Genomic DNA, 230686 nt, shown 5'->3' on the forward strand with positions numbered 1-230686 from the left:
GGCTTTACTGCACGATCTATCTTCATTTAAGGTTTGTGCGAGTAACATAAACAGTGTTTTAGTCGGCGTATAAATCCGCTCACGATAGTTATTGGGTAGGTTGTTTTCAATCGTTAAGGTTAGCTCATCGTGAGAGAGTGAGGCTAAAAAATCTACTGCATGAGTATTATTGGCTAAATGATGGATCTTCTTCAGTTGGGAAAGATGAATATGGAAGATAATGGACATGAAGGCGGAGTACTTTTGTGGTTGTTTTTGTGGTGAAAATATTCTACAACGTTTTTTTCCTTTTTTAGTATTACATTTTACTTTAACTTACTGTCATTAAAGAATTATTTTCTTAAGCTAGTGCCATTCGGGGCAGATCCAAATTAGATGATAATGGATAGTCAATCCAATGACTAGTAATGGCACCAACCCGATCAAAAGCTGGTGACGTGGCAGTGCGTGTTTCAAACATTAATTCTCAGTTTCAAACTTTAATATGCTCGTACAGTAAAAACAGAAACGCTTTGCTTTATTGAAACGACTAAAAAACGCCTGATGTATTACATCAGGCGTTTTTTGGGACCAAAGACTTACTGGTGTTAGAGCTTAACCGTATAAAATGCGATTAACTTTGTTTTCCATTAACTCTTGTTGGCCACTAACATGTTTGGGTTGCAAATTATTACTCACTGTATGACTAGTAAGGGTTTCAAGGCTTTGCTGACCGCTTAAAATAGACTGGCCGAATTTTTGACCCCATCCCTCATAACGTTGTGATATTTTGTCTGCAATGAAATCATTTTCTAATATTGCTGCTGCCTTTTTAAGGGCTAAAGCCATGTGATCCATGCCACCAATGTGTCCGTGGAATAAATCTGCTGGATCACTACTTTGACGGCGTAATTTACAATCAAAGTTCAAACCACCAGTGGTAAAACCACCCGACTTAAGAATTTCATACATGACTAAACTAAGCTCTTCGACTTCAGTAGGAAATTGATCAGTATCCCAGCCATTTTGTGCATCACCGCGGTTAGCGTCGATACTACCGAATAGGCCTAAGGATATAGCTGTAGCAATCTCATGATGAAATGAGTGGCCTGCTAAGGTAGCGTGGTTAGCTTCAATATTCACTTTGAATTCTTGCTCTAATCCAAACTGTTTCAGAAATCCATAAACGGTGGCGGTGTCGTAGTCGTATTGGTGCTTAGTCGGCTCTTGAGGTTTTGGCTCAATTAATAATGCACCTTTAAAACCAATCTTGTGTTTATGCTCAGCAACCATAGTAAAGAAGCGACCTAGCTGCTCGCGCTCTTGACGTAGGTCGGTGTTGAGTAGGCTTTCATAACCTTCACGTCCACCCCATAATACGTAGTTTTCACCGCCCAATCGTTTGGTGGCATTCATCGCATGGCACACTTGGGTTGCACCATAACTAAATACATCTGGATTTGGGTTAGACGCGCCACCTGCTGCGTATCTTGGGTTACTGAATAAGTTAGCTGTTCCCCAAAGCAGTTTTAAACCGGTTTCAGATTGTTTTTGTTCGAGTACATCGACCATCGCCGAAAAGTTGTTAACGTAATCGTTAATACTGTCACCTTCAGGGGACACATCGATATCGTGGAAGCAGTAGTAGGGGATATTGAGTTTGCTAAAAAATTCAAAGGCAACATCCGCCTTTTGTTTAGCCCTTTGCATAGGATCGCCAGGTTTCAGCCATGGTCTGCCAAAGGTGCCTTGACCAAATACATCTGCTCCGTCCCAACAAAAGTTGTGCCAGTAACAGGCGGCAAAACGAAGATGTTCAGCCATAGTTTTGCCAAGCACAACTTGGCTGGCGTCGTAATGATGAAAAGCTAGAGGGTTGACAGACTCAGTGCCTTCAAATTGAATACTGGGTATGGAATCAAAATAAGTGGTCATAAAATTTCCTTGTTAAAAATAGTGCGTAATTGAGAATAGGTCTTTCTATAAACAGCAAGACGTTGCTCAAAAATTTTTTGAGTTGCAGTGTTAGGGGTATGAATTTGCAGCGCTTCTGGTTGCGGGCAAATCTGTTCAATTGATAATTCGGGTTGCATGGCTAAATGAGCGAGGCGCGCAGCGCCAAGGGCAGGGCCAACTTCGCCTCCATGTCTAAAGGTGATTTTTGTCTTTAATACATCTGCCATCAGCTGTCGCCAATAGGCACTTTGTGCACCGCCACCAATAACAGTGATTTCAGTTGCTTTGGTACCTGACTGATGTAATGCATCTACACCGTCAGCAAAGGCAAAACACACGCCTTCAAGCACCGCATGTAACATGTCGAGTTTGCCTGTGTCGTGGGTTAAACCAATGAAAGCGCCCTGGGCTAAGGGATCATTGTGAGGTGTGCGCTCGCCACTTAAATAGGGCAAGTAGTAAGGGGCGGTTTTCTGATCAACTGGGTTATTTTCAAGTTGTTCAAGTAATCGCCCGATATCCTCTTCTACTACCTGTTTGGCAAACCAATCTAAGCAGCTAGCAGCACTTAACATTACTGACATTAAGTGCCAGCGCTCAGGTAACGCATGGCAAAAACTGTGAACTGCCAATTCAGCTTGTTGGCTGAAATGATCGGTTACGACGAAGTAAACACCTGATGTGCCAAGAGAGATCATGCCTTGACCGGGCTCAACTAGGCCTACACCTATTGCTCCGGCAGCATTATCCCCAGCACCTGCTATCACAGGTACCGTCGATAATCCCCAACGGCTAGCTATGTCTGATTGCAACACACCTGTGATTTGATTACCTTCAAAAAGCTGCGGCATATGCGCTAAATTTAAACCACATGCAGCCAGCATTTCTATATCCCATATTCGTTTTTTTGTATTCAGCCAAAGTGTGCCGGCTGCGTCAGACATATCCGTAGCGAAGTCGCCAGTCAATAACCACCTTAGGTAGTCTTTGGGTAACAGTACTTTGGCGATCCGTGCGAAGTTCTCGGCTTCATGATGTTTAGCCCAGAGTAATTTGGGTGCGGTAAATCCCGGCATCATTATATTGCCAGTCGTTTCTCGGCTATTCTGCACTGCTTGTTCAAGCTCTTCACATTCTTTCGCGCTACGGCCATCGTTCCAGAGTATCGCTGGTCGGATAACCTCACCATTTTTGTCAAGTAAGGTGGCGCCGTGCATTTGCCCCGACAAACCTATTGCCTTGACTTGAGATAAGTATGGGCGACTGGACAAATCATCCATTACCTTACAAAAGGCTGTCCACCAGTCGGCTGGGTTTTGTTCAGACCATAATGCTTGTGGTCGAGATACCATTAGCTCAGCCGATTGTGAATCAACGATCTGTCCTTCGGGATTGGTAATAATGACTTTAATCCCTGACGTGCCTAAATCAATACCTAAATACATCACAATATCCACGTTAATTTTGTTGATAGCATAGTGGCTGAGAGTGCAAAAACACACAATTACGAAATTACATAATTAAATTCCGTAATTTGTTTTATTATTAATCTGTTTTTAGTTATGCTTAAGACGAATTTTTAGCCAAGCGGCAGAGGCATCAAGCAGTGAAATACAGCAGACTGAGTGGCCAAGAAAACAGGCAATATAGTATTAGTTTGTTGTTTAATGCTAATAAGGTTTACGACCGTCAAGTAATAGAAGGTATAGGTCACTATTTACAATCTACAAAAGTCGATTGGGATGTATACCTTGAAGAAGACTGCTTGGCTCGCCTAAACAATTTAGATAATTGGGAAGTGGATGGGATCATTGCGGATTTTGATGATCCGCATATGCAAGCGGCACTAACTGACTTAGATATTCCAGTGATTGGGGTGGGAGGGTCATATCAATGCGCAGCCGATTACCCAGATGTACCCTATGTCGCCACCGACAATCAAGCTGTGGTCAATTGTGCTTATCAACACCTTAAGAAAAAAGGCCTGCAACGCTTCGCTTTTTATGGTTTGCCACCAGATAAAGAACATCGCTGGGCCCTAGAGCGTGAAAGAGCCATTGTTAATTTGTGTGAAAAAGACGGTTTTAGTTGTTCTGTGTATCGTGGTTATAAAACTCAGCCTGATACTTGGCAGCATAGTATGAATAGACTTGCTGACTGGATTGAAAGTTTGCCTTTACCTATTGGTGTCATCGCTGTCACCGATGCTAGGGCTAGACATTTACTGCAGGCCTGTGATAAGAACAGTCGATTGGTGCCCGATCAAGTTTCAATTGTGGGCATAGATGATGACGATATTGCTCGTAACTTAAGTCGGGTGAGTTTAAGTTCAGTCAGCCAAGGTTGTTTTGATATGGGCTTTCAAGCTGCAAAATTGTTACATCGACAACTTAATCGGCAAATAACAAAAAAGTCACCTGACCAAAAATCAACACCAGCGCCTAGAGTCCTTGTACCGCCAATGGGGATAATTCAGCGTCAATCGACTGATTTTAAAGCACTACAAGATACTTATGTGATCCAAGCTATGCACTACGTTCGCCAACATGCTTGTCGTGGAATTAAAGTAGAGCAAGTGATTAATTATGTTGGAATATCTCGCTCAAATTTGGAACAACGATTTGTACAAGAATGCGGTCACAGCATTCATACTGAAATCCATAATGAAAAGCTAAATAGAGCCTGTAAAATGTTAGCCGAGACCGATTCCGAATTAGCAGAAATTGCCAATTCATGCGGTTACCCCTCAATTCAATATTTATATGCCGTATTTAAAAAGCACTTTGGACAAACTCCAAAACAATACAAACGTGACATATTACAAAGCTAAACTGGTAGTGTGAAGCTATTGTGAGACTAGGGCGTGTGGTACTGTCAAGTTAATAAGCTGAATCAGAAAAATAAGATAATCTGAGCATGCAAAATACCAATATTTATCCCGGATATCGCTATCCACCCCAAATAATCAGTCACGCTGTGTGGCTTTATCATAGATTTACACTTAGCTTCAGTGACATCGAAGAGTTACTGGCAGCAAGGGGCATTAATGTCAGTTACGAAACTGTCAGAAATTGGTGTTATAAATTCGGGCAAAGGTACTGCAGTAAAATCAGGAAGAACCGTGGACGATTAGGTGATACTTGGTATCTTGATGAGGTATTTATCAAGATCAACGGTGTTCTGCATTATCTTTGGCGGGCAGTAGATCAAGATGGCGATGAAATCGATATTCTCGTTCAAAAACGTAAGGATAAACATGCGAAAGAGCTGATACCCGGTGTAGAACACTCCACCCAGCACTACGAAAACAACCGATATGAATTATCTCATCAACCTAGTCGACAACAGGAAAGGCAGATGAGGAAATTTAAATCCCAAGGTCAGGCTCAACGATTTCTCTCCTGTCATGGAGTGGTTAATAATCTGTTTAGGCTTGGTCGCCATTTAATGAAAGCGAATAATTATAGATTTATCCGTGACAAATCGTTTATTGAATGGAACAGGGCGAGTTATGTCCAAAATTTGGCATAGGTAGTTAAACTACCATTCAATTCATCCGATCCCGGTAACTTGACAGTACCAAATCAAAACCTATGTGGACTAATAGATTAGGTCAAGAGCTATTCAGAGAGATCCTAAAATAGGCAACGCTCGATTATACAAATTATTTAACTTAATCTTAACTCTTCATACGTCATAGATTGATAGTTTTTCGACAACTGCATTAGGTTACGGATAGGGTACGGTTTTTAGGGGGTTGGCGCGTAGGCCCTTAGAATTGGTACAACCGAGTGGACTCGAACCACCGACCCCTACCATGTCAAGAAAGCGGACTGAAATTAACATAAACCCTTTAATCACGTGGTCTTGGCGGCTATTTAGACACTTTTTAGGGTGCCGAAATTGCGCCAAATGCGGGAAACGCAAACCTATTGGAATCAATAGCTTACGTTTTTCAAACCACTGTATAAGGTTACGGGCTATCGACTAAGATCGACCAACCATTTCATGCTGTGTTTACTAGGTTTAAGCTCGTCGATTTCCTTTGGTAAAGCGCACGTTTGGCAATACCAAACGGCTGATAACTTAATTCTATAGTTGACAAAAACATCAATGCAGCATCATTCTAATTCAAGCTCAAAAGAACCACCGTTTCGGATAATAGGCAATTTAGTCGATAGTCTCTTAGGTGCCAATTGCCGTCATTCGCCACTGATTTTGTAATCGCAGTAATTTTCCATAAAGCGGACTCTAAATCAACTATATATAAGCTCAGGTATAATGAGATTTAGTAAATAATGCCTGTTTCGTTTCCTATTATGTAATTTTGACTGGTCTCGCTTTCTTTTTCTAAAAAACGCTAAGTCATTCATTTAATTATGGAAAATATTTTATGCATAGTATTTAATAGGAAGCATAAAAAGTCGCGTTAAAGTCAGGCTTCTTTTGTTTTTGCAATTCTTAGTGGTTTTGATGGCATGATAGTGAAAAATATTTTATAAAATCAAAAGGTAATCACTGAAAGTGACGGAAATAAAAATCAAATCGAGAAGTTACATATTCGACATGCTCGATAATAAGTGTTGAGTGTTTTAGTCGTCTAGCAAATTGTATCAGGAGTCTTTAAAACGATGTTGACAGAAAAGAACAGGGATGAATTCTATAAAGTAGCAGATTCATTAAAACGATTTAAACGTGCTGATATAAAAGATTCTCAAGAACGCTCACTCATTGACACGCTTTACACTGACTTGTTGCCTGAGAATCAAGTTTATAAAATGGTTTTATCTGATAACACTACATTTTTGGTAGGTAGAAAAGGAACTGGTAAATCGACCATAATCTTACGTTTAGAAAGTGAATATCGAAAGAAGGACGATTACATACCTTGTTACATTGATACTAAAACTGTTTTTGAAAGTACAAAAAGTGACTATCAAAACTTAGATTACTTAAAAGGCAGGATTCCAAATGAAGCTTTGGAAAAATACTTAATTGAACGCTCATTCATACAGAATGTACTAAAAGCAATTGTTGATGAAATGGACATCAAGGCTAAACCTTACCTTATCAAATTTGCCAACTTACTTGGTTTAAGTAAAACAAATAGAGTTAAGGATGGGATTTCTGAGCTTTATAAAAAATAGAAAATAATGAACACCTCAAATCTATCGAACTTCCAGTAATAAATGAGTATGTCAATTCCATCTCGGGTGCACATGAAGTTGAAAGTGCTAAAAGCTATAAAAATTCTGGAGAGGCAAACTTCAGCCTTGATCTTAAAGGACCTAAGGTTGGTGTAAAAGATGGATACTCGAAGACATCTTCGGATAAAACTAAGCAACTAGAGTCTTGGGAAAAACAATTTTCAGGTGCGTTATTGAAAGTATTTCAAATCAAGGATGTGATGGATGAAATACAAAAAATATTAAATATTCTAAAAGTAAAAAACTAGTCATATTCCTGGATGATTTCTCTGAAGTTGATGAAAAAACACTTAAAAACTTTGTTGATGTCGTTCTTGCTCCTTTAAATAACTGGGGAGAATTTATTTGTTTTAAAATTGCAGCTTATCCAAACAGGATTCATTTCGGTGATATAGATAAAGGCAAGGTAGATATAATTGATCTTGATTTTTATAACCTATATTCAAATTATGATAAAAGTACGATGGAGTCCTTATCACTAGACTTTACTAAAAGGCTAGTGAACAAAAGAATCAAATATTACAGCACAAATTCACTCGAAGATTTTTTTGACGTCACAAGTAACTCTAATATCGATGATTATATGGAATTACTATTTAAAACATCGATGAACGTGCCACGTATCATTGGTAATATTCTTTATTATTGTCATCAAACACATATATCTATAGGTAAAAAAATAAATAAAGCTGCTATCGACTCTGCGGCTATTAAATACTATGAAAAAGTAATATCTTCCTTTTTCGAACTTACAACTCACAGTTTATTGTCATTTGATGAAAAAGTATCAGAGCTACAACAAAAAGAGTTATTGCAAGTTTTCATTTCGCAGCAAAAAAGTATACGAAAACAAATAACAACTGATGAGTTAACAAGTGCGGTATATCAATCAGATAAGAAGAACCCATTTACGAGCCATTTTAACTTTTCGCCCAATTTAGAAAAATTTGTTCGCACACTAGAGCTTAACTTTTTTGTGTCTAAGTATTCAGAAATGAGCGACAGGGACGGAAAGAAAGTGTCTATTTACTGCCTTAATTATGGTTTAACTCTTCTAGAAAACATGAGGTGGGGAAAACCACCGGGTAGAGATTATAGGACCTACTATATAGCAAGGCCGTTTAATTTTGATAGCATTTTTGAAGATTTCCTTAGGAAATCAAAACATATTTTATGTGTAAACCCAAAGTGTAAGAAGTCATACCCTTACGAACAACTACAATTTTTAGAATTTAATAAAATGCGATGCGTAGAGTGCCAATGCCATGTTAATGTTAAATCTGTTTCAGAAGAAATTAAAGATGAATTAGAGAGAATTGACAAAAGTAAATTACTACCCGCTATTGAATTAGGTTTATTGCATGAACTTAACAGTAATAATTCTACAATGCTTGCTAAAGACTTATCTGAAGAGCTCGATATTTCTTCTTATCTAATAGCATCAAGAGCTAAAAAATTAGATGAGACGTTAGGGCTTATTAATAGAGATAGAAATGGATCGTTAATAAAGTACTCTATTTCAGCCAAAGCAAAAGACGCATATTTCAATAATAAATAACAAACACATAAGCTGTTAAAGCGGGACAAATTACAGTTGGCTGGTTCCGCTTCGCTACACATTTTAGCCAATTATAATTTTCCACTTAAAGGGCGTTAGAAGGGTAATAAGTAATGGAGGAAATTAAAGATCCAGAGTTAAAAAATACTTTTCAGTACTATTATCGTGTTCTTCTCTCATATTCCGATTTCAAACACGCGGAAAGATGTGCTAAAAGGCTTGTTGAGTTTGGAGATACTTATATCCCGGAAAATGAAACTTTAGAGGCTGCTTTGTATAGTTCAATGCTTGTTTCATATTCACGCCCTTTCAATTCTGGCGGAAATTCTCAAGTTGGAAATATTCCTAGGCTAACAAAAAATATTATTAAATCTTTAACTAGGAAAGAGCAGAAGCTTCATAATTATATTCTACTATTAAGAAATAAATTAATAGCTCACTCTGATGCTGAGTTCATTAATCTTGATCCAGTTGTAGCAATTGATATATCTAAAGATTTTATTGTCCCTATTAAGAATGATCCACTGGCTCCATTTAACGAGTCATATAATCGAGAGTGTTTGAGCCTTTGTGAAAAGCTCATAGTTTGGGCACTTGAAGAACGGGCAGCAATTGAACCTAGAGTTATCCCGCATTTAAAGAAGGTTAATTTTGCTCAAATATATGAATAAGCCTTCTAACAAAGTGTTCAATTTAGTTACAGCCGCAAAAAGCGCGGCTTCCACGGGACAACCTTCGCGGTGATTCGGTTACCCATGAACACGGCGTAATGCCCGCTTTAAAGCTGTAGTTATCCACTGACTCTCAAAAAGTCGACTTTTTACACAGCCTGTGCCAAATAGTAGACATACGGTATCTAAAATTTGGAATGATTTAGTTGCTAGTTTCCTGATTAATAATAATGTCTATTTGCTTAATAGCTTGATGTGAGCTATCAACTTTATTGAATAAGACACGAGCTATTTTTAATTGCTCCAGTGATTTTGTTTTTTGATTGGAATCATTAAGGTAAATCGAATAATGAAATAAAATATTACCTAGAATCTCATCTTCGTCGGCATAGTTTAGTTGTAGTTTAATAATGAGTTTCTCAAATAATGGCCAATACTTCTCATGCTCATAAACAGAAAGTAAATCCTGCATTATTGTTGGATTATTTGTATCTAGTTGAAAAAATGCAACCGAATAGTCAATGGCTGACTCTAAGCGATTCAAATTAAGTTCCCCCTGAATAAGAGGAGTAATATTTTCATAATATTCAGGTCGCGTTTCCCAACATAGCTTTCGGTAACGCATTTCGTCGCTAAATTCTTTCATTTCTGAATACCACTTTGCCAGCTGATTATACGCAGCAGCAAGCTCTAATGGATTTGTTATATTTATAATTTCTGACTCTAATTGTTCAATAATTTTAGTGTTTTCAAATGTTATTTTATCTGGAAATGAATATTGCAGAAGGTGATTAAGTTTTCTAATATTTTTGTTTTGTACCTGCTCAGATGTAAATAGGACAAAAAATGCTATAAACTCGATGCAATCGATAAATCCGGTAATCTCTTTTCCAGTAAGTTCATCAAATTGAGCCAAACGAATATATGTTTCAAGCTTATCTTTCCTGTCAGGAGACCTATGATTACTTATGGAAAGATTTGTGTATATTTCCTCCATTCGACTATTTTGTTTTTCTACTAATTCACTAATAGATGATACATTTTGGTTTTTTTAAATATATTAAAGTACATCCATTCATTTTGTTTTTGTGCTTTTTTAAGATCAAGACCTCTTTGATACAAACAACATGTAAAACCATCTTGTTTTGAATTATCAACAACCCAACCAAAAGGAGAAGATATAAATAACGAATTATTTTCCGAATAGGGAATTGCTGCCAAATTTTGATGTAGCAAAAATTCGTCAAAATTTAGAACATCAAGTTCTAACTTTTCAGTACCATAATAAGCGCGATTGATCGCGGCTTTGGAATAACCTTTTTGAGTTACCATCAAACCTTGATTTGCATCTAGATCTTGGAGCATTGATATAAAAGACTCAACACACTTTATATCAATAGGTTTTGAAAAATATTTAGCATCGACTACTACTCTACTGGCGAAACCTGCTACATCATCTTCGATCAATACGTCAATCTGACGTTCTATTTTGGAATAGCGACCAGTTATTTTCGCATCATATGTAATAGAAGCATTGGGGTAAGTTTTAGAGAAGTAATCATGTATTTCTTTTTCATAATCTTTCCAGTCCATTATTACTTCCCTTTATTTTCAATTTTATATCTGATTGATATTAGCCTTCCAACTAAAAACTACGTTAACCTAAATAGGGAAAATATCCAACGACCGCAAATCGCTCAGAACGGTCGTTCGAGTTAATATCCTGACTATCTCATCAGAGCTACATTATATTTTGATTTCTCCCGCTGGAACTCTAACCCATTCAATATGATTTTCTTGATAAATCTTTGTTGATTTTGCATCCGCATGAGCAGCCCTCGATTGTGGATCAAGTCCTGCTTCGGTATATAAATGAATTGATAATGCGCGTATTTCATGAAACGTCGGGCGTTCGTCTTTTCCAAGGCTAGAATATGCTCCTACAGAGTCACGAACCTTGCTAAATTGGCGGCTAATATATTTACTACTTACTTGTGTTGGGTGGTCGCAACCTTCGCCCACTAGCTTTGGGTACCTTGAAAGCCTATGGACTATATAAGGGCTTAAAAGTTTGTCACGACTATTAGCAACTATCTGTTTAAGCGCTTCAGTAATGGGGATCTCTACCCGCGACGATTCTTTGGTTTGAACCTTTTGCCTATGTATACGCAAAAATCCATAAACCAAAACACCGTCCAAAACTTCTGGCACGTCTAAAAACCTGCAGTCACGATATTTTAACCGACTAATTTCAAGCGTTGCATGTGTTGTTTGCATGGCCAATGCCATTGCTACTTTTAGAAAGCCTGGTGCAGCATCATAAATCAATTGAAATTCAGCTAGTTTTAATCGAGTTCGCTTCTTAGCTTCAAGCTTTTTGGCTTTTTTATCATTCGCATAGTTGTAGGCCATGGCTGACATATCAACAAGGTATGAAAATACTTTCTTCAAAAATGATATTTTTCTGTTGTAAACTTCGGCGCTCTTACCTGCTGTGTATTCAATTAAAAAGTCGTTTACATTTTCAAGCGTAATTGATTTGGTGTAAGTGTCGCCTTGCTGTTCTAACAGTCGTTCGCAATCATTCAAGAAAGTTGTTAGAACTTCATTGCTCAATGATTCGTCTTTTTTTACTCGGTTAATAACTTTAGGTAACCAATACTTAAGAGTCCGGTTGTATTTATCGCCTCGTTCTAACATGTCGATCATTGGGTTGCGATATTCAGCGTTAAATAGCTTGGCCGCTTCTTTTGCATCAACTCGATTTGTGCCAATTGGAAACCAAAAATCTTTACCACTTGGGTATCGATATCTGAGCCGCTCAACGCCACGAAGGCGAACGGGTGATAAACCCGTTGGCATATCTTCGTTGGTTAATTTTTTACGTCTTGGTGCCATTTAAGCGGCCTTAGCTTTCATCATATCTAGCAGTGTTTGACTGTTAGATTTTGGCGCATCATTAACATGGATCAAGTATTGACCACCGGGTGTTTTTTCAACTTTTGTATTAGATGGCATTTTACCCGCTTTGATCCAATTGCGAATGGTTTTGTCTGTCACTTTTCCGAACCAAACTTCAACGGCGTACTCATTTGGCTTGTATGTTTTCATCACACACCTACCTTAGGCGGTATATCAGTAGGGCATACAAACCCGACCGGCTTTATTTCATAGTTGCAGGTGTAATCCCAGTCTGGATCCCAATAAACCCCTTCTTCGTCGCAATTGTCCTCGTCTAATTGTGTTGGTCTTATAGTTACATCAACTTTCGCCGTTACACCCGTTATTTTGCCGACTATGACATTCTCAACTTCATTCGCCCATCCGTCTTGTAAGTAATCAGATATAGCATCATTTGCCGCCTTATCACGTTCTTGTTCTGACTTAAAATAAACAAATCCATCACCATCTGGATCAGAGTAAAAAAAATCAAAACCAATTTTAGGGTTATAACTTTTCTCTATTTTTAATTCACTCATCACGCCACCTCATTAAGTTGAACGCTTTCAATTTCATTACCCCAGCAATCCCACAATTTGTGTTCATGCCTGGCAAATAACTCAATGAAATTTTTATCATCACCGGCCAGCTTTACTATCCGGTCCCTGACTTCATCAGGCTTTTGGCTATGTGCACGTTTAGCGGCTTTAACTATTTGACGGACAGATGCGTCGACTCGCTTGGGTCGACCCTTCACAGCTATTAAACAGTCTTCTGAATTTGCGCGGGTGTAATTACCCATTCCGAAATGATCAAGACCGTTTTTAGTTTTCTTAACCCAGGTAAACGCCTTCATGTTTTTGAAGGTAAAGCCCCAAGCCTCAACAAGCTTTAGAGCCTCTAAAGGCATTGGGCCAACATGCCACATGAACAAAAAGCAGTTATCTGCAGCAAGGCGCTTAACGGGCAGTTGCATTAAGTCTGACAGGTTCATGCAAGGGTATTTAAAACCAGCGCCACGTTTACCGCTATTACACTTGTCTGTATAGGACCAAGCGGGATCAGCGTAAATCACATCGTATTTCTTATCGATGGTGCCTATATCGTCTATGATCATAATTCATACTCCAAATCTTCTTCATCCGAATCATAAAAATCAGCGTGCACGCTAGTTACTTTTAATTGGATTTGAATTTCTTTGCCCTCGAGTAAAACACGTCCAAGCGAAACCGCATTATCTGGGTAATCGCCTTCTAGCATTTCGGCAATCAACGTATCAATGTTTTGAACTGCAAGTGCGGCCACTTCTGATGCGCCACTCATAGTTGACCCCTTAGTGCTTCTCTGTGAAAATCGAGATGTGTTCTTTCTAGGGCTTCAACCAGCAAAAAAGGTATGGCTCGTTCATGGTAACCTGATGCACTTGTTATTTTTGCGTCTAAGTATGAAACTATCACTCTTAACTCGTCACGCTCTTTCTCTAGCACTGCATTACGCTTAATAAGCGCATCTATTCGTTCTGCTGCTTTTTCAGGGTGTGCCTTGCAAAGGTCAAGCATGGTGATTGGTTTAGACATTAGGCGGCATCCTTTAAGTGTCTTGCTACTGCATGTTTTATAGACATAACAGATGATTTAAAAATTTTAGCTATTTCAAAGTTATCAAAGCCTTTTTCTTTTAGTTCTGCCAATTCAGCTTTTTTAACTTTCCAGTTAATTGAAATGGGTGGTTGGCTTTCAAGCGCCTTGATTGATTGTATAATGTTTTCAAATGCAAGTTTCTTGGGTTCATAAACACCCCCGATCCAATTTCTTACAGATGAAGTGCCGTATCCGCAATGGTTGCAAATGAATCTTAAAGAGTGATGTGATGATGTTATCGCATCATAAAGCGCACTTTGATTAGTCGATAAGCTGGTGGGTTTTACTTTGTTGGTTTTCATGGCGCCGCCTTACATGAAAGACCAGCTTCTTCAGATTGGATAACTAACATTTCAATACCGATAAAAATATTAGCGGCATACATCATCTCTATTAATGCCACATCAGAGATTGATAAATCTTTTCGAGGTATCAACTGTATTACTTTCTTGATCACCTTGCCTTTCGTATTCATCCCATCACTCCTAAAAAAAACACTTCCATGTGTGGACGATGATCCAATTGGCGAAAGAGTGACATATTGATTAATGTAGCCTAGGGCTTTTTTTAAGCCAAGCGGGGTCCTGCCAAATATTTTAGGAATTGGATCGGTAAACGCTTCAACGCTTACAGTGATTACAATTGTGTCTGACAGGGTTTCAACATGCGCTAAGTGATCGCGGTGCATAATGATTTGCGATTGTGCTGATTTGATTTGATCAATAAGAGCATCACAAACCACATCTTGATGATCGGTAACCTTTGAAACTTGATTTAATGTATTCATCGTCATATCCTATTTATGTTATCCGCTCTTAGTCGCCAAACATCTAGAGCGGGTGGTGTGCCCTCGAAAGGGGGCGGTTTAAGCTGCTTTTAAATAGTTCTGGACCGTTTCATCACCAAGCGCGTTAATAATCTGCGAGTAGTCGAAATCAGGGTCGTAAGGTTTCCAAGTCATTGTCGGCTTAAATGTTTTTTTGTTGCGCTTGATACCGCCGGATTTATCCATTGATGCAACATTGATCATTATTCTTAAATCTCTATATTCAAGCGCAGGAGTTGAGCGTTTTAATATCTCGATATATTTACGGGCACTTTCTGGGGTGTCGAATTCCTTAGATATAGCCTTTGGCTTCATACCTTCAAGTAACGCTGAAACTTCTTGATTAAACTTAGCCTCATAAATTTCTGGTGTAAGATTGCCGCCTTTTGGTAACCAGATTTCCAGCTTTTTGGTGACTATCTTTTTACAGAGAATAAGCGTTACACCATCAACTCTGAAAATACCCGCTACTTTTATTGGTTTGGTCATCATCATTCCTTACTAGTAGTTAAGCGGCTTTAGCACTGGCTAGCGCTTCAATAATTAAACTTTTAACCGATTGAGTTAATAGCTCGTAATTTAACCGTGTGGCCTCTTCTGTTTCGCCTCGCTGCAGCAAAATACTGACCTCGCTTAACTGGGGCCCAACTTTGGCAGCTACTTCTGCATGGTTTATACAAACCCCTTCAACGAAGGTTAGCCCAAACATAAAGAAACGCTCAACAGCCAGGTCAACTTTTGATTTGGTGGCATTTGTTTGACTTGAAATAAGTTCTAGTGCTGCTTTTGAATGAAACATTTTTTGATCCTCGGTAATAAATTTTCACTTATACTTTCGTCTAATGTCGCTAATGTGATACTGATTGACTTGTATAAAATATATACCAGTGTAGTATTTCGCATCCGGCAAGACGTAGAAATAAAACAGTTGGAGCATATAGTTAAAACAAAATGAAATAACTTTAAGTCCGTATCGTGACTATAGATTAGCAGGATCGCAACTATTGTCAACACAAAGCGTGACAATAATTTAAGCGGATGCTATCTTATTTGGATGGGATTAATCCTTTGTTGAATGTACACTGTAAATTTAAACAGTGTTATCAACCAGAGGAAAGACCATGAAAAAAGTAAATCTATCTAAGAAGAAGTTGTTTGTCGGGGTGCTAGCTGGATTGTTTGCATCAACTGTATTGGCTACGGGCGGTAACGGTAACGAGCCAAAAATATCAAAAGCAAAAACAAAGGAGAAGGTGACGTTTTGCGAGTATTACCCTGTTGTGTGCTCAATGTTTTCTTTGGGTACGGGAGGTAACGGAAACGAGCCTTAATGGGTTTAAATGGGTAATTTATTAACTAGTATTGGAGAAGTATTGACGGCGATTAATTTCGCCGCTTTACTTCTTATTTTAGCGCTTAAGCAAAAGAGAACTGCTTTTGAAGTCATAGTTTTTATCACGATGTTACTTAGTATTGGACATTTAACTATTGAATATAAACTTCATAAGATGGGTGTTAACGGGGGTGATGTAGGATTTATTCGGGCAGCCTGGTATTTGGGATTTTCTTCTACTTACTTAATTCATATCGTGGTTTGCACTTTATATTGCAACGCAAAAAATCTGGTTAGAGATAAATCAAGCACTATCATATTAATATCTTTTTTCATCGCTGCAATACTTCAGGTGTTGAGATATATTGACAGGTTAATCCTTGAAACGAACGTTCTTGGGCCTCTTTATACTAATGGCATACCCGCAATTAACTCAATTTGCACGATAGTTATTGTTATGTATGTGGCGTCAAAGTATTTGACGAATGGAGAAGTCGGGCTGTATTTGAGAAAATTCAAACTAACAAGCCCACTAATAAGGGGCGCGACACGATGGATAAAATAATATTAGTGGTAATATTGGGGGTTTTAGTTCCTTTTGCAGCGTTCACATTGAGAGCATACATGGTTAAGGCCGTACAAAAGAAAGGTGCAACAAGCGACACTGAGCGACTTGAAACGATTGTTTCCGCAATACTTGATAGAAGCGTTACTTTTGATCAGCAACGCAAGACAGTGAAGGAGTTAGCGCTGTCTTACAGAGAAGAATTAAAAGATAGGGGTAAGGAAAGCGGGCAGAGTAATGTCATCCAGTTTTTTGATCACCATTCGACCCAAGATAAGATCCGCAAGACTTAGCATAGCTTTCAACTAAGTCTGCAACTTTGAGTGATGGTTCTAGTTGGATGCGCCCATAATCAACAGCATCAGAAATCAACGATTGAAACTCGCGCACTGCGTCAGGCACTGTAAAAGATGATTGCTTATATTCACGAATTAGCGTTTCAACACGTACGCCCGAGACAATATACACCTCTAAGTTGCGGCCTAAAAATGGCTGTAATGCACCCGCAATAATTAATATTTCATCTGCCCCAGGCTTTCTAATTCCAACCTCGTAATTAGCCAGCCTACTGCGAGTAAACTTACATCTGAAAGCTAACTTTTTAATATCAAGCCCCGCTTCTTCCCTTAATTCTTTAATCCTAATCCCGTAAACACTCATGTATAAGCTCCAATTATAAATAATAATAGTGTGAATATAGCGCTAAAACCGATTCGTGTACACGCTTTGTGACTTTAAATTAAGATAAATGGGCAAGCTTTAATCGCTGTATGAATAAATTTACTTAATATTAGCCTTGTTAATCTGTCACGTATTGTTTATATTTGAGATACAAAACGTGTAAGGGCATTAATTAAAGTGAATCGAATCAAAGAACTCAAAGAAGGCTTAGGCTTAAAGACAGTGGATTTATCCAAGGTTTTAAAGTGTGGGCATTCAAGAATATCTATGTATGAATCTGGTGAAAGATCGCCAACCATTAAATATGCACATTATATAGTAAAAAAGTTTAACGACCTTGGCTTAAAAGCCTGCTTTGAAGATGTTTTTCCATCACCACACGCCGCGAACGACGAAAGCAACACACCGGACGCAGCATGAACCTCCCCATGGTTGCTGGTGGAGAAAGCGCAGCGCGTATAGCTATATTGCTAACACTTCTACCCAAGCTATCAGAAAACACCTGTGATGCGCTCACGGCTCACTTTGTCAACGGTTATGACACCGATTGGATCTTTAATTTATACGGTATTGACCAGCCTAATTTCACACGCTCAGTAACTAAGCTAAGTGCAGTCAATAATACCGTCGAAGCGCTTAAAATATGTAAACAGCATCGTGCTGTATGGGTATCTCTAATTCTATCTCTAATACCAAAATTTGGAGAAGGCACCCGCCAATCACTCACTGAATGGGTTTCCACATTAGACGGTTCAAATCGCCCCTCATACCCACCTAAGAACCTTAAGCGTTCATTAGATAAGTTTTATGCAGTAATCGACAAGATAGAACAGATTAAAACTCTCGATAACGCTCACTTAAGTGACATGAATTTAACAGTAACTAACGAGGCAAGAGCATGAGGAATCAAAAAAATTGGCCCATTGGCTGGCCTGTTCACACCAAAGTTGATCACAACAGGCATTTACAAGACAACGGGTTTTTTACCTGGGCTAAACGTGGTTTGTCTAAATGCCCTAAATTTTTATATCAACACATCACTGAATTTGTAGAGCGAAACATATTTTTACTTACTGCAATAGTAAGCGTTTTAGTAGTTACATTCATGACGATTGAATAAATGCTTGTTTAATCCTAGTTTCCAAGCATGTGGAGCCGTCCACCCCTTAGCCGCTTAAGTGCGGTTTTTGGGTGAAAAAAATTTATTTTTTCATTAACCCAACCATAAGGAAGTAAATATGTTTAAAGCTAAATTTGTGCTAGCAGCCTTAGTCGCTATTGCATTTTCTGCCTTCGCTAACGCATCTGTAAACACTGCAACTGTTGAGGCTCAATACGAGCTATCACAAGCCCCAGTCGATCTAGGTGTGCAATCTGACAACGTTAATAGTTTTGAGCTCACAGCGGCTTACAACGAAGCGTTTCAGGTTAACCGTAGCGAAGTAATCAAACTAGAACGAAGTATCACCGAACAATTTTTGCTGGTGGACTCCCAAAGCGATCAGCTGGTTATCGTTAATGAGGTGGGTTGGCGAAGTTAACCAACTCACAAATAGAAACTTAGTTCTACATATCCTTAAAGCTTGCCTAGTCGCAGGCTTTTTGGGTGCAAGCAGAGAGACTGCCTTGGTTACAAATCGCCATGACAACAATTAAACAAGTCAATTGTAGGACTTTAAAACCGCAATGATTTTATTACGAATAACGAGGTAGCGCGTAGTAGGTCGATCCTGCCTAGTTGGTGAAACAACTCGTCACTCCAACCAAGCAGGCTGAGAGGTCTGCACTAATTTAACTAAGGGGATTGATAGATGTTCAAGAAAACAAAAATCCATTTAGCTGTTGTGGCTTCACTTCAAAGCTGGAATAGCACTGAAACAATTTAATAAGGGGATAGATTGCATGAGTGAACGCATAGAAAGAATGAAGATTGAACACAAAGAACTTTGTACAAAAACCAATGCGCTTAATTCATTTATCCATGGCAATGAAATATTTAGAACCTTGGATGATTTGGAGCAGGTGAGAATGATTAAGCAGGTTGGGTTTATGGAGGCATATGCTCAAACATTAGAAGCAAGGATTTGGGTAGCAAAATAATTTAAATCAATAAAAAAGCTCCATCAATGCGCTGACACGCTAGGAGCTTAATTACTACAACGGAGTAAGTATGAACAATTTAGCGCAAGTAATCAAGTTCGAGAGGCCGGAAGTGAAAGCAGATTTAAAAAACGGCTATACACAGGTCGCCCATGATATTTTTGACACAATAATATCAAATCAATCAAAGCTAACAGCGGTTGAGATGCGGGTTGTTTTAGCTTTCGCGCGCAAAACCTACAGTTTCCATAAAAAATCTGATTGGGTTACCAACACCCAAATAATGGATATGACTAATCTTTCAAAAGGTCATGCTAGTAATATAATAAAGTCCCTAATAAGCAAAAATGTACTTTTTAAAGACGGTAAAAAGACAGGTATAAATAGCACTGTTAGCGAGTGGGGAGTTCACAACCCAGTGAATGAAAGTTCACAACCTAGTGAGCCAGAAGTTCACAACCCAGTGAACCAGAGTTCACAACCTAGTGAACCCGAGTTCACAACCTCGTGTACCGGAGTTCACAACCTAGTGAACAAAAGTTCACAACCTAGTGAAACACAAAAGAAAGAAACTCTTACAAAAGAAACTATTACAAAAGAAACTTATTATAATAAAGCCCCATACACCGGAATTTTTTCCGTCAATAAATCCAATCCAATTCCTAAAGATTTTCAGTTCACTAACGAAATGAAACTTTGGGCAGAAGAAGAAAAAATCACCGTAAATCTTATTTCTGAAACTAAACAATTCATTGACCATTTTTTAAGCAAAGGCGAATGCCGAGATGATTGGACACCAGCCTGGCGCTTTTGGATGCGTAACACTTTAAAATTCATTCCTAAAAAACTTCCCGTTCAAACAGGTCAAAAGTTAAGCCCAATTGGACAATCCATGGCAGCTAAATTAGCGAGTATGGGTGAACAGTCATGAACCGCCAACACTTCAACGAACAGTTTCTTGGTATGTGTGAATATTTTGGAAAGGATCACAGTGAGTCTGTCATTCAAATTTATTGGAACGCATTAAAAACCATCTCAGATGATGAATTCACCAAAGCGGTTACTGACTCGGTAATGAAAAGCACTTTTTTCCCAAGAGTCGCTGAACTAATGAAATCTGTGCCAAAACTTGAACCGATGCTAATTGAAGACAAAGGCGGCTTAACCTGGTGTTATAACACGCAGCGATTAATGGATAAGTACGGACCTAACGCTAAGAGGGCCGCAGCATGATCGCTTTAACCCCCAAACAACTTGAACGCGCCAAGTTTATCAATCAACACATCATTGATAACGATAATTTTCCAACTCATAAGCAGATATCGGAGGAATTTAACATACCCACATCAGCCAGCATGACGTTAGTCACAACTCTTTATGCAAAGGGATGGATTACACAGCAGGCAACGGCGCAGTCATACAAGCGAACCCCTGCAATGAAAGAAAGGTTGATGGAACTATGAAAACACCTACACAAAGCAAAATAGATTCGGCGCTTGAAGCCCTGACAAATATCTTTGTTGGTTTTTCAATTAATTTCACTGCAAACATTCTTATTTTTCCAATTTTTGGTTGGGAGATATCTATCAGTCAAAATTTATTGCTTGGCGGGTGTTACACAATGATTTCATACATCCGTTCTTACGCACTTAGACGCGCATTTGATGGCCGTAGTGTTTATCAGGCGATTAAAAGTAAGTTAGGGGATTCAGCATGAACATACTTACACCAACCCAACTAAAGACAATTGCAGCTGAGAAAACGTTAATCGCTAGACTAGTAAACATAAACAAAACTAAAAGACGCAGAGCAGCAGAAGATCAGGCCGAAGCTAAAAGACAGGCGGTTATTGATGGGGTGCAGCTATGAGCCTTTTTAAAGAATTATTGGTTGATAACTTTGCTGGCGGTGGTGGTGCTAGTCAAGGCATTTATGAATCAACAGGTCGCCATGTTGATATTGCTATTAATCATGATATTGATGCAATTCAAATGCACGAAATGAACCACCCTGAAACACAGCATTTTTGCGAATCAGTTTGGGATATTGATCCGCGAAAAGTGGTTAACGGCCTGCCAGTTGGCTTGGCTTGGTTTAGTCCTGATTGTAAACATTTTTCCAAAGCTAAAGGTTCAAAGCCGGTTAGTAAAAATATTCGTGGTCTTGCATGGATAGTTATTAGGTGGGCTGCAACAACTCGTCCAAGAGTAATAATGTTAGAAAACGTAGAGGAGTTTAAAACTTGGGGTCCACTTTTAAAAGATGGAATGCCCGATAAGGATAAAAAAGGCCAAACATTTAACTCTTTTGTTAATGCATTAAAGCGTCAAGGTTACCAGGTGGAATTTAAAGAGCTTCGCGCGTGTGACTATGGAGCCCCAACAATAAGAAAACGCCTGTTTTTAGTTGCTAGAAGAGACGGCAAAAAAATAGAATGGCCAAAACCTACTCATGCGGCGCCAGATTCATTACTTGTTAAACGAGGCAAATTAAAACCTTGGAAGACTGCAGCAGAATGCATTGATTGGTCTATACCTTGCCCATCTATATTTGAACGTAAAAAACCATTAGCCGAAAACACCTTAAAAAGAATTGCAAAGGGTATACAGCGCTATGTAATCGATAGTGATAAGCCTTTTATAGTAAATGAGGTTGCACCGTTCATTACAGAACACGCCAACGCCAGCAACCAGCGAAACATGCCATTGAATGAGCCACTAAGGACAATATGCGCGGGGGTAAAAGGCGGTCATTTTGCACTAGTCACGGCGTTTATAGCAAAGCATTACACTGGCGTAGTGGGGGTAGGTGTTGATAAGCCATTACCCACCGTTACAACTAAGGATCATAACTCGTTAGTTACGAGCCACATTATAAAGCTACGCGGTACAAATGTTGGACATAAAACTGATGAACCACTACACACAATAACAGCCGGCGGTAATCATCATGGTGAAGTTAGAGCCTTTTTAATTAAATATTATGGCAATGAAAAAGACGGGTGCAATTTAAACGAACCACTGCACACAGTTACAACTCGAGATAGGTTTGGACTAGTAACTATTAAGGGAGAGGATTATCAGATTGTAGACATCGGTATGAGAATGTTTAGCCCACGCGAATTATTCAACGCCCAAGGTTTTCCATCTGATTACATAATCGATATAGACAAAAATGGAAATAAGGTAACCAAGCAAAATCAAGTTGCCAGGTGCGGGAATTCAGTTTCTCCACCACTAGCAAAAGCTCTAGTTGATTCAAATATGCCAGAAATTCGACGATTGGAGCTTAGAGCATGATAGCAATAGTAAACATCTCACCCAAGCACACCCCGGCACACGGTTTAAATCAATACGCATTGAAAAGCGATAGGGTCATTCTTTGTACTTTTTGGCACATCAGAACATGCGACAGTAAAACCCAACTTTTAATTGATGCAGCGGAAGCCTACAAGAATTACAAAGCAGAGAAATCGATTGGTGAAGCGGCATGATCATTAGCATATACCCGCCTCAGTATTACTACAGGCATAAACGCGAGTCTGATCTTAGTTGGATAACTGCAATGCTAAAAATTATACCAAGTGAATTAAGACAATCTGCCTGCACTGAATATTCAAAGATTTACGGCGGTGGCGGCGGTGACAAAAGAAAGTTGGCCAACACGTATCTTAAAACAGAAGCGGCAAAATATAGGGTGGTTAAGACATGAATGATTTAACAATATTAATTTTATTCTGCTCTGTAGTGGGGGCCTTGGTAGGGATATTGGGGTTTTGTGTATTTCTGTTTTGCGCGAACATTTCAGATTTTTTAGAAAACCTTTCGTAATGGCTAGTGAATTACATAATGAGCTTTGCCTTCGGGCTGCAAAATACCTGAAAAGCAATGGTTTTGGCGTGTGCTTTGATGACAGGTTTCAAGCGGTAACGCCGACCGGTGAAATTCCAGACGTAATGGGGTTTAGGAATAACGTTAGCTGTTTAATTGAGGTGAAGGTATCTCGCTCTGATTTTTTAGCGGATAAGAAAAAGAAATTCAGGGGATCCCCCGAGCTTGGTATGGGTGATTGGCGATTTTATCTTTGCCCATCTGACCTAATTAAAGCTGAAGAATTGCCGGAAGGTTGGGGATTGCTTTATGCCAAACCTAAAACAATAAAAGCAATTCACGGTTGGCCAGCCAATACTCAATGGATAAATTGCCCTTTTGAGTCCAATTCACAAGCCGAACGATCATATATGTACAGCGCATTAAGAAGGATGGAGATTAAAGGCCATTTGAGCGCAGTTTATGAAAAATTAGAGGTTATAAAAGTATGACCCACCAACCAAAAGGCGGCATGTGTCTTACTTGCAAAAATAAGTTTAAAGACTGTTCAGGCCTCAAATTCAGCGAAATGCCAAAGATAAAATCGATATCTGAAAGCACTGTAATTGTGAAATGCACTAGTTTTGAGAGGGCGGCGTAATGTCTAAATCAAACAAGTTACGCAATTCAGCAAGAGGCCAAGAATGCAACATTCGCATACCCAGTGTGTGCAATTTTAACCCTGAAACCACTATTCTTGCGCACGTTGGTAGCGGTGCTGGCTGGGGCGGCAAGAGTAGAGACATTGAAGGCTCTTTTTGTTGCTCTGCATGTCATGACGCTATTGACGGACGAACAAGAACACCGTTTACAGCCATTGAATTAAAACTATGGGCCAAAGAAGGCGCAGAAAGAACGCGCGAGCATTGGGAACAAATCGGATTAATTAAGGTGCCAGCATGAACACAGTGAACATAAAGCCTTTATCAGTAAACAAAGCATGGCAGGGTAGACGCTATAAGACTGATGATTACATAGCCTATGAACGGGCGGTGCTTTTATCATTGCCAAAAATCAACATTCCAGAAGGTCGGTTATTGCTGCGCTTAGAGTTTGGTTTTAGTTCAAAAGCCAGCGATATCGATAACCCGGTAAAAATGTTTCAGGATTGTTTGCAGAAAAAATACGGTTTTAATGACAGTCGGATCCGCTTGTTAATGGTGGCTGGTGTAGATGTCAAAAAAAGGTGATGAATACATTAAATTTGCTATTGAATCAGTCGAGGATTTAGCAACATGACTTTATACATATTGGCCGCAATTCTTTATTTAATAGCCGGTCGCGGCGTTTACTCTTTAGTTATCACCATATCGATAACCGCCAGATTGCAAAAAGTAAAGGGGCTTAAGGTTTTCACTATATTAGTTTGGCCTTTTGTTGTTTTGCAAATGGGCATTAAATGAAAAAAGAAAACGTGAAGGTTTGGCCACCACAGCAAACGTTAGATAAAACCGCAAAAATTGGCCCTGGCGTTAATTACGATGGTGTATGCCCAAACTGCAAAGGTTTTACTTTAATGAAAAGAGGGCGTGTTGATGGTTTGGTTAGATATGACTGTAAGTTTTGCGACTATAAATTCAGATATAACGGGCTCTAAATGACATACCCACAGCCCAAAGACGAGCATTACGAAGCCCTAGATAGTGAGCGGCAAACAACTAAACCATAAAAGGTGGCTGGCGTGACAAAAAAAATCAGTGAAGGTGGAAAAATAATCAAGGCTGTTAGGTTGGCTAGGGGTTATAGAGACAGAACCGAGTTTGCCGGTCGCTTAGGTTTTGCTGTAAATACTGTCTATAACTGGGAGTCGGGCAGATCAAAGCCTTCTTATGATGATGTTCAGATGATTGTTGATTACCTTCACTTTAATATGATTGAGGCGCGGGAGTTAGCCAAAAATGCCGCATAAGACTATAGAAGAAGTTAGGTACCAGCTAAAAGTTTGGGGTATGTTTCAGGCCACTCAAGAATTGGGATCGGGTTACGCAAGCATATCAACTACTTCGCGCATTTGTGAAATGCTGAAAACTCAAATATGGGCTTCATCAGATCTTCACTTATTTAGCCATCTTTCAGATAACGCTCATGAGCCAGAGCATATATCTAACGTTACAGAAGCACTAAACAAACTCACAAGCAGTTATAGAAGATCAATAATAATCAAATATAAAACATCACTTTCAAAAGCCAACCCTAAAAAGGAAGATTTAGATAACTACTATACAAGAGAGGGTGAAAACTACTTGCTAGGTTTATTGTGATTATTACGGGGTAAATAACCACATGTTGCGTTTAAGCGACCACATGTTGCGTTTTGAGACCCGTAAAACTATGTATAATTATTCTATTGTGGGTATTTCCACAGCCTAACCAAACTCCCTTTTGCCTCAACCTTATCGTTGGGGCTTTTTTATGTCTGAGAAATCTATGCCAACTTACAGCAAAACTTCTGCGACGCGACTAGCATCTTGTCATATTGACATTCAAACAATATGGAATGAACTAATCAAATATATTGATTGCTCTGTATTTTGTGGACATAGAGAAGAAGCAGAACAGAACAAAGCTTTTTTTGATGATCTTAGTCAACTTCAATGGCCTGATTCTAAACACAACTCATTACCCAGCATGGCCATTGATTCAGGTCCTTATTTTGTTGAGTTAAAAAATACTGATTGGGAAGACGCCAAAGCATTCGCTAAATTTGCAGGTTTTGCCCAGTTATTAGCTATTCAGCTTTACGAACAAAAGAAGATCACCCACGTTTTGCGATGGGGCGGCGATTGGGATATGGACGGAAGAACAACCGACCAAACATTTTCAGACCTTCCGCATTTTGAACTGGTGAAACCATGAATTGGAAATCAATAGTTAAGAGTATCGCCCCGGTACTTGGTACCGCTCTTGGTGGCCCCATGGCTGGTGGCGCAATTAAAATGCTGTCTACTGCATTACTGGGCAATGAAAATGCAAATGAGCAGGAGTTAGAAAGTTTTATTCTTGGCGCAAATCCAGATCAATTACTACAAATAAAGCAATTAGACGCTGATTTTAAATTAAAAATGGAAGAGTTGGGCGTTGATGTATTTAAACTTGAAGTTCAAGACAGAGACAGCGCCAGAAAAAACCACAAAGATAGCAATATGCCGGCGATTCTATGCCTGTTATTAACTGCAATGGTTGCTGGTGGCTTGGCTGCCTTGCTTATCATGGTGATTCCGCCCGATAACGCAAATATTATTTACATGGTTTTTGGCCAAATTCTTACAGCTTGGACCGCTTCAATAGCGTATTGGGTAGGCACAACCAAAAGCAGCAGCGATAAAAACAAAGCGCTTGGGGTTGTAAAGTAAATGATAGCTGACAAGTACACGGTCACAAGTTACATAACTAATGGGGCTGTTGCATTATTTGGAGCGCTTAACCTCGAATTTATAATGATGTTCATAGGGTTAATACTCGCTTTAGTCACCTGCATTACTAATTACTATTTCAGACGCAGGCAAGACAAGCGTGATGTCGAAGAAGCCGCAAGAAAGGAAGAGTATCACGAGGTAAGGATGGAAATTCACAACCGAGATTTTAACAAAGAAGATTAATCATGAAAGTCATTTTCGCAAGAAATAACGGCAACATTATCAGTAAGGTCATAAGACTTTACACCTGGTCTGATTGGTCACACGTTGGAATCATAGACGGCGAACATGTTATTGAAGCGATTGGCTGCAAAGGTGTCGCAAGAACTAAATTAAAAGCGTTCGAGCTTCGATACGATGACACTTGCATTAGACACATAGCTGGTGATATTGACAAAGCAAAAGCGTTAATTGGCAAAGACTTTGACCAACGTGGTTTATGGGGCGGCTTACTTCATATGCGAGTACAGGATCCTGATAAATGGTTTTGCTCTGAATTAGTCGCTCACGCTTCAGACGCATTCGACTCTGAATTTGCACACAAAGTTTCACCTGAAAATTTATATTGGGTGAGTTCAGAATTATTGAATAATGGTATATAAACAATGGCAATTATAAGCGGATTAAAACGAACAGCGACAAAACTGGGGCAGCTTAAAGCATCGCCTCAATCAATGGGGACCAATAACGGCGTATTTTTACCAAAATCAATTAAGGGTTATGATATTCCGAATTGGCCCAGCCAAATTTGGCATACTGTTATACTAACTTCGACAGACCACGACGATGCCAGCAACACTGCAACAGGAGGTAACGGTGGATTGTGGTTACTGGCCATAAAAGGTGACCCTGCATTATCTGCAAACTGGCAATATTGGGACGATATAAGCGGCAATGCTGAATTTGCATATTTATTTAGTGCTGAACCTGCTACGCCAACAAGTAACCCTATTTTTGTGGACACAGCGGTAGGTTATCAAACAGAAACGTTTGATGTTATTAATGTTGGTGGGACTTTAACCTTAACTTACCATAATAGCGGTAATAATAATTACAATGGGTTTGAAACTCAAAACACAGTAAGAGCAACCAGCACAGACGGTATAAATTACACTAGGCAAGGCATTATACTTGATTACAATCCGAGATACCTTGCTGGTGATGGGCATACAGGCTACTTCAATTTTGGCGTTAACCCATTTCCTAATATTCCGTATAGCTACATCGGTAATTCTATTTTTGGAGGAGGTGCTGACGAGCGGAATGGTGGAAGAATGCTTTGGGGTTCTAACGACTTAATTGTTTGGGACCGCGTACATAAATACGATACTAATGCAGGGCGATTAAGTGACTCTATAACTACGGGCGGTGAAGATTACATTATTGGATTGACAATGTTTCATGCAGCAGTTCGTGAGGGCGCGTATTGGCGTATTCCAGTTGTTGCTAAATTAAGAGTTTTTGGTACTTCTATGAACAAAGTACACGCCGTAGAAATACTCATAGATGATAATTTAAACGTTGTGTCAGAGCCAAAAATTTACATCGGTTTAGGAAGTTCTTCTACGTTTGATGAAGGGAGCGCAGGAAACACTACAGAATTTATGCACGAAGGTGTTTTATATGGTGTGTACGATGCTTCTGATTCATCAAATATACATTCGTTTGGTCTTGTTACAATAGTAAATGAACCAACTTCATGGACACTACTGAATCCTAGACTTTCAGTACCTAGCACGATTTATGATTATGATTTGAGAACAGCAGAAAGTGTGCCTTCCGACATTTCGGTAGTAAATGGAACGCTTTCTACAGTAGAAGACGGCAGACTTGAGTTAGCAGTGTCTAACGGCGGAGAGTCAGGAAGATTATATACAGATATTTATGTAACACCTTCTGACTATAACACTGTAGATTTTGTGTTTGATGGATTACGAACAAATTCTTCAGACCCAGTAACTAGAGTATTCGGGCTTTACTCTAACCAAGTGATCAATTCAAATATAGATGCTCTAAACGTAGTTCCTACAATTAGTAACCAGCACTCACCTCTGCAAATACAAGTTTTTAATAACTCAGCAGTGTTGAGAAATGAAGTGACTACAATGCACATAGGTTTTGAAAGATCTTGGCTTGATGATAAAGAAGAAAGCCCCCAAGCTGAACAAACAATTGCCTTAAGACTTATACCCGCTCAAAATATAGGCTACTTATTGCACGGTAGCTCAGAAGTAGAAACACTAGATTTAAGCGGCTATAACTTTGATACGCCTGTTGTCATGGGTATGGGAATGACTAATTCGGCGGGGGCTGTTAAAACGTTTGGAATGAGTCGTATAACTGCAACAAGTTACGCAAATGTAGAAATAGCAGTACCCGCAGCTCCAGCAATGACAGCAACAGCAGGAAACACCGAAATAGCGTTTAGTTGCCCGACTATTGCAGAAGCTACGGGCTACAAAGCGTTTGTTGGCAGAAATGGGGTATACAACGAATCAGATTTAGGCGATTCAAACACTGGAACCGTTACAGGTCTCACAAATGACATCGAATTCACAGTGTTTATGAGAGCGTATAATGAGGAAGGTGAGTCAGCACCCACAGCGACCCAAGTAGTAACTCCAATAGCAACAGCAACATCAACAGCAAACATTACAATAACTGGCATCCCTAAAGGCGACCACTACATATACCTTAACGATGACACACACACGCAAATACACAGCGGTTTAGTAACATTCGCAGCAGAAGCGGCAACAATAACAGCATTGCCTTTGTTAGTTGGCGCTAGATATTATGGATATTGGAAAGGCTCAAACACCCCAACTGACGGATCAGGAATAACAGGCATAACAGTCTAATGGCTTGGAATAAAAGCGGTTCTTGGAATGGGGCGAGTGCAACAACTACAGTAATTAAAACCGTAAACATAACAACCTCATTTTTACAGAGTGTTGATAGTACATCTAATATTGCATTTAACGTAAATCAAAGCGTTATAAGTCAAAAGAGTATTGAAACAGCAATGCGTGAACAAGTTAGCGCAGTTTCAAATATAACAACGGGCTTTAAAAGCCGAATAGCTAAAACTCTAAACATAACCTTTGATTTGCTCGAATCTGGCGTTGCTGCAACTGTAAGTAGAACAATAAACATAACCACGTCTTTACTTCAGCGTATAGATACAGCATTCAATATTAGTTCATCTTTAAAGCAGCGAGTTACTAAAACAGTAAGCATCAACACAGCGTTAAACGTTCGTGTTAATGGTGAGCTTTTAATACAAACAGCATTTAAAGAAACGGTTTCAGTATTTAAAAACATCACAACCAGTTTTTTGCAGCAAACAACCGAAGTTAAAAACATCACATTTGCACTTGATGGGGTTCAACCTCTTTTAGCTCATGGCGCAACATTCCGGCTTTCAGTCATTGAGCCATCTTACAAATTCACGATAAAGGGGTAGCACATGCCAATTTTAACAGCAGAATTAGAATTTAGAAAAACAACAAACAATTTAGGCGCGGCCATCACTGCCAATGTTACGGATGGGTCAGATATATTCGATACGTTTGATGGTGATGAAACAACCCCCGGCGTGACTGAGTATGCGTGTATCTATTTCTATAATGATTCAGGTCTATTAGCGAGCAACACCAGGGTGCACATTAGCAGTGAAACAGCCCACGCAGGCGTAAACTTTACGGTTGGCTTAGGCACTAGCGCAATCAATGGCACAGAGCAAACTATCGCTGATAAAAATACACCACCTAACGCCGTTACCTTTATCGAGGCATCAGATTTAGCCAGCGCAATAAGCTTAGGTAATATACCAGCCGGTCAACATCGAGCTCTATGGGTACGTGGTGTAGTTGATGCCGGCACATTAGCTAAGAATGCTTACACAATCGCTACCCAAATCACTACTGATTCAGCCGAATAACAATGATACTCACCGCGTACAAGGGGCGAGACGGTACAGTCACGATCCCCATTGAGTCTGATCCGTTAGGTGGCACCGACTATGTTGATCTGTCTCTATCCGGTGCGCGTGTTGAGTTCAGTGCTATTACATCAGCAATAGACACTGATAGCGCTAATGCAGAGATAGTAGGCAATGAGGTCACTTTTAAGTTAGGGGCATTAGACCTAACTCAAGGCGCCTATCCTGAATGCCGTATCATTCTATATAACGCCAACTATCCATTAGGCAAGGTGATCGCGGGACCAGGTAAAGAGATTGTTATTCTTAATTACTTTGAATAACTAATGGAACTCAGCCTTAAGTCAGACATTAAGCGATTATCTTACGACCTAAATAAAATCAAAGCATCAGCAATACCCAAAGCAACAACCCAAGCATTAAACAAGACGGTTAAGGGCGTTCAATCAGACCTTACCAAGATGCTATCCAAAGTCACAGGGATAGGTCAAAGGGACGTAAGATCAGACCTAAAGATAACAAAGGCCAACAAGGTAAGCCAAACAGCTAAGGTTGATAGCAGCGAAGGCAGAGCTAAGAACCTAATCAACTTTGTATCTAAAGCATACAAGAAGCCCAACCACTTCAATGCGAAGTTAGGTAAGGGTAAGCGCAGAAGGTACAGGGCTAAGGGCGTTACAGCTAACGCATGGCGCAGCCGTAAGACATACGACGGAACGTTCATTGGTACGGGTAAGAATGGTGCAACCCTAGTGTTTAAGAGGGCATCAGGCACAACTAGAACAGGCAAAGGTAAGCTCAAATCAATAAGCGGCCCTAGCATCAGGCAAGAGTTTCAAAGGCAATACACCAAAGCATTCATGCAATCCAAGGCAAGGCAGCGCTTCAGCAAAGAGATGGCAAGGGCGGTCAAGTTCCAACTAAGTAAGATAAAATAGATTTGCACTAATACGGTGCGATTACTCGAGTGCAATGTAAAGAAAGCTTACGAACTGTAAAGTAAATTGACACTTAGCTTTAGTTGTAAAGAAACCTGACAAAAAAGGTACTTCCCAGCACCCTGACGCACACGGGTACGCAGCATCGCAAGGCTTCAGTATTTACGAACCATTTTAGAGTCAGGTTGTTGTTTAGTTATCCCTAATCGCAGTTTAAATGAGTAATAAATGTCTAACCATTTAGTTAACAAATCACAGATGGCAAGGCATCTTAATATTTCAGTGCAAGCATTTGATAAATGGAATGTAAAACCATTTAAGCGCGAAGGTAGGCAGTTGTTTTTTTGTTCACTGACGTCATTGAAAATCGGATTGAAAACGAGACTAAAAAATACAACAACCGTGTGAACCCTGATTCATCAGATATCAATATTGATGACGAAAGGGCGATGCTGACACGGCAGCAACGGATCACGCAAGAAATCAAGAACGAAATACTAGAAGGCCGAGCAATACCGGTTGAAGCCGCCAGAGATGTCTTAACAAAAATACTAGCGCGAATTGGATCAACATTGGATTCACTCGCACCGAACATTAAACGTAGACACCCAGAAATCGAGCAGAGAATAATTGACTTCATTAAATCTGAGACTATCAAGTATCAAAATGAAGCTTCAAAGCTTGATAGCTATTTAGACGATATTATAGATGAAGTTGTCACCGAGGCAGAAGCGAAAGTTTAAAGCCGCGTTAAGGGAAGGCGCAAGTGTTTTGTATCGGCCTCCTCCTTTAACCGGCGTTGAATGGGCCGACGAACACTTTTATATGTCGTCTGAGTCTTCATACATTGAAGGCAATTGGAAAACCGCGCCAAGTCAGATAGCTATTCTAAATGCAATGTGCAACGACGATATCAGGGAGGTCAACTGGTTAAAGTCGGCGCGTGTTGGTTATACAAAATTAGTTTGTGCGGCCATTGCTTACGGTATTGAACATAAAAAAAGAAATATCGGTGTTTGGCAACCCGATGACGGAGCAAGGGACAGGTTTAGTAAAAAACATATAGCACCCATGCTTAGGGATGTTGGACCAATCAGGTCAGTGTTTCCTTATATTGGAAAGAAATGCCCCGAGAATACGATTGAGAATAAATCGTTTACCAATGGGCGTGAACTGTTTTTGCTTGGTGGTAAGGCTGCAAAAAATTTCCGTGAGTTGTCTCTTGATTCGGCGATATACGATGAGCTATCACAGTTTGATTTAGATATTGAAGGCGATGGGTCAGCAACATTCATTGGTGACAAAAGATTAACCGGGTCGGCTTTTGGTAAATCAATAAGAGGTTCTTCCCCAACGATTAAAAATTTCTGCCAAATAACCACAGCTTATGAAGCATCTGATCAAAAATTTCAACGTTACATACCTTGTAAGCATTGCGGCACATTTCAAACGTTAGTGTTTGGCGGTAAGGGTGCGGTTTACGGCTTGGAGTGGGATAAAACACTACCTAAAAGCAAGGTTGCTAAGTCTGCAAAGTACCGTTGCAATTCATGCTCAGACACATTCAGTTATTCAGAGTTTCTTGATTTAGATGTTCAGGGATATTGGATAAGTGAAGAAGGCATGGCCACTTATGACGGCATTACTTTTTACGAGTCTGAAGGATTTCCCGCAAATAAAAAAATAACTGCAACGCCAGAAGTGGTGGGGTTTAGGCTTTGGTCTATTTATTCTAATTTTTCGCCATGGTCAACAATTGTGACCGAATGGTACAAAGCTCAAGCCGATTCGATGGCGCTCAAGTCTTTTATAAACACCACCCTGGGCGAAGCGTTTGAGGAAACGGAAAGAGTTAAAACCAAACCTGAAGAATTACTGGCAAGGCGTGAGCACTACGCAGCAGAAGTACCCGACGAGGTTGTTTATATTACCGTTGGCGGGGATATGCAAGATCACTGGGCTGAATTTACAGTCAAGGGATGGACTGCAGGCGAAGAGAGTTACACGATTGATCAGTTTGAAGTTCACGGTGATCCTTCCGTTTCAGAATTTTGGGACCAGTTAGAAAAGCCGCTTAGGAAAAGTTACAAAAAAGCAAACGGGCAGGTAATGAACTGGGCAACGGGGGTGTTTGATTCAGGTGGGCATTATACCGGCGAGGTTTACAAATTCACCAAGCGCTTTGGAATTATGAGGCTTTACCCTGGTAAGGGCGAGAGTCAATACGGTAAGCCGGTTGCAACTAAACCCCGAAAGAAAAATGCTCATGGCGTCTATCTCATAATGATAGGCACCGACAACGCGAAAGACATTATCTATGACCGTGTAGGCATTCAACTTAGTGAAGTTGGAACGCCAAGACCCGGTTGTATGCATTTTCCGATTAAAGAATGGTGCAACTTAGGTTTTTTTGAACAACTACTAGCAGAGGTCAAAAAAGTAGTAGTGATCAAAGGGCAAAAATCTTACAGGTGGATCAATCCACCAGGCAAGCGAAACGAAAAGCTGGATTGTGAGGTTTACAACCTTGCGGCTTTACGAGTCGCACAGCAATACATGTCGCTTGATTTAGATAGCTTGGTCATCAATAGCCAATCGGGCGCCAAAAAAATCAATAAAATTCAAGATATAGGCAGGTTATTCAATGGCAACGACTGAGCAAATTAATCAATTGGCAGAGGCGCAAGCGGCTAGACACAAGCTAATGACCGGAACGGCAGTGGTTAAAGTCACTAAAGACGGAATGACAGTGGAGTACACGCAAGGATCCTTACGCCAGTTAACAAACTACATCGAAACGCTTAATCAAATAGTAAATGACACTGGTAAGCGCAGACCGCCAGCAGGAGTTCGGTTTTAATGCAAAGTAAAATATTAGATATGCATGGTAAGCCAATGGCTTCTTCATATGCTGGCGCTGGTTCTGGACTTGGTGATCAGCTTGCAGAATGGAACCCAAGCCTAAAAATGGCTGACGCTGGTTTGTTGCCAACTCTGCAGCAAGGGAACGCAAGGGCAGAAGATTTAGTAAAAAATCATGGTTACGCAAATGGCGCGGTTCAGCTTCATGTTGATAATATTGTTGGTTCGCTATTTAGGCTTAGTTATAAGCCAAACTGGCGAACACTGGGAATTAGTGAGCGAGATGCTAGAGATTTGGCAACAGATGTTGAATCAGCATTTAGAGAACACGCTGAAGATCCCGTTGGTTGCTATCTGGATGCTGAAAGAAAAAGAACTTTCACAATGATGGTGCGTGAAACAGTCGCAACACATGTGATTTTAGGTGAGTCGATGGCATCAGCAGAGTGGATTGAACGCCCAGGGAGTTTATTTAAAACATCTATTAAAATGATTTCACCCAAGCGCGTATCAAATCCTAATGCAACAACTGATTCTCAATTTTTGCGCGGAGGGATTGAACAAGACAGAAACAGCGCTGCCATTGCTTATCATGTGCTAAACCCTCGTTACGGCTTTTCGGAATCTTTAAACGGTTATGGTTATGGTGAGTGGCGCAGAGTCCCAAGAGAAACAAGATGGGGACGCCAGCAATTCATTCATACATTTGAACCCCGTGAAGATGGACAAAGCCGAGGCGCAAATAAATTTTTAGCAGTCATGGAACAGTTATTCATGATCGACAAGTTGCAGGTAACTAAATTGCAAAATGCAGTTGTTAGCGCAATGTATGCCGCTGTTATCGAATCGGATCTAGATTCAGAGACAGCACACGCAATGATCGCGGGTGCAACTACTGGTGATGAGCAAATGCAACAAGGACTAGCTAATCATTTGGCTTTTTCTGCAGAGTATCACAAGGGCGCAAGCGTCAAAATGAACGGCGTTAAAATACCCCATCTATTCCCAGGCGAACAATTAAACCTAAAAACACCGGGTAATGCTGATAACGGCTTTGCCGCCCTTGAATCTTCAATACTGGGCTATACGGCTGCAGGTATGGGGGTAAGTAAAGAGCAGTTAACTAGAGATTATTCAAAGGTTAATTACTCAAGCGCTAGGGCTTCAATGCTTGAATCATGGCGCTACTTTATGGGCGAAAGAAAAGTGATCGCCGCTGGGTTTGCTTCGTCTGTATTTTCACTATGGCTTGAAGAAGCGATAAACAAGAAAATAATTAAATTACCCCGAAAAGCTAAATACGGTTTCTATGAACGTAAATCAGCATGGTGTAACAGCGAATGGATCGGTCAAGGTAGATTGGCAATTGACGGACTTAAGGAAGTTAAAGAGGCCGTATTAAGGATTGAATCTGGCTTGTCAACATATGAAAAAGAACTAGCTATTCAAGGTGAAGATTATCAAGAGATATTCAGCCAGCAAGTCAGGGAAACAGAAGAACGAAAAGCCGCAGGGTTGCCGCCGCCGAGTTGGGCTATGGCAATGCTACTAAATGAAGCCGAGACACCAGAAGAACCAGTCAAAAAAGGAGAAGCCGCTTAAGCGGTTTTTTATGCCCATGTTAAATAATTTCACAAATCAATTTATAGCGATGGAACCCAAGTCAGCAAAGTCATTAATTGGCTCGCTGACTTTAAAAAATCGTGACTCAATTAGTTTAGTTGACCAAAACGGTTTACTTGATGATCAAGACAAGCCTCGCATAGTGCAAGCCTCTTTTGCTCGGTTTGCTTCTTCTGGAAATTACGAATCTAAGCCTTACACATTTGTTGATGGGATCGCGGTTATTCCGGTAAACGGTACGCTATTGCATGGACATGGCTACATTGGCAATTATTACTCAGGATATGAAGCCATTGTTTCGCTTTTTGACTCTGCAAATGCAGACCCAGACGTCAAGGGCATTTTATTTATAGTCAACTCACCCGGTGGAACAGTGGCCGGTTGTTTTGATGCCTGTGATCACATCTACGAAAACAAAGGCGCCAAGCCTGTTTGGTCGTTATATGACGATATGGCGTGTAGCGGGGCAATGTGCATAGGCAGCGCAGCAGATAGACGCCTAACCACACAAACAGCAATTAGCGGTTCAATAGGCGTTATTCAAATACACGTCAGTTATGAGGGAATGTTAAACGAGTCCGGCATGGAAATAACGCTGATCTATTCTGGCGCCCATAAAGTTGACGGCAACCCTTACAAAAACCTGCCTGATGATGTTTACGAACAATTCAAGGCTGAGTGCAACACCTTGAAAATGCAATTTGCTGAAAAAGTTTCAAGAAATATCGGCATTGATATACAGCAAGTAATCGACACCGAAGCAAGGACATACACAGGTCAAGAAGCAATAAACGCAGGCTTGGCCGACGAGTTAATTAACTCGCATAACATCATAAGCCATTTTAAACAGTATCTGTCCACACCGGACGGGTCAAACCAACGGAGTGTCACCATGAGTGATCCAAGCAAAAACGCGGCGGCTGAATCGGTGACAACCGAAGACAAAACCGCCCCGGCATCAATTGCCGCAGTTAGTGAAACGGAACAGGCCGAAGTAGTGGTCGATCAGAAAGCGCGATGTGCTGCAATCATCGGTGCACCAGAAGCAGAGGGCCGAAGCGATTTAGCCCTTCACCTTGCATTTAAAACCGATCTTGATGCTGTATCAGCGGTGGCGGTTTTGGCCGCATCACCAGAGCAAAACGCCTCAGCTGATGACGGCAATAGCCTCGACGCTGCTATGGCTTCAATCGAGCAACCAAATATCGGCGCAATGGGCCAAGATTCAGAGCAATCTGAAGCAAGCCAGTATGTCGCATCTTATAATAAAGTTACCGGAGAGAAGTAATGACAACTGAAGCACTCACCTATGTAGACATCACAAGTGGCAGTGATGAAATTGCCACAACAAGCGTTACCATTTTATCTGGCGAAGATTTAGCGGCAGCGGTTCCAATTGGTCAAGTCACACTAAGCGGCAAGTTTGTAGAATGTGACCCCGATGCAACAAACGGTAGTCAAACGCCAAAGTACATCACTGCACAAGCAATTGATGCAACAGGCGGCGATGTTAAAGCGCAAGTTTATAAATCTGGCACGTTTGACACTGCGCAAATCGCTTTCCATGCAAATTTCACCGCTGCAGAAAAGCTTTTAGCTTTTGTTGGCACTCCAATTAGTCTTCAAACCCAAGCCGCAGCGCTTTAAGGAATACTCATGTCATTTAATGCATTAAATACCAGCACCATGCTTGATATCGTAAAAACGGTAGGCAAGTTTGACCCTTTCTTTTTAACCTTGTTTTTCCCAAGTGTTATTACTTCGGAAGATGAAAGCATCCACTTTGATCATATATCAGAAGATGTGGTCATGGCCCCGTTCGTATCACCTGTAGTTGCTGGCAAGGTACACAAAGAGCGTGGCGGCACGATGAAAAGCTTCAAGCCTGCCTACGTAAAACCTAAAAACACAGTCAAACCCGGTCAAATGTTAAAGCGTAGACCTGGTGAAACTTACCTTGGTGACTTATCACCAGCACAGCGCAAACAAGCCGCGATCACTGATTATTTAATGAGACAAGATAAGTCTATTACTTATCGTGAAGAATGGATGGCTGCACAGGCTGTATTAACTGGATCTGTAACTGTTAAAGGTGAAGATTACCCCGAGCAAGTTGTTGATTTTGCGCGCTCTGCAGCTAATAACATCACTCTTGTTGGCGCTGCTAAGTGGGATACTGTTGACCCCGCCACTTATGACCCAACTGACGATTTAACGACTTGGGCAGCTAACGCCACCGGTGCGATAAACGTTTTTGTGATGGGTAAAGGCACTTGGACTAAATTCAGTTCATTCACAGCAGTAAAAGAAAAGCTTGATACTCGCCGTGGTAGTTCTTCAGAAATGGAAACCGCCACAAAAGATCTTGGAATGGTTACGAGTTTTAAAGGTTATTTTGGTGATGTGCAAATCTGGGTTTATACCGGGCAATACACAGACCCAGAAACAAACGAAAAGTCTTACTACATGCCTGCAAATAACTTACTTATGGGCAACACTGCTTATGATGGAGTAAGAGCTTACGGCGCAATTCAAGATGTTGATGCCATGGTTTCAACATCTCGCTGGCCAAAAAAATTGGACTCAACCTGATCCGTCAGCTGAGTTTGTCATGACTCAATCAGCGCCATTGATGATCACACCTGATCCAGACGGTTTTGTGTCTGTAGTCACTCACTAATCAAGTAAATTAATTAGGGGCTTAATGCATGCCCCTTATTTCTTTTAAGGAACCATCATGTCAAGAGCAAAAAAAGAACTTATAACTCCGATTGAAGAAGAACTTATAACTCCGGCTGAAAAAGAACTTATCACTCCGGCTGAAGAATTAAATGTTGCAAATAGTGGTCTGGTATCAGTTACCTTACTTAAATCAATTCAAGTTGAGCCGGGTGCAGAACCATTAAAGCCAGGTGTGCAAATGGTAAGTAAATCTTTAGCTGAAGAGTTAAAAAATTCTGGATTAATATCGGCTAAAGAGCTTAGTTAATCATGCAGTCATTTAATGATGTTTTGAAGCGCGCGGCAATAGATACCATAGATAATCTTGGCCAATTCGTTTATATCCGCGGGCTTAAATTTGAAGCGATCTTCAGAGATGAAGAATTTGAAACTGATGCAGGCTTTCAGCGCATTGTTTCTATTACAATAACTGCTATTGAATCATCTAAGGTCAGGAAGGGCGACCCTGTTATTGTTGGGAATACCGCCTATTCATTAAAAAGCATACCCGAAACTTCAGATCAATTAATAGAAATCGAGTTAAAACGTGCATAAAGCCCAATTGATTATCAACGAAATAAACACCCGGTTAAACGTTTTAATTGGCGAAGGTATTGTTTTAGAAGTAATGAAAAACAGAACTGACGTTCCCGACGAATTGCCAGCGGTAGCGGTTAGAATGGGGTCTGACGAGCCAGAAAATCAAAATGCAACATTCATTGATTCAAGTTTAACTGTTAACACTGATATTTATGTGATCACCACCGCGCAAGACTTAGATGAAAAAACCTTAGCTATAAGGCTGGCAGTTCACAAAAAATTAATGGTTGATTATAACTTAGGGCTCGGGTTCGTTACTCAGATAACCCCGCTAGGACAATCAGAGCCAGATTACAACGGTGACGGCGAGCAGTACGCAGGGGCAACCCGCTTATCATGGCGTATTAGTTACCGATCAGGCGTAGTAGACCCGAGTAATTAAAAGGGCTATGCTGAATAAAATTATTAGGGATAGTAAAATGGAAAAGATACTAGCATTATTATTAACTTTTATTCTTTTTGGGTGTACATCATACGGCAGCAAGATTGACCGAAATTATGCCACTTCAATTGAAAAGGGCGTAACAACAGAGGCAGAAGTTGTTAGACAAATGGGGCCACCTACCAGTATGGGCTTGGGAGGCGAGGGGCTTAAAACTCTGTCTTATATGCACGTTGCCTCACAATTTAAGGCTAGCACGTTTATACCCATTGTTGGGTTATTTGCCGGTGGAGCAGATACTCAAACAACAATGTTAATTATTACCATCGACCAAGAAACCGGCATTGTTAAGAATTGGACTTATAACCAATCTGACTCAGAGGTCAACACAGGGTTAACCGCCAACTAACCAATAAATAAATTTACTTACAAACCCGCTAATTCAGCGGGTTTTTTTATGGGCTGAATAAAATGAATAAAATGAAAAAGACGATCAAACCAAAAACTGGTGGCACTAAAACAATTCCTTTACCCACGGAAAAAATCAAAGAAGAGGCTAAATAATGTTAATCACCCGCGAGGCTATAGCCTTAAAAATTGAAACTACTCAGGGAACGGATGCAGTGCCTAGTCCTTCGGCAGATGCGATCTTAATTTCAGAGGTGAATATTTCAAACGAAGGTTTGAAAATGATTGACCGCCCTTTGATCAAGCCAAGTATCTCGACAGAGAAAAAGATTTTTGCAGGCACATTGAAAAAAATTACATTCAAAGCTGAAATAAAAGGCTCGGGCGCAGCAGGAACAGCCCCCGAACTAGGCCAAGCGCTTAGAGCTTGTGGTATGGGTGAAATTATTGTTGCCTCAACATCAGTAACTTATGGGCCCGTTTCAACTGGTCATGAGCCTTGCACAATTTATTATTATCAAGATGGTCGGTTACGCAAAATTTTAGGCTGTATGGGTACCGCTACTATCAACGCTGAAGCTGGTGGCTTGGGAATGGTTGATTTTGAGTTCACCGGTCAAGATGGCGGCCTAGTTGATGCGAATTTCCCTGTGCTTAGTTATGACAGCACTGTGCCTGTTCCGTTTATCGGCGTTGCTTTCTCAGTAGGTACTTTTAACGCAGTTATTAACAGCCTTTCACTTAACTTTACCAACACCATTTCAACCCCAGGCAATGTCAGGAATGCCAATGGCTTTGGTGATGTGCGAATTTCACAACGTGATCCAAATGGATCCATTGACCCCGAAGCGGTACTGGTAGCAACGAAAGACTTTGAAGCTATATGGAAAGCAGGAACAGAAATGGCGCTTACTACTGGCGTAATTGGTTCGGTTGCCGGTAATCGGTGGCAGTTAGACGCAAACATTGCTTTGCGCGATATGTCCCAGGGTGAGCGTGACCAAATACGAGTCGAAACATTGCCGTTTGGTTGCCATGAGCAAACCACAGATGATGAATTTTCAATAAGTTTTACATAGGCCATTTATGAAATCACTAGGTAACGAAACATTTACACCGTCGGATCAGAAAGGCAAGGAAGATCCAAAAACTTATACGGTTAAAGCTTTGAACTCGCTGCAGTTAACAGAAGTCTATGCTGACGGGGCCAAAATGGTTGAGGGCGGCGTGGGGCTTAACTTTAAAGGGATCATGCTTTGCTTAAAATACGGTTTGATTGATACGGACATATCAAAAATATCATCTTTACATCATGCCGAACTGGGTAAATTTATCTTTAGTAAAGCTTCATTGCTGGAAGAAGAAAGAAAAAACTCATAATTGCAGTTGAAGTCAATCTAAATTCAGCGCGCTTTAACTGCGATAAATGCGAATGGGGTAAGCATTGTGATGAGTCAAACCCCGCCCCTTTCCCGAAATGGGAAATCCCACAAATAAACCTTAAATCTAAAACTTGCCTCTTGCCAATGGTGACACATGAGTCACAGGAAGCGATCAGGCTGTACGGGTTTTATAAACAAAAAATACTAGCCTTATCGGGCGGCGTTTTAGAGCAGCCTGATAAATACATTAAGTTAATGCAGACAATAGAGCGGCAAATAAACAATGGCAAATGATTATACATTTTTTATTCGCGGCAAAGACGGCACCGCAGGCGCTTTTGCAAGTTTGAAAAGCAGCTTATCAAGCACCACAAAGCTGGCGGCAGGTCTAGCCGCTGCATTTGGTTTAAATAAGTTGCGTGAAGCGGCTGACGAATGGACCAACATAAACAACAAATTGCGTCTTGTGACAAAATCAGAGGAAGACCTGATCGACGTTCGGGGTAAGCTTTTATCTTTGTCAGTGGAAACCAGATCAGAGCTTGAAACAACCGTTTCATTATACGCAAGACTTCAAAGGGCAACGGAAGAAGCTAACTTAACTCAAGTCGAACTACTTGATATAACCAAAGCGATAAACCAAAGTTTTGCAATATCAGGCGCCACCGTAACAGAAGCAACAGCTTCAATTACTCAGTTAACACAAGCCTTGGCAAGTGGCGTTTTGCGTGGTCAAGAATTCAATTCCATATCAGAGCAAGCCCCAAGATTACTTGAAGCATTAACCGATGCTTTGGGCGTTACTCGCGGTGAGTTGCGAAACATGGCCAAAGATGGGGTATTAACCTCAGAAATTGTAATTGACGCAATAAAAGGCAGTAGTAATGCCATTGCTGATGAATTTGCCACGGCAGTTCCAACAGCTAGCCAAGCCTTAACTGTATTAGGTACATCGTTAACAGTGGCAATCGGTAAACTGGACGAGGCAACCGGCGCGTCAAATTCTTTTAGTCAATCAATAATTGGCATAGGCCAAGCAATACAGCAATCAGTAATTGGCATTGAAACGCTAGATTCTTTAGGTAACTTACTTGAAAGTTTAATTGAAAAAAGAGAAACACTATTAGGTGCAAGCGGCCCAAATTCTGAAAACTTACTTGCTTCAGTAAATGATGCAATTGTTGAAACAGAGGCGAAATTAAGAAAACTAGAAGATCAGATCGCTTTTGATAAAGAATACAAAGTTACTCTCGATATGATTTTTGAGGGTACCGGCATAGTTAGGCCAGATGATCTTTTAAATGAAATATTAGGCGATTCTTTCAGTAGCCTTTCAGGTTCAGCCGGTGGCGTTGGGCAAGAGGCCGCTAAAGGTTACGCTGACGGCGTATGGAATGCGTTTCAATCACAATTAGATTTTAATAAAGAATCAGCCGGGGTAAACGAGTTGTTTGCTGGCGGTGGTGAAACATTTCAAGATGATTACTGGAAAGGGTTTGAAGAAAACGGCTTTACCGCATTTGAAACCCTAATTGAAACATCAGACACGTTTTGGGAAAGTCTTCAAGGTCAAATTTTATCAACAACAGAAAACTTCGACGCTTTATGGGGCGGCACATTTGACCGGTTTGCAGAAGGTATAGGGCAAAGCACCGCAACAGCCATAATGGAACAGAAAAATCTTGGTGATGCCGCGCAGGAAATCGCCAGAGGGGCTGTACATTCATTAATTGCTGGCTTAGTTGAAATTGGCGTGAAAAAACTCGCCTTATTCGCAATTGAAAAAACCATATCAACAACAGGTAAGGCGGTAGAAGTTGCCACGGCTATTCCTACCGCTTTGGCAGTCGCTACGGCATGGGCACCAGCGGCGGCGATGGCATCACTTGCCAGCTTTGGTGCAAATGCCGCACCAGCAAGCGCAGGAATAACCGCAACAGTCGGATTGTCAGAGGGCTTAGCTTTGGCGGGATCGTTTGAGGGTGGCGGGTATATTCCTGACGGGCCTAGATCTGGTGGGTTAGATGGCAGAGGTGGACGGCTTGCCATGATCCACCCCGACGAAACTATCATTGATCATAAAAAATCAGGAAGTCCAGCCGGCCAATCTTTGATGTTTAACTTCTCACCAATGATAAACAGCCGCCGCCCTGGTGACATTATCGACGAATTAGAATCAATCAAAAAGCCCCTTATGCGCATGATCCAATCCGCAATTAACGATCCAATGTAGGCACTTTATGACCTTTAGAATTAGCGAATATTCAAAGATAGAGATCACGCAAGTTGTGGACGTTCGCACGACTGCAAAAAACAAGTATAACCGCGCACGTATAGAGGGGCCAAACCGCGCATTCTGGCAAATAGACATTACAACACCGCCTTTACCTTATGCGGAAGCTATGGGCGTTGCGGCGTATTTGGACTCGTTAAAGGGCAGTTTAGAGATTATTGAAGTGCCTAACCCGTTGCCCGAACTAGCCACCCGCACAGGATTAACCACGCTGGCAATTGACGCGAAAGAAAGTAAAACAGTACAGATTAACGGCTTTAGCAACAACCAATCAGGCGCAGTGGTGGCCGGTGATTTTGTACAGCATTCAACTAGTCAAAAAGTACACCGTATTGTGAACACAGCAAACGCTGGCGCAACTGGTAATTTAACCGCAACGGTCACACCTGAACTTTACGCAGATACAGCAGCGGCCGGGGCTTTCAAATATGGGAACGCGGTTTCATTTCAATGTTGTCTTGATGAGTATTATTCAATGGAAGTTTTAGCATCAAAAGGCAAATTTGTTGTCTTTAATATTAGACTTTTGGAACAAGGTTAATGATCAGCGTAACAATATCACAGCGGGAAGCATTAAAAACGCGGCATAAGCGGATCCTTGTCTGCAGATTAAAACTAGGCAACGTTTTTTATTTTATTACTAACGATGATTTACCCGTTCTTTTTGGTGGCTACACTTATCAACCTTCTTATCTAAAAGATGTGGGTGAAATTGAATTAACCGGCACACCCAAAACCGAAGATACAAATATTGTGATCGATGGCACAGACTCGGTGTTTTTTGGCCTTATACAGTCCCAAAACTGGATGAATCAATCACTTATTGTTACCTCTCTTGTTTACGATGCAGATAACACGCTAATACTCTCTAAGGTGGCGTATGACGGCCTTATATCTGATTTTGATATCAGTACAAACGGTGAGTATGAATTGACCTTAAAAGTTTCGTCAATTTGGAAAGACTTTGAGAAAAATTCAGGTATTAAAACGAACTATCAATCTCAATCAAGGCATTACCCAACAGACACCGCATTTGAGCATTCAGCGAGAGCAACTAAAGCCAGTCCCTGGGGGAAGGAGTCAACAACGCGATCAGGTGGTGGAACAACCGATTACTACAGTAAATTTGACTTGGTGCAACCATAATGTCATTGATAAAAAAACTATTTAGCCCAATAACTGCATTTTTTGGCTGGCTAGCTCCTGAAGTCCCACGCCCTGAAATTGGAATTGATGTTTCACAAGCCAGCACAGATGCTTATATCCCTGTTAAGTACGGGCGCGGCTATGGCACTGGTGAAATTATATTCCAAGCGACCAATGACGCTGATAACGACGACATTAAAAACGATTTATTCCATCAAGTTATTGTGTGGGGCGAAGGTGCGTGTGGTGGTGTAACTTCAAACTATGTTGATGATGATTTATCTACATCAAGCCGCTTCAATGCGCCGAATAGTAAAAAATGGTTTTATGCTAATAACTTCTCTAATGGTATGGGGTCTTATGCGGATCCGCTTCTAGTCGCGGCAGGCTGGCGAACAGATGATACGTGTGAAGGCAAAATGTGTACATACACCCGATCAGAAATGGGCGGTGATGAAGTATGGAGCGGCCAGCCAAATCATAAAGCAGAATGGACAGGCCGTTTAATTTCTTCACCTTCTGGCGGCGCGGCTACTGCGTCTGAAAACCCTATACATCAGCTATATGATTACCTTAAAAACCCCATATATGGCAAAGGACTTAGCACTGATAGACTTGATGTGACGGCCTTTCAATCTCAACGTTTAATACCTGACACACTGGTTGAAACTTATCCTGGCAGCGGCGTAAACCGTAAATTGTTTACAAGTAATGTCTCACTCGATACTGGTACATCTGTACTCGATAACGTTAACACTCTATGCAGGGCAATGCGTTGTTTGCTGACCATTTCAAATGGCAAGTTAAAACCCATCATTGAGATTAATCAAGCAGCTGTTGATTTTCCCATCACTGATGAAGATTCGGGCTTGATTTCTTTTGGTAAAATCACCAACAGTTCAAAATCAAACCGATATAACCGGGTAACAACCACATATACGGACCCCGATGCTGGATGGACGAAACAAGAAGTAATTTACCCACCTGTTGGGAGTGCGTTAGAAACTCAATATTTATTAGAAGATAACGGCGTTGTATTAGAAAAAAGCAACAGCTTAGACACATGTATCTATTATCATGAAGCACTTCACAACACGAAAACGTTACTTGAAATAAGCCGCGAGCAATTACGGACCACTATTTTATACGGTGCTGAAGCTTCAATTTTAGAAGTTGGCGACATTATACCCGTGACTAGATTGGCGGCTGGTTGGTCTGCTAAATTGTTTAGGATTGAAAGCACCCGCGAAGATTTACACACCGGAGAAGTTGAACTTGTTGTGCGTGAGCATCAGCCCTACATTTACGACGATAACAACACAGGCGACAAGCCAAACATACCAGATACAACCCTCGCTTATAGCAGGCCAGCAACGCCTTTAAATGTCACTGTAACAGGCGTTTATAATAATTTTACTCAGGTTCAATTGACTTGGGACTCTACCACGCTAGATCATAGTATTACTATTGCTGACAGCACCGGCAATACCTTGATCACTGAGTTAATCAACCGTAAGACATACCAAGTATCAAATTTTTCTATTGGCACATATACAGTAAACATCAAAGCAATTGGCGGCTTAAGTAGAAAATCAGACAACTATAGTTTTACATTTAATGTTACTGCGCCACCTACACCAACCACAGCGCCAACAGTTACATCTAAACCAGGCTTTATAACCGTTCAGCCACCATTACCCAATTCAACCTCATTCATGTATGAATGGAGATGGTCAACGAGTGCAGACGCAACGAATATTGCCGGCGGTAAAAATATAGCCAAAACAATCAGTGATGTGACCCCTGATGTTACTTATGCCATTGAGTACAGATTAATCACACCTATTGGCGCGGGTTCATGGGAATTAGTATTAGTAAACGGAATTGAAAAACTAACTTATATTTGGTACGTCTATGCTGATAATAATGCTGGTGGAGGAATATCACTTGATCCAACAGGCAAAACACATTTCGGTATAGTTGGCGGCAAAGCATCACCTACGCCAGTTATTACAGATCCCACAATATTTGATTACTATGTTCAGCCATCAGGTGGCGCGGCTGCAGGGGATGGGATAACCGCCAGTTTAAGCAACGAATCTCATGTTGTGTCAACTAACACCGACGGCACAGGTGGAAGCTATGCCGGCGCATCATCAAGCCTTATTATTTTAATCGGTACAGTAAACAACACGTCGGATTATACAATTGGCGTTAGTACGAGTGCGGGGGTTACTGGCAGCTTAACTGGTAGCACCTATTCAGTTACCAACATGACCGCAGACACCGCCACAGTAACATTTACAGCCACGCGCACTAATTACCCCACACTAACCAAAATATTTACAATATCAAAAGCTAAGGCTGGGATACAAGGCGATCAAGGGATCCCAGGTAATACGGGTACCAATGGAGTAACCACATACACTTGGATCAAGTACGGTGATAATTCAGTCGGTAGTGGTTTAAGCAATAGTCCTGATAACAAAGAATACATCGGCCACGCTTACAACAAGACGACAGCAACCGAATCAACCAATCCAGCTGATTATGTTTGGAATAAAAGATATGGTGCTGGAACATTTACCTTAAGAAATAAAGGTAACACAGTTGTTGAACCGGGTCGGATAAGTAAAATTACAAGCGGTGGTGTTTGGAACGGCGGCGCTGAATCTAACGAAAGTTATATAACGCCAGTCACTTCGTTTAGATCGGGCACCAATGAAGTGGGTGGTATTATGGCGGGAATATCAAATGATTCCGGCGCAAGTACAACATACACAACAATTGATTATGCAATTTTCTTTGTATCTTTAAATCGAATATTTATTTACGAATCTGGTGTTAGCAAAGGGGAGTTCGGAACATTTACGGCCAGTGATGTTTTCAGCGTTATAAACAACGGTTTTAAAGTTAAATACTATAAGAACGGTGTTCTTTTTTACACGTCTTTAGCAATACCAAGCGGTCCATATCATTTCGATTCTTCCTTTTATGATATTACATCACTCGAAGACATTACATTCAGTGCAAGTGGTGAAGCAGGAAGCGCAGGGCCACAAGGTGTGCAAGGTCCAACTGGATCAAATGGGCAAGCTACTTACACTTGGATCCGTTACGGCACCGCGTCAAATGGCGGTACATCGTCAAATGACCCAGCAGGTAAAACTTACATTGGTTTTGCGCCTAATAAAACGACACCAACAGAGAGTACAAATAACGCTGATTATATTTGGTCATTAATACAAGGTGCCACTGGAAGAACTGGAAGCACAGGCCCAACCGGTTCAACCGGTTCAACTGGGTCAACTGGAAGCACTGGACCAACTGGGAACACGGGCGTTCAAGGGCCGATTGGCCCAAACGGTCAACCAACTTACATATGGGTTAAATATGCTTCTAACTCCAATGGCACTTCGGGTTTCACTGACACACCCAATGCAAGCACAACGTATATCGGTATTGCTCCAAATAAAACGACTTCGGCAGAATCAAACACCCCTTCTCAATATCTTTGGTCATTGTTTAAAGGTGCCACCGGAAATACTGGTTCAACTGGTTCAACTGGTTCAACTGGGTCAACTGGGTCAACTGGGTCAACTGGAAGCACTGGCCCAACTGGCCCAACTGGAAGCACTGGCCCAACTGGCCCAACTGGACCCGCCGGACCACCCGGACCATCCGGAGCAGATTCACCGGACGCTTATGTATATCGTGATTCAGACAGTAATAACTATAGTGGAGGAAGTCAAAGCTGGCAAAATTTTTTATATATCAATGTTAGCGCTTCAGAAACTTACAACTTCACATCTAGTGTAGATGTTGAAGCCTTTTCATTTGACGGTTCTTTTAATGATGTTCCTTGTGCAATTGAAGTTAAACTCTATAACGTAAGCTCAGGTAGTAACATTAAAACATCAAGATTTCCTAGTAGCGGATTTTCAAACAATCCAACTGGAACTTTTTCATTTTCAGGTTCAGGCGGCACTTCTGCATACCGCGTAAGAGTCAGAAAATTAAACAATCCTTCAGGAACAGCAAATGGTGGATATCTTCATGCCAGCGGTTGGTTACAGGCAGCATCACAATGATAAAAAATTTTACAGTTTTACGAGAAGATAACTCAATTAGAAATATTTCGTGTCCAGAAAACGAGATTGGCAATCAAATCGAAACAGGCGAAGTTATCAGCGATAAGTTTTACTCAAATGAACTTTATAAATATGACGGTTTCGATTTCATACTGAAATCAGAAGATGAAAAAGTATTAAGTAAAACATTAGCTAAACGTGTTAGTGAATTAGAAATCCAACTTTTGCAGGCTGGAATTGCGCTACAAAACCACAGAGAAACATATAAATCCATGTCTCGGAATGCTTGCGTTGATTTGATTAATCAAGCAGCGGGCAGGGCAAGAACCCGCGCAGTAAGCCAGGGCAATTTACTTGTGATGGAATACGAACGATTAATTATTCAGGTTAACACATGGATTGCAGCCGGTAGAGATTCGGCTGATGTACCGGGTATGCTTAATAGCTATGCAACCCATTCAGGCATGACCGCAACCAATGCCGCTGATTACATTGTCGCAGCTAGTGATGCATACGATACATTGCTTGCCAATACATATGATAAACGGCATCAAGGCGCGGCGGCAGTTAACGCAGCAACAGAAGATTATGCAGTAGTCGCACAAACATACATTGATTATTTAGACACCCTTTGACAAGTGCTAGGACTTCGCCCCACTGTTTAAAGCTTTGGCGCGCTTACTAGTCTATTACTTCACCTAATGTTAGCGGGTAATATACAGGGGCCAAACACCCCCGAAACCCGCGAAAGTTGGTTGGTTTATATTACCCGTTTCATGCGTAAGTTATTGAAATAAATCATTTGCAGTTCTGACTTGAAATCAGACGCAGGTAATATATATGCTATTTTTTATAAGGGCTATCCACTTAGGCCAACCAACTACACCATGTTGTGGTTTCCCACTTTTGTCATTTAGGTCTTGTTGCAGGAACAGTCATTGAGGTTTTGTGAAATATTTATCATATTCAGGGTAATACTAACCAAAATCTTCTATTCGTTTGTAGGGTAAGTTTAAGCTCTGATGAGCCAGGCAGGATATTAACCCGTACGACAGTAATGAGCGAAAAGCGGCCATACGACTGAATGAAAGTCTATTAACTCCAGAACGTTCATCTTGTGTTCTGGACTTTTCAACCATACAAGGTAATGTGGTTTATAAGGTTCTCGACCTTGTAAGGTCGCACTAATAAACTTTTACCTATAGGAAATTAAATGGACGTTAAGGTATTCTCACTAGATGCTCAAAAGAACAAAATCTATGATAGACGAACAAGGAAGTACTTTGATGAAGTTTATAAGTCTTACGCTTCTGGTTGTTATCGTTCTGCAACTGTAATGCTCTGGTCTGTTGTAGTTTGCGATATAATTTTTAAACTAAAAGAGTTAAAAGAGTTATACGCTGACAAAAGCGCAGAAAAAATTCTTTCAGAAATAGAAATAAAACAGAGAGAAGAGCCATATTCCTCAAAGTGGGAAAAAGAGCTGGTTAAGTTAGTTTTCGAAAGAACACAGTTATTAGATACTGCTTCAAACCACAAAATAATGATGATTCAAAATCACCGTAACTTGTCAGCACACCCTATAATTAATGATGAAGATACATTATTCGAACCAACTGAAGAAATGGTGAGAAGTGACATTAGAAATAGTATTGAAACTATTTTAAGTAAACCCCCATTTTTAACACAGAAAATTTTAACTACAATTGTAGAAGATTTAGAGGGAATTAAAGATCTCTTTCCTCGTGATATAACCCTATCAAATTATCTTAATGCAAAGTTTCTAAATAATCTAACAACCGATGTAAAAATAAAAATTTTCAGAGGTCTTTGGAAATTTTGCTTTAAGTCAGAAGAAGAAAAACCAAAAGAAAATAGAGGTATTAACTTGAGAGCGCTCAAGTTAATTTTTCAAAAAGACCGCGCAATAATAATTGAAGCAATAAAACATGAGACAAAATACTATTCTAGTATCTCTAAAGAAGAGGATGCTCTTAAATCATTAGTTGATTTTATGTCGGTTGAGCATGAAGTTTACATGGCTCTAGATGATTCAGCGACAGAACTTATTAAACAGGTTCTGAAAGAAAATTTTTCTTACTTTGGAATTGCTTTTTTCATGTATGAATCACCTGCAAAACATTTAAAAGCAATAACGAAATGGATTTGTGATAACTATTATAAAAAATTCGGTGACGACGGTAACTTCCTTAATCCAGAGCATTTAAAAAAATTGAAACAGGTTACTGAAGAGTTCGAGCTTGAAGAAGAATATAGAAATTTTGGAATTGCATGTTTTATTAACAGCTTTGATTTTAAAAGAGCCGATATATATTTTGATCGAGATATAGAGCCAAATTTAGAAAAATATGATGAAGACGCATTGAAATTTTTATTGGAAGGAACCAATAAAAACGCCCAATGTTATTGGAGAAATAGAGGAAAGAAAGATTCACTTAAAATACTGAGGGAAGCCAAAGGGAAATTTGATCATGATTTTGATTTCTCAATTTATGAGAATTTACCTACAGATAAAATGAACGATAAAATAGAAGTTGAAGTGAAAGATATAATGGAAGATAAAGTTGAAGTTGAAGTTGAAGATGAAGTAGGCAAGGCATAACAAGATACTATGGTTCGAACTTCTGCTTTTGGCACATTAGAGACGTTCAATAGCAACGTTGCTGACTTACATATTCAAATCAAAACCTATGTGGACTAATAGATCAGGTCAAGAGCTATTCAAAGAAATCCTAAAATAGGTAACGCTCGATTATACAAATTATTTAACTTAACCTTAACCCTTCATACGTCATAGATTGATAGTTTTTCGACAACTGTATTAGGTTACGGATAGGGTGCGGATAGGGACGTTTTTAGGGGGGTGGCCTGTAGGCCTTTAGAATTGGTACAACCGAGTGGACTCGAACCACCGACCCCTACCATGTCAAGGTAGTGCTCTAACCAGCTGAGCTACGGTTGTATTGATTGATATTCGCTTTAAAGACTAAGCTTCTAAGCGGCGCGTATAATAACGATGTGATTATTTATCTGCAAGTCCTTTTTTAGTTATATTCGTTTGTTTGCACAGCAATTGTACGAATTAGCGTTTACCTGGCTTGATATTGCAACGTTTGAAGAAATCTTGCCAAAATTGTATGTGTTGTTGCATAGCAATTTGATAATTTTCAAAACCTTGTTGATTAGACGCGTTGATATAATGTTTAAACTTGGGTGATAAATTGGGATGTGTCAGTATCTCTTCAAAAATTGGATTTAGTTGGTATTGGTAATGATTAATTTGGCTAGCAATAGGTTGGATTTTTTCGATGAAAAATTGCTGAAAAACATTACTTAGATATTCCGCTTTTTTGTTTGAACCGTTTCCGGAACATTGAAGTTTAACAGCGTGTTCTAAAAGCCATTCAGTCGCTTGATTTAAGTGTTTGGTTAATGTGAGTTGGCTTAACCATAATTTAGCGGGTAACGGATTGTTCATCAAATACTGCAAATGTTGTTCTAGTTCTGAACTGCTTATTTGTTTGTTTTGGTCAATATGAAGCAGGTAGTTGAGTGCGGATTTTGATTGGCTCAGGCCATCTTTTTGATTGCCTTCTACTAATCCAACGTTTGCGCTGAATCCTTGTTTTAATTCGCTGCTAAGTTGAATTAAGTCTGCCCACACCATCGGTAGCTGCTGTGTCTTGGTTTGTTGCCAAATTTTTAATTTCTCTCGCAACTTGGTGTCTGTGGTATCCATCAAACATTGTTGAAATGCGTCGAGCAATTGTCTTTCGTACATATAGCGAATTGAAGGTAATTGTAGATTGCCAAGGGAGGTGTTGCGTTCGGCAACAAGAGAATATAACTCACACTGTTGAAGTTTATAAAACTCGAAAAGCATGATTGTAGTGGCCGGAATGTCCTGTTTTAGCTCTCTAAGAGGCGGGTAGGGCGCTAGACTAATGGTCAGCTTGTCTTGGTTTTCTAGATTCAAAACGCTAGCCATACGCTGTTGGTATTCTTGTAAATGTTTTTGCAGCGTGTGGCTGTTGTCACAGCCCACGATAAAAATCATTAATAACAAAATAAACAGGTTATGGCGCACAGTTAACCTTTTGTATATGAAGAAATACTGCGTCCTCCATCAACTGCAATGATTTGTCCTGATACATACGTGGCTTCAATCAAGAACTTAATCGCATGGGCAATATCTTGCATGGTACCTAGTCGTTGTGCTGGCACTTGGTTTAGAATTTGTTGTTTATCATCTTGGTTCATTTGCATTTCTGGCCATAATATTGCGCCCGGGGCTACACCGTTTACACGTATCTCAGGTGCTAATTCTAAAGCTAAGGACTGCGTCATGGTGACTAGTGCTGATTTCGCCATGCAGTAAAGGGTGTGATCTTTTAAGGGCCTTGCAGCATGTATATCTACCATATTAATAATGGCTCCAGCATTTTGTGCCAATGCAGGCGCACAATATTGGGATAAAAATAACGGCCCTTGCATATTACTGCCAACCAGACTTTGCCAATCTTTTGTGGTGATAGTGCCAACGGGAGTCGGGTAAAACGAGGAGGCATTGTTTATTAATACATCTAAACGACCAAATGAATCTATGGCTTGTTGACCTACACGCTCAACGATGGATAGGTCAGATAAATCCCCTTGTACCAGCATTGCTGACTTGGTTCTGATTTGATTCAGTTCTAAGCATAGTTGTTCTGCTTCGAGCCTTGACTCGTTACAATGAACCACGATGTTTGAACCAAAAGAATGCAGATATTTTGCGGTGTGGGCGCCAATTCTTTTAGCACTGCCTGTTATTAGGGTGACGTTGTTTTCCATTTTACTCAAACTTCAGCTATTTAATATTAAAAATATATCTGAACAATACCAAAGAATAGAGTGGACTGAACTGGAAAGATCAACAACTCCTATCATTTGCCCAATGAAATCTATATATCTATGTTTTTAAGTGTGGCTTTTGCGCTGTCTAAATAATGGCCACCAAAAAGTAACGCATGGTTTAATACATGGTAAAGCTGATAAATAGGCTTACGGTATTCATAGTCATCCTCAAGTGGCCAAACGTGATTATAGCCTTGATAAAAGCTTTCAGGAAATCGACTGAATAATTCGCTCATGGCTAAATCTGTTTCACGATCACCATAATAAAAGGCGGGATCAAACAGCACTGGCAGATTTTTATGAAACCCTGTATTACCTTGCCAAAGATCGCCATGGAGCATAGATGGACTTGGGTTGTGCCCTTTGAGTAAGTTTTTGATAGACTCCACTACATTAGCTATGTTGGCCAGTTCATGGCCTTTTTCAGCTAACAATTGCAGCATGAATCCAATTCGTTGTTCCGCAAAAAAACAGTTCCATTTCTTTTGCCAGAGATTGGGTTGTGGGGTAAGTCCAATAAAATTATCTTCCTGCCACCCATACATTTGTTGGGTGTTATTTTTATGTAACTTTGCTAATACTTGCCCAAAATGAAACCAACTTTGTTCGTTGCCCTTTGTCATAGCGATATGATCTAAGACTAAAAAGCTATGACCAGACACCAAACCTGTACAAAAAACCTTTGGCACTCTAAATAGCTGAGTATTGCTAATGTGTTTTAGACCTTCAGCTTCAGCCTCAAAATTAGGTAGATGATATTTTTCGTTGGTTTTGACAAAAAATCGATGTTTGCCATCTGATATTTTATAAGCATTGTGGCTATCGCCAGAATTGACTTCACGAATGTCATCACAGATAAAATCTTGTTGAATACATTCACTGATTTGTTCACTAATAAAGTGCCACATGTTTACACCATAATTTGACATACTGTTGCCTAATTATGGTGTAAGTATCAAACTTGTATGGTTGATTTAGTTATTTGTATATAGGTTTTTATATCAATTAGTAATTTTAAGTGATTGATATTCATCTAACAGGATGACTTTGTTCAAATTTTGAAAGGTTTTAAACATGGATGTAATCAGTTCTTTATTTGCAATAAAAGTGGGTAGATTACCACCTGGGTTACCACTGCCAGTGTAAGTGATTTCAGTTCTTCCATTTCCTAGTGGACTCGCCTCCCACAGCCCATACATATTTTGCATGCGCACATACGTTGAATGCTCTGGTATTGAATCACCTTTATCTGATATTTCGATTTGAACAGTATTGTTTATAAATGTAGTTTTAGAATAAAAAATCATATCTCGGTCTTTCACTGGCCAAGGTGCAGCAAAAAAACTGTTTAATAAGCGCTCTGTAGGTGAAATTTCATCCAGTATTTTTACCTCAATGCAGTTGTGCATCCACTGTGGTGCAAACGCCACATCGTCTAGCAAGGCAACTAAGGAATAAGGATTTGCTTCGACAATGGTTTTAACCAATATTTCTTTGTAACCTAAATCAGATTTTTTGCTATAAATGCTAACATTATTTTTCTGTTTTTCAAGTTTCCAATCAACTGCCCAGCTAACCGTAGTGTTCAACAAAGCGCTTAAAACTAAGACGTAGACAGCAGTTTTTCTTGCTTTGCATTGCATCAGTAAACCTTATCTCGCTATAATACATAAAGTTGTTTTGATGGTAGCAGAACATCTTTTTTCAAAGCACCTTTTTTGGGTGTTTTTTATTTTTATTTATCGGTTTAAATTAAAACCGACTCTAAACATTCGCATGTGGCGCTTGGTAGGCGTCACCACTGCATAAGGATTTCGATATGCCCGTAATTACTCTTCCCGATGGCAGCCAACGCCAATTTGAAAATTCAGTCTCTGTATTTGATGTAGCCAGTGATATTGGGCCCAGTTTAGCTAAAGCCACCATAGCAGGTAAAGTGGATGGTGTACGTGTCGACGCACACGACCTAATTGAGAACGATGCTCAACTACAAATTATCACTGCTAAAGATGACGATGGATTAGAAATTATTCGTCACTCGTGTGCCCACTTAATTGGTCACGCTATAAAACAACTTTATCCAGATGTAAAAATGGCGATTGGTCCGACTATCGATAACGGTTTTTATTACGATATTGACATGGAGCACTCATTGAATGATGAAGATCTAGTCAAAATCGAAAAACGCATGTTGGAATTAGCAAAAACGAATTACGATGTTGTTAAAAAAGTGGTGACTTGGCAAGAAGCGCATGATGTCTTTGAAGCACGAGGTGAGTCTTACAAAATAAAGATCCTCGACGAAAATATAGATAAAGATGACAGTCCTGCTTTGTACCATCATGAAGAATACATAGACATGTGCCGTGGTCCTCACGTGCCTAATATGCGCTTTTGCCAGCACTTCAAATTAATGAAAGTAGCCGGCGCGTATTGGCGCGGTGATAGTGACAACAAAATGTTGCAACGAGTTTATGGCACAGCATGGGCAGATAAAAAACAATTAAAAGCTTATTTGAATAGATTGGAAGAAGCTGAAAAGCGCGACCACCGTAAAATTGGCAAAGCATTAGATTTATTTCATTGGCAAGAAGAAGCACCAGGAATGGTATTTTGGCACAATGATGGTTGGAGCATTTATACTGAACTTGAAAAATTTATTCGTGGAAAGTTACGGGAATATGATTATCAAGAAGTTAAGGCACCGTTGATGATGGACAGAACCCTTTGGGAAAAGTCTGGTCATTGGGATAAGTATGCCGAAAATATGTTCACCACGACTTCAGAAAAACGAGAATATGCGATCAAACCTATGAACTGTCCGGGTCATGTACAGATTTTTAATCAAGGTTTAAAATCTTATCGTGACTTACCACTTCGTATGGCTGAGTTTGGCTGCTGTCACAGAAATGAACCGTCGGGTGCATTACATGGCTTGATGCGTGTGCGTGGATTTACTCAAGACGATGCACACATTTTCTGTACAGAAGAGCAAGTATTGGCTGAAGTGGGAGGATGTATCGATTCTGTCTACGAAATCTACAAAATATTTGGTTTCGAGAGCATATCGGTAAAACTCTCTACACGCCCAGAAAAACGTGTGGGCAGTGACGAAGTATGGGACAAAGCTGAAAAAGAATTAGCAGAAGCACTGACCTCTAAAAATATAGACTTTCAGTACTTACCAGGTGAAGGCGCGTTTTACGGTCCTAAGATTGAATTTACTTTACATGATTGTTTAGACCGAGCGTGGCAATGTGGCACCGTGCAACTCGACTTTTCTATGCCAGGACGTTTGGGTTCAACTTACGTGGCTGAGGATGGAGAGCGTAAAGTGCCTGTTATGATCCACAGAGCAATATTAGGTTCTTTGGAGCGTTTTATTGGCATTTTGATTGAAGAATATTCTGGTCTGTTTCCACTTTGGTTAGCGCCGACTCAGGCGGTTGTGTTGAATATTACTGATAAACAAGCTGATTATTCAAATAAAGTAGTGAAAAAGCTAAAAGAAAGTGGAATTAGAGTCAAGTCGGACTTGAGAAATGAGAAGATAGGCTTTAAGATCCGCGAGCACACGTTGAAGCGTGTCCCATATTTGCTTGTTGTTGGCGATAAAGAGATGGAAAGTGGTGAAATTGCCGTGCGTTCGCGCAAAGGTGATGACCTCGGGAAAATGTCGATAGACGCGTTTATTGACAAAGCCATGTCGGAAGTTGACAACAAACATATCTGATTAATTTTGCGGAGGAATGACATATTAAAAGCGCTAACATGAAGGCTAAAGATTCGAATAAGGCTCGGATCAATGAAGAAATTACGTTAAATGAAGTACGTTTAGTCGGTAAAGAGGGGGAACCTTTAGGCGTAGTGTCTATCGGCGAAGCCATGGATATCGCGATACAAGCCAGCTTAGATTTGGTCGAAATTAGCCCTAATGCTGAACCGCCCGTATGTAAAGTAATGGATTACGGTAAGTTTTTGTTTGAAAAAAGCAAGACACTTAAAGAGCAAAAGAAAAAACAGAAGCAAATTCAGGTCAAGGAGATTAAATTTCGCCCTGGCACTGATGAAGGCGATTACCAGGTAAAACTGCGCAACCTGCGTCGCTTTTTAGAAGCGGGAGACAAGGCCAAAGTAACGATACGTTTTCGTGGACGTGAAATGGCACACCAAGAAATTGGCATTGAACAACTTAAACGCGTTCGCGCGGATTTAGAAGACATTGCCAACTGCGAATCTTTCCCTCATAGGGTAGAGGGTCGTCAGATGATCATGGTACTTGCCCCAATTAAGAAGTAGTTAAGGTCTACAAGTAGGATGGGTACTGCAACCCTGACTCACCTTGCTCTATATATGTAACTTAAACTTTGAGTGTCTGCAACACGATAAGTTATTAACAATGCGGAGTTTTAGCAATGCCTAAAATGAAAACACACCGTGGAGCTGCCAAGCGTTTTGTAAAAACTGCTAAAGGTCGTTTCAAGAGTAAACAGTCTCACTTGCGTCACATTTTGACCAAGAAGAGTTCTAAGCGTAAACGTCACTTACGTGGCAAAAAACTGGTCCATGCGGCCGACACTGCGTTAATTCAACGCATGTTACCTTACGTTTAAAACAGGAGACTAGAATATGGCAAGAGTAAAACGTGGTGTTGTTGCACGTGCCCGTCACAAAAAGGTACTAAAACAAGCCAAAGGATATTATGGAGCTCGTAGTCGAGTTTATCGCGTTGCTGTTCAAGCAGTAACAAAAGCAGGTCAATATGCTTATCGTGACCGTCGCAACAAAAAACGTACATTCCGTCAGTTATGGATTGCTCGTATAAACGCTGCCTCACGTCAAAATGGCCTGTCTTACAGCCGTTTCATCAATGGCTTGAAAAAAGCCTCTGTTGAAATCGATCGTAAGATTTTAGCCGACATAGCGGTACATGATAAAAATGCATTCGTTGCATTAGTGAATGCAGCTAAAGGTGCATTAGCATAATTTTTTAGCTTTTTTAGCTAGATTTTTTAATAAATAGTCTTAAGTTCTTTCAGGAAACGGCGAGCATGATGCTCGCCGTTTTTCTTTGTCAGGTTAGAAGACAGATTTCAGCTAGCGCTCGGTTTTTGCGTCTACGAATTACCCCTTACAATCATTATCAAGTGTAGAAGCTTCGATATTGTGTCATTTACGTCATCAAAATTAATCGTCTAACCGCCATGCGCGATAACTCAATTCACACCAACTTCTTTACGAAAATAAAATTCTCCTACGGTGCGTGTAACAATAATGAAGGTTTTATTATCTTTAGATTCTAGATTTGAGTCTAAGCGGTATTTGAATACTTATCTAAAAAGCATAAATAAACTGCGAAATAAATGGAGTTGATAACAATGATGTCTAATGTACTTCAGATAAATAACTGATATTTTTGGTAAATAACAATTATTTCAGTATTTGAAGCAGATAATCGTTAAATATATGGACTTTGTGGCAATTGTATCTAGCCTCAAAGTATCGCTTTCGTGTAGAATTATCGGCTATTTTGAAATCGCCTAAAACTTAAAGCAAGTTGTTGAATAAAGGCCATATTTTTAATCCAAATTTGGGGACACTATGGATCTTGATGCCATAATTAGTGAAGCAGAAGAGCAAATCAATACTGCACAGGATGTCAATTTTCTTGATGCAGTGCGCGTTGATTTTATGGGCAAAAAAGGACGCATGACCGAGTTACTTAAAGGGTTAGGTAAACTGTCAAATGAAGAACGCCCAGCTGCGGGTCAAAAAATCAATCAGGCCAAACAGAAAATTCAACAACTGATCCATGCTAGGGGGACGTTGTTACAAACTCAAGAGCTTAATCAGAGGTTGGCCGGTGAGACCATAGATGTCTCCTTACCAGGTCGTGGCCAGAGTCGCGGTGGTCTACATCCAGTCACTCGCACTATCAACCGAATTGAGAGTTTCTTTAGTGAGTTGGGTTTTAGCGTTAAAACCGGACCAGAAGTAGAAGACGGGTTTCATAATTTTGATGCTCTAAATATTCCTGCAAATCATCCCGCTCGCGCTGATCACGATACCTTTTATTTTAATCCTGATGTGATGTTGCGTACTCAAACATCAGGTGTGCAAATTCGCACCATGGAAGTGGAAGAGCCACCTCTTAGGATCATCTCGCCCGGGCGAGTGTATCGAAATGATTATGATCAAACTCATACCCCAATGTTTCATCAGGTTGAAGGTTTGATGGTCGATAAAAATGTAAGTTTTGCTGAATTAAAAGGTATTTTGCACGATTTTTTAAACAACTTTTTTGAACAAGACTTGCAAGTACGTTTTCGTCCCTCTTATTTCCCTTTCACAGAACCTTCGGCAGAAGTCGACGTGATGGGTAAAAATGGAAAATGGTTAGAGGTTTTGGGCTGCGGCATGGTGCATCCTAATGTGCTTAAAGCGGTCAATATTGATCCGGAAATTTACACTGGTTTTGCTTTTGGTATGGGCGTAGAACGCTTAACTATGTTGCGCTACGAAGTGAATGATTTACGTGCCTTCTTTGAAAACGATCTTCGTTTCCTTAAGCAATTTAATTAGGTCGGGTCAAGAATATGAAATTTAGTGAAAAGTGGTTAAGAGAATGGGTCAACCCATCTGTATCAACAGATGCGTTATCAGACCAATTGAGTATGGCAGGTCTAGAGGTTGATAGTGTTGAAGCTGTCGCCGGGGAGTTTTCTGGTGTGGTGGTGGGTGAAGTGGTGGAGTGTGGCCAGCATCCTGATGCAGATAAATTACAAGTAACAAAAATCAATGTAGGTGATGACGAACTGTTAGATATAGTCTGCGGCGCACCTAATTGTCGGCAAGGCATTAAAGTAGCAGTAGCGAAAGTGGGAGCGGTATTACCCGGTAACTTTAAAATCAAGAAGGCTAAACTACGTGGACAACCATCGATTGGTATGTTGTGTAGCTTTTCTGAACTAGGTATATCTGACGACCATGATGGCATTTTAGAATTACCTTTAGACGCGCCAATTGGCGAAGATATTAGAGATTATTTAAAACTTGATGATGTCACTATTGAAGTGGATTTAACACCAAACCGCGCTGATTGTTTAGGTATTAAAGGCCTAGCTCGTGAAGTGGGTGTGCTTAATAAAACGTCAGTCAACGAACCGCAGGTACCCATAGTTGCTGCAAGCATAACTGATAGACGTAACATTCAGTTGCTTGCTCCTGAAGCTTGTCCTCGTTATTTAGGACGTGTTATCAGGAATATTAATCTAGATGCAGTGACACCTTTATGGATGGTCGAAAAACTTAGGCGTTCAGGAGTCAGAAGTATTGACCCTGTGGTAGATATTACTAATTTTGTGTTGTTAGAGCTTGGGCACCCGATGCATGCGTTTGACAACAACAAGCTAGAAGGTGATGTCATTGTTCGTTTTGCCAAGCAAGACGAAAAGCTCACCTTGTTAGATGGCAATGAAGTGACACTTCAGGACAATACCCTAGTGATTGCTGATACTAACAAAGCTTTGGCTATGGCCGGTATATTTGGTGGCCTAGATTCTGGTATGACCCGCGAAAGTACAGATATCTTTCTTGAAAGTGCCTTTTTTGCTCCCGATGCTATTATGGGTAAAGCACGCCAATATGGCTTACATACTGATGCATCCCATCGCTATGAGCGAGGTGTCGATCCTCAGTTACAACAGATTGCTATGCAGCGAGCCACCCAATTATTGCTGGATATAGTAGGCGGTGAAGCGGGCCCAGTGATTGAGGCAGTAGATACAGCCTTTGTGCCTAATAATCGTTTGGTATCGTTAAGGCACAGTCGCTTAACAAAAGTGTTGGGTATTGAAATTGTTGCCGATACAGTCACAGACATCTTTAAACGTTTAGGCTTCAGTGTTTCTTTTGAGGAGCAAGTGTGGCAAGTCAGTGTTCCGCCTTATCGATTTGATATCAGTATCGAAGAAGATTTAATCGAAGAAGTTGCAAGGGTATATGGATACAACCAGATACCGGATATTGCACCTGTTGCAAGTTTGAAAATGTCGCAACATCAAGAACAAAAAATACAGTTAAGTCATCTTAAAAGTATCTTGGTCGAGAGTGATTACCAAGAAGCCATTACTTATTCATTTGTTGACCCAAAAATTCAATCACTGTTATTCCCTCATTTGGAAGGTCTGCAGCTACCTCATCCCATTTCTTCTGAAATGTCGACTATGCGTGTTAGTTTGTGGACAGGATTATTACAATCTGTTTCGTACAATCAAAAACGTCAACAAGGGCGGGTTAGATTATTTGAGTCTGGCCTGCGTTTTATTCCTGATGGCACTGAAAAGACGGGGGTAAAACAAGAACTTGTTATTAGTGGTGTTGTATGTGGTTTAGTCGCGGATGAAAATTGGGATAGCGTCAGCCGTTCAATTGATTTTTTTGATGCGAAGGCAGACGTCGAAAATCTACTAAATTGCGCTGGTGTTGTGGGGTATCGCTTTGAAAGTGCGAGTCATATTGCACTTCATCCCGGTCAATCTGCTGATGTTTTTGTTGGCGATACATTGATAGGAACGATTGGAGCCGTGCACCCACAGTTTGAAAAGCCACTAGGGTTAAATGGAAGATGTTTCGTGTTTGAGTTGGAAATAAATGCTCTAGGGCTAAAAAAACTACCTCAAGCGCAAGAAATTTCAAAATTCCCTGCAAATCGACGTGACATTGCAATCGTAGTAGACGATGATAAAGTAGTAGGAGATATATTGAGTTGCATAGAAAAATTTGGCGCAAATCAATTAGTTGGCCTAAACTTGTTCGACGTGTATCGTGGGAAGGGAATTGCACCAGGAAAGAAAAGCCTAGCGATTTCACTTATTTTACAAGATAAAACTAAAACACTAGAAGAAAGTGATATTCAGGCAACAGTTGATGGTATTTTAGCCACGTTGTCGCAAAAGTTTAAAGCATCATTGAGGGACTGATTGTATGGCGTTAACCAAAGCCGAAATGGCTGAACACTTATTTGAAAAACTTGGGATCAACAAGCGTGATGCTAAAGATCTAGTCGAAACTTTTTTTGAAGAAGTGCGTGAAGCCCTAGAATCAGGTGAACAAGTCAAACTATCTGGTTTTGGTAATTTTGATTTAAGAGAAAAAAATGAACGTCCTGGTAGAAATCCAAAAACCGGAGAAGACATTCCAATTAAGGCGCGACGCGTGGTTACATTTAGACCCGGTCAAAAACTTAAAAGTAGAGTCGAGAGTTCAAAGCCAATAGATTAATAGCAGTTATAAAATAAAAAAACCCGGTTATCACCGGGTTTTTTATGTAAAACACAAAATATTATTAGATAACTGATACCAGTGCTTTAGCTAATGCATCAACGTTGGATTTGCTAATTCCTGCGATATTGACACGGCTAGAGCCAACAAAATATACGCTATGTTGGTCGCGCACAGCTTGCACTTGCTCTGGGGTGATACATAAAAATGAAAACATACCTTTTTGCTTTTTGACAAATTCAAAATCTTTACTGGAACCGTACTGACTCATTTTTGATACCAGCAGTGAACGTAGGTCTTGCATGCGACAACGCATAGCTTCAACTTCTGCAGTCCATTCATGACGCAATGTTTCATCATTTAAAATAATATCTACTAGTGCGCCACCGTATGATGGAGGCATAGAGTAAATACCCCTAGCAATGTATTGAATTTGACTTTGTATGGCTTGGCGGGTTGCACTGTTTTCTGTGACCATCACAGCAATGCCCACTCTTTCTCGGTACAAGCCAAAGTTTTTAGAGCAAGAGGCTGCAATAATCACTTCTGGTAAGTTGTTAACTAATAAGCGCATACCGTAGGCATCTTCTTCTAAACCATCACCAAACCCCTGATAAGCAGTATCTACAAAAGGAACAAAACCAGTCTTTTGTGCTAGTTCTAGTACCACTTGCCATTGGTCTTTGGTTAAATCAGCACCGGTGGGGTTGTGACAACAGCCGTGTAATAACACCACATCGCCTTTTTTGACCTGACCAAGACAATCGACCATCGCATCAAAATTTATACTGGCATTGGTTTTATCAAAGTATGGATAAGTTTTTATGGCTAGACCAGCATTGCCAATTAACGGTATGTGGTTAGCCCAAGTCGGATCGCTGACCCAGACAGTGATGTTTTCGTTACAGCGTTTAATCAATTCAGACAAAATTCTTAACGCGCCACATCCACCAGGAGCTTGCACTGCTGCAATTCGATCCGCTAATAAGGCTGGGCTGTCTTTGCCTAACATCAGCTGCAGCATGCCATTAATGTAACCTTGAACACCTTGCGGAGTAATATAGCTTTTAGAGTCTTCTTTACCTAAAAGAATGGTTTGTGCTTTGGCCACAGAATCGAGAATAGGTGTGTGACCATTTTCGTCTTTATAAACGCCAACACCTAAATCTATTTTATTAGGGTTAGTGTCAGCTTTAAATGCAGCAGACAATCCTAAAATCGGGTCGGCAGGAAGCTGGGGCAATACTTCAAACATGATGTTCCTTAATGGTAAGTTGGTTGGGTAGTGAGCGCACATTATGCCATTGGTAGTAAAAAATTCGAGTTAAATTATGCTGAAATTGAAGCTTTGTGTAGATAAGCACTTTGCTTGGTTATTGTAAGTACGTTCGTACCACTGAACATTTTGCTGTTTATCCACTTTTAATACAGTGGATGAGCGAGTGCCGTATTCATCACCAAGTATAAAAATAGACGATAAACGCCGCTCCCAGTCAATAGGTATACCCGTTTTTGGTAGGTCTTCGTCAGCGGCTAAACTCTTATCTAACAATAGTTTAAACAAGATATCCGGGTCGATATCGTGGTCATCCTGGCAATACTCTTGTAATTTAGCCACGCCTTTATTAATTTTTGGCCAAGGACTATTTAAGCTTGCATTAGATAATCCATAATAACCGTCTGTAAGCTGTTGTAGCTGATCCAAATGATTATTATAAACGGCTAAATTATTCCATTTTCCAAACAGCAAGTTATATCCGTTGTAGTTATCTTTGTGAGCACTTAACGTTTTATGGTAGTCAGATATAGGCTGTTGCAAATAATGACTGACTAACTCACCTCGTGTTATCGCATCTGCAGATATTTTTTGTGGATCGCGAATATTGGTCAAGGATGCAATATATCCTTTTTCATTCACTCCCATCCATGTACCACCTGCTTGCAAATCTTTGCCAGCAATAATGCTATTGTCAGAGTGCCAAATGTGTGACTCGGATGTACCTCGATTAAAGAACTCGTCACGATTTGCCGCAATGATTAACGGGTAATCTTTATGCTGATTGACAGCTACAAACAAAATACACATAAAACCCTCTGCACCGCACCTAAGCTAAGCGTTTATTTCGTTTTTAGTTTATCAACTTGGGTAAACAAGTTGTTGGCCTGCTCAATAAATTTATCTGTTTGTGACGCAGACGTTATATTATAGGTGGGCGGTAATAGTATTGGGTTATAGCTCGGCCTAGAACTAAACTCATCTGTATTTAAAAAACTCAAAGCATAAATAGGACCCAGTATGATGAAGGTCATCGAACATGCAATAATATTGCGCCTATGGTTACTTTGATGAAATGCAGTAAACAGACTTAACCAGATGAAGCTTCCAATAACGAGGGCAAATATGATTAGTTCTAACCATGTAAACCAGCGTCCAGGATGAATATTAAATATAGCTATTTTTTGCAATAAAATTAGCCCATTAACAAGCAGTACGATTAGCCAGAGTAGATTGAATTGGCTAATAATATGACTCTCCTTTTGGACAACTCTAGCCAATACGGCAAAGCTTAAAGGCCATAAACAAAAAACCGCTAATTGCCCTAGTTCAGAAGAAAGTCCTTTAATCAAACTAAACTCTTGCACACTACCCAAGTATTTTGAAAGTAATAAAAAGCTTAAGCAAACCAAGGATAAACAAATAGCTAAGAAGCTGTGGTTTAACCAACTAAGGTTTTCTTCTAATTCGCTTAAGGGTATGGCTTCGGCTAAAGGTACTTTAGTATCAATTATCCTTAAGCGTGTGCGACCAATTTTTATTACATCGTGTGAGTTAAGTGTGGCTTGCCTGACGAACTTATTGTTCACCTTTATGCCATTAGTTGACTGACAATCATTGACCATTAACTTGCCAGACTCAGGATCAATGGCTACCAACATATGACTGGGGCAGACATATGGGTCGTCTAAGCGTAAGTCATTATTAAAATCTCGGCCTACGCACACATAGTCTTGTTCAAATTTATAATGTTTGAGTGGAATGTTTTTTCGAGAAAGTAGTTCTAACACTATTGCCATGATATTGAGTCCATAAATTTCTGAGTGAATACCAAAGCTGACTCTTTGCTAACGCCAGACAGTGTGTAATGGCTAATCAAACCTTGTTGAGTATGATCAAGTGTGGCAGCAACAAAAAGCACATCATAGAGTTGGTCAAACTCTTTGTAAGCTCTTAAACAGAGTACTGTTTTATTAGTTACACCATTGATATTGGTGACTTTATCTTGCTGGCAACGAAAATTAGTGACATCAGTTTTGGTTGCATTATTGCCGGCACCAGCACCTGTGATGCTTTGTGAGTAAAAATTATAGAAACGATGTTCGCCCAAGGACTTACCATTTAACCATTCAAACTCAACTTCAAACCCGCCAGTGCGTAACCCGTGGTGCAAATATATTTGTTCATCTAACTGACAACGGTTTTCTACCGATAAATATAAGGCTTCTGTATCGCTAGTATTCGATCCTCCCCAGCATGATATAAAGTCAGTTATCTTTGATGGAACCAGTGCTTTTCCTAATTCACTGGTTTCCCATGAATGGTTATTTAATAACGAAAAAAGTCTATTCTGATTAGCTAATAATTGTTGTTGTATACGAGGTTTAAACTGTTCACTTTTTAAGACCTGTGCATTTTGGTTTTTTAATAGCTCTTGAATTTTTTCTAGTGGGATCAGGAAACCAATTTGATTGCCTGCTGTTGCCACATTAACACCCATTACTTCGCCAAACTTATTGACCACAGGACCTCCACTCATTCCTGGGTTAATCGAACCGGTGAAATGGATACGTTGGTAAAAGCTACTTTTTTTCAATCCATTAAATGTACCAGGAACCACTATCATGCCTAAATCATGGGGGTTACCTAAAGAATATATATCACTACCTTGTAATGGTAGTGACTGAGCAATAGGGAAAGCACTTTCTTGTGCGGATAGCTCAACTTTTCTTACTAGAGCTAAATCATTGACTACATCTACATCAACTAGTTGCAGTTGTCCCTGAGAACCATCATGAGCCAAATATTCAATCCTGAATTTATCAGGGTTATATACATATTCAGATACTACATGGTAATTCGTGACCACATTACCTGATTTATCTATTTGAAAACCTGATCCGATAGATGATTTATTACCAGACTCAAGCTCTATTATTTTGATTTGATATAGAGCGGTACGATGCTGCCCAAATAAGTTTTGGGCTGTTTGTTGACTATGTGCAAGCGAACAAAACATAGAAAAAACAAATAGTAAAATTTTCAATATTTTTGATCCAGTGACAATTAAGATTAGTAGGGCTAACTGGCGGGGCTACATTAGCGGGTTTAGTAATATTATGCAGATAGTTAACATTTTGTTTACACTCGACAAAATAGCTTACATAAGCGAACATCCCCTTAGTTTAAATTGCACAAGCCAAGAATGAAATGATTGAAAGCGTAAATACTCCTATTCTTTGTAAACAAGTTCCCAGAATAGGTAATAAATTTAGTCAATGGCTTGGCACGAGAGTTTTAAAGTGGATGGGATGGTCTTACCGCGGCACTTTCCCTTGCTGCGCAAAGATGATCCTTGCGATTGCGCCGCATACTTCTAACTGGGACTTTTTGCTGGGAATCGCTGTGGCATTTAATTTGCGTTTAAAAATCTCTTTTTTTGGTAAACACAGTATTTTCATACCACCTTTTGACCGTATTTTGCGTCGCTTGGGAGGCATTCCTATTGAGCGAAGTAGCAAACATGGTGTGGTTGATGGCATGGCCGATAAAATGCGAGAAGCCAAAAGTATGCTGTTGTGTCTTGCTCCAGAAGGGACTCGAAGTAGGGTGTCGCCTTGGAAAACCGGTTTTCTACATATTGCCAACAAAGCCAACGTACCAGTATTGTTGGTAGCTTTTGATTATAAGAAAAAACTTATCGAGTTTGGTCCATTACATAATATAAGCGACAATACGCACTTCGAACTGAATAGGATTTATCTGCACTTTAAACAAGTTCAAGGTAAGTATCCTGAAAAGATGGTCATTAAAGTTGTCCCCCCTGTGGAGAGAGAGATTGAAAAATAAAGGTTTTACTACCAGATTGGTGCATGCAGATAGGTTATTGAATTCACCTGAGAGTGGTGCCGTACATCAGGCCACTAACAACTCAGTACTATTTGAATATAAAGATGCACAAGGCTTAGTGGATGTTTTTCAAGGTAAAAAGACAGGGCATGTATATTCTCGCTCATCTTCAGGCTCAAATACTGCGCTGCAAAACATACTGACTCATTTAGAGGGGGGTATAGGTGCGATTACGTTCTCAACTGGGATGGCGGCCATCACTGCCACCATGTTGAGCTTATTTAAAGCGGGCGATCATTTAATTGTTAGTCATTTTTTGTTTGGTAATACCCGTAGTTTTGCAGAAACTATGCAATCTTTAGGCATTGAGCTAAGTTTTGTTGATGTGACTGATGTACAGAATGTGAAACAGGCTTTTAAACATAATACTAAAGCGGTTTACTTAGAAACCATTGCTAATCCCGTTACCCAAGTGGCTGACTTGCGCGCTATCGGTCAATTTTGTGAGTCTAAAAAAGTACTTTTTTTAGTCGACAACACCATGACACCGGCTAATATTTTCAGTGCTAATTCAGTTTTGGCCTCATTGACCCTTAGTTCTTTAACAAAATACATTGCTGGGCATGGCAACGTATTAGGCGGTGTAGTCGTAGACACCGGGTTGTTCGATTGGAGTAGTTTTGAAAATATTCTGCCTATATACAGAGGCCCAGATAAAACCCAATGGGGGCTTACTCAAATTCGTAAAAGAGGCCTTAGGGACATGGGGGCGACGTTGTCACCTGAGTCAGCCCATGCTATTTCCATTGGCTTAGAAACCCTCGTCTTGCGAACGGATAAAGTATGTGAAAATGCTTTGCGTTTAGCCTCTTACCTGCATAATCATGATAAAGTTTCAGCTGTTTATTACCCCGGCTTAGCGGATCATCCTCAGCACTTCTTAGCAAGAGAATATTTTGACGGTTACGGAGGGGTATTGAGTTTAGATTTAGTTGAAGATATCGACCCTATCGAATTTTTAAATGCATTAAAATTAGTGATCTGCGCCACACATTTAGGTGATACCCGTACCTTAGCTTTGCCAGTTGCCTCTACCATCTATTTCGAAAGTAGTGCCAAAGAAAGACAACAGATGGGTGTAAATGACAACATGATCAGAATGTCGATTGGCATAGAGGATATTGACGATATAGTCGCTGATTTTGAACAGGCCTTTGCGCAGTTTTAGACTCACCCCTAGCTCACGTCTTACGGCTAAAAAGCTAGAGGTCAAGATAAGAAAATTATAAACTATAGAGGAAAAAAGGCACTAGGTACCGAACACAGAAGTTAAAAAACGTATCTTTTTTTCCTCTGCTTAGCATAAGCGCTCCTTTGCTTCTGTGGTAAGTCGGCCTTATCTTTTCTTCGTCAGCTAATATTGAGCGGCAATTGATTGCGTAGTTTAGATTAGTTCAAAACTTGTGGTGATTGCTACATTTCCAGTCAGCATCAACATGACTGAACAATATTTTTCAACTGATAACTGAACAGCTCTGGCCACATTTTTTCAGTTAAATCTTTGCCTTTCACAATGTAATGAGCATGAATTGCAGTAAAAACCCGTGGTGCCTCTTCTGCTCTTTTTGCATCAAGTTGACATACACAATCATCCACTTGCTTTCTTAAGGATATCTACCAAGTCAGTAGATGAACAGGCACCGACAGATAACAAAACTGACTAATAGGGTCATCGTTTCACTATTACCGTCCAACTCTAAAGTTTTTCTGTATCTGTTTTGCAGGTAAATTGTAAATTTTCTTGCTAACTAACCGTTGCTTTCATAGTTTCCGTTCTTTCTCTTATTCCTTTACTTTTTAACGAGTGTTATTTTAGTCTTGTCTAATAAAATACGTTTTTGCCTAAACAAAGACCCAATCGCTTTTTTATACACATTTTTGCTTACTTTAAAACGCCGCGATATTTCGTCAGCTGAACTCTTATCGGTTAAAGTAGATAGACCATCATGTGCAATTAAGTCTTCTATTATTTGTTCTTCTAAGGTGTTGCGGGCAGTTGGGTCATGAAACTGAAAACACAAATCAATTTTGCCATCTTCGCGAATACGCTTAATAAAGCCTTTCATTGAATGACCAATTTTAATTGGCTGAAAAACTTCATCTCTGAATATCAAACCAAGGTGTGAACCATCGATAATAGCCTTGTAACCCATATCTGTTTGCCCACATATCAGTAACTCAACTTCTTGCTTCTCTTCAAAAGTGCCGCCTTCATCACACGACTCTTCATACAAAAAATCTTTGAGTTTGGTAGATGCTGCAAGCCGGCCAGTTTCTTCATCACAAAATACATAAACTACATAAGAGACCCCTTCAGACATAGGGTAATCTTGTTCACTAAATGGTACCAATAAGTCTTTTTCTAATCCCCAATCTAAAAACACACCTACTTTGGTGATACTGACAACTTTTAAATACGCACAATGATCAACAAACACCTTGGGACGTCTGATGGTGGCGATAAGACGATCATCACTATCATGATAAATAAACGCATTCACCATATCCCCTAATTTACAGCCCAAGGGCGCATTTTTAGTAGGTAGTAAAATTTGACCTTTATCGCCTGCGTCTAGGTAGAAACCAAAGGGCACTTCATTGACGACTTCTAGGTTATTGAATTTTCCAACTTGCGACATGTTTTGCTGAGTATCTGTAACGAAATTATATGCATATTGTAACTGACCAATAGATTAAGAAATATAAAAACAATGGTTTTTTTGCTAAATGGATCGATTTATTCATGGCATAATTAGCGTATTAGGTAATAGTTTTTAATATGGTGTTTTATGGCAGATTATAACAATATTGTATTTTTACATGGGCAGTTTATGCCTATGTCTGAAGCCAAAATATCGCCTATGGATCGCGGTTTTTTGTTTGGTGATGGCATATATGAAGTGGTGCCATCCTACGATGCTAAGTTAGTGGGTTTTGGCTTACATATCGAGCGTATGCAAAACGGCCTTGATGCTATTGGTATAAAATTAAATATGGGAGTGGATGATTGGCGTAATATTGCTCAAAATTTAATTGAAAAAAATGGTAAAGGCAATTTAGGTTTATACCTTCATGTTAGCCGAGGTGCGGATGTGAAACGTTTTCATGCTTTCCCTGAGAATATTCAACCTACTGTGTTTGCTTATGCCTTCACGATCCCCGCGCCACCTATCGCCGATAAGTTAAAGGTCAAACAATATAGCGTCACCAGTACTGAAGATTTACGTTGGAAACGTTGCCAGATAAAATCGACTTCATTATTAGGCAATGTGATGCACTTTCAACAAGGTCGTGAAGCCGGCGTTGATGAAACCATTTTATATAACCAGCGTGACGAGTTAACAGAAGCCAGCGCCTGCAATGTGTTTGTTGTCAAGAATGATGTGATAATGACACCACCTTTAGATAACCAATTACTGCCCGGTATTACCCGTAATATGGTACTAGATATATTACGTAAAGATGGCACATTACACATACAAGAAAGACCGATAAGCATGACCGAAGTCCACGCTGCGGATGAGCTTTGGTTAACCAGCTCAAGCAAAGAAATTGCACCTGTGGTTGAGCTAGATGGACAACCAGTAGGCAATGGCAGAGTGGGCGATATTTGGCAACTTGCGCAGACATTATATTCCGCGAATAAACATAATTATTAAAAAGTTTTACTAACAATACTTGGAATATAAATAACCCGTATGTCTCGACCTTCCAAAATTATTATTGATTTAGCCGCTATACAGGCCAATTGTCGCTTAGCCCAATCTATTGCGCCCCATTCTAAAACCGTTGCCGTGATAAAAGCGGACGCCTATGGACATGGCGCTGTTGAGGTGGCCAAATCATTAGAGCCACAAGTTGAAATGTTTACTGTGTCTTGTCTTGAAGAAGCTTTAGTTCTGCGTGAAAACGGCATAAGTAAACCCATCTTATTGCTTGAGGGCTGTTTTGATATAAGTGAATTAAAGATTGCGGCTGACAATCAATGCGAACTTGTTGTGCATAGCCGTTTACAACTAGAACAACTAATTGATACCCCTCTTAAAACAGCTATAAATATTTGGTTGAAAATTGACACGGGAATGCACAGGTTAGGAATTTCACCTCAAGAGGTTGGAGCTGTATATGCCAAGCTGGCGGCCTCAAAGAACGTAAAAAATATAGTTTTAATGACACATTTTGCCCATTCTGATCATATAGGTGGGGAACACACTGCTATGCAAATAAGTCGATTTGAAGACTGTATTCAGCCCATTGTTGCTAATGCTAATCAAAAAGTAGAACTAAGTATGGCTAACTCTGCAGCGTTGTTAGCTTGGTATCAGACCAGAATGGATTGGAATCGACCAGGGATCATGTTGTACGGTTTGAGTCCTTTTGCGGGGCCTATTGAAGCTGCCTCTAAGCTTATCCCTGCCATGAACTTTGAGTCACAAGTGATAGCTTTGCGAGATGTGTCAACTGGTGAATCTGTGGGTTATGGTTGCACATGGGAGGCAAAACGGCCTTCTGTTATTGCCACGATTGCTGTTGGTTATGGTGATGGTTACCCCCGAACAGCCAAGTCGGGCACACCCGTTTTAATAAACAAACAGCGTGCGCCGCTGGCGGGTAGGGTGTCTATGGATTTGATCACAGTGGATGTTACCGACCTCGCCAATGTTCAAATTGGCGATAACGTTTTGTTATGGGGTAAGGAGTTATCAGCTAATGAAGTGGCAAGTTGGGCGGGTACTATTGGTTATGAATTGGTGACACGCATGCCTAGACGGGTTACTAGGCACTTTGTTAGCTAAAATTGTACTGGTGAATTTAATTTAAACGAATTAACATTCAGCGACTAAAACGGCTCTAAGCGGGGCAGGGTAACCCTCAATGGTTTTACTGTGATCGTTCGGGTCAAGAAAGTCTACTAATGATTGACTATCCATCCACTCTGTTGTCCTTTGTTCTTGTAGAGCGGTGGATGCCACATCCACCACGCGAATATTTTTAAAACCGACTCTTCGCAGCCATAGGGTTAAAGCGGCAGTACTGGGCAAATACCACACATTACGCATTTGTGCATAACGCTCACCGGGCATGAATACTGTTTGCTCATCGCCTTCTACTACTAAGGTTTCAAGTACTAGTTCTCCGCCTTTACGCAATTGATTTTTTAACTGGTATAAAAAGTCTATGGGGCTGCGTCTGTGATATAACACGCCCATTGAAAACACTGTGTCAAACGCTTTGAGTTCAGGTAATTGTTCCACACCTATCGGTAATAAGTGAATCCGTGGATCAGGATTAAAGTGTTTAATCGCTTGGAATTGCATTAAAAAAAGTTGCGATGGATCCGCACCCACTACCATTTTTGCGTGTTCACCTAACATGCGCCACATATGATAACCACTGCCACAGCCTACATCTAGAACATAACGATCTTTAAGAGAATGTATGTGAGGTTGCACTCGGTTCCATTTCCAGTCGGAACGCCACTCAGTATCGACATGAATACCATGCAGATGAAAAGGCCCTTTGCGCCAAGGCGTAAATTGCTTAAGCAATCCTATTATCTGTTTTTGCGTGTATTCACTGATATCACTTGAAACACCAAATTTGACCGTGTCTTTAAGTTCAATTGATGATGGTTCAGTGGTAGGTAACTTGTGAAGCAACTTTACCCATTTTGTAAAATCACCATGTAACTGTTCTTTTTGCCAAGTCGCAATTTGAGCCGGTAACACTTCCAACCAATGACTTAAAGGTGAGTCAGCAATGTGTTTGTAAAAATCATTGAACCAATTAACAGCCAAGTGGCCTCCTAATGAATAACCGCAGCTTAGAGCTGCGAGATTTTAGCTTAAAGCAAAATATAAAAAGCCAATAAAGGATTTCATTTATAACAAATGATGCCACTTTTTATTGACAGTAAACTGATATGAAAATATTTTAAGTCACGCATTGCGACCTACTAAAAAGATAAGAGCAAAAGAATGTAAACCACTGGTAAAAAAGGTCACGGAGCATAAAAGTGTATAAAACTTTGCTCTATGAAGCGTTAGCGCCCGTTTTCTTCTGTGGTAAATCAATTTTATCTTTTATCTTTTATCTCGAATCGCGATGCAACTGAAACCGAATATTTTTAGCCCTTAATTACCACCATGGACGCAAAATTAAAACAGGTAAACCAGCGTACAATATCTGTAAAACCCACTAGTGTTAATCTGTCTTTGTGTTGCTCAAAGGTCTCGGTGCGCATGACGTCTTCTAATGCTGTGCGTTTTTGGCTTATTTCTAATTCGCTATAACCGTTTCTGCGTTTAAATTCGTGGTGCAGGTCAATGACCAAATCATTACCTTGTTCAGTATCATGACTTATCTTTTCAGATAACAATAAAACACCACCAGGATTTAATCCGGCATATATTTTATGCATAATATCGATGCGTTGCTCTGGCGGGATGAATTGCAAGGTAAAATTCATAACTACACAAGATGCATTTTTAATATCAATGTTTTGGATATCATCACAAATTACACTTATTGGTGTGGCCGCTTTAAAAGCCTGTACATGTAACTCACAACGCTGAGCCATGGCAGGAGAGTTATCAATCGCTAGAATTTGGCAGTTATCGCTTTGTATATATTTGCTAGCAGCTAAACTCGCAGCCCCTAATGAACACCCTAAGTCGTATATATTACTGTCAGGTTGCGCGTAGCGAGCGCAAATTTGACCTATGGTATCAACTATCGTGCTGTATCCAGGCACAGAACGTTGGATCATATCAGGAAATACTTCTGCCACCGATTGATCAAATCGAAATTCACTAACTTGTTGCGGCTGAGAATAAATGGTGTCTTTAACGTCTTGCATGATGGCGTGATGACCTAAATAAAAATAACGCGTAATTCTACCTGTGCAATCTAATTCAAGCAATTTCCATTCATAGCCACTTACGAGCTACTGTTTGAGTTTGAAGTAGCTTAATAAACATACGATTTTTTAGAAAAAACCAATTGAACTTGTGAATTAGGTCATAAATGTAAATTATGCCTTCATAATCAGAGACTAAAGTATTAGTCTCTGATTAAAGACCAGTTAAGACCAAGGTATTAGTCCTTACTGGAAGAGTAATAATAATTTAAACGGGCTGAGTTCAGTGGCGAAGTTTTTAATAGCAGATGATCATCCTCTTTACAGAGAAGCATTGAAATCGGCACTGCGGCCATTATTTGAGAACGTCGAGATCATTCAATCTGATGGTTTAGTTTCGACATTAGAGGCGCTACAGCAAAATTCAGATTTTGATCTAGTACTATTAGATTTAAATATGCCGGGTTGTGATAACTTTTATGGTTTAATCAGAGTCTCTCAAGATTTTCCTCATGTTCCTGTGGCTGTCGTCTCAGCAAGTGATTCAGTTGAAGTGGTATCTAAAGTCATGAGCCTAGGTGCTAAGGGATTTATCCCAAAAGCGGCTCCCACTCAGACTATAGCAGATGCATTGAAACAAATAATGGACGGCAATAATTGGTTACCAGAGGGCATGGAAACTTCTATTGAAGATGATGCTCCAGTGATTAATATTGCTAAGCTTGTAGGTGAATTGACACCCAAACAATTCCAAGTATTAAAATTATTGCAAAATGGTCTACTTAACAAACAAATCGCCTTTGATTTGAATATTACCGAGGCTACTGTCAAAGCACATATCAGTGCTGTTTTCAGAAAACTCAATGTTAATACCCGCACTCAAGCTGTGTTGCTCTTGAAAAATTTGGATACCCCTTAGTAATTAGCTGTGATAACTACTAGCTTGCCTCTAACTGATTTGCATCGACACCTCGATGGTAATATTCGGCCGTCAACCATTTGGCAGCTTGCTCAAGAATTTTCTATCCCACTGCAGCAGCAAAACTTAGAAGAGCTTATTCAAGCGACGCAAGTCCAATTTAAAACGACCGACCTTTTGGCTTTTTTGCAGCAAATGGAACTGGGTGTCTCAGTGTTAGCCTCAGAGCAAGCTTGTTATAGAGTGGCATATGAAAATGTCGAAGATGCTAAGCGGGCAGGTCTCACTTATGTAGAATTACGCTTTTCGCCAGTTTTTATGGCACAGGCCCATAATCTTCCCATTGAGCAAGTGGTTGATGCTGTTGTCGCTGGCTGCAAAGCAGGCAGTAAAAAATTTGGTGTACCCGTTAATCTCATTGGCATATTAAGTCGCAGTTACGGTGAAGCAACTTGTTATCAAGAGCTTTGGGCATTGCTCAGAGCCAAAGACGATATAGTGGCGCTAGATTTGGCAGGTGATGAAAAAGGCTTTCCTGCTATCAGGTTTAAACAACATTTTAAATTAGCCAGAGATGCCGGCTGGAACATTACTGTGCACGCTGGTGAAGCCGACGGACCACACAGTATTTGGCAAGCAATTGATGAGTTAGGCGCAACGCGGATTGGCCATAGTGTGGCGGCACGAAAAGATCCTCATTTAATGGATTTTATGGCGAAAAATGACATCAGCATAGAGTGCTGTTTGACTTCCAACTTTCAAACCGGTGCTTTTACTGATATTGCCCATCACCCGATTAAAACCTTCATCGAAAGGGGCATTGTGGTGACGTTGAATACCGACGATCCCGGTGTGTCGGGCATTGAGATTGCTGATGAGTACAGGTTAGCTAGGGAGGTTGTGGGGTTGTCTGCTAAGCAGCTTGCTCAGATACAGTTGAATGGGGTTGAGGTGGCGTTTGCGGGGGATAGTGTTAAGTGGGAGTTGTTGAGTCAATCTCGTTAAGCTTTTCTTTTTATATTTTATACTGCGTTAAAGTATGCGCTGACGTGTTGTGGTTGAATTAGCCGGACACTTCAATAAAGGATTATAATCCTGTTAATTGAGGTGAATATGACTAAACGAACAAACAAGCATTATCCAGCAGAATTTAAGTAAGAAGCGGTTGCTCTGGTAATTGAGCAAGATTACTCAATCGTGCAAGCAGCTGCATCTTTGGGCGTGACAGACAAACTACTTTACAACTGGGCAGCCAAACATAAGAAACAAGCACAAGGTGATGTGTTGTCTGGTGATGAACGGGCAGAGTTAATTCAGCTCAGGAAGGATAATAAACGTCTACACATGAAGCGTAAAATCCTAAAAAAGGCAAGTGCCTTCTTCGCGAAAGAAATGAAGTAAGATATTCTTTTATAAGTGAGCTTGATGCTAAATATCCTGTGTCAGTTGCTTGTAAAGTGATGGAAGTGAGTTCGTCAGCATACTACGTATGGCTAAAAAGACCGGGTGAACTCATAGTCGCTCAAACACTTAGACTGTATCGACGAGCAAAAATATTATTCAAGGCGAGTCGAAACAGTTGAGGCAGCGCAGAGCTTGCTAAAGCACTACGCAAAGAAGGCTTTGAGATAACACGTTATCGCGCCATTAAGCTAATGGAGCGGCTTAAATTAGTTGTGACTCGGAGAATAGTTTATAAAGTGACAACCAAGCGAAAACACAGTGATAGAGGCTCTCAGTATACGAGTACAGGCTTTAGAAACTTGCTGTCGCGATTAGGTTGTCGAGCCCAGCATGGGTGACGTTGGAGCTTGCTGGGATAATGATGTTGTGGAGCGTTTCTTTGGAAGTATAAAGCATGATTGGTTGTTTAAAGTACCGCAGCCAACTTGATGACATATGCGAGAAGATGTGACTAGGTACATGAAATATTACAATGTTGAGCGACTGCATTCAGCCAATTTGGATCAATCGTCAATTGAATTTAAAAACTCCTTTAGAAAAGTGTCCGGTTGGAGTTGACCAGAACAATCACCGAAGTATCAACTTTAAGGACGTGCAGCTTTATTAGGCTTTATGACAAATTAAAGATTATGTGCTTCCTCTTTTGGCGTTCTTTTGGTTATTTATATAAGATTAACACGACTTTAAAATTAAAATCTGTTGATTTAATATCGATTTTAAAAAACAGTAAGCACTAGGCGTTGAGCGTGTAGTTTAAAGAGAATGAAAGTCAAATATATGCTGAGTATTAAGCGAAGAACATGGACTAGCTCATGTATGGTCTAATGAACCTAATTTAAGCCCATCCGCTTAAATTGTGCGAGCGGATGGGGATATCAAATTAGAGGGGAAATACTGCTCGGTCAAAAAGGACACAAAATATAACTCCGCCATTCTATAAATTTGTCATTTATAGAAATGTTAACGGTTTAAAGGATTACCTCTCTTATATTTTTTATATTTTTTATATTTTTTATATTTATTGAGCAGAATATAAATAGAAGTATAATGCGTGTCAAAATTAATGTCATAACGGTTTTTATGAATGTGCACAAGCATACCTAAATGTGTGTGTTGTGTCAAGAAGGTGTAATGAGAACATATAAAAGCACAGCAGTTCGAGGTCAAAATCTTGATTTCTAGTATACGGGTAGAATCCCATAAAAGTGTTCAAGGACAGCAAGTAAGCAAATATCAAATTCCTAGCTTGGGTTTATGTAATGCACAATGTGTTACATGCCCAAAACAATTTCATGCAATTTATTTTGACACGAATGTTTTTATTAAGAGGTATGTCTTGTCAGTAGCTGGAACTACATACCGAATATCAGATCCCATGTTCAGGATCCTTTGTGCTTTTCATAAGCATGAGGGTAGAGTCGTCAGTAGGAATTTTTTGTTGGCATATGGATGGGGAATAAGCAATAAAGTTAATAATAATGTAACTGTAGCCATATCTGAGTTGAGAAGTTTACTGAAAAATATAACAGATCTGGAAATAATCACAATTCATGGTAAGGGATATCAGTTGGTCAATAAAAAAGGACTTTTTAAGTGATTCATATTCCATCAATATCTGTCACTCATAAAGATTATCAGTTTACTGTGTAACCGAGAGTTGAGTTAATAACTGACCGCACATCAAAAAAACTGCATTTATGAAATGTTGTGCGTTATTAATAAAGGCAAATCAAACAGATTTGCCCCACAAGTTTTTTAGTGAGTTAAATCAACAAGATTTTTATACGATTTATCGTCATGTACTGAGCTTTTTAACAAGACAAACTACGTCAGCAATTTCACTTAGCACAAGTTTTGATTTCTTAAGGTACATTACGTTAAATGCTTATATCAGAATTTGTAGATGTTAAGTTCATTTTAGAACTAATAGAAACCAGTCCTTTACATTCAACAATTCAAATTGAAGATCGATTAAGTGATAACATAAAATATCCTAAAGTAAGTATTTGGTTAGATGACCTTGGAACTGAGCGGGCAAATATTGATTTAATAAATCTAATTAACCTGAGATCTGCTTAAGCGATAATCATAGAGTTCAGCTCTACTTCAGTTAAATTCAGGCTTGGCTTATTTTCTTTTAAGCCATAATGGGCCCATTCCGCGGGATGAATTCAGCATAAAGCCATTCATACTCCGATACCTTGAGTGTTCGATGTAAGAAATATTCTTAATTTGGTCGTTTATTGTTCAAGTTATATAGCGCCTTGAAAGCATGGCCCTATCCCACAACGATATAGCTTTTGCATTCATATTTTTGCGAACGGTTGTGATGAGACTTACACCTTTGTCTAATAAATCTGCTTCCAAAGCTTTACTCAAATAGCCTTTGTCTCCATACAATTTATCAGTTAAACATTCTGCTAATTCACGCACGGGTTGAGTGTCATGCACATTGCCGGTTGTGACTTTTGCAGCAACAATTTCACCGTGATGATTGACGACTAAGTGGAGCTTGAAACCATAAAACCAACCCATAGTACCTTTACCTCGTTGAGCGATACCGTTGAAGGTTTTATGTCTAGGTATTCGAATATTATGGCACACATTGATGCTCGTAGAGTCAATGAATTCGAGTCCTGAGGGCTTTCCTTTAAGTGATGTAAAGTAGGCACACATGGGCACAATAACTCTAGGCATGACCGCTATAAATTGTGTGTAACTCAATAAATTTGGAAACGCATTCTTGTACACAAGAGATACATACTCAAGAGAGTAGTTTTTGAAATCACGGTAATGTGACATATGAAAACTGACGACAATCGTCATGATTTCATATGTGGTCATTTGCCACTTCTCTTTGACGTTTTCGCGTTGCGTCTTCGAGCAGTTGTTTACGCCATTGAGGAATAAATACTTTGCAAAAATCATCGACATCACAAAACAACTCAACTAATTTACTCATGCCTGTTCACTTTTTAGATTCATCTCTTTTAGTCGAAAGATCGGATCTTGGAACAGGCATTTAGTTCAATTTCTTAAACAGGATTCAGATTAATTAGCAATTGTCATGGATTTGTACTCACTCCGTATTGTTGGTTGGCATATATCAAAACGCATGACGCGTGATTTGGTCGAGCAATTGCTGGTAAAGGCTCATAACTTACGTAAACCGGCAAAAGGTGTGGTATTTCACAGTGATAGAGTCTCTCAGTACACGAGTACAGGCTTTAGAAACTTGCTGTCGCGATTAGGTTGTCGAGCCCAGCGTGGGTGACGTTGGAGCTTGCTGGGATAATGCTGTTGTGGAGCGTTTCTTTGGAAGTATAAAGCATTATTGGTTGTTTAAAGTACCGCAGCCAACTTGATGACATATGCGAGAAGATGTGACTAGGTACATGAAATATTACAATGTTGAGCGACTGCATTCAGCCAATTTGGATCAATCGCCAATTGAATTTGAAAACTCCTTTAGAAAAGTGTCCGGTTGGGGTTGACCAGAACAGGTGAGCAACGTATGGCTAAAAGTAACACTGGGTGGTTTCTTCTTCGGTAGGTTTAGTTAAGGCTACAATACGCACAACTCTGGGATTGAGCTTAGCGGTGATTGTTTTGATTGCACCGCCTTTACCTGCGGCATCTCTGCCTTCAAAAAGCACTACCACTTTCTGACCCGTTTTTTGCACTGATTCTTGCAAATGGGCCAGTTCAATTTGTAACTTAGCTAAGTGTTTTACGTATTTAGATTTTTTCATCCTTTCAACCTTTCATCTTTTCACTTGTTCAATAAATATCTGTTAAAAAATAATTTTAAAATTAAAGACTTTGATAAACTAAAACTCTACATCCTTAGCCTCAAGAAACATACTTTATTTATGCTGTATCTGGTTCAGTCAAACAAAATGGAATGCTTAGCAGATAGTTTAATCAGTTGTTTGCAAGAAACTGCAGGGTGCGGGCCGCTAGGGCACGGTACATCTGTATTTGAGTCAGACCAAATATTGGTGCAGAGCCCGGGTATGTCGCAGTGGTTAAAAATCCAAATAGCTGAAAAACTGGGTATTGCGGCGAATATCGACTTTCCGCTGCCATCAAGTTTTATTTGGCAGTTGTACCAACAACATATCCAACACTTACCTGAACAATCAGCCTTTACCAAGCCAAATATGACATGGAAACTGATGTCGATATTGCCCACTATGCTTGAGCAACCTGAGTTTGCGGCAATAGAACAGTATTTAAAGGATTCACAACCTCTAAAGTTATATCAATTATCCGGTAAAATTGCGGATGTGTATGACCAATATTTGGTTTACCGACCCGACTGGATCATACATTGGGAAGCTGGCCATAATGACCTTCCTGATACGAATGATTTAAGTATTTGTGAGTCTCATCCATGGCAGCCCATTTTATGGCGCGCTTTGGTAACCAATAGCAAAGATTTGGGTGAGTCACCTTTTCATAGAGCCAATTTACATCACACTTTGCTTGAAGCCTTACATAATCCAGTTAATCAAAAAAGCACGGCTGAAGCGGAAAAACCTCTCATGGTTTTTGGTATTTCAGCCATGCCAATGCAACAACTAGAAGTACTCAGTGCTTTGGCTGAAACACGGGATGTGTTGATATTTTGGTTTAATCCTAGTCAGCATTATTGGGGCGATATAGTGGATAAAAAAACCCAGGCTAAAGCCCAACTTAAAGCGATAGACAATTCAGAACTGGCCGGAGTCGAGTTTTTAGATATAGGCAATCCACTGTTGGCTTCTTGGGGCAAGTTAGGTCGAGATTACCAAGATATGTTGCTGAGCTTTGAATTGCAGCAACAAGACTACTTTGTTGATATCCATCCAGAGTGTCTGCTGCAGCATATTCAATCAGATGTGAATCAATTACAGTTTAGAGCGACAGCAGATGAACTAGACGCCAGCGAGTTATTATCCAACGGTAAAGAGTATCCTAAAGTTGAAATTACGCCAACAGACAGTTCTTTACAAATCCATGCATGTCACTCCAAAGTACGTGAGCTTGAAATTTTGCACGACCAATTGCTCATGCGTTTTAATGACAACCCCGATTGGCATCCCGGTGATGTGATTGTGATGATGCCCGACGTTGCCACTTATGCGCCTTTTATCGAAGGGGTGTTTGGTGCTGTAGAACATCATTTAGCTATTCCTTATGCCATATCTGATCGCAATGTGGGTCAGGTATCACCATTATTGAGCAGCTTTTTACAATTGATGAAATTGCATCAAAGCCGCTTAACGTTATCTGAAGTATTGTCATTACTTGAAGTACCCGCGGTGCAGCGCAAATTTGCTATCGACCCACAAGAATTTGAACTATTACAACATTGGTTAACCGATGCGGGTGTGCGCTGGGGCTGGAACGACCATGATAAACAGCGCTGGGATTTACCGGCAGAAAAACAAAACACATGGGTGTTTGGTTTACAGCGATTGTTAGCCGGTTATGCGATGGCAAGCACCGAGTTGTACCAAGGTGATCAAGACTTAATTTCGGCTTATGCTGATATTGAAGGCCAGCAAGCCGTGGCTTTAGGTAAGTGTTATCAGTTTACTAGTGCACTATTAAAGGTATTGGCATTTTGCCAAAATCAACAAAGCAATCAACAGAATCAACAGAATATACAGCAGAAAGTTGAGCAAGCCCTTGAATTGCTAGCTGAGTTGTATGATGCCGATGAAACAGAACAAGCCGACATGCTTATCCTTCGAGAAACCCTCGAAAAAATGTTAGTCCACAGTCATCAATATACACAACAGATTGATCAAGATGTGTTTGTCAGTGAGCTACAGCAAAATATTCAGGAAAATGGGGTAGGCCAGCGATTTTTAGCGGGTTATGTGAATTTTTGTACATTAATGCCTATGCGTAGTATCCCTTTTAAAATGGTGTGTTTGTTAGGCATGAACGACAGCGATTATCCTCGTCAAAGTGTGCCTATGGGGTTTGACCTGATGCGTTTGGCTCCTGCTAAACGTGGTGACAGGTCACGCAGGTTAGACGACCGATACTTGTTTTTAGAAGCTGTGTTGTCGGCCAGAGAGCAACTGTATTTTAGTTATCAAGGTTTTAGCCAAAAAGACAATAGCCCTTTAGCACCCTCTATTTTGCTCAGTGAGTTAATGGAATATTGCCAACAAGGGTTTTGTTTGTCAGGTGAGTTAGGTTTAGACGTCGAGCAAACCGAAAAAAACCTGCTGGCCCATTTAACGATTAAACATAAATTACAGCCTTTTAATCAGGCTTATTTTAAGGTTAAGGGTAAAGTTAATGGCGAGGACGCCCAAGCTCACAACAAACCTGAGTCTTATTTAAGCTTTAACAAAAAACAACAAGCCATTGCCGAGCAGTTGCAACAACCCTCACAAGCGTTGATGTTTAATGCTGAGCCGTTGACTCAGTCCTTAGAGCAATCTCCTCAACTTGAGCTTGAGGCTATGATCCAGTTTTTCCAAAACCCTGCTAAAGCATTTTTTATCCAGCGATGGCAAACCCGTTTTTATCCATTAGGGCAGCAAAGTAGTGATGAAGAACCTTTCTCATTTGATGGTTTAGATAGATATAAATTAAACGAAAGATTAGTGCAGCATTCTCTTGCTACGAGCCTTAAAGACACTTCTGAGCTGGTTATCAACGAAGATAGTGTAGAAAGGGTAAATAGTGCAAAGAGTAAAGAAAGTGAAGAAAAAGCTACTTTAGCAAACCAAGAGATAGAACAACCCACTACTATCATTAGCTTATTGAACGAACTCAGAGCAGAAGGCAAGTTGCCCGCAGGGCAAAGCGGAGAATTGGCGCTTAGACCATTAGTGAAACAAAGCACGCAACTAGCCGAACAAATTAATGAACTCAATACATCGCTCACTCCAGCGCAAAGTGTTGATATTGAGTTGTTGGTTAATAATGTGGTTCTAGTTGGGCGTGTTGACAGCCTGTATGCACAAAACTTAATACTCTGGCGCGCAGGAAAACTTAGGGCTAAAGATCGTATTGCTTTGTATTTACAATGGTTATGTTTGTGCGCTGATGTACCCAAGGTTGGACTCAATCAAGCATATTTTATCAGCACTGAAAAATTGTATTCACTACCTGTGATTGAGAAACAAACAGCCCTACAACAACTGGCTATTTGGCTTGAACATTGGCAGCTAGGTGGCGAACAAATACTCCATTTTTACCCAGAAGCCGCTTGGCAATGGGCAACGAGTCAGGACATAAACAAAACCTTGAGCACATTTAAAGGCAATGACTTTGCCGCAGGCGAGGGCACCGAAGCCCACATTCAGAGAGTTTGCCCAGACTTAACCCAGCGTTTTGAACCTTTTAGCCAAATAGCAGAGGCGTTACTTTTACCTCTTGTTGAATTAGGTGATGCAAAATGAGCTTTACTCCAATTCTCGATGGGGCGCTTAATTCCAATGACATCGCGCCATCGGCTGCCATGCAACCTCTTGATACGTTCACTTTCCCTTTGTATGGCGCTTCGTTAATTGAAGCCAGTGCTGGCACAGGCAAAACCTACACCATCGTTAATTTGTATATTCGTTTGTTACTTGGCCATGGCTGCGAACCTTTGGGAGTCGAGCAGATATTAGTGGTGACCTTCACCAATGCCGCCACAGGTGAATTAAAAGAGCGTATTCGCCAGCGTTTACGTAAAGCCTATTTAGACTTTTTTGCTAGGACCAGCAAAGACACTTTTATTCAGCAACTTATTGAGCAAAGCGACAACGTTGAACTCGATTGCCAGCGTTTAGCCTTAGCCAGTAAACAGATGGATGAGGCCGCGGTGTATACCATTCACGGCTTTTGTCACAAAGCACTCACCGAGCACGCTTTTGAAAGTGGTGCTATGTATGAGCAGAGTTTCATATTAGATGAAAGTGAATGGCTGAAAATAGCTGCTGAGGATTATTGGCGTAAACATGTGGTGACTTTGCCACAATACACCTTACAGCTATTGCTAAAACATTGGGCGACACCTGATGCCATGATTAAAGAGATTGGTCGCTTGCTTAGTCAGCATGCCACGCCGCATCAAACAAAAGATATTGATTCGGCTATCAAAAGTGTGGATCAATATGCCCAGCAGGTAACCAAGCTTAAACGTTGGTGGTTATCAAATGACGTTAGCCTACAACTTAGCAAGGCTAATCTGAATGGTCGAGCTAAATTAGGCAAGTTACCCACATTACAAGATATGCAGGCATTTTGTAAAAGTGACTTATTACAAATAGATTTTGACAAAACGGGTTGGCAGCTCTTCTCCCCTGAACAAATAGCGAAGGCGGCTAAAAAAGGCAGTGAGGACTTATCCCACTTAGATTTTAGCCAGTTTGAACAATTACAAAGTATGCTGTTACGTTGCCAACAAAACTTAATCTTAGCGTTTAGCCAACACGCGATGTCGGTGGTGTCGACTAATCTTAAATCTCATAAAGACATGTTACATTTGTTATCGCCTGATGACCTATTAACGGGTTTGCAACGCGCTATAAGCCAACAAGCTGGCACAGATGACAATACGTTGGCTAACACCATTCGCCAAAAGTACCCAGCGGCATTGATTGATGAATTTCAAGATACCGACCCAGTTCAGTTTGAAGTATTCCAAGGCATTTACGGCTCTTCTCAGCAAGAGCCTGATTTGGGGCTTAGTGACAAGAATAGTGATGAGGATATTGACAATAATAGTGGTGAGAATAGTTTTGATAATAATTCCAAACTGAGTACCGAGATTAAGCATGGTGCTGATTCCAAGGGTAGCTCAAGGCTGTCAACATCCTGTTGGATCATGATTGGTGATCCCAAACAGGCTATTTATGCGTTTCGTGGCGCAGATATTTTTACCTATATCAAAGCCAAAGAGTGGGTGAATAATAAGCGGCATTTTACCCTAGCCACTAATTGGCGTTCAGCGCCGAAACTCGTCAATGGCATTAACCAATTATTTGGAACCAGCCGCAAAGGTTTTCTATTTGAACAAAGTATTCCTTTTTACCCCGTAAAAGCAGGGCAAGATTTTGATGGGTTAACTGTGCAGGGTAAGGTAGTTGAAAGTTTGGACTTTCAACATTTATGCAGCAGCGAAAACTTACCTATTTCAGCCAGCGATGCGTCTAATCAGCTAGCCATATCCACGGCCAATCAAATATCTCATTGGTTGCAGTTAGCCCAAACAGACCAAGCACAGATCAAAAATCGGGCTATTACTGCTGGAGATTGCTGTGTTTTAGTGCGTAATCGTAATGAAGCGCAAGTGATTAAAAATGCCTTGTCAGCGGTGAATGTGGCCAGTGTGTTTTTGGCTCGTAAAAGTGTGTTTTCTACCCAGATTGCAGCCGACGTATTTAGATTACTCAAAGCCCTTAGCCAACCTACAGATGAAAGACTATTAAAAGCAGCCTTGATGAGTGAGTTGTTTACGTTTAACGCCCAGCAGCTAGATACTTTATTTAACGATGAATCAAGCTGGCAAGATGTGTTAGAACAACGTTTTTACTGGCATCAAACCTGGCAAAAACAAGGTTTGATCCGCGCCATAAACCAAGTGCTACAGCACTTTAATGTCGAACAAGGTTTGATTAAACATCAACCCGATGGTTTAAGGCGCGTGACTGATTTACGCCATTTAACCGAGTTATTACAACAACAAAGTTTACAGTTGGTGGGCGAAGCACAGCTTATTCACTGGTTTGAAAGCTGTTTGTTAGAGCCCGATCACAACAGCGACAATCAACAAATGCGTCTAGAAAGTGACGCCAATTTAGTACAGATTATTACCTTGCATTCATCTAAGGGGTTGGAGTTCCCGTTAGTGTTCATCCCTTTCGCCAGCAGTTATAAAACAGCGCAACAAGCTCTGTATCACAATGATGAACAGCAGCTTGAAGTCGACTTTTTGATACAAGAACAAAATCTTCAAAAAGCAGATTTTGAGCGTTTGGCCGAAGATATCCGTTTGTTTTATGTGGCTGTCACCCGAGCCGTTTATTATTGCTCTATTGGTGTGTGGAATATCACTTTAGGCAAAAGCAAAAAAGTATCAGGCTTTGGTCAATCTGCTTTGGGTTGTTTGTTGATGTCGGCTAAAGATCAGCCTGATAGTCATACACAAGAGCATGCTAAAGTAGCCATTACCGACCAACATATCAGTCAGCGCATTCAAGCCTTGTCTGCTAAATGTGACTTGTCATATCGTCACTTTACTCAAGCGCAAAGCGAATCACCTCAAGGGCTTGTGTCACAAGACAGTGATGCCGAACTACCTAAACTCAAAGCCTTAAATCTAACAAGGCCAGTTAGCAGGGCATGGCGTTTAACCAGTTATTCAGCCATTAGTAGTCAGCAAGCACACTTGGATATGCCTGCACCGGGGCAAGATGAAGGCCAAGACCCAGTGCTAAATCTATTGTTAAACCAAGCGCAGGATGAAGCACTCACTGAGCAATCATCATTAAATTCTGAGCTGGCGCAAAACCCCTTTAGTTTTGAGCGCGGCGCCAATGCAGGTTCGTTTTTACACGGTATATTAGAAAATATAGATCTGCAGAAACCAGAACAGTTGGCAGAGGTGATCACTCAACAATCCATTTGGTTTGGTATTGGAGAACAATGGCATGACTGCTTAGAAAACTGGTTAACAGATGTATTGCTTGCACCCTTTAATGTCGAAGCAGAAGCTGAACAAGTAACAGAAACTAACACCCAAACGCCCAGTATCAGTTTGTCTAAGTTATCTGCGAAACAAGTCAAAGTGGAAATGGAATTTCACATGCCTTTGCATGAAGTCAAGGTAAGCGACTTCAATCGCATCATCAATCAGTATTCCAAACAACATAAGCGTGACTACCAGTTTGAGCAACTTAATGGCATGATCAAAGGTTTTATCGACTTAATGTTTGAATTTGAAGGCAAGTTTTATGTCGCCGATTATAAATCCAACCACTTAGGTGATAGTTATGACAGCTATCACTATTCGGCTATGGAACAAGCGATGACAGGGCATGATTATCACTTACAAGCCATTCTCTATACCTTGGCTTTGCATCGCTGGCTAAAATACAAACTACCTAACTATGATTATCACACCCATATAGGCGGTGCTTATTACTTATTTATAAGGGGCATGAGTCAAACAGAACCCGGCAACGGTGTGTATTTTGTGCTACCTGAAAAACCAATGATAGAAGCATTAGACGATTTGTTCTCCGGCAAACCATCATCAAAAACAGAACAAGGTAATAACAGCCCTGAGCCTCTTAAAGAACTTGAGACAAAAAACAGCCCTGAGCCGAAAAGCAGCCCTGAGCCGAAAAGCAGTCCTGAGCCGAAAAGCAGCCCTGATCCCAAAGATAAACCTGAGCCCAATAAAAACCCGCAACAACAAGGACAGTTAGACTTATGGTAAACCCCCTATGTTGATGCAAGTTCAAAACAATTCAGCCTTAAAAGACGGTCTTGAGCAATTGCTTAAAATGTCAAAAATACGTGCTATCGATATGGCATTTGCAGACTTTATTTACAGTGAAGAGTCGGCCCAAGATGCTTCAGACACGTCAGCTAGAGAATGCCTAACTATGCTGTCAGCTTTCGTGAGCGCCCAATCAGGTGAACAACACAGCTGTATTGATTTAGAAAAACTAGGTCAACCATTTTTAGGTGTATACCGTTTTCCAGAATTAAGCACGATGCTCAGTTATATTCAAAACGCAGTTACTTTCGCACGCTTGTCTGCAACGGGTATTAGCTTAAATGAACCAACAGCAAAACCCATTATCTTACAAGATGGCAAACTATACTTGCAGCGATATTGGCAATATGAGTCGCAATTAGCCGCTATAATCAGAGAAAAAGCGACTAAAACACTCGACTTGGATATAACGGCTGCAAAAGTTTTATTAAGTGATTTGTTTGATGAAGAACATAATAATGCAGAACAAGGGCAAACTCTAGATTGGCAGAAAATAGCGGTATGTATCGCTGCCAGCCAAAAACTCAGTTTTATAACAGGTGGTCCCGGTACAGGTAAAACCACCACAGTCACAAAGTTGTTAGCGTTATTACAAGGACTTGCCGCTCGAAAGGGAAATGTCCTCAACATACAATTGGTCGCGCCAACAGGCAAAGCCGCCGCTAGACTCACAGAATCTATCAGCGCAGCAAAAATAAAATTACCAAACGCTTTACAAGCAAACCTACCGGAACAATGCCAAACCATTCATCGTTTATTAGGTGCTAAACCACAGAGCCCGCATTTCAGAGCCAACGCCATTCACCCATTACATTTGGATGTACTGGTGCTCGATGAAGCATCAATGGTCGACTTACCTTTAATGGCAAAACTATTCGCCGCATTGCCAAAAGATGCGAAGATCATCTTGTTAGGCGATCAAGACCAACTCGCCTCAGTAGAAACAGGCAGTGTGTTATCTGATATTTGCGCTGCCAGTGACTTACAAGGTGATAACCCCAACAATGCTTTATTGATTTACAGCGATGCTATGCAGCAACACCTAACTAAGTTGATTTATTTACCCACTTCAACGGCTATACCCAATTTGGAAACCAACACTTCAATAACCAAGCGAAGTGATATACGAGGTAGTGTTATTCAAGATAACGTGGTGAGGTTACTTAAAAGCCATCGATTTGGTGAAAACAGTGGTATTGGCCAATTGGCCAAGCAAGTTAAAGTAGGGCAGGTTAACCAGAGTATTAGTTTATTAAATGATGAACAATTCACCGATATTAACTGGCATCAACCTATACAAACTACACCGCAAACCGTCGCAAACGAAATATTAAAAACACTTATCACTCAACTGTTGCCGATTTATCAACAATACACCCAAGCCATTCAACAAGGTGACCTACGCCAAGCATTTAAATATTGGGATCAACAACAAGTATTATGCGCACAAAAAAGTGGATACTGGGGTGTTACGCAGTTAAATGCTCTGATTGAGAGCGAACTACACAAACAAGGCTTAATCGATAACACCAAAGATTTCTATATCGGCCGACCCGTCATGCTGTCGAAAAATGATCACCAACTGAAGTTGTTTAATGGAGATGTAGGCATAGTGATGCCAGACCCTGACAATGCGGCTTTAACTAAAGTGTGGTTTGTTACGCCCGAGGGCGACTTGCGCGGATTACTACCTAGCCGATTACCTAGTTTAGAGACGTTGTATGCGATGACGATCCATAAGAGTCAAGGGTCGGAATTTGAGTCGGTTTATTTATGTTTGCCGCCTATTACAGTTAATAATCAAGGGCGAGGGTTGAATCGAGAATTGATTTATACGGGACTAACTCGGGCGAAGAAGCAGTTTATGTTATTTGCAGAAGCTAAAGCGTTGAGTGTGAGTTTGGGGCAGCAATGTGTGCGGGGAAGTGGTTTGGCTGGGCGGTTGTTGGGGTGAAAATTGATGCTCTTTTATTTCTTAGACCCAAACCTTTGTATTGTGTAGTAGCAATCGCCATAGTTATTTTTATTAACTTTTTTATCAACTCTTTAATAAACCGTCCATTGTAGATAGTGCGTGATGGCTAATCATTTTTAAATGAATTATAACGAATGACTCGTTAATTGTTTCTTGTTATTTTGTTAAAAGTAAGATGCTGGTCAGGCAAATCAATAGGGCTTATTGTGCCTGCTCGCCTACTGCCCACTACATGCGTATATATTTCTGTGGTTCTGAGATCAGCATGACCCAATAATTCTTGTACTGTCCGAATATCCGCCCCTGATTGTAATAATCGGGTTGCACAAATTTGTCTGGAGCTAAATTTGAACATCCGCAGGATGGCCCGAAGGGTAAAATGCAAGGACGTATTTTATAAATGAGTGGCGAAACGTATGTGCAGTCACCCGTTTCATCACACCTGATTTAGATACAGCTTGCCTTAAATACTTGGCGTAAGAAGTTTCATGTATATGATGACGGCAAATGTAACCATCAATTGGGTGTGTGCAACGCACACTTGACGGAAACAAAAATTGCCAGCTCATTTGCTTAGCAGCATTACCACATTTTCTAATTAGTGAAGGGGGAAGAGATGCCATACCAAAACCTTCGCACATATCTTTATCATGGCACTTCTTAGCAATAGCCATCTGATTTTTAATAGAATCAGCGAGCGATTGTGGCAACAATGTATACCTATCTTTTCCACTAAATACAAAAATGGATTGATTTATAAAATCAATGTCTTTTACACGTAGACGCAACGCCTCGTGCACCCTTAAACCACAACCATATAAAATAGCTGTTATCAGCCAATACTTACCCAACATACATTTTAATATTTTTTGCACTTCTTCAGCATTTAACACAGTAGGTAGATTTCTAGGCTTTTTAGCATAACCAAACTTCAGATTTTTAAGCTCTCTATCCAATACATGTTTATACATAAATACAATCGCACATAATGCTTGATTTTGTGTGGCCGCACTAACGCCTCTAGAAACAGCAAGGTGAGATAAAAATGTCTCTACCTCTTTATTGCCCATTTCATTTGGATGCTTTAAATGATGAAAACGAATAAAGTACCTTGCCCAATACAAATAAGACTTTTCAGTTTTCAAATGTACTGTTTTGTGCGAATAACCGCTCGAATTGATTCTATAAAAGGTGACATATTGACTTCCCCAAGTGCTGTATATATAAGGGGTATCCACTTACCTCCACCTATGTCAATATGTAGTGGTGGCTATTTCATTAAATTCACTAAAATCGGGTAAAGATTATCCCGGAAATTGGACTCAGTTTTTACAATGGTTTCCGGATGATAATGCATGCCTTCAGTTTCTGGAGCACTTACGTTGGCCCTCTGGTTTTGTATGCCCACGTTGTCTCAAATTATCCAAACCTTATCATTTAACTCGCGGCCGAATGATGTGTCCTATATGTCGATATCAAGGCACGGTGACAGCAGGTACATTATTTGAAAAAAGCCGAACTCCCTTAACTAATTGGTTTGCCGCAGCTTGGTATATCACTAATGAAAAACACGGAGTGAGTGCGTTAGGTCTGCAAAGGTTACTTGGGTTAGGTAGTTATCAAACTGCATGGACAATGTTGCATCGTTACCGGCGGGCGATGGTCAACCCCAGTCGCGGAAAATTATCAGGTTTTGTCGAAGTAGATGAAACCTACGTGGGTGGCTCTGATAAAGCGAAAACCCGTGCTCCTTGTGCCCAAAGTAAGAAATCAATTGTGGCTATAGCGGTTGAAATTAAAAAGCCCAAGGGATTTGGCAGAATAAGGTTAAAACGTATTGAAGCGGCAACGCAAGTTCAATTACATTCGTTTATACAAGAAACGATAGAGCCCGGTTCAGTCGTCCAAACAGATGGTTCAAGTGCCTATCATAGAATTCATGAGTTTGGTTATGAGCGTAATAAGCTGGTTCAACTTGGGTCTAAAGAGCCTGCCCATGAGACGTTAGTCGGTGTGCATAGAGTTGCTTCACTATTGAAAAGATGGATATTAGGAACTCATCAAGGCTCAGTAGGGCATGAACATTTAGATAGTTATCTCGACGAATATGCCTTTCGTTTTAATCGTCGAGCATCTAATTCACGTGGTTTACTATTTTATAGATTGCTTGAACAAGCGGTGGTTACACCACCCGTTAGTTATGAAAATATCAAAAAGCGCTAAACACAACATGTAGTGGGTAGTGGAGCTAACAAGATACCCCTTATATTAAAACAGTACTTATTACTAAGGAGCAAGGATGTCTAACTCGCCATTTTTAACGTTAATTTCGGATACCATGTTTGAGCGTCGTTATGCAAAAAGGACGATTGAAACGTACTTAATTTGGATAAAAGGATTTATTTATTTTCACCATAAAAAACACCCTGCTCACATGGGGGATACTGAGGTTGAAGCGTATTTGAATCACTTAGTGATAAACAAAAATGTCGCTGCCAGCGAAATTTGAGCACCGCCAATGTCATGCCGGTTTCAAGTCTTAACCCATATTTTGCCTTGTCTTTTTCTCCGTGCTCTCTGTGGTGAAAATGCTTTAGCTCTGGTGGTTGTTTCTTTCCCGCCTAAAGGCGGTCCTACATTTCAAGTTTTTGCTGTCGTTAACTTACAACTATCGGGGTCAGAACAAAGTTAAATTAACTCTTACGCCACCTCCTTCCTGCGGCGTACACAATAAATCGACGTAATAAGTCATTAATACCCAAGCATGAATATCAACTCTACACTTAATAGAAAGCTCTTTTAACCAACCCACATAAGCAAAAAAATTTTGTTCACTACCCAAACAAATTTGACGGTTATTACCCCGTTGAATAATATGCTGTGCAATACCAATTGGGCAGGTACACGGCAAAGGACTCATAGGATGTCCTTATCTTTGAGTTAAGTCAGCAACAAGGTTAGCCTATGCGTTATTTAACGTTGTTCTGACCCCGATAGTTTACTGACCCCGATAGTTTATTTAACGTTGTTCTTACCCCGATAGTTCTGCCCCGATAGTTTCTGACCCCGATAGTTTCTGCGTTATTTTACCAGCTATACCTCACACTAAGTTCAGCGCTAAGGGGCGCTCCAAAAAATCCTTGGTTAAAAAAGTCTATGCTAGAATAATACTTTTTATCAAATAGGTTATTCACGTTCGCAGTTACTTTTAATTGGTCAGAAATATTATAGCTAGCAAACACATTAACTAAAGTGTAGCCGTCTTGTTTAAATGTTTCATCGTTCGGACCAACGTTGGGATTTGATATTTCGCTTTGCCAGTTAGTATTTAAGCCCGTGCGCACCTCCTCGTTTATGTCATAAAATACGCTTACTCGTAACATATCGTCGGGCAAGTAAGGAGTGTATGCCTGCCGTCCGCATCTTCGGCGTCGTTATGCGTGTAGCTTAGGTACAACGTAATATCGTCAGTTGGCTTACCGTTTAGCTCCATTTCGTAGCCTGTGGTTTTAGCGCCTTCGATGCCTATTGACGCGAATGTACCGTCGGATAGTGGCTGATCATTAATTGGATCACGCGCGGCTACGTTGTCTTCTTCTACTTTATAAACGGCAAAACTTGCGGTCAATTTCTCGTTTAAGAAGTCGCCTTTAATGCCTGCTTCAATATTTGATCCTTCGACGGGATCTAAACGCTGACCGTTGACATCTTTTGCGTTCTGCGCTTGAAATATTTCAGTGTAGCTGGTGTATATTGAAATGTTGTCGTCCACATCAAACACGAGTCCTGCGTAAGGTGTAGTAACTGAACTGTGGTCAAAATTGCCGTTGTCACCTTCAAGCTCATAGCTACTAATGCGATTACCCACAATAAGTGTCCAGCGGTCGTGCAGGTTCAACTGCGCGGCTGCATATACTCCCTTTTGTGTTTCGGTGTTATTGTTAGTTGCGGGTGTAGAGCCAAATATTGGTCTCTCAATGCTGCCATCCCAGCCAAACAAACTGTCAAGTTCAATGGTATTGGTTGCATAAAAAGAGTCAGAGATAACATCTTGTTTTGAATAGAGTACGCCAGTGGTTAAGCGGTGTTCGCGTCCTAATAAGTTGAATGGTCCACTGGCCATTGCTCTGAAAGCGGTTTGCTTGCGGTCGGCTAAATAACGCAGCGGAAAATTGCTTAAGCCTAAACCTGTGGCGCTGTCTGGCGCGTTATATAAATATAATAATTCTCCGTCCATTTCATTTTCTCGGCGCTCAACTTCTACCTGAATGTCCCATTCATTTTCGAAGGCATGTTCAAATTGTAAAAATGCATTTGTGCCTTCACGCGCCCACTTTGTCCAGTCGGTACCGGTGGTTTGACTCACAGGTAAGTTGTCGGCTTGAGTACCGTCTGAATAGAACAAAGGCAATGCACCCCAGGTACTTGCTTTAGGATTGCGTTCGCTGTGATCTAAACCTACCGTTACTCTAGTACGGTCAGTTAAATCAGCGCTCACTACACCATAAAGTAAAAAGTTTTCTTTTTCGGCCAAATCAATATAGCTGTCGCCCTGCTCATAAGAAGCCGCAAATCTTCCCTTTATTGTTTCTTCTTCGTTTAGCGCCAATGATTGGTCGAGCTCAAAGCGTAAATTGCTCCAAGAGCCAATCTGCGCGCTTACATAGCCTGCATCTTCTATTGTTGGGCGCTTTCGAATAAGGTTAATGGCAGCTGAAGGCTCTCCGGCTCCTGTCAATAAACCGGTAGCTCCACGCACTATTTCGACGCGGTCAAACAAAATGGTGTCGGTAATGGCGTCGCTGAAGAAGCTGTTATACACCACCGGGATACCGTCAAATTGAAAGTTACTGATTTCGCGTCCCCGCGCTCTGAAAAAGAAGCGGTCGGTTTCTGCTTGCTGGGTTTGGATACCAGGAGCAAAAGCCATCACGTCAGCTAGCGTTTCTAGCGAGAAGGCATCTATAAATTCGCTGTCAACCACTGAAATAGACTGTGGGGTTTGTCGTAAGGTCAGTGCCAAACCAGTGGCTGAGCTTGCTTTGTCTAAACGGCTGCCGGACACGGTAATATGTTCAAACATCTTATCTTCTATTTGCTGATTGTTTGACTCTGTGCCGTTAGGACTGGCTTGCGTGCTTGTGGGTTTGAGACTTGCTGCATTATTGGCAACACTTTGGGTGGCGGCCAACGAAGAAATAACTGCAATTGAGATTACACTCATGTGTGAGGGTTTCATAAATAGCTCCTTAGTAATAGTTAGGTACGAGGAGTGTAAATATTATATTTAATAATGCAAATGATAATTATTAGCATTAATATTAGTTGTAGGAATAGGATAGTTTTCATTGTAATATGCAAATGATTTAAATTATGTATGGAAGCAAATTATGACTCAGCGACAGTGGTTCAAACTACACGGATGGATTTCTCTGCCAATTTGGATTGTATTTTGTTTTGTGTGCATCACCGGCACCATTGCGGTTGTGAGTCATGAGCTTACGTGGCTTACGAACGATAACGCGCGAGCACACAACCCTAATGACTTACCCGCAAAACCTATGGCTGAATTGGTTGCGTCACTTAAAGCATACGACAACACCGCGCAGCCCAGCACCATAATTTCGTTTGAATCGTATTTAACCACCGGCATTGTGTTTTCAAGCGATAAAGTGCCGTTTGGGGTCGCTTACATTAATCAGTACACAGGTGAGGTACAAGAGATTAACCAAGGCTCTACCTTTATTAACTTTATGCGCTCGCTGCACAGCTGGCTGCTTTTTCCATGGCAAAATAGCTACAGCGTAGGGTATTATTTAGTCTCGGCAATGTCGTTCGTAATGTTAGGCGCATTAATTACTGGCCTGGTGATTTACAAACGTTTTTGGAAAGCTTTAATTTCGCCAAAAATCCGTACTCAACAAAACAAGAAAACCCTGCTAGCTGATTTGCACAAGCACACTGGCGTATGGTCTATGTGGTTTTTGTTGGTCATGAGCATTACAGGTCTTTGGTATTTTACGCAGCAAATTTTGTGGCATGCAGATTACGAGATTACGCCCCATGCGCGGCTTGTTGCACAAAGCGATTTGCCCATGAGTCAAAGTGCGCAAGCAAACATAAGTTTAGCTGATGCAATATCAATCGCTAGTGCTACGTTTGAAAATTTCAAACCTACGTATATTCTGCTACCAGAACATAACCGTGACACCTATAAAGTTAAGGGCAGCGGTGACTCAATATTTTTTGATAACACTTCATATCAAGTGCTGGTTAACCCTTGGAATGGCGATATTGAGCAGCTTACCCAACCTTCCAACATGGGTGCATTGCAAACTATTCAACACGTAATGGACCCGTTACATTTTGGCTATATTGGTGGGCTGTGGACTAAGTTTATTTGGTTCGCCTTCGGCGTATTGCTAAGTGGTATGTCTATTACTGGTTTTATGATTTGGGGAAGCCGTATTCGTCAGAATGTAAAAGAGAAGGGCAAGCCTCCAAGTATCGTTAACCCTATCGAGGGAGTGTAATATGGCGGTGCGTAAAAACACTATTTTGAATCGTCACAAGTTTAAAATAAGTGGATTAACCTTATTATTTCCCGTTTATTTTTTTTATCAACAGCTGCAAATTCCAGTGTCTCAAGATCCTTGGGTTGCAAAGCAAGTGGGCGAATTTAATCTAACGATCCAGCCTGTCAATAAAGAGGCCCCCTATGCCCATGATGCCGACTGGTTTAAAGATTTTACGGTTTTTATAAACAAAGGTAGTATTACCCAAATTCGCCAAGCCTATGCAAACATTGGCACAGTGCCTGTTACTATTGAAGAGTTGCAACTGAACGATATTGGTTTGCTACACGGCAGTAACTTGCTTCAGCATGTGCACGCCATATCTCCTGTGCATATATCTAGCAATGACAAGGTGTGGATTACCATCCAAACATGGGATGGGACTATTTTCACGCAAAGTTGGCAGTTCAACAACTTGCTTTAGACTGATTATACCAATCCCATTAAAAGTATGATCTAATTACGCATTCATTCTCAAATTTTATGCTTAAAAACAAATTTAACTAGACACCCAAAGTAATAAAGTACCCAATCCCAACGTAATCAACAAGCACAGATTGTTGGGTATCAGCTCACTATTTATTTTTAATAATGACGAGTTCGACTTATTTGGAATTAAAGAAGATGAATGCTGTGAAATGTGTCGCTCAATTCAAATTGCAGACAGTAGGAGTCGACACATTTTGTGTTAGTGACTTTAACTATCGGTAACTATCGGGGTCAGAACAAAGTTATAACTTATCGGGGTCAGAACAAAGTTAAATTAACTCTTACGCCACCTCCTTCCTGCGGCGTACACAATAAATCGACGTAATAAGTCATTAATACCCAAGCATGAATATCAACTCTACACTTAACAGAAAGCTCTTTTAACCAACCCACATAAGCAAAAAAATTTTGTTCACTACCCAAACAAATTTGACGGTTATTACCCCGTTGAATAATATGCTGTGCAATACCAATTGGGCAGGTACACGGCAAAGGACTCATAGGATGTCCTTATCTTTGAGTTAAGTCAGCAACAAGGTTAGCCTATGCGTTATTTAACGTTGTTCTGACCCCGATAGTTTCACTGACCCCGATAGTTTCACAGTTTAATCAGCCTGTCTTCGCCGTGTTTAAACACGGGACTTGGCCGCGTATTAATTTCACCTACTTTTAGCACATACTCTAACTGCCTGTAAACTATATATTTTTCAAACATATGTAAAAATAGCTTGGGGGAACACGGCGAAGCACCTTGATCTTGCGCATAGGCGGAATTAAGTTGAATACTGTATATTAAAAAGGGGTATCCACTTAGCTCCACCTATGTCAATATGTAGTGGTGGCTATTTCATCAAATTCACTAAAATCGGGTAGAGATTATCCCGGAAATTGGACTCAGTTTTTACAATGGTTTCCGGATGATAATGCATGCCTTCAGTTTCTGGAGCACTTACGTTGGCCCTCTGGTTTTGTATGCCCACGTTGTCTCAAATTATCCAAACCTTATCATTTAACTCGCGGCCGAATGATGTGTCCTATATGTCGATATCAAGGCACGGTGACAGCAGGTACATTATTTGAAAAAAGCCGAACTCCCTTAACTAATTGGTTTGCCGCAGCTTGGTATATCACTAATGAAAAACACGGAGTGAGTGCGTTAGGTCTGCAAAGGTTACTTGGGTTAGGTAGTTATCAAACTGCATGGACAATGTTGCATCGTTACCGGCGGGCGATGGTCAACCCCAGTCGCGGAAAATTATCAGGTTTTGTCGAAGTAGATGAAACCTACGTGGGTGGCTCTGATAAAGCGAAAACCCGTGCTCCTTGTGCCCAAAGTAAGAAATCAATTGTGGCTATAGCGGTTGAAATTAAAAAGCCCAAGGGATTTGGCAGAATAAGGTTAAAACGTATCGAAGCGGCAACGCAAGTTCAATTACATTCGTTTATACAAGAAACGATAGAGCCCGGTTCAGTCGTCCAAACAGATGGTTCAAGTGCCTATCATAGAATTCATGAGCTTGGTTATGAGCGTAATAAGCTGGTTCAACTTGGGTCTAAAGAGCCTGCCCATGAGACGTTAGTCGGTGTGCATAGAGTCGCTTCACTATTGAAAAGATGGATATTAGGAACTCATCAAGGCTCAGTAGGGCATGAACATTTAGATAGTTATCTCGACGAATATGCCTTTCGTTTTAATCGTCGAGCATCTAATTCACGTGGTTTACTATTTTATAGATTGCTTGAACAAGCGGTGGTTACACCACCCGTTAGTTATGAAAATATCAAAAAGCGCTAAACACAACATGTAGTGGGTAGTGGAGCTAACAAGATACCCCTTATATATATACAGTTATAATGCAAAAAGAGGATATTGTAATATTTTCAATGTGCATAATAAGCATAGTCATGCTTCACTTCTGCGAAAGGTTTTTCGTATGCAATTGTTTTATATGGGTTTTGTTTTTAAGTCATGTATTTATCCAGACCTAAAAGTCTGGATAAATACATGACTTTGCTTGATCACAAAATATCAAATGTAGATTTACCTTCTCAAATGGTTAACTTTATGAAATGCTGTAAAAAACTTACCGGAATGTCGAGTTGATTTTGTCAATATCAAATGTATCTAACCCGACTTCTGGCTAATATACTGTTAGAAGTATTTGCAAAGGAAGGTGTAAATGTTCAAATTTGATCTTAAAACTATATTGATGCTTGTATCTGTTATTGCTTTACTAGGGTGTGGGCCAAGTCCTGATGAACGATATGATACTGGCTACAGTGATGGGTATGCTGAAGGTTACAACACCACATGTAAAATTAGAGCTACTATGGTTGAAGGTGATTGGGACGACGAAAATTACTCAAAAGGTTACAGGGCTGGTAATACTGCGGGGGCTCAAGCCTGTAGAGATAAAGGCTAGGAGTAACATACTTCTAACAATGCCTTCAAACGGACAAAAAACAGTTTGCTGTTTTCACTTCGTTCAACATTTTAGCAAACAATTTTTTGCCGCTTAAGGTGGCGTTAACCAGATACATTCATCGGGTCGTAATATATTAATGAAAACCATATTTTTCCCCAGAAACCTTGGTCGTGACACACTTAATTTGTTTTTTACTGATCTTGAAGAAAATCTTAATACACCTGAGATTTTAGTAGATTGCACAACGTTAGATTTTTCATATCCAAGTGGAATGTTAGTTGCTGGTTCTAAAATTCGTAAGTGGATTAATCATAGAAGAAAAAACGGACTTATTACTAAAAAGAAAGGCTATGACAGTGATAAAAATGTGCATAGTATCTCCGGCACTTGGTTTTTGAATTTAATAGGTATGGGCGAAGGAAATGAGTTGGGGAGGCTTCAAGATCAATAACGTATTGGCCAATAACTAAAATACAAAAACCTATTGGTGATTTACAGACTCAGAACGTTCAAGAGTGGTATGACGAAATTATTTCTCAAACTAGGCGTTTTGCAAACTTACTCTCTGGAACACATGAAGATGCGCAAGAGAATAAACTTTATCATTACGCATTAAGAGAAATAGTACGGAATGTCTTCGAGCACTCTTTAGCAGATGAATGCTATTTATGTGGTCAGCGTTGGGCTAATGGTAGGGTGGAAGTAGCAGTTATTGATGAAGGAGTGGGGATATCCTCTTCTTTGGAGCGATCATTTAAAATTAAGTCAGAAATGGACGCATTACAAATGGCGATTAAGCCAGGAGTTTCGTGTACAACACAAGTTTCAGAAACTAAAAATATCTATGGTAACTCTGGTTTTGGTCTATTTGTATTAGAGCAATTATTTTCGTCATTTGGTTGGTTTATGCTTGGCAGTGGTAGCGCAAAAATTGTGTCGCAAGGCAAAAATATAAATGAACAATACCTTAATTTTGACGGGACATACATAGGGCTTAGGTTAAATCGCCCGCCTAAGCAATTCTCAGGGATACTTAGTGATATTATCACTGAAGGTGAACGTGACGCTGAAGTGTCAGGAATAAAAACAACAGCTTCAGGTATGTCTAGATTGTCGTAAATCTGGTTAACAAGGCAAATCACGCGGACGGCTAAAGCTGTCGCATTTTTTGCTAAAAACAAAAGGCGCAAAAACTGCGCCAGCCGCCAGTGTTTGCGGCGTTAGTAGCTCTATTCATTTTTCACAGTGCTTACTTGCCAGTGGGCACACAAGTCTGATAGTTTTTAGTTAATTACCGTCGGTTAGGTTGTCGCAGTATAACCAGGGAGAAGGTCATCACTTATTTTCAATATCTTCAGGTTTTGCTCTGTTGCTTTGCCCTACCGTTTACTTCAAAAAGGGCTAACGCTGCATGTTAGTTAATCAAATCAATCAAGTGCCCTCGTGTACCGTGGGCACTAACAAGCACAGTCATCCGACGCCAAACTGCGGCGCGGCTGCTGTGAATCGTTATACGTCAAGGAGGATCAAATTGTATGTCTGAGTATGAAAAAATTATTGAGAGATATAGGAAGCATTCAAAGGAAGCACATGGTGATGATGGCAGTGTAAGAATATCTGGCTTTCCAAAGTTTTCAGAGTTTGGAATAAAAATAGCCGTAGTCTCAAGAGCAGGCTCGGGCTTTACTGGTAGCGAGTAGCTTCTCATTAGCATATTCCGGAATGAATGTTTTTATTACTGAAGACCAGGTACGTCTTTGGGATGCAGTTGGCAAACATTTATTAGATCCACCATCACTCTACTTTAATGAGACAAATGATAAGCCATTTCCATGGGAGCTTAGTTATTTAAGAACATTATTTGTCACTACTATTAAAACTGAAACAGGTGAGTGGTCACTTGTTCAAAAATCCAAATTGTCAGAATGGAATTGGTTTAATGCAACGCCAGAACACCCATTTCCTTCCCATTCAACTAAACCTGCTGAATACTTCGTATTTCCACTATTTGAGGCTGTACTAAAGAACTTTCTCAGTGAGTATATTGATTTCTCAGGGGTAGTAAAAAAGGAGTTTAGGAACTATAAAGTTGGTCAGAGGTGTAGCAATATCGGGCACCTATTGACACTAATGTTAAATAGAAGTAATCATCCATCTTTGATCAGTGATTCTAAAATTATTCTTGAACTCATCCAATTTATTTATCCCAATCGTGATGCTGCAGAAGTTATTGCAAATGAATGGAGAAACCCTGCACTTCATGGTGACCAAAATGTATCAACATCTTCAGGTTTGATATTAAACCTGACTCTTTTAGTTGCAGTGAATTCTTGCACAGAGGTGCAGTGGGATGCGAGGTTTGACGTATAACAAGTCACTCAAAAGGACAAATGACAGTTGGCTATTTGCTCCTTCGTCGCCTATTTTAGCCAACCATTATTTGCCTCTTAGTGAGGCGTTAGCTTTCACCGAGTATTGGAGAATGGAATCATGTCTGAAGAAATACTTGGATATCTAGACCACAATATTTTAGATTCCATCCGTAAAGGCGATCCGCATGAGATTAAAAATCTACTGAAAGACCATAATATAACGCCAATATATTCTCTTGAAAATCTAAAGGAAATTAAGAGGTCTGTTGGTTCAGAAGATATTTTCCTAAGCACATTACAGGAATTAGGTGCCAAATATATTGAGCCTATTATTGAAAAAAATCTCCCTACTGGCTCTTTTAATATAAACAAAATTGATGTCTTTGACGTTTGGAAATGGTTTATTGAAAATGAAGAACCAATGCCAGAATATGGTTACGGCTTAACTTCAATGTTGGAAAAATTTTACGGAGGAAGGACTGATGAAAGCTTTTCCGATATCTTTTCAAAAGGAAGTGATGAACTGAAAACGCTTTTGAATGAAGCGTTAAAAGATCTTGATTCAGAAGAAGCTTTTACTGAAGAAATGAGGACTGCAATAGAGTCACTACCTGAGTTATTAAAAGGACAGTACCAGCAAATTAGCCAAGATTTGGATAGTCATGAGCAATCACCTGTAAAAGCCTTTGAAAAGGCTACAGGATTAGGGGCATTGGTATTAAAAAATATTAAACCGCCAAATGTGGTTGTTCAGGTATTTGATTATGTAAAAAACAGTATGGAGGGAGTTGAGTTAGACATTAATATGTTCTTCGGAGTTACACCTCAACTTCATGAAGCAAACAATAATAGAGAAAAAACCTTATCTGAAAAAGTTAATGGTATTTACCATCAACTAAACTTTTTAGGTTATTACAGAGATACGGGTATGAAAAATACCAGAGGCTTTGTAAGATCTTCTAGCGATATGACTCACGCAGGAGTTGCTTCCTTTTGTCATTTACTTTTATGTCGTGATGAGGGGCTTGTTGTAAAGGCATCTGCGGCATATGAATACCTTGGTATAAAAACAAAAATCGTGTATTTTCAAGCTAACAAGAAAATTAACAAGGACACGTAACAGTTGGCTACGTTTCGCTTCGCTTCACATTTTAGCCAACAATTACTTAGCCTGTTATTTAGGCGTTATATGCCACAAGGGATTAGGAGTTTTAGATGAATTGTCCAAACTGTCAGGCAGATTTTTCATTATGGGAATCATTTAAGTTAAGCAATGTTTTTAGAGTGATATGTTCATCATGTTCTGATGAAATTGTTAAAGATACTGAAGGTTTTGCTGGTATTCGTTCGTCTACTTTGTCAGTGATATTGTGTGGCGTTTTGACCATTTTATTTTTTGGTCATATATCATTTTGGGGTTTTGCTATTTTGTTGCCAATTCAGTTGTATTTTGACAATCACTTTTCATCACTAAAGTCTTTGGGTAGCACAACATCGCCTAAGCCTAGGTTGTAAGTGACATATAACAAGGCCATTAAAAACGGACACGTAACAGTTGGCTCGGTTCCGCTTCGCTCAATATCAGCTAAAGAAGACATCCACTTTTAAAAATATCAGCTAAAGAAGACACCCACTTTTAAAAAGTAGTAAAACAGCGGTTATGTTCTAGACTTTAAGGTATTCACACAACCAAGGATGGTCTGTTATGCCTCAGCCACGTAAAAACCAAATTAGTTTAATTGATACTCCCTATTACCATTGTGTTTCTCGCTGTGTTCGCCGTTCGTTTTTGTGTGGCAAAGACACATTTACGGGACAGAATTACGAACATCGCCGTGGTTGGGTTGAAGAGCGTTTGTTATTTTTATCTTCAGTATTTTCTATTGATAGCGCGGCTACCGTATCTGTGCTTATGCTGTGATGAGTAATCATACACATGTCGTGCTGTGTGTAGACAAAGACATGGCTGATGGCTGGTCAATGAAAGAGGTAGTAAGACGGTGGCATCAACTTTACCAAGGCACGTTATTGAGTCAAAAGTACCAAAGAGGAGATACACTCAGTAAAGGTGAGCTTATCAGCTTAGAAGAAACAGTGACGATTTACCGTCAGCGTTTATACGATATCAGTTGGTTAATGCGTAACCTCAATGAACACATAGCCCGAGTGGCTAATAAGGAAGATGGTTGCACAGGCAGATTTTGGGAAGGACGATTCAAATCTCAAGCATTGTTAGATGAAAGTGCAGTATTAGCCTGTATGGCCTATGTGGACTTAAATCCTATTCGCGCCAAAATGGAAACCACCCCAGAAACGTCAAAACACACCAGTATTCAGCACCGTATTCAGGCTCTCATCAAAGGCGAACAACCTAAAAACTTGATGCGTTTTGTGGGCAATCACAAACAAGACATACCTAAAGGCATCGCTTACAGCTTGATTGATTATTGTGAACTAGTGGATTGCACAGGCCGCTGTATTCGAGAGGATAAAGCGGGTTACATAGAGCAACATCATAGCCCCATTTTAGCGCGCCTAGGCCTCGACTCAGAGCAGTGGTTGACTCTCACTACCGAATTCGAACAACACTTCAGTACCGCTGTCGGTAGTGAGCACATGTTACAGCAATTCAAACAGCACACAGACCATAGGCGTATACGAGGGATGGCAAAGGCCAGAGTATTACTTCAACACGCCTGAACAGTTCAGTATCACACAGATTCAAAGCTACCTTCACAACCTGTACTCAATGGCGTTGCCTGAAGTTTGAGTCGGAGGAGTTATTTAGCTGCTTTCAACACGCCACATCCCCCAAAAAGCTCAGATTTCGAAATTTAAAACAAAAGAGACAGAACATACCCATCTCTTTATGCTGTTGATTTGGTTGTGATTTTGTACTTTATTATTTTGGGTGTCTAGTTTAAGTTTCGTTAATCAATTACCTGAAAGTTTTACTGCCTGTTATTACGACAGATTAGGTCATGGAGGAAGTGATGACGTATCACTAACATTTACAACTGACGAAAAATCTCAGCTCCAAGAGTCTCTTATTCAACATATTGCTGGCGAAAGCCCAGTAGTTCTAGTTGTCCATTCATATGGTGGGATCATTGCGAGAAGAACAGCTGCAAGAGCAAACATCAACCTAGCTGCACTGATACTTTTAGACTCGGCGCACGAAAATCAGCACACAATAATGCGTGGTAAATTCGATCCAATTTCCGAATATGTAAAAGTTTTTCAATACGTAAATGCGGCATTAGGGTTGACCGATATAAAGAATATTTTCAAGGAGTATGACTCTCCAATTTCCAAACGCTTAGACCAATATTATTCTAGTTTTAGATGGGCACATGTACTCTCGACTTACCGAAAAGAGAAAGGTTTTTACACGCCTTTGGAAGACTATAACTATGACTTCGGCAAATTAAAAGTGCTAGTTTTGAGTCATGATAGCGAGGTGTACGCTGAAAGCCTGCGTTTCTCGATATTGGCAGACTACTGGCCTAAGATGCAAAAAAGTATCGCAGAGCTATCTGACAACTCTGAGCATATAATTGTCAAAGGGTCGACCCATAACATTCCGGGGGACTCACCCGAAGTAGTTATAGCCAAAATCACTGAAACTGTAGGGATTGTTTCTAATCAAGCGAGCAGTAGTATTTATAACAAGGCCTTAAAGTCGGATTCGTAACAGTTGGCTCGGTTCCGCTTCGCTTCACATTTTAGCCAACAATTACTAACTGCTGTAAGGCGACGTTAGCGCTCAATGGCTTATTCCCAAACCTTATTACGTTTAAATAAGGGTAGAACTCATTAAAAAGGAAAGTAATGAAAAAAATAACCATAAATTTAATACTCATGTTGATGTTCTTTTTTCACTTTAGCGTTTTTGCTTCAGCGATATTCGGCAAAATTGAAGAAAATACTATAAAAAGTCAAATCTTAGGTGAAAGCCGTGAATTGATAGTCTACCTTCCAGCGGGTTATGACGAGTCGAAGCAAAATTTTCCTGTTTTATATGTTACGGATGGAGATATACAGGGCCCTCATATAGCAGGAACGTTAGATTTTTTATCAAAATTTGATCTAGCACCTAGCATGATCGTTATTGGTATAGTAAATCCGATGAACAAACGAAATGAGGAGCTAACGTTAACAGTAAAAAATGAAGCTCAGCTTGATAGGTTAGCTGGTGCTGACCGTTTTCTTGCTTTTATTGGAAAGGAAGTTATTCCATTAGTCAAAAGCCGTTATCGCATTTTAGATTATAAAGCACTATCGGGTACATCGCATGGAGGCCAATTTGCAGTAAATGCATTAATTAAGCGACCTAATTTGTTCAACGGTGTAATAGCTATAAGTCCTTCATTGTATTGGAATAATAATCAGTTACTTGATCTGACGGAGGAGGCTCTAAAAAACGGGACTCTTAATGGACGTTTATTCATTTCTATAGCGAATGAAGAGCCAATTATGACTGAACCTTTTCAAAAGCTAGTTGAGTTAACAAAAAAATACCCAAGTACAAACTTCAATATTTCAATAAAAAAATTTAGTGATGAAACTCATGATTCAACAACACTACTTGGGCAATATCACGGTATAAAACACCTGTTTCTAGGTTGGACAATACCAAACACTCCTCAAACTTTGGCCGACTTAAAGGCCATTTTTAGTGCTAGATCTAAGTTACTTGGTGAAACTATGGTTATCCCAGAAGATAGAGTAAATGGTTACGGGCAATGGCTACAATATTTGAACCGTCAAGATGAAACCTTAGAGTTGTTTACATGGAATCGAAAAACTTACCCTCAATCTTTCAATGCTCATATAGTCTTGATAAAGGCCTACTTGCACTTTAATTTAACTGGTGCTGCTGAATCAGCAATTGAAGATGCAATAAAGTCGATAAATGGACTTAGCTCAAAACAAAAAGAAGAACTTGAAGGCTTATTGACTTAGCATGAAAGTGAGTTCGTCAGCGCTAACAAGCCAAGTCAGCGGGAATTTCACTCGCTGAAAACACTCATAAAATCCCCTGCTTGGGGCGTTAGAGCACTTGGTGTAAACAAATAGTCCCCATTTTTTAAAAAGGAAGTTAAGTTGGAATTTATCGAGCCGTATAGAATTACAGTTTTAGTCATGGGGTTGTCAGGTTTAACATTTTTTGCGCAACTTTTAGTTGCCGATCTTGTTGGCTTAAAATCTCGTCACGTACCAGGTTACCCAATTGAGCCTAACCACAATAACTTTCATTTTCGTTCCACTAGGGCTTTATCTAATACAAACGAGAGTGTAGCTATTTTTATACTATTAGTTTGTTTTTCAATACTGTCCTCGGCAAACGCTAATCTTCTGAATATAAGCGCTACATTGTATTTAGTTGGCAGAGTTGGTCATATGCTTTGTTACTATTCAAATTTAAAGTTATTAAGGAGTATCTCTTTTGGTTGTAGCTTATTGGGTTTAGCATCAATATTTATAGTTGGCATAGTCGAGTGGTTTTAAAAGTAACGTGCTCTAACAAACAAATAATGGCAGGGTCGCGAAAAAGCCGCGCCCCATATTTGAAACGTTATATTGCAATTCCTTTAGTGAGGCACTATGAAAACAATTGGTCTTTTAGGTGGTATGAGTTGGGAAAGTACCGTTGGGTATTATCAAGCGATCAATAAAGGGGTTAAAGAATCTCTTGGAGGTTTACACTCCGCAAAAATTGCTATGTATAGCGTTGATTTCTCTCAGATTGAAAAATTACAGCATAGTGGTGATTGGGAAGGTACGGCAGAAATACTTATTGGTGCGGCTAAGAATGTTCAAGCGGCAGGTGCAGATGTATTGTTGATATGTACAAATACAATGCATAAAGTAGCCCCTCAAATAGAAAGTGCGATTGATATTCCCTTGCTACATATTGCAGATGCAACAGCAGAAGTTCTTGTGGAAAAGGGAATTAAAACGGTGGGGTTATTAGGCACTGCTTTTACAATGGAGCAAGACTTCTATAAAGGTAGGTTAACTAATAACTATGGTTTAACTGTTCATACTCCAGTTGAAGCAGATAGAGAAATTATTCATAACGTTATATATAAAGAACTTTGTTTAGGGGAAGTAAATCCTTCTTCTAAAATTGAATACTTACGGATTATTGAAGATTTAGTTAATCAGGGAGCTGAAGCTGTAATTCTTGGGTGTACTGAGATTGGATTGTTAGTAAATCAAACAGATACTGATATAACATTGCTAGACACAACTTATATACATGCAAAAAAAGCTGTCGAGTATGCAATATAACAAGTCAATTTAAACGGAACAAAAACAGTTGGCTTTGTTTCGTTCCTCAACAAGTTTAGCCAATAATTTTTGTCCGCTTAATACGGTCGTTATGTTTAAATCATAAATCGGAGTTCTGTTTTAGTTATGAAAGCAGTTAAAGTAGAAGAGAAAGCTGAAGGCGATTCAGTTTGTGAAAATAAAATTAAGAATGAATCTCTCACAACAGAATTGCACTTTGAGTTGTTAAAACAATATACGTGGCTTGCTTCCGCCGTAATTGGCGCAGTAATCATCCTGATTCAATTGAAAGCTGTTGAACTGGGAGAAGATGTTTATATTTCACTAGGACTTTTGGGCCTTTCAATTTTCATTTCCCTTATAGGGCAAGATCATATAGTTGACTCATTACTCAAGGGAAAAGATATATATAAAACATCTAAAATTTTAAAATTAATCAGAGTTACTTCTATGCTGTGTTTGGCCTTAGGTGCTGGTTACATTTTATCAGGCATATTTTGAACCTAACAAGAAAATAAACTAGATCACGTAACAGTTGGCTACGTTTCGCGACACAATTTTAGCCAACCATTACTTAGCCAATTACAAAGACACCCACTGCAACAGATCAATAAAATAACAATCAAATCAATATATTACGTATATTTAATTTAATTGACACAACAACCATCATTATGGATTTGGACATTTCAGAGGCTTCGCCGATATTCAACTTAGGTGGCTCTGCCACTGTTTTTCCACATTTAAGCTTTTAGCACAAAAAGGCTTATTTTAGGGGCAAATGACATGGGTGAAACTGGCTTTTTTAGAAGCACGGCTTCGCACAGATCAACAGGGAAGTCGAGATTAGGAGCCGATTATCATGGACGTATGATTGACTAGGTTAAAGTGTTCACACCGAGTAGGAAAAGAGCATTCGAAACCACCCAGGAATAAACCATTTTTTACGGTTAAGAACTTTAGAAGCGACGGCATTTTACAAAGTACAGGACGCACTTTATAAAAAGAGTAACTGACTCGAAAGGATTCGAGTAAGAACCATCATGCGGAAGCCGCGCGGGGTGATAGCGCAAAACGTGCTTTTTGTTCACAACTAATAAAAAGCCCTGATTAACAGGGCTTTAAAATAATGCTTAAGCAGTCTTGGTGGCTCGTGGTTTTCTTTTAGGTTTCTCTTTCTCAAACGTTTGTACTAGCTCACTATGCTTGAAGTCATCAACATTGATAGTGCGCAACCGACCTTTCTCCGTTTCTCTCAGCAGGGTAGCCTGTTCTTCGGTTATCACGCCTAATTCAAGCCCTTTCGTTGCCACCTTATCTAACTCGGTAAAAGGCAAATATTGTTTAGCTGCCTTACATATTTTGTTATAAATAGGCTCGGCGGCGATAACATTTTCGAGGGTTTGTTCTAAATCTCCCATTAAATTGCCTTCTTCACGGGATAAGTATTGACCTGCACCTAAACGGCTGCGAGCTTCGCTTGGAGTCTGAAGAATCGCGGCGATGTCATGTTCTAATTGATCAGAAGGGCGCTTATATTTTTTACCAAATGGCATGATGATTAATTTAAGTGCTTTACCCATTATCATTGAAGGAAAGTTATCGAGTAACTCTTCTAAAGCCACCTCTAACTTAAATAAACTGTCCTGCATAGCCCAGTGCATCAAAGGCAGATCGTCGGCTTTACGTCCTTCATCATCAAAGCGTTTGAGTACACATGAGGTAAGATACAAATAGCTTAACACGTCACCTAAACGAGCTGATATGCGTTCTCGGCGTTTTAGTTCACCGCCTAATACAGCCATAGCCACATCAGATAGAAAGGCCATATTAGAACTATAACGTTGCATAGACCGGTAGTAGCCAGCTGTTTCGTCAGTAAAAGGAGCATGAGTAAAACGCGCACCAGTCAAAGAGAACCATAAGCTTCGAAATAAGTTGCTGATAGCAAAGCCAATATGCCCAAAAACTGCTTGGTCAAATTGTTCTAAACTTTCGTCAGGGTCAGGGTTGTTGGCTGCAAGTAACTCGGTCAATACATATGGATGACAGCGCATTGCACCTTGTCCATAGATCATCATATTACGAGTCAGAATGTTGGCTCCCTCTACCGTAATAGCGATAGGTGCCCCTTGATAAGCTCGGCCTAAATAATTGTTTTGTCCAAGCATAATACCTTTGCCGCCATGCACATCCATGGCGTCATTGACTACTTGACGCATTTTTTCTGTTAAATGGTACTTGCAAATAGCAGATATAACAGAAGGCTTTTCACCTAAATCGACGCCTTTGGTTGAGAAGGTAGTGACGGCGTCCATTAGGTAGGCATTACCACCAATACGTCCCAACATCTCTTCTATACCTTCCATTTTACTGATAGGCATTTTAAATTGTCGACGAATACGAGCGTAAGCACCTGTTGCCAAAGCGATACTTTTGGCCCCACCTGCTGAGGCTGAAGGTAAAGTAATAACTCGGCCAACAGATAAACATTCTACTAACATACGCCACCCTTGGCCGATCATTTTGGTACCACCGATAATGTAATCTAAGGGTACAAAGATGTCCTGACCTTTAATCGGGCCATTTTGGAAAGGCACGTTTAAAGGGAAATGGCGGTTGCCTATTTCCATACCGGCTGTGTCTCTAGGTAATAAAGCACAAGTAATACCCAATTCTTTTTCATCACCTAATAATCCATCTGGATCATACATTTTGAAAGCCAAACCGATGACTGTAGCTACCGGTGCTAAGGTGATATATCGTTTATCGAAGGTAAGACGCATTCCAAGAATTTCTTCACCATTCCATTGTCCTTTACATACTGTGCCGCTGTCAGGTAATGAGCCTGCATCTGAGCCAGCTTCTGGACCTGTTAATGCAAAACAGGGAATTTCATCACCTACAGCTAACCTTGGTAAATAGTGGTTTTTTTGTTCTTCAGTTCCGTAATGCTGCAGTAACTCACCCGGCCCTAATGAATTAGGTACACCAACAGTGGTGGATAAAACTGAACTAACACTCGATAATTTTTGAAGTACACGGGACTGGCAATAAGCTGAAAAATCTAAACCACCAAATTTTTTCTTGATGATCATTGCGAAAAATTTATGGTCTTTTAAGAACTGCCACACTTCTGGTGAAAGATCTGCGTTTTTGTGAGTGACTTCCCAGTCGTCACACATTTTACATACTTCTTCTACAGGACCGTCTATAAATGCTTGTTCTTCAGACGTTAGTCTAGCTTGAGGAATGTTATGCAGTGTTTGCCAATTCGGGTTACCACTAAATATCTCACCATCCCACCAAACAGTGCCTGCATCGATAGCATCTTTTTCTGTGCTCGACATTTCAGGCATGATTTTTTTGTAAATTTTAAGAATGGGTTCACTGATGTATTGTTTGCGCACAGATTCAATATTAAGGGGGAGGGCCACTATTAAGAACGTAATCCAACTGAAATTACCAATAACGCCTAAAACACTTCCTAATATAAATACACAGAAAATGGCCACAGTGGCGTTAAACAATTTCATTCGAAAGTAACTAACAGCGCCTAGCGTCGCTATCACATATAAAAGCCAGATTAGGATTTGCATAAATGCTCCCATTAATAGAGGTCAGACCATATTTTTAACAGTATATTTTAGCCAAGTAAAAATCAAGTTTATGAATTAAATTATAGCTATGATTTAGATGGATAATTTAATTTATGCTGTATATCTCGATTTAACGAATTAGCAATATAAGTATAGGTAGGTTGGTGTTGCTGGGTTCAGTTTTTAGTTTCTAACGGGGTATTTTCAGACTTAAAATATTTCAAACGAATTTCACCTTGTTCGTCACCGTCTTTGTATTGTTTTAGCTTAACTAATTGATAATTTAGTTGTGGTGAAAACCAGGCAATAGTCTCCCGTGAAGAATTATTACGTTCAATCTTGACCTTAATACCTTCAATCATTCCGAACGGCAAATTGAGTTGCTCTTTGCCTACTACTTTCAACCCGTAATGGCGATGCTCACCTCTATTATTAATGATGTCATAAACAAACTCACGCTTTCCTGATGCTAATTTCAACTGCACATCTAAACGATAAAGTTGATTGTCTAATTGTCCAGTCCAGTCAATAGGCTGTGCTTGATTAATGGTGATATTTGATTTTTCAGCATCAAATCGAATTTTGGTACTTTTATCCGAACCTGTGCCAGTGCGGCTATATGCATAAGTGTGGGGGTACAATTGTGATTTGTCGAACGAAAAAAAACTGGTTTCGGAACGTATGTCAGATAAAAAGAAAGCGGAGACCTTAGAGTAATAATCCAATCTATATAGATTGTCTTTATCGGCTTTTAGACTTAGCTTTGCTTTACCTAAATTTCTACCAAATCGATAAACGATGTATTCAGCTTCAAAACCAACTAACTGCTCTGCTTCGGCATAAGCGGCTTTGTTTATGCCGAAATTTAGCAAAAGTAAGGTTACTGCTAAAAACGTCGTCAATTTACCCAATTGCATATCCCTCTTCAGCTAATATTTGGTTATCTAAGACTGCTTTATTATCAATCATTTTAAGCCTATCTTCACAAAACCATTTGATTACAAGAGGGTACATTTGACGCTCTTGTTGTTGTACTCGATCTGCTAACTCTTGGGCGTCTTGTTGCTCAAATATAGGTACCTTAGACTGTAACACTACCGGTCCACCATCTAACTCTGGTGTGACAAAATGCACCGATGCACCATGTTCTTCATCGCCTGCATCAATCGCTCTTTGGTGTGTCTGCAAACCTTTGTATTTGGGCAGCAAAGAGGGATGAATGTTCAAGATTCTACCTTGATAATTTTCAACAAACGCTGGTGTAAGAATACGCATAAAACCAGCTAATACAATGAGATTCGGATTGAACTCGTTTATACAACTCGCCATTTGAGTATCATAATCTTCTCTGCTAGCAAAACTTGTGTGGTCGATACATATTGCCGGGATGCCGGCGTTTTCAGCACGAATTAATCCATATGCAGTTTTTTGGTTTGCAATAACCGCTACAATTTTGGCATTAATTTTTTGCCTTGAAATCTCATCGATAATCGCTTGCAAGTTTGAGCCATTACCTGAAAGCAACACAACGATGGACTTTTTTGACATGTGCGTTTTCTGTTCAGCCACTTAGTTGATCTCAACCTGTTGCTCAGCATCACTATTTTCTATGTGACCAATTTGCCATGCGTTTTCGCCAAGTTTGTTCAATATCTCAACTGCTTGAGCTGCCTTTTCGTTAGGTAACGCAATGATTAAGCCTACACCACAGTTAAAAGTCCGGTACATTTCATGGGTAGTCACATTACCTTTTTCTTGTAACCAATTAAATATTGCAGGCCATTGCCAAGTAGACCCATCGATAACAGCTTTAGTTCCCTTAGGTAAAACTCTTGGAATATTCTCCCAAAAATCCACCACCAGTAATATGAGATATAGCGTGAACCTGCATCTGTTCTAATAAAGACAATACATTTTTGACATAAATTCGGGTAGGTTCAAGTAAATGCTCCGATAAGGCTTTACCTTCTAATACTTCATTTGTATCACTGTTGGATACGTCTAAGATTTTCCGAATCAGGGAATAACCGTTCGAGTGAGGCCCTGAAGAGGCTAGGGCAATCAGCGCATCGCCATGAGCAACACGTGAGCCATCAATCACATCATCTGCTTCGACTACACCTACGCAGAATCCAGCTACATCATAATCTTCACCATGATACATACCGGGCATTTCAGCGGTTTCACCACCTATGAGCGCGCAGCCAGATAGTTCACAGCCTTTACCAATTCCAGTGACAACCTCAGCCGCTGTATCAATATTTAATTTTCCGGTGGCGTAGTAGTCGAGAAAAAATAAAGGCTCTGCGCCTTGTACTATTAAGTCATTAACACACATTGCAACTAAATCTATGCCGATGCCAGAGTGTTGTTTTAAGTCCATTGCCAGTCTGAGTTTGGTACCTACACCGTCTGTACCTGATACTAAAAGTGGTTTTTTATATTTTTCTGGTAGTGAGCACAGAGCGCCAAAACCACCCAAGCCGCCTCTGACTTCAGGCCTATGAGTTTTTTTTGCGACCGACTTAATTCTTTCGACTAGCTGGTTACCTGCATCAATATCAACTCCAGCGTCTTTGTAACTTAATGATGAATTTTTATCGCTCACGTACTTTCCTCAAAATGGCCGCAAAAAAGAGCGCGGATTTTAGCAGCTTGCACAAATAATACCAACGACAGATATACTCAAATAACTCTAAATTTTCATATTATGTTGGTTTGGACATATAGATTGATAAACAATTGATGAATTTTGTTCGCAAATAAAAGACAATACTCTATAGAATATTTTTCGAAGTGTATTTTGAGGAGATTTGGCCCTGATGCCAATAAAAGTAAAGCCTTTGTTATTTGTGTTTTTTCTTGTCTGGCTAATAAGTTGGCAAAACGTTAATGCAGCGGTTATTGACGATTTGTATGATGCTAAAATCGCCGTAAATGATCAGTCGGATCGGACACAAAATAATGCTTTTAGTCTAGCCCTTAAACAAGTGCTTATTAAAGTACGAGGTAACAACGACTTACTCACTAATCAAAAAATTAAAAGTGCCATAACTAAAGCAACGCGTTTCGTCAGATCCTATAGTTATGATAAGCAAGAATCACAACTCTATTTAGCAATAAGTTTTGATCCACAGCGAGTGGAGAACGTTATTCGTGACGCGGGTTTTCCTGTTTGGGACAAAAGGCGTCCAGATTCTTTAATTTGGTTGGCTATCAAGTCGTCTGCTGATTCAGACAGAAAAATTGCGAGGCCAACAGAGTATGCTGACATATATCAACAATTGAGTTTACGTGCTGCTCAAAGGGGCATTTCTTTGATGTTTCCGCTGTGGGACCTTGGCGATATACAAAGTTTGGGTATATATGACATCTGGGGTGGTTTTAGTTCGCAAATTTCCAAAGCTAGTGAACGTTATGCTGTTCCATCTGTGCTTTCTGCGAGAATTTATTTGACTGATAATCAATCATATGACGTCACTCAAAATAGTGTGATGGAGAATGAAAAATCAGAGTTTCAATGGTCTGCAGACTGGACAATGATTGAAGGAGGCGGATTATTGGCAGGACAAGTTCAAGGTGATACCCCATTGATTATTGCAGAGGGCCTGATCGATGCACTAGCGGATCAGTTATCCTTAAAATATGCGATTGATCTGGCGCAAATAGATCGGGCAGATACTAAGGTTCAAATTGTTGTCAACAATATTGACTCCCTTAACTATTATAGCCAGGCTTTGAGCTCTCTAGAAAATATGAGTATTGTCAATGACGCTACCTTGATTAAACAGCAAGGTTCACGTGCAACCTTTGAATTGGACTTGTTGGGTGACGTTGACGATTTAACTAATGCACTAAGCTTGGACAGTAAAATTAGGCCAGTAGTTGACGATTTTGGTCAGCCCATACTTGGTTTGGAGTTCTTTTGGGTCAAGTAAGCAGTCAACTTTCATTGCCTATTGGCTTAAAAGATACCGAATCATTTGCTAGCTTTATTCCTGGCCAAAATGCTCAAGCTTGCAGCTATCTAAAACAACTATTTGCTGAATGTGAAGACAAAAAGGTCAATAATTGGCTGACATATTTGTTTTCTGATTCTGGGATGGGTAAAAGTCACTTATTGTATGCAACTTGCCAACAAGCCGAATTAGCGGGTGAGACGTGCATCTACTTGAGCTTTAATGAAAAGCAACATATGTCTCCAGATGTGCTGATAGGTCTTGAAAATTACCGTTTGATTTGTCTTGATGACATTCAAGAGTTACAGGGTGAAAACGCTTGGCAAATAGCGGTGTTTGATTTAATCAACAGAGTGAAGGAACAGAGTAATAGTTGCTTAGTAATAACTGGGGATCAACCCCCTCAGCAGTTATCCCTAGAGCTGCCCGATTTGATATCTAGGCTGTCATGGGGCACTAATTTCCAACTTTATTCATTGACTGATCAACAGAGACAACAGGCTTTGATAGTTAAAGCCCAACATAGAGGCTTAAATATGTCTAAAGATGTTGCAAGATATTTGGTTAATCATTGGCAGCGAGATATGCCAGCCTTGATAGCTTCTTTAGATATTCTTGATGAGCAATCACTGCAACAGCAGCGAAAGCTCACTATACCTTTTGTTAAATCTATTTTGGCTCTTTAGTTTTGCTGCCTTCAAAGGCCTGTTTTTCTTCTAGCAGCTCTTCTTTTAATTTTCGAATTCCCAACCCAAGCTCTCGCCCTCTAACTCGTGCATAAAAACTGCAACCAGTAAATAATAGTGTACATAATATTATTTCGACAAGAGCATACAACCTCTCACCTTCGACGGCATACACTGCAGTCAAACCATGCAGCAAATAATACATCACAATAAAATTAGCCCATGCATAAGTATAAGGTTTACCTTCTAATAATCCTTTAGCAGGTAATAAAATTGGCACTATCCAAAATAATAAGGTGAATAAAGTTGAGGTGGTTTTATCAATGGTTAAGAAAAAGTGCCAGACCACTAACCAGATAATTAAAAGTAAATAGCTAGTTAAGGTTAATCGTCGAAAAAAAGTGCTGTTAAATGTCATGTTACTTATCTCGTATACTGGTTAATGGTCTAATTTCGCGGCTAGTACTGCCAGTCTTTTGCCTTGTTCGATACATAATGTTTGTTCTTCATTAGAGAGTTTGTTTTTGCTATCGCCTTGTGCTAGATGTGTTACACCATAGGGGCTTCCGCCAGACAAAGTAGTGTGTAATTCAGGGTTAGAGTAAGGTAAACCGCACAATATCATACCGTGATGGAACAAGGGGATCATCATAGTGAGCAAGGTTGATTCTTGTCCCCCGTGCATACTCGATGTAGAGGTGAAAACACAAGCAGGTTTATTTTCTAATGTGCCCGCTAACCATTGAGCGCTAGTATCATCTAAAAAATATTTTAAAGGTGCCGCCATATTACCGAATCGAGTGGGGCTGCCAAGTGCTAATGCACAACAATCATCTAAGTCTTGTTTTACCACATAGGGATCGCCCGAGCTGGGTATTGAGTCTTGAATATGGTTGAAATTATTACTTACTTCAGGCACACAACGTAAGCGTGCTTCAAGTCCTGATTTCTCAACGCCTAAGGCTATGCTGTTGGCCATCGCTTGAGTAGCCCCATGGCGACTGTAATATAAGATTAGTACTATTTTATTCATGATATATCCAAAACTTGGCTCATAATATATTCAAAACTGATTCAGGTGGTCGGCCAATAGCGGCTTTACCATTGAATACAACAATAGGTCGTTCAATAAGTTTTGGTGAATTAAGCATTGCGCTGATCAGAGACTCCTCAGTTAACGTATTATCTGCTAAATTTTGTTTTTTGTAAGCGTCTTCGCCTTTTCTGATTAGTTGTCTTGCTGAAGAAAAGCCTAATTGCTTAACAATAAGCTGTAACTCTTGAGCACTGACTGGTGTTTTTAAATATTCGATAATTTGCGGCTCAAGCCCTTTTTCAAGTAATAATTGCAGAGTTTGACGGCTTTTAGAACATCTAGGATTGTGTAAAATTTTAAGATCAGTCATAAATTTATTTTCACTTCGAATGAGATATCGTACGTATACGGTGTATTCTACATTTTATTCTTTTTGTTACGAGAGTAACCCATATTTAGGGCATTAATATTTTGAAAAAATTCGTAGTTATGTTGACAGCTTTGTTAGCTCTTTTAGTCGGTCTGTGGACCCAGCAAAGCTTTAAAGTGGACTTCATTAGTCTTGATGGACAGGAACACCGTTGGAATAATTCACAGGGAAAGTGGAGAGTAGTCAACTATTTTGCTGAGTGGTGCGCACCGTGTTTGCGAGAAATGCCCGAGCTGAACCATTTTCACCAACAATATAGTGATGATATAGATATCTTTGCTGTAAGTTTTGATCCTTTGAGCAAAGACAAACTCATCACTCTTCAACAAAAACATAATATTCAATTTCCTATTATAGAGCGACTTAATGCTATGCCGTGGGTCAGGCCACCTAATAGTTTACCCACAACGTATATTCTTGATGCAGATGGCAAAGTGCTAAAACAATTGAAAGGCGAACAAAGTGCACAACAGCTAATGCAAACTATTAATCTGTTAAAGACTTTGTAATCGCTCTTGCGCAGTTCTAAATTGTTCTATTCGAGCTCTAATTCTCTGTTTCTCAATTTTTCGATCATTAGCGTAATTGTAAGCTGTATGTAATTCATCTATTGCCCTTGGGTAGGCTGCCAATAATGCATACACTTCGGCTTTTGTTTGATGCATTTCGAGTTTTTGCTCGCTACTGCGATAAGCATCTGAAAGTAATTCATAGGCCAACATATTGTCAGGATTAATTAACAAATAATCTTTTAACAGAGATGTCGCTCTTTCAATATTTCCAGATTTAATCAACACATTTGCTAAGTTTAGGGTCAATACCCGGTTAAAAGGTGTGTACACAATTTGTGCTGATAATTTGTCTATCGCTTTTTGATGTTGATTCATTTCTATAGCAATATCGGTGTAAGTATCCAAATAAAATAAGTTACTTGGATGTTTTTCTAATAGAACATCTATTACCTTTAGGGCGAGTTCAAAGTCTTCATTGGCTAAGTAAGATAAAGCTAAACCATATTCTGCTGCTTGTTTAAAAATATAATTTTCTTTTTTAATATGTCAGAAAAGTATTCGATATTACGCTTAGGATTGGCATAGTAGCGCGCTAATATTCTGGTCTTAGCCAAGTGAAAATTAATACTTTCAGGTATATCCCGCGGTCGAAAGGATGCGGCTCGGGTTCGTGCATCGGCAATCCGTGTTTCAGGTAAAGGGTGTGTGAGTAAAAATGCCAGTGGGGTAGATTTAAGACGGTTTTTTTCAGCCAATATACTGAAAAAACTGCTGGCGCCGTTTGGGTCAAAGCCCGCCTCTGCGAGGATACTAATCCCCACTCTGTCTGCTTCTTGTTCGTTTTGCCTGGTGTAATTGATTGAAGATTGCGCCGAAGCTGCATTGCTCACTGAGAGTGCAGCCATACCTGCTTCTGGATTGACCACGGCGACTAATATGCTACCCAGCAAACTGGCTATTTGTAAAGGTGACGATTTTTGTCTCGCTTCGATACTACGAGCGATATGTCTTTGAGTGACGTGACTGACCTCATGGGCTAAGACCGAGGCTAACTCCGATTCATTTCTGGCGTTAAAAATAAGCCCAGTGTGAATACCGATATGTCCTCCAAAAAAAGCGAATGCATTGATGTCTGGACTATTGAGAATAAAAAATTTGTAAGGAAATTTTACGTTGTCGGCTTGTGCAACTAAACGGTTACCAATGTCTTGAATATATTCATCCAATAATGGGTCGTTAATAATAGGTGCTTGCCCACGAAGTTGACGCATAAGCGCATCGCCAATTAATACCTCTTTATCTAAGCTGATAGCGCTTGATGCCACCACGCCTATCTCAGGTAATTCGTTTTTCTTATTTACTGCGCCAACTGACATAGTGCCTAATAAAAATATACTCAAGGCAGAAACAACGATGTTAGCAATAGGTTTTATCATATATTACGTCTAATTTTAGTGTGTCTATATTACATTGACAGTATTAATTATTAAATACTTGCGTGTGTTATGGATCAGCTACCAGCCAATTAGTTCAATGTTAGCTTATCTATTAAGTTGGTTTATCTCTTTAAATGGTTACTCAAGAGATATAAATATCTCTTGGATTGACTGCCCGCTAATTTCAACTACGTGTAATGATGTGCTTAATAAATCAATTAGCTGAGTAACTAACATATGGGCATATTTGAGTAATTCCATATCTGCCTCATCTCCACAACGTATTGTCAGGGCGACAAAGTCGCTTAATTTGGGGATACTAATTAATGGACCTGTTACAGAGGGATTGAATTCTTTGAACGGTGAATAGACATCAAAAGGTTTAATCAGCGCTTGTGGTTGGTTGTTTACAACAGGAAAACAATGCAAATCAAAAGCGTAGTGATTGCAGTGATTTTTGAGCGATATTGAGGGTTTACCTTGCTTACAATTGGCTAAATTCCAGTTTCTCTTATTTAGTAAATATTTTATATTATTATCAAAACCGTCGGTAAATGTGCCTTCTAATGCTAATAGTCTACTAGCTATTATTTGGAAGCTATCAGGGACCTCTCCTAAATTGAGCGACTTTTTTAGGTGCAAGATAGCTTTTACGTTTCCAAAACGACATGCCCAATCTAAATGCAAAAATAGCCTCTCTTTATTCGTGTAATCTAAGTTAAGTTCTATTTTATCACGCAAGGGTTGTGTAATAATGCTCACATCATAAGGTCGAACTTCAATTATCATCAATAAATTATTGTTTGGTGATGCCTATTAATATACAAGGACAATAGATGTTAAACGTTTTTGAACGTTGGTATAAGCGAAAATTTTCAGATCCTGATTCAATGATGCTGTTATTGCTGTTACTCATCAGTTCGTTATTACTTGCAGTTTGGGGCGGAATTTTAATGCCTGTCTTGGTGGCTGCTGTTATAGCTTACTTATTGGATTGGCCAGTGGTCCAGCTATGTAGGTTAGGCTTATCTCGTGGTTATACTACTATATTGGTGTTATTTGGTTTTATCAGCGTATCAATTCTGACTCTTGTGGGTCTAGTACCTGTTGTTGTGCAACAAAGTATTAATTTGATTAAAGAGATGCCGCAAATATGGGAAAAAGGGCAGGTGTGGTTATTAACGTTACCCAAAACCTACCCAGACCTTATACAGCTGACTCAAATTCAGGATGTGTTAGATGGAATCAATGAACGAGTAGTGGGGTTGGCAGAGCAATTGTTGTCTGCATCATTTAGTTCTCTGGGTGGGTTTGGTGCTTTGTTGATTTACATGATTTTAGTACCGTTAATGGTTTTCTTTATGGTCAAAGATAAAGAAATGTTGGTCTCTAATATCTCTTCACTATTGCCCAGCGAACGCCGTTTGATTAAACAAGTGGGTACTGAAATGAACCTGCAAATTGCTAATTATATTCGCGGTAAAGTCATCGAAATTGTCATTGTTGGTACAGTGTCAACAGTGACATTTGCGTTTATGGACCTGCGTTATGCCTTGTTACTGGGGGTGTTGGTGGGCTTCTCAGTATTGATTCCTTATATAGGTGCCGCAGTGGTGACTATTCCTGTGGCGATAGTCGCCTTATTTCAATGGGGTCTGACACCTGACTTTTGGTATTTAATGGTCGCTTACGGCATTATACAAGCCTTAGACGGTAACGCATTAGTACCTATACTATTCTCAGAAGCTGTGAGCTTGCATCCAGTGTATATCATTATCGCGGTATTATTTTTTGGTGGGTTGTGGGGATTTTGGGGAGTGTTCTTCGCTATTCCTTTAGCAACGTTGGTCAAAGCTGTTGGCAATGCTTGGTCAAGTCCCAAGGAATTAACGACCGAAACTTAGTTAAGCCGGAGCCGACATACATAAAATCGGCTCCAACTTTTCATACTGTTTAACTCTTTAAACTTCTTTTACTTCTGCAGATACGCCAAGACCACCTCATGGTGATCTTTGGTTTTAAATTTATCAAATACATGTTCTATTTTGCCGTCTTCATTGATTAAAAACGTAATGCGATGAATACCGTCGTATTCTTTACCCATAAACTTTTTAAGACCCCAGACACCAAATGCATCTGCTACGGCATGATCTTCATCCGACAAAAGTGTGAAGTTGAGGTTTTCTTTCTCTATAAATTTTGGCAGCCTTTTAACTGCATCAGGGCTCACCCCTAAGACTTCTACGTTCAATGCCGCCAATGATGCTTGGCTATCCCGTAAACCTTGTGCCTGAGTTGTACAGCCAGGTGTCATGGCTTTGGGGTAAAAATAAATCAATACTTTTTTACCAGCAAGGTCGCTTAACGCAACCGTTTGGTTATCTTGATTTAGTAGTGAAAATTGCGGAGCAATATCGCCCGCTTTGAGCATTTGCATAATAAATACCTTAAGTTATTAATTAAAAGGAGAATACTAAGTTATCAGTGATTTTGTTTGATCGAAGCTTCTAAATTGAGTGGTTGCAAAAGTGCTTGAAGAGCATGTTCAATTTTATCAACTTCGAGTTCATGAGGAATAGATATCACCATTTTGCACTTCATCTGTTTGTCGTTTTCATTTGTATCTAAAAATTTTAGTCTAAATGCACTGACAGAGATATTGTGTTGTTCGAAGAAATCGGTGATCTGGTCAATCAGACCGGGTGTACTCTCGCCATTTATGATGACGTCCGCAAGATGTTCAAGGTTTTGTTTACAATGCTTTGTGGTGCGTTTCATCATCGACAATAAATTATGCTTCTGACACGTTTGCGGCAATAAACATTCAGCTTGGGTAATAGCACTTTGACTGCCTTCGATAATCATAGTGAGAGAAAAATCCTGACCATAAACAGCTTGGCGACTATCTAAAATATTGCATCCTACTTCAGATACGGTGTCTGCCAATTTACTTAATACACCAAATTGGTCTGAGCCTAAGATGGTAATGATTAATTGTTGCGTCATTTTTAACCAATTCGTTGCTTTCAAATTGGCTATAACATACATGATTGTAGGTGGGTTGATCCAGTTTCAATTCTAATCCATAAATTGGGCTATTCAATGCTTGTTTTTAGGGGGCCAGATCTTTACCATTAGACGCTAATTTTTGGGGAGTATTCATGTTTACTGGCAGTTTTGTGGCGCTAATTACGCCAATGTATAATAATGGGCAAATAGATTATTCGTCATTGGAGGCGCTGGTTGATTTTCATATTCGAAATGGGTCTCATGGCATTGTGTCTGTTGGTACTACAGGTGAGTCTGCGACTTTACCTTTTTCTGAACATATAGAAGTGGTTAGGCGGACCGTAGAATATGCTCAGGGTAAAATACCTGTCATCGCTGGGAGTGGGGCTAACTCTACTTCAGAAGCCATCTTTTTGAGCGAACAGATGTCAGATACTGGCATAAAAGGATTTTTAAGTGTTGTGCCTTATTATAATAAGCCACAACAAAAAGGCATGGTTGCCCACTTTAAAGCCATTGCTGATGCAACTGACATACCAGTATTGTTATATAATGTGCCCAGCCGCACAGTAGCTGACATGTTGCCAGAGACGGTGGCAGAGTTGGCTACCCATCCTAAAATTGTTGGCTTAAAAGATGCCACAGGTGACATATCGCGCTTGAAGGCTACACAGAAACTTGTTTCAGACGATTTCGTGTTTTTGAGCGGTGATGACCTGACCGGTTGTGAGTTTCTTGCAAACGGAGGCCACGGGGTGATTTCTGTTACCGCTAATATTGTGCCTAAACAAATGGCTGATATGTGTAATGCTGCATTTGCGAAGGATTTCCAGTTGGCAGAAAAAATTGACAAACAAATTGCCGGCTTACATACCGCTTTATTTGTCGAACCGAATCCTGTGTTACCTAAATGGGTTTTACACAAAATGGGGCTGACTAATTCAGCTTTTTTACGATTGCCTTTAGTTGAATCGGAACTAGCTAGCCAAAATCATATCGAACAAGTCATGCGCAGTTCTGGCGTATTATCCTAAGGAGATAGCATGACCTATAATTTTCAATTGTTTAGTGTATTAAAGTGCACTGTAATAGCAGCCTCAATGTTAACCGCTTGTAGTTCATTAGAAGAAAGAGAAATTGCCAGTGGCACATTTGATTATGTCAAAGAGCAACCGGGTCAAAAGATAAAAATTCCAGATGATGTGGACTCACCTAATTTTAATGACGCCTATAAACTGCCAGCTTTAGGTGAAGACGCACCGCAAACTGCTACGGGGAAAAAATTGAGTGTGTTCTCACCTTCATTGGTGTTGCCAGTGGTGGCAGGTTCTCACATAGAAGAGGGCTCAAAGGATGCCATTGTGTGGTTTGATCAAGTGGATGACAGTCTTCCTCTAGATACTGCTATTTGGAATTCCCTGATCCGATTTTTAGAAACCGAAGGTATCGGTGTTGAGATGTTTGACAAAGACAATCAGCGCTTAATCACAGACTGGGTGACGTTAGATGAAAGTAAAGACGACAAATGGTATAGCTGGTCTAATTCAGAACGCACTGTCGGACAACGCTTTGAATTTACCTTAGATAAAAAACCTCATGGTAGAACGGCAGGACTGAGTGTTGAATTAGTTGATTACAAGGAAAAATTAACCGCTCAAAGCACCGAGATCACTCAATCCAAAGACAAAAGACGTAACGAAGTTGATGTCTTGAATCGAGTAGTGAAAAACTATGAATTTGAAACAAAAGTAGCTGATGTCAAACGTTTTCGTCAAATTCGTGAAGGACTACAGATGGACTTAGGATTTGATAGTGATGGCGAGCCTGCATTTGTAGTCGACGCTGATTATGATATTACCTGGCCCAGGCTGTTACTTGTATTAAGAACGTTAGGTTTTGATGTTAAAGATTATGACAAGTCTAATGGCTTGTTGTTTGTTAAATACAATGGCGCTGAAGACGGTTGGTGGAGTAATATTTGGTCTAGCGACAAAAATGAGATGAACTTAGACACGGAAGAGTATCGTATTAAAGTGGCTAGTGTAGGCCAAAAAACCTCCATCACATTATTGGACGACGAGAGCAAGCCGTTTGCAGTCAATAAGCTAACCGATTTATATCCCACATTTTCAAAAACCATGTCGGCTGACGATCTAGATATATAGACTATTTACCTCTAGTTGTTAGCGCGGCTAGAGGTTTTATTTTTAAATAATCAGCATAAAAAGCTCACACGTTCATCACCTAAAGGAGTTGGCATAGTATGTCGATCGCGGATTCAATTTTATCGATTAACAATGACCTGCCTATTCGAACCGAACTACCGGTGCACAGTGGTAAAGTGCGCTCTGTTTATTGGTTAACTGAGCAAGACAGTCGTCGTTTAATTGAAGAAAAAGCCTATCCAGTTCCCCATGATACGCCATTGGCTATTATGATCATTAGCGACCGCATCTCAGCGTTTGATTGTATTTGGCATGGGGAGGGTGGCATGTTGGGTGTACCTGGTAAAGGGGCTGCTTTAAATGCTATTTCTAATCACTGGTTTAAGTTATTTAAACAACAAGGTTTAGCTGACAGTCATATACTTGATATCCCTCACCCTTTTGTTTGGATTGTTCAAAAAGCTAAACCTGTGATGATTGAAGCTATCTGTCGTCAATATATTACAGGCTCAATGTGGCGTTCTTATGACAAAGGTGAAAGAGAGTTTTGTGGTATTCAGCTTGAAGAAGGTCTTAGCCAAGATTCTAAATTAGCTAACTTACTTATGACTCCCTCCACAAAAGGTATTTTAAAGGGCATTCCTAATGTACCTGAAGCGGACGATGTGAACATTACCCGTCAGAATATCCTCGATAACTACCTTGCGTTTAACTTCGAAAAACCCAGTGATGTTTCTTTGTATGAAAAATTATTAACTGAAGGATTTTCACTGATTAGTGAAGCTTTGGCAGAGTTGGAGCAAGTGTTTGTAGATACTAAGTTTGAATTTGGCTATGTCAAAGACTTAGATGGCAATAAAAAATTGATTTACATGGACGAAGTGGGCACCCCAGATTCATCAAGAATTTGGGATGCACAGCAATATGAACAGGGTAACGTCGTAGAAAATTCCAAAGAAGGCTTTCGTCAATTATTACTTAATCATTTCCCTGATCCTGATATTTTGCTAAACAAACAACGTATGCTTGAGCGCCAAGCATTGGCCAAAGACAATGCGCTACCTGTTGAGGTATTGATGCAGGTATCTAAGACCTATATTGATATCGCAGAAAAAATAACCGGGAAATCCTTAGTACTAAGTGAAAACCCAAAAGCTGAAATTATTCAAATTTTACAGGATAATTATCACTTAATTGATTGAACAGTCATTTGTTTGAGTGTTTTTTTAAGTAAGTTCGGAACTCGTTCCTAGCCTATCTGTATTTCAATATTGCTTATTGGAATACAGCAACAAGGTAATATCTCGTCATCGTCAATAAACGCTAGTGGATCCGTAGTATATTCTACCTCTCCGCAAATTAGTTTACTTCTACAAGCGCCACAAAAACCTTCACGGCAATGGTATTGAATTTCAATTTCATGCTGTTCTATGGTTTCTAAAAGAGTGTTTGGGGGTGAGTATTCGACAGCTTTATGATCTTTTATAGTTACCATAAAGCTGTCGTTGTTTTGATGCATTTTTTTATAAGTCAAAATCACCAAAGTCTTCGGCACTGACTTCAGAATCGATTTGCCCTACTAAATAAGAGCTGATTTCAGATTCCTGAGGTGCAACTTGAACGTTGTCAGAACTTAAGTAGTTGTTCATCCAAGGTAGTGGGTTATTTTTTATGTCAAACGGCTGACCTAAGCCTATTGCCGACATACGATGATTAGCAATAAACTCAACGTATTGACAGAGTATTTCTTTGTTCAGACCGATCATGGAGCCGTGTTGAAACAAAAATGCAGCCCACTCTTTTTCTTGCTCTACTGCATGCAGGAATATTTGAGTGGCTTCTTCCTTACATTCCTCGGCAATTTCTGCCATTTCTGGGTCATCTTTGCCTTTAGCCCACAGATTTAACACATGTTGTGTAGAGGTGAGGTGTAAGTTTTCATCACGGGCAATTAAGCGAATGATTTTCGAGTTACCTTCCATCAATTCACGCTCTGCGAATGCAAAGGTACAAGCAAAAGAGACATAAAAACGTATGGCTTCTAAGGCATTAACTGAGTTCATACACAGATAAAGTTTTTTCTTAAGTCCACGCATTGTAATGACATGAGTTTCACCTTTAATGGAATGGGTACCTTCGCCTAATGTTTGCCACAATTGAGTTGCAAAAATGAGGTCATCATAATATTTAGAGATATCTGCCGCGCGTTTTTTGATTTCTTCATTTTCAACAATATCTTCAAAAATGCTACTGGGATCACCAAATAGATTTCGTAATATATGGGTATATGAGCGCGAGTGAATAGTCTCGAAAAATGACCATGTTTCTACCCAAGTTTCTAATTCTGGAATAGAAATAATCGGCAAAAAAGCGATGTTAGGACTTCTACCCTGAATTGAGTCAAGTAACGTTTGATATTTTAGGTTAGAAATAAAGATATGTTTTTCTGAGTCACTTAACTTTTGAAAATCGACTCTGTCTTTACTTACATCAACTTCTTCAGGACGCCAAAAGAAGCTAATTTGTTTTTCAATCAACTTTTCAAAAATTGGATGTTTTTGTTGGTCATAGCGCGCCACATTGACGGGGTTACCAAAAAACATCGGTTCTGTCAGTGGGTTGTTATTTACTTGATTAAAAGTTGTATATTTCATTAATTATAGTTGCCATTAAAAATTCAAGCCGCTCAGTAAGCTGCCTAAGCAGCTTACTGAAATTTATATTTTACATGCGCCGCCTGCGCAATCGTCATCATCTTCTTCTATCACTTCTTTTGGCACAAATTTTTGGCTAGACAGTTCTTGTTGAGTAGGGTCGTCTGCTCCATCGCGAGTATTATGGTAATACAGGGTTTTAATACCAAGTTTGTAAGTGGTTAATAAGTCTTTGAGTAGTAACTTCATAGGGACTTTACCGCCTTCATACTTATTTGGATCATAACTCGTGTTAGCAGAAATGGTTTGATCGACAAATTTCTGCATAATTCCAGCGAGCTGCAGATATCCATCGTTTGATGGTAAGTCCCATAACAACTCGTATTTATCTTTGAGTCTTTCGTATTCAGGTACAACTTGTTTTAACACACCGTCTTTACTGGACTTTATACTAATATGACCGCGAGGTGGTTCAATTCCATTTGTTGCATTTGATATTTGCGACGATGTTTCTGAGGGCATTAAAGCCGAAAGTGTACTGTTACGTAAACCGTATTGTTTGATTTTAGCTCTAAGCGAATCCCAGTCACAGTGCAGCGGCTCATCACAAATTTTGTCCAGATCTTTTTTGTAGGTATCGATTGGCATTAAACCTTGGAAATAAGTGGTTTCATCGAATTTAGGACAAGCACCTTTTTCTTTGGCTAAATTACAAGACGCTTGCATTAAGTGATATTGCATGGCCTCGAATGTTCTATGCACTAAGCCATTGGCGCTACCGTCCGAATATTTCACACCATTTTTAGCGAGATAATAAGCAAAGTTAATGACACCTATACCCAGTGTGCGACGACCCATAGTTGCGTTCAACGCTGCCGGAACAGGATAGTCTTGGTAATCAAGTAAATTATCCAGTGCACGAACGGCTAAATCAGACAACTCAGCAAATTCGTCAACACTTTTAATCGCACCTAGGTTAAACGCTGACAAGGTACACAAGGCAATTTCGCCGTTCTCATCATTCACATGTTGCAATGGTTTAGTCGGTAAGGCTATTTCTAAACACAAGTTGCTCTGACGAACTGGCGCCAATTTGGGGTTAAACGGACTGTGTGTATTACAGTGATCGACATTTTGTAAATAAATGCGACCAGTGCTAGCCCGCTCTTGCATAAATAAGCTAAACAATTCGATGGCTTTAATATGTTTTTTACGGATGCTTTCATCTTTTTCATACTGCACATATAAACGTTCGAACTCATCTTGGTCAGCGAAAAATGCGTCATAGAGTCCTGGTGTGTCTGAAGGACTAAACAATGTAATGTGCTGATCCTTGATCAAACGGGTATACATTAACTTATTAAATTGCACCCCATAGTCGAGGTGTCGAACCCGATTTTCTTCAACACCACGGTTATTTTTCAAAACCAAGAGTGATTCGACTTCTAGATGCCACAAGGGGTAAAACAAGGTTGCTGCACCACCACGGACACCGCCTTGTGAGCAACTTTTTACGGCCGTTTGGAAATGCTTGTAAAATGGTATACAACCAGTATGGAATGCTTCGCCGCCACGAATAGGACTACCTAATGCACGAATACGTCCTGCATTAACTCCAATGCCCGCACGTTGGCTGACATATTTTACTATGGCGCTGGCTGTGGCATTAATGGAGTCTAGACTGTCACCGGTTTCAATAAGTACACAAGAACTAAATTGACGGGTAGGGGTTCTAACACCTGCCATGATGGGCGTCGGTAACGAAATTTTAAACTTGGACGTAGCATCATAAAAACGCTTAATGTAATCCATACGTGTGTCTTTTTCATAGTTAGCAAACAAACAAGCCGCTACTAATATATATAAAAACTGCGCACTTTCATAAATTTCGCCAGACACGCGGTTTTGAACGAGGTATTTACCTTCGAGTTGTTTAACCGCTGCGTAGCTGAAATTCATATCACGCCAATGATCAAGATATTCATCCATTTCATCGAATTCAGCATCAGTATAATCTTTCAACAAATGCTGGTCGTACTTGCCTTTATCAACCATGCTTTTGACATGATCTTTTAAAACAGGTGGCTCAAAACGGCCATAGGCTTTCTTACGTAAATGAAATATGGCCAATCGCGCGGCTAAATATTGATAATCTGGGCAATCTGTGGAGATAAGATCTGCAGCAGAACGAATAAGCGTCTCGTGGATATCGGCAGTTTTAATACCATCGTAGAACTGAATGTGTGCTTTTATCTCTACCTGCGAAACGGAAACGTTATTTAATCCTTTAGCTGCCCATTCAATTACCTTATGGATTTTCTCCAAATCGATAATCTCGCGTTTGCCAGTACGTTTGGTGACGTATAAATTGTTATTCATGTTTTCAGCCGTTACTTTATTATCTTAAGTCGTATAGATGACTTTTATTTAGCGCGAAAATGCGTCGTTAGAGTGACTTACCTCTATGCCCTCTAATGTTTGTTAATTTGATGGTTTATGTTTGACAACTTTTTGCTGCTCTTAAAACCTTTCGTTGACCATAATTTGTATGCCCAGTTACGTCTTCATAATTAACAGAACACAAGATAGTGAGGTTTTTGATGCAATGCAACCCAATATGTGGTGGTTTTGTGTGCGACTATGGTGCAGTATAAAAAAGGTTAGTAGGGACTCACCTAAAAACGCCTTTTGAGTTTCGGTTAATCAAAAAGCAAGAACAAAATAACGATTTATTTTTTATTGAAATTTTTTAATGTAAAAAAACTAGGATTAGTATTTATCGATATATAGGGGTAAAAACAACCAATGGACACTAGATGTCGTGTTTGTCTATAAAATTGAGTGGTTTTATTAATTTAAAAATAATCTAATAATTCGCTAGGGGTACGGATGCTAAGATCCGCATTCCAACTGCTAGTTTGTTTTATATCTGAAATATAACCATATTGGGCAATCACACTGTGCATATTGGCCGCATTTGCCGCTTGAATATCTCGTTCTGCATCACCTATATACCAGGTATTAGGTGAATCGAGAGCCAGCTTTTCTTCAGCATGTAATAACGGCAAGGGGTGGGGTTTTCTTTCACTTAATGTATCACCACTAATAATCACTCCACAGTTTTGTAATAGAGGAAATGCAGTAACCAACTGTAATGTTAAAAACTCTGGTTTGTTGGTGACTATGCCCCATGGAATGTTTTTTTGATTCAGTGTCAACAATAAGCTTTCAATACCTAAAAAGTAATCAGTGTCTACACAAATATTGGTTTCGTAAAAATCTAAAAATTGTTGTCGTAACACAGCAAAATCATAATTTTTTAGATCTCCCCCCAAACCTAATTCGAGCATACCTTTGGCGCCATCAGAGGCAATGTTACGATAAACTTCATAATCTATAGTTGGACGTTCTAACTTTTTGAGTATTTGATTTAGTGCGTTTCCTAGGTCTCTGGCGGTATCGAGTAGTGTGCCATCAAGATCAAATAATATTGCATTGGGTTTTTTAAACATTTAAGTATCACTATTTTGGCAATGGATAATATAGTTGACGTCAACATTTTGATTTGACAAATAATATTCTTGGTTAATTGGATTCATGTGTAAACCTATCATCCTTTGAACTATCAATTGAGTGTCATCTATCCAAGATATTAACTCTGAAGGTTTAATGAATTTGTCATGTTGGTGGGTGCCTTTAGGCACTAAACCCAATACATATTCTGCGCCTACAATGGCCATCAAGTAAGACTTAATATTTCTGTTCAAGGTTGAAAAAAACACATGCCCACCTGGCTTGACTAAACGATAACATGCCGTGACTACAGAGCTAGGGTCTGGTACGTGTTCTAACATCTCCATGCAAGTGACTACATCAAACTGAGCTGGGTGTTTATCGGCAAATTCTTCCGCTGTAGTCTGTTGGTAATCTACTGTTAACCCTGATTCTAGTCCGTGCAAGCGTGCTATCTCTAAAGGAGCTTCACCCATGTCGATGCCTGTTACATGGGCACCATTACGGGCCATGCTCTCAGCCAGAATGCCACCACCACACCCTACATCTAACACATTTTTATCCGATAAACCGCCACAATGTTGTTGGATATAATCTGTTCTTAAAGGATTGATTTGATGCAGAGGTTTGAACTCACCAGCAATATCCCACCACCTTGAGGCTAACTCAGAGAATTTTTGTATTTCGTTATGGTCTACGTTTTGTGTATTTTGCATATTGCACACTTAACCTGATTATCATTTTTACCTAAACTGAGGCCATCTTAATCTACTATTTGCGCAAATAAAATCGTAGATACATTAATTCTCTTGTTCATTGATAGCTATAGCTGCGACTTCTGGCTATTCATTTTAATTCGTAGGTGATAGAATCGAGCGGTTGAAAATAAAGATAAACTTGGGTGAAAACGTAAACCTGATTTTAAGTCCTAGCTTAAAATTGACCAAACGAATTTCACTTGATTAGTATTCTAATAATAACGACTAGGGACAAGGCTGTATATGACTGAACACGCCCATGAAATTCTTCCAATTAATATAGAAGAAGAACTTAAAAACTCTTATCTCGACTATGCGATGAGCGTTATTGTTGGCAGGGCGCTGCCTGATGTACGAGATGGCTTAAAGCCGGTTCACCGCCGGATTTTATTCGCCATGAACGAATTAAAAAATGATTATAACAAACCTTACAAGAAGTCTGCCCGTGTGGTGGGTGACGTAATCGGAAAATATCACCCTCATGGTGACTCAGCCGTTTATGAAGCCATCGTACGTATGGCACAGACTTTCTCACTTAGGTATATGTTGGTTGATGGTCAAGGTAACTTTGGTTCGGTCGACGGTGATTCAGCTGCGGCAATGCGTTACACCGAAATCCGCATGTCAAAAATAGCGCACGAGTTATTAGCTGACTTAGAAAAAGAAACCGTTGATTTTGTACCTAACTACGATGAATCGGAATTTATTCCTAACGTTCTGCCAACCAGAGTTCCTAATTTATTGATCAATGGTTCTTCAGGCATTGCAGTAGGTATGGCGACTAATATACCACCACACAACTTAACAGAAGTGGTTAATGGTTGTATCGCCATGGTTGATAACCCTGACATCACTATCGAAGAATTAATTGAACACATTCCAGGGCCTGATTTTCCCACTGCCGCATTTATAAGTGGTAGAAAGGGTATTGAAGAAGCCTATCGTACTGGTCGCGGCAAAATTTATATGCGTGCCCGTGCTGAAATTGAAACTGAAGACAACGGCAAAGAAACAATCATTGTTCACGAAATTCCTTATCAGGTGAACAAAGCACGTTTGATTGAAAAAATTGCTGATTTGGTTAAAGACAAAAAATAGAAGGCATTTCTGCCCTGCGTGATGAGTCTGATAAAGACGGAATGCGTATTGTTGTTGAAGTAAAACGTAATGAATCTGCAGAAGTACTGTTAAATCACCTTTACTCTCAAACCCAAATGCAAACAGTGTTTGGTATTAATATGGTGGCACTAGATAAGACTCAGCCTAAAATATTCAATCTTATGGATATCCTTAAAGCGTTTATATTACATCGTCGCGAGGTGGTCACACGACGTACAGTTTTTGAACTGAAAAAGGCTCGTGAGCGTGCTCATATCCTTGAAGGTTTGGCAATTGCACTGGTTAATATTGACCCCATCATTGCGATGATTAAAGCGTCTAAGAGTCCAGCTGAAGCCAAAGTCTCCTTGGCCGCACAAGGTTGGTCTTTGGGAGATGTTGCTGAAATGCTTGAACGTTCAGGCAACGATGCTGCAAGGCCTGATTGGTTAGAGCCTGAGTATGGCATTCGTGATGGATTATATTATTTAACTGAACAACAAGCACAAGCCATTCTAGATTTGCGTTTGAACAAGTTAACAGGTTTGGAACACGACAAAATATTGTCTGAATACAAAGAGTTACTTGATTTTATTGCTGAGTTATTACACATATTAAACAGTCCTGAACGTTTAATGGAAATCATTCGTGAAGAGCTTGAAGCGATACGTGATGAATACGGTGATGAGCGCCGTACTGTCATTACCGCAGCTTCCCACGATATTGATATTGAAGATTTGATTGAGAGAGAAGAAGTCGTAGTGACATTATCTCATGAAGGATATGTCAAATATCAAAAATTAAACGATTATGAATCACAACGCCGTGGCGGTCGTGGTAAATCAGCGACTAAGATGAAAAATGAAGATTTCATTGAAAAATTACTCGTTGCCAACACCCATGATCATATATTGTGCTTCTCGACACGTGGACGTTTGTACTGGTTAAAGGTTTATCAATTACCTCTTGCAAGCAGAAACGCTCGTGGCCGTCCAATCGTCAATATTCTTCCACTAGAAGAAAATGAGCGTATTACCGCGATATTACCTATTCAAGAATTTGAAGAAGGTAAGTTTGTCTTAATGGCTACGGCTAACGGTACAGTGAAGAAAACCGCACTAACCTCTTATTCTCGTCCAAGATCAAACGGCATTATTGCGGTTAACTTGAATGACGGTGATGAACTAATAGGTGTCGATATTACTCACGGGGATGACGATATTATGTTGTTCTCAGATGCTGGAAAAGTAGTACGTTTTAATGAAAAACAACGTGAAGCTGATACTGGCAATGTCAAACTTGATCCAGAAACGGGTGAAGAATTATTGGCATTACGTCCTATGGGAAGAACCGCGACAGGTGTACGTGGAATTCGTTTGAAAGATGGTCAAAAAGTGATTTCGTTAATTGTACCTAAAGGTGATGGTGCTATCTTGACTGCCACTGAAAATGGTTTCGGTAAACGTACACCAGTTTCAGATTATCCTGCTAAGAGTCGTGCGACTCAAGGTGTTGTATCTATCAAAGTATCTGAGCGTAACGGAAAGGTTGTTGGCGCAGTACAGGTTAACGATAGCGATGAAATCATGCTTATCAGTGACCAAGGTACTCTTGTTAGAACTCGTGTTGAAGAAGTCTCGACTGTTGGCCGAAATACTCAAGGTGTGCGCTTAATACGTACCATTGAAGGTGAGCGTGTTGTAGGTTTGCAGCGTATCGACGAAATCGAAGAGCTTGAAATTGAGTTACTAGAAGGTGAAGAAGCTGGAGTGACTGAGGCAGTGGCTGGTGAAAGCACTGATGGCTTTATTGATAACAATACAGATAATAACACCCAAGATAACGAAGACGAATAAGAGAGTCCTATTTTTTATATTGAAAAATATGGAAACTAACTGATTTATAGGTACTAATACTGGTAAATTAGAAACAATAACGAGTGGCTAATGCCGCTCGTTTTTTTTGGTGTAGAAATGACAAAAATTTATAACTTCTCTGCTGGTCCTGCCATGTTGCCTGCCGCTGTGATGCAAAAAGCACAAGCAGAATTTTTGGATTGGCAATCCATGGGCCGCTCTGTGATGGAAATCAGCCATCGTAGTAAAGAGTACATTGCGCTGGCCGAGACGGCAGAGCAGGACTTAAGGGATTTACTCAAGGTGCCTGACAATTATAAAGTATTGTTTGCACAGGGTGGTGGCCGAGGGCAGTTTTCTGCGGTACCGATGAACTTGCAATTGAGAGCTGACTCAGCAGATTTTTTACTCTCTGGTTCTTGGTCCGAAGGAGCATTAAAAGAAGCCAGCAAATTTTTGAAAACAAATGTGGTGGGCGAAATAATTATGCAAGACGGTTTAAGCACTGTCCCAAGTATCACTGCTTCGCAAGTTGATCAAAAAAGTGCCTATTTCCACTACTGTTCAAATGAAACGGTAGAAGGGGTAGAGATCAATGACATCCCAGATTCTGGCGACGTGCCATTAGTCGTTGATATGTCCTCTAATATTTTGTCCCAGCCCATTGATGTTTCTAAATTTGGGGTGATTTATGCTGGAGCACAGAAAAATATTGGGCCATCGGGATTATCTGTGGTGATCGTCAGAGACGATTTATTAGATTTTGCGATGCCAGAAACACCCACCTTCTTACATTATCAAACGATGGCTAATTATGGCTCTATGTATAATACGCCGCCCACTTATTCATGGTACTTAGCTGGTTTAGTATTTAAATGGCTAAAAGAGCAAGGCGGGGTTGAAACTATTGCCCAGACAAATGCTAAAAAAGCGGCTCTATTATATCAATGCGTTGATGAAAGCGATTTTTATCTGAATAAAGTGCACCCTGACTTTCGTTCAAAAATGAATGTGACCTTTCATCTCCCTAATGCGGACTTTGACGCTGCTTTTATTAAAGAATCGGAACAAGCAGGATTAACCGCCCTTAAAGGTCATCGAAATGTAGGGGGGATGCGCGCCAGTATTTATAACGCTATGCCTATAGAAGGTGTACACGCGCTAACCGAATTTATGCAAGATTTCGCTAGGAGACATAAATAATGGATCAATTATATCTTTCGCCCATCAATAAAGTGGACGGAACGGTAAACGTGCCGGGTTCAAAAAGTTTGTCTAACCGTGCGTTACTGCTCGCAGCGCTTGCAAGTGGTGAAACTCATCTAACGAACTTGTTAGACAGTGAAGACATTCATCATATGCTGAATGCACTCACTAAGCTGAAAGTCAGTTATCGCCTATCTGACTGCAAAACCCAATGTTGGGTAACCGGTATCGCAGGTGTGTTTAATGTACCAGAGAAGGTAACATTATTTTTGGGAAATGCAGGTACAGCAATGAGGCCCTTATGTGCTGCACTAGCCTGTAGCAAAGGAGAGTTCGAGCTTACGGGTGAGCCTCGAATGGAAGAACGTCCCATAGGTGCTTTAGTCGACTCATTACGCCAAGCAGGTGCAGACATAGAATATTTGAAAAATGTGGATTATCCTCCTTTATTAATAAAAGGCCATGCTCTGCAAGGGGGCAATGTTACAGTGGACGGAAGCGTGTCGAGTCAATTTCTGACTGCTTTGTTAATGAGTGCTCCTTTGTTTGACAAAGATACTATTATTGATATCAGCGGTGAGTTAGTGTCTAAGCCATATATCGATATCACATTACACACCATGGCGCAGTTTGGTATTGAGGTTGAAAATCAAAATTATCAAAAGTTTGTGGTTAAAGGGCAACAGCAATATAAGTCACCTGGGCACTTTATGGTGGAAGGCGACGCATCATCGGCTTCTTATTTTCTTGCCGCTGGAGCTATTAAAGGCGGCACAGTTAGAGTTACAGGTGTTGGCAAAAATAGTATTCAAGGTGATATTCGTTTTGCCGAAGTACTGGAACAAATGGGCGCAAAAGTGAACTGGCAAGATGAGTTTATTGAAGTCACGAGTGCTCCATTAAAAGCAGTAGATTTGGATATGAATCATATCCCTGATGCGGCTATGACTATTGCTACCACGGCGCTTTTTGCTCATGGCACGACATCAATTAGAAATATCTACAATTGGCGAGTAAAAGAAACCGACCGTCTAGCTGCAATGAGTTGCGAACTGAGAAAAGTAGGAGCGATTGTAGAAGAAGGTAAAGATTTTATATCGATTACACCACCAAAACAGTTAATACATGCCGAAATTGACACTTATAATGATCACCGTGTAGCGATGTGTTTTTCACTGGTTGCTTTAAGTGATACAGCAGTAACGATTAATGACCCTAGTTGCACCGCAAAAACCTTCCCTGATTATTTCGACAGATTTGCGACTATTTGTAAGTAAAATTTACAGTAAAGGGATGCATGCCCCTGAATATTAAGCGTTTTATTATTAATATTTTAAAGGTTAAAAAAATGTAACCTTTGTGTCATTGCTAATCTAGTATGTATCCGTATAATTGCGTCCGATTTTCTTATGCTCAGGAGAGCGCATGTACACAGAACCTGTCATCACTATAGACGGTCCAAGCGGAGCAGGTAAAGGTACAGTCAGTACTTTGTTAGCTAAAAAGTTGGGTTGGCACTTTTTAGATAGTGGCGCTATTTATCGAGTTTTGGCTGTTGCCTCATTGCATCACCAAATTCCAGCCGAGGACGAAGCAGGTTTGTTGCCCTTAGCGTCAGGCTTAGATGTCAATTTTGAAACGACTGAACACGGAGTCAGAGTGATTCTAGAAGGCGAAGATGTAAGTGATACAATCCGTACCGAAGAGGTGGGGGCTACTGCGTCGAAAATAGCGTCATTACCTTCAATTCGAGAAGCTTTACTAAGACGCCAGAGGGGATTTAAACAAGCGCCAGGTTTAGTAGCCGACGGTCGTGACATGGGCACCGTGGTTTTCCCAGAAGCGCAGGTCAAAATTTTTCTAACCGCCAGTGCCGAGGAACGTGCTGATAGACGCTTTAATCAGTTGAAAGCTAGTGGGCATGATGTTAATATGCTGCGCCTTTTAACTGACATAAAAGCACGTGATGAGCGAGATGCAAATCGAACCATTGCTCCTTTGGTGCCAGCGAAAGATGCATTAGTTCTTGATTCAACCGAATTGAATATAGAGCAAGTGCTTGAAAAGATTGAAATGTTTATTGAAGAGAAATTAACTAAAGCATCTACTTCAGTAAATAGTTAGTAGTAAAAGCCTGCCAAATTAGGATGATTTGGTTATGAATAACAACCCCGCGCTCACTGGATTGTAACGTGGATGTCAAAAAGAAATATATTAAAACACTATGATTGAAAATTTTGCTGATCTATTTGAAGAAAGTTTAAAAGTAATTGAAACCCGTCCTGGCTCTATCGTTAAAGGTACTATTGTATCTATTGACAAAGATATTGTACTTGTTGATGCTGGTCTTAAGTCTGAAAGTGCCATCCCTGTAGAACAGTTTAGAAACGCCGATGGCGAACTAGACGTTGTTGTAGGCGATGTAATTGATGTTGCTTTGGATGCCATAGAAGATGGATTCGGTGAAACGATCTTATCTCGCGAGAAAGCGAAGCGTCACGAAGCTTGGGTAGAATTAGAAAAAGCTTACACTGAAAAAGAAACCATCATAGGTGTTATTAACGGTAAAGTTAAAGGTGGCTTTACGGTTGAAGTAAACACAGTTCGTGCTTTCTTACCAGGTTCTTTAGTCGATGTACGTCCAGTCCGCGATACGACTCATCTTGAAGGTAAAGAGTTAGAATTTAAAGTTATCAAACTAGATGCAAAACGCAATAACGTTGTTGTTTCTCGTCGTGCTGTTATCGAAGCAGAAAGCAGTGCAGAACGTGATACGCTTCTTGCTAACCTTGAAGAAGGTCATGAAGTTAAAGGTATCGTTAAGAACCTTACCGATTACGGTGCGTTTGTTGACTTAGGTGGCGTAGATGGTCTTTTGCACATCACAGATATGGCTTGGAAACGTGTTAAGCACCCAAGTGAAATCGTTAATGTTGGTGACGAAATCAACGTTAAAGTATTGAAATTCGATAAAGAGAAATCTCGTGTTTCTCTTGGTATGAAACAGATGGGCAACGATCCTTGGCAAGAAATTGCTAACCGTTACCCTGAAGGCGCTAAATTAAGCGGTGCTGTAACTAACTTAACTGACTACGGTTGTTTTGTAGAGATCGAAGACGGTGTTGAAGGTTTGGTTCACGTTTCAGAAATGGATTGGACAAATAAGAACATCCACCCATCTAAAGTGGTCAACCTTGGCGACGTATGTGAAGTTATGGTACTTGAAATTGACGAAGAGCGTCGTCGTATTTCTCTTGGCCTTAAACAATGTATACCTAATCCTTGGGAAGAGTTCGCTAAAGCACAAAGTAAAGGCGACAAAGTTAGTGGTAAAATCAAATCTATCACTGATTTCGGTATCTTCATTGGCCTTGATGGCGGCATAGATGGTCTAGTTCACTTGTCTGATATTTCTTGGAACAAAACTGGCGAAGAAGCTGTTAGCGACTATAAGAAAGGCGATGAAATATCTGCTGTTGTTCTTCAAGTTGACCCAGAGCGTGAACGTATCTCTCTTGGTGTTAAACAAATCGAAGAAGACCCTTTCAATCAGTACATCACTGATACTAAGAAAGGCACTATCGTAACTGGAATGGTTACGGCAGTTGACGCTAAAGGCGTAACAGTTAAGCTTGGTGATGAAGTTGAAGGTTATATCCGTGTAGCTGACTTAGCTCGTGACCGTGTTGAAGATGCAACTACAGTAGTCAGTGTTGATACTGAGATTGAAGCCAAGTTTATGGGCGTTGATCGTAAGAATCGCATCGTTAATTTATCTGTTAAAGCGAAAGATCATGCAGATGAGAAAGACGCGCTAGATAAAGTGAATCAACAAGAAGATGTTGGTTTCACTAACGCTTTCGCTGATGCATTTAAAGCTGCTAAAAGCGACTAATTGACGTAATACACAAACGTGTTAGTTATTTTTTGAAACTTGAATAGTTTTGACAAATAACTCAACACGTTTATTATCGGTAATAACAGTTTTTTAATTGACGGAGAGTTTAATTAATGACCAAGTCAGAACTTATAGAAAGACTGGCCGATAAGATGCGTCAGGTTCCTTCCAAGGATGTGGAGTCATCGATAAAAGAAATGCTAGAACAGATGGCGCAAACTTTACAAAAAGGTGAGCGTATAGAAATCAGAGGTTTTGGTAGTTTTTCTTTGCATTATCGTGCACCACGAGTTGGTCGTAATCCTAAAACTGGTGAAACTGTGAAATTAGACGGTAAGTACGTCCCACATTTTAAACCAGGTAAAGAATTACGAGAAAGAGTCAACGAGAGTTTAGTTAGTTGATTTTTTAATAATATTTTTAAGAACGGCACTCCAATTAGGGTGCCGTTTTTGTTAGAGTTACCAGAATGTTATATCACTTCATCATGTAGACACACATTGAGTAACCAAAGTTGTAACCAAAGACTCGCTAGCAACCATTATCATTTTAGATTTGACAAGCCAAAGGGGGCGAAATGAAAGTTAAAGGATTATTGTTACTACTCTTTGTATTATTAATGCTTATTGTTGCTGGGTTTGTTGGCTCACAGAACAGTCACCTAGTACCAATAAATTATATATTAGCTGAGACAGAAATACGTATGTCAGTATTATTAGCTGTGACGTTTTCTTTAGGCGTTTTATTCTCAGTTTTGATATTTATTGGTTATATTCTGCGTTTAAAGTGGCGTATCAGCAGTTTAGAACGCAAAAATAAAAAACTACTCACAGCCCACTAACGTTACATAATGTTAGAACTCCTCTTTTTGTTATTACCAGTTGCTGCTGGATATGGCTGGGTGATGGGGCGTAACAGCGCCCGTCAAGCGCAACAAAGACACTCAAGTATATTAGCCAAACATTATTATCGAGGCTTAAATTTTTTACTTTCTGATGAGCCAGATAAAGCAGTTGATACTTTAATAAAAATGATTGATTTGGACAGCGATACGGTTGAAACCCATATCGCAATGGGCAAATTTTTCAGGCACCGCGGCGAGCTTGACCGAGCTATTAGAGTTCATCAAAATCTGGTCAGTAAAGAACAAATTTCAGCTTTGCAACGAGAATCTGCTTTATATGAATTGGGTCGGGATTACATTCTGGCTGGTTTTTTAGAGCGTGCAGAAAACGCGTTTTTGCAGTTGTTGAATAGCCAAAAACACTTTATTAATGCACAAATTCAATTGTTCAATATTTATCAAACCACCAAAGAGTGGTCAAGAGCCATTGAATTAGCTGAACAAATGATTGGAGCGGGTGGTGACAGTGATGAACTCTGTACTCGAGTGGCACACTTTTACTGTGAGCAGGCAAGTATTGAGATAAAGAACAACAACCTAATAGAAGCAGAAGCGAATCTTATGAAGGCAGTGGCTGCGGACGAAAAATCGGTACGTCCGTGGCTGTTGCTAGGTGAAATTGCCATGCAACAACAAAAATACGATGAAGCTATCGATTGTTTAAGTCAAATTCCTAGTCGTGATGTAAATTGGTTAAGTGAGGCCGTTCCTTTAATTGAGGTGTGTGCCGAGCAACTGAATGATCATACAAAACTGAACAAAGTATTAGACGAATACTGGCAACAATGCGCTACTGCCTACTTGGCTAAAGTCAAACTTATGGCAAAAGACGGCGAAGTAGAAAATGCAGCACAAGTATTGTTAGAACAACTGAAAAAACATCCCACTATGAAAGGTTTCAAAACCCTAATGGGATTGTACATTAATTTACAAGATCACGAGCAATCGACTAATAGTTTAGTGTTGCTAAAAGAATTAGTAGAAGAACAAATACAACAACGCCCTAAATACAAATGTCATGGCTGTGGTTTTGCTGGAAGTAAAATTCACTGGCTTTGCCCTTCATGTAAAAAATGGGGTGTGGTTAAACCTATTAAAGGTTTAGACGGAGAGTAATTTGAAAAACAAGACCGTGACAAATATTAAATCAGATCCGAAAATTGTAGTGGCTCTTGATTTTGATCAAATAAGCAATGCTGAAGCTTTTATTGACAAACTCGACCCAAAACTGTGCAGACTAAAAGTGGGCAAAGAGATGTTTACTCATTTCGGGCCTAGTTTTGTGACCAGCCTTGTAAATAAAAACTATGATGTTTTTCTAGACTTAAAATTTCATGATATTCCTAATACCGTCGCTAAAGCTTGCCAAGCAGCTGCAGACTTAGGTGTTTGGATGGTCAATGTACACGCCTCTGGAGGTCCTAAAATGATGGATTATGCCAGAGAAAGCTTAGATAAGTATGCTGTTAACAAGCCACTTTTGATTGCTGTTACAGTCTTGACTAGCATGGATCAACAGCAATTAAGCGCTATTGGTATTAATTCAACACCTGAGCAACAAGTATTGAAATTGGCTCAATTGACGTATGACTGTGATTTAGATGGGGTAGTGTGCTCGGCGCAAGAGTCTAAGTTACTTAAATCCCACTTTCTTAAACCAAGCACTGCTAAGGATTTTAAATTAGTCACCCCAGGTATCCGCCCAGAAGGTTCAGCCAAAGGCGACCAAATACGAGTGATGACACCCAAAGAAGCGATGCAAGCCGGCTCTGACTATTTAGTGATAGGCCGACCGATTACCCAATCAGCCGACCCAATTAACACCATAATTGAGATCAATAACTCAATAATTTTATAGAGTCTTCAACCTGTTTAAGAGTCTTCAACGAATTAAGAGTCTTCAACGAATTAAGAGTCCTCAACCTGTTAAAGAGCCTTAATCGTATTAAAGAGTTTCTAACGCTGTTTTAGCATCCATATACTCAAGATTTAGTTCTTTACCTAAAGCGTCAACAACTGCTTTGTAAGTGACTTTACCTTGATGCACATTAAGACCGTTTAATAAATGAGGGTCATCTAACATGGCCTGTTTAGGGCCTTTATTCGCTAAGGCTAGACCAAAAGGTAGCGTGGCGTTATTGAGTGCCATAGTTGATGTCCGAGCGACACCACCTGGCATATTAGCGACACAATAATGAACAACGTCATCTATGATATAAACGGGATCTTGGTGTGTGGTGGCTCTTGATGTTTCAAAACATCCACCTTGATCAATAGCAACATCTACTACGACCGATCCTGGTTTCATCTTTTTGATATGTTCACGATTTAGCAGTTTAGGTGCTGCAGCACCCGGCACTAATACTGCGCCAATTACTAGGTCTGCTCTGGAAGTGTAATATTCGATGCTTTCTGCGGTTGAAAAAACTGTTGCGAGTCTGCCTTCAAAAATATCATCTAGTTCACGCAAACGATTCAGTGACCTGTCTAAAATAGTCACATCCGCACCTATGCCCATTGCCATTTTGGCTGCGTTTAAACCCACAACTCCACCACCTATGACCACTACCTTACCTGGAGCCACACCAGGCACACCACCCAATAGGGTACCGCTTCCGCCTTGAGCTTTCTCTAAATAATGTGCTCCGGCTTGTACTGACATTCTTCCTGCTACTTCACTCATAGGCGCTAAAAGCGGCAGGGTATTTCTATTATCAGTAACGGTTTCATAAGCAATACAGGTTGCGCCTGATTCGACTAATAATTGAGTTTGTATGGGATCTGGCGCCAAGTGCAGATAGGTATATAAGGTCTGACCCGGACGTAACATCTTACATTCATTTGCCTGGGGCTCTTTTACCTTCACTATCATATCGGCTTTGGCGAAGATTTTTGCTGCACTATCAATTATCTCTGCACCTGCTTCTATATAGTGTTCATCGGTAAAACCAATAGAATGGCCAGCTTGGGTTTCAACCCATACTTGATGTGAGTGCTGCACAAACTCTTTGACTGCAGCAGGGGTCAAGCCCACTCTATATTCATGATTCTTAATTTCTTTTGGTACACCGATCAACATGACTCATTCCAATTACAAATATTTTAGGAGCAAATTATAAATTAATATTAGAAGTAAGTTGTTTTGTATTCTGACATTCAAAAGCATATTATTCTGTAAAATAACTATTTAGCAAAATATTCTATGTTAATAAAAACCCCTAAACATATTGATAGGATCGATAGAAATATTCTTATTGAGTTGCAAAAAAATGGAAAAATCACTAATTCGGAGCTTGCTAATAAAATAGGTTTGAGCGCTAGCCCATGTTTAGAAAGGGTTAAGAGGTTAGAGACCCAAGGTTATATTACAGGTTATCATGCTCGAGTTGATCCTTCATTGCTAGGCGCAGCCATGTTAGTTTTTGTAGAAATTACCTTAACAAAAACATCTGTAGACATATTTGAAGAATTTTCTACTGCGGTGCGTAAACATGAAGATATTCAAGAATGTCATTTAGTTTCAGGTAATTTCGATTTTTTGCTTAAGGCCAGAGTTGCGGATATGTCCAGTTATCGAAAGTTACTTGGTGATACCTTATTACGTTTACCGGGAGTGAGTGAGTCTCGAACTTATGTGGTCATGGAGGAGATAAAGGAGTCGACTCAAGTCAAAATAAGCCTGAGATAACATTTCTTACCCAGTATTGATTGATTTGCGAGCGGTAAGTACCAGCAAACTAGGATTTTTAGGACTGCACTGTTATCTTATACACATGAATTTTAATAGGACCTAGAATCCTAGTTACATATAACGATAATAGACACTATGGCGAGACTCACAGGCATTCAAAGAATTATGGAGGTAGGCATGATTATCAGCTGTGTCTTCGCGTTTTTTCTATTATTAGCTATGGCTTCTTTTCATCCTGCGGATCCAGGTTGGAGTCAAGCTGGATTGCAAAGTAACGTACATAACTGGGTAGGGCCAATAGGGGCTTGGTTTGCAGATATTTTGTTTTTTATTCTGGGATCCTTCGCGTATAGCTTGCCTTTTTGTTGCGCGTTTTTGGGGTGGTTTTTATTTCAACAAACTAAAACGTTATTAGAGATAGATTATCTGACCATTGGACTTCGACTGATAGGCGTAATTTTACTAGTATTAGGTGCGACTGGTTTGTTAAGTCTGAATGTAGAAGACATCCATAACTATACTTCTGGCGGTATGGTCGGTGACGTGTTGAGTTCGTCATTAATCCCCTATTTTAGTTTGGTAGGTACGACACTTTTATTATTATGTTTTTTTTGCACCGGTTTTACACTTTTAAGTGGTATTTCATGGGTTGTGATTGTTGACAAAATTGGCGAGTGGACAATTTACATTAGTCGTTACATTTATCACACCCCCGCTAAATTCAAAGGATCTTCTCATCTGCTTTTACCCTTTAAAAAAGCAGAGCCTGAGCCGGCTACTATAGCTAATGTTGATGATAACTTTTGGGGCAGTGAGACCAAAAATAGTAGCTATGATCCACAAAACGACGAGGTATATTCAGTTGAGCCTGTTGTGCCGCAAAGTATTTTAGATGAACCCCCGCCTGTAAAGAAAAGCCCTGTTTCCATCAGTGAGTTAAAAAGGAAGATTAGTCTTTCGAGGAATTCTCCGAAAGTAGAGCCGGTCATGACAGAGGCCGAATCAGAACCAGAACCAGAACCTGTATCCGATTTAGGTGCTGCTAAAGAACAAGGACCAATGCCGTCTTTCGATTTGTTAGAACGCGCAGATAAAATTAAAAACCCCATTACACCAGAAGAATTAGAAATTGTGTCGCGTTTGCTCGAAGCCAAACTAGCTGATTTTAATATCGAAGCCAGAGTGGTAGGAGTATATCCTGGTCCTGTTATCACACGCTTTGAAATGGATTTAGCGCCGGGTGTAAAGGTCAGTAAAATTACGACTTTATCAAAAGATTTGGCTCGCTCTATGTCCGCTATTTCGGTGCGTGTGGTTGAAGTTATTCCTGGTAAATCTGTTATTGGTTTAGAACTGCCAAATAAAAAACGCGACATGGTGCGTTTAAGCGAAGTAATAAGCGCCGATGTGTTTCAAGCTTCTGAGTCACCACTGACGATGGTGTTAGGCGCGGATATCTCGGGTAAACCTGTGGTGGTAGATCTGGCGAAAATGCCTCACCTTTTAGTTGCGGGTACCACCGGCTCTGGTAAGTCGGTGGGTGTTAACGTTATGATCCTTAGCCTGTTATACAAATCTACACCTGAAGATGTGCGGATGATCATGATTGATCCCAAAATGTTGGAATTATCGGTTTATGAAGGTATTCCTCATTTGTTAACTGAAGTTGTCACCGACATGAAAGAAGCTGCCAATGCACTGCGTTGGTGTGTGGGTGAGATGGAACGACGTTACAAATTGATGTCTTCCCTTGGGGTCAGGAATCTAAAAGGCTATAACACCAAAGTATTGAATGCGATTGAAGCGGGAGAGCCTATTCGCGACCCATTATGGAAGTCTGAAGAAAGCATGGAAACAGTGGCTCCTTTTTTAGCGAAACTGCCTGCGATAGTCGTAGTGGTGGATGAATTTGCCGACATGATGATGATTGTAGGTAAAAAAGTCGAAGAGTTAATTGCGCGTATTGCCCAAAAAGCGCGTGCTGCTGGTATTCATCTAGTGCTTGCAACGCAAAGACCTTCTGTTGATGTGATTACCGGTTTGATTAAAGCTAACATTCCAACCCGTATTGCGTTTCAGGTATCCTCTAAAATTGATTCTCGGACTATCCTCGATCAGGGTGGGGCAGAGGCATTGTTAGGGGCAGGGGATATGTTGTATTTACCTCCAGGAACAGGTGTGCCGACTAGAATTCATGGTGCATTTGTGGATGATCATGAAGTGCATGCTGTGGTCGCTGATTGGAAAAAGCGCGGTGCACCGCAATATATAGATGAGATTTTAAACGGTGATGCGAATACAGAGATCCTTTTACCAGGTGAACAGTCAGAAGATGCCGATCAAGAATATGATGTGTTTTATGATGAAGCAGTAGCCTTTGTGACAGAGAGTAGACGGGCATCGGTATCTGGCGTACAGCGAAAATTCAGAATTGGTTACAATCGCGCAGCAAGACTGGTTGAACAAATGGAACAAAGCGGCGTCGTAACTTCACCTGGGCATAATGGCAATCGTGAAGTATTGGCTGCTGCTGCTCCTAGAGATTAACCCTACAAGAAGTAATAATAAATGAACAAATTATACCGGCTCAAAAAGCTGATTTTATTTAGCGTAGTTTTACTAAACAGTACCTTTGCCTTAGCAACGGATATGGATGCCAAACAGCATCTAAAAATCAAGCTGGCTAAGCTTGCAACCTATGAAGCCTATTTTACGCAAACTGTGGTCGATATTGAAAATACATTGCTGCAGCAAGCCACTGGGCGGATCGTGCTCCAACAACCTAACAAGTTATATTGGGAGTTGTTTGAACCTAACGAAAGTGTGCTATTGGCTGATGGTGAAAACATTTGGAATATTGACCCCTTTTTAGAACAAGTTGTGGTTTACGCTGCTGACTCTGCACTTGAAAATAATCCGCTGATTTTATTAACTAACCCTGATAGCAGTCAATGGCAAGAGTTTGAGGTGAGTCAATCAGCTAGCCAATTTATTATTACGCCACGTGAGCTTAAAGGCGGTATCGAATCATTACGTTTGGTATTTAAAGGTGACACCTTAGTCGAGCTTGAAAGCCAAGATGGACAGCAACAAAAGAGTTTGCTGTTGTTCTCCGAAATAAAACAAAATCATTCATTACCTACTGATACTTTTATCTTTGTCATGCCTGATGGTTATGAGTTGGACGATCAGCGCTCACTATGACCGCAGAATTTGACTTTGTAGAGAATAACGACTCGGTTGCTCAGTTCGCACCGCTAGCGGCTCGTATGCGTCCTCAAGTGATTGACCAATATTTTGGTCAGCAACATATTATTGGTCCAGATAAGCCTCTAAGAGCCGCACTATTGCGTGGTCAATGTCATTCGATGATCTTGTGGGGCCCACCAGGCACAGGTAAAACCACGTTAGCTGAGTTGGTTGCCAACCATTGCCAAGCCCATATTGAACGATTATCAGCTGTCAGTAGCGGGGTTAAAGATATTCGTCAAGCCATAGACAACGCTAAACATTATGCGAGTCATCATCGCCAGCGGACCATTTTGTTTGTAGACGAAGTACACCGTTTTAATAAAAGTCAGCAAGATGCTTTTTTACCTTACATCGAAGACGGCACAGTGACGTTTATTGGTGCGACCACTGAAAACCCTTCTTTCGAACTCAACAATGCTTTGTTATCCAGAGCTAGGGTATATGTCCTTAAAGGCTTGAGCGTTGAAGATCTCAGTGACGTCATTACTCAAGCGTTAACCGATAAAGAGCGTGGTTTAGGACTTACCGGTATTACTTTAGATGACTATGCAAAGTCAATGTTGATTGATATGGCTGCAGGTGACGCAAGACGTTTGTTAAATTACTTAGAGCTCAGCGCTGACTTTTTACCAACAGACTCTATAGACAAAATAATCAGCGTAGACATGGTAAAACTCGCAGTAGGCGAAAAAGTTGCACAATATGATAAAAATGGTGATCAGTTTTACGATTTAATATCTGCTTTTCATAAGTCGGTACGTGGCTCCGCACCTGATGCTGCATTGTATTGGTACGCACGTATGTTAGTAGCCGGATGCGACCCACTTTATGTTGCTCGTCGTCTATTGGCAATTTCCACAGAAGACATTGGTAACGCTGATCCTAGGGCGATGCAAATATGCCTCAACGCATGGGATATATTTCAGCGTGTTGGACCTGCAGAAGGTGAAAGGGCGATTGCGCAAGCAACCCTCTATTGTGCGAGTGCAGCAAAAAGTAATGCGGTTTATCTGGCGTTTAATGCCGCTGTACAACACGCCAAAGATACACCTGATTCTGCGGTGCCAGAACATTTAAGAAATGCTCCGACTAGCCTGATGAAAGACTTAGGTTATGGAAAAGAATACCGTTATGCCCATAATGAAGTTCATGCTTACGCAGCTGGAGAAAACTATTTTCCCAAAGACCTGCGCGACACTCAATATTATCAACCTAGCTCCCGTGGCTTAGAAAAAAAGCTGCAAGAAAAATTAAACTTTTTAAAAGAACTCGATTTACACAGCACAGAACAAAGGTACAAATAATATGCATACAGCAACGGTGTATATCTTTATCGCACTAGGTGGGGCAACTGGAGCTTGTTTGCGCTATTTTCTTTCACAACTGATGCTTCAATGGTTTGGCAAAGGCTTTCCCTTTGGTACACTTCTAGTCAATATTGTTGGTTCATTTTTACTGGGTTTTTTGTATTCTTTACTGGAGCATGGTCAATTAGAAGCTGCCCTATGGCGCACAACAATCGGAATTGGTTTTCTTGGTGCACTCACCACATTTTCCACATTCTCAGTAGACACGTTAATGCTCTTTCAACAGGGCTTGTGGTTCAAAGCCGCAATTAACGTAATTTTAAACATATTATGCTGTTTATTTGCAGCATGGTTAGGCACTCAATTAGTGAAAGGTTAGATAAAACACAATGTTAGATCCAAAATGTTTACGTGGCGATATTCAACAGACTGCAGAAAAACTTAAAAGAAGAGGGTTTGAATTAGACGTAAATTCCTTTATAGAATTTGAAGAAAAGCGCAAGTCATTACAGATTAAGACCCAAGAATTACAAAATGAACGCAATGTACGTTCTAAATCTATTGGTAAAGCTAAAGCTTCAGGCGAAGATATTCAGCCTCTTTTGGCAGAAGTGGGCAAGTTAGGTGATGAACTAGATTCTGCAAAAGTGGAATTGTCAGAGTTGTTAGAAGAAATTGCCTCTAAGTCACAAATTATCCCCAATTTACCTGACGACTCAGTTCCTCAAGGTGAAGATGAAAATGACAACGTTGAAATCAGCCGTTGGGGCACGCCGCGTGAATTCGATTTTGAGATAAAAGATCACGTAGACATAGGTGCAAACCTAAGCAAAGGTGTCGATTTTGATGCGGGTTCAAAACTGGCTGGCGCACGTTTTGTGGTGATGCGTGGACAGGTTGCTCGTCTTAATCGTGCTATTGCTCAGTTTATGTTGGACTTACATACCCAAGAACATGGCTACGAAGAAACTAACGTACCTTTATTAGTCAATCATGAAAGCATGACAGGCACAGGTCAATTTCCTAAATTTGAAGGGGATTCTTTTCACACCAAACCCGCTACAGAAGAAGGGCAGGGTTTATCACTCATACCCACATCAGAAGTACCCTTGGCTAATATTGCTCGCGACGAAATCTATAGCATAAAAGATTTGCCGTTAAAAATGACGGCTTTTAGTCCCTGTTTTAGAAGTGAAGCAGGCTCACATGGTCGAGATACCCGTGGACTTATCCGTTTACACCAGTTTGAAAAAGTGGAGTTGGTACAGTTAGTCGTACCTTCGACCTCATTTGTTGCACTAGAAGAGCTAACCCAACATGCTGAAAAGGTGCTTCAGTTACTTGAATTACCTTATCGCAAAATGTTGTTATGTACTGGTGATATGGGCTTTGGTGCCTGTAAAACCTATGACTTAGAAGTGTGGTTGCCTGCTCAGGATACTTATCGCGAAATATCTTCATGTTCTAATATGTTGGACTTCCAAGCACGCAGAATGCAAGCGCGCTTTCGTGGTGCTCAAGGTGATAAACCTGAGTTATTGCATACTCTTAATGGTTCTGGATTAGCTGTAGGGCGTACTCTTGTTGCTATTTTAGAGAACAATCAGCAAGCCGATGGTTCTGTGACTGTGCCTACAGTGTTGCAGTCTTATATGGGTGGTTTGGAGAAGATAGGCTAGAGGGTTTTATTTGAGTTTGGGAAGGTGAGCTTTGGCTCACCTTTTTTGTTTTTAGGTTTATGATTCACTTCGTTCACTTATGTGCTTCGCACACGGCATCCTTGCCTTTTTTCAAAAAGCATCCCTGCTTTACGACCTACTTTTTTGCTGCAGCCAAAAAAAGTAGGCAAAAAAGGCCGCTCGCCACTAAAGTTCTTAACCGCACAAAAAGGCTTATTTTAGCGTCGTTCCAAATGTGTCCCTCCAACTTCCACTCAAGTGGCATCCCGCGCGGCGTCCGCTTGCCATTTGCCCCTAAAATAGCCTTTTTGTGCTGAAACTTTAAATGCGGGAACAATGGCGGAGGCTTGGGATATTGGCGTTAGTAGGAAAGAACGTTTTTTGTAAATTGAGTAAATTATCATGGCTGTCCTGTTAGTGGCGATGTTGGATCTACATACCCAAGAACACGGCTACGAAGAAACCAATGTACCTTTATTGGTCAATCAAGAAAGCATGACAGGTACAGGCCAATTCCCTAAATTTATGGGTGACTCATTTCATACTAAACCTGTCACTGAAGAAGGGCAGGGGTTATCACTTATCCCCACATCTGAAGTGCCATTGGCAAATATTGCCCGTGACGAAATCTACGCAATTAAAGATTTACCGCTAAAAATGACGGCTTTTAGCCCATGTTTTCGCAGTGAAGCAGGATCCCATGGCCGTGATACACGAGGCCTGATCCGTTTGCATCAGTTTGAAAAAGTAGAATTGGTGAAACTAGTGACACCTGATACTTCTTTTGATGCATTAGAAGAATTAACCAACATGCTGAGAAGGTGCTGCAATTACTTGAATTACCTTATCGTAAAATGTTGTTATGTACTGGTGATATGGGCTTTGGTGCCTGTAAAACCTATGATCTTGAAGTATGGATCCCTGCACAAAAGACCTATCGTGAAATATCTTCATGCTCAAATATGTTGGACTTCCAAGCCCGCAGAATGCAAGCACGCTTTCGTTCAGAACAGGGTAGCAAACCTGAGTTATTGCATACTCTTAATGGCTCTGGTTTAGCTGTGGGTCGTACTTTAGTGGCTATTTTAGAGAACTATCAACAAGCTGATGGTTCAGTGACTGTACCATCAGTATTGCAGTCTTATATGGGGGGATTGCAAAAAATTGGCTAGTAGGTTGGATTTTATTTGAATTGGGAAAGGTGAGTTTTGGCTCACCTTTTTTTGTTGTTGATTCAAAATAGTGGTGTTAACGAAGCTGAACTCGCAGGTTATACAATTTTCAAGCTTTAATGCATGCGCTTCGCTTACCGTCATCCCGCGCGGCGTCCGCATGACGTTTTTCACATAGAATCCCTTCTATGCGACTTACTTTTTGCCAACAGCAGCAAAAAGTAAGCAAAAAATGCCGCCCTCCAAACAATGCTCTTCTTCCACTAATTTTATTATTTTTGCAGGTCGAAATAATTCGTTCCAGACGAGCTATTTCTCAATCGCCTATCCATGCGATTGACCTACAAAAATGAGAAAATTAGTGGCGAGCATTCAGTCAGGGGTAGGTCAAAAGACTAAAAGCATCGGCCAAGCCGACAAAAAGTTTTATGACTTTTTCATTTTTCAATTTTGAATTCGTTATCTTGTGTGAAATTGCGATGGGTGTCTCTATAAATGCTCAGTTTATAGCTTGAAACTGCATTATGTTGGTTGATAGCCACCCAAAATGCCGCTTAGCGTTTTTTCACTAATGCGTCTGTTTAGCCATTATTAGACATTAATCAACTTCGTTCAACCAAGTCAATCAGCCGTAAGTATCGATGATCTGACGCAAGTTCAGGATCTGTCTCTATAATTACAGTTAATATCTTCGGTAAATCATAGCTAGATCGTGTTGACGAATTCGGTGTCACTACGTTAACCAAGTCCAATACATCTTCTGGAAATTGAGCAGAAAGTGGAGTTTGAGCATCGTATTCGCGAGTGAACCTATAGAACGGATGCTGCTCAGTTTCCATAGGAACTAAGAATTTTTTTACGGTCCTATACGTTGCTGGAAAGCTCATTCCTGTATCATCAAGAAGGCCTATCCATGATTTCGTTGAGGACTCTGTGCGAAAGGTACGTTCTAGTGGCCAAACATGATTTATGAAAGGGACTATCAACTTGTGCCAGCCATCATCATTTTTCTGGCCAACCTTACCCAACCAGAAAATGAAGTCATTGCGAGTATCATCAGACATGCTTCGCAACATCTTGCGCATTTCCTTCTTCGTTAGCCCGTCAGCTTGTTCGCTTCTAAATATACTCATAAAGCCGAGCCATTGTGAAGCCACCTTGGAAAGGTCACGGTCCCATTGTTGCTGGTAAATCCATGGGATCAAATCCAGCAAGAGTGGTTTAATTAAACAAGCAAGTGTTGAACTGGGGACATTCCGACTGTGCAAAAAACCATTCCAAGAAGCTTCTGCCGCAGTATGTTTGAAATTCAGTATAGGAATTAGACGATCTTCAACCCATTGTGGGTCAACGTGCATCAACCAATTTAGCTTTCTAGTTGTTACCGAAATAGCGTGATCTGAACCTTCACCGACAGTCGCGAAAAGCTGCTCAAGTCTTGTCTTGATATGCTTGGGTAACAAAGAACCTGCCTCTTGTTTTTCGCCAGGGACTGCGCTAAAAAGGGCTTCTGCACACATACCCAATGGTCCATTGATAGCATGGCTGTATGTGCGGCGAGATTGCTGTATAACTTCTCTACCTCGACGAACGTCTCCAATACTGCTAGTTGTAGCTTCAGGACCTTCTTTTAAAAGACTATCGACGATATGATCAAATACCGTCCATCCCAAATCATTATCGAAAGTAATAATACTAAGAAGGTTTACTTTTATCCAACGCCCTAAATCATAGCGCATCTCTTTAACTATCAATTGAGGCAAAAGTGTCAATCGAGTTAAGAATACGTATTTGATCCGTTTTGATATTTCGTTTGGTATATTGTTAATCAATGAAGACCATAAATCGGAAGGGTAGTTGTTTTCTTTTGCCGCAATGCTCAGAGCTAACAAGGCTTTGCGAGGTTTAGCTTTAACAAGCCCGATGAAAGGACGCTTTTCTGTAAAGCTACCAAATTCTCGCTTAGAGCCTTCTTTAACTCTGGTAACAACTTCGTTGACAGGAGCGTCCAACACCGTATCGGGTGTTTCATCAGTTCCAACCCAACCAACTGTAGTACAATTCTTGATAACTATCGAGGTGGCCCAAGCATCATTCCAACGATCAAAACTTGTTATAATTTCGACGAGGTGCGTACCTTGAGCTTTAACCAACGAGCATCCTTGTAGCTCCATATAACGTGCATATCGAGCCGCTGACTCGTCACGAATACGGGGATAATCTTCGTCAGACCAAAAATCTGCCTTATCCGGACCTGCCAGTATACGTTTACCTATACTAGCCTTTTCGTTCTCGGCGAATTCGTTCCACCTATCAACTAGCAGGAACAATAACTCACGACAGACGTCTGTGTCCCAAAAGTCAGATTGATTTAAAGTTAGTAGTCGTTTAGCCAATTCATTCGACGAGAATAAAGTAGGTTTCGACAGAGCATACAGCCTAAGTTTGCGGAAAAAGTACTTGTCTTCCTTCGGCCATGTTAGAACATGCCCAAGGGCTATTTCAGGAGCATGCTCAGCTAATCTATCGAATAGTTCGACGAGAAGTGTCATCATTTCCTCATCATCTGTATGCTGCTCATCTCCGTCTACTTCTCGCTTTGGGTAGCATGTAGGGGTATTAAAATAAACCGTGTCGACTTCGGTTAGTAAGCCAGATGTAGCCATCATACCCTGTTGTATTTCGCCGAAAACTTGAGCAAGCATATCGTCAGGAACTTCAAAAACTTCACCATGCCGATCCAGAAACTTTACCTCAAACTGTCCAAGCTCTCTCAGAGTTACATTTTCCCAATTTGGGTTAGGAGGACGTGAACCCGATAGATTATAAGGAGGTTCGATTTTCACTCTAGGACTACAAATTCTTCGAAATGCTCGCAAAACGCTTGGGGTCCAACTTTCAATAGAAATGCGTCTCTTCAGTTCAAACCAATCACCATTCCACTGAATATTACGAGGTTCTCTATGATGTTCTATGACTAAGTTCCAAATATTCCTAGCTTTGATATTTAGATTATCTAACTGTACTAGCTGCCATTCAATATGTTGAAGGAGCCGAGGATGAATACCGTTCTGCCTGATAGTCCACCAGGCCAAAACAGGGCTATTAATATTCTTTCCAATCCAACTGATTAAATGTACTAACCTAGGCGGCATGGCCACATGTCCTGCTGCTTGCAGCCCACCAAGTCGGTGTGCTTCGTTAGGATTTTCATCTTCATTGCGCCATACTAGTATGTTGTCGTTAGTTAGACCTCGCTGAAAGTCTTCATCTGTTATATGCTTTTTATCATCGTCTAAGCCATAGGCAATTTGTGGGTCGAATATTTCTGTCGACTCTCCATACCCTCTAACTACTTTGGCTGAGCGAATATTCGCATCGAAAACACATATCCACTCTGGGTGGGCTGGTGGTTTCGCTTGTTCGAATAACTTAGCACCTTGAATAGTGCGCAGAACATGTGCTACTTGACCCCGCTGATGGGCATCTAAAGTCTTTGGATCTTTTTCAGTCATTTCAATAACGGAAGTACGCCAAGCTCTGGGGTTTTCCGCTCGCTCTGCCCATGCTTTCAGAGTCTGCCATAGATTCGCGTGGTCGGGATAAGCGATTGCTGTAACGCCACGATCGCGCCACTTAGCTTCAATTTCTTCTGGTTTTCCTTGGTCGAAAGCAAAAAGCCTTGTTCGGTCATATTGACCATCATGATTTAGGCCTTGTAGGAGATACTTAATTGGCGGATCTTCGGCTTGGTAGCCTACAAGAACAACCGTATATCTTTCCAAAAGATGTCTGACAAAGTTAGTAGCCCATGCCTCCGATAGATATGCCCTTCCAAAATCTGCACTACTTAAAACATACTGGTGGCTTTCTGCTTCTTTATTCGTGAGCCGCCCATGTAAGTAAGTAATACCCTCTATTGATGCTCCAAAAGCTAAGTCAGGAAAGGCTGGTGGTACATGAGTATCAATAATATCGTCAATTTCAAATAGAAGGTCGAAATTAGTTGTGACGATCTGTGGGATGCCATTTGGACTCGATGATATTTTTTTAATCAGGCCATGCTCATATCCAACTCTGTCTGCTTTTGCCGTTGCTACTAGACGTTCAGTTACTATAGCATTTACGGCATCCTTGCCATATTCTAGGTTAAGTAGATTAAAAATTTGGTCTAAGGGCACGTTTGAGCTGGAAGGATTATTTATCCATGGTTGGAACGAACTCATTATCTCAGATTGTTCAGGTGGATCGAAATAATCTATCACATATTTAGTAAGGTCTATAAAGCTTGGCATACCTGATGGAAGTGAAACACCGGCTCCACATAGGAATACGACTCGACCTGAATCACTTCGTAAGAGCAAACTGTCTGGAATATTTGGTCCACAGCTATCAAACCTCATAGTCTCTTACCTTTGTTAGTTAGTGCAAATGCTTCAATTAAAAAAAATACTTGAATATACTTTAAATTATCACCCATGGAATATCATTTGAAGATATATATGCCAACATATTTGGACATAGCTGATGATAATAAACTATGCGCATATAACCCGCGACCTTATTGGGACAGCCATCGTAAGATATTTTATGTAACTCTAACCCAGATAGTTACGATAGTTAGCCATTCGCCCGTAGTTCTTCATGGATCAAAAGTTAACAGGACACGCACGATAATAATGAACTATTTTTGTTCATTAATTCCAACCTCTCGCGGCTGTGCCTCGGTTTTTCCGCATTTAACGTTTCAGTACAAAATGTTTGTTTGGGGGGAAATTAACGTGACTGTTCAGATAGCGTCGATAGCGTCATGACCGAGGTTAAGTCGAAGGGAAACGTGTGAAGAAAGTAAAAATACTATACTTTTAAAAATAGATTTATCACGATAAATTCATATACCGAGTGTATTGTTTTGTATCGGTAATAATATGAATTATCACTTCTTTTGTTTCATCAAATATTTCAAAGTATGCTACATAATTTGTATTTTGAGGGTATACAAATTTGCGAATTTTATTTTTATATATGGGGTGATTTGTTGGAGAAAATGATAACGATTTTACAAGTGCTTTATTAAGTTTTAGTACAAAGTTACTTGCTATACTGAAATTTTACTATTGTTGAATATATAATCAAATATGTTTTCTAAATCTTGTTTCGCACCCTCAGAAATATTAACTGTAAAATATTGCACTATAACAAACTAGCCCTAAACGCTAGGTCAAACACTATGTCGAGTTTTTGCTTGAGCAAGTAAGTTTGTCATAAATTCATCATTAAATTCTGAATATTGTCCATTACGCACTTGCTCTTGGGATTTTGCTATTTTTCTATCAATAACACGTTCAGCCACAACTGAGATAATCATTTGTTCTGCTTCAATTTCAGAATGTGCTGATCCATCATTAACTTGCTCTTCAATAAGATGCTCTATTGTTTGTGCTAATGCGACAATAATTTTACCTCGCTCAAACTATACTTATTATTTTAATATAATTGTTAAAATTTAACCAGTTTACTTTTTATCAGATTGCGGGTACTAAGTTCTAGCCAATTTAAGCGACCAACAGGAAAGCCACGATAACAATTTATTCAAAAAGAGCCGTTCTCACGCACTAATTTCAATCTATGGTGGCTCCGCCAGTACCTTTCCCGGATTTTAAGTTTCAGCACAAAAAGGTTTATTTTGGGGAAAATGGCATGCGAACGCCGCGCGGGATGCCATTTGAGTGGAAGTTGGGGGGACACATTTGGAACGACAACGCGGTTGGCGCCCTAAAATAAGCCTTTTTGTGCGGTTAAGAACTTTAGGAGCGAGCGGTATTTTTTAGTTACTCTTTTTTGCTGTTGAAAAAGAGTAACTGGCTAGAAGGGATTCAAGTCAAAACTATCATGCGGACGCAGCGCGGGATGATGGCGCGAAGCGTGCTTTTCGTTTTTAGGTAAAACACCATTCTTACCTATATAAAATTTAACTATGTCGTAGTCAAATTAAGTGAATATATTGATTAACGCTCATATTAAATTAAGAAAATCACCAACTAACACCCTTGTTTTAGCTGTGGGATCTTATTTTTAGCTGCTGTTTTTATGGTTCGATTACAAACACTTAGCAGGTTTAGGAAGTCCTGCTATTTTTGTTGCTTGTTTGGCTGGGCCTTTTGGAAATAATTTAAATAAATATCGGCTATTGCCTTTTTCTGGACCAAATTCATTAGCCATTGCTTTTACTAAGGCCCGCATCGCTGGGCTAGTATTAAACTCAAGATAAAACTGACGCACAAAATTGACGACTTCCCAGTGATTATCAGTCAGATCAATGTTCTCGGTTTGCGCTAATGCGGGTGCAAATTCTGCTTGCCAGTCTTCGATATTTAGTAAATATCCAGCTTTGTCGGTAGCAATAGTTTTACCTGCAACTTCAAAATAATATTCCATCTAACTCTACCAACTCATGACTTTTTCATATTCTAAACTGAGATCAACAAATTCTGCATAGCTAATAAGCTGAATATGATTACTTTTCACGTGTACCCCTCGAGCTTCTGCATCTTCTTTAAGCACAAACACTGAATCTAACTCTGCGAGCTTGGAATTCAAGGTTTGATGCATAACAGCATACACTGCATCTTGTGTCAGTAGCAGTGCGTCTATCTCATCTATTCGCTGTAAACAATGTTGTAACGCTAGATGAGTAAATGGGCTCGTAGAAATTTTGTGTAAAATCATTAAAAACTCATAACGTGTTGTTGTTTGGATAAAAGTTTGGACATGTCTTCATACTCTATTAATGTCACAGGAATGCATAACTGTGATGCCTCAATGCCTCTTTGCAATAGGCTTTGTTTGCATACGTAGATGTTTTCTATGTCATAAAACTCTAGTGCAGCAAATGTTTTATAATAAGCTTTGGCGTCAATGACTGTTGGATTTTGAGGTACCAATAGTTGTAATACCCCATCTTCGATAAAAAACACACTCACGTTTTGGGCAAAGTTACTCAAGGCTAAAGCCATATCTAAGCTTTCTTGGCCGCCTGAAGAGCCATAAGGGGGGGATGTGTTGATAATTGCAATCGATGTTGAGAGGTGGCTCAAAATTGTATCAACCTATCGCTGCTACTTATCAATATAGCCAGCTCGCCTAAACCGACGGATGTAAAAGGTGCAGTTAAGCTAAAATGCGGATTGTCTGACTCTCGAGCATCTTCAGCTGTGGTGATACCCCTTTTGCTTGCGGCGCTAACACATACCATAAGAGGTACCTGATATGCCTGTGAGAGTTTCCCCCAAGCTGCATATAAGTCAAATTCATCAGATGGGGATATCTGTAAGTTAGACCCATTTAGCGCACCGCTTTGATAAAAAAAGATACCATTAATACTGTGTTTTGATTGCACAGTCGCAAGGGCAAAACGATAGGCACTGTAAGCATTTTGTTGCGAAAATGGGGCGGATGTAACTATTAACGTAAAGGAAGACATAATTTTAGCGTAGAAGATGACATAAGTTGGCAATGTAACATAAAAAAACGCCCCAGCATGCTGAGGCGTTTTTAAAGTTGATACTTTTTGAATTTAATCGTCGCTACCAAAAATACCTAAAAGGTGAAGAATGGAAGTAAACAAGTTATATATATTCAAATACATAGATACAGTTGCGCGTATGTAATTAGTCTCGCCACCATTAATTATGCGGCTGGTGTCATATAAAATGAAGCCAGACATAATAAATACAATAGCTGCACTAACTGCAAGGCTTAGCGCTGGAATACCTAAGAAGATGTTAGCAACTGAGGCAACTACAGCAACAATTAGACCTACGAGCAAAAAACCGCCCATAAAAGAAAATCTTTTTTTGTAGTCAATACATAGCCAGATAATCCGAAAAATACCAAGGCAGTTGTACCAAACGCTTGGAGAATTAATCCTGAACCACCTGGAAAGCCGGCATAGTGATTTAACATTGGCCCTAAGGAAGCGCCCAATAAACCCGTAAAGACAAACACAAACAAAATGCCCATTGAGCTCTGTGATGCTTTATTGAGGAAGAAAATCATTACTAGCGCACCTAGACTCATCATCATAGCTGTGCCTCGGCCTAAACCCATTGACATTGCTATTCCGGCGCAGACAGCGCTGAATGTTAATGTCATCGCCAACAACATATAAGTATTACGAAGTACTTTGTTGGTTTGCAATACTGAGGCTTCACCTGCACTGCTGTAGGAAGATCTTTGTTCCATTGTATTCTCCAAAACGTAAGTTAAAATGATTCTATGTTAATAGTGTCTTTGTATGGGGTTTGGTTCACTTTTTCAAGTCATAACGTATTTAATTCTTCATTAATTATTCATTCCAATCGTAACTTGATGTAAATGCGCACAATCCGTTCAAACAATAATCAATCAGACGCTTTTATTAAATTAGGACTTTACAAGCCCTAGAAACGTCACTATTATTCGCATCCTCAATTCGGGGCAGCAAACAAGCTTAGTTTCGCAGTATCGAATTGTGGTAAAATACGGATAGCTGGCAGAGCTCGGTTTAATGCACCTGACTTGAAATCAGACGTAGGGTCAAACCTACCGGGGGTTCGAATCCCTCGCTATCCGCCATATTCAGACAAACCCGCTTTATTGCGGGTTTTTTGTATTTGGAGAATAGCTAGGTCCTAATCTGCTGTGCTTCGACAAACTGTAATAACAATTTGCACAGGCTCAACCTGGTGCCGCACAGAACGAGTACCAATAATAGTTACAGTTACAGAGAATCCCGTAAAAACACCTTATGACAGATACTTGCCTACACCCTTTAAATTAAGAACTTTACAATTTTAGCTCACTACTTATAACCCAGTTAATTTAAAATTCTGCTATTGTCTAAAGCTTGCTTTGCCTGATTTTTTATCTGTTCAGCCAAATCTAAAGGCAATCCTAGTGCCGTGGCTAGTTTATCTAAATAGTTATGCTCGCAAATGTTATCTAAATCAATAGCCAAGCAAGAAACTAAATATACCTCAGATTTTTGTTCCATGTTTTGCGTATTGTGTGCCAGTTCTTCAATGTAAATAGGTTGTCTAAGTAAGTCGAAGACTAAACCTTTCATTTCATTACTCAAAGACATCTGTCCAAGCGCATCGAAAATACGCTTTTGTTCAATTTCATCAATATGTCCGTCAGATTTAGCCGCGCCAATCATGGCTTTTATCAACGTTAGTTGAAATTCTTGCGAAATCTCTGGCGCCGATACTTGATTATTGGAGTACTGTGATTGTGGTGCTTCGCTTTGCCTTTGAATATGCCCTGAAATCTGTCCTGAGTTAATTTCTGATGATGTCTGATTATTTTGCTGCCAGTTTTCATAAGCTTTGAAAGCGATACCCCCTATTAAGGCTGCCCCTCCAACTGTGGCGGCTTTACCTGCAAATTTTCTTCCTTTTTTACTGCCGACTAGCAGAGCCATGACGCCACCGGCGGCTGCTCCACCCATTAAACCGGAGCCAAGGCCACTACTTTTAGTATTATGTTGAGTTGAAGAACTACTATTACTCGAACCAGTAAACTGATTTATCAAGCTTTGAACATTCATATAGCAACATCCTTAAATATTAATACAAGGTCTAGGTACTTTGCATTTTAACTTATGGCTATGTTGGTGGATTCTCTTTCACAGTAAAAGTCGTATTTTATTTAGGTAAAACTCGAAAATAACGATGTATCTGATTTTAATAAACTCTGCTGAACATCACTGAAGTACAAGCAGCTATAACGACATTGATATGGCTTGCTTATGCAAACAGCAATGTGCGAGCAGTGTCACAAATTGCTGCTACTGCAGGATGTTTAACTTTTCGTTCAGCGGTAATTGCATAAAACGTTTGTTTAATAGCCTCCACCTTACCGACTATTTCTACGTTGAAGTTAAAGCATACTTCTTCTGCAATGATTGTCGGCATAAAAAAGATCCCAAGTCCTGCTTGACCAAAAGACTTCATCAAAGCGCTGTCATCAAACTGGCCTCGTATATTAGGGAATATCTGTTGCTCTTCTAGCCAGTAGTCTACTGAACGGCGGATGGCATATTGTGAGGTGGGTACCAACATGGGCGCATTGTTAAGTGAGTGAGGGAAGTTGGGTTTATATTTTTCTGCCAGTTGTTTACAGGCAAAAAACGTTAAGCTACTTTCGCCAAGTTTATGATTATATGCCTTGATACTCAGCGAACCAGTTAATGGTGTATCACTGAGTACCATGTCTACTTTGTGTATGGCCAAGTCTGCTAAGATACTTTCAACAGGCCCTTCACGACAGGTTAAGCTGATGTCTTGGTTTATTTGAAGTCCAGGTTCGATAATTTTTTGAACAATCGTTTTTGGTAACGCACTGGCAGCGCTGACAATAAATTCAGCTGGTCCTAGTTGCGGGTTACCACGCAACACATCGCCTAATTCTCTGCCCAAATCAAAGATCTCATCTGCGTAGCTAAGCACTAAACGTCCTGTTTCGGTAAGCCGTAAGCCACGTCCTTCTCTTGTAAATAGTCGGTTTCCGATATTATCTTCTAACAGTGAAAGCTGGCCACTTATGGTCTGCGGTGTGATATGTAATTTTTCACTCGCTTTAGCAATACTCCCTTCGTGGGCGACCATCCAAAAGTAATGCAAGTGTTTGTAATTAAAGTTCACGGCCATTTTTATGTCTCTCGTAGAAAAATTAAAGCATCGGTTTATTCGATGTATTTGATAAACAATAAACGATTTTTTCTTTGTATTGTATGTTGCTAACGTTAATTAGCAACATACATTTATCATCGCAAAGCATTGTTAGATGATGATCCTATAATCGCAACACAGAGGTTTCTAATATGTTAGTAAATATTCAATCAAGACATTTCTCTCTATCTGAAGCACTAAGTAAGTATGTGAAAACCAAAGTGCAAATCATGCTCGGCAGGTATGAAGCGAAAATCATTAGAGCTGATGTCAGTTTATTTGATATCAATGGCCCTAAAGGAGGCGAGGATAAATGTTGTAAGATTGTTGTCAAAATTAATGGTGCCAGCTCGATTGTAGTCCAAGAAACTTCCGAAGATTTGTACGATGCAATTAATACATGTTCACGTCGAGGTCGAAGAGCCGTTAAACGGCAACTCAGCAATCATGTTAGAGCACGTAGAAAAATCAAAGAAATTTTACTATTGATCAGCAAAGAAGCTGAATTGAAAAATACTCTGACTTAACTACATACACCTAATGTGCTCCGTTGAACCGCATCGAGAGCACCTTCTAGGTATCCAGGATCCATGCTCGCAAATTCACTGCCTATAAGGTGTAAATGAAGTGCATTAAGTTCTTGCTGATGTTCGGAGAGCGTAAATTCAGGATGACGAGAAGCTTCAAGCCTATCTTTTGAGGTACATGTAAATTCATCTTCTGCCCAATCTTTGAAAAAACATTCAGTAAAGTCTAGGGCATCTGGTCCATAGCAGGAAACAAGTTGCGCTACACAGGCGTCTTTCATTTGCTGTTCTGACATTTGACTTCTGCGTGATGAAGGCCATCCAATAAAACCGAATAAACCATGATTCTGATGGGGATCGGTAGATGCGTCATGTGTTTCAACCATTGGCCCAGTTTGACTGAATAGCTGCCCTGAAAGACCCTTCTCACGCCAAAATGGTGTAGCGTAAGTGGCCACAAATTTAGCTTGTCCAGCCATCCAAGTTTGTGAGTTTTGAAGATCGCTGATTAACAATTGGGATAACCAGTGTTTATTCATTAGGTACTTAGCAATGATCCTCGGAGGCATTGCTAACATCAACTCGTCGCTACTAAACGTTTGCTCAATACCATTATGACTGACTGCAAGCTGCCATAAGTTTGCTTGTCTCTCAATCCTTGTAATTTCATGATTAAGTTGGATTTTGTTTTTATCAACTGACAGTTGCAAAGCAGATATAAGTGATTGACTGCCACCTTGCATTTTAAGCAATTGTAAATCGCCAGCTCCTTTGATGCGCTTAGGTGGTTGTTGTTCGGACATTTGATAAAGTACATCCCCCGATGCATATTGCTCAAAAAGTGCAATGCCAAGTTGCTTCACTAACCCCTGAATCTTTTTTTGATGAGGGAATATCCAAGCAGGACCTAAATCAAAATAGTGCTCTGGTTGTTGTTTACTCTGAGCACCTAAGATGCGTCCACCTAACCTAGCACTAGATTCAAGTAATAAATATGGAATACGTTGTTGTTCTAGCAAATATGCTGCGTACAGGCCAGCTAAGCCTCCGCCTACTATGATAACTTTCTGATGTTTCAAGTAACCTCCAGAACAAATGAGTTGGCTAATAAAAGTAAATTTAAACGAGCTAATGAAAAATAAATCTACCTATAGGTAGGTTTGTGATGTTAGTTTTGAGTTTGGCCCTTGTCAAGTGCTTACCACTGCTTGATAATTGGCGCTTAAGGGGATGTGACATGACCAAAAAACAAGCATTACTCAAAGCGGCAGAGGATAAGGTACGTTCAGGCGGCTACAGTAATTTTAGCTTTAGAGAGCTAGCCAAAGTAGTAGGGATAAAAAGTGCCAGTGTGCATTACCACTTCCCAACCAAAGCAGATTTGGGGGCCGAGTTAGCACGGCTATATACCGACAATTTTATGCTTGCCTTAGGTGATCCGGTCGAGCTAATAAAAGCACATAAAAGTCCGGTTCAGGTGTATGCATCTCAATTTAAGCGGGCTTTGCTTGAAGATAAAAAAATGTGCTTGTGTGGCCTATTAGGAGCAGAGACAGATTGTTTACCAGATAAAGTTAAACAAGAAACAAAACGATTTTTCAGATTAAATCTAGAATGGTTGCACGTTGCGCATCAATTAAATGATCCCAGTGATGCTGAGCAAAGAGCAGCGAATACCTTGTCATTATTAGAGGGAGCAATAATGGTGAGCAAAGCATTAGGTGACAATCGTTTTTTCGACCAAGCGACAAGTGGCTTGAGATAAATGGTTAAAAGTTAAGCTAACAACTCTAATTATTGTGACTTTCAGTATGGTTTTGTTATTTAATCCTTTATGCTCTTTGATATCGATAATGTTGTTCATGAATAAGTATGATCACCCGCAATCAAAAAAACAATCATCGAGTGCTTAGAAAAGATGCTATCCATATACCGCTTAATTGCCGTTGTGGTGGGAAGGCTAGCAAACCACAAGCCATTGCAGATTGTGAAAATAGATGGGTTATTCGATGTCAGGTTGAACAATGTTATGCGTATAATATTGGACAAGGATTAGTAGATACAATCCAAGGTTGGAACAGACTCAGTACACATTTTTATCGTTAAAAATTAAAGAGACCCTTACCTTGATTAAACTGCTGTTAGTAGATGACCATGAATTAGTCAGAACCGGAATCCGTCGTATTTTAGAAGATGTATCCGATTTTGAAGTAGTAGGTGAAGCCACTAATGGTGAAGATGCGGTAAAATTTTGTCGGAATCATGCACCAGATTTGGTGTTGATGGACATGAGTATGCCGGGAATTGGCGGCTTAGAAGCGACAAAACAAATTTTACGTTTTTCTGAGAATACCCGCGTTATAGTGTTATCTGTTCACAAAGAAAACCCTATCCCCGCCAGAGTCATGCAAATGGGAGCGTTTGGTTACCTAACCAAAGACTCTGATCCTGAGGAGATGATAAAAGCGATTTATAAAGTGGCCGCAGGCCAAAAGTATGTTTCGCCCGACATAGCTCAGCAAATTGCACTTGGGCAACTTAATTTGAGCGGCAGCAATCCTTTTGATCAATTATCTGAACGAGAGCTCGAAATAACCTTAATGCTGACTAAAGGTGCCAAAGTGCCTGATATAGCGGCGTATTTAAATATCAGTGCCAAAACAGTTAACACTTATCGTTACAGAATGTTTGGTAAGCTCAATGTGAGTACTGATGTTGAGCTTACCCACCTCGCATTGCGCCATAAATTAATACAGACGGATCAAATGTAAGATTAGCGACTTCAATGAGTATCAATACTGCAGAGCCTTTTGATCACCAAGCCTTCCTCAAAAATCTGACCAATCAACCGGGCGTTTACCGGATGTACAACCAGAAAGAGGAAGTGATTTATGTGGGAAAAGCAAAAAATTTAAAGAAACGCGTGGCCAGTTATTTTCGAAGCACTGTGGACGGCATAAAAACCCGGTCGCTAGTGAAGCAAATTTGTGAAATGGACGTTACAGTTGTTCACAGTGAAGCCGAAGCCTTTATTCTCGAAAATAACTATATAAAGAAATATAAACCTCGCTATAACGTGCTGTTAAGAGATGATAAATCTTATCCATTTATCTTTTTATCTGATCATACTCACCCAAGATTAAGCAATCACCGTGGCCCCAAAAAGCTAAAAGGTGAATACTTTGGTCCCTATCCAAGTGCTTGGGCGGTGCGCGAAAGTTTACGTACTATGCAGCGCCTGTTTCCTATTCGCCAGTGCGAAGATAGCTATTACCGTGCCAGAACTCGCCCATGTTTGCAGTACCAACTACAACGCTGTGCTGGCCCTTGTGTAGAAGGATTGGTGAGTAAAGAAGAGTACTCACAACAAGTGCAATACGCGCGATTATTTCTAAAAGGTAAAAACAAACAGGTTATCGACTCATTGGTTGGTAAAATGGAACAGGCTAGTATCGACCTTAGATTTGAAGCCGCAGCCCGTTATCGTGACCAAATTGGCGCTTTAAACAAAGTACAAGAACAACAATGGGTCAGTGGCAATCAGCAAGAAATGGACGTATTTGGTTTTGCCTACCGTAACGGTATTGCAGTTATTCAATGCATGTTTATTCGTGATAACAAACTACTTGGTAGCAAAAGCTTTTATCCAAAAGTGCCCGCTCAGTCGAGCGACGCAGAAGTGTTTCAATCTTTTGTCTTACAGTTTTACCTTGCTGGCAATAAAATTATCCCCCAGCAAATCGTGATCCCTTGCGAATTAGAAGAACAAGACGCCATTGAGGAAATGTTAAGCAAGCAAGCCGAACGTAAAATTCAGTTCTACAAAGGCGTCAGAGACGAAAAACGTCGTTACCTAGACCTTGCTAATACTAATGCTGAAATAGCTTTAGAGTCGCGTCAAAGTCATCAAAAATCGGTGTTTGCTCGTTATATCGAATTAGAAAAAATATTAGAGTTTGAACAACCTATCCAACGTATGGAATGTTTTGATATTAGCCATACGTCTGGTCAACAAACTGTTGCGTCTTGTGTGGTTTTTAATAGGGAAGGGCCCTACAAAACCGATTATCGCCGCTATAATATAGAAGGTATTACCCCTGGGGATGATTACGCAGCCATGGCACAAGCACTTGCGCGGCGGTATCGCGATGTAAAAGATGAGAGCAAAATCCCAGACATTCTATTTATTGATGGTGGTAAAGGACAACTCGCTCAAGCAGAAGCCTACTTCGAGGATTGGAAACAAGACAAAAAACCACTATTAATTGGTGTTGCCAAAGGTAGCAGTCGCAAGGCAGGTTTAGAAACATTGATAATGGCAGGCAGTCACGCCACTATTCCTATGGCCGGTGATTGTGCCGCTTTACACTTAATTCAACACATTCGTGACGAAGCGCACCGTTTTGCTATAACTGGACACCGACAACGCCGTCAAAAAGAGAAAACCACCTCTAAGCTTCAATCTATACCGGGAGTGGGTGCGAAGAGAAGACAAAGTTTACTTAAATATATGGGCGGATTACATGGCATATTGCAGGCGAGTAAAGGCGAAATTGCTAATGTTCCGGGTATCAGTGAAGAACTTGCCGCAATTATTTATGACCATATTCACCATTGAGCTTTGAAATAATGTACTGCCTGTGGGTTAATAGCTTCGATTCAGAGTCATATAATTTCATATTACGAATTACGGGAATGCCCAGAAGTAAAATGTTGACTATTCCTAATATCATTACCATGGTCAGAGTGTTCCTTATCCCTGTTGTTGTTTTCGGTCTATTCTCTACATTGGAAAATGGCGCCACCAGCTGGTTGCATTTATATTCTGGTTTGCAGCCATTACCGATTGGTTTGACGGTTACCTAGCGCGAAAGTTAAATCAGACCACCGCATTTGGTGCCTTTTTGGATCCCGTAGCTGACAAACTGATTGTGGCAGCCGCTTTACTATTAATTACACATAGCTACGAGACGCCTTGGATAACCGTACCCGCTATTTTACTAATGTCCCGAGAAATCTATATCTCAGCGTTAAGAGGATGGAGTGGGACATCAGGGCAAAACAAGACCTAGTTAAAGTAACCGTTCATAGGCAATTCAAAAATATGGGGCAAATGCTAGGCTTAATTTGTTTACTTGCAGGAATGGGATTATTTAATGGGGGTACAAATATATTGGTGTCCATGGGATAAAATTTGTTTGTAATTCGCGGCAATCTTGTCTATCTGGTCAATGGTGGGTTATACAAGAGCCGGCATGGGACGACCAGAAAAATTCATAAAGTATTGAACAATATTCTCCTTTTGTGCAAATGTAGCGCGTTTAAGTCAAAATTCAGGCAGTCAGTTCAAAAACCTAATTTTTGTGGTTGACACATTAAACTTTGAATGTAGAATGCGGTTTCAGATTTAGGCAGCAAGCAGAACATCGTATAGCAACTTAAATCAGAAACAAGGATTGTAGAGTTTTTAAGTGTAGGGATTACACAGTAAACAAAGCGGGAATAGCTCAGTGGTAGAGCACAACCTTGCCAAGGTTGGGGTCGCGAGTTCGAATCTCGTTTCCCGCTCCAATTTCTTCTAATAAGAAATTGGGAATAAGATATTTAGCGGAACGGCGGAATGGCAGATTGGCTATGCAGCGGATTGCAAATCCGTGTATCTCGGTTCGACTCCGGGTTCCGCCTCCAAATATTTTATCTATACCAGCTTGTATTTATACAAGTACCCCCCGTTGCCCGGGTGGTGAAATTGGTAGACACAAGGGATTTAAAATCCCTCGTTCGTAAGGACGTGCCGGTTCAAGTCCGGCCCCGGGCACCATTTATTGACTTAGTTAAATCAATAAATACAAAATCAAAACTTTTCTAGTCATATTTATATACTTAACCAATTTCTTAATTTTAAAGATATGTACCTAACTTATTATTATCCATAATTTCTCTTCACAGAATTTTCTCGGGTCAATTATTTATATTGCCTTTTGAGGATTGGATTTAAAAGCATGCGTTACCGCTTACAGTCATCCGTTTTTTTTCACACAGCATCCATGTTAAATGACTTACTTTTTTCCTACAGCAGCAAAAGTAAGCAAAAAATGCCGCTCGAGTACAATGCCCTTCATCCAACTATTACGGCCATTTAGCAGGTCTCGCTGCGCCAATAACTGATTTAGTGCCCCTACGTCTGTTTTCCTGCCTTTAAAGTCTTAGTAAAACATTTATCGCAGTACTGTTTTTCGTAACATTCAGACTTAATTGTTTTTTATAAGCTTGCTGCAATGGGTGTCTCAATAAGTATCTTTTTATGGGTGTCTCAATAAGTATCTCAATAAGTCCTCAACACCAAAGAATACGAGGTATAGGTAAAGCGAAAACGTCGTTAAAACACGCTTAAATCCATCATTTGAAAGTTTAACAATATCAATCGTAGTGATTGAGATAACGACGTGCCCTCAATTCTAGAAAACTGTATTCCTAGACTTTCTTCAAATGAATTTATCTAAAAATAGATATTTTGATATCTCCCTTTTTTTGTTACCCATAATTCGATAAATTAAACCTTGTCGGTCGAGTGTATTGTTGGTGATTTATTAATGTGGGTGCCAATATACTTGAGTGATCAGCATCCAAGTGATTAATGCTTTGGAATTTGGACAACGGTTGATTCGCTATTAAATTAGCGTATTGTAAGTAACCCAATGTTTATTGATCTGGAAACGTTATTTTGAAAAAAATTGCGCAAGGTGTATTTTTATTATCCGTACTTTTTAGCTTTTCTGGTTGTATTGCAGTGAGTGTTGTATCTGCCGCGGTAGGTGTCACTACAACGATTGTTGGTGGAGCTGTCGATGTTGTTGACGCAGTTACTCCAGATATTTTTGATGACGATGATAAACAAGAAGAAGACGATGATAACGACAAAAGTCCTAAGAACAAGCCCTAAGAGGACACCCGCAAAAGTCCTAAGCGGACACATATGGACGCTCCCGTGATGTCAACTCAATACTTGCCCCTTCGTGCTGATTATCAGCACATATACCGTTTTAATTTTCTTTTACCATTAGTCTGTTGTGTTGAAGGCAGTCTTAAAAATGGCTTAGTTCTGACATATATTTAGGCTCTTTATTGAAATGGTTTTATCATTTCAGGCCTCTGATGAAGTCCGTTCCGGGTACCGAACACCACATCACCTTTAAAACACCCACACGGATTATTGTCCTTGTCTAAGTCTGGCTTTGATGAGGTAATGCAGACCGTTTTCTCCTAATATTATGACTAAGCGGGTTGGGTAAAAAGTGTTATCCCGTGTATTGCCTTCCACAACACCAGTCCTAAGTGGACACCCACAATTAGTTGATTAGATAAAATAGTGAACTAGGCTTTATGTTTGGTTGATTTATGAAGGTGGTGTGTTGTGCCTCAGGCAAGGAAGAGGTTAATCAGTTTAATTGATACGCCGTTTTATCATTGCGTATCGCGTTGTGTGCATCGTTCATATTTGTGTGGTGTGGATGATTATTCTGGACAGAATTATGAGCACAGGCGAAGTTGGGTAGATACTTTATCTATCCTCGGTGTTTGCCATTGATAGCGCGGCTACCTTATTTGTGCCATTGCTGTGATAAGTAATCATGTGCACTTGGTTTTACATGTCGATGTATTAAAAGCTCAAGGCTGGTCAGATAAACAAGTCGTGTCGTCATGGCAAACTGTTTACAAAGGCACGTTGCTCACCCCAAAGTTCAAGCGGGACGAAACGTTAAGCCAAGGTGAGTTGATATCCCTGAATGAAACCATCGAGATTCAACGCAAGAGGCTGTATGACATTAGTTGGTTATGCGTAATCTCAATGAATATATTGCCAGAGAAGCAACAAAGAAGATAACGGCAGTGGCAGGTTTTATTCGCTGCCATCCCTGGCACTCACCCTTCGGGCCAGCTGAAGCTGTTCAAATTTTTCCCAGAAAAATTTGTGGGAAGGACGGTTTAAATCGCAAGCGTTACTGGATGAATCAGCTGTTTTAGCTTGTATGTCTTATGTAGACCTAAACCCTATTCGCGCCAAGATCGCCAAGATCGCCAAGATCGCCAAAACCCCAGAAACCTCAGACCATACCAGTATTCAATATCGTATCAATGCTACTAAAAAAGCACAGCAACCTAATAACCTATTACCATTTGTAGGTAATCCGAGGCATAAGTAAAGCGAAAACGTTGTTAAAACACGCCTAAATCCACCATTTGAAAGTTTAACAATATCAATCGTAGTGATTGAGATAACGACGTGCTCTCAATTCTAGAAAACTGTATTCCCAGACTGTATTCAAACGAATTTATCTAAAAACAGATATTTTGATATCACCCATTTTTTTGTTACCCATAATTCGATAAATTAAACCTTGTTGGTCGAGTGTATTGTTGGTGATTTATTAATGTGGGTGTCAACTTACTTCTTCTTTGTTTTTAATCAATACTATTTAACGATTGTGATGAACCTTCACTTGCCAGTTTCGATTCATTCCAGTCGTATGACCGTTGATCGCACAATCAATTTAATTAGCTATTTGGTCTGCGCAAGATGGGGACGTTAGCTTTTTAGTGATTCAGCGATCCTGATACTGCAGAATGAATTTTGTCTTTAGAAGCAACACTGTACGTCCTTAATAGAATTTTCCGCTACCGCATTTCTCCATAACTAGACGTTTAATAATTATTTTTGAAAACATCAGTTATCTCAATTGATGTTATCGAAAGATTAATTCACCACGCGGGTCCTAAATATGATATTATTCCAAAAAAATCTCCATTGTTAAGCAAATTAAAGTCCAAATTCTTTGATTGAATAAAAAACTTGTTTTGGTTTGGTAAAAAAAAAAAGGCTTCTTCACTACGAATTTTTGAAGGGCTTCCACAATCCAATAAAATTCTTTTGTTAAGGGATTGGGATAACGCAGTTAGCCTGCAAGGCCACTACCAGACCGAGCACATGGATAATTTTATGAGCAAGCTGGTTAACCATCTTGAAAAGCCAATCATTACCCGCAGTTATTTTACTCAAGAACAGGAAGCAGCTGACGCCGCCAAAAAGAGCAGCGAAAAGTCCAAACCCCAACAAACCATTCACTAAGCCGCGACTCTTTTTTAAGTCGCTTAGTATGATCTGCGGGGTAACATCCGTTGATTTGTGTTCACCCATTGTAATATCAAAAACCAATCGTACAGCTCTATATAAAAATGTCTGCTTCATGTTTGTATTTGATGAATTCCACTAAAACCTCATCTGTCGTGGAAATTTTTTATGATACTGTGCGTTTTTTATTTTATGACTAAATTAACTATAGTTCTTTTTAAGGTATTTACGTTTTATGTGTTTTTTCTATTTTTTTAGGAATATGGCTATATTTGTTATTACCATCAATATGTTAGGGGCGTTTGAAACGCGAGCCGGTCAACCTGAAACTGCTGCAAAGCTTGGCGTAAACGTCACTCAGCAATCTGCAGAAAGCGACCAATCTCATCATCAAGATGGCCATGGTGATGATGAGAAACACCATGAACATGATGAAGGGGTGGAATCTATTCTGGTGTTGTCTACGCGTTTGGGGAGGTCGGTAAACGATGAACCTATTCGCGTTGAAGTTATCGTGCGTGAAGAGCTTGAAGAAAAAGCCATTATGCGCCCGGGTAATATTTCCATGCTGGTCGCCGAGACGGGTGGGGTACGTGTGCAAACTACGTCGCCGGCACTGGGCAGTGCAAACATTCGTTTGCAGGGGTTGTATGGTCGCTATACTCAGTTACTTAACGATGGTTTGCCACTTTATGGTGGTCAGGCATCTTCGATTGGGCTGTTGCAAATACCACCAACTGACCTCAATAGTGTAGAGATTATTAAAGGGTCGGCTTCTTCTCTCTATGGTGGATCTGCAATGGGAGGTGTGATCAATCTTATTTCTCGTAAGCCCACCAATGAATCAGAAGCTGAAGTGCTGATGAATCTGACGTCGCGAGACGGACAAGACCTGACAACCTATCTTGCAGCACCATTAGATGATTCTTTTGGGGCGTCGATTACAGCTGGAAGCCATCACCAGAGTGTCCAAGATTTAGATGATGACGGCTGGATAGATATGGCTGGGTATGAACGTTATACCGCCAGGCCTCGATTGTTTTGGCAGGGGAAAAACGGCACTAACGTCTATGCAACCGTTGGTTTTATGACCGAAAATCGAGATGGCGGCACCAGAGAAGGCCAAACCACACCTGACGGAAACTCTTTTGCCCAAACCCAAGACAGTGAACGTTTTGATGGTGGTTTTATTGCTAATGGCCCATTAGGGGCAACTTTGGATTGGAATTTTCGTGGTTCGGCCATGGCACAAAACCATAACAAACGATTTGGTGAGGTGTTAGAGGAAGATCGTCATGAAAGTTATTTACTTGAAAGCTCTGTTTCAGGCTACACGGCAAGCACCCAATGGGTCGTTGGTGTGGCTATGCAGTCAGATCGCTTTCAATCAGTGTATTTTCCCAACTTCGATTATCGTTATGACGTGCCTGGTGTCTTTGCACAAGCCGATTATGAACTGACAGAACAGTTTTCAACTTCAGTGAGTGCTCGAGTAGATGATCACAGCGAATTTGGTACGCAGTTTAGTCCACGCATTTCCATGCTTTATCGGCCTGATGATTTGACCATGAGAGCGTCTTACGGTCTTGGTTATTTTGCGCCTACGCCCTTTGTAGAAGAAATTGAGGCAGCAGGTCTTGCACGTCTTTCACCCTTGAGCGATATACAAGAAGAAACAGCTGTTACGTCCTCATTAGATATCAGTTATCAATTCAATCAACTGGAAACCGGGATCACCTTGTTTAGTTCAATAGTTGAAAACGTGACTGAGCTAGAAACATTTTCCTCTCAAAAATGGTGGGCCACTCAACCGTGTTCGTTTAACTAATGCTACTGGCGAATCACGTATTTATGGCTCAGAACTAATGCTACGTTATAAATGGCAGGACATTAAACTGACGGGTAGTTACCTATTTCTAGATGCCACCGAGTTTGATGTAACCAGCAACGTTCGCCAACGCATTGAACTTACACCTCGCCATTCAGCCGGCTTTGTTGCTATGTGGGAGCGCCATGGCGAATTCCGAGTGGGTTTTGAAGCTTATTACACGGGCGATCAACGTTTAGATGGTAATCCTTATCGTTCTAAGAGCAAACCTTATTGGCATCTAGGTTTACTTGGCGAAAAAACGTTTGGCCAATTCAGTTGGTTTATTAATGCCGAAAATCTGCTGAATATTCGTCAAACGAAAGAGGATCCTTTGGTTTTACCTAGCCGATCGCCTGATGGCCAATGGACAACTGGTATCTGGTCTCGTAACGACGGTTTTGTTGTAAATGCTGGGGTAAGAATTCAATTGAATGGTTGATTTATTATGCGTGTTTACATGTTGGGCAGCCTGGTAGCTTAGGGCTAAAGATGACACCCAATTAAAAAAGTAGAGAAATCACTTAATGATCAGCCAAGGTACGCTCCCCATAATAAACAAATCAAGTGGTTTGCTTTAAAGTAATAAGTTACTGTTATTTATAATTTTATTTAAATTAAAAAAAGCTAGGGACAAAATGCAACAGAGCCTACCAACGACAACATTAAAACCACTGCTTATTTTGTTGGTCCTATTTGTCTTTATAGCATCCTTTATAAAGTCTCAATTATCTAGTATCACTCCTCTTTCTACCGCCGCACCAGAATCTTTATTTTCCAGTGAGCGAGCGTTCAATATGTTGCAACAATTGACCTTTGAACAAATACCTCATCCGGTTGATAGTCTTGCCAATCGAGTGGTTGAGCAACGTTTAGTTAGCTTACTTAGAGGTATGGGATATCAGGAAGAAATTCAGGACAGTGAAATTTGTCGTGACTTCGAGAGAGGTTTTGCACGTTGCACGCGGGTAAGAAATATTATTGTTCATATTGAAGGGCGTGAAGAGGGTAAAGGTATTCTGCTTTCTGCCCATTACGATTCCGTAGGCGCTGGCCCTGGTGGAAGTGATGCAGGTGCTGCGGTTGGCACCTTACTTGAAACTGCACGGCTGTTATCACTCGTTGAGCAACCGCGAAACTCCATCATATTGTTATTTAATGAAGGTGAAGAGTTTGGTCTGTTTGGTGCAAAAGCTTTTATGGAACAACATCCTTTAGCAAAAAAGCTACAACTTGCTTTAAATGTTGAGGCGCGCGGCAGCTCGGGTAAAAGTGTATTGTTCGAAACCGGCGAAGACAGTGGCTGGTTGGTTAAACATTATGCTCAGACTGCAAAAGCACCTTTAAGTAGTTCGCTATTTTATGAAGTGTATAGGTTTCTTCCTAATGATACCGATCTTACTATTTTTAAAGATCATGGCTTACAGGGACTAAACTTTGCACATGCAGAACGTTTACCTCACTACCATACTCCCTTAGACAACCTTGAAAATCTTGATCGCGGAAGCTTGCAACATCACGGTAATAACGTTTGGGGTGTGTTAAGTAACATTAAAAATGTCGACTTGGGAGAAGTTGAAAAAGGTAATTTGGTTTACACCGATGTGATGGGATTGTTCGTCATTAGCTGGAGTGAATCCACCAGTGTAGCTGTGTCAGGTATACTGGTTTTATTACTGATGTTTGTAATCGCGTTGTTGTCAAAGCAGCAGCACTTAAGCACTAAACAAGTGCTCTTAGGCTTATTGTCGACTGTGATTATATTGGTGGTTTCCGTTCTTGTTGCTATGGGGATTAAACTCATTACTCAAACCATTAGTGGCAGTAATTATCCTTGGTACAGCAATCAACTACCCATGCAATTAGCCCTATGGTCGGGAGTGGCGCTTTTTGGCCTTTTCATTGGCCGTATGTTTGCTCGCGGTGCTAGCTCAATCAATATGTTGCTCGCGGTCTCTGTATTTTGGACATTACTCAGTGTAATCAGCAGTATTTTGATGCCCGGTATCAGTTTTCTGTTTATCCTCCCAGCTATTGCAGGTGTCGCTAGCTTATTTATACTCGTTTGGTTGATTGGAGCTGATCTCCCTGAACAATCAAAAGTTACAATACACACCTTAGTTTTGATCATTAGCGCATGTATTTGTGCGATTAGTTTTATGCCTATCGCGTATGTGTTAGAAATAATGATCGGATATCAGATGAGCGAGGCGGTGGGCATGGTATTGGGATTTGTTGTGATCTCTTTGCTACCAGTTTTAACCATGAATTCGAGTGCTGCTGATGGTTTCAAAAAACTGCTTTATAGTGTCTCAGTTCTGATGTTATGCGGAGTTGGCTGGACGAGCTTACAGGCCACATATACAGAATGGATGCCCCAGCACCTTAATTTGCAATATTTGCAAAATCCTAAGGGAGAAGTTTTTATTCTCAAGGGGCATCAGCGGAATCAACCGTCAGATGAACTACTGAGTGCTCTGTCAGGTGAAGGTGAATTGACGACGATCTTCCCTTGGTCGGCTTGGATATACCACAGCACTAAAGTGGATTCAGAACTGTTTGAGCCAGCAATAGCTGAAATCCGTGAACTTGCCAGCAACGAATACGCTAAGAAAGTGCAGTTAAACTTATCGGCATTCGCTAAAAACTTAAGCGACCTCGTTATTTATGTGCCGATTGATTCGAGTTTGCAATCGATTGAAACAAACAGCGACTCCCTTGAATATAAAGGTGAGAAGAGAGCGGGAGGCTATTACCAATATCATTGTCGAGGCGTATCCTGCGCTGAAACACAACTGATACTTAATTTCTCTGAGGAAAAACCAACAAAAATTCTTATAGCTTCAATTTATCCAGGCCTTCCGTTCACATTTAGGGAACTATATACATATCGAGGCAAAAAAGCGGTGCCACATCAAAATGGTGACCAATCTATTGTTTATACTGAGTTGGATTTATAAAATTTGGCAAGGCCTCGTGATTGAAGTATCTGAGGTCAGAGTCAATTTAACTATGTATCACTGCTTTTTGCCCTAATTTACATGGAGATCCAACAAAATTCACATGGACATCCAAGATAACGGCAAAGTGAAGTCCTAACTTTTTGATATAAGTAGACTCTGTTAAAGTCAGAGCCAATAGGCCATTTTCCTATAACTGCTGTCATTTGTTAGGGTGGGATTATGACATGAACAATATCACTAGCATTTATAGCTGCGGGGGCAGGTTCTTTTAAAATACTATTTCAAGAAAAATTTAAAATACACTCTGGGGAATAGGCTAAAAAAACGATACCAACTTTGTCCACGAGCAATACTGCCTAAAGCAAAGCTAGGTTATTCACTTTCACGTATCGGACCCTTGGCCCTGCGGTGAGCCAAGCTACTTTTAACTAACAGCCGGGCGGTTTCTTGGTAGGCATGTACAAAATCCGTTATACCAATACCGTGCAGAGATTGTTTCTCGGCTAAGCTGGATATTTTTACTACCACCTGAGCCGATGGGTCGTAATTTAATACGGCTTGGCAAATGATTTTTTTATTCAATAAGCTATCCACTGTAACAATGACACTTGCAGCTTGCTCTACTTTTAATGATTCTAGTACTGGCCTCTTGTCTAAGTGTCCAAAATAAGCCAGAAATCCCCGTTCTCTGGCTAGTAAAACATGCTGTAAGTTGTCAGAAATAATCACAAAACTGATGCCTTTTTCAGATAATTTTTTTGCTACAAGTCGGCCTGCAATAGCAAAACCACAAATCACCGTATGCTGACTGATATTAATCGGTGCAATCTTATCGGATTCAAAAAATTCTTTGCCAAAATAAGAAGCAAGCGTATAAATATTATTCACCATGAAGGGGGTGACTATCATGGATAACACAGTGACCAGTATCAAAAAGCTGCCTAATTCTGCCGACACCAGACCCTTGGTCAATGCCAATGAGAATATGGCAAACGAGAATTCTCCTACTTGGCATAAGGCAATAGCAGATTTAACTGAATCATTTTTATTTGATTTTCTACGAATTAACACAAAAATAATGAATGCTTTTAACAACATAGTGAGCGCTAATACGGCGACTACCCAAAAGAACTGCTGGTAAAAATAAACGATATCGATTTTAGTGCCGATAGAAAAAAAGAATGCGCCGAGAAGTACATCTTTATAGGAAGATATGTCTGACTCAACTTTCACATGGTAGTGGGTTTCGGCAATGATCATACCGGCAATAAATGCGCCTAATGAATAGGTGAACCCCATTTCATGAGCCAGCAAAGATGCACCAATGACGATGCTTAACACTGAGCCTAAAAATAATTCTTCTAACTTGGCATTGGTGGAAAAATGCAACATCCACTCGATAAGCTTTTTACCCAGAGTAAACATGAACACAATCACTAAAGTAGCTGATAACAGCGTGTTCAGCAATACATCGCCTATAGACAGTTGGTCATTGGCTAAAAAGCTGATCAGTAACAAAATAGGTATGACAGCCAAATCTTGAAAGATTAATATCGCCACCGATTTCTCGCCGTAAGGAGTGAGTACATCTTTTGATTTTTTTAAGTAACTTAAGACAATGGCGGTAGAAGACAAACTGAAGGCTAAGGCAATAATCGCAGAAGCTGTAATATCTTGTAAAAATACATAGTGCGCCACCAAAAAAATAACTAATGCACTTCCAAGGACTTGTACTAATCCGTTAAAAAATACGATTTCTTTCATCTTTTTGAGTTTGCTAAAAGACAATTCTAAACCAATAGTAAACATCAGAAAGACAATCCCGAATTCACCAATTAAATCTAACGAATTTAAATTTTCTCCACCATTAAAATCAAACAAGTTACTAATAATAGTGCCAGTGATGATGTATCCAATAATGTGCGATACTGAAAGCTTTTTCAGTATAATGTTTAACACAGTGGCAATGGCCAGTGAGATAAAAATGATCAGTAAAATCGAATCCATTAAACAGCCCAAATAGGTAAATATAGAAAGTGAGTAAGTCCTCATCTATTCTACCTAGGATTAAGGCAACGCACATGTTCTAAATGGGGCTCGCAATAAAATATGCAGACAGTTCGAAGCTTTCAGGGCCATTGATGTTTAAATTAACTATGATCTCGCATATTTAAGAACAGAGTTAATATGACTGGCCAGATAATGCCCTGCTATTAATTCCTAATTTTCCCGTGTTAAATTGTGTCTATGATAGGTTTACCATTACGGAAGTGAATAAAAGGTCCCTCAGCATCGGGCGAGTGAGGGTTAACTAAGCGCTGTTCAACTTCTTTGAGTATCATTCGCGTGATAATTGGCAATTCGAGTTTTTCGGCTTCTTTGACCGAGACCCAATGCAGTTCTAATAATTCACCAGACCCCATTGGTGCAGCGTGAACACCTCCTTGAATAAGGTCTGCTTCAACCATAAAAAATCGAGTGTCGAAGCGGCGGTTTCGATATGGTGGGGTAATGGCTCTGGCGATGACATTAAGTGTATCCAGACGAGGATTAATACCGTGCTGTAAAAACGCGTCCCACTGCGGTGAACGGGACTTTATCGTGACGCTATCGGACTCACCGAGGACCAATCCAGTTTCTTCGAACGTTTCACGAATGACAGCCATTGCAAGAGATCTGGCGCGAGTTTCTGAACATCCCTTCATGAGGCGTTTCAGCACGCTAGGATGAAGATCTTTAGGTGGCCGAATACGACTATCTCCTGCGTCAACTTTGCCTCCTGGGAAAACAAACTTGTTCGGCATAAACTTATGACTGGCAGCGCGTTTACCCATAAGAATTTTGGGATGTTTGTTGTCGCGTCTAACAATAATAAGCGTTGCTGCGTCTTTGGGTTTTACCGCTCGCCCTTTCGAACGTAGTTCAGTGGCTGGAGTATTGATATGTTCACTTTGTTCAATTATAGACATCTAATACCTCTGCTAATCAGGTTTATCGGCGTTTCTGTTAGCGCCAGACTATTCATTGCTTTAGCGCACTTGCCGAATTTAATTTAGATTAGCAAACAATCTTTTAAGGGTCTCCTACTTAACTATTTTTGTTGTTTATGTTGATTTATATGTTACTTAGAGTTGAACCTGTAGTGCAGATTCCTAAATACAGTAAGCCAAAAATCTCCCAACAAAATTGTCCATAGTCTGGAATTTATCCTTCATTACCTCACAAGAAGGATTTTTAAATCCTTTGTTCAATTAATCGTTGAAGATTTTATAAGTCAGAGAAGCTGATTTATGTATTATAGGTGTTGACTCCAATATTTATGATGATGAGTTTTTTGAGAAAACTTTTTTATTACTGCTTTTTATATGAGACAGCATGAACAAACTCTTTATTATAGGTTTACCAAGAACAGGCACTACTAGCATCAGTGTTGCTTTGCTTGAACACTTTAGGGTTTCTCATACTGGTTATACAAAGCGTGCCTTTGAGTTGGCCGATGTAATCTCTGACTGCCCCTGTTTTAGTGACTACCAGCAGCTTGATGAGCTATTTCCAAATTCTAAGTTTGTCTACTTACAACGTCACCTTGAGCAGTGGTTACCCTCAATACAAATGTTGCTGAATAAGATGTTACCCAGTCTCAATAGCCACACTTACGTAAATCCAATATTAAAGCGAAGTTTTAACCAGACTTTTGATTTTAATAGTGTTGAGAGCCCACTAGAAGAATCGCATCTCACAATGTGTTACCAGCGCCACGAACAAGGGGTGATTGATTATTTTAATGGGCAGGATTGCTTACTGAATATTGAGATTAATCAACCGGAGAGTTTGTCTCAGTTATTGGATTTTTTGAATTTAGCGCATTCAGGTGAAGGGCATTTCCCCCACTTAAATATAGGGAAATTGGTTGATAATTGGAAAGATATCAAACATAAACATAAAATAAACCCGAATACCGCAGGTAGAGAAGGTCGCAAGTTTTTCAATTATTGCAGATAAGTCATTTCTGCTTACAGGTTAGACATATTACTAAAATTCCCCTTAGAATAAATCTACTTAGAGTCATTTCACGTTGGTTGGTATAGTCGTAAGTTGTCTATTAATGATATCTAAATCCACTCAGACCTAACCTAAAATATTCTAAAATTTGGGACTGGTTTGCCAAGATTGCAGTGCTGATGTTTAAAAGGCCATACACGGCTGTTAGTGTTAGAAGTCTATAGTAATTCGTTCGTCATCAAATAGGTTCGCATCAGGATCGAGTATTTGAATGTAGCGGTCGAAATATAAAAACTGTTTTAATAATAAGGTGAACGAACGGGGAAACCGAATACCGTAATTTCTCGCTACTTCGCCCAATGTGTTGATGACATCATTCACCGCGGGGGTTACGTTTAAGCCATCGTTAGCCATTAAGTCTTCATTGCTAATATTGTTCATTGAGAGAAAAACGTGTTCTATGTCACGAGATAATTGCTGTTTATCTATGTTTTTGCGGGTCATTCCCACCGCTAACATGGCGTCAGCAACTAGTGCATAGTCTTGTTCACTCAAGCCTTTAAACAAACTGAACATGGCTTGCCAAGTTTCAGGACTTACACGGCCCACCATACCAAAGTCAATAAACCCGACTCGACCATCTTCAAACAACATCATGTTGCCACTGTGTAGATCAGCATGAAAAATCTCACACTTCATTAAACTAGCAAACCAAACATTCAGAGCTTCGAACAACGCTTTGGCTGGATCACCTTGAGATTTTTCACTTGCGTCTTCGTCTGTTAATGCACATCCATAAAAACGCTCCATTGTTAATACACGAAGACCCGATGCTCTCTCATAGACCTTAGGTGCCACCACGGTGTTAATGTTTGAAGTATCGAGAAAGTTTCTAAAGACTTTAATATGCTGTGCTTCTTTAACGAAATCACACTCGTCTATCATGGCTTGATACATCTCGGACACAATGCCCGTTAATGCATCACGATCGGTGTTGGGCAGCATAAATTCTAATAAACGAACTAACACGTAAACCGTATTTAAATCAGCAGTAATAATTGCCTGCACGCCAGGCTTTTGAACTTTTAGCACCACGTTTTCTCCGGTCACCAAAGTCGCTGCATGGACTTGCGCGATAGAGGCTGAAGCCAAAGGTTGTTGCTCTATATGGCTAAAAACTCGGTTTATGGGTTGCTTTAGATCTTCGAAAACGATTTTTTTGATTGTACTAAAAGGGATAGGCTTTGTTTGATCTAGAAGTTGTTCAAATTCCTCTACATATTCCTTTGGAAAGATGGAAGGTGAACTAGCAATAAATTGACCAAACTTAATATAGGTTGTTCCGAGTGCTTCAAATAACTCTCTTACTTCATTTGCAGGAGGAAGTTTACGTTTTAGGCCCCAACGGATTGCATAAGGCGTCACTTTAGCCATCGTTTGTGTAAGGCGCAGACTGCTTCTTAGGCCCATCTCTGTGAGGCTAATATTGCGTTTAAGAATAGAATGAATATTAGGAAGAAATCCCATTTTTATGACATCCAGTAGTAAGAGTAAATATTTATCCTTGCTTAAACAGCATTTCAGGATATTAAATCGCTATATAAACAAGATGGAATTATTTAGTCTTGCTATAGAAACATAAGAAATTAGAGCGCTCAACCTAAACAAGTCACCCAAAAAGTCAGCGTGTATATTATTTAAATACTTGTCATTGTAATTGCTCTTCGTTGGACACGAAAAACGTATCAGTGAGGTATTTTGGGCTATAACTGCGCACGTCCATATGGATCCATGTGGGTGCTATACTAGCTGGCTCGAGGGCTTTTTTGTTGTTTCCATGCCAGCCGATTTGAAATCCCGCTTTATCAACCAGTAAACTTCTTGCCTTGTCACAGCGTTCACCGTCATCTCGTTTGTCTTCTTTGGGCTGTGCCGGAAAATCCATATCGATTGCTTTGCCCATATGGTTGGTTGAACGCCGACCTCTCATTTCATTATATATCCAGCAACGATAGCCGCTAGTGAGGATGGGTGGAGGGAAGTCATGGTTTTTCAGGTGAAAGCATGCTGCCCGAAATGCGTAGAGTATGGCTTTGTGTACTCCTGGATATTCACGGCGATGATAAGCTTCAATTTTAGGTTTGCCGGTTCTATATTTATTTTTAAATCGGCCCTGTCCAAATCCATCGCATTGTCCACAGGGACATCGAATAGAGGCGAAATATACAGGATAGTTTATTTCAAATTCACTCAATGCATCGAAACTGTTTGCATCAAAAACACCTGAAGGTGTGGTTGTTTTCATGACCTCACGTTGAAAGGCCATCACTTGAAGCTCACTGCCGGGTCCAAAATCACCATCCCAAACTGTTCCACGAAATCCGCTTAACTTAAGTTGCAGCTCTGTTACATCCGCCCCTTTATTTCCTCGTTGTATGTTTTTTTCACCAAACGCCATGATATCTCTCCTTTTTGAATGTTCAGGTCTTGGGTTGAAACTCAATCATCATTGCTGATGACTAATATAACAGACGACTTCAAAAGTATTTAATTGTGTGGATAGCTTTGGATACGCTAAAACAAGATGAGTATTACAGGCATGCCTTGTTAACCAAACTTCACTGTCTGTGTCAGAGTATTTAAGAATGGACCTCATTTCTTATCTTCGCAAGAGGCTTTTATTTTATTGAATTTAGGGGCATTTAACGGGCTGATTAGGTGACATTAATGGTGTAAGCATGCCGATTTATGCTGAAGTGTCATTGTTCGAAGGGATGTGAATCAAGATGATAAACGTCACTTTATGGGGATTTTGCGAGAAAAAATTAGAGTTAATAAACGTTAAATTAACTCTATCTACAATCACGACCCAAAGCCCACAAAAAAAATGATTACACATGCATATCAGACACGTTTATCTGAGTGAAAACGGCCGTGTTGACTCTGGTATTATAAACATTACCTACGTTTTTTAGGTGACTTGTGGCCAAGTGCTTTGTTTCTAGCGTGTTGTTTTTGTTTACCTTTACTGCTTCTTTTGGCTGGTTGGTTTTGTTTAGTCAAGTCAGGTTCATAACCTGGTAGCCATTGTTGTAACAATACACTGTCGAGTACTTTTTCAACGGCCTCTAGTAACCATTCTTCATTTGGGCTCATCAGCGAAATGGCTAATCCGGCATTTCCGGCTCGACCAGTCCTGCCAATGCGGTGAATATAATCTTCGGCAACATAGGGTAACTCGTAATTGATCACGTATTTCAAATCAATGATATCAATTCCTCGTGCTGCTACATCTGTTGCCACTAAGGCTCTGGTTTTACCCTGTTTAAATTCTGCTAATACTCTTTCTCTGGCTCCTTGTGATTTATCACCGTGAATAGATTGGGTTTGAATACCGTCTTTACACATTTCTTTGGCTAGGTCATCCGCCATTTGTTTAGTACGAGTAAAAATTAAGACTTGATGCCAGTTTTTTGAGCCGATAAGAAAAGATGTGAGCTCTCGTTTGCGATCATTGTCAACTGTATATACCAGTTGTTCTACTTGTGCGGCTGCTGTATTGCGCTCACTGACTTCGATGAGTACAGGGTTATTAAGTAAGGTTTTACTTAATTTAAATATAGCGTCATCAAAAGTTGCAGAGAACAATAAGGTCTGTCGTTTGTTTGGTAGTCGACTTAGGATTTGGTCAATTTCATCTTTAAACCCCATGTCTAACATGCGATCGGCTTCATCAAATACAATGGTCTGAAGCTGGCTTAAATCGACATTTCCCTTCGCAATAAGATCCAACAATCGTCCAGGTGTTGCGATCAATATATCTACGCCTCTCTCAAGTGCAGATATTTGTGGATTAATACTGACACCGCCATACGCTACTGCAACCTTTAATTGAGTATTTTCGGCATAACCCACAAAATTTTTATACACCTGCTGCGCAAGTTCTCTTGTGGGTGTTAGCACTAGTGCACGGATTGGCCTCAGAGCATCAGCGTATTTAATAAGTTGTTGCAGGATGGGTAAAGCAAAAGCAGCCGTTTTTCCGGTTCCTGTTTGGGCGCCTGCCATAATATCTTTACCATCCAGGATGGCGGGAATTGCTTGTTGTTGTATCGGTGTTGGGATCTCGTATCCTAATGCCTTGATTGCATCAGTTAGGGACTTATCTAATGCTAACGAAGAAAAACTCATATATAACTATCGCTTTTTGATGACTTGTTATCTTTATAACATTGTTGCCGTAACACATCAGAATAAAATACCCACAACTGATAAATCATTTTGATCAGCTCAATTAAAAGGCATTATCAAAGGCACTGACGAGGTATGCATTGTAAATGTTGTCTAAATATTTGATTAAATTACAACGGCTGTCTTATGTAAAAAATAGTCTTTGTCAGTCGCCAAAAACAGAAATTTTAGATGCGGCTAGTTAAAACATTTGTGAGGCAAGTTTGTTATTTTATTTTTTGCGTGTTGATATCCAAGGTGACGGTCGGCTCAATTTCTGTATGAATTTAACGAAATGAAACAACCATCAAAGTCTCATTTTTTACAATATAAAAAATTTGACGATTCTCAGCATAAACAGTTTATCGTTTCTGCACCTTATCTATATTTGTAACAAAATTACAAAAGCGCTATTATTGACCTTAAATTTAAACCAAGGAAGTTGCTGTTAACAGTTTTACCGCTTAGGCAACGCCATCATTAGATGCACCATTTAACGCATTACTCGCGTAATTTGCTACTTTGAAATATTCATATTCTTTTTTCTTAAACAGAATTCTAAAATTAGGTTATTAACATGCTCGAACACATGAAAAGAGACTGGCTCTCTAATATTCGTGGTGATGTGCTTGCTGGTATTGTTGTGGCGTTAGCCCTGATACCTGAAGCCATTGCCTTTTCCATTATTGCAGGTGTTGATCCTAAAGTGGGTCTGTACTCTTCATTTTGTATTGCGGTGATTATTGCCTTTGTTGGCGGTCGTCCGGGGATGATTTCTGCGGCAACCGGTGCCATGGCCTTATTAATGGTAACGCTGGTCAAAGATCACGGGCTGGAATATTTGCTAGCTGCAACCTTACTGACAGGTGTATTACAAATTTGTGCGGGGTACCTTAAACTGGGAAGTCTGATGCGTTTTGTTTCGCGCTCTGTGGTAACAGGGTTTGTTAATGCGCTGGCCATTTTGATTTTTATGGCACAGTTACCTGAATTAACCGATGTTACCTGGCATGTTTACGCGATGACTGCTGCGGGTCTTGGTATTATTTATCTTTTTCCGTATATCCCTACTATTGGAAAAGTGATCCCCTCACCACTGCTATGCATTGTTGCTTTAACCATTGTTGCAATCTCTCTAGACCTGAACATTAGAACCGTAGGGGATATGGGTGAATTACCCGATACCCTGCCGATATTTTTGTGGCCAGATGTACCACTGAACCTGGAAACGCTATTGATTATTTTGCCTTACTCCGCAGGACTTGCGGTAGTGGGTTTGCTTGAATCTATGATGACGGCGACCATAGTTGATGAACTAACAGATACTACCAGTGACGGTAACAAAGAATGTAAAGGACAGGGAATTGCTAATATTGGTGCCGGACTGTTTGGTGGTATGGCTGGCTGTGCAATGATTGGACAGTCAATTATCAACGTCAAATCTGGTGGTAGAGGCAGGCTGTCTACCTTTGTTGCTGGTACAGTGCTGATCATTATGGTGGTATTTCTTGACGATTGGGTAAGTCAAATACCGATGGCCGCATTAGTTGCAGTGATGATAATGGTCTCTATAGGTACGTTTTCTTGGTCTTCTATTACAGACTTGCGTAGCCACCCCTTGTCATCAAGTATTGTCATGGTGAGCACTGTAGTGGTGGTTGTGGCAACGCATAATTTGGCATTTGGTGTGCTTATTGGGGTACTGTTAGCCACATTATTCTTCTCCAATAAAATTGGCCGACTCATGATGGTGAAACCTCACTTCAATGAGGTTGATAATGTGCGAACTTACGAGGTTATCGGACAGGTGTTTTTTGCTTCCGCGGAGCAATTTACCAAAGCATTTGATTTCAAAGAAGCGGTAGAAACCGTTGTTATTGATCTTACCCATGCCCATTTTTGGGATATCACCGCCGTATCTTCACTAGACAAGGTGGTGATCAAATTCCGACGTGAGGGAGCAACTGTCACAATCGTAGGTATGAACGAGGCAACAGCAACAGTGGTAGATAAATTTGGGGTGCACAATGACCCTGAAGAAGTTAAAAAACTGTTGGACGGACATTAAGGAGATAATGATGATGACAAAAATAATTACCTGCGTAGACGGCTCTGCCATGACTTCCGCTGTAACCGAAGCTGCGGTCTGGGCTTCAAACAAACTCAGTAAGCCGATTCTTTTTTTACATACATTAGAGAAAGAGCAGCAGCATGGTGCGGATGACTACACCGGGGCTATTGGCTTAGGTGCGCGTTCTGCCTTGTTAGAAGAAATGACCAAGTTAGATGAGCAGCGAAGTAAAGTTGCACTGCAGTTAGGTAAAAAGTTACTCGAATATGTTACTCACCAAGCAGAAGCAGCAGGTGTTGAGGAGATTGAATCATTACAAAGGCATGGCGACTTGGTCGATTCGATAGATGATATTGAAGGTCAAACCCGACTAATCGTCATTGGCCGCAGTGGCAAGGGGCATGATGGTAACTTCAATGCGTTGGGCTCTAATATAGAGACATTATTACGCAAGGCTGCTCATCCGGTGATGGTTATTCCGGATACATTTAAAATACCTGTCTCGTTTATGATTGCCTATGATGGAAGAGCAACCGCCGAAAAAGCGTTACAACGGGTTATCGACGGTGGATTATTGCATGGTTTGCACTGTCACCTTGTTTCTGTGAAAAATAACGAATCAAATCAGAAAGATAAGTTAGCAACAGCCCAACAAAAACTAGAAGAGAAAGGCTTCAATGTCACCGTATCTTTCATTGAAGGCAATATACATGAGTCGCTAATGAAATATAAAGAGACACATAACATAGGGCTTGTTGTGATGGGGGCTTTTGGACACTCCAGACTGAGACAATTCTTTTTAGGCAGTAACACCTTGAAAATGCTTGAGAGAAGCAAAGTACCGATGGTTGTATTAAGGTAAATGTTCTTTAATGAAGTGTCACTGGCTTTAGACTAACTCATCAGGGGCAGGAACAACGTTAAGTCAATACATGTTGTTCTCTGCCTCTTAAACGTAACTACTCTTGAAGTGCCATTGCTGCCATTTTCATGGTGCTTTCAAATGATTCTGAACCGGCGATAAATAAGCCATTATGACAAAACATTGCGTCATCAATCCCCGTCACATCTTGCAGCGCCTTATCGGATAGGCCAGCCCATTCTTTGGGTAGTGGTCTCCTGTCTTCGAATGAACCTGGTTCAACAGGTACTGTTTGAATTCTCCATTGGCCAGTCTGCGATGGGTAAATCATATATAAAGCCTTGTCAGATAGGGCGTGCACCGTTCTTTTCCACGGTGTATATTTTTCTAGTACGATCACTCTTGGATCTTGTGCATTTTCAATCGCTGTAGCTACAATTGTTTTTGCACTAATGCCCCCATTAGCAGCAGCAATGAAACGCGTTAAGACGCGGGATGCAAAATCAACCGCTTCATCAAAGCAGGTATCAAAATGACTATCTTCTTGCCAAGTTGGGTTGAACATTGAAATCGTTTGGCTAAGACTAATTCCTTCAGACACACCTTTGACATGACCACAATCAATGGCATCAATGGTTGATACTAGACCTGCATCAAGTGCATTGGCTACGTCTTGATTACCATTGCAAATTTCTAGACCATACTTTTGCCAAATTAAACCCAATGATGAGTAGGGAATACCATTGTCGCGCTCTCCAGCACCACCGCGTTGATGATGATCAAAGCGACCGTTTTCTGGGTCGTATTCGCCGCCTACATCAATCACAATATCGGCTTTAGCGATAATCTCTAAATCACGTGTGCGAATGAGTGTAAAAGAAGAAAAAATGCTTTTAAGGGCAGCAACACTGAAAACGTCATCAGCATGAAAATTACCGTTGTGAGTTACTATAGTTTTATCATTCATTATATTTGTGTCATTTTAGTGGGTCATTTTGAAAAGAATGGGAAGGTGTCGTCAAATAAACGTTAAACAAAGAAAATATTTAATCAATAAAAATTACGACGCGGATTCTATACGAAAACGATACAAAAAAGCAGTCAACACATAAAACAAAAAGATTATTTCCACAGAGGGATCCTTGGGGGGCCATGAATGACGTTGTTCTGCCCCTAGTTAATTGATAACTTAGTTTCATCGACAGTTTATCTGTCAATATATTTAAACGTCGACTAGTCAGTTAAGCGTTGACAACACACTTAAACGTTGGTCATTAAATCGTGATAAATAAAATGTATATATGTTGTTACATCATTACTCGACTATTTAAAAAATTAAGCTGCGTGTTTTTGTGTATTCTCATGTTGTTAATTCTTTCCCCTGTATCCTCCAAAGAAAAATTATATTTGTTGCTGAAGAGCATGTTCCTTACATTGGCAGTGAATTGCCAAGACAAGGGTATGTCCACCAGTTAGTATCAGAGGCATTTGAGCGAGTTGGTTACCAGCTTGATGTGACTTATTATCCAGCTGCTAGAGCACGAATGCTCGCCAGTGTAGGTAAAGTGGATGGTATTTTACCTGTGTATTATTCTGACAATTTATTAGATACCTTTTTGTTTTCAAACCCGTTTCCCGGTGATGTGATTGGTCTCCTAAAGAAAAAACAGAATCCAGCTAATATCGTTATTCAAGCTAATAAAACCTTATTTGAAAATTTGCAAGAGTTGAGCCAATATCAGTTTAGTTTAGTACGTGGAAGCTCAGCTGAGCAGCTGTTGGAACAAGCCCACTTTTTGAATAAACAGTACGCACTAAATGATTTACTTAACATTGACAAACTTTACGCAAGTCGTATGGATTTTGCTGTTATCGATAAATTAACGGCAGGTGATCTCATTGTTTCAAAACGGCCACACATGATTGGTCAGTTGGAATTTATTTATCCCCCCTTAGCGGCTCAACAATTTCATGTCGCTTTTAATAAAAACAAACCCGATGCACTAGAGCGAGTCGATTTATTTAATCAAGGGTTGTCGTCTTTGAAAGCAGATGGTCGTCTCGATCAAATTCTTGCCTATCACGGGTTCTATGACACTGAAAATGGGCCTATCAATGACACTCAAAAAACGAATTTAGTGATTGGAAGCGTCAATAATTCTGATATGTTGATATTACAAAAACTTTCTGCTGAATTTGAGTTGTTAAATCCCACAATTCAACTTGAATGGAAAGTGCTGGAAGAAAGCACCTTGCGCCAGCGATTGTTAAGCGATCTAGCGATTTCTGCGGGGCAGTTTGATGTGATGACTATAGGCTCTTATGAAGCACCAATTTGGGCTGAAAACGGTTGGATTATACCGGTAGAATCTTTATTCAATGAATATGATACAGATGATATTCTAGCCAACGTTAAGGCGTCCGTTTCGATAGGGGATACGCTTTATGCGCTTCCTTTTTATGCCGAAAGTTCGGTTATGTATTACCGCTCAGATCTATTTAAGCGAGCTGGGATTAAAATGCCAGACCTTCCCACTTATAAACAAATATTAGAGTTTGCTGAAAAAGTGCATGCCCCAGAAGAAGGTATATTTGGTATTTGTTTGCGGGGTAAAGGAGGCTGGGGGGCAAACATGACCCTAATTACAACAATGGTAAACAGCTATGGCGGACAGTGGGTTGATATGCAGTGGAGGCCACAATTAACCACTAAAGCCTGGCATGACGCTATTACTATGTATGTTAAATTAGTGACGCAATTCGGCCCACCCAATTCAGCCGAAAACAATTATCTGGAAAACCTAACGTTGTTCTCCCAGGGCAAATGTGGAATGTGGATTGATGCTACTGCCGCAGCGAGTTATTTAGTCAATCCATTAAACTCTAAAATTAGCCAACAGGTAAAAATGACCAATGCACCCATTGGTCAATATAAAAAGGGTTCACAATGGTTGTGGACTTGGTCATTCGCCATACCAGAATCATCTAAACATAAAGACGCAGCGCTTAAGTTTGCAGCATGGGCAACCTCTAAAGAATACCTTAAGCTTGTTGCTGACAGATATGGCTGGCTGTCGATACCATCAGGTACACGGAAATCGATATATCAAAATACAGAATATTTAGCTGCTGCACCATTTGCTCCTTTGGTTATTGATACCATAAATAGTATCGACCCTAGCAATTTCACCTTGAAACCCATACCTTATGTGGGTGTGCAATTTATCCCGATTGATGAGTTTTCCTCAATCGGTGATCAGGTGGGACATTTTATAGAACAGGCTATTAGAAAAAAAATCACTGTTGATACAGCACTACAACAGAGCCAAAATTTAGTAGAAAAACAAATGCGTATTTCAGGTTATTATAAAGGTCGATAGGTGACAGTAATGAAGTTATTTAAGTATTGTTTAACAATAATTGGATTTTTAAGTTTAGTTTCATGCACAAGTTTGGGCGTTAACTTACCCAGCTACGACAAGTTATTAAAAGCACAAACTGAACAAGACGGCAGAGCCTGTGTGCGCCAGCGAAATATTCGTGGCTATGGCATGCTCGACGATAATGTCATTAGTATTAATGTTGGCGGGAAACATTCTTATTACTTAGTCACCACTTTGTATCAATGCAATTCATTACAAACTAGTTTTTCTGCAGGCTTTAAGGGCGATTTCTTAGAGTTATGTGGTGGTGGTCGAGACAAAATATTGACTTCAGAAGAGTCTTGCCCCATAAAAAGTATTTTTGAATTTGAGTCACGTGAAGAGGCTTTTGCTACATTTGAAAACGTAGACAAAATTCGTCGAGATTTAAGAGAAAAAGCGCAAGAGCATGGGACTTCAAAAAATAATGACGCTGCTGAATAGAGGATCTTGACTTCTCAATTCAAGAGACTTTTCTTTGCCTGCCTCCACATTCTCAAAAATTAGATATGTATGAATGTATAATACCATTCAGCATAAATAAGTGCCCACGAAGTGCAAGAATGGCTGGTGCTTTCCCTTTAGGGCGAATTTTAAAAGGGCATACTCTGTGTTGATCGAATTCGCAATAGAATAACTATTACTTCATTCGAGCGCTTTGATTAAGCCCTTTTAAAATCTCGCTGAGAGATCACTTATTTATGCGGATTGGTATAACGCTTATTTCCAATTTGGTAGTGAGGTTGCTTCATTAAGTTCGAAAATTGTTATGTCACTAAACCAATTGTTTTATTCATCAGGGTCAGAGTTTGACCCTGACGGTAATCATCATTTTAAATGCCCTTATCAGTCTTATTTTCGTTTGTTTTTAGGCACATAATTTAGAATAGACTCAGGCACTGTTTTCTTGACCTCAAAGCCTTCAAACGCTTTTCTGGTAATGACATGGCCAAGACGGCTTTCGATGGCACACAGGTTTCTAAAGTTATCTTTAGCCACAAATGAAATGGCTTCACCTGTTGCACCAGCCCGGCCTGTTCTACCAATTCGATGAATATAATCTTCAACTTGATCAGGTACATCATAATTGACAACACGGGATAAATTTTGAATGTCAAGACCTCGGGCAGCTACCCCTGTTGCGACTAAAAATTTAATTTGACCCGACTTAAAATCGGATAAAATTCTTTCGCGTACTGCTTGAGTTCGGTCACCGTGAATGCTTTCTACCGGGATACCACGTTTTTCTAATTGGCTGACTAACTTAGCTGCACCTTGCTTGGTTTCGATAAAAATTAGCGCTTGATCCCATTCTTGTTCTTTAATCAGATGACTTAATAATGCCGATTTATTGCCTTTATCAACTGTGACTAACCATTGCTCAATTTTAGGTGTAGATGCTTTATTTTGCTTAATCGATATTTCAACTGGTCTGTAGATAGAACGTTTCGCTAGGGCACGTACTTCATTAGAAATAGTTGCAGAAAATAACAAGTTTTGACGCTGTTCAGGTAATCGTTCAATAATTTTATTAATATCACCAATAAAGCCCATATCCAGCATCCTATCGGCTTCATCTAATACTAACACTTCAAGTTCATCGAAGTGCAAAGCACGTTGCTGTGCTAGGTCTAAAAGTCGACCTGGCGTCGCAACCAGTATATCGATGCCCCAAACTAAACGTTGTGTTTGTTTAGCTGAGTCCACCCCTCCGTACATGGCCATTGAACTCAGCTCTACATATTGACTGTAAGCTGCAATACTCTTTTCAACCTGTACTGCTAATTCTCTGGTCGGGACCAAGATAAGCGCACGAATTCTTTTGCCACGTAGCTTGTGGCCATTGTTAAGACATTGCAAAATAGGTAATACAAAACTGGCCGTTTTACCGGTGCCGGTTTGCGCAGCGGCAATCAGGTTTTTGCCCGATAAAATAACCGGAATAGCTTGTTCTTGAATCGGTGTCGGTTGTGTATAACCTAAATCTTTTAATGCTCTTAAAATGGGTTCTGATAGCTGTAATGATGAAAATGACATACTTGGCCTTATAAAAATAATGTTTTTCTAAAGTTTTTTGGCTAGAAAAATAGTGTGTTTACTGCCTTTCCCAGGACGAGCCTGAACATCACGTGTATCCACTCTAAACCCTATTTTCTTTAGGCGTACGCTAAATAAGTAGTCGGGACCTGCAGACCATATGGCCAGCATGCCATTGGGATTAAGGGTGTCGTATATGTCTTTTAGTCCGTCTTCAGAATAAATCCAATCATTATCTGAGTGAGTAAGTCCTTTGGGGCCGTTATCAACATCGAGTAAAATGGCATCGAATCTAGGTTGTCTTGAGATTAATAACTCTTTGACATCGCCAATGTGTACTTTAGTTCTCGGGTCTTGCAGTGGCATGCCAGCACAATGGCCTAAAGGGCCTTCATTCCATTTCACTACCTCAGGTATCAATTCGGCAACGGTCACCACAGAGTCAGCATTCACTGCTTTTAGAGCTGCAGCTAAGGTATACCCCATGCCTAAACCACCGACTAAAATGTGCGCATCGTGATGGGGTTTAATATGAGCACAACCTAATTGCGAAAGTACTTTTTCTGAATTAAAGACACGGCTGTTCATCAGTTCGCCACGTTTGCCTGATAACTTTATAGAAAATTCATCGCCGCGTTGAGAAAGTTTTAACTCACCGCCGTCGTTGGGGATTTGTACGGTGTCTAGATGGGTCCATGGGATCATAAATTGAGCTTAATTAATCTGGGTGCTTTAGGCGTTTAAAGATGTGTACTTTAACACAATACTTGCTGCAAACCCCACGTCCTGCGTTATTTAATAAGTACAAAATTATCTTAATTAGTTGTCGTCGATGATGGTTGACGTATTAATACTGGTTAATTGTAAACACTTTTAAGCGGCGCTTTTGAAAGAGATAAATAACCTGTTGTTGAATGAGCTTGGCGTAACGACAAGATCAATACCTAGTAACCAATAACATTCACTTTTGATTTGGAACGACTGTTGTTATGCGTTTTTGGAGTGGCTGCATAGTGTGGCATCTTCTTATTAAATGCTTACTTATGCCCCCAAATTTATTTATGCTTGCTGGCGTGTCTGACTAGAAGCTGGACGAAGGCAGCAAAGGTTCTGGGGAACACACGAGCTTGCCAATATGAAAGCTTGGCCATTACACCTGGCACAATAATAAATTGGTTTTTGGCAATACCTTTGAGCGTAGCTTTGGTTACTGTTTTAGGTTGCAAAGTACCACCTATATCTTTGATAAACCTTGTTTGCGGTAAAATATGTTCAGATTCTTTGGTCACCATTGGTGTGTCGACTTCTGGTGGGCAAACCACACTAATACCGATGTTATACTCTGCGAATTCTTGACGCATACAACCAGCCATGCCAACGACCGCAAATTTTGATGCACTGTAAGCGCTGTATCCATAAGTGGAAATAATGCCACCTAGTGAGCTGATAAAACAAATTTGACCGGACTTTCGACTCATCATATCAGGTAAAAAAGCACGAGCCACAGCGCGGCTTCCCATTACATTTGTTTGCATAATGGCATCAAAATTTGCGTCGCTTTGTTCGATAAAGCGTTCACTTGCGACAATCCCCGCACTTAATATTAGTAAATCTGGAGCGCCCATCTGGTTTTTAATTGCAGTTACCGCATTGGCCAATTGTGCTTTGTCAGTCACATCAACCGCAAACGATAACACTTGTTGTTTGTCAGATTTCAGCAAGATTTTGCATTCACTTACTGCCTCATCTAAGCGAGTTTGATTTCTAGCCAATAAAATAATATTGGCACCTTGTTTTGTATAAGCCCGAGCAATGTCTAGACCTATACCGCTTGATCCACCTGTAACCACTACGGTTTTCATCTATCCTATCCTGTAACTGTTATGCCATGAAGTCAGATTCAATAGACAATCCGGCATATTATGCTGCAACGCTATCATAATCCCCATTGTGATGGATAAAAACGCGAGAGGGAATACAGGCTAATCTGTTCCAAATATCAGCTTAGCCTTTTCCAATAATACTTTTGAAATGAGACATTTTGTTTAATGTAGGATTGACCCAATTTTTGTGGGGCAAAGCATGCAGTACTTAACACTGCAGCCGACATGACTTAACTTTTAAGTATGCCAGCACCTAGCGTGTCGAATATTTGCTAATCGACTTAAAGTTTAAAGTATCTATTGGCATCAAAATAAGTGAGTCGCTTCTCAACACTATTACCATTAAATAAATCATTAAATAGCGCCCGTAATGAGGCATTCTTACCTACAGCGCTGCCTTTGTAATAGCTATGTTCACTATTCACTTCGTCCGCTTCGGTAACATCTATATAAACTGCATGTTCACTGTCTAGACTTTTTAAATAATGACCAAGACGAGCTTTTTGTTCTTTGCCAGGTTTTATGCGAGATGCTTTTAAAGCTGAGTCGTTTTCGTTAATGACCACATGAATACGATTTCGAACATCTATGGTGTCTATCCAGTTGGCGTGGTTTTTATTATTGGTGTCGGCAGCAACCAAATTAATATTATCAAACACCAATTCTGAAGTTGCATTGTCGCTCGTCATTAGCGAATGCTTAAGCAGGTAGTTACCCATGCTGTGACACAGTAAATTAATTTTTATCTTACAAGCTTTGTCTACTAATTCGCTATAAAGTGATGCCGCGGCCATCGGGTTGTTTTTACCTTCATATTTTTTTTCTACTTTAGTTTTGATTTCATTTAAGTTTGCATTAGACAGCAAGGCATGGAAAAACTTTATTTTTGCAACAAATCGATTGAAAGCACCCGATGAAGCTCTAGCGTCCGCTTTGTCACTAAGGTAAGACGCAGTGCCAGATATTGCTCCTCCACCATTTGCAGGCCAAGTGAATGGAATAACAATTAGGTTGTATAATTCCTCTAATTCAGACGCAGCCTTCAATACATCATCAACGTCGTTGTTATATCCATGCACAAAAAATAAAATGGCTTTGTTTTCTTTTTTTGCTTTTTGGAATATTTTGCAGGCAACCTCCAATGAGCCATGCCATGGGAGACTAGTATCTATGTTGAGATTATTGTCTTTAGATAGTTTTTCAATTTGTGAATCGGTCAACTCGTTTTTTACGGGAGTAACCTTCCATTTGTTATCTTCTTTATTAACTTCAACAATTCTAAGTTCGTTAGGGCCTTGTGGGCTTGGGGTATCACCAAACACTTTAATAGTACTGCCGTTTGAAATAACTCTATTGGTCACTAAATACATATACAACTCCTTCTGCTTATAAAACACACAGTATTGTGTGTTTTATAAGCATACTCAGTTTTTGTGAGTAGGCCAATAATATTTATCTGGGTATCATCCCACCGCCAGACACTCTTCGGCTATGTATATTGGATGATAGATTTGTCGATTTTTTACATATCTTCACGTGCCCTTATAATGCAAAATTTTACTAAAATAAATTGACTATATTGTGGACATCTATTATTAAACTTCAGTGTCAACGTAAGCAAATATCACCATCTAATGTCATTTATATTATTGGCTAATTTGAAACGCCACTAGTCTCAGTAATGCCAGTTGATTGGTAAGCTAAGTATATTAAAAATCCAGCTTTATAATTTTCATATGTGTATTCATGGAATTTTCAGATACCTTGCGCTCACGCAGAAGTATCCGAGCTTTTTCTGAGAGGCCGGTTAAACGACTAACGACATCTTATTCGATGCAATAGATTCACCTTCCAGCTCTAATACACAACCTTACAAAGTGGCCATTGCTGTTGTGTCACATGCAAACAGCTTGGATAGGAGTTGTTAGCTGGGTATTACAAGATTAACAAAATACAACGTCAGGCTATGTCTGTGGTGATTACAAACTTATTTTGGGTAAGTATTCAGGTGCTTTCCAATCCCGTAGAATGACTAAAGGCAAAGGCTTATATGAAACTCTTGGAATTGCTCGTGGTGGTATGCAAGCATGGGGTGATGCGATGATCCAAAATTTTATGTTTTTTGATGCTTCTGTCGTTATCTTTATTTTTATTCATCCGAGAATCATGATCACTGCATTGGTTGATTCAGTGATCATGATGCAATCTCTTGTGTTATCAGCTAAAAACCGAGGGTTAGGCACCTGCCCACAGGGATCATTAGGTATGTGGCGCTCTCCTTTAAAAGAGCATTTCGATATTCCCAAAGGATACAAATTAGTTTGTGGTCTGGCCCTGGATTACCCAAAAGAGGATGAAAAAGTGAATCAATACCGGCCCAGAAAAACTGAATCTTGATGAGTTAATCATTCCGACAAAAAAGTAAATACGTTGTCACAGATTAAATGCTACTAAGTGTAAGCGGTCTTTTATTTGCGGGCGTTTAAAAGTAGTTAACTTAACCTTGGGACTGTTTAACTGCATGAACCTAGGATTAATGAAGGCTGAGAAACCTTTATTAATCCTGCAAATTCTCGCAAAGGGAGATTATATTACTGTTTCTAGTGAGGGGGATTTACGAGAATAAAATAAAATGCGGTGTAGCTGTTTATAAATTATCAATAGGCAACAAATCTATTGAATCGACACTTTGCCTGAATCATTCATTGAAGTGTAATTAATAAATTCACTAAAGAACTCTTCACTATTTAAATTTAATAATAAATTATCCAATTGTGTTTTTAGCATTAATCCTTCTGTTGAATTTAACACCGCTAAGCTAGCCGGTACGATGCCCATTTTTTTATAATAAATATTTTCTATATTTAATTCTTTAATTGTACTCATTGTTGAGACTCTCTCGAATAAAATCACACTTAAGCGTCTTAGTGCTAACATTTTAACTAGCTGCTTTAAGCTACTCACTTCAACAAACTTTATGACTGGAACATTAACTATTTTTGAGAAAAATTCTGCATTACCGGTGAGTGTGCCAATACTGCCATTAGGTAGTTGTTCAATATTAAAATAATCTTCATTCAAAGAAAAAAAATACAACTTGGGTATCAATCTGCCAACTCAGTTCGACCCCGTATTCATAAAAGTCCTCCGTTTCTAATTTATAAGGTGTTAGACCAATAAGTTTTAATTGTTTACTTTTTAAATCTTTTTTAGCCCTTCCATACGTCATGATGTGAAAATTGAAGTGCAAGTTCTTACCTGCCGATAATGTATTAAGCATGTCGACTAATAGACCGCTGCCATCTTCATTAATTAATGGCGGAAATGGCTCAAGGCCAACATTTATTTCTTCCGAGTAGCTCAGTTGACTAAAAGTGATGAAGAAGTAAACGCTAGTCACTGAAAATAAGTAAACTAATTTTTGCACAAAATCTTCCAAAGTATTTTTGTTATTTAAACAGTATGATCCAAGGCTACAGCACACAAGTTTTTTGTCGGACTTATTTATTTAAAAAACTTTTTTTAAATAAATAAGTCCGCAACAACCCAAACATACTCTGTCTGATTATCGTCTACATATCGCTCTCAAACACCACTTACAAACTAGGGTTAAATCATCATAGTTAGTTGATGGTGAACAAAAAAAGCCTTCTAAAGTTGTCTTGACAGATCGACCATTTTGAATAAGTTTTTTATCCACATTTAATAAATATCAACATACTAGCAAACACAGTTAAAAATGAGGAGAGAACCAACTTAGAAATGACCGAGTTATTAAAAAGAACAATTGCTTTGGGTAAACTACACTTTATGCACTTATCTTGCGGCTAAAGTTAAAAGTACGTTTATGAAATAGGACCGAGCTGCGTTTACTTTAAAAAGGAAAACACATGTTAAGACGACAATTTTTAAATGCATTAGGAATAACCCTTGGGACTGGTTTACTCGCACGTTCAAGAATATCAGAGGCTACCTCAGGATTTGATATTGTCCATAACCCCATTCAACCGGTGACTGGACTACTTTACGAGATTTGTTTCCCCTAACTCGTAAATACATTCAGTTATCAACTTTTCTGCTGGCATCACACCCAAAGCCTGTCGCAGATGCCATTGAAAAGTACCGACGTGGGTTTGATGAAAACCCCTCTGATTATTGGCATCATCATTTTCAAACTATCGATGCTCAAATTTGTCAATCTGCAGCACAATACATGGGTGGAAAAGCTGAAAGTATCGCCCTGACAGATAGTACAACCATGGGGTTGGGAATGATTTATAGCGGGCTTAAACTTGAGGACGGTGATGAGATATTGCAAACTGTTCATAATCACTACTCCACTGATATGTCGTTGGCTCACAGGGCAAATAGGACGGGGGCCAAAGTAAGGCGTATTGCCCTTTATGAAAATCCTGCACAGGTCAGTGAGGCTGATGTCCAAAAGCGGTTACGTGCTGCAATTACTCCAGATACACGCGTCGTGGCCACTACGTGGGTGCACTCCTCAACCGGCGTAAAGCTTCCCGTAAGAGCAATGGCTGACACGATCACTAAACTCAATAAACAGCGAAAAGCTAATCAGCAGATATTATTTTGCGTTGATGGCGTGCACGGTTTTGGGATTGAAAACCAGGTTGTGAGTCAATTAGGTTGTGACTTCTTTGTCGCTGGCACTCACAAATGGATTTTTGGCCCAAGAGGCACTGGTGTCGTTTGGGGTAATGACCGTGCTTGGCCCAAAGTGAGCCAGTGATCCCCAGTTTTAGTGGATCTTACGATTTGTGCCTGGGCGGTATGACTCAGGACCAAGTGCCATTAGGTGAACACATGAGTCCAGGAGGGTTTCACTCGTTTGAGCATCGCTGGGCATTGCCCGAAGCGTTCAAGTTGCATTTACAACTAGGCAAAGCGAATGTTCAAAAGCGAATACATCAATTGAATGAGCAGACCAAACAAGGTCTATCTAAGATGCCTCATGCCACTCTTTACACTCCGCCAGGCAGTGCTCTTTCTTCGGGATTGACTTGTTTTGACGTTAAAGGAATGAAGGCCGCTTCTGTAGTTGAAAAGATGCACCAAAAAGGCATTATTATGAGTAATACACCTTATCGAGTCAGTTATGCCAGATTTGCGCCTTCATTACTTAATACTGAACAGGAAATTGAACTGGCTTTATCACAAATACAGGCTATGGCATAGAAATAGTAATAGAATCAACAATAACGGGAACTTTAACAAGGGTTGTTGTTGACGACATTCAAATTTTAAGAGGTTGTATATTTTAGATATAAAGCTGCAAAATGTCAGCTTTTAAAAAGAAAATGACAACTAATTCTATTGGTTTTCACAGCAGTTCTGAGTCTTCCGATTTGGATCATCTTTTGATAAGTTGCTAACCTCGTTTAATAAAATTGCAGTATGCACTTTTTGCTCCCAAAATGACGGGGCAAGTGAGTGTGCGGATCTAGTCATCGAATGCTTAGTTCACCGCGTGTTTTTGGTGAGGCGCAACACAATTAACTCTTTACAGCGCATATAACGATGTAATCACAACTGATATAGTGCGCTGCTGTGCATCGAAGTAGTAAGTGCGATGTTAATCAACCCCAATAAAAATAAACAACTCAAAATGTTTAAATGTCACAAGGATGACCTTATATGTTTGCAGGATTAGATTTCGGCACATCCAATTGCTCTATTGGCATCATAAATAATGATAATGAACCGGTACTTGTTCCATTAGAAGATGGTGAAACAAGGCTCTCTTCTTGTATTTTTTTAGAGCACGGAGTTATCAAACCTGAAGTTGTTTCAGAGTATGAATTATCGAAGCGAGTCCGAGCAGAAAAAGCATCGCAGTCACAAAGGATTAACAGCGGCGATAAGTCCAGTAATCAAAGAGTGTTAAGTGATGATGAGCTGGTCAATATTGTCCGCAAGCAATTACGCAAAGAAAATCGCGAGGATGCCAAAACTAGTCAAAAATCACAAAGTGTTATGGAAGCACTGCAATCAAACTCAGAGGTGATTTTTGGTAAGGAAGCAGAATTAGCGCATATGTCCGATCCTGAAAAATGGTTTTTATATTAAGTCACCAAAATCGTTTTTGGGTGCCAACATTTCTGAGGTTCAACAAGCCGTATTTTCAACGGTGGTTGAGAAAATGCTGGCCTTTATTAAGCAGGAAACCGAATACGTAAAGGGTATTGAGTTAGAGCAGGTCGTGATAGGCAGACCTGTAAATTTCCATGGTCTGCAAGGTGATGATGGTAATGTTCAGGCACTGCAAATAATGAATGAAGCCGCCAAAAAGGTAGGGTTTAAAGAGGTTGAGTTTTTAATGGAGCCTGTTGCCGCAGCCTACGATTATGAACGCCAACTAAGAGACGATAGAGTGGTGCTTATTCTTGACTTGGGAGGCGGGACCACAGATTGTTCGATGATCAAACTGGGGCCCAGTCATGTCAATTTAGAAAGTAGAGAAAACTGTATTTTAAGTTATTCAGGGAAGCGGTTAGGGGGGATTGACCTTGATAATAAATTGGCTCTGATGACTATTATGCCGCATTTTGGTAAACACGCGTTGTTAACCAACGGTCTTCCTGTTCCCATCACTTTATTCAGCCAAGCAGTCAATATTAACGATGTAAGAGCACAGCAGGAATTCAGCTCCCATAGAACCGGCAGTGAATTGGCAAGATTCTGCATGATGACCAAAGATAAAAGACTCCAAAGGTTAAAACAGTTACGAGAGCGTAAACTTGGACTCAGACTTAACCAAAGCGCTGAAATGGCAAAAATACATCTCTCTGCCAATGACAACATAGATTTACCGCTGCATTTCATTGAAGATAGTTTATTTGTACCCATCAGCCGAGATGAACTGGGTGCTGCGATTAGCGATGAGTTAAGGCAGTTTGAATTATTAATTAGTGAGTCTTTACGCCAAGCGGGAACTCGACCAGATACCATATTTGTTACAGGTGGCACTGCAATTTCACCTGTCATTCAAACATGGATTAATTCAATTTTTCCAGATGTTGAGGTGGTGATTGGTAATCATTTTGGGAGTGTAACATCAGGTTTGGTAACCCATGCACAACGCGTATTTAGAGGTTAAATAATACGTTTATAACCATCTGAATTCAGGTACAGGCTGACTGAATTTAACATTCATATTAAAGATTCAGTGCCTAGATCTAATATTATTATTAATCTAAAATAAGCTTATAAAGCCGACTTAATCTGGTAACCAATCCTTGGAAAGTGAACATAAACCTCTCCAGCGCGTTCATCTTTTCTCTTAATGGCCACTTCGTCTAGTAAAGATAATACTAGCTCCCCCATTACAGGATCAAATCCGTAATCACTTGGCTGAACGCTGACTTGAGAGCCATGTTTTAATCCATCATATTCGAGGAAATTAAGTTCACTATTGCTAATCGGTTCTCCTAGTTTTGCCTCATCAATAGCGTCTTGACCGCTGATGTTTGAAACCGTGCCGTGTCCGATGTTTATCATCATCACCAGCCACTTCTGCAAAGCCGGGTAGGGCTGTAAATAAGCACGAACCGCGGGGTTATTATTGATAAACCACAAGCAATGATACACTGAAAAGTCTGCAATGCTGGGCTGTTGACCGAGAAGGTAAGGACCACTATCCAGTAACTGCTGCTCAAACTGCTGCAAATAAATAGGCAGTTGTGAGAGTACTGTTTCCAGAGATATTTTTGGTGCTGTTGCGCCACGTCGCAAATCTGCACGGTCTTTTACCAAAGCCTCTAACATCGCTGGTGGAACTTTCTTTGCTAACTCAGTAATACCCAAAGGTGAAAATACCAAAGCCACAGCGAGACCAAAAAGGTGTTGATCTGCCCATTGCGCCAAAATATTTGCCGTTGCAGCTTGGTCTTGTGGGAACAGAGTATGCTCATTAGTATGCTCATTAGCATGTTCATCAATTACCCGGGCAATCAGTCGAGTATCACAATACACATGGCGTCCTTGTTGCAAGACGGGGGTTTTACGATAACCACCGGTCAGCGCAGTTAAGTCTGGCTTTGGCATAATGATAGGGATCGTTACTTCCCTGTAAGATAATCCTTTAAAGCCTAAAATTGTGCGTATCTTTTCAGCAAACGGTGAGGCTTGGTAATGGTGTAATATAAAATTGCTCATGGTGTCTACCTCGAAATAACAAATATTAATGGGAGTAATAACACAACTTGGAAAAACGGTTAATAATTGAAAACTTCAAACTGAGCAACCTATAGTAGTCAGTTTGATAGGTTTTTATTAACCTTGGCATCTTTTTATGGATAAACGATATGGTTATTTCTTACTATTAAAATGAGCCATCAATTCAGGTAACGCAGCTTTAGCATCAGCATCGACTTTTTGCGATACCTCATTCATCGCCATCTTAGTTTCCCACGCTTTTAACTTGGGATAGTCTGCCAGTAGTTTCCAGTCATACACTTTAAATGCGTTCATCTTGGCAATAACCAGGACATAACGTAATAATATGTCAGCTGCCGTCATTTTAGCCCCCATAAGATAAGGGTCACAACTACACAAGACATCCAAAGCTCTGAGCCCTTTTTGCATCAGTGGACGGGCCTCTTTAAATGCAGACTCACACCGAGGTAACCCTAGCAGTACTTCGCCACTTAAACGGCGTGCGGGTAACTCGAGATATATCTCCGCCATTTTCATGATTTCTTCGCACTTGGCGCGCTCAAAATCATCGCTTGGGAAAAAACTTTCGCCACCTTTCTGGTCGATATAGCGCATCAACACATCGGTTTCTACAATAATACCTTTTGGGGTTTCTAATGCGGGTACCTTGCCCAGCGGATGTATTTTTAAATACTCTTCGCTCTGATTAGGATAAACCTTAACCTCTTCAAAACTTAGACCTTTTGCCAACAGTAAATGTTTAACTGCGTTGTAGTAATTACTAGCTGAGAAACCGTATAGTTTCATTGAATCAACCTCACTTGTTTTCATTTCCCAAAGATTAACCTTGGTTGTACTCTTTTCAAATGGCCATCGGGGATAAATAATAGCTTCACTGCGCTAATGAACCTTTTCAACTTTTTTTAGTTCAAACTCTCGTTCTAGAGAACCTGCTTTTTGGCGGCAGGACCGGCTAAAATTCGCTGTAAATAAGACTCAATATGAGGAAATTACTCAGACCATAAGCTTCGCTGATTTTTTCAAATACAAACGAATTAAGCACATCAGCACCGGTAAACTGCTCAGCTATCAAATAGTCTTTAGTCGCCAACTCGTTATTCACGAAAGTCAGCACTTCTGCCATTTGTTCACGAGCGAACCCACCTAGAAAGCAACGTTGGTTATCGTCAACGGCTAACAGGTATCGGGTGATGAGAGGGTAGGCGGCAGTACCTTCTGCAAAATGTAGCCATTGAACATAACGGGCGTACTCTGGTGTGAGAACTCTTGGTGCCAAGGTTTCTGCACCGTAGCGACTAATTAAATAGTCAACAATGGCTCCCGACTCTGAGAGTACAAGTTCGCCATCTTGGATGACAGGTGACTTACCAAGAGGATTTATGGCCTTAAGTGAATCAGGTGCTCGGCGCGTGTTGCTATCGCGCTGGTATGGGATCACTTGATACTCAACACCGAGTTCTTCAAGTAACCAGATGATGCGCTTTGAGCGAGACTTATTCAGGTGGTGCAACTTAATCATATTTAAGGTTCCGTGAGACAGCTAAAGGTGGTGGGTCATGAACAGTATTCATCTCATCCCACAATTATATACTTTTGAATATTAATTTTGTTTAGTATGAATTATATTAACCCCTTCTAAATAAGGGATCTTATACTAACGACCAAAAGTTGTGTACGATCGGGTATAAATATGTTTTGGAGTTTAAAAGCGAATATGAGCGCAACAGCGAGTGTTCATAGTCATGATATAGCTGAGCTGATCTTATGTTATGGAGAAGGTGGTTACCTTCGGGGCAAGGATCATAATGTTTATTTTAAGGCCGGAAGGACTTTATTAATTCCACCTGGTTATCAACATCAGGTTGTGGTGACAGATAAGATGCAGGCGATGCTGAAGATATTTTGTATGTCAGCTACAGATATGAAGCATTTTTTGTCTCTTGTTCAAATGACGACTGTCCAAAAGTTATTCTCGATGGGAATAACCGTGGCTGACGCTGAAGAGCCTTGTTCCAGTTTACTGGACTTTGGTGATCAAGTCAGTGAAGGCATTCATCAACCAGCCTCAAACACGCAGCAGCTTAATTGGAGTTTGGTTAGTCTGATTTTAGCATTGCATACCAACAGATTACGACCGGAAGCCGGTCAACGGCAGTTATACAAACGAGGAAATAAATATCAACAGAAGATGCAACAAGTCGCGTCTTGGATAGAAAGCCGTCTGCAAGAAAACCTTGGGCTGGATCAAGCGGCTGCCGAGTTTGGTTTGTCCCGCAGTTTATTTTCTCGTGAATTTCAGCGCCACACAGGTATGAGCTTTGTTGAGCATTGTAACACCCGCCGTGTTGAAAAAGCCGCGCTGGTATTGTCGACCACGGATTTGAACATTACCGAGGTGGCATTTGGAAGTGGGTTTTCCAATCTTAGCCATTTTCACCGCCAGTTCAAAGCAAACTATGGTTTAACACCAGGGGCGTTTCGGCGCAAGATGATCGAGGAGGGTGGCCGCTGAAACAATTTATGTACTTTTATAAATAAAGTCATCGATATTGCTCTTCTTAATGATCAGGATATTCATAAAAAATTAAAAAGCATCAACCTTACTGACTGTTGATGATAGAGTTATAAATCAACAGGAAGGGTTTAAAATATTAAGTCTGTTCGTTATTAGGTAAGCTATAGACTTCAATATTGGATAATTAGAATCGTCTTTTAGTGGGTTCACCCACCTAATTTCAGAAAACGCATTTTACGGTAATGTCTGAGAATAAAGGAAGTAGGGTAATGAAAGAAGATCAGCAGCATTTAGAGATTGATCATAAATATCTGAAAATTTTGAGTCAATATACAATGGACATCCTACTCGCAAATTCGGAACAGGAACTCATATAGATTTAATCAGACACTTTGCTGAATAAACTTAATATTGATGATTTTGAATTGTATTTATTTAATCCTAGAAACAAAACCCTTGCTATAACTGCAGCCTTTACTGAAAAACAGCCGATTCTCTTAGACTTGTTAGTTATCCCTGACATCACCTTGGGCGAGGGGCTTATTGGTAAAGCAGCGAAATCTTTAGTCGCACAGAGTATTGAAGATCTGCGTTTGAATTCTGACGTTGAGCAAAATAAATCTTACAATTTGTCAGCGTTTATAGTGCCTATTGTGACGGATGATAAATTGATAGGGGTTATCTATTGTGCAAGCAAAATGGTCGCAGCGTTTACTTTACAACTCCAAAAGTCTTTAAATACAATCTCGTCTATCACGGCTATTAAAATGGAAAAAATCGGGCAATAAAACAACTTCAGCAGACTATCGAAAAACTTGAATACAGTGGGAAAATTCAGGACACTTTGTTCGAGATTACAGAGCTGATTTTTGAAACATCGAATATGCAAGAATTTTATCAACGTCTGCATAAATGCATCGCTAAATTAATGTTTGCTTCAAATTTTTCGTGGGTTTGGTCATAGATAATGAGCAAGCGATTACTTTGCCATATGCAGTGGATGTAGTGCCTCCAAATGAAGTAATCCCACTGGATAATGAAAAGCCCAGTATTACTGGTTACGTCCTTAATACCAATAAGCCATTATTAGCAAGTAAACAAAAAATACAATCCATGATTAATGCTAACCAGCTTTATGTTAAAGGGTCTTTGCCTAATGCTTGGTTAGGCGTTCCATTTGGTAAGCCTCCACTGCGCGGTGTGGTCGTCGTGCAAAGTTATACTGAAAACATTGTCTTTACACAAAAAGATGAACAATTATTATGTTTTGTAGCGCGGCATATTCGCAACGCTATTGAGCGGATGCAGGCGCGAGCAGATTTGCAATTTTTGGCATTGCACGACCCACTTACTAAACTCTCAAATCGCTCGTTATTTAACGATAGAGTCAATCATGCACTGAACAAATGTAGACGTCATAAGAATAAAAAAATCGCATTGCTGTTTTTGGACTTAGACAAATTTAAACAAGTTAACGATACCAATGGTCACCATATCGGCGACCTTCTTTTAATCGAAGTGGCAAAGCTTATACAAACGTGTATTCGAGAAACTGACACCTTAAGCCGATTAGGTGGCGATGAACTTGGCATCCTATTAGAAGATATTGTTTCTGCTGAATTAGCACAAAGAGTGGCAAATAAAATACTTAAGGCTTTACAAACACCATTTATGTTGGACAAAATACAAATTAATACCTCCATAAGCATTGGTATCGCTTTTAATGACCAATCTGACAATACTATTGACTCTCTGATAATTTGTGCTGATAAGGCCATGTATAAAGCAAAACAGCGTGGACGTAACCGTTTTATTTTACATCAAGGTGAAGAGCAGTCCGGCATGATTGCTACAAAAATTATTGAACAGGATGCTTTAAAAGGATTAATAGAGAATCAGTTCTTTTTTATTTTCCAACCTATCGTTGACTTGAAAACTGGCTATATGGTGGCTGCAGAAGCCTTAGTTAGATGGAATAATTCCAAAATGGGGGATCTTACCTTCCGAGGCGTTTCTTAACGAAATGGAAGAAAACGGTAGTATTGTTCAATTGGATGTATATACCCGTGATCAATGAAAATGCTTGATTTTGTCTGGTTTGAGGATCAGGCTCTACACATGATTGATATTTTCCTCACTCCCGAGCATAAAACGGCGCTAGAAGTACGTCATACAAAAGCACGTGATGGAAGGGAGCGTGACCGTATTAAAGCAGTGCTGTTGTGTGGTGAAGGGTGGCCCATCGCTAAAATTGCACAAGCACTACGTAAGAGTGAAGCCAGCATTACATGGCATATCGGTGATTACGCCAAACGTCTGAAGCTCAAGCCTGCGGGTGGTGGCTCTGCCAGCCATTTAAATACTGAGCAAACCCAGCAATTGGTTGCACATTTGTCAGATATCACTTATTTGCACACCCATCAAATAGTGGCCTATATTCAAAAGACGTGGAAGATTACCTACTCAGTGTCTGGGTTAAATAAATGGCTCCACCACAATGGCTTTAGTTACAAACAGCCTAAAGGAGTGCCTCATAAGTTTGATGATCAAAAGCAATCTGTATTTATCGAAGAGTATGAAAGGTTACGCGATAGCTTACCGGATGATGAGCCTATTTTATTCATGGATGCAGTGCATCCTACCCAAGCGACTGAAGTGTCATCCGGATGGATACGTAAAGGGGTAGATAAACCCATTGAAACCACAGACAGTCGTACCCGAATGAACGTTGTAGGCGCGGTTCGGTTAAATTATTTAACTGAGGCTGTGGTACTTGATTACGAGACCGTGAATGGCAGCACTATCATGGATTTTCTAGAGCACGTAAAGCAAAAGTACTTATCAAGTCATACCATTCATCTAGTGTTGGATGGGGCGGGTTATCATCGTACCAAAGAGGTTAAATACAAAGCGACTGAATTAGGGATTATCCTGCATTATCTTCCCCATTATAGCCCTAATCTCAACCCCATAGAGCGATTATGGAAAGTCATTAATGAATATGCTCGCAATTATCGATATATTTCTACCGGCAAAGAATTTCGACAACACAATCGGCACTTTTTTAGCGTCACCCTTTCGGATATTGCTGACACACTAAACAGCCGTATAAACGATAACTTTCAGGTACTAGAAACTGCAAATTGAAGTGACTTGGGTATAGACATTGGAAAACTCAATCAATGTCTGTTGTATGAACGTGAACCTCATCTTTTACATGCAGCAAAAGTGCGTCAACCCAAGAACATACAGGCTAGGGTTGCTTAAATTTTTTGCCGCAGGGTTAAATAGGTTGGCTTTGTTCTTGCTCAAACTCATTCATAGCTTCCAAAGCTTCACAGCCATAGACCATGAACGATCCGCCCCCCATTAAAATGGTTACGCCTATTGCCTCCACTGTCTCTTGCCTACTCGCTCCTGTATTTAATGCATCATGAACATGAAAAGCAATACATCCGTCGCAATGCACCGCTATGGCGATATCCAGAACAATGAATTGTTTTGATTTTGTATCCAGAGCCCCTTTGGCTAATGCTGAAGAATGCAGTGCCCCGAAGCCAGCCATAACCTCCGGTATTTCAGATATTAGTTTTGCACTGAGTATTTGGGGTTATTCATATCGTTGAACATGGTTGGCTGTTGCTAGAATTTTCATAAAAGACCCCAATGAGCTGCCGTTATGTATGCTTATTACCGACTCGCCTATATTGATGCTGATCAATTAATGATAATTATCAAGTCACGGCATTTGGAACGCCACCATCTAGTTCGAATTGGCTGATATTCGACAGGGTTATTTGTGCTATGTTGGGCATTGCTTCTCGAGTAAAAAAACTTTGATGGATGGTCACTATGACATTTGGAAAGCTTGTTAATCGGGCTAACAAGTCGTCTTGTATACCTTGAGCTGAAAGGTCTTCAAAAAACATCGCTTCTTCTTAAACGTCGAGTCCTAATAAACCGACCTTACCTTTTTAAAGTCCATTTATGATGGCTTTGGTATCAACAAGTTTACCTCTGCTGGTATTAATTATAGTGACGTCATCACGCATTTTAGCCAACGCATTTTGATCTATCAAATGATATGTCTCAGGGGTAAGTGGGCAATGCAGTGAAATAACATCTGCATGACTAAGCAGGTTGTCGAGAGACCCCAGGATGAATGCATTGATCATTGTGAACTACATCATAAGCAATAACGTTGCAGCCAAAACCTAACATGATGTTAGCAAATGCTTGACCAATTTTACCCGTACCTATTACCCCAACTGTTTTGCCATGTAAGTCAAAGCCCATTAAATTACGTAGAGAAAAATCGCCTTCACGAATGCGATTATGGGCGCGGTGATGCCGCGATTTAAGCATAACAACAAACCCACAGCATGCTCTGCCACTGCATAAGGTGAGTAGGCAGGAACACGTACCACAGGCAGTGAAAGCCGTTTCGCACAGGCCATATCCACATGATTAAATCCCGCTGAGCGAAGCGCAATAAGCCCAATCCCTTTGTCCTTCAACGTATGTAACACCTCAGCATTTAAATTATCGTTAATAAATGCGCAGACGACTTCTTCATCACTGATAAGAGATATGGACTCGATATCTAAGTGAGATGAGAAATAACGTATCTGGTGTCTACCATCAGAGTTGGCTCGATCAAAATATTCTTGGTCATACGGTTTAGTGTTAAAAAAGGCTATGTTCAAAGTTAGACCTTACATTTATCAGAGTAAGGGTCATGAGCAAAATATTCTTGGTCATACGGTTTAGTGTTAAAAAAGGCTATGTTCAAAGTTAGACCTTACATTTATCAGAGTTAGGGTCATGAGCAAAATATTCTTGGTCATACGGTTTAGTGTTAAAAAAGGCTATGTTCACAATTAGGCCTTACATTATTGGGATAAATATCATTTTAGAAAATACGCTAGCTTGCTTATTGACCCTGAACAATTAATTTTAAAAATAAGCTGATATCGTTATATTAGTGAAAATGTGTATTGCAGATATTAAAAGTGAAAAGATGCACGTTAGAAAAATTCTGTTTATTGAAGGCAGTGTCAATGCGCTGATCACGGTAAGCAAAATTACGGTTGGATTAATGACTGTGTCAGCTGCAGTTATAGCAGATGCGGTGTATTCCTTAACCGATTTGGCAAATAACATTTTTGCTTGGTTAGCGCTAAAAGTAGTTGAATCACCTGCCGATAGTTCGCGTCCTTATGATCATCAAAAATTTGAGCAATTAGTCATATTTGCTCTCGCATCTTTGTTAACCATCGTGGCGTTTGAAGTGATAGTGAATGCAGTCGAGCGTTTTGGACAGCCAGTTGAGCAAAGTATGCTGGGATTAGTCATATTAATTTCTTCATTATTAACCAATATAGGTTTGACGCTTTGGAAGGGGCATTGGGCAAAACGCTTAGACTCATAAATATTGCATGCCGACGCTACCCAAACCGTAAGTGACGTATTGACCAGCGTAGTGGTGATTATTGGATGGCAACTAGCGTCTCGCGGATACTATTGGTTTGATACGGTATTTGCGTTAATAGTTTCCAGTATTATTTTTATCTAGCATTCAAGCTTTTCCAAAGAACCATAACGGTGTTGGTTGATCAGAGCCGCTACCCGACAGAGGAATTAAAGGCAGCAGTTAACGACATTCCTGCGGTTAATATTCACTCTAGAAATACTGGAAAAGGGCAGGTAGCTGATGTCACTGTGACTGTGAGTGCCAGCCTTAGTACCTTAGAGTCACACCAAATTTCCGACAAGGTTGGGAGTGAGTTAGCAGATATTTTCGATATTCAATACGTTGTGGTAAACATTGAACCTGACTTGGGTCAATAAATAAGTGGTCAAAATAGTTAGTATTGAGGTTGCTGATTTTTTCATTGTATAGGATAGATTTATGTTACATCTGAACTAGCTAGTTTTTTCGCATACTGACGTGGTTGAATAGATCCGACTACCTAAGTTAAGACATAATACCCTTAACTGGAGATAGGTAATGACAGCACGTAAGAAATATTCAAAAGAATTTAAATTGGATGCCATCGCATAGGTGGTAGAGCAAAAATACAGTCGTGTAGAGGCGGCTAGGAATTTAGGCCTCAGTCTTCAGATACTCGGTCGTTGGCTCAAAGAGGCCGAAGATGATAATGGTCATGCTTTTCGAGGTAATGGCACCCTGACACCCGAACAAGCCGAAATCCGCAGCTTGAAGGGGCAAGTCAAGCGTCTCGAAATAGAGCGTGAGATATAAAAAAAGCGACGGTCTTCTTTGCCAAAGAAACGAAGTGAAGTATTCGTTTATTACCCGATATAAGAAGACCTGGCCTGTGCGCTCAATGTGCAGACTACTCGGTGTACAAAGTAACAATTATTACCGTTACCAGAAGCGTCAAACGGATAAACCTGATGGTCTAACGCATCAAGAGATGCTGGAAGGGGTAAAAGATATCGCCAGGTTCAGCGATAATACCTATGGCGAGACGCATTGAGCATAGGTTTTAACCAGAGATGATGTACCGCCTAATGGAACGGGTGTATCAAATTCTTTGATTAGCGAATCATCTTCATAGCCCTTTAAAGCATGGCAAGCCTGACATTTATATTGCAAAAATACCTGTTCACCCTTTGCGATATCTCCTTCTGGTAAACTAAAACCTTCTGGGAAATCAGTGCCATAGCTACAAGCAGCCAAAACGGAAAGTAAAATAATTGAGGTAAACCAAATTAATATTTTCATGTTGATGCCTTATCTTTGTTATCAGACTAGGCATTAACACTAAGGGAAAAGCTAAGTGAAGTGGATAAAGGGAGTGGGCGTTTATTGATAGGGATCAAATTTGTGAATAAAAGTCAAAAATCCCATGTTACTTCTGGATATATGTTTCAACTATATTTCAAGTTACCCTTTAGATATAGAACTTATATCCTGACATTCTTTTACTTATAGTCATAAGGACCAAAATCTAAAGGTTCGCAATAATTAATGGTGTTTTTCTATAATCAAAAGACGCTAAATAGCAATCCCATAAATTGGTTAAACATGCTCAGTTGCAATTGTTGTACTAATCAATTTTTGGTTTAGCTTGGCTGTCAGCTTTATCTTCTGCGTACTTAACTCTGATTTTGTTAGCACCTAGCATGCTGTCGTTAAGGTTTTTCACGGCGACTTTTGCTTCGCCGGCCTTAGGCATTTCAATAAACCCGAAACCTTTTGATAAGCCATTAGACTTTTCCTTAACTATGTCGCTAGATTGTACTTTTCCATGTGCTTCAAAGGCGGTTTGTAGTTCTTGCTCGGTAGTTTCTCTGTCAAGATTTCTGATTAATATTTTCATTTAGCGTGTCACTTATCGGTAATAATGATGATTAGAGTATAATTATAACAGCTTAATGTTTGCCAAACGATCTGATTTAAAAACTGATTATCTCTTTTTGAATACTAATAAGTTGTGAATACGTATGTAAGATACTATTAGATAACGGCGGCTAGAGGTATGATTTAGCTAGCTTTATTGAAAGGTTTTTTTATATGTTTGAAACTAAATTAACGAACTGGAAGCAGGCTGTTCTGTTTGTTTTTACCTGTGCTGTAACTATTGGGTGTTCACCTGTGTCCAAAGAAAAAGTATCCACAATTTCCAGCCATACGCAGCATGATAGTATGAAGGTTGAACATTTATTGCCTACAAAACCACAAGGTAAACCTGTCGTTTACCAGGCCTTTACTCGGCTTTTTGGAAATACCAATACGACTAATAAGCCTTGGGGCACTATTGATGATAATGGTGTAGGTAAGTTTAGTGACTTTACTGATACTGCATTGCAAGGCATTAAAGAACTTGGCACCACTCATATTTGGTATACAGGTGTGCCACATCATGACGTGACCACCGATTATTCGGCTTATGGTATTACCAATGATGATCCTGATGTAGTCAAAGGTCGTGCTGGCTCACCCTACGCAGTAAAAGACTACTATTCGGTTAACCCCGACCTGGCAGACGACCCCGCAAAGCGTTTACAAGAATTTACAGCATTGATTGCTAGAACCCATAAAAATGGCATGCAGGTTATCATTGATATCGTGCCTAACCATGTGGCGCGTAATTACCACTCTTTGGCTAAACCCGAGGGCATCAGTGATTTTGGTGAACAAGACGATACAACGGTTGAATACGACAGAGATAATAATTTTTATTACGTCGTCGGATCAGATTTTCAAGTGCCTTTACCTCTAGATGGATATCAACCTTTGGGTGGTGAAGCGTATTATTTGTCAGATGCACAGTTTGCTGAGTCACCGGCCAAATGGACCGGCAATGGTTCCCGTCAAGCCCAGCCTGATTTCTACGATTGGTACGAAACAGTTAAAGTAAATTATGGCGTTAAGCCTGATGGTAGTTACGATTTCGTGCGTTTACCCGAGCAATATCTGCATCACAGTATTCAACAACATGCAGCGTTTTGGTCAGATAAAACAGTACCAGACTCTTGGGTTAAATTCCGTGATATCGCGCTGTACTGGTTAGACAAAGGGGTTGATGGATTTCGCTATGATATGGCAGAAATGGTACCAGTAGAATTTTGGAGTTATCTCAATTCCTCTATCAAACTCAAAAACCCACAGGCATTTTTATTAGCTGAGGTGTACAACCCTGATATGTACCGTCGCTATATCCAAATGGGTAAAATGGATTATTTATATGACAAAGTAGAATTCTACGACACCTTAAAAGTCATTATGCAAGGTAACGGTAAAGGTAAAACCCTGCATCAAATTCAAGCTAATCATCAAGATATTGAGCAGCATATGTTGCACTTTTTAGAAAACCACGACGAACAACGTATTGCCAGTGACGACTTTGCTGGCAAGGTTGGCGGGGCACAAATGGGTAAACCTGCATTAGTGGTGTCTGCATTGATTAGTCGATCGCCTACTTTGCTGTATTTCGGCCAAGAAGTAGGGGAAGACGGCAGCGAAGACTTAGGTTTTGGTAACCCATCTCGCACCAGTATTTTTGATTATGGTGGCGTACCAGCGCACCAACGTTGGATGAATAACGGTAAGTTTGATGGCGGCCAGTTAAGTGCTTCTGAAACAGCGTTACGTAGTTTTTATATTGATGTGATGAAAATATCTGCTTTTCATCCGGCAATGCTAGGCGATTATATGCCTCTAAATTTCAAAGCCGACCAAATTTCAGATCCACAAACAGGTGAGGTTATAAAATCTGTGATTAGAAGTGAGATTGAAATTGAAACTGAAAGCGCAGACAAGTTAGTGGCGTTTGTTCGTTATACAGACAATCAGCGAGTCTTAGTCGTCAGCCATTTTGATCAGTTACGGGCCATCAATTTAGCGGTTGTATTAACTGCAGTTCAACTAGAGACATTAAAACTAACATCAGGAGGGTATTTAGGCGTGGATTTATTAACGGGAACCGAGCACAGCTTGATAGTTGAAGAAGCATTAGGCGTAATGGAATTAAGTTTAGAGCCGATGCAATCGGTGGTGATCCAGTTATGAGCAATAGGCTAATAATACGAAGCGTATTCGTAATATTTTTGTTGTGTCTATTTGCTTGTAGTGAGCCGATAAAAACCTCCACCGCGACCGACAATGTGCTGGTGTTGCCTTACCAATTCTTGATGCCTGAATTAGACCGACAGCGCAGCATTCGGTTGTATTTGCCTCCCAGTTATCAAACATCAGCTAAGCGTTACCCAGTTATCTATATGCACGACGGTCAAAATTTATTTGATGACATGACGGCATTTTCAGGTGAATGGCAAGTTGACGAATCACTTAACCAACTCGCTGAAAAACACGGCTTAGAAGTGATTGTTGTAGGTATTGATAATGGTGGGGATTTTCGAATGAATGAGCTGTCACCATGGGAAAATAAACGCTTTGGTGAAGCTCAAGGTAAACAGTATATGGACTTCATTGTAGACATCGTTAAGCCTTATATCGATACCAATTTTCGCACCCAATCAGACCGTTTACACACTGCGATTATGGGAAGCTCTATGGGAGGATTGATTTCCCACTATGGGGTGCATGCTTATCCTGATGTGTTCAGCAAAGCGGGGGTATTTTCGCCTGCTTACTGGTATTCGCAAGATGTATTTTCTTTTACACAATTTAAAAAAGCCCCATTGGATGCGCGTTTATACGTGATGTATGGCGACAAAGAAGGGGATGGCATGATTGCTGACACTAATCAAATGCAGCGACAACTCAGACAACAAGGTCATCCTAAGCAAAATACCTTGTTTAAACGTGTGCCTAATGGTGAACACAACGAGCAACTATGGCGCACAGAATTTACCGAAGCGGTTCAATGGTTATTTCAACAAGAGCCCGCGTTTTAAATGCATTTGGCACTTATCCACTTTTACCTAGAAGATAATTAATATGTTTTTCAGTAAATATACGATTTTTAGCGCTTTTTCACATCAAACACCTATCTCATTTAAAGCACATACATCACTTAAAATACTCACACCAGCTAAGCCAATTAGCCTGTTTGTTTTGGTTCTTCTTAGTTCATTAGTACAAGCTGCAGAGTATCAAAGTCATAGAGTTGAAGGTAATAAACTGATGGTTTTAAGCGATGTAGGAGATGTGTCGATCACAGCGTATTCTGGCAGCGCCTTTGAAGTGTTTTATCAACCCCAAAATACCAAACAATTACCTTCTTTTGCACTTGTCGATAATCAATACGCAGTCGAATTAAATGTCAAAAACACCCCCCGTACATTAGAAGTCAGTACAGAAAATCTTAAAGCAATAATCAATAAGTCACCTCTGAAAATAAGCTATTACCAAGGTGAAAAACTGCTTGTCGAGGAAGAAGTAGGTTTGTTTTTACAAGATACGCTAAGAGGTTTTCGCTTTAAGCTGCAGCAGAATGAAAAGTTAATTGGCGGTGGTCAAAGAGTACTTGGTATGGATAGGCGAGGGCATCGATTCCCGTTATATAACAAGGCTGATTACGGTTACACCACTCAATCCAACCAGATGTACTTCGGTTTGTCTGCCGTCATGTCAAATCGTCAGTACGCATTGATTTTTGATAATTCAGCTAGTGGTTATATGGATTTAGGCTATACCGTATCAGATATCATGCAATTTGAGGCTGTGGGGGGACGAACTGCTTATGTGGTAATCGCAGGTGCTGATTACCCAAATATAATCCACAACTTTGTGGAAATAACAGGTAAACAACCATTACCACCTCGATGGGCGCTAGGTAATTTTGCTTCACGGTTTGGTTACAAAACAGAACAGCAAACACGGGAAACCGTCGAGGCATTTATTGATCAGGACTTCCCACTCGATGCTGTGGTATTAGATTTATATTGGTTTGGTAATGACATCAAAGGATTTATGGGAAACTTAGACTGGGATAAAAAGACCTTTCCTACTCCGCAAAAGATGATGGCTGACTTTAAAGCCAAAGGTGTTAAAACGGTATTGATCACTGAGCCTTTTATTTTGTCCAGCTCCGATAAGTGGCAAGAAGCCGTCGATAATCACGTGTTAGCCAAAAATCATGCAGGTGAGCCAAGACGTTTCGATTTCTATTTTGGTAATACAGGGCTTATCGATGTATTTGATAATAAAGCCAGCGACTGGTTTAACGATATATACAGCGACTTATTCAAACAAGGTGCGGCTGGCTGGTGGGGCGACTTAGGAGAGCCAGAAGTGCATCCCGCTGACAGTATTCATAATTTCGAAGGCTTACAAGTGACAGGTGACGAAATTCATAATGCCTACGGGCATATGTGGGCAAAACGTGTATACGAAAATCAACGTGATATTGCTCCCAAGCAACGTCCATTTATCATGATGCGCTCAGGTTTTGTGGGGTCCCAGCGTTATGGAATGATCCCATGGACAGGTGATGTCAGTCGCTCTTGGAGTGGTTTAAAGCCACAGGTTGAGCTGTCATTACAAATGGGCTTGTTAGGATTAGGCTATACCCATTCAGATTTGGGTGGATTCGCTGGTGGCGACGTGTTTGATCAAGAATTGTATATTCGCTGGTTACAATACGGCGTTTTTCAGCCGGTATTCAGGCCCCACGCCCAAGATAATATTGCTCCAGAGCCTATTTTCCATGATAAGCAGACTAAAGATATTTTGCGCGAATACGTAAAGTTACGTTATGCCATGCTGCCATATAATTATTCATTAGCTTACGAAAATAGCCTCACGGGTATGCCACTCATGCGGCCTGTTTTTTTTGAAGACCCAGCAAACGATGACTTAATTGATATCAAAGACAGCTATTTTTGGGGAGATGCGTTCTTAGTAAAACCCATTACCGAACCCAACCTCACAGACATATCGATAGATTTACCTCAGGGAGTGTGGTTCGACTATTGGACTGATAAGCGCTACCAAGGTAATCAAACTATTCAGCTTGCGACTCAGCTCGACAGATTACCGGTGATGGTGCGTGGTGGTTCGTTTATCCCAATGGTTGAACCGGTGCAATCTACAGATGATTATAATACGCAAACGTTGCAGTTACATTATTACGCTGACCCGTCGATTAAGTCCTCATCAGGTACTATGTATGATGATGATGGGGTTGACCCCGACGCTATAAAAAACGATGCATTTGAAACGTTGCTTTTCAAGGCACAACAACAAGAAAATCAACTAAATATTGGCCTTAGGCGTCAAGGTCAATATCAAACAATGCCAAAAAGCAGGGAGTTAACCTTGTTGCTTCACAACTGGCCTAAGACAGCTAAAGTCATTTTAATCAATCGAAAACCTATTAATGTCTTGAATGATAAACAAACATTTGTAGATGCCATCCAAGCTGGGTACTGGGATGAAAAGAGTCGGGTTTTACAGATCAAATTTAATTGGACTGAAGCAGACTTAGAACTGGAAATAAAATAGGCAAATTTCACCTTTAACTAACGTGAGAGCGCTTATTTTGAATGTTATATAGATAAATAGATAAATAGATAGATAGATAAATAGATAAAACAATTTTAAGAGCCCACGTTTAAATGTGGTTTACAGGGGGTTCTTGGTAGATGAAAACTCAAATAAAGGGCAAAATTTTATCTGTTTTAAAGATACTACTTAAACAGATAAATTGCTTAAAGCCTGCATTAATTGTTGTTTGATTTTCTGACCTTCATCTGTGTCTAGATAAGCTTTGGCACTATTGATCACTTGCATGATCATTTCTGGCTTTAAACCCAATGCTTCAAACTGTTTTTTCAGCTCGTTTACTGCTTTTAAGGAATCATTATAGTTGGCTGCTTTGTCCATTAATTCCGCTAACCCACCTTCAGAAGTTATTTTTCTGATATTTGGCACTGCACCCATTAATGAATCAAGGCCTGGAAGTGAGTTACTTAAACCGCTAAATTGTTCAGCAGAAATGTTTTCTTTGGCATAATTAAAGATAGAAGCTAAGCTGCCTTCAGCTTGAGATTTATCGATGCCTACAGATTCGCTGACTGAACTAATCATGTCGGTTACATTGGGCATAGCTGCAGTTTCTGTTTTTGCTTCCATGCCAAACATACTTTTAATAGAATCGAGCCAACCTTCGGCGTGGCTTTGTGGTGAAAAGGCAAGAGCAGATACAACAATGAGTAAATAAGAGGCTTTCATAAATAATTTCAACCTATTAAGTGAAGAACTACAGTAATAATAAACCCAAATCCGAGATCACGTTAATCGATTTTAAAACCAAGCCAGTACCCTAGGATTGCTATTGGTTAAATTATCACCACATTATCGCCGACCTTTATCCTTCCATCTGAAATGACGCGACAGCAAACACCGCCGCGCCAATCAGGAGTCAGGGCGTGGGTTAGGCCTTGATGTTGGGCGTCCATTTTTGGGCAAGGGTCGGTTTCCCCGGTAATATATAAAATACATTGTCCAATCTTAATTTGCTGACCGATCATCGTTGCATCAAAACTAACGCCGTCTACTAATAAATTAGCTCGCCTGATTGTCCATGGAAGTATTGTTCCCAATTCATCACAAGCAAGTTGCCATTGTTCAATACTCATTACTGTCACCTGACGTTTGCCCGGTTTACCTCTAAAGTCCCCATCTACGCCGGCTACTTTGCTTACCATGGTGTCTACTTTATTTTGCATTGCAGCTCTAGATTTAGGGCGAAATGCGATATCCAATAACTGCATATGATTTCCTCTTTAAGCGTTAGCTGGTTGAATATGTATTTTTTGAATGTATTTTAGTCGAAGCCCTAAAGTGACGGCCGCAGTACTTAAACCACATATAAAACCTATCCAAAAACCTGCAGCAGCCATTTGTGGCACTATCCAATCTGTTAACCCCAACACACAGCCTATTGTCATGCCGACTACCCAATAAGAAAAAAACTTAAATAGAACATAGCGGTAGTGTCTTTATAACCGCGCAGCGCAGTCCCTGATATAACCTGGATTGCGTCTGAAAATTGAAACATCGCGGCCAATAGTAAAAGGCCTGATGCCAACTCAATTACAGGTGGGTCAATACTGTATAACTTAGCGATAAACTCTCGGCCTATAACGGTTAAGCAGGCGGTGAAAATTGCAATGCTGATCCCTAAAAAGAATGCACATTTTGTGGCGATTTTTGCTTGTGCAGGGTTTTGTTCACCTAGTAAGTGCCCGATGCGAATACTGGTTGCCATACCAATGCTCAGTGGGATCATAAACATCAATGCAGAAAAGTTTAATGCCACTTGATGAGATGCCACCGCAATTGCACCAAAAGGCGCAAGTAATATGGCCACCGCTGCAAACAGTGTGACTTCAAATAGTATGGTCATGGCAATGGGCAAACCTAACTTCATACATTCCATCATGTCTTGATAATGTGGCTGATATAGCTTGGTATATAAGTCATATCTAGCCAGTTTTTTGGACTTGAGTGTATATAGCAAAGTAGCGATAAACATGGCCACAAATACTAACGCTGTTGCCACACCACATCCGGCACCTCCCATTTCTGGTAGGCCAAACTTTCCATAAATCAACACGTAGTTTGCCGGAATATTGACCAATAAACCGATACCCATAATCAGCATGCTAGGCTTAGTAATCGATAATCCTTCGCAATAGTTTCTGAGTACTTGATACAAGGCAAAGGCAGGCATCGAGTACAAGATATAGTGAATGTAGTCGATGGTAATACGCCGTAAATCCTCTTCCATTTGGATATATTGCATTAGAGGTTCAAATACAAATCCAAATAACACCGCCAATATAGAAAAAGCCAAAGCTAGCCACACCATTTGCTGGGTATAATTAGCCACTTTATCAATCTGTTTTGAGCCATTAAAGCGAGAAATTATAGCGGGTAGCGCTAGAGTAATCCCTTGAAGAAATACTATAATTGGTAGGGTAAAACCAAATCCAATTGCTACAGCTGCCATATCGGTAGCCGAATAACGACCCGCCATAATAGTATCCGACACCCCCATCAAAGTTTGGGTGATTTGTGCAACCAATAAAGGCCACGCCAGATGACAAATTGTTTTTAACTCTTTCTTAAACGCCACAAATCTTGCTTCTTATTGTTATTGAAAACTAAAACTAAAACTAAAACTAAAACTAAAACTAAAAGATTACTCACCACTGAGGTAAAGGAGCGCTATCGCTACACAGAGGAAAGATTAAAGGAAAATAAAAGCATTCTTTATTTATTTGTCTTTCATCCGTTGTACTCGTTATTTTCTGCGGTGAAATACCTTTTAATTCATCACTGATGTTTTTTAAAAGACTGAATGTTCACAACTTCACCCTGAACAATCATTCTTAATGCTCTCTGCTCTCTGTGTAGCGCAAGCGCTCTTCTTCCTCGGTGGTGCAAAAATTCTTTTATTAAGCCGTTATACCTTAGCACTAATCGCTCAGTAACCAGCTCAAACCGCTGGATATTAAACGCTTTACCTTGAAAAATTATCCTTAATTTTTATGTTCTCTGTGTAGCGTAAGCGCTCTTCTTCCTCGGTGGTATAAAAGATTCTTTTATTAAGCTGATATCTCTTAGCACTAATCGCTCAGTAGCCTACTCAAAAAGGTTGGATGTTAACCGCTTCACCTTGCTGTACATCTTCTGCGTCTTGCTCCAATACCATATAACAATTGGCATTGGCGATAGAGCTCATGATACCTGAACCTTGTTTACCGTTGGGTTTAACCCAAAGCTCACCCTGTTCGTCACGGTAGAATATGCCCCTTTGATAGTCTGCTCGTCCCGGTCGTTTCTTAATAAGACAGGCTGCTTTGGCAACAAAGTGCGGAGTAGGGAGATATGTTTGACCACTTAATTTTTTTAATACCGGTGTTACCAGCTGCTCAAATGTCACATAAGACGAAACAGGGTTACCGGGTAATCCGCAAAACCAAGCGTTACCCATTTGTCCATTTAGTTGGCCTCTTAAATGGCCAAAGGCAAAAGGTTTGCCAGGTTTAATCGCCACTTTCCAAAAATTGATAGTGCCTAGTTCATCTAATATCTCTTTTACGTAATCGGCATCACCTACCGATACGCCTCCACAAGACAACACCAAATCACAATGGCTACCCGCTTGCTCAAAAACTGCTTTGAGATCATCTTTATCATCTTTGACAATGCCAAAATCAAACAAAGTAACCGGAAACGTTTTGAGTAATGCAGTAAGTGCATAACGATTACTTTCGTAGATTGCACCATCACTAAGAGGTTCACCAGGAGGCGTTAACTCGTCACCGGTGGCAATTAGGCCTACCTTAATATTACGAATGACCGATATCTCAGCAATACCCACTGAAGCAATTAATGCTAGAAAGGCTGGAGTCAGTTTAGTCCCTTTCGTCACCACAACGCTGCCTTGCTGAATATCTTCGCCCGCTTTTCGAACGCTGTTACCCGATTCAGGTATCTGTCTAAAAATAACTAAGCCATCTTCAGTATCCGTGTTTTCTTGCATCACCACAGAGTCAGCCCCTAATGGGATAACAGCACCGGTCATGATCCTAATGCATTGCCCTGGCAACAGCATTTCTTTAAATGGTTTACCAGCTAAAGCGGTGCCTACTAATTGCAGTTGCTTGCTTTGAGTAAGATCTTCACAGCGCATGGCATAACCGTCCATAGCTGAATTATCATTCGGTGGCACATTAATATTGGATACAACATCCTCGGCTAACACTCTGGCAAGTGCGTCCTCTAGTTCTATTTGTTCACTTTCTAAAACGGGAGTAACTTGTTTTAGCATATTGGAAATAGCGGATTGTATGGGTAAAAGTCCGGGGCTATCGCAGGTTTCGATCATAAGTTTAATTTTTGTCAGTATTTACAAATCAATGAATGATTATCGCAAAAAAAACGATAAACAACGATGATAAAACCATAAAGAGAGTATGAATTTCAAAAGACAGGGCGTTTATGCCTGTCTTCTGATTATTAATTATCAGTTATAGTTTTTCGATTTTATAACCTTTAGCTTTGAGCTGTGCTAACACACTATCAGGTCCTGCAAGATGTAATGCGCCAACCAAAATAAATTCAACGGGTTGGTCATTCAACATACTAATAATCTTAGGTAACCAATTGTTATTGCGTGTTACCAATAAGTCTTGATAGATATCAGGGTAATCAGCTTTAAAGGGCGTGATGCCTACATCGGCCATACCTTGCATATCACCTGCAAGCCAAGTCGAATGTAATTTAGCAAACATCTCTGGCATTTTTTTTATGTCTTTTAGGGTGTATTCAATCATGGTATTAGGATCGTCACCGCCTAAATTAGCCATGAAAGCCAATTGTTCATCAGGTGTTTCTAACCAGCCTTGCTCTTTTTCTTGGTCTTTAGCCATATTAGCGAAAAACATATCCACACCTTCACTGGTGTAACCCATAGCCTGAAGTTCAATAAATGTCAGTGAAATCGCTAACAAACTCGGCTTGTGTGATGCAAATGCTTGCATCGGTATTTGTCGAGATGATAAATGAATTGCTAGAGATTTATAGGTGTCTGGTTGTAATACGTTATTAATGGTCGTGCCGTCGCTGTACATCATTTGATCCATCATTTTTTGACCAAACTCTGGGGAGCTAACCGCCTCCATGTCGGTTTCAAAAATGACTTTATCCGCTGCTTGGTATGCCAAGTCGTATTCTTTTGCCAAAGGATAATCTTCAGGTGTAAGTACATGAATGGTGCCTCCAATATAAAGGCTGTGTTGCTCGTTAGACAGTTTCCACACTGCTGCAGCTTGAAGGCTGAGGGACAATAATAGGCTGGTGCTCAGGGTGAGCACTTTAATCAAAGTCATATGTTATTACTTCCTATGTATATCTATGGATAAAACTAGCTGCAAGAATAGCCTCGTGGTATACCTTAACGCAACATTCCTGAGTTGTTTTTTAATGCTCCATATTGGTGCTGCTGCATTGATTAAGGGCAGGTTTTCTGATTTTACACCTACCTCGGTTAGCTAACCGCATGAATTATATGATATTAATATTTGGCATCATTCCTGTATTAATTAATTTATAACGCAATGTGAATTGTTGTTAAAACTATTTCTCATCTTGTATACAACAACGTATTTAAGGTGACTTGGCAAAGAAGCCCACCTATTTCTGAACTGGAATGGTGGGTTTTTTTTTGCGTTCAAGAAATATAAAAAATACAGAGGTGACACATGTCAGACTTAATCAATGTAGATAACGGGAATAACATGCGAATAGTAGTAGTAGGTAATGGCATGGTGGGACATCATTTTGTCGACCAATTGATACAAGAAAATAATGCAGACAACAACACACAGCTAGATGTTGTGGTGTTATCGGCAGAGCCAAGACTTGCCTACGACCGTGTACATTTATCTGAGTATTTTTCTGGTAAAACGGCTGAAGAATTGGCCTTAACCACACCAGAGTATTATCAACAGCACAATATTAAGTTTGCTTTAAATGCCAAGGTAGTCAGCATCAATAAGTTGGCTAAATCGGTCACTACCGAAGCGGGCGAGGTGTTTGTATATGACAAGCTCGTGTTGTCCACTGGATCTTATCCTTTTGTACCGCCGATCCCGGGCAACGACCAACCTCACTGTTTGGTTTATCGTACCATTGAAGATTTAGAAAATATCAGTGCTTCATCTGCCGTCAGTAAAGTGGGAGTGGTTGTAGGCGGCGGTCTATTAGGTTTAGAGGCGGCTAATGCCTTAAAAGAAGCAGGCTTACAAACTCACGTAGTTGAATTTGCTCCGCAGTTAATGGCGGTACAGGTAGACAACGGTGGTGGCCGAGTACTACGCAGTAAAATCGAAGCGCTAGGCGTAAAAGTGCATACTCAAAAAGCCACACAAAGCATTGAAGTCGGAGACACCTGTCGCTATAAAATGTGTTTTGCTGATGGTGAAGTATTAGAAACCGACATGATTTTATTCTCTGCAGGTATTCGCCCACAAGATGCATTAGCCCGTGAATTCGATATCGTCATCGGTGAGCGCGGCGGCATAGTGGTGAACGATCAATGCCTAACCAGTGACGCTGATATCTACGCTATTGGTGAGTGTGCCTTATGGAATAACTTTATCTTTGGTTTAGTGGCTCCTGGTTACACTATGGCCAGAGCGGCAGCCAGCCATATTATTGGTGGCGACGTGACGTTCCAAGGTGCTGATATGAGCACCAAATTAAAATTAATGGGTGTTGAAGTAGGTTCAATCGGTGATGCGCATGCTAAAACAGATGGAGCCTTATGTTACACCTATGAAAATCAGCCTCTAGAAGTTTACAAAAAAATTGTGGTGGATGCACAACAGAAAAAACTATTAGGTGCTGTGCTGATTGGTGATACCAGTGATTACGACACTTTGCTGCAATATGCGTTAAACGATATCGAATTACCAGAACATCCAGAAAGCTTGATTTTACCCGCGGCAGCTGGCGCTGCCCCAGCACTGGGTGTTGATGCATTACCAGACACAGCAACCATTTGTTCATGTCATAACGTATCCAAAGGCGACATCATTGAAGCCTTTAATTCGGGCAGTTGTAATTTAGCGGATATTAAATCCTGCACTAAAGCCAGCACAGGTTGTGGCGGTTGCACGGCATTACTTAAAACTGTAGTGGATAGCGAACTCACCAAACGCGGCGTAGAAGTGAAAAAAGATATTTGTGAACACTTCGCGTATTCACGCCAAGAAATGTTTCACCTAGTTAAAGTCGGCGGCATAAAAACCTTTGATGAGCTGGTAGAAAAACACGGTAAAGGTTTAGGTTGTGAAATATGTAAGCCAGTGACTGCGTCGATTTTAGCTTCTATATGGAATGATTTTGTACTCAAACCAGACCATGTCAGTCTGCAAGACACCAACGACACTTACCTGGGTAATATGCAAAAAGACGGCACGTATTCAGTGGTGCCCCGAATAGCAGGCGGCGAAATCACCCCAGAAAAACTCATAGTGTTAGGTCAAGTCGCTAAAGATTATAAGTTGTATACCAAAATCACTGGTGGCCAACGCATCGATTTATTTGGCGCCCGTGTTGATCAACTTCCCGCTATTTGGCAAACCCTTATCGAAGCCGGTTTTGAAACAGGCCATGCCTATGCCAAGTCTTTAAGAACAGTGAAGTCTTGTGTAGGCAGCACTTGGTGTCGTTTCGGTGTGCAAGATTCAGTAGGCCAAGCCATCGAGTTAGAAAATCGTTACAAAGGATTACGGGCACCCCATAAAATAAAATTTGGTGTGTCGGGTTGTACCCGTGAATGTGCCGAAGCCCAAAGCAAAGACATAGGCATCATCGCCACTGAAAACGGCTGGAACCTATATGTGTGTGGAAACGGTGGCATGAAACCGCGCCATGGCGATTTGTTTGCTACCGACTTAGACACTGCAACCTTAGTTAAATACATTGACCGAGTACTGATGTTTTACGTTAGAACAGGCGATCGTTTGCAACGCACATCGGTATGGTTGGAAAACCTAGAGGGTGGCCTTGAGTATTTACAACAAGTCGTAATTAAAGACTCATTAGGCATATGCGAAGAGCTTGAAGCACAAATGCAAAATGTAGTCGACACCTATCAGTGTGAGTGGAAAACAGCGATTGAAAGTGAACAATCTCGTAAACGTTTCCGTCAGTTCGTAAACAGTGATAAATCTGATTTGAACATTGTATTTGTTGAAGAGCGTGAACAAATTCGTCCTGCAACAGAATCAGAAAAAGAACACTTTAATAAAGCACAAAACAGTCAATCACAAAGCAGTGAAGTAAAAAGCACTGAACTTGCCACAGAATTGGTTTAGGAGACACACAATGAGCACATCAAATAACTGGATTTCGGTATGCAGCGATACCGACTTAGTCGCCAATTCTGGAGTTTGCGCTTTGCTAAACGAACAACAAATTGCCTTGTTTAAAATTAAAAACGCCAATGATGAACAGGTTTTCGCTGTAAGTAACTGGGATCCAATCGGCAAAGCTAATGTGTTGTATCGTGGATTATTGGGCTCTGTGGAAAACGCGAAGGTGATCATTTCGCCACTTTACAAGCAGCGCTATTGTTTAAGTTCAGGCCAATGCCTAGATGACGATGCTATTAAGTTAACGGTTTACCCAGTGCGTATCGAAAACAACCAAGTGCAGTTGCAGTTGGCTGACTAATTGATGCCTTCTAATCATCACATGCCCAAGAATAAAAGCGCTAGCACTGCTTCTGTGGTCAGCACTACTTGCCCATACTGCGGTGTGGGCTGTGGTATAGATGTGCACATTGCTAACGACAAACAATTAACTGAACTAAAAGGCAGTAGCGATCACCCTGCCAACTTCGGACGTTTGTGCGTTAAAGGCAGTAAGTTATTAGAAACCAATTCTCCCTCGGGCCGTTTACTCAGCCCTATGATTGGCGCTAAAAAAGCCAGTTGGGAAGACGCCATTGCTCAAGTGGCGACTAAGTTTAATCAGCTTATTGCAAAGCATGGATCCGACTCAGTTGCGTTTTATGTATCAGGCCAATTGTTAACTGAAGACTATTATGTCGCCAATAAACTGATGAAAGGTTATATCGGCAGTGCCAATATCGATACTAATTCAAGATTATGTATGTCGTCAGCTGTAGCGGCTTACAAACGTGCCTTTGGTGCCGATGCGGTGCCTTGTTGTTATGAAGATTTAGAGCAAGCCGAATTATTAATATTGGTGGGCTCAAATGCGGCTTGGACACACCCTGTATTGTTTCAACGTATCGAGAGAGCTAAAAAGCTGAATCCCGACATGCAAGTGGTCACAATCGACCCACGAAGAACTGCTACATCTGAGTTGGCCGATATGCATCTAGCGATTAAACCCGGTACCGATGTGGTGTTGTTTAACGGTTTATTGGCATATTTGGATAATCACGATGCTGTCAATACAGATTACATCACAGCTAATACACAAGGCTTTGAGCAGGTTATTAACAGCTGTAAGCCTTGGACATTAAGTCAAGTAGCCCAGCAATGTGACATTAGTGAATTAGAATTACATAGTTTTTATCGATTATTTGCTAAAACCGATAAAGTGGTCACTGCTTATTGCATGGGGGTGAATCAATCTACCTCTGGTTCTGACAAAGCTAACAGTATTATTAACAGTCATTTAGCCACCGGTAAGATTGGTCGTGAAGGTTGCGGGCCGTTTTCGTTAACAGGTCAACCCAATGCTATGGGCGGCCGCGAAGTGGGTGGTTTAGCCAATATGTTGGCTTGTCATATGGATATTGAAAACCCTGAACATCGCCAAACGGTACAGACGTATTGGCAGTCGCCCACTATCGCTAATAAAGCGGGGTTGAAAGCCGTCGATTTATTTGACAATATTAATAATGGCAAAGTCAAAGCCGTGTGGATCATGGCCACTAATCCAATGGTGAGTATGCCCAACAGACAAAAAATTGCCGAAGCATTAACAAAATGTGAGCTGGTGGTAGTGTCTGATTGTGTGGCTAAAAACGATACTCTTGATTATGCCCATATTGCTTTTCCG

At 40.1% G+C, this 230686-nt stretch carries 224 protein-coding genes, 5 tRNA genes and 15 pseudogenes (2 of these 244 cut by a window edge); 156 read left to right on the forward strand and 88 right to left on the reverse strand.

Going from position 1 to position 230686, the window contains the following annotated elements; all coding sequences use genetic code 11:
* The 3 genes from C427_RS25905 to xylB all read right to left on the reverse strand — a co-directional run.
* On the reverse strand, positions 1–228 hold the 5' portion of the coding sequence (locus C427_RS25905; RefSeq protein ID WP_015430764.1) for a hypothetical protein. The gene continues 210 nt to the left of window position 1, outside the view; only the first 228 of its 438 coding nucleotides appear in the window; its start codon is at positions 226–228; its stop codon lies beyond the left edge, outside the window.
* 366 nt (positions 229–594) lie between these two features.
* Positions 595–1914, reverse strand: coding sequence for a xylose isomerase (gene xylA / locus C427_RS09690; RefSeq protein ID WP_007636576.1), 1320 nt, complete (start codon positions 1912–1914; stop codon positions 595–597).
* Positions 1911–3380: a xylulokinase gene (gene xylB, locus C427_RS09695; RefSeq protein WP_007636575.1), complete on the reverse strand. Its 1470-nt coding sequence runs from the start codon at positions 3378–3380 to the stop codon at positions 1911–1913. Before xylB ends, xylA begins: the two co-directional genes overlap by 4 nt.
* 161 nt (positions 3381–3541) lie before the next feature.
* Between xylB and C427_RS09700 the strand changes: the two genes are divergently transcribed.
* The 5 genes from C427_RS09700 (at position 3542) to C427_RS09720 (ending at position 9371) form a co-directional block, all read left to right on the forward strand.
* Complete coding sequence (locus tag C427_RS09700; RefSeq protein WP_007636574.1) at positions 3542–4765, forward strand: XylR family transcriptional regulator; 1224 nt, start codon at positions 3542–3544, stop codon at positions 4763–4765.
* Between the two features lie 86 nt (positions 4766–4851).
* Complete coding sequence (locus C427_RS09705) at positions 4852–5466, forward strand: DDE-type integrase/transposase/recombinase (protein WP_007636572.1); 615 nt, start codon at positions 4852–4854, stop codon at positions 5464–5466.
* 1100 nt (positions 5467–6566) lie between these two features.
* The gene (locus C427_RS26750; RefSeq protein WP_015430765.1) at positions 6567–7082 is read left to right on the forward strand and encodes a hypothetical protein; all 516 of its coding nucleotides are present in this window, start codon (positions 6567–6569) and stop codon (positions 7080–7082) included.
* 559 nt (positions 7083–7641) lie between these two features.
* On the forward strand, positions 7642–8700 hold the full coding sequence (locus C427_RS26755) for a MarR family transcriptional regulator (RefSeq protein WP_201765516.1): 1059 nt from the start codon (positions 7642–7644) through the stop codon (positions 8698–8700).
* 113 nt (positions 8701–8813) lie between these two features.
* Positions 8814–9371: a hypothetical protein gene (locus C427_RS09720; protein WP_007636568.1), complete on the forward strand. Its 558-nt coding sequence runs from the start codon at positions 8814–8816 to the stop codon at positions 9369–9371.
* Between the two features lie 202 nt (positions 9372–9573).
* Here the strand turns inward: C427_RS09720 and C427_RS09725 are convergent, their stop codons facing one another.
* From C427_RS09725 to C427_RS09780, 12 genes are all read right to left on the reverse strand, one after another.
* Positions 9574–10368 (reverse strand): hypothetical protein, encoded by a 795-nt coding sequence (locus C427_RS09725; RefSeq protein ID WP_148285906.1) that lies wholly within the window; start codon positions 10366–10368, stop codon positions 9574–9576.
* Positions 10369–10388: 20 nt separating this feature from the next.
* Positions 10389–10964 (reverse strand): restriction endonuclease, encoded by a 576-nt coding sequence (locus tag C427_RS09730; RefSeq protein WP_015430768.1) that lies wholly within the window; start codon positions 10962–10964, stop codon positions 10389–10391.
* 153 nt (positions 10965–11117) lie between these two features.
* On the reverse strand, positions 11118–12269 hold the full coding sequence (locus tag C427_RS09735; protein WP_007636563.1) for a site-specific integrase: 1152 nt from the start codon (positions 12267–12269) through the stop codon (positions 11118–11120).
* Positions 12270–12482: a MerR family transcriptional regulator gene (locus C427_RS09740; protein WP_007636561.1), complete on the reverse strand. Its 213-nt coding sequence runs from the start codon at positions 12480–12482 to the stop codon at positions 12270–12272.
* A complete protein-coding gene (locus C427_RS09745; protein ID WP_007636559.1) occupies positions 12482–12850 on the reverse strand; it encodes a hypothetical protein in 369 nt (122 codons plus the stop codon). The genes C427_RS09740 and C427_RS09745 overlap by 1 nt, the downstream gene beginning before the upstream one ends.
* Entirely contained in the window at positions 12850–13428 is a 579-nt protein-coding gene (locus C427_RS09750) for an MT-A70 family methyltransferase (protein ID WP_007636557.1), read from the reverse strand. The genes C427_RS09745 and C427_RS09750 overlap by 1 nt, the downstream gene beginning before the upstream one ends.
* Positions 13425–13634 (reverse strand): hypothetical protein, encoded by a 210-nt coding sequence (locus C427_RS09755; RefSeq protein WP_007636555.1) that lies wholly within the window; start codon positions 13632–13634, stop codon positions 13425–13427. Before C427_RS09755 ends, C427_RS09750 begins: the two co-directional genes overlap by 4 nt.
* Positions 13631–13888 (reverse strand): hypothetical protein, encoded by a 258-nt coding sequence (locus tag C427_RS09760; protein ID WP_007636553.1) that lies wholly within the window; start codon positions 13886–13888, stop codon positions 13631–13633. Before C427_RS09760 ends, C427_RS09755 begins: the two co-directional genes overlap by 4 nt.
* Complete coding sequence (locus C427_RS09765; RefSeq protein WP_007636551.1) at positions 13888–14253, reverse strand: hypothetical protein; 366 nt, start codon at positions 14251–14253, stop codon at positions 13888–13890. The genes C427_RS09760 and C427_RS09765 overlap by 1 nt, the downstream gene beginning before the upstream one ends.
* Positions 14250–14738 (reverse strand): hypothetical protein, encoded by a 489-nt coding sequence (locus tag C427_RS09770; protein ID WP_007636549.1) that lies wholly within the window; start codon positions 14736–14738, stop codon positions 14250–14252. The genes C427_RS09765 and C427_RS09770 overlap by 4 nt, the downstream gene beginning before the upstream one ends.
* A 78-nt stretch (positions 14739–14816) precedes the next feature.
* Positions 14817–15272 carry a hypothetical protein gene (locus tag C427_RS09775; RefSeq protein ID WP_236613754.1) on the reverse strand — a complete coding sequence of 152 codons (456 nt, stop codon included), beginning with the start codon at positions 15270–15272 and terminating at the stop codon, positions 14817–14819.
* A 13-nt stretch (positions 15273–15285) separates the two neighbouring features.
* The gene (locus tag C427_RS09780; RefSeq protein WP_007636539.1) at positions 15286–15576 is read right to left on the reverse strand and encodes a hypothetical protein; all 291 of its coding nucleotides are present in this window, start codon (positions 15574–15576) and stop codon (positions 15286–15288) included.
* A gap of 322 nt (positions 15577–15898) precedes the next feature.
* On the opposite strand from C427_RS09780, the gene C427_RS09785 reads away from it, so the two are divergent.
* Positions 15899–16108 (forward strand): hypothetical protein, encoded by a 210-nt coding sequence (locus tag C427_RS09785; protein WP_007636537.1) that lies wholly within the window; start codon positions 15899–15901, stop codon positions 16106–16108.
* 9 nt (positions 16109–16117) lie between these two features.
* Positions 16118–16675 carry a hypothetical protein gene (locus tag C427_RS09790; protein ID WP_034898897.1) on the forward strand — a complete coding sequence of 186 codons (558 nt, stop codon included), beginning with the start codon at positions 16118–16120 and terminating at the stop codon, positions 16673–16675.
* Positions 16676–16915: 240 nt separating this feature from the next.
* Here the strand turns inward: C427_RS09790 and C427_RS09800 are convergent, their stop codons facing one another.
* Positions 16916–17335, reverse strand: coding sequence for a helix-turn-helix domain-containing protein (locus C427_RS09800; RefSeq protein WP_007636536.1), 420 nt, complete (start codon positions 17333–17335; stop codon positions 16916–16918).
* A gap of 198 nt (positions 17336–17533) precedes the next feature.
* Here C427_RS09800 and C427_RS09805 point away from each other — a divergent pair, with 198 nt between their 5' ends.
* The 49 genes from C427_RS09805 (at position 17534) to C427_RS10030 (ending at position 51753) form a co-directional block, all read left to right on the forward strand.
* Positions 17534–17776 (forward strand): helix-turn-helix domain-containing protein, encoded by a 243-nt coding sequence (locus tag C427_RS09805; RefSeq protein ID WP_007636534.1) that lies wholly within the window; start codon positions 17534–17536, stop codon positions 17774–17776.
* A complete protein-coding gene (locus tag C427_RS09810; protein WP_226991091.1) occupies positions 17773–18258 on the forward strand; it encodes an adhesin biosynthesis transcription regulatory family protein in 486 nt (161 codons plus the stop codon). The genes C427_RS09805 and C427_RS09810 overlap by 4 nt, the downstream gene beginning before the upstream one ends.
* Positions 18255–18476, forward strand: coding sequence for a hypothetical protein (locus C427_RS09815; RefSeq protein WP_007636529.1), 222 nt, complete (start codon positions 18255–18257; stop codon positions 18474–18476). Before C427_RS09810 ends, C427_RS09815 begins: the two co-directional genes overlap by 4 nt.
* A 118-nt stretch (positions 18477–18594) precedes the next feature.
* On the forward strand, positions 18595–18897 hold the full coding sequence (locus C427_RS09820) for a hypothetical protein (protein WP_007636527.1): 303 nt from the start codon (positions 18595–18597) through the stop codon (positions 18895–18897).
* Between the two features lie 361 nt (positions 18898–19258).
* A complete protein-coding gene (locus C427_RS09825) occupies positions 19259–19456 on the forward strand; it encodes a crAss001_48 related protein (RefSeq protein WP_007636525.1) in 198 nt (65 codons plus the stop codon).
* 70 nt (positions 19457–19526) lie between these two features.
* Complete coding sequence (locus C427_RS09830; protein ID WP_007636524.1) at positions 19527–20387, forward strand: replication protein; 861 nt, start codon at positions 19527–19529, stop codon at positions 20385–20387.
* On the forward strand, positions 20384–20689 hold the full coding sequence (locus tag C427_RS09835) for a hypothetical protein (protein ID WP_007636521.1): 306 nt from the start codon (positions 20384–20386) through the stop codon (positions 20687–20689). Before C427_RS09830 ends, C427_RS09835 begins: the two co-directional genes overlap by 4 nt.
* Positions 20686–20919: a LexA family protein gene (locus tag C427_RS09840; protein WP_007636520.1), complete on the forward strand. Its 234-nt coding sequence runs from the start codon at positions 20686–20688 to the stop codon at positions 20917–20919. The genes C427_RS09835 and C427_RS09840 overlap by 4 nt, the downstream gene beginning before the upstream one ends.
* Positions 20916–21173: a DUF7220 family protein gene (locus C427_RS09845; RefSeq protein ID WP_007636517.1), complete on the forward strand. Its 258-nt coding sequence runs from the start codon at positions 20916–20918 to the stop codon at positions 21171–21173. Before C427_RS09840 ends, C427_RS09845 begins: the two co-directional genes overlap by 4 nt.
* Entirely contained in the window at positions 21170–21325 is a 156-nt protein-coding gene (locus tag C427_RS26360) for a hypothetical protein (protein WP_007636515.1), read from the forward strand. The genes C427_RS09845 and C427_RS26360 overlap by 4 nt, the downstream gene beginning before the upstream one ends.
* Positions 21322–22755 carry a DNA cytosine methyltransferase gene (locus tag C427_RS09850; protein ID WP_007636513.1) on the forward strand — a complete coding sequence of 478 codons (1434 nt, stop codon included), beginning with the start codon at positions 21322–21324 and terminating at the stop codon, positions 22753–22755. The genes C427_RS26360 and C427_RS09850 overlap by 4 nt, the downstream gene beginning before the upstream one ends.
* Complete coding sequence (locus tag C427_RS09855) at positions 22752–22949, forward strand: hypothetical protein (protein WP_007636512.1); 198 nt, start codon at positions 22752–22754, stop codon at positions 22947–22949. Before C427_RS09850 ends, C427_RS09855 begins: the two co-directional genes overlap by 4 nt.
* Positions 22946–23167, forward strand: a complete 222-nt coding sequence (locus tag C427_RS09860) for a hypothetical protein (RefSeq protein ID WP_034898892.1) — start codon at positions 22946–22948, stop codon at positions 23165–23167. The genes C427_RS09855 and C427_RS09860 overlap by 4 nt, the downstream gene beginning before the upstream one ends.
* A gap of 118 nt (positions 23168–23285) precedes the next feature.
* The gene (locus C427_RS09865; protein WP_187292388.1) at positions 23286–23777 is read left to right on the forward strand and encodes a hypothetical protein; all 492 of its coding nucleotides are present in this window, start codon (positions 23286–23288) and stop codon (positions 23775–23777) included.
* 148 nt (positions 23778–23925) lie between these two features.
* Entirely contained in the window at positions 23926–24228 is a 303-nt protein-coding gene (locus C427_RS09870; protein ID WP_007636502.1) for a DUF1364 domain-containing protein, read from the forward strand.
* Positions 24225–24515, forward strand: coding sequence for a RusA family crossover junction endodeoxyribonuclease (locus C427_RS09875; RefSeq protein WP_015430770.1), 291 nt, complete (start codon positions 24225–24227; stop codon positions 24513–24515). Before C427_RS09870 ends, C427_RS09875 begins: the two co-directional genes overlap by 4 nt.
* Positions 24516–24560: 45 nt before the next feature.
* The gene (locus C427_RS26365) at positions 24561–24728 is read left to right on the forward strand and encodes a hypothetical protein (protein ID WP_007636499.1); all 168 of its coding nucleotides are present in this window, start codon (positions 24561–24563) and stop codon (positions 24726–24728) included.
* Complete coding sequence (locus C427_RS09880) at positions 24725–24922, forward strand: hypothetical protein (RefSeq protein WP_007636498.1); 198 nt, start codon at positions 24725–24727, stop codon at positions 24920–24922. The genes C427_RS26365 and C427_RS09880 overlap by 4 nt, the downstream gene beginning before the upstream one ends.
* Positions 24923–25006: 84 nt before the next feature.
* Positions 25007–25234: a helix-turn-helix domain-containing protein gene (locus C427_RS09885; RefSeq protein ID WP_007636496.1), complete on the forward strand. Its 228-nt coding sequence runs from the start codon at positions 25007–25009 to the stop codon at positions 25232–25234.
* The gene (locus tag C427_RS09890) at positions 25224–25586 is read left to right on the forward strand and encodes a hypothetical protein (protein ID WP_226991090.1); all 363 of its coding nucleotides are present in this window, start codon (positions 25224–25226) and stop codon (positions 25584–25586) included. The genes C427_RS09885 and C427_RS09890 overlap by 11 nt, the downstream gene beginning before the upstream one ends.
* 151 nt (positions 25587–25737) lie before the next feature.
* Positions 25738–26181, forward strand: a complete 444-nt coding sequence (locus tag C427_RS09895) for a M15 family metallopeptidase domain-containing protein (protein WP_007636492.1) — start codon at positions 25738–25740, stop codon at positions 26179–26181.
* A complete protein-coding gene (locus C427_RS09900) occupies positions 26178–26678 on the forward strand; it encodes a hypothetical protein (RefSeq protein ID WP_007636487.1) in 501 nt (166 codons plus the stop codon). Before C427_RS09895 ends, C427_RS09900 begins: the two co-directional genes overlap by 4 nt.
* Positions 26679–26924, forward strand: a complete 246-nt coding sequence (locus tag C427_RS09905; RefSeq protein ID WP_007636486.1) for a phage holin — start codon at positions 26679–26681, stop codon at positions 26922–26924.
* Between the two features lie 2 nt (positions 26925–26926).
* Positions 26927–27343: a C40 family peptidase gene (locus tag C427_RS09910; protein ID WP_007636485.1), complete on the forward strand. Its 417-nt coding sequence runs from the start codon at positions 26927–26929 to the stop codon at positions 27341–27343.
* Between the two features lie 3 nt (positions 27344–27346).
* Positions 27347–29602, forward strand: a complete 2256-nt coding sequence (locus C427_RS09915) for a hypothetical protein (protein ID WP_007636484.1) — start codon at positions 27347–27349, stop codon at positions 29600–29602.
* On the forward strand, positions 29602–30207 hold the full coding sequence (locus C427_RS09920; RefSeq protein WP_007636483.1) for a hypothetical protein: 606 nt from the start codon (positions 29602–29604) through the stop codon (positions 30205–30207). The genes C427_RS09915 and C427_RS09920 overlap by 1 nt, the downstream gene beginning before the upstream one ends.
* 3 nt (positions 30208–30210) lie before the next feature.
* Positions 30211–30684 (forward strand): hypothetical protein, encoded by a 474-nt coding sequence (locus tag C427_RS09925; RefSeq protein WP_007636482.1) that lies wholly within the window; start codon positions 30211–30213, stop codon positions 30682–30684.
* Between the two features lie 2 nt (positions 30685–30686).
* On the forward strand, positions 30687–31007 hold the full coding sequence (locus C427_RS09930) for a hypothetical protein (RefSeq protein ID WP_007636481.1): 321 nt from the start codon (positions 30687–30689) through the stop codon (positions 31005–31007).
* Positions 31008–31010: 3 nt separating this feature from the next.
* Positions 31011–31622 (forward strand): phage tail protein, encoded by a 612-nt coding sequence (locus C427_RS09935; protein WP_007636479.1) that lies wholly within the window; start codon positions 31011–31013, stop codon positions 31620–31622.
* A 344-nt stretch (positions 31623–31966) separates the two neighbouring features.
* Complete coding sequence (locus C427_RS09940; protein ID WP_015430772.1) at positions 31967–32365, forward strand: terminase small subunit; 399 nt, start codon at positions 31967–31969, stop codon at positions 32363–32365.
* A complete protein-coding gene (locus C427_RS09945; RefSeq protein ID WP_226991089.1) occupies positions 32331–34280 on the forward strand; it encodes a phage terminase large subunit family protein in 1950 nt (649 codons plus the stop codon). Before C427_RS09940 ends, C427_RS09945 begins: the two co-directional genes overlap by 35 nt.
* A complete protein-coding gene (locus tag C427_RS09950; protein ID WP_007636474.1) occupies positions 34267–34482 on the forward strand; it encodes a gpW family protein in 216 nt (71 codons plus the stop codon). Before C427_RS09945 ends, C427_RS09950 begins: the two co-directional genes overlap by 14 nt.
* Positions 34482–36086: a phage portal protein gene (locus C427_RS09955; RefSeq protein ID WP_007636473.1), complete on the forward strand. Its 1605-nt coding sequence runs from the start codon at positions 34482–34484 to the stop codon at positions 36084–36086. Before C427_RS09950 ends, C427_RS09955 begins: the two co-directional genes overlap by 1 nt.
* A gap of 10 nt (positions 36087–36096) precedes the next feature.
* Positions 36097–37395: a S49 family peptidase gene (locus tag C427_RS09960; protein WP_007636472.1), complete on the forward strand. Its 1299-nt coding sequence runs from the start codon at positions 36097–36099 to the stop codon at positions 37393–37395.
* Positions 37395–37754 (forward strand): head decoration protein, encoded by a 360-nt coding sequence (locus tag C427_RS09965; RefSeq protein WP_007636471.1) that lies wholly within the window; start codon positions 37395–37397, stop codon positions 37752–37754. Before C427_RS09960 ends, C427_RS09965 begins: the two co-directional genes overlap by 1 nt.
* 9 nt (positions 37755–37763) lie before the next feature.
* Entirely contained in the window at positions 37764–38699 is a 936-nt protein-coding gene (locus C427_RS09970; protein WP_015430773.1) for a major capsid protein, read from the forward strand.
* A 19-nt stretch (positions 38700–38718) separates the two neighbouring features.
* Positions 38719–38787, forward strand: coding sequence for a hypothetical protein (locus tag C427_RS29000; protein WP_457920589.1), 69 nt, complete (start codon positions 38719–38721; stop codon positions 38785–38787).
* Positions 38788–38844: 57 nt separating this feature from the next.
* A complete protein-coding gene (locus C427_RS09975; protein WP_007636468.1) occupies positions 38845–39096 on the forward strand; it encodes a hypothetical protein in 252 nt (83 codons plus the stop codon).
* A gap of 2 nt (positions 39097–39098) precedes the next feature.
* Positions 39099–39383: a hypothetical protein gene (locus tag C427_RS09980; RefSeq protein WP_007636467.1), complete on the forward strand. Its 285-nt coding sequence runs from the start codon at positions 39099–39101 to the stop codon at positions 39381–39383.
* Complete coding sequence (locus C427_RS09985) at positions 39376–39810, forward strand: hypothetical protein (RefSeq protein ID WP_007636466.1); 435 nt, start codon at positions 39376–39378, stop codon at positions 39808–39810. The genes C427_RS09980 and C427_RS09985 overlap by 8 nt, the downstream gene beginning before the upstream one ends.
* Positions 39811–39847: 37 nt before the next feature.
* Positions 39848–40219 carry a hypothetical protein gene (locus tag C427_RS09990; protein ID WP_007636465.1) on the forward strand — a complete coding sequence of 124 codons (372 nt, stop codon included), beginning with the start codon at positions 39848–39850 and terminating at the stop codon, positions 40217–40219.
* 154 nt (positions 40220–40373) lie between these two features.
* Positions 40374–41297 (forward strand): phage tail tube protein, encoded by a 924-nt coding sequence (locus C427_RS09995; RefSeq protein WP_007636463.1) that lies wholly within the window; start codon positions 40374–40376, stop codon positions 41295–41297.
* 7 nt (positions 41298–41304) lie between these two features.
* A complete protein-coding gene (locus C427_RS10000) occupies positions 41305–41598 on the forward strand; it encodes a hypothetical protein (RefSeq protein WP_007636461.1) in 294 nt (97 codons plus the stop codon).
* A gap of 285 nt (positions 41599–41883) precedes the next feature.
* Positions 41884–43833 (forward strand): tape measure protein, encoded by a 1950-nt coding sequence (locus C427_RS10005; protein ID WP_007636458.1) that lies wholly within the window; start codon positions 41884–41886, stop codon positions 43831–43833.
* A 7-nt stretch (positions 43834–43840) separates the two neighbouring features.
* Complete coding sequence (locus tag C427_RS10010) at positions 43841–44434, forward strand: hypothetical protein (protein ID WP_007636456.1); 594 nt, start codon at positions 43841–43843, stop codon at positions 44432–44434.
* The gene (locus tag C427_RS10015; RefSeq protein WP_007636454.1) at positions 44434–45039 is read left to right on the forward strand and encodes a hypothetical protein; all 606 of its coding nucleotides are present in this window, start codon (positions 44434–44436) and stop codon (positions 45037–45039) included. The genes C427_RS10010 and C427_RS10015 overlap by 1 nt, the downstream gene beginning before the upstream one ends.
* The gene (locus tag C427_RS10020) at positions 45039–49130 is read left to right on the forward strand and encodes a phage tail protein (protein WP_007636452.1); all 4092 of its coding nucleotides are present in this window, start codon (positions 45039–45041) and stop codon (positions 49128–49130) included. The genes C427_RS10015 and C427_RS10020 overlap by 1 nt, the downstream gene beginning before the upstream one ends.
* Positions 49127–49765: a hypothetical protein gene (locus C427_RS10025; protein ID WP_007636450.1), complete on the forward strand. Its 639-nt coding sequence runs from the start codon at positions 49127–49129 to the stop codon at positions 49763–49765. Before C427_RS10020 ends, C427_RS10025 begins: the two co-directional genes overlap by 4 nt.
* Positions 49766–50343: 578 nt before the next feature.
* Complete coding sequence (locus tag C427_RS10030; protein ID WP_007636449.1) at positions 50344–51753, forward strand: hypothetical protein; 1410 nt, start codon at positions 50344–50346, stop codon at positions 51751–51753.
* Positions 51754–52036: 283 nt separating this feature from the next.
* On the opposite strand, the gene C427_RS10035 is transcribed toward C427_RS10030, so the two are convergent.
* The 5 genes from C427_RS10035 to C427_RS10055 form a co-directional block, all read right to left on the reverse strand.
* Positions 52037–52113, reverse strand: a tRNA-Val gene (locus C427_RS10035).
* Positions 52114–52233: 120 nt separating this feature from the next.
* Positions 52234–53238: a DUF3080 domain-containing protein gene (locus C427_RS10040; RefSeq protein ID WP_007636447.1), complete on the reverse strand. Its 1005-nt coding sequence runs from the start codon at positions 53236–53238 to the stop codon at positions 52234–52236.
* Between the two features lie 2 nt (positions 53239–53240).
* Positions 53241–53984, reverse strand: a complete 744-nt coding sequence (locus C427_RS10045) for a pteridine reductase (RefSeq protein WP_007636441.1) — start codon at positions 53982–53984, stop codon at positions 53241–53243.
* A gap of 110 nt (positions 53985–54094) precedes the next feature.
* Positions 54095–54976, reverse strand: coding sequence for a fructosamine kinase family protein (locus tag C427_RS10050; RefSeq protein ID WP_007636439.1), 882 nt, complete (start codon positions 54974–54976; stop codon positions 54095–54097).
* 72 nt (positions 54977–55048) lie between these two features.
* Positions 55049–55690, reverse strand: coding sequence for an START domain-containing protein (locus C427_RS10055; RefSeq protein WP_015430775.1), 642 nt, complete (start codon positions 55688–55690; stop codon positions 55049–55051).
* A 176-nt stretch (positions 55691–55866) separates the two neighbouring features.
* Here C427_RS10055 and thrS point away from each other — a divergent pair, with 176 nt between their 5' ends.
* The 7 genes from thrS (at position 55867) to ihfA (ending at position 63329) form a co-directional block, all read left to right on the forward strand.
* Positions 55867–57780 carry a threonine--tRNA ligase gene (gene thrS, locus C427_RS10060; protein WP_007636432.1) on the forward strand — a complete coding sequence of 638 codons (1914 nt, stop codon included), beginning with the start codon at positions 55867–55869 and terminating at the stop codon, positions 57778–57780.
* Between the two features lie 38 nt (positions 57781–57818).
* Positions 57819–58346: a translation initiation factor IF-3 gene (gene infC, locus C427_RS10065; RefSeq protein ID WP_007636430.1), complete on the forward strand. Its 528-nt coding sequence runs from the start codon at positions 57819–57821 to the stop codon at positions 58344–58346.
* A gap of 116 nt (positions 58347–58462) precedes the next feature.
* On the forward strand, positions 58463–58660 hold the full coding sequence (gene rpmI / locus C427_RS10070) for a 50S ribosomal protein L35 (RefSeq protein WP_007636428.1): 198 nt from the start codon (positions 58463–58465) through the stop codon (positions 58658–58660).
* A 16-nt stretch (positions 58661–58676) separates the two neighbouring features.
* The gene (rplT, locus tag C427_RS10075; RefSeq protein ID WP_007636426.1) at positions 58677–59033 is read left to right on the forward strand and encodes a 50S ribosomal protein L20; all 357 of its coding nucleotides are present in this window, start codon (positions 58677–58679) and stop codon (positions 59031–59033) included.
* 615 nt (positions 59034–59648) lie between these two features.
* Positions 59649–60629 carry a phenylalanine--tRNA ligase subunit alpha gene (pheS, locus tag C427_RS10080; protein ID WP_007636424.1) on the forward strand — a complete coding sequence of 327 codons (981 nt, stop codon included), beginning with the start codon at positions 59649–59651 and terminating at the stop codon, positions 60627–60629.
* A 14-nt stretch (positions 60630–60643) separates the two neighbouring features.
* Positions 60644–63028, forward strand: a complete 2385-nt coding sequence (gene pheT, locus C427_RS10085; RefSeq protein WP_007636423.1) for a phenylalanine--tRNA ligase subunit beta — start codon at positions 60644–60646, stop codon at positions 63026–63028.
* Positions 63029–63032: 4 nt separating this feature from the next.
* The gene (gene ihfA / locus C427_RS10090) at positions 63033–63329 is read left to right on the forward strand and encodes an integration host factor subunit alpha (protein WP_007636422.1); all 297 of its coding nucleotides are present in this window, start codon (positions 63033–63035) and stop codon (positions 63327–63329) included.
* Between the two features lie 64 nt (positions 63330–63393).
* Here the strand turns inward: ihfA and C427_RS10095 are convergent, their stop codons facing one another.
* The 4 genes from C427_RS10095 to C427_RS10110 form a co-directional block, all read right to left on the reverse strand.
* Positions 63394–64584 (reverse strand): amino acid aminotransferase, encoded by a 1191-nt coding sequence (locus C427_RS10095; RefSeq protein WP_007636421.1) that lies wholly within the window; start codon positions 64582–64584, stop codon positions 63394–63396.
* Between the two features lie 69 nt (positions 64585–64653).
* Positions 64654–65415, reverse strand: a complete 762-nt coding sequence (locus C427_RS10100) for an NRDE family protein (RefSeq protein WP_007636419.1) — start codon at positions 65413–65415, stop codon at positions 64654–64656.
* Between the two features lie 32 nt (positions 65416–65447).
* On the reverse strand, positions 65448–66404 hold the full coding sequence (locus tag C427_RS10105) for an FHA domain-containing protein (RefSeq protein WP_007636417.1): 957 nt from the start codon (positions 66402–66404) through the stop codon (positions 65448–65450).
* Positions 66395–67651, reverse strand: coding sequence for a S1 family peptidase (locus C427_RS10110; RefSeq protein WP_007636415.1), 1257 nt, complete (start codon positions 67649–67651; stop codon positions 66395–66397). The genes C427_RS10105 and C427_RS10110 overlap by 10 nt, the downstream gene beginning before the upstream one ends.
* Positions 67652–67815: 164 nt before the next feature.
* On the opposite strand from C427_RS10110, the gene C427_RS10115 reads away from it, so the two are divergent.
* Positions 67816–68454, forward strand: a complete 639-nt coding sequence (locus C427_RS10115) for a 1-acyl-sn-glycerol-3-phosphate acyltransferase (RefSeq protein ID WP_007636413.1) — start codon at positions 67816–67818, stop codon at positions 68452–68454.
* Complete coding sequence (locus C427_RS10120; RefSeq protein WP_007636411.1) at positions 68444–69682, forward strand: cystathionine gamma-synthase family protein; 1239 nt, start codon at positions 68444–68446, stop codon at positions 69680–69682. The genes C427_RS10115 and C427_RS10120 overlap by 11 nt, the downstream gene beginning before the upstream one ends.
* A gap of 216 nt (positions 69683–69898) precedes the next feature.
* On the opposite strand, the pseudogene C427_RS26370 reads toward C427_RS10120, so the two are convergent.
* Both C427_RS26370 and C427_RS10125 read right to left on the reverse strand, forming a co-directional pair.
* Positions 69899–70279 (reverse strand): annotated as a pseudogene (locus tag C427_RS26370) (OsmC family protein).
* A gap of 25 nt (positions 70280–70304) precedes the next feature.
* Positions 70305–71153 (reverse strand): CvfB family protein, encoded by an 849-nt coding sequence (locus C427_RS10125; protein ID WP_007636407.1) that lies wholly within the window; start codon positions 71151–71153, stop codon positions 70305–70307.
* A gap of 150 nt (positions 71154–71303) precedes the next feature.
* Between C427_RS10125 and C427_RS10130 the strand changes: the two genes are divergently transcribed.
* Positions 71304–72173 carry an aminotransferase class IV gene (locus C427_RS10130; protein WP_007636405.1) on the forward strand — a complete coding sequence of 290 codons (870 nt, stop codon included), beginning with the start codon at positions 71304–71306 and terminating at the stop codon, positions 72171–72173.
* Positions 72174–72212: 39 nt separating this feature from the next.
* The gene (gene alr / locus C427_RS10135; RefSeq protein WP_007636403.1) at positions 72213–73310 is read left to right on the forward strand and encodes an alanine racemase; all 1098 of its coding nucleotides are present in this window, start codon (positions 72213–72215) and stop codon (positions 73308–73310) included.
* Between the two features lie 30 nt (positions 73311–73340).
* Here alr and cmoB read toward each other — a convergent pair whose 3' ends face one another.
* Both cmoB and cmoA read right to left on the reverse strand, forming a co-directional pair.
* Positions 73341–74312 carry a tRNA 5-methoxyuridine(34)/uridine 5-oxyacetic acid(34) synthase CmoB gene (cmoB, locus tag C427_RS10140; protein WP_007636402.1) on the reverse strand — a complete coding sequence of 324 codons (972 nt, stop codon included), beginning with the start codon at positions 74310–74312 and terminating at the stop codon, positions 73341–73343.
* A 329-nt stretch (positions 74313–74641) separates the two neighbouring features.
* Positions 74642–75373 (reverse strand): carboxy-S-adenosyl-L-methionine synthase CmoA, encoded by a 732-nt coding sequence (gene cmoA / locus C427_RS10145; protein WP_007636400.1) that lies wholly within the window; start codon positions 75371–75373, stop codon positions 74642–74644.
* Positions 75374–75659: 286 nt separating this feature from the next.
* On the opposite strand from cmoA, the gene C427_RS10150 reads away from it, so the two are divergent.
* The 4 genes and pseudogenes from C427_RS10150 (at position 75660) to C427_RS25515 (ending at position 79353) form a co-directional block, all read left to right on the forward strand.
* Positions 75660–76292, forward strand: coding sequence for a response regulator transcription factor (locus C427_RS10150; RefSeq protein WP_007636398.1), 633 nt, complete (start codon positions 75660–75662; stop codon positions 76290–76292).
* A 9-nt stretch (positions 76293–76301) separates the two neighbouring features.
* Complete coding sequence (gene add / locus C427_RS10155; RefSeq protein ID WP_034898882.1) at positions 76302–77297, forward strand: adenosine deaminase; 996 nt, start codon at positions 76302–76304, stop codon at positions 77295–77297.
* Between the two features lie 165 nt (positions 77298–77462).
* Positions 77463–78314: pseudogene (locus tag C427_RS24860) on the forward strand (integrase core domain-containing protein).
* 778 nt (positions 78315–79092) lie between these two features.
* Positions 79093–79353 (forward strand): winged helix-turn-helix domain-containing protein, encoded by a 261-nt coding sequence (locus C427_RS25515; protein WP_226991092.1) that lies wholly within the window; start codon positions 79093–79095, stop codon positions 79351–79353.
* A 478-nt stretch (positions 79354–79831) separates the two neighbouring features.
* On the opposite strand, the pseudogene C427_RS10175 reads toward C427_RS25515, so the two are convergent.
* A pseudogene (locus tag C427_RS10175) lies at positions 79832–80718 on the reverse strand (IS982 family transposase).
* Positions 80719–80811: 93 nt separating this feature from the next.
* Between C427_RS10175 and C427_RS24865 the strand changes: the two are divergent.
* Positions 80812–81250: pseudogene (locus C427_RS24865) on the forward strand (transposase); the annotation flags it as partial.
* 24 nt (positions 81251–81274) lie between these two features.
* Here C427_RS24865 and C427_RS10185 read toward each other — a convergent pair.
* Positions 81275–81508, reverse strand: coding sequence for a polyphosphate kinase 2 family protein (locus C427_RS10185; protein ID WP_007636385.1), 234 nt, complete (start codon positions 81506–81508; stop codon positions 81275–81277).
* 120 nt (positions 81509–81628) lie between these two features.
* Between C427_RS10185 and recC the strand changes: the two genes are divergently transcribed.
* Genes recC through recD form a run of 3 tightly spaced genes read left to right on the forward strand, consistent with a single transcriptional unit; the run spans position 81629 to position 91213 of the window.
* Positions 81629–85168, forward strand: a complete 3540-nt coding sequence (recC, locus tag C427_RS10190) for an exodeoxyribonuclease V subunit gamma (protein WP_034898875.1) — start codon at positions 81629–81631, stop codon at positions 85166–85168.
* A complete protein-coding gene (locus C427_RS10195; RefSeq protein ID WP_007636382.1) occupies positions 85165–89196 on the forward strand; it encodes a UvrD-helicase domain-containing protein in 4032 nt (1343 codons plus the stop codon). Before recC ends, C427_RS10195 begins: the two co-directional genes overlap by 4 nt.
* A 7-nt stretch (positions 89197–89203) precedes the next feature.
* On the forward strand, positions 89204–91213 hold the full coding sequence (gene recD / locus C427_RS10200) for an exodeoxyribonuclease V subunit alpha (protein ID WP_007636381.1): 2010 nt from the start codon (positions 89204–89206) through the stop codon (positions 91211–91213).
* A 163-nt stretch (positions 91214–91376) separates the two neighbouring features.
* Here the strand turns inward: recD and C427_RS28815 are convergent, their stop codons facing one another.
* Both C427_RS28815 and C427_RS10210 read right to left on the reverse strand, forming a co-directional pair.
* Entirely contained in the window at positions 91377–91589 is a 213-nt protein-coding gene (locus C427_RS28815; RefSeq protein WP_034898871.1) for a tyrosine-type recombinase/integrase, read from the reverse strand.
* Entirely contained in the window at positions 91576–92472 is an 897-nt protein-coding gene (locus tag C427_RS10210) for an integron integrase (protein ID WP_007636379.1), read from the reverse strand. The genes C427_RS28815 and C427_RS10210 overlap by 14 nt, the downstream gene beginning before the upstream one ends.
* 28 nt (positions 92473–92500) lie before the next feature.
* Here C427_RS10210 and C427_RS10215 point away from each other — a divergent pair, with 28 nt between their 5' ends.
* Both C427_RS10215 and C427_RS10220 read left to right on the forward strand, forming a co-directional pair.
* Positions 92501–93457, forward strand: coding sequence for an IS1595 family transposase (locus C427_RS10215; RefSeq protein WP_081602678.1), 957 nt, complete (start codon positions 92501–92503; stop codon positions 93455–93457).
* 76 nt (positions 93458–93533) lie between these two features.
* Entirely contained in the window at positions 93534–93743 is a 210-nt protein-coding gene (locus C427_RS10220; protein WP_007637127.1) for a site-specific integrase, read from the forward strand.
* A 168-nt stretch (positions 93744–93911) separates the two neighbouring features.
* On the opposite strand, the gene C427_RS10225 is transcribed toward C427_RS10220, so the two are convergent.
* The 3 genes from C427_RS10225 to C427_RS10235 form a co-directional block, all read right to left on the reverse strand.
* Positions 93912–94154: a hypothetical protein gene (locus tag C427_RS10225; protein ID WP_007637129.1), complete on the reverse strand. Its 243-nt coding sequence runs from the start codon at positions 94152–94154 to the stop codon at positions 93912–93914.
* 166 nt (positions 94155–94320) lie between these two features.
* Complete coding sequence (locus C427_RS28205; RefSeq protein WP_269079244.1) at positions 94321–94629, reverse strand: TonB-dependent receptor domain-containing protein; 309 nt, start codon at positions 94627–94629, stop codon at positions 94321–94323.
* Positions 94605–96473, reverse strand: coding sequence for a TonB-dependent siderophore receptor (locus C427_RS10235; RefSeq protein WP_015430781.1), 1869 nt, complete (start codon positions 96471–96473; stop codon positions 94605–94607). Before C427_RS10235 ends, C427_RS28205 begins: the two co-directional genes overlap by 25 nt.
* Positions 96474–96624: 151 nt before the next feature.
* Here C427_RS10235 and C427_RS10240 point away from each other — a divergent pair, with 151 nt between their 5' ends.
* Positions 96625–97767 carry a PepSY-associated TM helix domain-containing protein gene (locus C427_RS10240; protein WP_007637133.1) on the forward strand — a complete coding sequence of 381 codons (1143 nt, stop codon included), beginning with the start codon at positions 96625–96627 and terminating at the stop codon, positions 97765–97767.
* Position 97768: 1 nt separating this feature from the next.
* Positions 97769–98233: a hypothetical protein gene (locus tag C427_RS10245; RefSeq protein WP_007637135.1), complete on the forward strand. Its 465-nt coding sequence runs from the start codon at positions 97769–97771 to the stop codon at positions 98231–98233.
* Between the two features lie 323 nt (positions 98234–98556).
* Here C427_RS10245 and C427_RS10250 read toward each other — a convergent pair whose 3' ends face one another.
* Entirely contained in the window at positions 98557–98799 is a 243-nt protein-coding gene (locus C427_RS10250; protein WP_007637137.1) for a hypothetical protein, read from the reverse strand.
* 337 nt (positions 98800–99136) lie between these two features.
* Between C427_RS10250 and C427_RS10255 the strand changes: the two genes are divergently transcribed.
* The 14 genes and pseudogenes from C427_RS10255 (at position 99137) to C427_RS10310 (ending at position 109894) form a co-directional block, all read left to right on the forward strand.
* Positions 99137–100093, forward strand: a complete 957-nt coding sequence (locus C427_RS10255) for an IS1595 family transposase (RefSeq protein WP_081602679.1) — start codon at positions 99137–99139, stop codon at positions 100091–100093.
* A gap of 385 nt (positions 100094–100478) precedes the next feature.
* On the forward strand, positions 100479–100721 hold the full coding sequence (locus C427_RS10260) for a hypothetical protein (RefSeq protein ID WP_007637190.1): 243 nt from the start codon (positions 100479–100481) through the stop codon (positions 100719–100721).
* A gap of 139 nt (positions 100722–100860) precedes the next feature.
* Positions 100861–101175 carry a hypothetical protein gene (locus C427_RS24870; RefSeq protein WP_015430783.1) on the forward strand — a complete coding sequence of 105 codons (315 nt, stop codon included), beginning with the start codon at positions 100861–100863 and terminating at the stop codon, positions 101173–101175.
* A gap of 245 nt (positions 101176–101420) precedes the next feature.
* Positions 101421–101843 carry a hypothetical protein gene (locus C427_RS27425; RefSeq protein WP_015430784.1) on the forward strand — a complete coding sequence of 141 codons (423 nt, stop codon included), beginning with the start codon at positions 101421–101423 and terminating at the stop codon, positions 101841–101843.
* Between the two features lie 416 nt (positions 101844–102259).
* Complete coding sequence (locus C427_RS26375; protein ID WP_015430785.1) at positions 102260–102424, forward strand: hypothetical protein; 165 nt, start codon at positions 102260–102262, stop codon at positions 102422–102424.
* Positions 102425–102446: 22 nt separating this feature from the next.
* Entirely contained in the window at positions 102447–103094 is a 648-nt protein-coding gene (locus C427_RS10270; RefSeq protein ID WP_015430786.1) for a hypothetical protein, read from the forward strand.
* Between the two features lie 120 nt (positions 103095–103214).
* Positions 103215–104216, forward strand: coding sequence for a hypothetical protein (locus tag C427_RS10275; RefSeq protein ID WP_007637197.1), 1002 nt, complete (start codon positions 103215–103217; stop codon positions 104214–104216).
* A gap of 95 nt (positions 104217–104311) precedes the next feature.
* The gene (locus tag C427_RS26380) at positions 104312–104611 is read left to right on the forward strand and encodes a hypothetical protein (protein ID WP_034899101.1); all 300 of its coding nucleotides are present in this window, start codon (positions 104312–104314) and stop codon (positions 104609–104611) included.
* Between the two features lie 190 nt (positions 104612–104801).
* Positions 104802–105796 (forward strand): annotated as a pseudogene (locus tag C427_RS10285) (transposase).
* 211 nt (positions 105797–106007) lie between these two features.
* Positions 106008–106790, forward strand: a complete 783-nt coding sequence (locus C427_RS10290) for an alpha/beta fold hydrolase (RefSeq protein ID WP_007637200.1) — start codon at positions 106008–106010, stop codon at positions 106788–106790.
* 137 nt (positions 106791–106927) lie between these two features.
* Entirely contained in the window at positions 106928–108061 is a 1134-nt protein-coding gene (locus C427_RS10295; protein ID WP_007637201.1) for an alpha/beta hydrolase, read from the forward strand.
* A 180-nt stretch (positions 108062–108241) separates the two neighbouring features.
* Complete coding sequence (locus C427_RS10300; RefSeq protein ID WP_226991119.1) at positions 108242–108607, forward strand: MAPEG family protein; 366 nt, start codon at positions 108242–108244, stop codon at positions 108605–108607.
* Positions 108608–108703: 96 nt separating this feature from the next.
* Complete coding sequence (locus C427_RS10305; RefSeq protein WP_007637203.1) at positions 108704–109393, forward strand: aspartate/glutamate racemase family protein; 690 nt, start codon at positions 108704–108706, stop codon at positions 109391–109393.
* 126 nt (positions 109394–109519) lie between these two features.
* On the forward strand, positions 109520–109894 hold the full coding sequence (locus C427_RS10310) for a hypothetical protein (RefSeq protein ID WP_007637204.1): 375 nt from the start codon (positions 109520–109522) through the stop codon (positions 109892–109894).
* A gap of 632 nt (positions 109895–110526) precedes the next feature.
* Here the strand turns inward: C427_RS10310 and fadE are convergent.
* From fadE to purM, 4 genes and pseudogenes are all read right to left on the reverse strand, one after another.
* On the reverse strand, positions 110527–112992 hold the full coding sequence (fadE, locus tag C427_RS10315) for an acyl-CoA dehydrogenase FadE (RefSeq protein ID WP_007637205.1): 2466 nt from the start codon (positions 112990–112992) through the stop codon (positions 110527–110529).
* A 176-nt stretch (positions 112993–113168) separates the two neighbouring features.
* Positions 113169–113903, reverse strand: a complete 735-nt coding sequence (locus C427_RS10320; protein WP_007637206.1) for a DUF3108 domain-containing protein — start codon at positions 113901–113903, stop codon at positions 113169–113171.
* Positions 113896–114540, reverse strand: coding sequence for a phosphoribosylglycinamide formyltransferase (purN, locus tag C427_RS10325; protein WP_034899134.1), 645 nt, complete (start codon positions 114538–114540; stop codon positions 113896–113898). Before purN ends, C427_RS10320 begins: the two co-directional genes overlap by 8 nt.
* A gap of 21 nt (positions 114541–114561) precedes the next feature.
* Positions 114562–115600: pseudogene (purM, locus tag C427_RS10330) on the reverse strand (phosphoribosylformylglycinamidine cyclo-ligase).
* A gap of 214 nt (positions 115601–115814) precedes the next feature.
* Between purM and C427_RS10335 the strand changes: the two are divergent.
* Together C427_RS10335 and hda are read left to right on the forward strand one after the other, a co-directional pair.
* Positions 115815–116930: a DUF2066 domain-containing protein gene (locus C427_RS10335; RefSeq protein WP_007637211.1), complete on the forward strand. Its 1116-nt coding sequence runs from the start codon at positions 115815–115817 to the stop codon at positions 116928–116930.
* Positions 116918–117637 (forward strand): DnaA regulatory inactivator Hda, encoded by a 720-nt coding sequence (gene hda, locus C427_RS10340; protein WP_007637212.1) that lies wholly within the window; start codon positions 116918–116920, stop codon positions 117635–117637. Before C427_RS10335 ends, hda begins: the two co-directional genes overlap by 13 nt.
* Here hda and C427_RS10345 read toward each other — a convergent pair.
* The 3 genes from C427_RS10345 to arsC are packed head-to-tail and all read right to left on the reverse strand — an operon-like array spanning position 117621 to position 119043.
* Entirely contained in the window at positions 117621–118055 is a 435-nt protein-coding gene (locus C427_RS10345; RefSeq protein ID WP_007637214.1) for a DUF2069 domain-containing protein, read from the reverse strand. The two genes, hda and C427_RS10345, sit on opposite strands and share 17 nt — an antisense overlap.
* A gap of 21 nt (positions 118056–118076) precedes the next feature.
* Positions 118077–118670: an NAD(P)H:quinone oxidoreductase gene (wrbA, locus tag C427_RS10350; RefSeq protein ID WP_034899105.1), complete on the reverse strand. Its 594-nt coding sequence runs from the start codon at positions 118668–118670 to the stop codon at positions 118077–118079.
* A 19-nt stretch (positions 118671–118689) separates the two neighbouring features.
* On the reverse strand, positions 118690–119043 hold the full coding sequence (gene arsC, locus C427_RS10355; RefSeq protein ID WP_007637219.1) for an arsenate reductase (glutaredoxin): 354 nt from the start codon (positions 119041–119043) through the stop codon (positions 118690–118692).
* A gap of 101 nt (positions 119044–119144) precedes the next feature.
* Between arsC and C427_RS10360 the strand changes: the two genes are divergently transcribed.
* The gene (locus C427_RS10360; RefSeq protein ID WP_007637221.1) at positions 119145–119612 is read left to right on the forward strand and encodes a TlpA family protein disulfide reductase; all 468 of its coding nucleotides are present in this window, start codon (positions 119145–119147) and stop codon (positions 119610–119612) included.
* On the opposite strand, the pseudogene bepA reads toward C427_RS10360, so the two are convergent.
* Both bepA and C427_RS10370 read right to left on the reverse strand, forming a co-directional pair.
* Positions 119598–121051 (reverse strand): annotated as a pseudogene (gene bepA / locus C427_RS10365) (beta-barrel assembly-enhancing protease). The gene C427_RS10360 and the pseudogene bepA sit on opposite strands and share 15 nt — an antisense overlap.
* A gap of 138 nt (positions 121052–121189) precedes the next feature.
* Positions 121190–121813 carry a hypothetical protein gene (locus C427_RS10370; protein ID WP_226991113.1) on the reverse strand — a complete coding sequence of 208 codons (624 nt, stop codon included), beginning with the start codon at positions 121811–121813 and terminating at the stop codon, positions 121190–121192.
* A 74-nt stretch (positions 121814–121887) separates the two neighbouring features.
* Between C427_RS10370 and C427_RS10375 the strand changes: the two genes are divergently transcribed.
* Complete coding sequence (locus tag C427_RS10375; RefSeq protein WP_007637226.1) at positions 121888–122955, forward strand: AI-2E family transporter; 1068 nt, start codon at positions 121888–121890, stop codon at positions 122953–122955.
* A 68-nt stretch (positions 122956–123023) separates the two neighbouring features.
* Here the strand turns inward: C427_RS10375 and bcp are convergent, their stop codons facing one another.
* Positions 123024–123488, reverse strand: coding sequence for a thioredoxin-dependent thiol peroxidase (gene bcp / locus C427_RS10380; protein WP_007637228.1), 465 nt, complete (start codon positions 123486–123488; stop codon positions 123024–123026).
* 44 nt (positions 123489–123532) lie between these two features.
* Entirely contained in the window at positions 123533–124099 is a 567-nt protein-coding gene (locus C427_RS10385; RefSeq protein WP_007637230.1) for a glycine cleavage system transcriptional repressor, read from the reverse strand.
* Positions 124100–124212: 113 nt separating this feature from the next.
* On the opposite strand from C427_RS10385, the gene dapA reads away from it, so the two are divergent.
* From dapA to C427_RS10400, 3 genes are all read left to right on the forward strand, one after another.
* Positions 124213–125094, forward strand: coding sequence for a 4-hydroxy-tetrahydrodipicolinate synthase (gene dapA / locus C427_RS10390; protein WP_007637231.1), 882 nt, complete (start codon positions 124213–124215; stop codon positions 125092–125094).
* A gap of 9 nt (positions 125095–125103) precedes the next feature.
* Positions 125104–126225 (forward strand): outer membrane protein assembly factor BamC, encoded by a 1122-nt coding sequence (bamC, locus tag C427_RS10395; RefSeq protein WP_007637233.1) that lies wholly within the window; start codon positions 125104–125106, stop codon positions 126223–126225.
* 98 nt (positions 126226–126323) lie between these two features.
* Positions 126324–127427, forward strand: coding sequence for a phosphoribosylaminoimidazolesuccinocarboxamide synthase (locus tag C427_RS10400; RefSeq protein WP_007637235.1), 1104 nt, complete (start codon positions 126324–126326; stop codon positions 127425–127427).
* Between the two features lie 47 nt (positions 127428–127474).
* Here C427_RS10400 and yfaE read toward each other — a convergent pair whose 3' ends face one another.
* From yfaE to ubiG, 5 genes are all read right to left on the reverse strand, one after another.
* Positions 127475–127744 (reverse strand): class I ribonucleotide reductase maintenance protein YfaE, encoded by a 270-nt coding sequence (gene yfaE, locus C427_RS10405; RefSeq protein ID WP_034899136.1) that lies wholly within the window; start codon positions 127742–127744, stop codon positions 127475–127477.
* A 4-nt stretch (positions 127745–127748) separates the two neighbouring features.
* A complete protein-coding gene (gene nrdB / locus C427_RS10410) occupies positions 127749–128879 on the reverse strand; it encodes a class Ia ribonucleoside-diphosphate reductase subunit beta (protein ID WP_007637248.1) in 1131 nt (376 codons plus the stop codon).
* Between the two features lie 63 nt (positions 128880–128942).
* Positions 128943–131258: a class 1a ribonucleoside-diphosphate reductase subunit alpha gene (gene nrdA / locus C427_RS10415; protein ID WP_007637250.1), complete on the reverse strand. Its 2316-nt coding sequence runs from the start codon at positions 131256–131258 to the stop codon at positions 128943–128945.
* Between the two features lie 476 nt (positions 131259–131734).
* Positions 131735–132391, reverse strand: coding sequence for an HAD family hydrolase (locus C427_RS10420; protein WP_007637252.1), 657 nt, complete (start codon positions 132389–132391; stop codon positions 131735–131737).
* Positions 132392–133108, reverse strand: a complete 717-nt coding sequence (gene ubiG, locus C427_RS10425) for a bifunctional 2-polyprenyl-6-hydroxyphenol methylase/3-demethylubiquinol 3-O-methyltransferase UbiG (RefSeq protein WP_007637254.1) — start codon at positions 133106–133108, stop codon at positions 132392–132394.
* A 285-nt stretch (positions 133109–133393) separates the two neighbouring features.
* Here ubiG and gyrA point away from each other — a divergent pair.
* The 9 genes and pseudogenes from gyrA (at position 133394) to pyrF (ending at position 143970) form a co-directional block, all read left to right on the forward strand.
* Positions 133394–136104 (forward strand): annotated as a pseudogene (gene gyrA / locus C427_RS10430) (DNA topoisomerase (ATP-hydrolyzing) subunit A).
* Between the two features lie 117 nt (positions 136105–136221).
* The gene (gene serC, locus C427_RS10435) at positions 136222–137307 is read left to right on the forward strand and encodes a 3-phosphoserine/phosphohydroxythreonine transaminase (RefSeq protein ID WP_007637260.1); all 1086 of its coding nucleotides are present in this window, start codon (positions 136222–136224) and stop codon (positions 137305–137307) included.
* The gene (gene aroA, locus C427_RS10440) at positions 137307–138587 is read left to right on the forward strand and encodes a 3-phosphoshikimate 1-carboxyvinyltransferase (protein WP_007637262.1); all 1281 of its coding nucleotides are present in this window, start codon (positions 137307–137309) and stop codon (positions 138585–138587) included. The genes serC and aroA overlap by 1 nt, the downstream gene beginning before the upstream one ends.
* A 148-nt stretch (positions 138588–138735) precedes the next feature.
* Positions 138736–139434, forward strand: a complete 699-nt coding sequence (gene cmk, locus C427_RS10445) for a (d)CMP kinase (protein ID WP_007637264.1) — start codon at positions 138736–138738, stop codon at positions 139432–139434.
* Positions 139435–139534: 100 nt separating this feature from the next.
* Entirely contained in the window at positions 139535–141205 is a 1671-nt protein-coding gene (gene rpsA, locus C427_RS10450; protein WP_007637266.1) for a 30S ribosomal protein S1, read from the forward strand.
* A gap of 116 nt (positions 141206–141321) precedes the next feature.
* Complete coding sequence (gene ihfB / locus C427_RS10455) at positions 141322–141612, forward strand: integration host factor subunit beta (RefSeq protein ID WP_007637269.1); 291 nt, start codon at positions 141322–141324, stop codon at positions 141610–141612.
* 173 nt (positions 141613–141785) lie between these two features.
* The gene (locus tag C427_RS10460; protein WP_015430795.1) at positions 141786–142049 is read left to right on the forward strand and encodes a LapA family protein; all 264 of its coding nucleotides are present in this window, start codon (positions 141786–141788) and stop codon (positions 142047–142049) included.
* A gap of 9 nt (positions 142050–142058) precedes the next feature.
* Positions 142059–143228 (forward strand): lipopolysaccharide assembly protein LapB, encoded by a 1170-nt coding sequence (gene lapB / locus C427_RS10465; protein ID WP_034899113.1) that lies wholly within the window; start codon positions 142059–142061, stop codon positions 143226–143228.
* Between the two features lies 1 nt (position 143229).
* Positions 143230–143970 (forward strand): orotidine-5'-phosphate decarboxylase, encoded by a 741-nt coding sequence (gene pyrF, locus C427_RS10470; protein WP_007637272.1) that lies wholly within the window; start codon positions 143230–143232, stop codon positions 143968–143970.
* A gap of 87 nt (positions 143971–144057) precedes the next feature.
* On the opposite strand, the gene ald is transcribed toward pyrF, so the two are convergent.
* On the reverse strand, positions 144058–145191 hold the full coding sequence (gene ald, locus C427_RS10475; RefSeq protein ID WP_007637273.1) for an alanine dehydrogenase: 1134 nt from the start codon (positions 145189–145191) through the stop codon (positions 144058–144060).
* A gap of 123 nt (positions 145192–145314) precedes the next feature.
* Here ald and lrp point away from each other — a divergent pair, with 123 nt between their 5' ends.
* From lrp to serS (C427_RS10510), 7 genes and pseudogenes are all read left to right on the forward strand, one after another.
* On the forward strand, positions 145315–145800 hold the full coding sequence (gene lrp, locus C427_RS10480; protein WP_007637274.1) for a leucine-responsive transcriptional regulator Lrp: 486 nt from the start codon (positions 145315–145317) through the stop codon (positions 145798–145800).
* Between the two features lie 138 nt (positions 145801–145938).
* Positions 145939–148350 carry a DNA translocase FtsK gene (locus C427_RS10485; RefSeq protein ID WP_034899116.1) on the forward strand — a complete coding sequence of 804 codons (2412 nt, stop codon included), beginning with the start codon at positions 145939–145941 and terminating at the stop codon, positions 148348–148350.
* A 21-nt stretch (positions 148351–148371) separates the two neighbouring features.
* Positions 148372–149007, forward strand: coding sequence for an outer membrane lipoprotein chaperone LolA (gene lolA, locus C427_RS10490; protein WP_007637276.1), 636 nt, complete (start codon positions 148372–148374; stop codon positions 149005–149007).
* Positions 149004–150359 (forward strand): replication-associated recombination protein A, encoded by a 1356-nt coding sequence (locus tag C427_RS10495; RefSeq protein WP_007637277.1) that lies wholly within the window; start codon positions 149004–149006, stop codon positions 150357–150359. Before lolA ends, C427_RS10495 begins: the two co-directional genes overlap by 4 nt.
* A 1-nt stretch (position 150360) precedes the next feature.
* The gene (crcB, locus tag C427_RS10500) at positions 150361–150741 is read left to right on the forward strand and encodes a fluoride efflux transporter CrcB (RefSeq protein ID WP_007637279.1); all 381 of its coding nucleotides are present in this window, start codon (positions 150361–150363) and stop codon (positions 150739–150741) included.
* A gap of 10 nt (positions 150742–150751) precedes the next feature.
* Positions 150752–152041, forward strand: a complete 1290-nt coding sequence (gene serS / locus C427_RS10505) for a serine--tRNA ligase (protein WP_007637281.1) — start codon at positions 150752–150754, stop codon at positions 152039–152041.
* Between the two features lie 423 nt (positions 152042–152464).
* A pseudogene (gene serS, locus C427_RS10510) lies at positions 152465–153213 on the forward strand (serine--tRNA ligase); the annotation flags it as partial.
* 602 nt (positions 153214–153815) lie between these two features.
* Here the strand turns inward: serS (C427_RS10510) and C427_RS10515 are convergent.
* From C427_RS10515 to C427_RS10540, 7 genes and pseudogenes are all read right to left on the reverse strand, one after another.
* On the reverse strand, positions 153816–157616 hold the full coding sequence (locus C427_RS10515) for an SIR2 family protein (protein ID WP_007637286.1): 3801 nt from the start codon (positions 157614–157616) through the stop codon (positions 153816–153818).
* 818 nt (positions 157617–158434) lie between these two features.
* A complete protein-coding gene (locus tag C427_RS26385) occupies positions 158435–158581 on the reverse strand; it encodes a hypothetical protein (protein WP_007637288.1) in 147 nt (48 codons plus the stop codon).
* 731 nt (positions 158582–159312) lie between these two features.
* Entirely contained in the window at positions 159313–159651 is a 339-nt protein-coding gene (locus tag C427_RS10520) for a TusE/DsrC/DsvC family sulfur relay protein (RefSeq protein ID WP_007637290.1), read from the reverse strand.
* A 6-nt stretch (positions 159652–159657) separates the two neighbouring features.
* Positions 159658–159942: a sulfurtransferase complex subunit TusB gene (gene tusB, locus C427_RS10525; protein WP_007637292.1), complete on the reverse strand. Its 285-nt coding sequence runs from the start codon at positions 159940–159942 to the stop codon at positions 159658–159660.
* The gene (gene tusC, locus C427_RS10530; protein WP_007637295.1) at positions 159942–160310 is read right to left on the reverse strand and encodes a sulfurtransferase complex subunit TusC; all 369 of its coding nucleotides are present in this window, start codon (positions 160308–160310) and stop codon (positions 159942–159944) included. The genes tusB and tusC overlap by 1 nt, the downstream gene beginning before the upstream one ends.
* On the reverse strand, positions 160307–160696 hold the full coding sequence (gene tusD / locus C427_RS10535; RefSeq protein ID WP_007637297.1) for a sulfurtransferase complex subunit TusD: 390 nt from the start codon (positions 160694–160696) through the stop codon (positions 160307–160309). Before tusD ends, tusC begins: the two co-directional genes overlap by 4 nt.
* Positions 160697–160789: 93 nt before the next feature.
* Positions 160790–161457, reverse strand: a pseudogene (locus C427_RS10540) (Bax inhibitor-1/YccA family protein).
* 280 nt (positions 161458–161737) lie between these two features.
* Between C427_RS10540 and C427_RS10545 the strand changes: the two are divergent.
* A tRNA-Ser gene (locus tag C427_RS10545) sits at positions 161738–161829 on the forward strand.
* A 241-nt stretch (positions 161830–162070) separates the two neighbouring features.
* Here the strand turns inward: C427_RS10545 and C427_RS10550 are convergent.
* Positions 162071–162802 carry a tellurite resistance TerB family protein gene (locus C427_RS10550; protein ID WP_007637300.1) on the reverse strand — a complete coding sequence of 244 codons (732 nt, stop codon included), beginning with the start codon at positions 162800–162802 and terminating at the stop codon, positions 162071–162073.
* A 199-nt stretch (positions 162803–163001) separates the two neighbouring features.
* Entirely contained in the window at positions 163002–163904 is a 903-nt protein-coding gene (nhaR, locus tag C427_RS10555) for a transcriptional activator NhaR (protein ID WP_007637302.1), read from the reverse strand.
* A gap of 173 nt (positions 163905–164077) precedes the next feature.
* Here nhaR and C427_RS10560 point away from each other — a divergent pair, with 173 nt between their 5' ends.
* Complete coding sequence (locus C427_RS10560; protein ID WP_007637303.1) at positions 164078–164452, forward strand: HPF/RaiA family ribosome-associated protein; 375 nt, start codon at positions 164078–164080, stop codon at positions 164450–164452.
* Here C427_RS10560 and C427_RS10565 read toward each other — a convergent pair.
* Positions 164449–165531: a flavin monoamine oxidase family protein gene (locus C427_RS10565; RefSeq protein WP_007637304.1), complete on the reverse strand. Its 1083-nt coding sequence runs from the start codon at positions 165529–165531 to the stop codon at positions 164449–164451. The genes C427_RS10560 and C427_RS10565 overlap by 4 nt on opposite strands.
* A 158-nt stretch (positions 165532–165689) precedes the next feature.
* Here C427_RS10565 and C427_RS10570 point away from each other — a divergent pair, with 158 nt between their 5' ends.
* The 14 genes and pseudogenes from C427_RS10570 (at position 165690) to C427_RS10625 (ending at position 178409) form a co-directional block, all read left to right on the forward strand.
* On the forward strand, positions 165690–166217 hold the full coding sequence (locus C427_RS10570; protein ID WP_034899138.1) for a TetR/AcrR family transcriptional regulator: 528 nt from the start codon (positions 165690–165692) through the stop codon (positions 166215–166217).
* Positions 166218–166324: 107 nt separating this feature from the next.
* Positions 166325–166558 carry a hypothetical protein gene (locus C427_RS24885; protein ID WP_007637308.1) on the forward strand — a complete coding sequence of 78 codons (234 nt, stop codon included), beginning with the start codon at positions 166325–166327 and terminating at the stop codon, positions 166556–166558.
* A gap of 20 nt (positions 166559–166578) precedes the next feature.
* On the forward strand, positions 166579–167223 hold the full coding sequence (gene uvrY / locus C427_RS10575; protein ID WP_034899121.1) for a UvrY/SirA/GacA family response regulator transcription factor: 645 nt from the start codon (positions 166579–166581) through the stop codon (positions 167221–167223).
* Between the two features lie 14 nt (positions 167224–167237).
* Entirely contained in the window at positions 167238–169070 is a 1833-nt protein-coding gene (gene uvrC, locus C427_RS10580; protein ID WP_015430802.1) for an excinuclease ABC subunit UvrC, read from the forward strand.
* 77 nt (positions 169071–169147) lie between these two features.
* Positions 169148–169318, forward strand: coding sequence for a hypothetical protein (locus C427_RS28510; protein ID WP_015430803.1), 171 nt, complete (start codon positions 169148–169150; stop codon positions 169316–169318).
* Positions 169273–169524: a CDP-alcohol phosphatidyltransferase family protein gene (locus C427_RS28515; protein WP_322786676.1), complete on the forward strand. Its 252-nt coding sequence runs from the start codon at positions 169273–169275 to the stop codon at positions 169522–169524. Before C427_RS28510 ends, C427_RS28515 begins: the two co-directional genes overlap by 46 nt.
* Positions 169525–169948: 424 nt before the next feature.
* Positions 169949–170023, forward strand: a tRNA-Gly gene (locus tag C427_RS10585).
* Positions 170024–170066: 43 nt separating this feature from the next.
* Positions 170067–170140: transfer RNA gene (locus tag C427_RS10590), tRNA-Cys, on the forward strand.
* A 46-nt stretch (positions 170141–170186) separates the two neighbouring features.
* Positions 170187–170273, forward strand: a tRNA-Leu gene (locus tag C427_RS10595).
* Between the two features lie 903 nt (positions 170274–171176).
* The gene (locus C427_RS10600; protein ID WP_007637315.1) at positions 171177–171395 is read left to right on the forward strand and encodes an NF038104 family lipoprotein; all 219 of its coding nucleotides are present in this window, start codon (positions 171177–171179) and stop codon (positions 171393–171395) included.
* A gap of 471 nt (positions 171396–171866) precedes the next feature.
* A pseudogene (locus C427_RS28820) lies at positions 171867–172647 on the forward strand (hypothetical protein); the annotation flags it as partial.
* A gap of 656 nt (positions 172648–173303) precedes the next feature.
* The gene (locus tag C427_RS10615) at positions 173304–173579 is read left to right on the forward strand and encodes a hypothetical protein (protein ID WP_041250453.1); all 276 of its coding nucleotides are present in this window, start codon (positions 173304–173306) and stop codon (positions 173577–173579) included.
* 238 nt (positions 173580–173817) lie between these two features.
* A pseudogene (locus C427_RS10620) lies at positions 173818–175891 on the forward strand (TonB-dependent receptor plug domain-containing protein).
* A gap of 196 nt (positions 175892–176087) precedes the next feature.
* The gene (locus tag C427_RS10625) at positions 176088–178409 is read left to right on the forward strand and encodes a M28 family peptidase (RefSeq protein ID WP_007637321.1); all 2322 of its coding nucleotides are present in this window, start codon (positions 176088–176090) and stop codon (positions 178407–178409) included.
* 375 nt (positions 178410–178784) lie between these two features.
* On the opposite strand, the gene C427_RS10630 is transcribed toward C427_RS10625, so the two are convergent.
* On the reverse strand, positions 178785–180419 hold the full coding sequence (locus tag C427_RS10630) for a cation:proton antiporter domain-containing protein (protein WP_007637322.1): 1635 nt from the start codon (positions 180417–180419) through the stop codon (positions 178785–178787).
* 227 nt (positions 180420–180646) lie between these two features.
* The gene (locus C427_RS10635; RefSeq protein WP_007637323.1) at positions 180647–181381 is read right to left on the reverse strand and encodes an NUDIX hydrolase; all 735 of its coding nucleotides are present in this window, start codon (positions 181379–181381) and stop codon (positions 180647–180649) included.
* 406 nt (positions 181382–181787) lie between these two features.
* On the opposite strand from C427_RS10635, the gene C427_RS10640 reads away from it, so the two are divergent.
* Entirely contained in the window at positions 181788–182414 is a 627-nt protein-coding gene (locus C427_RS10640; RefSeq protein WP_007637324.1) for a sulfotransferase, read from the forward strand.
* Between the two features lie 210 nt (positions 182415–182624).
* Here C427_RS10640 and C427_RS10645 read toward each other — a convergent pair whose 3' ends face one another.
* The 3 genes from C427_RS10645 to C427_RS10655 form a co-directional block, all read right to left on the reverse strand.
* Positions 182625–183941 carry an ABC1 kinase family protein gene (locus C427_RS10645; protein WP_007637325.1) on the reverse strand — a complete coding sequence of 439 codons (1317 nt, stop codon included), beginning with the start codon at positions 183939–183941 and terminating at the stop codon, positions 182625–182627.
* Between the two features lie 181 nt (positions 183942–184122).
* Positions 184123–184872 carry a peptidoglycan-binding domain-containing protein gene (locus C427_RS10650; protein ID WP_007637326.1) on the reverse strand — a complete coding sequence of 250 codons (750 nt, stop codon included), beginning with the start codon at positions 184870–184872 and terminating at the stop codon, positions 184123–184125.
* 500 nt (positions 184873–185372) lie between these two features.
* A complete protein-coding gene (locus tag C427_RS10655) occupies positions 185373–186605 on the reverse strand; it encodes a DEAD/DEAH box helicase (protein WP_007637328.1) in 1233 nt (410 codons plus the stop codon).
* 616 nt (positions 186606–187221) lie between these two features.
* On the opposite strand from C427_RS10655, the gene C427_RS10660 reads away from it, so the two are divergent.
* Positions 187222–188712 (forward strand): SulP family inorganic anion transporter, encoded by a 1491-nt coding sequence (locus tag C427_RS10660; RefSeq protein ID WP_007637344.1) that lies wholly within the window; start codon positions 187222–187224, stop codon positions 188710–188712.
* Between the two features lie 13 nt (positions 188713–188725).
* Positions 188726–189577, forward strand: a complete 852-nt coding sequence (locus C427_RS10665) for a universal stress protein (RefSeq protein ID WP_041250494.1) — start codon at positions 188726–188728, stop codon at positions 189575–189577.
* Positions 189578–189674: 97 nt separating this feature from the next.
* Here C427_RS10665 and C427_RS10670 read toward each other — a convergent pair whose 3' ends face one another.
* Entirely contained in the window at positions 189675–190544 is an 870-nt protein-coding gene (locus C427_RS10670; RefSeq protein WP_007637348.1) for an MYG1 family protein, read from the reverse strand.
* A gap of 385 nt (positions 190545–190929) precedes the next feature.
* Here C427_RS10670 and C427_RS10675 point away from each other — a divergent pair, with 385 nt between their 5' ends.
* Positions 190930–192957, forward strand: coding sequence for an extracellular solute-binding protein (locus tag C427_RS10675; RefSeq protein ID WP_007637350.1), 2028 nt, complete (start codon positions 190930–190932; stop codon positions 192955–192957).
* A 9-nt stretch (positions 192958–192966) separates the two neighbouring features.
* The gene (locus C427_RS10680) at positions 192967–193443 is read left to right on the forward strand and encodes a DUF6491 family protein (protein ID WP_007637352.1); all 477 of its coding nucleotides are present in this window, start codon (positions 192967–192969) and stop codon (positions 193441–193443) included.
* Between the two features lie 408 nt (positions 193444–193851).
* Here C427_RS10680 and C427_RS10685 read toward each other — a convergent pair whose 3' ends face one another.
* The 4 genes from C427_RS10685 to C427_RS10700 form a co-directional block, all read right to left on the reverse strand.
* The gene (locus C427_RS10685) at positions 193852–195036 is read right to left on the reverse strand and encodes a DEAD/DEAH box helicase (RefSeq protein ID WP_007637353.1); all 1185 of its coding nucleotides are present in this window, start codon (positions 195034–195036) and stop codon (positions 193852–193854) included.
* Between the two features lie 27 nt (positions 195037–195063).
* A complete protein-coding gene (locus C427_RS10690; protein WP_007637356.1) occupies positions 195064–195741 on the reverse strand; it encodes a spermidine synthase in 678 nt (225 codons plus the stop codon).
* Between the two features lie 350 nt (positions 195742–196091).
* Entirely contained in the window at positions 196092–196898 is an 807-nt protein-coding gene (locus tag C427_RS10695) for an SDR family NAD(P)-dependent oxidoreductase (protein WP_007637357.1), read from the reverse strand.
* A 302-nt stretch (positions 196899–197200) separates the two neighbouring features.
* Positions 197201–198289 (reverse strand): alpha/beta hydrolase, encoded by a 1089-nt coding sequence (locus C427_RS10700; protein WP_007637358.1) that lies wholly within the window; start codon positions 198287–198289, stop codon positions 197201–197203.
* Positions 198290–198911: 622 nt separating this feature from the next.
* On the opposite strand from C427_RS10700, the gene C427_RS10705 reads away from it, so the two are divergent.
* Positions 198912–199316, forward strand: a complete 405-nt coding sequence (locus C427_RS10705) for a nitroreductase family protein (RefSeq protein ID WP_226991115.1) — start codon at positions 198912–198914, stop codon at positions 199314–199316.
* Positions 199317–199592: 276 nt separating this feature from the next.
* Here the strand turns inward: C427_RS10705 and C427_RS10710 are convergent, their stop codons facing one another.
* On the reverse strand, positions 199593–200000 hold the full coding sequence (locus tag C427_RS10710) for a hypothetical protein (protein WP_015430809.1): 408 nt from the start codon (positions 199998–200000) through the stop codon (positions 199593–199595).
* The gene (locus tag C427_RS10715) at positions 199993–200346 is read right to left on the reverse strand and encodes a type 2 periplasmic-binding domain-containing protein (protein ID WP_015430810.1); all 354 of its coding nucleotides are present in this window, start codon (positions 200344–200346) and stop codon (positions 199993–199995) included. The genes C427_RS10710 and C427_RS10715 overlap by 8 nt, the downstream gene beginning before the upstream one ends.
* 463 nt (positions 200347–200809) lie before the next feature.
* Here C427_RS10715 and C427_RS27430 point away from each other — a divergent pair, with 463 nt between their 5' ends.
* From C427_RS27430 to yegD, 5 genes are all read left to right on the forward strand, one after another.
* Positions 200810–200965 (forward strand): hypothetical protein, encoded by a 156-nt coding sequence (locus C427_RS27430; protein ID WP_226991116.1) that lies wholly within the window; start codon positions 200810–200812, stop codon positions 200963–200965.
* Positions 200953–201672: an aminotransferase class V-fold PLP-dependent enzyme gene (locus C427_RS28210; RefSeq protein WP_015430811.1), complete on the forward strand. Its 720-nt coding sequence runs from the start codon at positions 200953–200955 to the stop codon at positions 201670–201672. Before C427_RS27430 ends, C427_RS28210 begins: the two co-directional genes overlap by 13 nt.
* The gene (locus C427_RS28215; protein ID WP_015430812.1) at positions 201651–202118 is read left to right on the forward strand and encodes an aminotransferase class V-fold PLP-dependent enzyme; all 468 of its coding nucleotides are present in this window, start codon (positions 201651–201653) and stop codon (positions 202116–202118) included. The genes C427_RS28210 and C427_RS28215 overlap by 22 nt, the downstream gene beginning before the upstream one ends.
* A 459-nt stretch (positions 202119–202577) precedes the next feature.
* Entirely contained in the window at positions 202578–203009 is a 432-nt protein-coding gene (locus C427_RS27435) for a hypothetical protein (RefSeq protein ID WP_015430813.1), read from the forward strand.
* 16 nt (positions 203010–203025) lie between these two features.
* Positions 203026–204039 carry a molecular chaperone gene (yegD, locus tag C427_RS10725; protein WP_015430814.1) on the forward strand — a complete coding sequence of 338 codons (1014 nt, stop codon included), beginning with the start codon at positions 203026–203028 and terminating at the stop codon, positions 204037–204039.
* Positions 204040–204146: 107 nt separating this feature from the next.
* On the opposite strand, the gene C427_RS10730 is transcribed toward yegD, so the two are convergent.
* From C427_RS10730 to C427_RS10740, 3 genes are all read right to left on the reverse strand, one after another.
* Complete coding sequence (locus C427_RS10730; protein ID WP_007637365.1) at positions 204147–205097, reverse strand: glutathione S-transferase family protein; 951 nt, start codon at positions 205095–205097, stop codon at positions 204147–204149.
* Positions 205098–205250: 153 nt separating this feature from the next.
* A complete protein-coding gene (locus C427_RS10735; protein ID WP_007637366.1) occupies positions 205251–205904 on the reverse strand; it encodes a glutathione S-transferase family protein in 654 nt (217 codons plus the stop codon).
* A 166-nt stretch (positions 205905–206070) separates the two neighbouring features.
* Positions 206071–206637: a glutathione S-transferase family protein gene (locus C427_RS10740; protein ID WP_015430815.1), complete on the reverse strand. Its 567-nt coding sequence runs from the start codon at positions 206635–206637 to the stop codon at positions 206071–206073.
* Between the two features lie 171 nt (positions 206638–206808).
* Here C427_RS10740 and C427_RS10745 point away from each other — a divergent pair, with 171 nt between their 5' ends.
* The 4 genes from C427_RS10745 (at position 206809) to C427_RS10760 (ending at position 210780) form a co-directional block, all read left to right on the forward strand.
* Entirely contained in the window at positions 206809–207630 is an 822-nt protein-coding gene (locus C427_RS10745; protein ID WP_007637370.1) for a helix-turn-helix domain-containing protein, read from the forward strand.
* A 395-nt stretch (positions 207631–208025) separates the two neighbouring features.
* On the forward strand, positions 208026–208421 hold the full coding sequence (locus C427_RS10750; RefSeq protein WP_007637373.1) for a GAF domain-containing protein: 396 nt from the start codon (positions 208026–208028) through the stop codon (positions 208419–208421).
* A gap of 196 nt (positions 208422–208617) precedes the next feature.
* The gene (locus C427_RS10755; protein WP_226991118.1) at positions 208618–209652 is read left to right on the forward strand and encodes a sensor domain-containing diguanylate cyclase; all 1035 of its coding nucleotides are present in this window, start codon (positions 208618–208620) and stop codon (positions 209650–209652) included.
* Between the two features lie 102 nt (positions 209653–209754).
* Positions 209755–210780 (forward strand): IS630 family transposase, encoded by a 1026-nt coding sequence (locus C427_RS10760; RefSeq protein WP_187292416.1) that lies wholly within the window; start codon positions 209755–209757, stop codon positions 210778–210780.
* Between the two features lie 136 nt (positions 210781–210916).
* On the opposite strand, the gene C427_RS10765 is transcribed toward C427_RS10760, so the two are convergent.
* Together C427_RS10765 and C427_RS24900 are read right to left on the reverse strand one after the other, a co-directional pair.
* Positions 210917–211198, reverse strand: coding sequence for a carboxymuconolactone decarboxylase family protein (locus C427_RS10765; RefSeq protein ID WP_081588995.1), 282 nt, complete (start codon positions 211196–211198; stop codon positions 210917–210919).
* A gap of 169 nt (positions 211199–211367) precedes the next feature.
* Positions 211368–212339 (reverse strand): annotated as a pseudogene (locus C427_RS24900) (2-hydroxyacid dehydrogenase).
* Between the two features lie 314 nt (positions 212340–212653).
* Between C427_RS24900 and C427_RS10780 the strand changes: the two are divergent.
* The 3 genes and pseudogenes from C427_RS10780 to C427_RS27440 all read left to right on the forward strand — a co-directional run.
* Entirely contained in the window at positions 212654–213064 is a 411-nt protein-coding gene (locus tag C427_RS10780) for a cation diffusion facilitator family transporter (RefSeq protein ID WP_161601925.1), read from the forward strand.
* A gap of 173 nt (positions 213065–213237) precedes the next feature.
* Positions 213238–213483, forward strand: coding sequence for a cation transporter dimerization domain-containing protein (locus tag C427_RS10785; protein WP_007638072.1), 246 nt, complete (start codon positions 213238–213240; stop codon positions 213481–213483).
* A 214-nt stretch (positions 213484–213697) separates the two neighbouring features.
* Positions 213698–214124, forward strand: a pseudogene (locus tag C427_RS27440) (transposase); the annotation flags it as partial.
* Here C427_RS27440 and C427_RS10795 read toward each other — a convergent pair.
* Both C427_RS10795 and C427_RS10800 read right to left on the reverse strand, forming a co-directional pair.
* On the reverse strand, positions 214118–214384 hold the full coding sequence (locus C427_RS10795; RefSeq protein ID WP_007638075.1) for a hypothetical protein: 267 nt from the start codon (positions 214382–214384) through the stop codon (positions 214118–214120). The pseudogene C427_RS27440 and the gene C427_RS10795 sit on opposite strands and share 7 nt — an antisense overlap.
* A 325-nt stretch (positions 214385–214709) precedes the next feature.
* Complete coding sequence (locus tag C427_RS10800) at positions 214710–214982, reverse strand: RNA recognition motif domain-containing protein (protein WP_007638076.1); 273 nt, start codon at positions 214980–214982, stop codon at positions 214710–214712.
* 194 nt (positions 214983–215176) lie between these two features.
* Between C427_RS10800 and C427_RS10805 the strand changes: the two genes are divergently transcribed.
* The 3 genes from C427_RS10805 to C427_RS10815 are packed head-to-tail and all read left to right on the forward strand — an operon-like array spanning position 215177 to position 220573.
* Complete coding sequence (locus C427_RS10805; RefSeq protein WP_007638077.1) at positions 215177–217174, forward strand: alpha-amylase family protein; 1998 nt, start codon at positions 215177–215179, stop codon at positions 217172–217174.
* Positions 217171–218022: an alpha/beta hydrolase gene (locus tag C427_RS10810; protein ID WP_007638079.1), complete on the forward strand. Its 852-nt coding sequence runs from the start codon at positions 217171–217173 to the stop codon at positions 218020–218022. Before C427_RS10805 ends, C427_RS10810 begins: the two co-directional genes overlap by 4 nt.
* A gap of 43 nt (positions 218023–218065) precedes the next feature.
* Positions 218066–220573 carry a glycoside hydrolase family 31 protein gene (locus C427_RS10815; protein ID WP_007638080.1) on the forward strand — a complete coding sequence of 836 codons (2508 nt, stop codon included), beginning with the start codon at positions 218066–218068 and terminating at the stop codon, positions 220571–220573.
* Positions 220574–220762: 189 nt separating this feature from the next.
* On the opposite strand, the gene C427_RS10820 is transcribed toward C427_RS10815, so the two are convergent.
* From C427_RS10820 to C427_RS10840, 5 genes and pseudogenes are all read right to left on the reverse strand, one after another.
* Positions 220763–221302, reverse strand: a complete 540-nt coding sequence (locus C427_RS10820; protein WP_007638081.1) for a DUF2780 domain-containing protein — start codon at positions 221300–221302, stop codon at positions 220763–220765.
* 107 nt (positions 221303–221409) lie between these two features.
* Positions 221410–221844, reverse strand: a complete 435-nt coding sequence (locus C427_RS10825) for an MOSC domain-containing protein (protein WP_007638084.1) — start codon at positions 221842–221844, stop codon at positions 221410–221412.
* Positions 221845–221856: 12 nt separating this feature from the next.
* Positions 221857–223211 (reverse strand): annotated as a pseudogene (locus tag C427_RS10830) (MATE family efflux transporter).
* A 513-nt stretch (positions 223212–223724) separates the two neighbouring features.
* A complete protein-coding gene (gene moeA, locus C427_RS10835; RefSeq protein ID WP_007638086.1) occupies positions 223725–224969 on the reverse strand; it encodes a molybdopterin molybdotransferase MoeA in 1245 nt (414 codons plus the stop codon).
* Positions 224970–225111: 142 nt separating this feature from the next.
* Positions 225112–225972, reverse strand: a complete 861-nt coding sequence (locus C427_RS10840; RefSeq protein WP_007638087.1) for a TraB/GumN family protein — start codon at positions 225970–225972, stop codon at positions 225112–225114.
* 372 nt (positions 225973–226344) lie between these two features.
* Here C427_RS10840 and nirB point away from each other — a divergent pair, with 372 nt between their 5' ends.
* The 3 genes in view from nirB to C427_RS10855 are tightly spaced (at most 10 nt apart) and all read left to right on the forward strand, a layout consistent with a single transcriptional unit that may run on beyond the window.
* A complete protein-coding gene (gene nirB, locus C427_RS10845) occupies positions 226345–228966 on the forward strand; it encodes a nitrite reductase large subunit NirB (RefSeq protein ID WP_007638088.1) in 2622 nt (873 codons plus the stop codon).
* 10 nt (positions 228967–228976) lie between these two features.
* On the forward strand, positions 228977–229324 hold the full coding sequence (nirD, locus tag C427_RS10850) for a nitrite reductase small subunit NirD (protein WP_007638089.1): 348 nt from the start codon (positions 228977–228979) through the stop codon (positions 229322–229324).
* 3 nt (positions 229325–229327) lie between these two features.
* Positions 229328–230686, forward strand: partial view of a nitrate reductase gene (locus C427_RS10855; RefSeq protein WP_007638090.1) — the 5' portion only. 1398 nt of this gene lie beyond the right edge of the window; the window shows 1359 of its 2757 coding nt (coding positions 1–1359); the start codon lies at positions 229328–229330; its stop codon lies off the right edge, out of view.

The sequence above is a fragment of the Paraglaciecola psychrophila 170 genome, from assembly GCF_000347635.1.
GTDB classification, from domain to species: Bacteria; Pseudomonadota; Gammaproteobacteria; order Enterobacterales; family Alteromonadaceae; genus Paraglaciecola; species Paraglaciecola psychrophila.

Coding starts and splice junctions, on each gene's coding strand:
- C427_RS09745 (WP_007636559.1), bottom strand. CDS start 12,850: ATGAGTGAATTAAAAATAGAGAAAAGTTATAACCCTAAAATTGGTTTT.
- C427_RS09845 (WP_007636517.1), top strand. CDS start 20,916: ATGAAAACACCTACACAAAGCAAAATAGATTCGGCGCTTGAAGCCCTG.
- C427_RS10220 (WP_007637127.1), top strand. CDS start 93,534: ATGTCTAACTCGCCATTTTTAACGTTAATTTCGGATACCATGTTTGAG.
- C427_RS09810 (WP_226991091.1), top strand. CDS start 17,773: ATGAACCTCCCCATGGTTGCTGGTGGAGAAAGCGCAGCGCGTATAGCT.
- C427_RS09915 (WP_007636484.1), top strand. CDS start 27,347: ATGGCAATTATAAGCGGATTAAAACGAACAGCGACAAAACTGGGGCAG.
- C427_RS10640 (WP_007637324.1), top strand. CDS start 181,788: ATGAACAAACTCTTTATTATAGGTTTACCAAGAACAGGCACTACTAGC.
- C427_RS27430 (WP_226991116.1), top strand. CDS start 200,810: ATGTTAAGACGACAATTTTTAAATGCATTAGGAATAACCCTTGGGACT.
- C427_RS09720 (WP_007636568.1), top strand. CDS start 8,814: ATGGAGGAAATTAAAGATCCAGAGTTAAAAAATACTTTTCAGTACTAT.
- lolA (WP_007637276.1), top strand. CDS start 148,372: ATGAACAAATTATACCGGCTCAAAAAGCTGATTTTATTTAGCGTAGTT.
- C427_RS09925 (WP_007636482.1), top strand. CDS start 30,211: ATGCCAATTTTAACAGCAGAATTAGAATTTAGAAAAACAACAAACAAT.
- C427_RS26750 (WP_015430765.1), top strand. CDS start 6,567: ATGTTGACAGAAAAGAACAGGGATGAATTCTATAAAGTAGCAGATTCA.
- ihfB (WP_007637269.1), top strand. CDS start 141,322: ATGACCAAGTCAGAACTTATAGAAAGACTGGCCGATAAGATGCGTCAG.
- C427_RS09960 (WP_007636472.1), top strand. CDS start 36,097: ATGCCCATGTTAAATAATTTCACAAATCAATTTATAGCGATGGAACCC.
- C427_RS10240 (WP_007637133.1), top strand. CDS start 96,625: ATGACTCAGCGACAGTGGTTCAAACTACACGGATGGATTTCTCTGCCA.
- dapA (WP_007637231.1), top strand. CDS start 124,213: ATGTTTACTGGCAGTTTTGTGGCGCTAATTACGCCAATGTATAATAAT.
- C427_RS09890 (WP_226991090.1), top strand. CDS start 25,224: ATGCCGCATAAGACTATAGAAGAAGTTAGGTACCAGCTAAAAGTTTGG.
- C427_RS10375 (WP_007637226.1), top strand. CDS start 121,888: ATGTTAAACGTTTTTGAACGTTGGTATAAGCGAAAATTTTCAGATCCT.
- C427_RS09935 (WP_007636479.1), top strand. CDS start 31,011: ATGGAACTCAGCCTTAAGTCAGACATTAAGCGATTATCTTACGACCTA.
- C427_RS10100 (WP_007636419.1), bottom strand. CDS start 65,415: ATGTGTATTTTGTTTGTAGCTGTCAATCAGCATAAAGATTACCCGTTA.
- ubiG (WP_007637254.1), bottom strand. CDS start 133,108: ATGCAAAATACACAAAACGTAGACCATAACGAAATACAAAAATTCTCT.
- C427_RS09880 (WP_007636498.1), top strand. CDS start 24,725: ATGAAAAAAGAAAACGTGAAGGTTTGGCCACCACAGCAAACGTTAGAT.
- C427_RS09895 (WP_007636492.1), top strand. CDS start 25,738: ATGTCTGAGAAATCTATGCCAACTTACAGCAAAACTTCTGCGACGCGA.
- C427_RS10780 (WP_161601925.1), top strand. CDS start 212,654: ATGCACGTTAGAAAAATTCTGTTTATTGAAGGCAGTGTCAATGCGCTG.
- C427_RS09840 (WP_007636520.1), top strand. CDS start 20,686: ATGATCGCTTTAACCCCCAAACAACTTGAACGCGCCAAGTTTATCAAT.
- C427_RS09820 (WP_007636527.1), top strand. CDS start 18,595: ATGTTTAAAGCTAAATTTGTGCTAGCAGCCTTAGTCGCTATTGCATTT.
- C427_RS10665 (WP_041250494.1), top strand. CDS start 188,726: ATGACAAAAATAATTACCTGCGTAGACGGCTCTGCCATGACTTCCGCT.
- C427_RS09800 (WP_007636536.1), bottom strand. CDS start 17,335: ATGAGTGTTTACGGGATTAGGATTAAAGAATTAAGGGAAGAAGCGGGG.
- xylA (WP_007636576.1), bottom strand. CDS start 1,914: ATGACCACTTATTTTGATTCCATACCCAGTATTCAATTTGAAGGCACT.
- nirB (WP_007638088.1), top strand. CDS start 226,345: ATGTCAGACTTAATCAATGTAGATAACGGGAATAACATGCGAATAGTA.
- C427_RS10105 (WP_007636417.1), bottom strand. CDS start 66,404: ATGGCAATAGTGTTAGAACTACTTTCTCGAAAAAACATTCCACTCAAA.
- C427_RS10095 (WP_007636421.1), bottom strand. CDS start 64,584: ATGTTTGAAGTATTGCCCCAGCTTCCTGCCGACCCGATTTTAGGATTG.
- C427_RS10115 (WP_007636413.1), top strand. CDS start 67,816: ATGATTGAAAGCGTAAATACTCCTATTCTTTGTAAACAAGTTCCCAGA.
- C427_RS09980 (WP_007636467.1), top strand. CDS start 39,099: ATGCAGTCATTTAATGATGTTTTGAAGCGCGCGGCAATAGATACCATA.
- C427_RS09945 (WP_226991089.1), top strand. CDS start 32,331: ATGAAGTTGTCACCGAGGCAGAAGCGAAAGTTTAAAGCCGCGTTAAGG.
- C427_RS10660 (WP_007637344.1), top strand. CDS start 187,222: ATGCTCGAACACATGAAAAGAGACTGGCTCTCTAATATTCGTGGTGAT.
- C427_RS09920 (WP_007636483.1), top strand. CDS start 29,602: ATGGCTTGGAATAAAAGCGGTTCTTGGAATGGGGCGAGTGCAACAACT.
- serC (WP_007637260.1), top strand. CDS start 136,222: ATGACAAAAATTTATAACTTCTCTGCTGGTCCTGCCATGTTGCCTGCC.
- C427_RS10685 (WP_007637353.1), bottom strand. CDS start 195,036: ATGTCATTTTCATCATTACAGCTATCAGAACCCATTTTAAGAGCATTA.
- uvrC (WP_015430802.1), top strand. CDS start 167,238: ATGAGTATCAATACTGCAGAGCCTTTTGATCACCAAGCCTTCCTCAAA.
- C427_RS09765 (WP_007636551.1), bottom strand. CDS start 14,253: ATGAAAACCAACAAAGTAAAACCCACCAGCTTATCGACTAATCAAAGT.
- C427_RS09965 (WP_007636471.1), top strand. CDS start 37,395: ATGACAACTGAAGCACTCACCTATGTAGACATCACAAGTGGCAGTGAT.
- C427_RS10225 (WP_007637129.1), bottom strand. CDS start 94,154: ATGAGTCCTTTGCCGTGTACCTGCCCAATTGGTATTGCACAGCATATT.
- C427_RS10805 (WP_007638077.1), top strand. CDS start 215,177: ATGTTTGAAACTAAATTAACGAACTGGAAGCAGGCTGTTCTGTTTGTT.
- C427_RS09870 (WP_007636502.1), top strand. CDS start 23,926: ATGTCTAAATCAAACAAGTTACGCAATTCAGCAAGAGGCCAAGAATGC.
- C427_RS10055 (WP_015430775.1), bottom strand. CDS start 55,690: ATGCAATGCAAAGCAAGAAAAACTGCTGTCTACGTCTTAGTTTTAAGC.
- C427_RS10735 (WP_007637366.1), bottom strand. CDS start 205,904: ATGAAACTATACGGTTTCTCAGCTAGTAATTACTACAACGCAGTTAAA.
- C427_RS10680 (WP_007637352.1), top strand. CDS start 192,967: ATGAAGTTATTTAAGTATTGTTTAACAATAATTGGATTTTTAAGTTTA.
- arsC (WP_007637219.1), bottom strand. CDS start 119,043: ATGACTGATCTTAAAATTTTACACAATCCTAGATGTTCTAAAAGCCGT.
- crcB (WP_007637279.1), top strand. CDS start 150,361: ATGCATACAGCAACGGTGTATATCTTTATCGCACTAGGTGGGGCAACT.
- C427_RS10765 (WP_081588995.1), bottom strand. CDS start 211,198: ATGGCTGGCTTCGGGGCACTGCATTCTTCAGCATTAGCCAAAGGGGCT.
- C427_RS10305 (WP_007637203.1), top strand. CDS start 108,704: ATGAAAACAATTGGTCTTTTAGGTGGTATGAGTTGGGAAAGTACCGTT.
- C427_RS09725 (WP_148285906.1), bottom strand. CDS start 10,368: ATGGAGGAAATATACACAAATCTTTCCATAAGTAATCATAGGTCTCCT.
- C427_RS10625 (WP_007637321.1), top strand. CDS start 176,088: ATGCAACAGAGCCTACCAACGACAACATTAAAACCACTGCTTATTTTG.
- C427_RS27435 (WP_015430813.1), top strand. CDS start 202,578: ATGTTTGCAGGATTAGATTTCGGCACATCCAATTGCTCTATTGGCATC.
- C427_RS10270 (WP_015430786.1), top strand. CDS start 102,447: ATGAATGTTTTTATTACTGAAGACCAGGTACGTCTTTGGGATGCAGTT.
- C427_RS10460 (WP_015430795.1), top strand. CDS start 141,786: ATGAAAGTTAAAGGATTATTGTTACTACTCTTTGTATTATTAATGCTT.
- C427_RS10010 (WP_007636456.1), top strand. CDS start 43,841: ATGACCTTTAGAATTAGCGAATATTCAAAGATAGAGATCACGCAAGTT.
- bamC (WP_007637233.1), top strand. CDS start 125,104: ATGACCTATAATTTTCAATTGTTTAGTGTATTAAAGTGCACTGTAATA.
- C427_RS10245 (WP_007637135.1), top strand. CDS start 97,769: ATGGCGGTGCGTAAAAACACTATTTTGAATCGTCACAAGTTTAAAATA.
- C427_RS09930 (WP_007636481.1), top strand. CDS start 30,687: ATGATACTCACCGCGTACAAGGGGCGAGACGGTACAGTCACGATCCCC.
- C427_RS10520 (WP_007637290.1), bottom strand. CDS start 159,651: ATGGAATATTATTTTGAAGTTGCAGGTAAAACTATTGCTACCGACAAA.
- C427_RS10635 (WP_007637323.1), bottom strand. CDS start 181,381: ATGTCTATAATTGAACAAAGTGAACATATCAATACTCCAGCCACTGAA.
- C427_RS10655 (WP_007637328.1), bottom strand. CDS start 186,605: ATGAGTTTTTCTTCGTTAGCATTAGATAAGTCCCTAACTGATGCAATC.
- C427_RS09855 (WP_007636512.1), top strand. CDS start 22,752: ATGATAGCAATAGTAAACATCTCACCCAAGCACACCCCGGCACACGGT.
- C427_RS09785 (WP_007636537.1), top strand. CDS start 15,899: ATGAAAAAAGTAAATCTATCTAAGAAGAAGTTGTTTGTCGGGGTGCTA.
- xylB (WP_007636575.1), bottom strand. CDS start 3,380: ATGTATTTAGGTATTGATTTAGGCACGTCAGGGATTAAAGTCATTATT.
- C427_RS10125 (WP_007636407.1), bottom strand. CDS start 71,153: ATGTCGCAAGTTGGAAAATTCAATAACCTAGAAGTCGTCAATGAAGTG.
- C427_RS10700 (WP_007637358.1), bottom strand. CDS start 198,289: ATGTATTTAGTGACCAATAGAGTTATTTCAAACGGCAGTACTATTAAA.
- C427_RS28815 (WP_034898871.1), bottom strand. CDS start 91,589: ATGTTCAAATTTAGCTCCAGACAAATTTGTGCAACCCGATTATTACAA.
- C427_RS26365 (WP_007636499.1), top strand. CDS start 24,561: ATGACTTTATACATATTGGCCGCAATTCTTTATTTAATAGCCGGTCGC.
- C427_RS10235 (WP_015430781.1), bottom strand. CDS start 96,473: ATGAAACCCTCACACATGAGTGTAATCTCAATTGCAGTTATTTCTTCG.
- lrp (WP_007637274.1), top strand. CDS start 145,315: ATGTTAATAAAAACCCCTAAACATATTGATAGGATCGATAGAAATATT.
- fadE (WP_007637205.1), bottom strand. CDS start 112,992: ATGCAAATCCTAATCTGGCTTTTATATGTGATAGCGACGCTAGGCGCT.
- C427_RS09770 (WP_007636549.1), bottom strand. CDS start 14,738: ATGAATACATTAAATCAAGTTTCAAAGGTTACCGATCATCAAGATGTG.
- C427_RS09995 (WP_007636463.1), top strand. CDS start 40,374: ATGTTAATCACCCGCGAGGCTATAGCCTTAAAAATTGAAACTACTCAG.
- C427_RS09910 (WP_007636485.1), top strand. CDS start 26,927: ATGAAAGTCATTTTCGCAAGAAATAACGGCAACATTATCAGTAAGGTC.
- C427_RS10630 (WP_007637322.1), bottom strand. CDS start 180,419: ATGGATTCGATTTTACTGATCATTTTTATCTCACTGGCCATTGCCACT.
- C427_RS10195 (WP_007636382.1), top strand. CDS start 85,165: ATGAGCTTTACTCCAATTCTCGATGGGGCGCTTAATTCCAATGACATC.
- C427_RS09835 (WP_007636521.1), top strand. CDS start 20,384: ATGAACCGCCAACACTTCAACGAACAGTTTCTTGGTATGTGTGAATAT.
- C427_RS09730 (WP_015430768.1), bottom strand. CDS start 10,964: ATGGACTGGAAAGATTATGAAAAAGAAATACATGATTACTTCTCTAAA.
- cmk (WP_007637264.1), top strand. CDS start 138,736: ATGTACACAGAACCTGTCATCACTATAGACGGTCCAAGCGGAGCAGGT.
- thrS (WP_007636432.1), top strand. CDS start 55,867: ATGCCCGTAATTACTCTTCCCGATGGCAGCCAACGCCAATTTGAAAAT.
- C427_RS10740 (WP_015430815.1), bottom strand. CDS start 206,637: ATGATTAAGTTGCACCACCTGAATAAGTCTCGCTCAAAGCGCATCATC.
- C427_RS10385 (WP_007637230.1), bottom strand. CDS start 124,099: ATGTATGTTATAGCCAATTTGAAAGCAACGAATTGGTTAAAAATGACG.
- C427_RS09860 (WP_034898892.1), top strand. CDS start 22,946: ATGATCATTAGCATATACCCGCCTCAGTATTACTACAGGCATAAACGC.
- C427_RS24870 (WP_015430783.1), top strand. CDS start 100,861: ATGAAAACCATATTTTTCCCCAGAAACCTTGGTCGTGACACACTTAAT.
- C427_RS26375 (WP_015430785.1), top strand. CDS start 102,260: ATGTCTGAGTATGAAAAAATTATTGAGAGATATAGGAAGCATTCAAAG.
- C427_RS09990 (WP_007636465.1), top strand. CDS start 39,848: ATGGAAAAGATACTAGCATTATTATTAACTTTTATTCTTTTTGGGTGT.
- C427_RS09790 (WP_034898897.1), top strand. CDS start 16,118: ATGGGTAATTTATTAACTAGTATTGGAGAAGTATTGACGGCGATTAAT.
- nrdA (WP_007637250.1), bottom strand. CDS start 131,258: ATGAATAACAATTTATACGTCACCAAACGTACTGGCAAACGCGAGATT.
- C427_RS10260 (WP_007637190.1), top strand. CDS start 100,479: ATGTTCAAATTTGATCTTAAAACTATATTGATGCTTGTATCTGTTATT.
- C427_RS10345 (WP_007637214.1), bottom strand. CDS start 118,055: ATGACATTTAACAGCACTTTTTTTCGACGATTAACCTTAACTAGCTAT.
- nirD (WP_007638089.1), top strand. CDS start 228,977: ATGAGCACATCAAATAACTGGATTTCGGTATGCAGCGATACCGACTTA.
- C427_RS10560 (WP_007637303.1), top strand. CDS start 164,078: ATGTTAGTAAATATTCAATCAAGACATTTCTCTCTATCTGAAGCACTA.
- C427_RS09815 (WP_007636529.1), top strand. CDS start 18,255: ATGAGGAATCAAAAAAATTGGCCCATTGGCTGGCCTGTTCACACCAAA.
- C427_RS10300 (WP_226991119.1), top strand. CDS start 108,242: ATGGGGTTGTCAGGTTTAACATTTTTTGCGCAACTTTTAGTTGCCGAT.
- C427_RS09900 (WP_007636487.1), top strand. CDS start 26,178: ATGAATTGGAAATCAATAGTTAAGAGTATCGCCCCGGTACTTGGTACC.
- ihfA (WP_007636422.1), top strand. CDS start 63,033: ATGGCGTTAACCAAAGCCGAAATGGCTGAACACTTATTTGAAAAACTT.
- C427_RS09830 (WP_007636524.1), top strand. CDS start 19,527: ATGAACAATTTAGCGCAAGTAATCAAGTTCGAGAGGCCGGAAGTGAAA.
- aroA (WP_007637262.1), top strand. CDS start 137,307: ATGGATCAATTATATCTTTCGCCCATCAATAAAGTGGACGGAACGGTA.
- rpmI (WP_007636428.1), top strand. CDS start 58,463: ATGCCTAAAATGAAAACACACCGTGGAGCTGCCAAGCGTTTTGTAAAA.
- C427_RS09950 (WP_007636474.1), top strand. CDS start 34,267: ATGGCAACGACTGAGCAAATTAATCAATTGGCAGAGGCGCAAGCGGCT.
- C427_RS09865 (WP_187292388.1), top strand. CDS start 23,286: ATGGCTAGTGAATTACATAATGAGCTTTGCCTTCGGGCTGCAAAATAC.
- C427_RS10045 (WP_007636441.1), bottom strand. CDS start 53,984: ATGGAAAACAACGTCACCCTAATAACAGGCAGTGCTAAAAGAATTGGC.
- wrbA (WP_034899105.1), bottom strand. CDS start 118,670: ATGAATAAAATAGTACTAATCTTATATTACAGTCGCCATGGGGCTACT.
- C427_RS10485 (WP_034899116.1), top strand. CDS start 145,939: ATGGCGAGACTCACAGGCATTCAAAGAATTATGGAGGTAGGCATGATT.
- C427_RS28510 (WP_015430803.1), top strand. CDS start 169,148: ATGCCCAGAAGTAAAATGTTGACTATTCCTAATATCATTACCATGGTC.
- C427_RS10495 (WP_007637277.1), top strand. CDS start 149,004: ATGACCGCAGAATTTGACTTTGTAGAGAATAACGACTCGGTTGCTCAG.
- C427_RS26385 (WP_007637288.1), bottom strand. CDS start 158,581: ATGATTATCTCAGTTGTGGCTGAACGTGTTATTGATAGAAAAATAGCA.
- serS (WP_007637281.1), top strand. CDS start 150,752: ATGTTAGATCCAAAATGTTTACGTGGCGATATTCAACAGACTGCAGAA.
- C427_RS09735 (WP_007636563.1), bottom strand. CDS start 12,269: ATGGCACCAAGACGTAAAAAATTAACCAACGAAGATATGCCAACGGGT.
- C427_RS09750 (WP_007636557.1), bottom strand. CDS start 13,428: ATGATCATAGACGATATAGGCACCATCGATAAGAAATACGATGTGATT.
- C427_RS10185 (WP_007636385.1), bottom strand. CDS start 81,508: ATGAAAAAATCTAAATACGTAAAACACTTAGCTAAGTTACAAATTGAA.
- C427_RS26360 (WP_007636515.1), top strand. CDS start 21,170: ATGAACATACTTACACCAACCCAACTAAAGACAATTGCAGCTGAGAAA.
- C427_RS09825 (WP_007636525.1), top strand. CDS start 19,259: ATGAGTGAACGCATAGAAAGAATGAAGATTGAACACAAAGAACTTTGT.
- C427_RS10015 (WP_007636454.1), top strand. CDS start 44,434: ATGATCAGCGTAACAATATCACAGCGGGAAGCATTAAAAACGCGGCAT.
- pheT (WP_007636423.1), top strand. CDS start 60,644: ATGAAATTTAGTGAAAAGTGGTTAAGAGAATGGGTCAACCCATCTGTA.
- alr (WP_007636403.1), top strand. CDS start 72,213: ATGTCTCGACCTTCCAAAATTATTATTGATTTAGCCGCTATACAGGCC.
- C427_RS10020 (WP_007636452.1), top strand. CDS start 45,039: ATGTCATTGATAAAAAAACTATTTAGCCCAATAACTGCATTTTTTGGC.
- C427_RS09955 (WP_007636473.1), top strand. CDS start 34,482: ATGCAAAGTAAAATATTAGATATGCATGGTAAGCCAATGGCTTCTTCA.
- tusB (WP_007637292.1), bottom strand. CDS start 159,942: ATGATTTTACACAAAATTTCTACGAGCCCATTTACTCATCTAGCGTTA.
- C427_RS09975 (WP_007636468.1), top strand. CDS start 38,845: ATGTCAAGAGCAAAAAAAGAACTTATAACTCCGATTGAAGAAGAACTT.
- C427_RS10650 (WP_007637326.1), bottom strand. CDS start 184,872: ATGGCGTTTGGTGAAAAAAACATACAACGAGGAAATAAAGGGGCGGAT.
- C427_RS10690 (WP_007637356.1), bottom strand. CDS start 195,741: ATGATCCCATGGACCCATCTAGACACCGTACAAATCCCCAACGACGGC.
- C427_RS10825 (WP_007638084.1), bottom strand. CDS start 221,844: ATGCAGTTATTGGATATCGCATTTCGCCCTAAATCTAGAGCTGCAATG.
- bcp (WP_007637228.1), bottom strand. CDS start 123,488: ATGCAAATGCTCAAAGCGGGCGATATTGCTCCGCAATTTTCACTACTA.
- C427_RS09740 (WP_007636561.1), bottom strand. CDS start 12,482: ATGAAAACATACAAGCCAAATGAGTACGCCGTTGAAGTTTGGTTCGGA.
- C427_RS10335 (WP_007637211.1), top strand. CDS start 115,815: ATGCCAATAAAAGTAAAGCCTTTGTTATTTGTGTTTTTTCTTGTCTGG.
- C427_RS09905 (WP_007636486.1), top strand. CDS start 26,679: ATGATAGCTGACAAGTACACGGTCACAAGTTACATAACTAATGGGGCT.
- tusD (WP_007637297.1), bottom strand. CDS start 160,696: ATGTCTTCCTTTACGTTAATAGTTACATCCGCCCCATTTTCGCAACAA.
- C427_RS10670 (WP_007637348.1), bottom strand. CDS start 190,544: ATGAATGATAAAACTATAGTAACTCACAACGGTAATTTTCATGCTGAT.
- C427_RS10810 (WP_007638079.1), top strand. CDS start 217,171: ATGAGCAATAGGCTAATAATACGAAGCGTATTCGTAATATTTTTGTTG.
- C427_RS10420 (WP_007637252.1), bottom strand. CDS start 132,391: ATGTTTAAAAAACCCAATGCAATATTATTTGATCTTGATGGCACACTA.
- ald (WP_007637273.1), bottom strand. CDS start 145,191: ATGTTGATCGGTGTACCAAAAGAAATTAAGAATCATGAATATAGAGTG.
- recC (WP_034898875.1), top strand. CDS start 81,629: ATGCTGTATCTGGTTCAGTCAAACAAAATGGAATGCTTAGCAGATAGT.
- C427_RS10005 (WP_007636458.1), top strand. CDS start 41,884: ATGGCAAATGATTATACATTTTTTATTCGCGGCAAAGACGGCACCGCA.
- rplT (WP_007636426.1), top strand. CDS start 58,677: ATGGCAAGAGTAAAACGTGGTGTTGTTGCACGTGCCCGTCACAAAAAG.
- pheS (WP_007636424.1), top strand. CDS start 59,649: ATGGATCTTGATGCCATAATTAGTGAAGCAGAAGAGCAAATCAATACT.
- C427_RS10050 (WP_007636439.1), bottom strand. CDS start 54,976: ATGTCAAATTATGGTGTAAACATGTGGCACTTTATTAGTGAACAAATC.
- C427_RS10515 (WP_007637286.1), bottom strand. CDS start 157,616: ATGAGGTTTGATAGCTGTGGACCAAATATTCCAGACAGTTTGCTCTTA.
- C427_RS10025 (WP_007636450.1), top strand. CDS start 49,127: ATGATAAAAAATTTTACAGTTTTACGAGAAGATAACTCAATTAGAAAT.
- yfaE (WP_034899136.1), bottom strand. CDS start 127,744: ATGCATCAAAACAACGACAGCTTTATGGTAACTATAAAAGATCATAAA.
- C427_RS10400 (WP_007637235.1), top strand. CDS start 126,324: ATGTCGATCGCGGATTCAATTTTATCGATTAACAATGACCTGCCTATT.
- cmoA (WP_007636400.1), bottom strand. CDS start 75,373: ATGCAAGACGTTAAAGACACCATTTATTCTCAGCCGCAACAAGTTAGT.
- C427_RS10030 (WP_007636449.1), top strand. CDS start 50,344: ATGGACGTTAAGGTATTCTCACTAGATGCTCAAAAGAACAAAATCTAT.
- nhaR (WP_007637302.1), bottom strand. CDS start 163,904: ATGGCCGTGAACTTTAATTACAAACACTTGCATTACTTTTGGATGGTC.
- C427_RS09775 (WP_236613754.1), bottom strand. CDS start 15,272: ATGATGATGACCAAACCAATAAAAGTAGCGGGTATTTTCAGAGTTGAT.
- C427_RS10250 (WP_007637137.1), bottom strand. CDS start 98,799: ATGAGTCCTTTGCCGTGTACCTGCCCAATTGGTATTGCACAGCATATT.
- infC (WP_007636430.1), top strand. CDS start 57,819: ATGAAGGCTAAAGATTCGAATAAGGCTCGGATCAATGAAGAAATTACG.
- C427_RS10310 (WP_007637204.1), top strand. CDS start 109,520: ATGAAAGCAGTTAAAGTAGAAGAGAAAGCTGAAGGCGATTCAGTTTGT.
- purN (WP_034899134.1), bottom strand. CDS start 114,540: ATGTCAAAAAAGTCCATCGTTGTGTTGCTTTCAGGTAATGGCTCAAAC.
- C427_RS10295 (WP_007637201.1), top strand. CDS start 106,928: ATGAAAAAAATAACCATAAATTTAATACTCATGTTGATGTTCTTTTTT.
- C427_RS10570 (WP_034899138.1), top strand. CDS start 165,690: ATGACCAAAAAACAAGCATTACTCAAAGCGGCAGAGGATAAGGTACGT.
- C427_RS10820 (WP_007638081.1), bottom strand. CDS start 221,302: ATGAAAGCCTCTTATTTACTCATTGTTGTATCTGCTCTTGCCTTTTCA.
- C427_RS10730 (WP_007637365.1), bottom strand. CDS start 205,097: ATGAGCAATTTTATATTACACCATTACCAAGCCTCACCGTTTGCTGAA.
- C427_RS10745 (WP_007637370.1), top strand. CDS start 206,809: ATGTTTTGGAGTTTAAAAGCGAATATGAGCGCAACAGCGAGTGTTCAT.
- nrdB (WP_007637248.1), bottom strand. CDS start 128,879: ATGAAATATACAACTTTTAATCAAGTAAATAACAACCCACTGACAGAA.
- C427_RS10550 (WP_007637300.1), bottom strand. CDS start 162,802: ATGAATGTTCAAAGCTTGATAAATCAGTTTACTGGTTCGAGTAATAGT.
- C427_RS09970 (WP_015430773.1), top strand. CDS start 37,764: ATGTCATTTAATGCATTAAATACCAGCACCATGCTTGATATCGTAAAA.
- C427_RS10695 (WP_007637357.1), bottom strand. CDS start 196,898: ATGAAAACCGTAGTGGTTACAGGTGGATCAAGCGGTATAGGTCTAGAC.
- C427_RS10815 (WP_007638080.1), top strand. CDS start 218,066: ATGTTTTTCAGTAAATATACGATTTTTAGCGCTTTTTCACATCAAACA.
- C427_RS09755 (WP_007636555.1), bottom strand. CDS start 13,634: ATGAGTGGCGCATCAGAAGTGGCCGCACTTGCAGTTCAAAACATTGAT.
- C427_RS10795 (WP_007638075.1), bottom strand. CDS start 214,384: ATGAAAATATTAATTTGGTTTACCTCAATTATTTTACTTTCCGTTTTG.
- C427_RS09875 (WP_015430770.1), top strand. CDS start 24,225: ATGAACACAGTGAACATAAAGCCTTTATCAGTAAACAAAGCATGGCAG.
- rpsA (WP_007637266.1), top strand. CDS start 139,535: ATGATTGAAAATTTTGCTGATCTATTTGAAGAAAGTTTAAAAGTAATT.
- C427_RS10000 (WP_007636461.1), top strand. CDS start 41,305: ATGAAATCACTAGGTAACGAAACATTTACACCGTCGGATCAGAAAGGC.
- C427_RS10645 (WP_007637325.1), bottom strand. CDS start 183,941: ATGGGATTTCTTCCTAATATTCATTCTATTCTTAAACGCAATATTAGC.
- lapB (WP_034899113.1), top strand. CDS start 142,059: ATGTTAGAACTCCTCTTTTTGTTATTACCAGTTGCTGCTGGATATGGC.
- C427_RS09760 (WP_007636553.1), bottom strand. CDS start 13,888: ATGTCTAAACCAATCACCATGCTTGACCTTTGCAAGGCACACCCTGAA.
- C427_RS09850 (WP_007636513.1), top strand. CDS start 21,322: ATGAGCCTTTTTAAAGAATTATTGGTTGATAACTTTGCTGGCGGTGGT.
- moeA (WP_007638086.1), bottom strand. CDS start 224,969: ATGATCGAAACCTGCGATAGCCCCGGACTTTTACCCATACAATCCGCT.
- C427_RS09780 (WP_007636539.1), bottom strand. CDS start 15,576: ATGTTTCATTCAAAAGCAGCACTAGAACTTATTTCAAGTCAAACAAAT.
- C427_RS24885 (WP_007637308.1), top strand. CDS start 166,325: ATGATCACCCGCAATCAAAAAAACAATCATCGAGTGCTTAGAAAAGAT.
- C427_RS10130 (WP_007636405.1), top strand. CDS start 71,304: ATGGCAGATTATAACAATATTGTATTTTTACATGGGCAGTTTATGCCT.
- C427_RS26380 (WP_034899101.1), top strand. CDS start 104,312: ATGAATTGTCCAAACTGTCAGGCAGATTTTTCATTATGGGAATCATTT.
- C427_RS10840 (WP_007638087.1), bottom strand. CDS start 225,972: ATGACTTTGATTAAAGTGCTCACCCTGAGCACCAGCCTATTATTGTCC.
- recD (WP_007636381.1), top strand. CDS start 89,204: ATGTTGATGCAAGTTCAAAACAATTCAGCCTTAAAAGACGGTCTTGAG.
- C427_RS10275 (WP_007637197.1), top strand. CDS start 103,215: ATGTCTGAAGAAATACTTGGATATCTAGACCACAATATTTTAGATTCC.
- C427_RS10800 (WP_007638076.1), bottom strand. CDS start 214,982: ATGAAAATATTAATCAGAAATCTTGACAGAGAAACTACCGAGCAAGAA.
- C427_RS09705 (WP_007636572.1), top strand. CDS start 4,852: ATGCAAAATACCAATATTTATCCCGGATATCGCTATCCACCCCAAATA.